At 61.2% G+C, this 230,686-nt stretch carries 207 protein-coding genes and 3 pseudogenes (1 of these 210 running past the window's edge); 98 read left to right on the plus strand and 112 right to left on the minus strand.

Annotated features, from left to right (window positions below; genetic code table 11):
* Positions 1–66 precede the first annotated feature (66 nt).
* A complete protein-coding gene (locus EJD88_RS24470) occupies positions 67–639 on the minus strand; it encodes a mechanosensitive ion channel family protein (protein ID WP_099585966.1) in 573 nt (190 codons plus the stop codon).
* Complete coding sequence (locus tag EJD88_RS24475) at positions 639–2,549, minus strand: ATP-binding cassette domain-containing protein (RefSeq protein ID WP_099585967.1); 1,911 nt, start codon at positions 2,547–2,549, stop codon at positions 639–641. Before EJD88_RS24475 ends, EJD88_RS24470 begins: the two co-directional genes overlap by 1 nt.
* A gap of 50 nt (positions 2,550–2,599) precedes the next feature.
* Between EJD88_RS24475 and EJD88_RS24480 the strand changes: the two genes are divergently transcribed.
* Complete coding sequence (locus EJD88_RS24480; protein ID WP_158879214.1) at positions 2,600–3,067, plus strand: TIGR02444 family protein; 468 nt, start codon at positions 2,600–2,602, stop codon at positions 3,065–3,067.
* On the opposite strand, the gene EJD88_RS24485 is transcribed toward EJD88_RS24480, so the two are convergent.
* Positions 3,064–4,116, minus strand: a complete 1,053-nt coding sequence (locus tag EJD88_RS24485) for an AlgP family protein (RefSeq protein ID WP_158879215.1) — start codon at positions 4,114–4,116, stop codon at positions 3,064–3,066. The two genes, EJD88_RS24480 and EJD88_RS24485, sit on opposite strands and share 4 nt — an antisense overlap.
* A 192-nt stretch (positions 4,117–4,308) precedes the next feature.
* Here EJD88_RS24485 and EJD88_RS24490 point away from each other — a divergent pair, with 192 nt between their 5' ends.
* Positions 4,309–4,986, plus strand: coding sequence for an FKBP-type peptidyl-prolyl cis-trans isomerase (locus EJD88_RS24490; RefSeq protein WP_158879216.1), 678 nt, complete (start codon positions 4,309–4,311; stop codon positions 4,984–4,986).
* A 53-nt stretch (positions 4,987–5,039) separates the two neighbouring features.
* Here the strand turns inward: EJD88_RS24490 and rsd are convergent, their stop codons facing one another.
* From rsd to EJD88_RS27645, 8 genes and pseudogenes are all read right to left on the minus strand, one after another.
* Positions 5,040–5,498 carry a sigma D regulator gene (rsd, locus tag EJD88_RS24495; RefSeq protein ID WP_158879217.1) on the minus strand — a complete coding sequence of 153 codons (459 nt, stop codon included), beginning with the start codon at positions 5,496–5,498 and terminating at the stop codon, positions 5,040–5,042.
* Positions 5,499–5,711: 213 nt separating this feature from the next.
* Positions 5,712–6,233 (minus strand): disulfide bond formation protein B, encoded by a 522-nt coding sequence (locus EJD88_RS24500; RefSeq protein WP_158879218.1) that lies wholly within the window; start codon positions 6,231–6,233, stop codon positions 5,712–5,714.
* Positions 6,234–6,468: 235 nt separating this feature from the next.
* Positions 6,469–7,710 carry a heme biosynthesis protein HemY gene (locus tag EJD88_RS24505; RefSeq protein WP_099585973.1) on the minus strand — a complete coding sequence of 414 codons (1,242 nt, stop codon included), beginning with the start codon at positions 7,708–7,710 and terminating at the stop codon, positions 6,469–6,471.
* Between the two features lie 5 nt (positions 7,711–7,715).
* Positions 7,716–8,843 (minus strand): uroporphyrinogen-III C-methyltransferase, encoded by a 1,128-nt coding sequence (locus tag EJD88_RS27340; protein ID WP_160385029.1) that lies wholly within the window; start codon positions 8,841–8,843, stop codon positions 7,716–7,718.
* A gap of 18 nt (positions 8,844–8,861) precedes the next feature.
* Positions 8,862–9,623: a uroporphyrinogen-III synthase gene (locus EJD88_RS27345; RefSeq protein WP_160385028.1), complete on the minus strand. Its 762-nt coding sequence runs from the start codon at positions 9,621–9,623 to the stop codon at positions 8,862–8,864.
* Positions 9,620–10,561 carry a hydroxymethylbilane synthase gene (hemC, locus tag EJD88_RS24515; protein ID WP_158879219.1) on the minus strand — a complete coding sequence of 314 codons (942 nt, stop codon included), beginning with the start codon at positions 10,559–10,561 and terminating at the stop codon, positions 9,620–9,622. Before hemC ends, EJD88_RS27345 begins: the two co-directional genes overlap by 4 nt.
* 138 nt (positions 10,562–10,699) lie before the next feature.
* A complete protein-coding gene (locus EJD88_RS24520) occupies positions 10,700–11,446 on the minus strand; it encodes a LytTR family DNA-binding domain-containing protein (RefSeq protein WP_158879220.1) in 747 nt (248 codons plus the stop codon).
* A pseudogene (locus EJD88_RS27645) lies at positions 11,443–11,559 on the minus strand (sensor histidine kinase); the annotation flags it as partial. The pseudogene EJD88_RS27645 and the gene EJD88_RS24520, both read right to left, overlap by 4 nt.
* A gap of 390 nt (positions 11,560–11,949) precedes the next feature.
* Between EJD88_RS27645 and argH the strand changes: the two are divergent.
* Positions 11,950–13,344 (plus strand): argininosuccinate lyase, encoded by a 1,395-nt coding sequence (gene argH / locus EJD88_RS24525; protein ID WP_112192741.1) that lies wholly within the window; start codon positions 11,950–11,952, stop codon positions 13,342–13,344.
* Between the two features lie 92 nt (positions 13,345–13,436).
* Here the strand turns inward: argH and EJD88_RS24530 are convergent, their stop codons facing one another.
* The gene (locus EJD88_RS24530) at positions 13,437–14,096 is read right to left on the minus strand and encodes a glutathione S-transferase family protein (RefSeq protein ID WP_158879221.1); all 660 of its coding nucleotides are present in this window, start codon (positions 14,094–14,096) and stop codon (positions 13,437–13,439) included.
* A gap of 125 nt (positions 14,097–14,221) precedes the next feature.
* On the opposite strand from EJD88_RS24530, the gene EJD88_RS24535 reads away from it, so the two are divergent.
* From EJD88_RS24535 to EJD88_RS24545, 3 genes are all read left to right on the plus strand, one after another.
* Complete coding sequence (locus EJD88_RS24535) at positions 14,222–14,506, plus strand: hypothetical protein (RefSeq protein ID WP_158879222.1); 285 nt, start codon at positions 14,222–14,224, stop codon at positions 14,504–14,506.
* A 95-nt stretch (positions 14,507–14,601) separates the two neighbouring features.
* Positions 14,602–14,856 carry a TIGR02647 family protein gene (locus EJD88_RS24540; RefSeq protein WP_099585979.1) on the plus strand — a complete coding sequence of 85 codons (255 nt, stop codon included), beginning with the start codon at positions 14,602–14,604 and terminating at the stop codon, positions 14,854–14,856.
* A 168-nt stretch (positions 14,857–15,024) separates the two neighbouring features.
* Positions 15,025–17,865: a class I adenylate cyclase gene (locus EJD88_RS24545; RefSeq protein ID WP_099585980.1), complete on the plus strand. Its 2,841-nt coding sequence runs from the start codon at positions 15,025–15,027 to the stop codon at positions 17,863–17,865.
* On the opposite strand, the gene rnk is transcribed toward EJD88_RS24545, so the two are convergent.
* From rnk to cyaY, 3 genes are all read right to left on the minus strand, one after another.
* The gene (rnk, locus tag EJD88_RS24550; RefSeq protein ID WP_099585981.1) at positions 17,862–18,275 is read right to left on the minus strand and encodes a nucleoside diphosphate kinase regulator; all 414 of its coding nucleotides are present in this window, start codon (positions 18,273–18,275) and stop codon (positions 17,862–17,864) included. The two genes, EJD88_RS24545 and rnk, sit on opposite strands and share 4 nt — an antisense overlap.
* Positions 18,276–18,406: 131 nt before the next feature.
* Positions 18,407–18,625: a DUF1289 domain-containing protein gene (locus EJD88_RS24555; RefSeq protein ID WP_158879223.1), complete on the minus strand. Its 219-nt coding sequence runs from the start codon at positions 18,623–18,625 to the stop codon at positions 18,407–18,409.
* Positions 18,626–18,627: 2 nt separating this feature from the next.
* A complete protein-coding gene (gene cyaY, locus EJD88_RS24560) occupies positions 18,628–18,960 on the minus strand; it encodes an iron donor protein CyaY (protein ID WP_158879224.1) in 333 nt (110 codons plus the stop codon).
* A gap of 238 nt (positions 18,961–19,198) precedes the next feature.
* On the opposite strand from cyaY, the gene EJD88_RS24565 reads away from it, so the two are divergent.
* From EJD88_RS24565 to EJD88_RS24590, 6 genes are read left to right on the plus strand one after another with little or no spacing between them, the layout of a single operon-like run.
* Positions 19,199–19,369 carry a lipoprotein gene (locus EJD88_RS24565; protein WP_010207449.1) on the plus strand — a complete coding sequence of 57 codons (171 nt, stop codon included), beginning with the start codon at positions 19,199–19,201 and terminating at the stop codon, positions 19,367–19,369.
* A gap of 9 nt (positions 19,370–19,378) precedes the next feature.
* Positions 19,379–20,626: a diaminopimelate decarboxylase gene (gene lysA / locus EJD88_RS24570; protein WP_158879225.1), complete on the plus strand. Its 1,248-nt coding sequence runs from the start codon at positions 19,379–19,381 to the stop codon at positions 20,624–20,626.
* A 3-nt stretch (positions 20,627–20,629) separates the two neighbouring features.
* Complete coding sequence (dapF, locus tag EJD88_RS24575) at positions 20,630–21,460, plus strand: diaminopimelate epimerase (RefSeq protein ID WP_158879226.1); 831 nt, start codon at positions 20,630–20,632, stop codon at positions 21,458–21,460.
* Between the two features lie 13 nt (positions 21,461–21,473).
* Positions 21,474–22,190 (plus strand): DUF484 family protein, encoded by a 717-nt coding sequence (locus EJD88_RS24580; protein WP_099585985.1) that lies wholly within the window; start codon positions 21,474–21,476, stop codon positions 22,188–22,190.
* A gap of 2 nt (positions 22,191–22,192) precedes the next feature.
* Positions 22,193–23,092 carry a tyrosine recombinase XerC gene (gene xerC, locus EJD88_RS24585; RefSeq protein WP_099585986.1) on the plus strand — a complete coding sequence of 300 codons (900 nt, stop codon included), beginning with the start codon at positions 22,193–22,195 and terminating at the stop codon, positions 23,090–23,092.
* Complete coding sequence (locus EJD88_RS24590; RefSeq protein WP_122305523.1) at positions 23,089–23,784, plus strand: HAD family hydrolase; 696 nt, start codon at positions 23,089–23,091, stop codon at positions 23,782–23,784. Before xerC ends, EJD88_RS24590 begins: the two co-directional genes overlap by 4 nt.
* 122 nt (positions 23,785–23,906) lie before the next feature.
* Here the strand turns inward: EJD88_RS24590 and sutA are convergent, their stop codons facing one another.
* The 4 genes from sutA to glnK form a co-directional block, all read right to left on the minus strand.
* Positions 23,907–24,233 carry a transcriptional regulator SutA gene (sutA, locus tag EJD88_RS24595; protein ID WP_032884367.1) on the minus strand — a complete coding sequence of 109 codons (327 nt, stop codon included), beginning with the start codon at positions 24,231–24,233 and terminating at the stop codon, positions 23,907–23,909.
* A 102-nt stretch (positions 24,234–24,335) separates the two neighbouring features.
* A complete protein-coding gene (locus EJD88_RS24600; RefSeq protein ID WP_112192746.1) occupies positions 24,336–24,761 on the minus strand; it encodes a secondary thiamine-phosphate synthase enzyme YjbQ in 426 nt (141 codons plus the stop codon).
* A gap of 211 nt (positions 24,762–24,972) precedes the next feature.
* Positions 24,973–26,310 (minus strand): ammonium transporter, encoded by a 1,338-nt coding sequence (locus EJD88_RS24605; RefSeq protein ID WP_112192747.1) that lies wholly within the window; start codon positions 26,308–26,310, stop codon positions 24,973–24,975.
* A 34-nt stretch (positions 26,311–26,344) separates the two neighbouring features.
* Positions 26,345–26,683 (minus strand): P-II family nitrogen regulator, encoded by a 339-nt coding sequence (glnK, locus tag EJD88_RS24610; protein ID WP_002555808.1) that lies wholly within the window; start codon positions 26,681–26,683, stop codon positions 26,345–26,347.
* Positions 26,684–27,105: 422 nt separating this feature from the next.
* On the opposite strand from glnK, the gene EJD88_RS24615 reads away from it, so the two are divergent.
* Positions 27,106–27,366: an accessory factor UbiK family protein gene (locus EJD88_RS24615; RefSeq protein WP_158879227.1), complete on the plus strand. Its 261-nt coding sequence runs from the start codon at positions 27,106–27,108 to the stop codon at positions 27,364–27,366.
* 141 nt (positions 27,367–27,507) lie between these two features.
* Positions 27,508–29,004 carry a YifB family Mg chelatase-like AAA ATPase gene (locus EJD88_RS24620; protein WP_158879228.1) on the plus strand — a complete coding sequence of 499 codons (1,497 nt, stop codon included), beginning with the start codon at positions 27,508–27,510 and terminating at the stop codon, positions 29,002–29,004.
* A gap of 36 nt (positions 29,005–29,040) precedes the next feature.
* Here the strand turns inward: EJD88_RS24620 and EJD88_RS24625 are convergent, their stop codons facing one another.
* Positions 29,041–31,017, minus strand: a complete 1,977-nt coding sequence (locus EJD88_RS24625) for a methyl-accepting chemotaxis protein (RefSeq protein ID WP_158879229.1) — start codon at positions 31,015–31,017, stop codon at positions 29,041–29,043.
* A gap of 177 nt (positions 31,018–31,194) precedes the next feature.
* Entirely contained in the window at positions 31,195–32,115 is a 921-nt protein-coding gene (locus EJD88_RS24630) for a LysR substrate-binding domain-containing protein (RefSeq protein ID WP_158879230.1), read from the minus strand.
* A 151-nt stretch (positions 32,116–32,266) separates the two neighbouring features.
* On the opposite strand from EJD88_RS24630, the gene EJD88_RS24635 reads away from it, so the two are divergent.
* On the plus strand, positions 32,267–33,670 hold the full coding sequence (locus EJD88_RS24635; protein ID WP_158879231.1) for a NorM family multidrug efflux MATE transporter: 1,404 nt from the start codon (positions 32,267–32,269) through the stop codon (positions 33,668–33,670).
* A gap of 35 nt (positions 33,671–33,705) precedes the next feature.
* Here EJD88_RS24635 and EJD88_RS24640 read toward each other — a convergent pair whose 3' ends face one another.
* Positions 33,706–35,373 (minus strand): bifunctional diguanylate cyclase/phosphodiesterase, encoded by a 1,668-nt coding sequence (locus EJD88_RS24640; RefSeq protein ID WP_099585999.1) that lies wholly within the window; start codon positions 35,371–35,373, stop codon positions 33,706–33,708.
* A gap of 267 nt (positions 35,374–35,640) precedes the next feature.
* On the opposite strand from EJD88_RS24640, the gene rep reads away from it, so the two are divergent.
* Together rep and EJD88_RS24650 are read left to right on the plus strand one after the other, a co-directional pair.
* On the plus strand, positions 35,641–37,650 hold the full coding sequence (gene rep / locus EJD88_RS24645) for a DNA helicase Rep (protein WP_099586000.1): 2,010 nt from the start codon (positions 35,641–35,643) through the stop codon (positions 37,648–37,650).
* 58 nt (positions 37,651–37,708) lie between these two features.
* The gene (locus tag EJD88_RS24650) at positions 37,709–38,281 is read left to right on the plus strand and encodes a xanthine phosphoribosyltransferase (protein ID WP_071485175.1); all 573 of its coding nucleotides are present in this window, start codon (positions 37,709–37,711) and stop codon (positions 38,279–38,281) included.
* 59 nt (positions 38,282–38,340) lie between these two features.
* Here the strand turns inward: EJD88_RS24650 and EJD88_RS24655 are convergent, their stop codons facing one another.
* The 6 genes from EJD88_RS24655 to dadA form a co-directional block, all read right to left on the minus strand.
* Positions 38,341–40,263 carry an acetyl-CoA hydrolase/transferase C-terminal domain-containing protein gene (locus EJD88_RS24655; protein WP_158879232.1) on the minus strand — a complete coding sequence of 641 codons (1,923 nt, stop codon included), beginning with the start codon at positions 40,261–40,263 and terminating at the stop codon, positions 38,341–38,343.
* A gap of 135 nt (positions 40,264–40,398) precedes the next feature.
* Positions 40,399–40,809 (minus strand): cytochrome c5 family protein, encoded by a 411-nt coding sequence (locus tag EJD88_RS24660; protein WP_158879322.1) that lies wholly within the window; start codon positions 40,807–40,809, stop codon positions 40,399–40,401.
* A gap of 181 nt (positions 40,810–40,990) precedes the next feature.
* Positions 40,991–41,539, minus strand: a complete 549-nt coding sequence (locus tag EJD88_RS24665) for a cupin domain-containing protein (protein WP_005792468.1) — start codon at positions 41,537–41,539, stop codon at positions 40,991–40,993.
* Positions 41,540–41,655: 116 nt separating this feature from the next.
* Complete coding sequence (gene alr, locus EJD88_RS24670; protein ID WP_099586003.1) at positions 41,656–42,729, minus strand: alanine racemase; 1,074 nt, start codon at positions 42,727–42,729, stop codon at positions 41,656–41,658.
* 79 nt (positions 42,730–42,808) lie between these two features.
* The gene (locus EJD88_RS24675; RefSeq protein WP_099586004.1) at positions 42,809–43,162 is read right to left on the minus strand and encodes a RidA family protein; all 354 of its coding nucleotides are present in this window, start codon (positions 43,160–43,162) and stop codon (positions 42,809–42,811) included.
* Entirely contained in the window at positions 43,134–44,435 is a 1,302-nt protein-coding gene (dadA, locus tag EJD88_RS24680; protein WP_158879233.1) for a D-amino acid dehydrogenase, read from the minus strand. Before dadA ends, EJD88_RS24675 begins: the two co-directional genes overlap by 29 nt.
* A 155-nt stretch (positions 44,436–44,590) precedes the next feature.
* On the opposite strand from dadA, the gene EJD88_RS24685 reads away from it, so the two are divergent.
* Positions 44,591–45,079, plus strand: a complete 489-nt coding sequence (locus EJD88_RS24685) for an Lrp/AsnC ligand binding domain-containing protein (protein WP_003176896.1) — start codon at positions 44,591–44,593, stop codon at positions 45,077–45,079.
* Between the two features lie 26 nt (positions 45,080–45,105).
* Here the strand turns inward: EJD88_RS24685 and EJD88_RS24690 are convergent, their stop codons facing one another.
* Positions 45,106–45,459 (minus strand): YkgJ family cysteine cluster protein, encoded by a 354-nt coding sequence (locus tag EJD88_RS24690; RefSeq protein WP_099586006.1) that lies wholly within the window; start codon positions 45,457–45,459, stop codon positions 45,106–45,108.
* Positions 45,460–45,574: 115 nt separating this feature from the next.
* Here EJD88_RS24690 and EJD88_RS24695 point away from each other — a divergent pair, with 115 nt between their 5' ends.
* Positions 45,575–46,867: an FAD-binding oxidoreductase gene (locus tag EJD88_RS24695; RefSeq protein WP_158879234.1), complete on the plus strand. Its 1,293-nt coding sequence runs from the start codon at positions 45,575–45,577 to the stop codon at positions 46,865–46,867.
* Here EJD88_RS24695 and EJD88_RS24700 read toward each other — a convergent pair whose 3' ends face one another.
* Positions 46,868–47,092 (minus strand): DUF1127 domain-containing protein, encoded by a 225-nt coding sequence (locus EJD88_RS24700; RefSeq protein ID WP_099586008.1) that lies wholly within the window; start codon positions 47,090–47,092, stop codon positions 46,868–46,870.
* Positions 47,093–47,258: 166 nt separating this feature from the next.
* Between EJD88_RS24700 and EJD88_RS24705 the strand changes: the two genes are divergently transcribed.
* Both EJD88_RS24705 and EJD88_RS24710 read left to right on the plus strand, forming a co-directional pair.
* Entirely contained in the window at positions 47,259–48,683 is a 1,425-nt protein-coding gene (locus tag EJD88_RS24705) for a PLP-dependent aminotransferase family protein (RefSeq protein ID WP_158879235.1), read from the plus strand.
* Positions 48,684–48,745: 62 nt separating this feature from the next.
* Positions 48,746–50,311, plus strand: coding sequence for a phospholipase D family protein (locus EJD88_RS24710; RefSeq protein WP_158879236.1), 1,566 nt, complete (start codon positions 48,746–48,748; stop codon positions 50,309–50,311).
* 60 nt (positions 50,312–50,371) lie between these two features.
* Here the strand turns inward: EJD88_RS24710 and EJD88_RS24715 are convergent, their stop codons facing one another.
* Both EJD88_RS24715 and EJD88_RS24720 read right to left on the minus strand, forming a co-directional pair.
* A complete protein-coding gene (locus EJD88_RS24715) occupies positions 50,372–51,514 on the minus strand; it encodes an MFS transporter (RefSeq protein WP_112192754.1) in 1,143 nt (380 codons plus the stop codon).
* A gap of 149 nt (positions 51,515–51,663) precedes the next feature.
* Complete coding sequence (locus EJD88_RS24720) at positions 51,664–53,157, minus strand: aldehyde dehydrogenase (RefSeq protein WP_099586012.1); 1,494 nt, start codon at positions 53,155–53,157, stop codon at positions 51,664–51,666.
* Between the two features lie 230 nt (positions 53,158–53,387).
* On the opposite strand from EJD88_RS24720, the gene EJD88_RS24725 reads away from it, so the two are divergent.
* On the plus strand, positions 53,388–53,750 hold the full coding sequence (locus EJD88_RS24725) for a cupin domain-containing protein (protein WP_112192756.1): 363 nt from the start codon (positions 53,388–53,390) through the stop codon (positions 53,748–53,750).
* Between the two features lie 72 nt (positions 53,751–53,822).
* Here EJD88_RS24725 and rpmG read toward each other — a convergent pair whose 3' ends face one another.
* Positions 53,823–53,978 carry a 50S ribosomal protein L33 gene (rpmG, locus tag EJD88_RS24730; protein ID WP_003176906.1) on the minus strand — a complete coding sequence of 52 codons (156 nt, stop codon included), beginning with the start codon at positions 53,976–53,978 and terminating at the stop codon, positions 53,823–53,825.
* A gap of 11 nt (positions 53,979–53,989) precedes the next feature.
* Complete coding sequence (gene rpmB / locus EJD88_RS24735; protein ID WP_003176907.1) at positions 53,990–54,223, minus strand: 50S ribosomal protein L28; 234 nt, start codon at positions 54,221–54,223, stop codon at positions 53,990–53,992.
* 458 nt (positions 54,224–54,681) lie between these two features.
* Here rpmB and EJD88_RS24740 point away from each other — a divergent pair, with 458 nt between their 5' ends.
* A complete protein-coding gene (locus EJD88_RS24740) occupies positions 54,682–56,274 on the plus strand; it encodes an ABC transporter substrate-binding protein (protein ID WP_158879237.1) in 1,593 nt (530 codons plus the stop codon).
* 29 nt (positions 56,275–56,303) lie between these two features.
* Here EJD88_RS24740 and radC read toward each other — a convergent pair whose 3' ends face one another.
* A complete protein-coding gene (gene radC, locus EJD88_RS24745) occupies positions 56,304–56,978 on the minus strand; it encodes a DNA repair protein RadC (RefSeq protein ID WP_099586015.1) in 675 nt (224 codons plus the stop codon).
* A gap of 143 nt (positions 56,979–57,121) precedes the next feature.
* Here radC and coaBC point away from each other — a divergent pair, with 143 nt between their 5' ends.
* The 5 genes and pseudogenes from coaBC to argB all read left to right on the plus strand — a co-directional run bounded on the left by coaBC (position 57,122) and on the right by argB (position 61,378).
* Positions 57,122–58,330, plus strand: coding sequence for a bifunctional phosphopantothenoylcysteine decarboxylase/phosphopantothenate--cysteine ligase CoaBC (gene coaBC / locus EJD88_RS24750; protein WP_099586016.1), 1,209 nt, complete (start codon positions 57,122–57,124; stop codon positions 58,328–58,330).
* Between the two features lie 5 nt (positions 58,331–58,335).
* Positions 58,336–58,791 (plus strand): dUTP diphosphatase, encoded by a 456-nt coding sequence (gene dut, locus EJD88_RS24755; protein ID WP_032884403.1) that lies wholly within the window; start codon positions 58,336–58,338, stop codon positions 58,789–58,791.
* Positions 58,792–58,858: 67 nt separating this feature from the next.
* Complete coding sequence (locus EJD88_RS24760) at positions 58,859–59,059, plus strand: hypothetical protein (RefSeq protein ID WP_112192760.1); 201 nt, start codon at positions 58,859–58,861, stop codon at positions 59,057–59,059.
* Positions 59,032–60,453: pseudogene (locus EJD88_RS24765) on the plus strand (phosphomannomutase/phosphoglucomutase); the annotation flags it as partial. The gene EJD88_RS24760 and the pseudogene EJD88_RS24765, both read left to right, overlap by 28 nt.
* 19 nt (positions 60,454–60,472) lie before the next feature.
* The gene (argB, locus tag EJD88_RS24770; protein WP_015886532.1) at positions 60,473–61,378 is read left to right on the plus strand and encodes an acetylglutamate kinase; all 906 of its coding nucleotides are present in this window, start codon (positions 60,473–60,475) and stop codon (positions 61,376–61,378) included.
* A 57-nt stretch (positions 61,379–61,435) separates the two neighbouring features.
* Here the strand turns inward: argB and pyrE are convergent, their stop codons facing one another.
* Positions 61,436–62,080, minus strand: coding sequence for an orotate phosphoribosyltransferase (gene pyrE, locus EJD88_RS24775; RefSeq protein WP_099586019.1), 645 nt, complete (start codon positions 62,078–62,080; stop codon positions 61,436–61,438).
* Positions 62,081–62,162: 82 nt separating this feature from the next.
* Here pyrE and EJD88_RS24780 point away from each other — a divergent pair, with 82 nt between their 5' ends.
* Complete coding sequence (locus tag EJD88_RS24780; RefSeq protein ID WP_003195493.1) at positions 62,163–62,942, plus strand: exodeoxyribonuclease III; 780 nt, start codon at positions 62,163–62,165, stop codon at positions 62,940–62,942.
* Between the two features lie 58 nt (positions 62,943–63,000).
* Here the strand turns inward: EJD88_RS24780 and EJD88_RS24785 are convergent, their stop codons facing one another.
* Together EJD88_RS24785 and rph are read right to left on the minus strand one after the other, a co-directional pair.
* Complete coding sequence (locus tag EJD88_RS24785; RefSeq protein ID WP_032884406.1) at positions 63,001–63,369, minus strand: DUF4870 domain-containing protein; 369 nt, start codon at positions 63,367–63,369, stop codon at positions 63,001–63,003.
* 22 nt (positions 63,370–63,391) lie between these two features.
* The gene (gene rph / locus EJD88_RS24790; RefSeq protein WP_016975928.1) at positions 63,392–64,114 is read right to left on the minus strand and encodes a ribonuclease PH; all 723 of its coding nucleotides are present in this window, start codon (positions 64,112–64,114) and stop codon (positions 63,392–63,394) included.
* 198 nt (positions 64,115–64,312) lie between these two features.
* On the opposite strand from rph, the gene EJD88_RS24795 reads away from it, so the two are divergent.
* The 7 genes and pseudogenes from EJD88_RS24795 (at position 64,313) to EJD88_RS24825 (ending at position 70,216) form a co-directional block, all read left to right on the plus strand.
* Positions 64,313–65,176: a YicC/YloC family endoribonuclease gene (locus EJD88_RS24795; RefSeq protein ID WP_158879238.1), complete on the plus strand. Its 864-nt coding sequence runs from the start codon at positions 64,313–64,315 to the stop codon at positions 65,174–65,176.
* A 10-nt stretch (positions 65,177–65,186) separates the two neighbouring features.
* Positions 65,187–65,807: a guanylate kinase gene (gene gmk, locus EJD88_RS24800; protein WP_158879239.1), complete on the plus strand. Its 621-nt coding sequence runs from the start codon at positions 65,187–65,189 to the stop codon at positions 65,805–65,807.
* A 167-nt stretch (positions 65,808–65,974) separates the two neighbouring features.
* The gene (gene rpoZ, locus EJD88_RS24805; protein WP_017735757.1) at positions 65,975–66,238 is read left to right on the plus strand and encodes a DNA-directed RNA polymerase subunit omega; all 264 of its coding nucleotides are present in this window, start codon (positions 65,975–65,977) and stop codon (positions 66,236–66,238) included.
* Between the two features lie 60 nt (positions 66,239–66,298).
* Complete coding sequence (gene spoT / locus EJD88_RS24810; RefSeq protein WP_032884411.1) at positions 66,299–68,404, plus strand: bifunctional GTP diphosphokinase/guanosine-3',5'-bis pyrophosphate 3'-pyrophosphohydrolase; 2,106 nt, start codon at positions 66,299–66,301, stop codon at positions 68,402–68,404.
* A gap of 25 nt (positions 68,405–68,429) precedes the next feature.
* Positions 68,430–68,810, plus strand: coding sequence for a RidA family protein (locus EJD88_RS24815; protein WP_003176922.1), 381 nt, complete (start codon positions 68,430–68,432; stop codon positions 68,808–68,810).
* Between the two features lie 56 nt (positions 68,811–68,866).
* Positions 68,867–69,610, plus strand: coding sequence for a hypothetical protein (locus tag EJD88_RS24820; protein WP_158879240.1), 744 nt, complete (start codon positions 68,867–68,869; stop codon positions 69,608–69,610).
* A gap of 94 nt (positions 69,611–69,704) precedes the next feature.
* Positions 69,705–70,216, plus strand: a pseudogene (locus tag EJD88_RS24825) (transposase).
* Between the two features lie 175 nt (positions 70,217–70,391).
* Here the strand turns inward: EJD88_RS24825 and EJD88_RS24830 are convergent.
* Positions 70,392–71,249 (minus strand): SDR family oxidoreductase, encoded by an 858-nt coding sequence (locus EJD88_RS24830; protein WP_158879241.1) that lies wholly within the window; start codon positions 71,247–71,249, stop codon positions 70,392–70,394.
* 188 nt (positions 71,250–71,437) lie between these two features.
* Between EJD88_RS24830 and exbB the strand changes: the two genes are divergently transcribed.
* From exbB to EJD88_RS24860, 6 genes are all read left to right on the plus strand, one after another.
* Positions 71,438–72,406 carry a tonB-system energizer ExbB gene (gene exbB / locus EJD88_RS24835; RefSeq protein ID WP_112192764.1) on the plus strand — a complete coding sequence of 323 codons (969 nt, stop codon included), beginning with the start codon at positions 71,438–71,440 and terminating at the stop codon, positions 72,404–72,406.
* A gap of 6 nt (positions 72,407–72,412) precedes the next feature.
* Positions 72,413–72,838 (plus strand): TonB system transport protein ExbD, encoded by a 426-nt coding sequence (exbD, locus tag EJD88_RS24840; protein WP_032884416.1) that lies wholly within the window; start codon positions 72,413–72,415, stop codon positions 72,836–72,838.
* Positions 72,835–73,584, plus strand: a complete 750-nt coding sequence (locus EJD88_RS24845) for an energy transducer TonB (RefSeq protein ID WP_099586024.1) — start codon at positions 72,835–72,837, stop codon at positions 73,582–73,584. Before exbD ends, EJD88_RS24845 begins: the two co-directional genes overlap by 4 nt.
* Before the next feature lie 142 nt (positions 73,585–73,726).
* The gene (locus EJD88_RS24850; RefSeq protein WP_003213305.1) at positions 73,727–74,647 is read left to right on the plus strand and encodes a hydrogen peroxide-inducible genes activator; all 921 of its coding nucleotides are present in this window, start codon (positions 73,727–73,729) and stop codon (positions 74,645–74,647) included.
* 8 nt (positions 74,648–74,655) lie between these two features.
* Positions 74,656–76,731 carry an ATP-dependent DNA helicase RecG gene (gene recG, locus EJD88_RS24855; RefSeq protein WP_158879242.1) on the plus strand — a complete coding sequence of 692 codons (2,076 nt, stop codon included), beginning with the start codon at positions 74,656–74,658 and terminating at the stop codon, positions 76,729–76,731.
* A gap of 77 nt (positions 76,732–76,808) precedes the next feature.
* Positions 76,809–78,209, plus strand: a complete 1,401-nt coding sequence (locus EJD88_RS24860) for an aminoacyl-tRNA deacylase and HDOD domain-containing protein (protein WP_158879243.1) — start codon at positions 76,809–76,811, stop codon at positions 78,207–78,209.
* Between the two features lie 115 nt (positions 78,210–78,324).
* On the opposite strand, the gene EJD88_RS24865 is transcribed toward EJD88_RS24860, so the two are convergent.
* From EJD88_RS24865 to tagH, 13 genes are all read right to left on the minus strand, one after another.
* Entirely contained in the window at positions 78,325–78,702 is a 378-nt protein-coding gene (locus tag EJD88_RS24865) for a helicase (RefSeq protein WP_072435248.1), read from the minus strand.
* 124 nt (positions 78,703–78,826) lie between these two features.
* The gene (tagQ, locus tag EJD88_RS24870; RefSeq protein ID WP_099586026.1) at positions 78,827–79,756 is read right to left on the minus strand and encodes a type VI secretion system-associated lipoprotein TagQ; all 930 of its coding nucleotides are present in this window, start codon (positions 79,754–79,756) and stop codon (positions 78,827–78,829) included.
* An 83-nt stretch (positions 79,757–79,839) separates the two neighbouring features.
* A complete protein-coding gene (locus tag EJD88_RS24875; RefSeq protein WP_099586027.1) occupies positions 79,840–81,552 on the minus strand; it encodes an SUMF1/EgtB/PvdO family nonheme iron enzyme in 1,713 nt (570 codons plus the stop codon).
* Positions 81,545–82,729, minus strand: coding sequence for an ABC transporter permease (locus tag EJD88_RS24880; RefSeq protein WP_158879244.1), 1,185 nt, complete (start codon positions 82,727–82,729; stop codon positions 81,545–81,547). Before EJD88_RS24880 ends, EJD88_RS24875 begins: the two co-directional genes overlap by 8 nt.
* Positions 82,729–83,433 carry an ABC transporter ATP-binding protein gene (locus EJD88_RS24885; RefSeq protein ID WP_158879245.1) on the minus strand — a complete coding sequence of 235 codons (705 nt, stop codon included), beginning with the start codon at positions 83,431–83,433 and terminating at the stop codon, positions 82,729–82,731. The genes EJD88_RS24880 and EJD88_RS24885 overlap by 1 nt, the downstream gene beginning before the upstream one ends.
* Positions 83,433–86,411, minus strand: a complete 2,979-nt coding sequence (locus EJD88_RS24890) for a serine/threonine-protein kinase (protein WP_158879246.1) — start codon at positions 86,409–86,411, stop codon at positions 83,433–83,435. Before EJD88_RS24890 ends, EJD88_RS24885 begins: the two co-directional genes overlap by 1 nt.
* A complete protein-coding gene (locus EJD88_RS24895) occupies positions 86,408–87,127 on the minus strand; it encodes a PP2C family serine/threonine-protein phosphatase (protein WP_158879247.1) in 720 nt (239 codons plus the stop codon). The genes EJD88_RS24890 and EJD88_RS24895 overlap by 4 nt, the downstream gene beginning before the upstream one ends.
* A complete protein-coding gene (gene tagF, locus EJD88_RS24900; protein WP_158879248.1) occupies positions 87,128–87,781 on the minus strand; it encodes a type VI secretion system-associated protein TagF in 654 nt (217 codons plus the stop codon).
* Complete coding sequence (tssM, locus tag EJD88_RS24905) at positions 87,778–91,278, minus strand: type VI secretion system membrane subunit TssM (protein ID WP_158879249.1); 3,501 nt, start codon at positions 91,276–91,278, stop codon at positions 87,778–87,780. The genes tagF and tssM overlap by 4 nt, the downstream gene beginning before the upstream one ends.
* Positions 91,275–92,564 (minus strand): DotU family type VI secretion system protein, encoded by a 1,290-nt coding sequence (locus tag EJD88_RS24910; protein ID WP_099586034.1) that lies wholly within the window; start codon positions 92,562–92,564, stop codon positions 91,275–91,277. Before EJD88_RS24910 ends, tssM begins: the two co-directional genes overlap by 4 nt.
* A gap of 6 nt (positions 92,565–92,570) precedes the next feature.
* Complete coding sequence (gene tssK / locus EJD88_RS24915; protein WP_099586035.1) at positions 92,571–93,905, minus strand: type VI secretion system baseplate subunit TssK; 1,335 nt, start codon at positions 93,903–93,905, stop codon at positions 92,571–92,573.
* Between the two features lie 18 nt (positions 93,906–93,923).
* Positions 93,924–94,433 (minus strand): type VI secretion system lipoprotein TssJ, encoded by a 510-nt coding sequence (tssJ, locus tag EJD88_RS24920; RefSeq protein ID WP_099586036.1) that lies wholly within the window; start codon positions 94,431–94,433, stop codon positions 93,924–93,926.
* A 56-nt stretch (positions 94,434–94,489) separates the two neighbouring features.
* The gene (tagH, locus tag EJD88_RS24925; protein WP_158879250.1) at positions 94,490–95,860 is read right to left on the minus strand and encodes a type VI secretion system-associated FHA domain protein TagH; all 1,371 of its coding nucleotides are present in this window, start codon (positions 95,858–95,860) and stop codon (positions 94,490–94,492) included.
* Positions 95,861–96,254: 394 nt separating this feature from the next.
* On the opposite strand from tagH, the gene tssA reads away from it, so the two are divergent.
* The 14 genes from tssA (at position 96,255) to EJD88_RS24995 (ending at position 118,676) form a co-directional block, all read left to right on the plus strand.
* Positions 96,255–97,274: a type VI secretion system protein TssA gene (gene tssA, locus EJD88_RS24930; protein WP_112192774.1), complete on the plus strand. Its 1,020-nt coding sequence runs from the start codon at positions 96,255–96,257 to the stop codon at positions 97,272–97,274.
* Positions 97,275–97,328: 54 nt separating this feature from the next.
* Positions 97,329–97,835 carry a type VI secretion system contractile sheath small subunit gene (gene tssB, locus EJD88_RS24935; protein ID WP_017135823.1) on the plus strand — a complete coding sequence of 169 codons (507 nt, stop codon included), beginning with the start codon at positions 97,329–97,331 and terminating at the stop codon, positions 97,833–97,835.
* Positions 97,836–97,837: 2 nt separating this feature from the next.
* Entirely contained in the window at positions 97,838–99,334 is a 1,497-nt protein-coding gene (gene tssC, locus EJD88_RS24940) for a type VI secretion system contractile sheath large subunit (protein ID WP_099586039.1), read from the plus strand.
* A gap of 171 nt (positions 99,335–99,505) precedes the next feature.
* Entirely contained in the window at positions 99,506–99,994 is a 489-nt protein-coding gene (locus EJD88_RS24945) for a type VI secretion system tube protein Hcp (RefSeq protein ID WP_017735732.1), read from the plus strand.
* Positions 99,995–100,072: 78 nt separating this feature from the next.
* Positions 100,073–100,588, plus strand: a complete 516-nt coding sequence (gene tssE, locus EJD88_RS24950; protein ID WP_005792513.1) for a type VI secretion system baseplate subunit TssE — start codon at positions 100,073–100,075, stop codon at positions 100,586–100,588.
* Positions 100,585–102,444 (plus strand): type VI secretion system baseplate subunit TssF, encoded by a 1,860-nt coding sequence (tssF, locus tag EJD88_RS24955; protein WP_099586040.1) that lies wholly within the window; start codon positions 100,585–100,587, stop codon positions 102,442–102,444. The genes tssE and tssF overlap by 4 nt, the downstream gene beginning before the upstream one ends.
* Positions 102,408–103,451, plus strand: a complete 1,044-nt coding sequence (gene tssG / locus EJD88_RS24960) for a type VI secretion system baseplate subunit TssG (protein WP_099586041.1) — start codon at positions 102,408–102,410, stop codon at positions 103,449–103,451. The genes tssF and tssG overlap by 37 nt, the downstream gene beginning before the upstream one ends.
* A complete protein-coding gene (gene tssH, locus EJD88_RS24965) occupies positions 103,444–106,098 on the plus strand; it encodes a type VI secretion system ATPase TssH (protein WP_158879251.1) in 2,655 nt (884 codons plus the stop codon). The genes tssG and tssH overlap by 8 nt, the downstream gene beginning before the upstream one ends.
* Positions 106,099–106,184: 86 nt before the next feature.
* On the plus strand, positions 106,185–108,125 hold the full coding sequence (locus tag EJD88_RS24970; RefSeq protein ID WP_112192776.1) for a type VI secretion system Vgr family protein: 1,941 nt from the start codon (positions 106,185–106,187) through the stop codon (positions 108,123–108,125).
* A gap of 15 nt (positions 108,126–108,140) precedes the next feature.
* Complete coding sequence (locus tag EJD88_RS24975) at positions 108,141–108,575, plus strand: DcrB-related protein (RefSeq protein ID WP_099586044.1); 435 nt, start codon at positions 108,141–108,143, stop codon at positions 108,573–108,575.
* Between the two features lie 12 nt (positions 108,576–108,587).
* A complete protein-coding gene (locus tag EJD88_RS24980; protein WP_112192777.1) occupies positions 108,588–112,949 on the plus strand; it encodes an RHS repeat-associated core domain-containing protein in 4,362 nt (1,453 codons plus the stop codon).
* Positions 112,943–113,401 carry a hypothetical protein gene (locus EJD88_RS24985; protein ID WP_099586046.1) on the plus strand — a complete coding sequence of 153 codons (459 nt, stop codon included), beginning with the start codon at positions 112,943–112,945 and terminating at the stop codon, positions 113,399–113,401. The genes EJD88_RS24980 and EJD88_RS24985 overlap by 7 nt, the downstream gene beginning before the upstream one ends.
* Before the next feature lie 201 nt (positions 113,402–113,602).
* Positions 113,603–118,057 carry an RHS repeat-associated core domain-containing protein gene (locus tag EJD88_RS24990; protein ID WP_256674406.1) on the plus strand — a complete coding sequence of 1,485 codons (4,455 nt, stop codon included), beginning with the start codon at positions 113,603–113,605 and terminating at the stop codon, positions 118,055–118,057.
* Between the two features lie 19 nt (positions 118,058–118,076).
* A complete protein-coding gene (locus tag EJD88_RS24995) occupies positions 118,077–118,676 on the plus strand; it encodes a hypothetical protein (protein ID WP_099586047.1) in 600 nt (199 codons plus the stop codon).
* 100 nt (positions 118,677–118,776) lie between these two features.
* Here EJD88_RS24995 and EJD88_RS25000 read toward each other — a convergent pair whose 3' ends face one another.
* From EJD88_RS25000 to EJD88_RS25010, 3 genes are all read right to left on the minus strand, one after another.
* Positions 118,777–119,052: an HU family DNA-binding protein gene (locus EJD88_RS25000; RefSeq protein ID WP_003176958.1), complete on the minus strand. Its 276-nt coding sequence runs from the start codon at positions 119,050–119,052 to the stop codon at positions 118,777–118,779.
* A gap of 191 nt (positions 119,053–119,243) precedes the next feature.
* Positions 119,244–120,392, minus strand: coding sequence for an NAD(P)/FAD-dependent oxidoreductase (locus tag EJD88_RS25005; RefSeq protein WP_099586048.1), 1,149 nt, complete (start codon positions 120,390–120,392; stop codon positions 119,244–119,246).
* A 37-nt stretch (positions 120,393–120,429) separates the two neighbouring features.
* Positions 120,430–120,597, minus strand: coding sequence for a rubredoxin (locus EJD88_RS25010; RefSeq protein WP_003213373.1), 168 nt, complete (start codon positions 120,595–120,597; stop codon positions 120,430–120,432).
* Between the two features lie 196 nt (positions 120,598–120,793).
* On the opposite strand from EJD88_RS25010, the gene EJD88_RS25015 reads away from it, so the two are divergent.
* Positions 120,794–121,357 (plus strand): chorismate lyase, encoded by a 564-nt coding sequence (locus EJD88_RS25015; RefSeq protein WP_112192779.1) that lies wholly within the window; start codon positions 120,794–120,796, stop codon positions 121,355–121,357.
* Positions 121,357–122,247 (plus strand): 4-hydroxybenzoate octaprenyltransferase, encoded by an 891-nt coding sequence (ubiA, locus tag EJD88_RS25020; protein WP_158879252.1) that lies wholly within the window; start codon positions 121,357–121,359, stop codon positions 122,245–122,247. The genes EJD88_RS25015 and ubiA overlap by 1 nt, the downstream gene beginning before the upstream one ends.
* A 113-nt stretch (positions 122,248–122,360) precedes the next feature.
* Here the strand turns inward: ubiA and EJD88_RS25025 are convergent, their stop codons facing one another.
* The gene (locus tag EJD88_RS25025) at positions 122,361–122,738 is read right to left on the minus strand and encodes a hypothetical protein (protein WP_158879253.1); all 378 of its coding nucleotides are present in this window, start codon (positions 122,736–122,738) and stop codon (positions 122,361–122,363) included.
* A gap of 155 nt (positions 122,739–122,893) precedes the next feature.
* On the opposite strand from EJD88_RS25025, the gene phoB reads away from it, so the two are divergent.
* The 3 genes from phoB (at position 122,894) to EJD88_RS25040 (ending at position 126,501) form a co-directional block, all read left to right on the plus strand.
* The gene (phoB, locus tag EJD88_RS25030) at positions 122,894–123,583 is read left to right on the plus strand and encodes a phosphate regulon transcriptional regulator PhoB (RefSeq protein WP_003231714.1); all 690 of its coding nucleotides are present in this window, start codon (positions 122,894–122,896) and stop codon (positions 123,581–123,583) included.
* Between the two features lie 82 nt (positions 123,584–123,665).
* Entirely contained in the window at positions 123,666–124,952 is a 1,287-nt protein-coding gene (phoR, locus tag EJD88_RS25035) for a phosphate regulon sensor histidine kinase PhoR (protein WP_178117271.1), read from the plus strand.
* Positions 124,953–125,160: 208 nt separating this feature from the next.
* Entirely contained in the window at positions 125,161–126,501 is a 1,341-nt protein-coding gene (locus EJD88_RS25040) for a hemolysin family protein (RefSeq protein ID WP_099586053.1), read from the plus strand.
* Between the two features lie 3 nt (positions 126,502–126,504).
* Here the strand turns inward: EJD88_RS25040 and EJD88_RS25045 are convergent, their stop codons facing one another.
* The 9 genes from EJD88_RS25045 to EJD88_RS25085 form a co-directional block, all read right to left on the minus strand.
* Entirely contained in the window at positions 126,505–127,176 is a 672-nt protein-coding gene (locus EJD88_RS25045; protein ID WP_099586054.1) for a peptidoglycan DD-metalloendopeptidase family protein, read from the minus strand.
* A gap of 55 nt (positions 127,177–127,231) precedes the next feature.
* Positions 127,232–127,531 (minus strand): helix-turn-helix domain-containing protein, encoded by a 300-nt coding sequence (locus tag EJD88_RS25050; RefSeq protein WP_099586055.1) that lies wholly within the window; start codon positions 127,529–127,531, stop codon positions 127,232–127,234.
* Between the two features lie 193 nt (positions 127,532–127,724).
* Positions 127,725–128,633 (minus strand): response regulator, encoded by a 909-nt coding sequence (locus tag EJD88_RS25055; protein WP_099586057.1) that lies wholly within the window; start codon positions 128,631–128,633, stop codon positions 127,725–127,727.
* Between the two features lie 168 nt (positions 128,634–128,801).
* Positions 128,802–129,563: a phosphate signaling complex protein PhoU gene (gene phoU / locus EJD88_RS25060; protein WP_053127580.1), complete on the minus strand. Its 762-nt coding sequence runs from the start codon at positions 129,561–129,563 to the stop codon at positions 128,802–128,804.
* Between the two features lie 70 nt (positions 129,564–129,633).
* Positions 129,634–130,467 carry a phosphate ABC transporter ATP-binding protein PstB gene (gene pstB / locus EJD88_RS25065; protein ID WP_027608247.1) on the minus strand — a complete coding sequence of 278 codons (834 nt, stop codon included), beginning with the start codon at positions 130,465–130,467 and terminating at the stop codon, positions 129,634–129,636.
* A gap of 118 nt (positions 130,468–130,585) precedes the next feature.
* On the minus strand, positions 130,586–132,256 hold the full coding sequence (gene pstA / locus EJD88_RS25070; protein ID WP_099586058.1) for a phosphate ABC transporter permease PstA: 1,671 nt from the start codon (positions 132,254–132,256) through the stop codon (positions 130,586–130,588).
* Positions 132,257–132,271: 15 nt separating this feature from the next.
* Complete coding sequence (locus EJD88_RS25075; RefSeq protein WP_178075390.1) at positions 132,272–134,305, minus strand: ABC transporter permease subunit; 2,034 nt, start codon at positions 134,303–134,305, stop codon at positions 132,272–132,274.
* 384 nt (positions 134,306–134,689) lie between these two features.
* Positions 134,690–135,676, minus strand: coding sequence for a phosphate ABC transporter substrate-binding protein PstS (locus tag EJD88_RS25080; protein ID WP_099586060.1), 987 nt, complete (start codon positions 135,674–135,676; stop codon positions 134,690–134,692).
* Positions 135,677–135,921: 245 nt separating this feature from the next.
* Positions 135,922–137,211, minus strand: a complete 1,290-nt coding sequence (locus EJD88_RS25085; protein ID WP_112192785.1) for an MFS transporter — start codon at positions 137,209–137,211, stop codon at positions 135,922–135,924.
* 241 nt (positions 137,212–137,452) lie between these two features.
* On the opposite strand from EJD88_RS25085, the gene EJD88_RS25090 reads away from it, so the two are divergent.
* Together EJD88_RS25090 and EJD88_RS25095 are read left to right on the plus strand one after the other, a co-directional pair.
* Positions 137,453–137,857 (plus strand): acyl-CoA thioesterase, encoded by a 405-nt coding sequence (locus EJD88_RS25090; RefSeq protein ID WP_003176975.1) that lies wholly within the window; start codon positions 137,453–137,455, stop codon positions 137,855–137,857.
* Between the two features lie 57 nt (positions 137,858–137,914).
* Positions 137,915–138,814 carry a D-hexose-6-phosphate mutarotase gene (locus tag EJD88_RS25095; protein ID WP_158879254.1) on the plus strand — a complete coding sequence of 300 codons (900 nt, stop codon included), beginning with the start codon at positions 137,915–137,917 and terminating at the stop codon, positions 138,812–138,814.
* 55 nt (positions 138,815–138,869) lie between these two features.
* On the opposite strand, the gene EJD88_RS25100 is transcribed toward EJD88_RS25095, so the two are convergent.
* The 5 genes from EJD88_RS25100 to EJD88_RS25120 all read right to left on the minus strand — a co-directional run bounded on the left by EJD88_RS25100 (position 138,870) and on the right by EJD88_RS25120 (position 142,604).
* Positions 138,870–139,406, minus strand: coding sequence for a DUF3299 domain-containing protein (locus EJD88_RS25100; RefSeq protein WP_158879255.1), 537 nt, complete (start codon positions 139,404–139,406; stop codon positions 138,870–138,872).
* 77 nt (positions 139,407–139,483) lie between these two features.
* Complete coding sequence (locus tag EJD88_RS25105) at positions 139,484–139,729, minus strand: GlsB/YeaQ/YmgE family stress response membrane protein (RefSeq protein ID WP_099586064.1); 246 nt, start codon at positions 139,727–139,729, stop codon at positions 139,484–139,486.
* A gap of 104 nt (positions 139,730–139,833) precedes the next feature.
* Entirely contained in the window at positions 139,834–140,919 is a 1,086-nt protein-coding gene (locus EJD88_RS25110; protein ID WP_112192787.1) for a 5-(carboxyamino)imidazole ribonucleotide synthase, read from the minus strand.
* A gap of 11 nt (positions 140,920–140,930) precedes the next feature.
* Entirely contained in the window at positions 140,931–141,422 is a 492-nt protein-coding gene (gene purE, locus EJD88_RS25115) for a 5-(carboxyamino)imidazole ribonucleotide mutase (RefSeq protein ID WP_003176980.1), read from the minus strand.
* 273 nt (positions 141,423–141,695) lie between these two features.
* Positions 141,696–142,604 (minus strand): LysR substrate-binding domain-containing protein, encoded by a 909-nt coding sequence (locus EJD88_RS25120; RefSeq protein WP_053127569.1) that lies wholly within the window; start codon positions 142,602–142,604, stop codon positions 141,696–141,698.
* A gap of 182 nt (positions 142,605–142,786) precedes the next feature.
* Between EJD88_RS25120 and aspA the strand changes: the two genes are divergently transcribed.
* The 3 genes from aspA to EJD88_RS25135 all read left to right on the plus strand — a co-directional run bounded on the left by aspA (position 142,787) and on the right by EJD88_RS25135 (position 147,111).
* On the plus strand, positions 142,787–144,211 hold the full coding sequence (gene aspA, locus EJD88_RS25125) for an aspartate ammonia-lyase (protein ID WP_032884466.1): 1,425 nt from the start codon (positions 142,787–142,789) through the stop codon (positions 144,209–144,211).
* A gap of 390 nt (positions 144,212–144,601) precedes the next feature.
* Positions 144,602–146,047, plus strand: a complete 1,446-nt coding sequence (locus EJD88_RS25130; protein WP_158879256.1) for a sodium:alanine symporter family protein — start codon at positions 144,602–144,604, stop codon at positions 146,045–146,047.
* Between the two features lie 77 nt (positions 146,048–146,124).
* A complete protein-coding gene (locus tag EJD88_RS25135) occupies positions 146,125–147,111 on the plus strand; it encodes an asparaginase (RefSeq protein ID WP_158879257.1) in 987 nt (328 codons plus the stop codon).
* 40 nt (positions 147,112–147,151) lie between these two features.
* Here EJD88_RS25135 and EJD88_RS25140 read toward each other — a convergent pair whose 3' ends face one another.
* Positions 147,152–148,699: a PLP-dependent aminotransferase family protein gene (locus EJD88_RS25140; RefSeq protein ID WP_158879258.1), complete on the minus strand. Its 1,548-nt coding sequence runs from the start codon at positions 148,697–148,699 to the stop codon at positions 147,152–147,154.
* A 90-nt stretch (positions 148,700–148,789) separates the two neighbouring features.
* Here EJD88_RS25140 and EJD88_RS25145 point away from each other — a divergent pair, with 90 nt between their 5' ends.
* The 3 genes from EJD88_RS25145 to EJD88_RS25155 are packed head-to-tail and all read left to right on the plus strand — an operon-like array spanning position 148,790 to position 150,556.
* Positions 148,790–149,428, plus strand: coding sequence for an FMN-binding negative transcriptional regulator (locus EJD88_RS25145; protein WP_158879259.1), 639 nt, complete (start codon positions 148,790–148,792; stop codon positions 149,426–149,428).
* A complete protein-coding gene (locus tag EJD88_RS25150) occupies positions 149,425–149,871 on the plus strand; it encodes a GNAT family N-acetyltransferase (RefSeq protein ID WP_099586070.1) in 447 nt (148 codons plus the stop codon). The genes EJD88_RS25145 and EJD88_RS25150 overlap by 4 nt, the downstream gene beginning before the upstream one ends.
* A 10-nt stretch (positions 149,872–149,881) precedes the next feature.
* Positions 149,882–150,556 carry a GNAT family N-acetyltransferase gene (locus EJD88_RS25155; protein WP_158879260.1) on the plus strand — a complete coding sequence of 225 codons (675 nt, stop codon included), beginning with the start codon at positions 149,882–149,884 and terminating at the stop codon, positions 150,554–150,556.
* Positions 150,557–150,559: 3 nt separating this feature from the next.
* Here EJD88_RS25155 and EJD88_RS25160 read toward each other — a convergent pair whose 3' ends face one another.
* Positions 150,560–151,456 carry a homocysteine S-methyltransferase family protein gene (locus EJD88_RS25160; RefSeq protein WP_158879261.1) on the minus strand — a complete coding sequence of 299 codons (897 nt, stop codon included), beginning with the start codon at positions 151,454–151,456 and terminating at the stop codon, positions 150,560–150,562.
* 112 nt (positions 151,457–151,568) lie between these two features.
* On the opposite strand from EJD88_RS25160, the gene EJD88_RS25165 reads away from it, so the two are divergent.
* The 3 genes from EJD88_RS25165 (at position 151,569) to EJD88_RS25175 (ending at position 154,613) form a co-directional block, all read left to right on the plus strand.
* Positions 151,569–152,390 (plus strand): ABC transporter substrate-binding protein, encoded by an 822-nt coding sequence (locus EJD88_RS25165; protein ID WP_112192792.1) that lies wholly within the window; start codon positions 151,569–151,571, stop codon positions 152,388–152,390.
* The gene (locus tag EJD88_RS25170; protein WP_099586074.1) at positions 152,387–153,157 is read left to right on the plus strand and encodes an amino acid ABC transporter permease; all 771 of its coding nucleotides are present in this window, start codon (positions 152,387–152,389) and stop codon (positions 153,155–153,157) included. Before EJD88_RS25165 ends, EJD88_RS25170 begins: the two co-directional genes overlap by 4 nt.
* A 145-nt stretch (positions 153,158–153,302) precedes the next feature.
* Entirely contained in the window at positions 153,303–154,613 is a 1,311-nt protein-coding gene (locus EJD88_RS25175) for an autotransporter domain-containing protein (protein WP_158879262.1), read from the plus strand.
* 83 nt (positions 154,614–154,696) lie between these two features.
* On the opposite strand, the gene oadA is transcribed toward EJD88_RS25175, so the two are convergent.
* Positions 154,697–156,505: a sodium-extruding oxaloacetate decarboxylase subunit alpha gene (oadA, locus tag EJD88_RS25180; protein WP_099586076.1), complete on the minus strand. Its 1,809-nt coding sequence runs from the start codon at positions 156,503–156,505 to the stop codon at positions 154,697–154,699.
* An 11-nt stretch (positions 156,506–156,516) separates the two neighbouring features.
* Positions 156,517–157,932, minus strand: coding sequence for an acetyl-CoA carboxylase biotin carboxylase subunit (locus EJD88_RS25185; RefSeq protein ID WP_003213442.1), 1,416 nt, complete (start codon positions 157,930–157,932; stop codon positions 156,517–156,519).
* A 195-nt stretch (positions 157,933–158,127) separates the two neighbouring features.
* On the opposite strand from EJD88_RS25185, the gene EJD88_RS25190 reads away from it, so the two are divergent.
* Complete coding sequence (locus tag EJD88_RS25190; RefSeq protein ID WP_099586077.1) at positions 158,128–159,102, plus strand: LysR family transcriptional regulator; 975 nt, start codon at positions 158,128–158,130, stop codon at positions 159,100–159,102.
* Here EJD88_RS25190 and EJD88_RS25195 read toward each other — a convergent pair.
* The 3 genes from EJD88_RS25195 to EJD88_RS25205 all read right to left on the minus strand — a co-directional run bounded on the left by EJD88_RS25195 (position 159,032) and on the right by EJD88_RS25205 (position 163,278).
* Positions 159,032–159,229: a PA3496 family putative envelope integrity protein gene (locus tag EJD88_RS25195; protein WP_099586078.1), complete on the minus strand. Its 198-nt coding sequence runs from the start codon at positions 159,227–159,229 to the stop codon at positions 159,032–159,034. The genes EJD88_RS25190 and EJD88_RS25195 overlap by 71 nt on opposite strands.
* Positions 159,230–159,376: 147 nt before the next feature.
* Positions 159,377–160,243 carry a transcriptional regulator HexR gene (gene hexR / locus EJD88_RS25200; protein WP_003177007.1) on the minus strand — a complete coding sequence of 289 codons (867 nt, stop codon included), beginning with the start codon at positions 160,241–160,243 and terminating at the stop codon, positions 159,377–159,379.
* A gap of 161 nt (positions 160,244–160,404) precedes the next feature.
* On the minus strand, positions 160,405–163,278 hold the full coding sequence (locus EJD88_RS25205; protein WP_112192797.1) for a bifunctional diguanylate cyclase/phosphodiesterase: 2,874 nt from the start codon (positions 163,276–163,278) through the stop codon (positions 160,405–160,407).
* A 278-nt stretch (positions 163,279–163,556) separates the two neighbouring features.
* Here EJD88_RS25205 and uvrD point away from each other — a divergent pair, with 278 nt between their 5' ends.
* The 3 genes from uvrD to EJD88_RS25220 all read left to right on the plus strand — a co-directional run bounded on the left by uvrD (position 163,557) and on the right by EJD88_RS25220 (position 167,348).
* Entirely contained in the window at positions 163,557–165,740 is a 2,184-nt protein-coding gene (gene uvrD / locus EJD88_RS25210) for a DNA helicase II (protein WP_099586080.1), read from the plus strand.
* Between the two features lie 189 nt (positions 165,741–165,929).
* Entirely contained in the window at positions 165,930–166,799 is an 870-nt protein-coding gene (locus tag EJD88_RS25215) for a Tim44 domain-containing protein (RefSeq protein WP_099586081.1), read from the plus strand.
* Between the two features lie 141 nt (positions 166,800–166,940).
* Entirely contained in the window at positions 166,941–167,348 is a 408-nt protein-coding gene (locus EJD88_RS25220) for an SMI1/KNR4 family protein (RefSeq protein WP_099586082.1), read from the plus strand.
* 57 nt (positions 167,349–167,405) lie between these two features.
* On the opposite strand, the gene EJD88_RS25225 is transcribed toward EJD88_RS25220, so the two are convergent.
* Positions 167,406–169,169 carry a cation:proton antiporter gene (locus EJD88_RS25225; RefSeq protein ID WP_099586083.1) on the minus strand — a complete coding sequence of 588 codons (1,764 nt, stop codon included), beginning with the start codon at positions 169,167–169,169 and terminating at the stop codon, positions 167,406–167,408.
* A gap of 291 nt (positions 169,170–169,460) precedes the next feature.
* On the opposite strand from EJD88_RS25225, the gene EJD88_RS25230 reads away from it, so the two are divergent.
* Positions 169,461–169,937 (plus strand): acyl-CoA thioesterase, encoded by a 477-nt coding sequence (locus EJD88_RS25230; protein ID WP_028618540.1) that lies wholly within the window; start codon positions 169,461–169,463, stop codon positions 169,935–169,937.
* A gap of 79 nt (positions 169,938–170,016) precedes the next feature.
* Here EJD88_RS25230 and pdxY read toward each other — a convergent pair whose 3' ends face one another.
* Positions 170,017–170,889 (minus strand): pyridoxal kinase PdxY, encoded by an 873-nt coding sequence (gene pdxY / locus EJD88_RS25235; protein WP_099586084.1) that lies wholly within the window; start codon positions 170,887–170,889, stop codon positions 170,017–170,019.
* Positions 170,890–171,006: 117 nt separating this feature from the next.
* Here pdxY and EJD88_RS25240 point away from each other — a divergent pair, with 117 nt between their 5' ends.
* Complete coding sequence (locus EJD88_RS25240) at positions 171,007–171,402, plus strand: DUF3301 domain-containing protein (RefSeq protein ID WP_099586085.1); 396 nt, start codon at positions 171,007–171,009, stop codon at positions 171,400–171,402.
* Here EJD88_RS25240 and EJD88_RS25245 read toward each other — a convergent pair.
* The 3 genes from EJD88_RS25245 to zigA are packed head-to-tail and all read right to left on the minus strand — an operon-like array spanning position 171,396 to position 174,252.
* Entirely contained in the window at positions 171,396–172,358 is a 963-nt protein-coding gene (locus tag EJD88_RS25245; protein ID WP_112192800.1) for a GTP-binding protein, read from the minus strand. The two genes, EJD88_RS25240 and EJD88_RS25245, sit on opposite strands and share 7 nt — an antisense overlap.
* Positions 172,359–172,402: 44 nt before the next feature.
* Positions 172,403–173,047 carry a DUF1826 domain-containing protein gene (locus EJD88_RS25250; RefSeq protein ID WP_158879263.1) on the minus strand — a complete coding sequence of 215 codons (645 nt, stop codon included), beginning with the start codon at positions 173,045–173,047 and terminating at the stop codon, positions 172,403–172,405.
* Entirely contained in the window at positions 173,047–174,252 is a 1,206-nt protein-coding gene (gene zigA, locus EJD88_RS25255; protein ID WP_099586087.1) for a zinc metallochaperone GTPase ZigA, read from the minus strand. The genes EJD88_RS25250 and zigA overlap by 1 nt, the downstream gene beginning before the upstream one ends.
* A gap of 277 nt (positions 174,253–174,529) precedes the next feature.
* Here zigA and EJD88_RS25260 point away from each other — a divergent pair, with 277 nt between their 5' ends.
* Entirely contained in the window at positions 174,530–174,898 is a 369-nt protein-coding gene (locus EJD88_RS25260) for a glutamine synthetase (protein ID WP_158879264.1), read from the plus strand.
* Here the strand turns inward: EJD88_RS25260 and EJD88_RS25265 are convergent.
* Positions 174,895–176,106 (minus strand): N-acetylmuramoyl-L-alanine amidase, encoded by a 1,212-nt coding sequence (locus EJD88_RS25265; protein WP_158879265.1) that lies wholly within the window; start codon positions 176,104–176,106, stop codon positions 174,895–174,897. The genes EJD88_RS25260 and EJD88_RS25265 overlap by 4 nt on opposite strands.
* Positions 176,107–176,234: 128 nt before the next feature.
* On the opposite strand from EJD88_RS25265, the gene folE2 reads away from it, so the two are divergent.
* Genes folE2 through EJD88_RS25300 form a run of 7 tightly spaced genes read left to right on the plus strand, consistent with a single transcriptional unit; the run spans position 176,235 to position 181,854 of the window.
* Positions 176,235–177,125 carry a GTP cyclohydrolase FolE2 gene (gene folE2, locus EJD88_RS25270; protein WP_158879266.1) on the plus strand — a complete coding sequence of 297 codons (891 nt, stop codon included), beginning with the start codon at positions 176,235–176,237 and terminating at the stop codon, positions 177,123–177,125.
* On the plus strand, positions 177,122–177,790 hold the full coding sequence (locus tag EJD88_RS25275) for a metal ABC transporter ATP-binding protein (RefSeq protein ID WP_099586091.1): 669 nt from the start codon (positions 177,122–177,124) through the stop codon (positions 177,788–177,790). The genes folE2 and EJD88_RS25275 overlap by 4 nt, the downstream gene beginning before the upstream one ends.
* Positions 177,790–178,656 (plus strand): metal ABC transporter permease, encoded by an 867-nt coding sequence (locus EJD88_RS25280; RefSeq protein WP_099586092.1) that lies wholly within the window; start codon positions 177,790–177,792, stop codon positions 178,654–178,656. The genes EJD88_RS25275 and EJD88_RS25280 overlap by 1 nt, the downstream gene beginning before the upstream one ends.
* A gap of 11 nt (positions 178,657–178,667) precedes the next feature.
* The gene (locus EJD88_RS25285; protein ID WP_158879267.1) at positions 178,668–179,546 is read left to right on the plus strand and encodes a metal ABC transporter substrate-binding protein; all 879 of its coding nucleotides are present in this window, start codon (positions 178,668–178,670) and stop codon (positions 179,544–179,546) included.
* Positions 179,543–179,956: a phosphoribosyl-AMP cyclohydrolase gene (gene hisI / locus EJD88_RS25290; RefSeq protein ID WP_099586094.1), complete on the plus strand. Its 414-nt coding sequence runs from the start codon at positions 179,543–179,545 to the stop codon at positions 179,954–179,956. Before EJD88_RS25285 ends, hisI begins: the two co-directional genes overlap by 4 nt.
* On the plus strand, positions 179,953–180,513 hold the full coding sequence (locus EJD88_RS25295; protein ID WP_048721911.1) for a DapH/DapD/GlmU-related protein: 561 nt from the start codon (positions 179,953–179,955) through the stop codon (positions 180,511–180,513). Before hisI ends, EJD88_RS25295 begins: the two co-directional genes overlap by 4 nt.
* Positions 180,514–180,516: 3 nt before the next feature.
* Entirely contained in the window at positions 180,517–181,854 is a 1,338-nt protein-coding gene (locus EJD88_RS25300) for a dihydroorotase (RefSeq protein WP_158879268.1), read from the plus strand.
* Here the strand turns inward: EJD88_RS25300 and EJD88_RS25305 are convergent.
* Positions 181,851–182,372 carry a DUF3617 domain-containing protein gene (locus EJD88_RS25305; RefSeq protein ID WP_112192808.1) on the minus strand — a complete coding sequence of 174 codons (522 nt, stop codon included), beginning with the start codon at positions 182,370–182,372 and terminating at the stop codon, positions 181,851–181,853. The genes EJD88_RS25300 and EJD88_RS25305 overlap by 4 nt on opposite strands.
* A gap of 130 nt (positions 182,373–182,502) precedes the next feature.
* Here EJD88_RS25305 and cls point away from each other — a divergent pair, with 130 nt between their 5' ends.
* Positions 182,503–183,942: a cardiolipin synthase gene (gene cls, locus EJD88_RS25310; RefSeq protein ID WP_112192809.1), complete on the plus strand. Its 1,440-nt coding sequence runs from the start codon at positions 182,503–182,505 to the stop codon at positions 183,940–183,942.
* Between the two features lie 47 nt (positions 183,943–183,989).
* On the opposite strand, the gene cfaB is transcribed toward cls, so the two are convergent.
* The 8 genes from cfaB to hflK (EJD88_RS25350) all read right to left on the minus strand — a co-directional run bounded on the left by cfaB (position 183,990) and on the right by hflK (EJD88_RS25350) (position 193,136).
* Entirely contained in the window at positions 183,990–185,174 is a 1,185-nt protein-coding gene (cfaB, locus tag EJD88_RS25315) for a C17 cyclopropane fatty acid synthase CfaB (protein ID WP_099586098.1), read from the minus strand.
* 86 nt (positions 185,175–185,260) lie between these two features.
* Positions 185,261–186,049, minus strand: a complete 789-nt coding sequence (locus EJD88_RS25320; protein ID WP_158879269.1) for a DNA-binding domain-containing protein — start codon at positions 186,047–186,049, stop codon at positions 185,261–185,263.
* Positions 186,040–186,885 (minus strand): DUF692 domain-containing protein, encoded by an 846-nt coding sequence (locus tag EJD88_RS25325; protein ID WP_158879270.1) that lies wholly within the window; start codon positions 186,883–186,885, stop codon positions 186,040–186,042. Before EJD88_RS25325 ends, EJD88_RS25320 begins: the two co-directional genes overlap by 10 nt.
* Before the next feature lie 64 nt (positions 186,886–186,949).
* Entirely contained in the window at positions 186,950–187,201 is a 252-nt protein-coding gene (locus EJD88_RS25330) for a hypothetical protein (RefSeq protein ID WP_099586101.1), read from the minus strand.
* 117 nt (positions 187,202–187,318) lie between these two features.
* Complete coding sequence (locus EJD88_RS25335) at positions 187,319–189,205, minus strand: cation-translocating P-type ATPase (protein ID WP_099586102.1); 1,887 nt, start codon at positions 189,203–189,205, stop codon at positions 187,319–187,321.
* Positions 189,202–190,236: a protease modulator HflK gene (gene hflK / locus EJD88_RS25340; RefSeq protein WP_158879271.1), complete on the minus strand. Its 1,035-nt coding sequence runs from the start codon at positions 190,234–190,236 to the stop codon at positions 189,202–189,204. The genes EJD88_RS25335 and hflK (EJD88_RS25340) overlap by 4 nt, the downstream gene beginning before the upstream one ends.
* Positions 190,233–191,222, minus strand: a complete 990-nt coding sequence (gene hflC, locus EJD88_RS25345; protein WP_371926585.1) for a protease modulator HflC — start codon at positions 191,220–191,222, stop codon at positions 190,233–190,235. Before hflC ends, hflK (EJD88_RS25340) begins: the two co-directional genes overlap by 4 nt.
* A 9-nt stretch (positions 191,223–191,231) precedes the next feature.
* Positions 191,232–193,136 carry a protease modulator HflK gene (gene hflK / locus EJD88_RS25350; protein WP_158879272.1) on the minus strand — a complete coding sequence of 635 codons (1,905 nt, stop codon included), beginning with the start codon at positions 193,134–193,136 and terminating at the stop codon, positions 191,232–191,234.
* Between the two features lie 317 nt (positions 193,137–193,453).
* Between hflK (EJD88_RS25350) and EJD88_RS25355 the strand changes: the two genes are divergently transcribed.
* The 8 genes from EJD88_RS25355 to pbpC all read left to right on the plus strand — a co-directional run bounded on the left by EJD88_RS25355 (position 193,454) and on the right by pbpC (position 207,420).
* Complete coding sequence (locus EJD88_RS25355; protein WP_099586106.1) at positions 193,454–194,071, plus strand: CDP-alcohol phosphatidyltransferase family protein; 618 nt, start codon at positions 193,454–193,456, stop codon at positions 194,069–194,071.
* Between the two features lie 10 nt (positions 194,072–194,081).
* On the plus strand, positions 194,082–195,836 hold the full coding sequence (locus EJD88_RS25360) for a bifunctional alpha/beta hydrolase/class I SAM-dependent methyltransferase (RefSeq protein ID WP_158879273.1): 1,755 nt from the start codon (positions 194,082–194,084) through the stop codon (positions 195,834–195,836).
* Positions 195,837–195,838: 2 nt separating this feature from the next.
* Positions 195,839–197,137 (plus strand): phosphatase PAP2/dual specificity phosphatase family protein, encoded by a 1,299-nt coding sequence (locus tag EJD88_RS25365; protein WP_158879274.1) that lies wholly within the window; start codon positions 195,839–195,841, stop codon positions 197,135–197,137.
* Positions 197,127–197,570, plus strand: coding sequence for a hypothetical protein (locus EJD88_RS25370; protein ID WP_122306941.1), 444 nt, complete (start codon positions 197,127–197,129; stop codon positions 197,568–197,570). The genes EJD88_RS25365 and EJD88_RS25370 overlap by 11 nt, the downstream gene beginning before the upstream one ends.
* A 9-nt stretch (positions 197,571–197,579) precedes the next feature.
* Positions 197,580–198,200 (plus strand): 1-acyl-sn-glycerol-3-phosphate acyltransferase, encoded by a 621-nt coding sequence (locus EJD88_RS25375; protein ID WP_099586110.1) that lies wholly within the window; start codon positions 197,580–197,582, stop codon positions 198,198–198,200.
* A 1-nt stretch (position 198,201) separates the two neighbouring features.
* Entirely contained in the window at positions 198,202–199,134 is a 933-nt protein-coding gene (locus EJD88_RS25380) for a phosphatidate cytidylyltransferase (RefSeq protein ID WP_032885177.1), read from the plus strand.
* 203 nt (positions 199,135–199,337) lie between these two features.
* Complete coding sequence (locus EJD88_RS25385) at positions 199,338–205,142, plus strand: alpha-2-macroglobulin (RefSeq protein ID WP_158879275.1); 5,805 nt, start codon at positions 199,338–199,340, stop codon at positions 205,140–205,142.
* Positions 205,123–207,420, plus strand: coding sequence for a penicillin-binding protein 1C (gene pbpC / locus EJD88_RS25390; RefSeq protein ID WP_158879276.1), 2,298 nt, complete (start codon positions 205,123–205,125; stop codon positions 207,418–207,420). The genes EJD88_RS25385 and pbpC overlap by 20 nt, the downstream gene beginning before the upstream one ends.
* A gap of 7 nt (positions 207,421–207,427) precedes the next feature.
* On the opposite strand, the gene EJD88_RS25395 is transcribed toward pbpC, so the two are convergent.
* The 18 genes from EJD88_RS25395 to mnmG form a co-directional block, all read right to left on the minus strand.
* Positions 207,428–207,652, minus strand: a complete 225-nt coding sequence (locus EJD88_RS25395) for a hypothetical protein (protein ID WP_177411502.1) — start codon at positions 207,650–207,652, stop codon at positions 207,428–207,430.
* 210 nt (positions 207,653–207,862) lie between these two features.
* The gene (locus tag EJD88_RS25400; RefSeq protein WP_158879277.1) at positions 207,863–208,231 is read right to left on the minus strand and encodes a hypothetical protein; all 369 of its coding nucleotides are present in this window, start codon (positions 208,229–208,231) and stop codon (positions 207,863–207,865) included.
* A gap of 57 nt (positions 208,232–208,288) precedes the next feature.
* Positions 208,289–210,121: a glutamine--fructose-6-phosphate transaminase (isomerizing) gene (glmS, locus tag EJD88_RS25405; RefSeq protein ID WP_099586129.1), complete on the minus strand. Its 1,833-nt coding sequence runs from the start codon at positions 210,119–210,121 to the stop codon at positions 208,289–208,291.
* A 10-nt stretch (positions 210,122–210,131) separates the two neighbouring features.
* Positions 210,132–210,902 (minus strand): DeoR/GlpR family DNA-binding transcription regulator, encoded by a 771-nt coding sequence (locus EJD88_RS25410; RefSeq protein WP_178121998.1) that lies wholly within the window; start codon positions 210,900–210,902, stop codon positions 210,132–210,134.
* 161 nt (positions 210,903–211,063) lie between these two features.
* The gene (gene glmU, locus EJD88_RS25415; protein ID WP_158879278.1) at positions 211,064–212,431 is read right to left on the minus strand and encodes a bifunctional UDP-N-acetylglucosamine diphosphorylase/glucosamine-1-phosphate N-acetyltransferase GlmU; all 1,368 of its coding nucleotides are present in this window, start codon (positions 212,429–212,431) and stop codon (positions 211,064–211,066) included.
* A gap of 123 nt (positions 212,432–212,554) precedes the next feature.
* Positions 212,555–212,971, minus strand: coding sequence for a F0F1 ATP synthase subunit epsilon (locus EJD88_RS25420; RefSeq protein WP_032885166.1), 417 nt, complete (start codon positions 212,969–212,971; stop codon positions 212,555–212,557).
* Positions 212,972–213,015: 44 nt separating this feature from the next.
* Entirely contained in the window at positions 213,016–214,392 is a 1,377-nt protein-coding gene (gene atpD, locus EJD88_RS25425) for a F0F1 ATP synthase subunit beta (RefSeq protein ID WP_003177062.1), read from the minus strand.
* A gap of 27 nt (positions 214,393–214,419) precedes the next feature.
* Positions 214,420–215,280, minus strand: a complete 861-nt coding sequence (atpG, locus tag EJD88_RS25430; RefSeq protein ID WP_010565870.1) for a F0F1 ATP synthase subunit gamma — start codon at positions 215,278–215,280, stop codon at positions 214,420–214,422.
* Between the two features lie 50 nt (positions 215,281–215,330).
* Positions 215,331–216,875 (minus strand): F0F1 ATP synthase subunit alpha, encoded by a 1,545-nt coding sequence (gene atpA, locus EJD88_RS25435; protein WP_003177064.1) that lies wholly within the window; start codon positions 216,873–216,875, stop codon positions 215,331–215,333.
* Positions 216,876–216,896: 21 nt separating this feature from the next.
* Entirely contained in the window at positions 216,897–217,433 is a 537-nt protein-coding gene (locus EJD88_RS25440; protein WP_017528669.1) for a F0F1 ATP synthase subunit delta, read from the minus strand.
* A gap of 12 nt (positions 217,434–217,445) precedes the next feature.
* A complete protein-coding gene (locus EJD88_RS25445) occupies positions 217,446–217,916 on the minus strand; it encodes a F0F1 ATP synthase subunit B (protein WP_008439543.1) in 471 nt (156 codons plus the stop codon).
* A 56-nt stretch (positions 217,917–217,972) separates the two neighbouring features.
* Positions 217,973–218,230, minus strand: coding sequence for a F0F1 ATP synthase subunit C (gene atpE / locus EJD88_RS25450; RefSeq protein ID WP_002555987.1), 258 nt, complete (start codon positions 218,228–218,230; stop codon positions 217,973–217,975).
* Positions 218,231–218,363: 133 nt separating this feature from the next.
* Positions 218,364–219,233 carry a F0F1 ATP synthase subunit A gene (gene atpB, locus EJD88_RS25455; protein WP_017736231.1) on the minus strand — a complete coding sequence of 290 codons (870 nt, stop codon included), beginning with the start codon at positions 219,231–219,233 and terminating at the stop codon, positions 218,364–218,366.
* Between the two features lie 16 nt (positions 219,234–219,249).
* Complete coding sequence (locus EJD88_RS25460) at positions 219,250–219,657, minus strand: F0F1 ATP synthase subunit I (protein ID WP_010565865.1); 408 nt, start codon at positions 219,655–219,657, stop codon at positions 219,250–219,252.
* A gap of 148 nt (positions 219,658–219,805) precedes the next feature.
* The gene (locus tag EJD88_RS25465) at positions 219,806–220,678 is read right to left on the minus strand and encodes a ParB/RepB/Spo0J family partition protein (protein WP_017135124.1); all 873 of its coding nucleotides are present in this window, start codon (positions 220,676–220,678) and stop codon (positions 219,806–219,808) included.
* A gap of 9 nt (positions 220,679–220,687) precedes the next feature.
* Positions 220,688–221,485: a ParA family protein gene (locus EJD88_RS25470; protein WP_032885161.1), complete on the minus strand. Its 798-nt coding sequence runs from the start codon at positions 221,483–221,485 to the stop codon at positions 220,688–220,690.
* 18 nt (positions 221,486–221,503) lie between these two features.
* Complete coding sequence (rsmG, locus tag EJD88_RS25475) at positions 221,504–222,148, minus strand: 16S rRNA (guanine(527)-N(7))-methyltransferase RsmG (RefSeq protein ID WP_150674558.1); 645 nt, start codon at positions 222,146–222,148, stop codon at positions 221,504–221,506.
* Positions 222,145–224,037 (minus strand): tRNA uridine-5-carboxymethylaminomethyl(34) synthesis enzyme MnmG, encoded by a 1,893-nt coding sequence (gene mnmG / locus EJD88_RS25480; RefSeq protein WP_099586248.1) that lies wholly within the window; start codon positions 224,035–224,037, stop codon positions 222,145–222,147. The genes rsmG and mnmG overlap by 4 nt, the downstream gene beginning before the upstream one ends.
* Positions 224,038–224,603: 566 nt before the next feature.
* On the opposite strand from mnmG, the gene EJD88_RS25485 reads away from it, so the two are divergent.
* From EJD88_RS25485 to EJD88_RS25495, 3 genes are all read left to right on the plus strand, one after another.
* Positions 224,604–225,110, plus strand: coding sequence for a sigma-70 family RNA polymerase sigma factor (locus EJD88_RS25485; protein ID WP_099586134.1), 507 nt, complete (start codon positions 224,604–224,606; stop codon positions 225,108–225,110).
* Positions 225,110–226,054: a FecR domain-containing protein gene (locus tag EJD88_RS25490; protein WP_158879279.1), complete on the plus strand. Its 945-nt coding sequence runs from the start codon at positions 225,110–225,112 to the stop codon at positions 226,052–226,054. Before EJD88_RS25485 ends, EJD88_RS25490 begins: the two co-directional genes overlap by 1 nt.
* Positions 226,055–226,145: 91 nt before the next feature.
* A complete protein-coding gene (locus EJD88_RS25495) occupies positions 226,146–228,587 on the plus strand; it encodes a TonB-dependent siderophore receptor (RefSeq protein WP_158879280.1) in 2,442 nt (813 codons plus the stop codon).
* 19 nt (positions 228,588–228,606) lie between these two features.
* On the opposite strand, the gene mnmE is transcribed toward EJD88_RS25495, so the two are convergent.
* Both mnmE and yidC read right to left on the minus strand, forming a co-directional pair.
* Positions 228,607–229,977: a tRNA uridine-5-carboxymethylaminomethyl(34) synthesis GTPase MnmE gene (gene mnmE / locus EJD88_RS25500; RefSeq protein ID WP_099586137.1), complete on the minus strand. Its 1,371-nt coding sequence runs from the start codon at positions 229,975–229,977 to the stop codon at positions 228,607–228,609.
* 79 nt (positions 229,978–230,056) lie between these two features.
* Positions 230,057–230,686, minus strand: partial view of a membrane protein insertase YidC gene (gene yidC / locus EJD88_RS25505; RefSeq protein WP_099586138.1) — the end only. It continues 1,053 nt past the right edge of the window; the window shows 630 of its 1,683 coding nt (coding positions 1,054–1,683); the start codon falls outside the window, past its right edge; it ends in the stop codon at positions 230,057–230,059.

A 230,686-nucleotide genomic window follows, 5' to 3' on the forward strand; every position in this document is an offset into this window, starting at 1 on the left:
GCGATTGTGTCTTAAGCTAACTCCGCAGGCCGAAGGCTGGCTATAGATTTTTACAAGATGTGAGTACTAGCGGTCGCCCGGAAACACATGGGTGCCTGGCCAGCGCCGCACGGAACGTTGGAAGAACAGGCTGTTGGGCACTTGCACCATCGCGCTGTCAGTCCCGGCCTCTGCGACCTCGACCAACGTGGTGTAGAGCAGGTTGATTGCTACCACACGGCCTTTCACACCCGGCTTGTCGACGGTATCCACCAGCTCGACGATGTCGCCAATGCGGAACGGCCCGACCGTGAAGATCAGGATCGCGCACAGCAGGTTCGACAGCACCGACCACATCGCGAAGAACGCCACGGCGGCAACCGCAACAAACCCCGACAACGCGGTCCACAGCACCGTGGCCGACACGCCCAGGCGACCCAGCACGAAGATCAGCGCACTGCCCATGATCAGCCAGCGCAGGCCGCCGCGCAGTGGCATCAACAGTTGCGGCGGGAACGGGTAGCGCTCACCCAGGCGAGTCAGGCCTTTGGCAACGAAACGCTGGGCGAGGTAAGCGCCCAGCAGGATCAGCAGGATTTGCACACCGATCCACACAGGCTCGACCCATTGCGTCGGGATCGGCAATTGCAACGCTTCCATCAGGACAGCGCCTCCAGCTCCGCTTGCAGGGTTTCGAGCAGTTCGAGGGCTTCCATCCAGGTTTCCTCCAATTGCCCTTCACGCACCTTGAGCTTGGCCTGTTCGGCCAGCAGGTCGCGCAGCTCATCCTTGCGCGCAGCCTCGTACACCGCACTGTCGCCCAGGCTGGCTTCGATCTTGGCCAGGCGCTCGTGCAGCTTGCCCAGCTCGGCTTCCAGCTTGTCGGCTTCGCGCTTGTGCGGTGCCAACTGTTGGCGCAAGGCTGCAGCAGCCTGACGTTGAGCCTTCTTGTCGGTTTTGTCCGGGTTGATCGGCGTGTTGCTGACCGGTGCGTTGCGCAGACGGTAATCCGTCAGCCAGCGTGCGTAGTCATCCAGGTCGCCGTCGAACTCTTCGACTTTGCCATCGGCCACCAGCAGGAAGTTGTCGGTGGTGCTCTTGAGCAAGTGGCGATCGTGAGACACCACCAGTACCGCACCACTGAATTCCTGCAGGGCCATGGTCAGCGCCAGGCGCATTTCCAGGTCAAGGTGGTTGGTGGGCTCATCGAGCAGCAGCAGGTTCGGACGGTCCCAGGCGATCAGCGCCAGCGCCAGGCGCGCCTTTTCACCACCGGAGAAGTTCAGCACCGGCTCATCGATGCGCGCGCCACGGAAGTCGAAACCACCGAGGAAGTCCCGCAGGGTCTGCTCGCGCTCGGTCGGTGCCAGGCGTTGCAGGTGCAGCAGCGGGCTGGCTTTGGAGTCCAGGGAGTCCAACTGATGCTGGGCGAAGTAGCCCACTACCAGGTTCTCACCACGGGTCAGGCGGCCGGCCAGGGGTTGCAGCTCACCTGAAAGGTTCTTGATCAGCGTCGACTTGCCCGCACCGTTAGGGCCGAGCAAACCGATGCGCGCACCTGGCGTGAGCTGCAGCTTGACCTTCTCCAGGATGGTTTTGTCGCCATAACCCAGGCGGGCATCCGAGAGGTCCAACAGGGGGCTGGAGATCTTCACCGATTCGCGGAATACAAAGTCGAACGGCGAATCGACGTGGGCTGCCGACAGTTCTTCCATGCGCTCCAGGGCTTTGATCCGGCTCTGGGCCTGACGGGCCTTGGTGGCCTGGGCCTTGAACCGGGCGATGTAGCTTTCCATGTGCGCACGTTGCGCTTGCTGCTTCTCGAACGCCTGCTGTTGCTGGGCCAGGCGCTCGGCACGGGCACGCTCGAACGCAGTGTAGCCGCCCCGGTAGAGGGTGATTTTCTTCTGTTCGACGTGGGCGATGTTGTCGACCACGGCGTCGAGGAAGTCCCGGTCGTGGGAAATCAGCAGCAAGGTGCCCTGGTAGCTCTTGAGGAAGTCTTCCAGCCACAGGATCGCATCAAGGTCCAAGTGGTTGGTCGGCTCGTCGAGCAGCAAAAGGTCCGAGGGGCACATCAGCGCCTGGGCCAGATTGAGGCGCATGCGCCAGCCGCCGGAGAAGTCGGCGACCGGGCGGTCCATTTGCTCGTTGGTAAAGCCAAGGCCGGCAAGCATCTTGCGGGCGCGGGCATCGGCGGTGTAGCCGTCGGCGCTGTCGAGTTCCGAGTGCAGGCGGGCCTGGGCGGCGCCGTCCTGGGCTTTCTCGGCCTCGGCCAGGTCGTGTTGCACCTGGCGCAGACGCAGGTCGCCATCGAGCACGTAGTCGATCGCGATGCGGTCCAGGGTGTCGATCTCCTGGCGCATATGGGCGATGCGCCAGTCGGCCGGCAGCAGGCAATCCCCGGAATCCGGGGTCAGCTCACCCAGCAACAGGGCAAACAACGTGGATTTGCCGGCGCCGTTGGCACCGATCAGGCCGGCTTTGTGACCGGCGTGCAGGGTCAGCTCGGCGTCTTCGAGAAGACGTTGCGGGCCACGCTGTAATGTTAGGCTTTGAAGTCGGATCATAATGGCGGCGGAGTCTACCAGCTTCGTTGGCCAATGGCTTGGGTGTGAATATGTGTGCTGACCTGTGGAGCTTTGCCCTCTCGACTTACGCCCGTCCGGGTGTGGAGTCGGCGTGTCTGCGTTTGCAGGAACAAGGAGCGGATGTGTGCCTGCTGCTGTGTGGGGCGTGGCTGGAACATCGCGGGGCGGCGCTGACCTGCGAGCGCGTGCAGGCATTGAAACAGATCGCCGGACCCTGGCAGGCACACGTCATCGAACCGTTGCGAAAGGTGCGCGTGCAATGGCGGGTGTTGGCGCAGCGGGATGAACAGCTGTCGGCGTTACGGGAGCGGGTCAAGGCCCTGGAGTTGGAAGCGGAACGCGAGCTGCTGTCACGCCTGGAAGCGCTGGCAAAGACATGGTCGAGCGCAGAAGTGATGGAGCATCAGAAATGGTTGGAAGGACTGGTGGCTGAGGCTGCCACCAACCTTGACCACGACGCGCTGCAACACTTGCGCGTCGTGGCCACCGGCACTTAGGAAGCGCTGGTTGGAGTGGTGCTTGGTGCTGCCGGTGCAGGGGTGCTGCTGGCCGGGGCGCTTGGAGCGGTGGAGGCAGCCGAAGTAGCCGCAGGTGCTGCTGGCTTGGCGGGTGCTGGCTTGGCGGCTGGTTTGGCAGCGACGGTTTTGGCAACTGGCTTGACGGCGGGTTTTGCAGCAGCAGTTTTAGCAGCTGGCTTGGCGGCTGGTTTTGCAGCAGCGGTTTTAGCAGCTGGCTTGGCGGCTGGTTTTGCAGCAGCAGTTTTAGCAGCTGGCTTGGCGGCTGGTTTCGCAGCAGCAGTTTTAGCAGCTGGCTTAGCGGCTGGTTTCGCAGCAGCAGTTTTAGCAGCTGGCTTGGCGGCTGGTTTTGCAGCAGCAGTCTTGGCAACTGGCTTGGCGGCTGGTTTTGCAACAGCAGTTTTAGCAGCCGGTTTGGCGGCCGGTTTTGCAGCGGCAGTCTTGGCAACTGGCTTGGCGGCTGGTTTTGCAGCAGCGGTTTTAGCAGCTGGTTTGGCGGCTGGTTTTGCAGCGGCAGTCTTGGCAACTGGCTTGGCGGCTGGTTTTGCAGCGGCAGTCTTGGCAACTGGCTTGGCGGCTGGCTTTGCAGCAGCGGTTTTAGCAGTTGGCTTGGCGATCGCTTTAGCAGGTGCGCGCGCGCCCAGTGCCTTCGCTACAGCTTCTTTCACACGACCGACGCCCTGGGCCAGTTTCAGGCTTTCCTGAGCATCTTTCTTGAGTTGGGAAATGTAGGCGCGGGTTTCAGCCTGGCGATCCTTGAGGGCGTCCAGCAGGTCCTCAAGTTCTTTGACAGCGTCTTTGGCTTTGGCTTGTGCCTTGGCCTTGCCGGCAGTAGCGGCGCCCTGCAGTTTGGTGCGGGATTTGTGCAGTTTTTCTTGCGCCTTACCGCGTTGTTTTTCCAATTTGGCGAGCAGTTTTTCTGCATCGGCCAACGCTTGGGAGCACGCGTTTTCCAGATGTTCGAGCAGGCTGCTCGACAGTTGTTGGAGTAAGTGCAACGGGGTATTAACAGGCTTCTGTTTGGCCGACATGGTTTACCTCCTGGCTGACGTGGGTGCGGCTCATACTAGCCCTCTGCTCTTACCGCCGCTAGGGCATGTTGACAGTATCGTTTGCCATGCGTTGCACGGTACGAAAATTCTTATTGATATAACGAAAATACGCGGCACTTTTTACCCATTCACACTGGCATAATCCGTCGCACTTCAGGCGGGAGAATGCCCATGTCGCGTTACCTTTTTCTTGTGCTGGGCTTGGCAATTTCCGTGGCCAATGCGAGCGAGCAATCACCTGCCAAAACGGCAGACCAAGACCAGCACGACCTTGCCTACAGCCTTGGCGCCAGCCTCGGTGAACGCCTGCGTCAGGAAGTACCGGACCTGCAGATCCAGGCCTTGATCGACGGCCTCAAGCAAGCCTATCAAGGCAAGCCGCTGGCGCTGGATAATGCACGCATCGAACAGATTCTTGCCCTGCATGAAGCGCAGGCCGAAGCCGACGCTCACGCCCCCAAAAGCGAAAAAGCCCTTGCCGCTGAACAGCAGTTTCTGGCCAAGGAAAAAACCGCGAAAGGGGTGCGCGAATTGGCCGATGGAATCCTGCTCACCGAACTGGCACCTGGCAGCGGTAGCAAGCCCGGCGCGAATGATCAGGTTCAAGTGAAATACGTGGGCCGCTTGCCCGATGGCACGGTCTTCGATCAGAGCACACAGCCCCAGTGGTTTCGCCTGGACAGCGTGATCGACGGCTGGAGCAGCGCGTTGCAACAGATGCCCGTGGGAGCGAAATGGCGCCTGGTGATTCCATCCGCCCAAGCCTATGGCGCCGACGGTGCAGGTGAGTTGATCCCGCCTTACACACCATTGGTATTCGAGATCGAATTGCTCGGCACTCGCCACTGACCCAATAAAAAACGGTGCGCCATGCGCACCGTTTTTCCAACTGCCGTTGAGGATCAAGCCTGAGTGGCTGACTCTTCCTTGTGGGCGTTGTGCAGCACTTCGATCAGGCAGTCTTCCAGTTCGAAACGCTCGTGAAGCAGTGCGCCCAACTCTTTGAATTTTTCGGCAACACACTTACCGGCATCACATAGGTCGGTGAACGCCAGTAACTTCTCGGTGATGACATCGATGCGCGGGTAGATGGTCTCGGCCAGTTCCAGACCACGCTTATCTTCGAAGGCTTCTGCCTCTTTGGTCAGTTGTTCGTAGACGCCAAAATGACCGGCCGACACGTAGTCCACCAGCACTTCACAAAACTCCTGCAACGGCTTGCCATTCTCAGCCAGCGCTTCAGGCTTGGCGCCAAGCGCATCAAAGGAGCGAACCAGTTCGTGACGTGCCTTCAGCCAGCTGTCGATCAGCTTGTGCACCCCACCCCAGCGTTCCTGAGCATTCTGACAACTTTCCAGCATGATGATCTCTCTTCCCTATAGGGGCGCTGCCGCCTGATGCCCACGCAAAACTTCAAGGATCAAGCTGCAGCGGGACAAAGCCGCATCTGACAAACAAACGGTTTTGATAACGCGTGCGGGCCAGATTATGCCCGCACGACTATGGCTTCAAGGTACGCAGGAGAGAAAGTTCATACAAGTGTTTAATCCCGTCCTATAAACCACGACCTTCATTCAGCGCTCTACCTGACGCAATGGACGGCTCAAAAACAGCCGAGAAAACTGTATGGCCCCAAGCGTCAACATGCCCAGGAAGAACAGCAGGCTCCACTCGGGAACGCTCAAGTCAAACAGCGTCCAGCTGATTTCCACACAATCGGCAGTGCCTTCAACCACCAATTTCAATGCCTGCCACATGGACAGATCTTGGACCATATGGCTCATGCTGGGCCAGCAATGGGTCGCCTGATCCGGTGCGGCATTTTGCAGCAGCACCTGGCGCACTGCGGTGATGGCGCCCAACAACGCACACACCATGCTTGCCAGCCCATACAGGTAATAAGTGGAACGCCTGGGGTTGTGGACAACCGCGACCAGATTGACGAGCAGGAATGCGGCCAGAAATACCCGTTGTATCTGGCACAGGAAGCACGGACGCAACGATGCACCGAACTCAAGATAGAAGGACGCGCCCAACGTCAGTGCGCCTGCGAAGAACGCAATAAAAAACAAGGAGCGTGAAGGGGCCAAAGACATGCTTTATCCGCACCGCGAGAGATAGGTGGTTACGGTAGAGGAAAGGCCTGACCGCTTTCAATACGCGATAGAGCAGACAATTCTGTGAGGGCCTAGGGACATCCCGCAAAAGGATGGAAGACTTCGAGCATCCAGGCGTAGGAGTTTGCAATAAAGCGCTCCAGAGCCTACATCCGCAGGACATGAAGGGTTAGCTCTCAGACGAATCCGGGCCAACCCTCTCTCCTTTCCTACATCAAACGCGGGCGGCAACTGGCAGTGGAGACGCCAGCAAGCGGTTATCCAACAAGCCCAGACCTTCCTGAAACAGTTGATTGCTGCGCTCGGTATCACCCAGCTGGGCCAACAACCGCGCCAGCTCGGCACACGCCTCCGGATTGCGCTGCACGTGCAGGCTGCTTTCCAGATAGTCCCGCGCCTTGCCCCAAAGGCTGTTTTGCAGGCACAGACGCCCCAATGTCAGCAGCAGGCTGGCATCACCTGGGTGATCCTTGAGCCACCCCTCGGCAAACTTCAATTGCCGGGCCGGATCACTGCCACGCAGCAGGCCGTAGAGACGAATCAGGTGGCTGTCGTAATCACGCTTGATAGCACTGCGCAACGCCTCCTCCGCCTTGGCATCGGCGCCCAGCTGGCGCAGTTGCTCGGCGTAGGCCAGAACCAACTGCGGCTCCTGGCGCTGGGCCGAAGTGAGTTGTTGCCAGGCCCGTTCAAGGGACTGCAAACCCGCTTCGCCCTGTTCTTCGCGCTGGGCTGCCAGACTCAGGTTCTCACCCCAGGCACGGCGCTCCAGCTCGGCCAGTTCGCTGGCAGGCAGCACTTTGTCCTTGCGCAGTTCCGGCAACAGTCGGATGACCGACGACCAGTCGCCTCGTTGCTGGTGCAGGCGCTGCAATTGGCGCAGCACCTGGGCGTTATGGGGGTGACGCTCGTGCATGGCCTGCAAAGTGATCAGCGCACCATCAGTGTCACCACGGTCCAATTGCAATTGCGCATGGCTCAAAGCGACCGCCAGTTCTGCTTGGGGCTGACGCTCAAGCGCACGCTCCAGCAACCCGTCGGACTCTTCATAACGCCCCAGCTCATTCGCCGCCCGGGCAGCGCCGAGGTAGTAAAGCAGCGGTTGGCGCTCAGCTTCGGCGGCACGGTGCAGATGCCGCTCAGCGCTGGCCCAGCGGCCTTCGGCAAGGTCCATCTGACCCTGCTCGATAGCGATCTGCACACGGCGACTGCGGTTACGCCGAGACCACGGGTTGACCACGCCACCGGAGGTGGTCACCAGGCTCAGCAACACGCGGATCAGGTAGATGGCGAGGCCGATGGCAAACACGGCCACCACGGTCGCCCATAGGCTCGACTCGTAATGCAGCACATGAGGGTAGGTAATCAGCACGTAGCCGGTGTGTTTCGAAATGCCCACAGCGAGTGCCAGGGCGATCGCAATCGCCAGCACCAGGATCACATAGAAACGCTTCATCGGGTCTACTCCTGCTTCGCCGACGAGGCCGCCGGGTTGCCAGCCGCCGCCTTGGCTTCATCAGCAGACAGATGACGACGTTCGAGGTACGCCTGCACTGCGGCCAGGCTCGCCGCCAGATCCGGTGTCACCACCGACACGGCTTTGGGCTCAAGTTCGGCGATACGCGCCAGCATCGCTTTGCTTTGCGGGTTGTCCTGGTTGAAGTTGTCCTGCAACACGCTGCGCGCTTCGCCCAGCGATCGGCTGTACACCGCCGACTCGCCATTGAGCGCCGCCCATTGGGCTTGCTCCAACGCCAGGCTCAGGGCCAGGCGAACTTGGTTCAAGCCCTGGCCGGCAAGCAGCGGCCGGATGTTGTCGTCGGGGTTGAAGTCGATGCGGAAGTAGCGGGAAATCTGTTCCCACCACTGGCTCCAGCGGTTATCCGTATCCGTGCTTGGACGCCCCTGGGAAGCGGGCTCGGTGAGCTGATATTCGGGGGCAATGGCCGCCAGCTGAACAACCTGGTCACGCAAGGCTGCCAATTGCAGGTACAACCCGGTACGGTCCGGCTGCTCGGTACTGCGCAACGCGGCCAGGCTCTTGGCTAATTGTTCACGGGCGGCGTAGGAACCTGGATCGCTCTGCTCGCGAAGAATCTCATCGGCGCCCTGGACCAGCGCTTGGGCACTGTTGATATCTTGCAGGGCGGACAACCGCAGGCTCGCCAGACGGATCAAGTGCTCGGCCTCGGCGAGGCGCCAGTCCTTGCGGCTCGCCCCGAGCACGGTTTCCAGGCGCTGGTTCAGGCGCTGCTGATCACCTTGCAGCTGGGCGACCAGACGGCGGCGCTCTTCCAGTTCGTCCGCACCCGGCAACTGGGCAAGACGTGCAGCCAGTTGCTGCTGGCTTTGCTTGAGGGATTGGGATTGGTCGTCCAGGGTCTGCACCTGACCCAACTGCTGCTGGCTGCTGGCTTGCAGGGCGCGGACCTGCCAGATCCCCCAGCCGCCGGCGGCAACGCCAGCGGCGCCAAGTAGCAGCGCGACAACTGCCAGGCCATTGCCACGGCGCGGCGTGGTGACCGGTGACTCAACCGGCGCATCGAGTGCGGGCTGGGTTTCATCTTTAGGCAAGGCTGTTTCGCTCACGTATCCGTCCTTTGCGTATCAGAGAGTGGGAACGGCATGACTCCGTAACGCCACTAACAAAGCCGCGGCACTCGCGCCGCGACAATCCACAACTTTTTCTGCGCCAGCAGCCCGCGCCATCTCGGCGACGCGTGGGCTGGGCACGAACAACGGCAGCTGTGCCACCTGTGGCCAATGGGAGCCGGCCAAGGCTTGCAGGTGCAAAAAACCCTGCCCACTGCTGACCACCAGCCCGTTCAAGCGTTCCAACTGGATACGTTGCACCAGCACACCGGCGTCATAGTCTGGAAGAAAACGGCGGTACAACTCCAGATAGTCGACACTAGCACCTTGCTCGCGCAAACGCTCCGCCAGCAGCTCTCGACCGCCCTCGCCCCGCAGGATCAACACCCGCGAACCAGGGCGTGCAGCAGCCTCGCGCAACGCCGGCAGCTGAAGCAAGGCCTCGCTGTCGTCGCCGGTTTGGGGATAGTGAACGTTCAGGCCATGATCGGCCAGTACCTGCGCTGTTGCCGCGCCGACGCTGAACCAAGGCATTGGCGGCGCGGGACGAAAAGCCAATTGCTGCACGGCAAGTCGCGCAGCGGGCTTACTCACCACGATCACTGCGCAATAGCGGTCCAGGTCGCGCCATACAGCCAACTGTCCGGGCGTGACGGGTAAAGGCTCAGTGTCGAGCAAGGGCAAGCTGCTGCTGAAAATGCCGGCTTCAGACAACGACACCGCCAGGGCTGTCGACTCCTCGGCAGGCCGCGTCAGCAGCACTCGCCATCCGCTCACTGCGGGCCGGCCTCACCGTAGACTTTTTGCAGGATGGCGCCGGCGCCTTTATCCAGCAGTTCTTCGGCGACCTGGATGCCCAGGGCCGTGGCATCACGCTGCGGCCCGCGCACCTCTGCCGTCAGCAGGGTGCCGCCGTCGGGGTCGCCGACCAGGCCACGCAGCCACAGGCTTTCACCTTCAAGCACGGCGTAGCAGGCGATGGGCACCTGGCAGCCGCCATTGAGGTGTTTGTTCAGGGCACGCTCGGCCGTGACGCGCACTTCGGTATCGTGGTGATCGAGAGGCTTGAGCAGCGCGTGGATTTCACGGTCGGCGGTGCGGCATTCGATGCCCACGGCGCCCTGCCCGCCAGCAGGCAAGCTGTCTTCGACGCTGATGGCCGAGGTGATACGGTCTTCGAAGCCCAGGCGGATCAGACCGGCAGCGGCGAGGATGATCGCGTCATATTCGCCGGCATCCAGCTTGGCCAGACGGGTGTTGACGTTGCCGCGCAAAAAACGGATCTGCAGGTCCGGGCGACGGGTCAGCAACTGGGCCTGGCGACGCAAGCTGGAGGTGCCGACGATACTACCCAGCGGCAGCTCATCCAGGGACGCATAGGTGTTGGAAACGAAGGCATCACGCGGGTCTTCGCGCTCGCAGATACAAAAAAGGCCCAGGCCTTCGGGGAAGTCCATGGGCACGTCTTTCATCGAATGCACTGCGATGTCGGCTTCGTTTTCCAGCAGCGCCGTCTCCAGTTCCTTGACGAACAGGCCCTTGCCACCGATCTTCGACAGCGGCGAGTCGAGCAGCTTGTCGCCGCGACTGACCATGGGCACCAGGGACACCGTGAGGCCGGGATGGGCCTGCTCAAGGCGTGCTTTGACGTATTCGGCCTGCCATAGGGCCAGGGCACTTTTACGGGTGGCGATGCGGATTTCGCGAGAGGACATGGATCAATCCGTACTGGGTAGATACGGCAGATAATAACAGCTCAGGCAAATGCGCTTTGATTTGAATCAGCAAGTGCGGGGCCTCCCTGGCCACATCGCACCGGGATAAGGAATGCAGACCTCGCTGGAGCCCTCGGACTAAAGCTGCTGCATCATTTTGCGCACGCCGGCGACATGGCGTCGGCTGACAATCAACGCATCGCCGTTAAGCCCTTTGAGGAACAACTGGAAGTGCCCAAGGGGTGTGCGTTGCAGGCGCTCGATGCGCTCGCGGGCCACCAGTGCGTTGCGGTGGATACGCACGAAGCGGTCACCGAACTCATCCTCAAGGGCCTTGAGCGGCTCATCGAGCAACACTTCGCCGGCCTCATGTCGCAGGGTCACGTACTTGTGATCGGCAATGAAGTAAACCACCTGGCTCAGCGGAATCAGCTCAATGCCTTTGCGTGTACGTGCGCTGATGTGGCTGCGCGGCCCGTTACCACTTTGGGCGGCAGGCTGGGTCAAGGCGGCCAGTTGAGCGCGGTTGGGGCGCTCGGCTTTCTTCAGGGCCTTGAGCAAGGCGTCGCCAGTCACTGGCTTGATCACAAAGCTGACGCCACTGGCTTCCAGTGTCTGTTCGGCAAACTCTTCCTGCGCGGCGCACAACACCACGGCAGGCGGCGATTCCCGCTCGCTCAGCCGGGCGGCAACTTGCAGGCCATCAAGGCCCGGGATGCGGATATCGAGCAACACCAGGTCCGGCTTGAGGCTGTCGATCAGCGTCAACGCCTCCTCCCCGTTGGAGGCACTCGGCTCAAGGACTGTATAACCCTCAAGCTCACTGACCAAGCGGGTCAGTCGCTCGCGGGCTTGGGGTTCGTCATCAACGATCAGGACATTCATATAGCGCTGGATTCCTGCGTGAGTCTCGCACAAGGATAACGTAGACAGGTGCGGTGACTTGCGTCACAGCGATCCACGCTAAGACTAGCGCGAGCGGCAAAAAGTGCCCCGACAGCGGCACCCATATTTACCCGGACCTGTTCAATAGCGCCCAAAACCTGCTGCCATCGGGCATCGTCGTAGGGTTTGCTGATACACAATCCGAATACCCCCCTTTTAAATGGATAGTCAGGCTCTGACCGCAATACCCGACTTTGGTGCATTCACACACTATCAGTCCAACTGTAGACGCTCACTGGAACGATATTGCTCAATCGTCAAATATCGTTTCAATAAACACCTGCCTCCAGTCTCTTCCCGGACGCGGTCGGCGGCAAGGCACTTAGCCATCCTTTGCACAAATAAAAATGCCGACGACCCGCAGCACCGCCTCCACGGGCAACCCTGTTATTATCGCCGGCAGACTTCCACGCCTCTTTATTAAGCAGACCACGAGCGAATCCATGAGCACCGACAAGACCAACCAGTCCTGGGGCGGCCGCTTCAGTGAACCCGTCGACGCCTTCGTCGCCCGCTTCACCGCCTCCGTCACCTTCGACCAGCGCCTGTACCGCCACGACATCATGGGCTCCATCGCCCACGCGACGATGCTGGCCAAAGTCGGCGTACTGACCGACGCCGAACGCGACAGCATCATCGACGGCCTGACCACCATCCGCGGTGAGATCGAGGCCGGTACGTTCGACTGGCGCGTCGACCTGGAAGACGTGCACATGAATATCGAGGCCCGCCTCACCGACCGTATCGGTGTGACCGGCAAGAAGCTGCACACCGGTCGTAGCCGTAACGACCAGGTGGCCACGGATATCCGCCTGTGGCTGCGCGACGAAATCGATCTGATCCTGTCCGAAATCACTCGCCTGCAAAAAGGTCTGCTGGAGCAGGCCGAGCGCGAGTCGGACACCATCATGCCCGGCTTCACTCACCTGCAAACCGCCCAGCCTGTGACGTTCGGCCACCACCTGCTGGCCTGGTTCGAAATGCTCAGCCGCGACTACGAGCGCCTGGTGGATTGCCGCAAGCGCGCCAACCGCATGCCGTTGGGCAGCGCCGCGCTGGCCGGCACCACTTACCCGATCGACCGTGAGTACACCGCGCAATTGCTGGGCTTCGACGCCGTAGGGGGCAACTCCCTGGATGGCGTGTCGGACCGTGACTTCGCCATCGAATTCTGCGCCGCCGCCAGCATCGCCATGATGCACCTGTCACGTTTCTCCGAAGAGCTGGTGCTGTGGACCAGCGCGCAATTCCAGTTCATCGACCTGCCGGACCGTTTCTGCACCGGCAGTTCGATCATGCCGCAAAAGAAAAACCCCGACGTGCCAGAGCTGGTACGTGGCAAGAGCGGCCGTGTATTCGGCGCGCTGATGGGCTTGCTGACCCTGATGAAAGGCCAGCCGCTGGCCTATAACAAAGACAACCAGGAAGACAAGGAACCGCTGTTCGACGCCGCCGACACCCTGCGCGACTCGCTGCGTGCCTTTGCCGACATGATCCCGGCGATCAAGCCAAAACACGCGATCATGCGCGAAGCGGCCTTGCGTGGGTTCTCCACCGCGACTGACCTGGCGGACTACCTGGTGCGCCGTGGCCTGCCGTTCCGTGACTGCCACGAAATCGTCGGCCATGCCGTGAAATACGGCGTGGACACCGGCAAGGACCTGGCGGAAATGAGCCTGGAAGAACTGCGCACATTCAGCGACCAGATCGAGCAGGACGTGTTTGCCGTGCTGACCCTGGAAGGCTCGGTGAATGCCCGTAACCACGTCGGCGGCACAGCGCCGGCGCAGGTGAAGGCAGCTGTGTTGCGCGGCCAGGAATTGCTCGCCAGCCGCTAAAAGCATCGCAGGCAAGCCAGCTCCCACAGGAAATCGCATTCCAATGTGGGAGCCGGGCTTGCCCGCGATAGCGTCCTGCCAGACGCCAAAATCTATTTCTTGGCCGCGATCATCGCCATAAACGCCGGCATCGCCGCCTCTCTGTCCGCCGCCACTTTCTGAGCGTTGGGCATGGCGTGCAACCTTTCCAGCAACGCCTTGGCCGCCGGCATTTCAGCCAGCAGATCCAGGCCAAACAGCTTCTCGCCCACCGCGCAGGCGAGGTTCACGCTGTACATGAAATACAAATCGGCAATCGTAAAGCTCTCCCCCGCCACATACGGCGCGAACTTGCCGTGCCTGCCCAATGAACCAAAACCCAACAACAACTCCGCCTTGGACTTCTCCTTGATCGCCTCCGGCACCGGCATGCCGAAGAACGCTTCGGCAAAACACGCGCGGGCAGGCAGCTCGATGTACAGCTCGATTTCACGGCACAGCGCAAGCACCTGGGCGCGCTGGAATGGCTCGGCTGGCAACAGCGACGGACCTTCCTGGGTTTGCTCGATGTATTCGAGGATCACACTGGTTTCGTTGATAAACCCCTGCTTCACGCCCAGCGCCGGCACCTTGCCACGCGGGCTGATTTCCAAGGCTTGCGGGGTCTGGCCAGCGTAGAAAGGCACCTCTTCAAATAGCAGCCCTTTCTCCAGCAGCGCCAGTTTCACCATGTTGTAGTAGTTACTGACCGAAAATCCGTAAAGCTTGAGCATCGCAAAGCCTCCAGGCCGTGTGCGGGGTTGGCTGCAGGAGTTATAGAGCCTGGGGCGCGGCCTGACCAGCAGCATCACCTGCCTGAATGGGGGTAGACTGGCGCCCTTTCCTTGAGGAGCCTGCCATGAGCGAGCCGACCGATATCGACAACGACGAAGAAGAATTCACCGAAAGCACGCTGATTCAAGCCATCGAAAATCAGATCGAAAGCGACAACCCGCCTGCCGCCAAAGCTACCTTCAACAAGTTGACGTTGGTGGGTTATGAGCGTGAAGACATCCTGAATCTGATGGCACACGTGCTTGCTTTCGAGATTGACGCAATGCTGGAAGAAGACCGCGCCTTCAATACCGAGTGGTATGAAACCGCGCTGCGGGCGTTGCCTGAGTTGCCGCCGGAAAAGGAATAACCCCGGCACACCGCAACACGCTGGACAGTTCGGCAAAGTGCGTTCACCTTATGGTCTGCTAGCCTCTAATAAATTTTAGAAAGTCTGGAGTCCTTATGTCGTATACCCCTGAGTTGGTTGCCGAACTGGAAATCCTTGTACTCTTTCCCTTGGACAGCACCAAGGAAGGTCTGAAAGTCCACCAGACCGCCGCTGCCACTGCTATCGCCGCTGCCAAGCGACTCCATGCAAAAGGACTGATCGACCAGCCGGACGGAGGCTACCTCACCAGCCTTGGCCGGGACGCTGCGGAGCAGGCCCAAACCCTGCTTACCATTTTGACCACTGCCAACACCAAAGAAGCCGCCTGATACCGACTACCGCCCATGGAGTCCGCCCATTGCGGATTCCGAGGGCTTTGCTGTGAACGTGAGAAAATTCTGGCATCAAACGCTGCTTTCCCTCTAAAACTCCTACGCCACTGACTGTAAACTCCTACACGGCCGCCCACGTCGGGCTCTGCGAGCCACGAGTTCGACATGACCCGCACCCATGAAATCCGCCCGGACCTGGACGAAGGCATCGACCGCAAGGTGCTGGCCCAACTGCGCGCGCGCTTCATGGCCCTCAACGAAGGCCGCATGGCCCGTGCCGTTGAGGGACTGACGCCGCGCCAACAAAGCGTGTTGACCCTGCTGCCGCTGTTTTTCCACGTCAATCATCCGCTGTTGCCCGGCTATGTATCGGGCAGCACGCCGGCCGGGCTGTCGAACTTCGAACCTGACGCCCAGGCCCTGGCCGAAGCCCAACGCCTGACCCGCTCGTTCTCTTACAAGCCGCGGCCGGTCAATCAGCCCAAGCCGATCCATGGCCTGTTCCTGATGGGCAGCCTTGGCACCCTGGCCCAGGCGGATCAGAGCGACATGGACGTGTGGGTCTGCCACGCTCCCGACCTGAGCGAAAACGAGCAGGCCGAACTTCGCAAGAAATGCCAGATGCTGGAAGCCTGGGCCCTGACCATGGGCGCCGAGGCGCACTTCTTTCTGATCGAGCCGACGCGCTTTGTGCTCGGTGAACGCGACACCCAGCTGAGCTCCGACGACTGCGGCACCACCCAGCATTACCTGCTGCTGGACGAGTTTTACCGCACCGCCATCTGGCTGGCCGGGCGCACGCCGATCTGGTGGCTGGTGCCGGTATACGAAGAAACCCGTTACGCCGAATTCACCCATACGCTGCTTTCCAAGCGGTTTATTCGCGCCGATGAAACCCTCGACCTGGGCCACCTCGCGCATATTCCCCCCGGTGAATTCATTGGCGCGGGGCTGTGGCAACTGTTCAAAGGCATCGAGTCGCCTTACAAATCGGTGCTCAAGCTGCTGCTGACTGAGGTCTACGCGAGCGAGCACCCGAACGTGCACTGCCTGAGCCTGCGCTTCAAGCGCGCGGTGTTCGCCAACCAGATGGACCTGGATGAGCTGGACCCGTACATCGTGGTGTACCGCCGCATCGAGGAATACCTCCAGGCCCGCAACGAGCCGGAACGCCTGGAGCTGGTGCGCCGTGCGCTGTACCTGAAGGTCAATCGCAAACTCACCGCCGGCCAACGCAGCACCAGTTGGCAGCGACTGTTGCTGGAGCGCCTCGCCCACGAGTGGGGCTGGGACCAGCGTCAACTGGCCCTGCTGGACAGCCGCAGCCAATGGAAAGTGCGCCAGGTGGCGTCAGAGCGTCGTGCGCTGGTCAGCGAGCTGAACTACAGCTATCGCTTCCTGACCCAGTTTGCCCGTACCGAACAGACCGTCAGCCTGATCAACAAGCGCGATCTCAATGTGCTGGGCCGGCGCCTGTACGCCGCCTTCGAGCGCAAGGCCGGCAAGGTCGAGTTCATCAACCCCGGCATCGCCCCGGACCTGGCCGAAGACACCCTGACCCTGGTGCAGTCGCCCAACCGCAAGGAACCGGGCCAGCACCATTGGGGTCTGTACAACGGCAACCTCACCGCGCTGGAATGGGAGCACTTCGCGCCGATCAAGCGCAGCCGCGACCTGCTGGAGATGCTCACCTGGTGCCATCGCAATGGCGTGATCGACAGCAGCACGCGCCTGGCGCTGCACCCCGGCACCAGCGACATGACCGAATTCGAGCTGTTCAACCTGCTGGGCAGCCTGCAGCAGACCGTCGCCTTGCCCCTGACCAGCGTCGATGAAATCAGCCTGCTGCGCTCGGCGGTGCCCGAGGAGGTGTTGCTGCTGATCAACGTCGGCGTCGACCCGCTCAAGCATCACCGCGACCTGAATATCCTGATGACCACCGAGCGCACCGATTCCCTGAGCTATGCCGGGGTGCGCGATAACCTGGTGCTGACCCTGGACCAGGTCACGCTCAACAGCTGGAACGAGGTAATGGTCAGCCGTTACGACGGCCCGCACGCCTTGCTCGACTGCCTGCGCGACTACCTCAATCAACTGCCGCCGGACCACCTGCCACGGCTGCGGGTGCGCTGCTTCTGTCACAACCGTGCGCAATTCATTGCCCAGCGCGTGGAAGAAATCTTCGACACCGCGCAGAACCTGCTGCTGGGTCAGTCCAATCACCGGTACTTGCTGCAAGTCCAGCAGCACTACCACGTGATGGAGTTGACGCCGGGCCAGGCCACCCACGTGTCACTGGCAACCCAGGACGCGCTGATCGCCTACCTCAGTGAAGAGCTGGCCAGCTACAGCCCATTGCATCTGGATTCCATGGCGCTGGAAGACCACGACTTGGCGCTGCTGTTGCCCATGGGCATGGCCGATTGCGTGCAGGTGTTCTACCGGGTCAATGAAGGTTTCGCCGAGCTGTATGTGCTGGATGAGTTCAACGCACTGTGGCAACAGCGCCTGCCGTTTCATGATGAGCAGAGCCTGTTGGCGCCGTTGCAGCGCTTCCTGCAATCAATCATCTATCGTCGCGAGGCGTTGTCGCCGCTGGACACGCAACAGCCGCTGGGCGCGGCGCAGACCTTGTATTACCAATTATTGCCGTCAGGCAACGGCCGCGCACGCGGCATCGAGCCCCGCCCGACGCCGCACAACCCGACGAACAAACCGTTTTACGACGTGCAGGCGATTATCGGCAAGGCAGCACCCGGCCAAGTGGGCATCACGCTGTACTGTAATCAACGGGAGTTTTGCGAATTGGAGTTCGGCGACCAGCTATTTGCCGTGGTCGCCCAGGAGATCGTCGGGCAGCGCCGGGAAACCGAACGCTACCGCTGCTACATCACCGACCTTGATCTATCGGGCCTGCTCGGCGATGTGCAGAGCCCGAGCAACCTTTACCTGCGTTACAAGGCCGAGCTGGAGCTGTCGCTAAATGCGGCGCTGAGCCAGATTTAAAGCGGGAACGCTCCGCCATCCTTGGGTTGGCCTTCAACGCTGAGCAATTCAAGCTTCAGCGTCTTGCCGCCCGGTGCAGGCCAGTCGATGTGCTGGCCCACTTGCAGGCCGAGCAATGCGCTGCCCACTGGCGCCAGGACCGAGATTTTGCCTTCATCGGCATTGGCGTCTTTCGGGTAGACCAGGGTCAGGTGGTAGTCCTTGCCGCTGCCTTGCTCACGGCAATGCACGCTGGAGTTCATGGTCACGACACCCGCAGGCACTTCATCGTGACCGACCACGTCTTCGGCGCGGTCGAGTTCGGCTTGCAACGCTTCGACGCCGGGAGTTGCGTCGCCCAAGCGGTCGATCAATTGCTCCAGACGCTGCACGTCAAGACGGGTGAGGATGATGGACGGTGCGGTGGTCATGATTCAGGCAGACTCCTTTTTTCTGCACAAAAAAGCAAAACCCCGCCAAAAAAAGGCGGGGTTCTCACGGGCCTCGGTGAGTTGAGGCGTACCCGGACACTACCACAGCGTCACAAATAAACAAGACAGCCTCAGGCGTTCGCCCTGCGCTGCTCGGCCTCGGCACAGATCACCCGGCGCCGCGCATCGTCGGCGGAGCGCCATTCGCGGATGTCTTCGACGTGGCGAAAGCAGCCGAGGCAGACTTTTTGCTCGTCCAGGCGACACAAACTGATACAAGGTGACGGCACCGCAGGGCTCACATTGCTGAACAGCGGCTTGGGCGGGCGGACAGGTACAGGCTGGGTCACAGTCAAATCTCGTCGAAATCCAGCTCTTCGCCGGTATATCCCTGGACCAGGCGCGTGAGCATCTCGCCCAGCAGCTCTTCACTCTTGTCGCATTGCCATTTGCCGCTTTCTTCGTCGTAGTCGAAGTGAACGCCACCGGAACGCGCCGCCAACCACAACTGACGCAGCGGCTCCTGACGGCTGAAGATCAACTGTTGGCCGCTCTGGAACTTGACGGTCAGCACGCCGGCCGAGTTTTCCAGGTCCACGTCCAGGCCGCTGTCGTCGAAAATATCTTCCAGCGCCTGCTGGGTCGAATCCACCAGGTCGTGAAAACGGGCTTCGGTCAAACTCATTGTGGCAACCTCAAAAGTGTCTGGTTTTGCTCAAGCGCCGCACGATACGGGCGAGCTTCGCCGATTGCAAAGGATACCGATTTCGCTACCGATGACGGTACGAAATATCCTCTGCCAGCGTAGCCTGCTTCACCTTCGTGTCGGCAAACCCCCGCCGGACGGGTATTTCAGCGCATAGGCAAGCTGGCGGGTGGTCGGTATACTCGGGCGCAATTAATGCATATTCAAGGATTTCGCCATGAAGCGCCTGATCTCTTCCCTTGCTGCGCTCGTCGCGGTCGCTTGCCTCGTTAGTGCCTGTGGTCAAAAAGGCCCGCTGTACCTGCCCGATGACAGCAAAGACCCGAATGAACAGGCGCAATCGTCGCAAAAGCCATCCAAAGCGCATAAGCACGACACCTACGAATAAGGGAACTCCATGGACGCTTTTAACTACCGGGACGGCGAGCTGTTCGCGGAAGGCGTGGCGCTGTCCGCGATTGCCCAGCGCTTTGGCACCCCGACGTACGTGTACTCCCGCGCTCACATCGAAGCGCAATACCGCTCCTTCACCGACGCACTGGACGGCGTACCGCACCTGGTGTGCTACGCAGTCAAGGCCAACTCCAACCTGGGTGTACTGAATGTCCTGGCGCGTCTGGGCGCTGGTTTTGACATCGTGTCCCGTGGCGAGCTGGAGCGAGTACTGGCGGCTGGCGGTCAGGCTGACAAGATTGTGTTCTCCGGCGTCGGCAAGAGCCGCGAAGACATGCGCCGCGCCCTCGAAGTCGGTGTGCATTGCTTCAATATCGAATCCACCGACGAGCTGGAGCGCCTGCAAGTCGTAGCCGCCGAGATGGGCGTTCGTGCGCCGATCTCCCTGCGCGTCAACCCGGACGTCGATGCCGGCACCCACCCGTACATTTCCACCGGTCTCAAAGAGAACAAGTTCGGCATCGCCATTGCCGACGCCGAAGATGTGTACATCCGCGCCGCCCAACTGCCAAACCTGGAAGTGCTGGGTGTCGACTGCCATATCGGCTCGCAACTGACCAGCCTCCCGCCGTTCCTTGATGCCCTCGACCGCTTGCTGGCGTTGATCGACCGCCTCGGCGAGTGCGGCATCTACCTGCACCATATCGACCTCGGTGGTGGCGTCGGCGTGCGCTATCGCGATGAAGAGCCACCGCTGATCGCCGACTATATCCAGGCCGTGCGTAAGCGCATTGAAGGCCGCGACCTGACACTGATGTTCGAGCCCGGTCGCTATATCGTCGCCAACGCCGGCGTGCTGCTGACCCAGGTCGAGTACCTCAAGCACACCGAACACAAGGATTTCGCCATCGTCGACGCGGCGATGAACGACCTGATCCGCCCGGCGCTGTATCAGGCCTGGATGAATGTCACCGCAGTGACGCCTCGCGACAGCGAAGCCCGCGCCTATGACATCGTCGGCCCGATCTGCGAAACCGGTGACTTCCTGGCCAAGGATCGTCAGTTGGCCCTGGAAGAAGGCGATCTGCTGGCCGTGCATTCGGCCGGTGCCTACGGGTTTGTCATGAGTTCCAACTACAACACCCGCGGCCGTGCCGCCGAGGTGCTGGTGGACGGTGATCAAGCGTTTGAAGTGCGTCGCCGCGAGACGGTAGCCGAGTTGTATGCTGGCGAAAGCCTGCTGCCGGAGTAAGCCATGCTGCTGCGTTTTACCAAGATGCACGGGCTGGGCAATGATTTCATGGTCCTGGACCTGGTCAGCCAGCACGCGCACATCCTGCCCAAGCACGCTAAACAGTGGGGCGACCGGCATACCGGGATTGGTTTCGACCAATTGCTGCTTGTCGAAGCGCCGAGCAACCCGGAGGTGGATTTCCGCTATCGGATCTTCAACTCCGACGGCTCCGAAGTGGAGCAGTGTGGCAACGGTGCGCGCTGCTTCGCGCGTTTCGTGCTGGACAAGCGCCTGACTGCCAAGCGCCAGATCCGCGTCGAGACCAAGAGCGGCGTGATCGAACTGGATATCCGCAGCGACGGCCAGATCAGCGTCAACATGGGCGCGCCACGCCTGGTGCCGGCGGATATTCCGTTCCAGGCCACCGAGCAGGCCGTCAGCTACGCGCTGGATGTGGACGGCCAGTCGGTGGACATCGCCGCCGTGTCCATGGGCAACCCCCATGCCGTACTGCGGGTCAACGACATCAACAATGCCCCCGTGCATGAACTGGGGCCGAAGATCGAACACCACCCGCGCTTTCCGGCGCGGGTCAACGTGGGTTTCCTGCAGGTGATCGACCGTTCCCGCGCGCAATTGCGTGTATGGGAACGCGGCGCCGGCGAAACCCAGGCATGCGGCACCGGTGCTTGCGCCGCTGCCGTCGCCGCGATCAGCCAGGGGTGGATGGATTCGCCGCTGCTGATCGACCTGCCCGGTGGACGCCTGTCCATCGAATGGGCAGGCCCTGGCCACCCGGTGCTGATGACCGGGCCGGCCTCGCGTGTATACGAAGGACAGGTCCGTCTATGAGTGAGCCCAGCTAATGACCGATAAGCCTCAAGTACCCGCACCCGCAACCCCGAGCGAAAGTCTGGAGGCCGCTGCTGTCGCGGCGTACCTTGAGGCGAACCCGGATTTCTTCGTCGAGCACGAAGAACTGCTGCCGGCGTTGCGCATCCCCCACCAGCGTGGCGACACCGTGTCGCTGGTGGAACGACAGATGAAGATCCTGCGCGAGCGCAACATCGAGATGCGTCACAAGCTCTCGCACCTGATGGACGTCGCCCGCGACAACGACCGCCTGTTCGACAAGACCCGTCGCCTGATTCTTGCCCTGATGGACGCCACCAGCCTGGAAGAAACCGTGATCGCGGTAGAAGACAGCCTGCGCCAGGACTTCCAGGTGCCATTTGTCAGCCTGATCCTGTTCAGCGACAACCCGATGCCCGTGGGCCGTTGGGTCAGCGGCAGCGACGCGCAGACCGCGATTGGCGGCCTGTTGTCCGAGGGCAAGAGCATCAGCGGCACCCTGCGCGAGCACGAGCTGGACTTCCTGTTTGGCGCCGAACAGCGCAAGGAGATCGGTTCCACTGCAGTCGTCGCCCTCAGCCATCAAGGTTTGCATGGCGTGCTGGCCATCGCGAGCCGTGATCCTGCGCACTACAAAAGCTCGGTGGGCACGCTGTTCCTGACCTATATCGCCGAAGTGCTGGGCCGCGTTCTACCGCGCTTCACCACCGCCCTGCGCGCGGTGCGCTAGCCATGGAACGGCAACTGGACGCTTACTGCGCTCACCTGCGCAACGAGCGTCAGGTGTCGCCCCACACGCTGGAAGCCTACCGACGGGACTTGAACAAGGTCCTGGCCTACTGCGAAAAACAGCAGGTCACCAGTTGGAAGGCCCTGGATATCCAGAACCTGCGCAGCCTGATCGCACGCCTGCACCACGCCGGCCAGTCCTCGCGCAGCCTGGCGCGCCTGCTGTCGGCTGTACGCGGGCTCTATCACTACCTCAACCGCGAAGGCCTGTGCGATCACGACCCGGCCAACGGCCTGTCTGCGCCCAAGGGCGAACGGCGCCTGCCCAAGACCCTGGACACCGACCGCGCCCTGCAATTGCTCGACGGCGCCGTGGAAGACGACTTCCTCGCCCACCGCGACCAGGCGATCCTGGAGCTTTTCTATTCCTCGGGCCTGCGCCTGTCGGAACTGACCGGCCTGAACCTGGACCAGTTGGACCTGGCGGACGGACTGGTGCAAGTCCTCGGCAAGGGCAGCAAAACCCGCGTGCTGCCGGTGGGCAGAAAGGCCCGCGAAGCCCTGCAACTTTGGCTGCCGCTGCGGGCGCTGGCCAACCCGGCGGACGACGCCGTGTTTATCAGCCAGCAAGGCCGGCGCCTGGGGCCACGGGCGATTCAGGTGCGGGTCAAGGCCGCCGGCGAGCGCGAACTGGGGCAGAACCTGCACCCGCATATGCTGCGGCACTCCTTTGCCAGCCATATGCTGGAGTCATCCCAGGACCTGCGCGCCGTGCAGGAGCTGCTCGGCCACTCCGATATCAAGACCACGCAGATCTACACCCATCTGGACTTCCAACACCTGGCAACGGTGTACGACAGCGCCCATCCACGGGCCAAACGCATCAAGGGCGGCGACTCATGAGTATCAAGCTGATCACCTTCGACCTGGACGACACGCTCTGGGACAACGTACCCGTCATCATCAGCGCCGAAGCGTCGATGCGCGAATGGCTGGCCGTGCATGCCTCCAAGGTCGGTGATCTGCCGCTGGAGCATTTCGCCAGCCTGCGCCAACAGGTATTGCAACGTCATCCGGAGCTAAAGCACCGCATCAGCGTGTTGCGCCACCGGGTGCTGATGCACGCCTTCGAGGAGGCCGGATATCCACAGCCGCAAGCCACGGAGATGGCGGATGTGTGCTTCGAAGCGTTCATTCACGCCCGCCACCAGATCAGCGTGTTTCCGGAAGCCGAGCCGATGCTCAAGGCCCTGCGCCAGCACTTCCTGCTCGGCGTGATCACCAACGGCAATGCCGATGTGCAGCGCGTTGGCCTGGCGGATTATTTCCATTTCGCCCTGCGCGCTGAAGATATCGGGATTGCCAAACCGGATGCGCGATTGTTTCAAGAGGCGTTGCAGCGTGGTGGCGTGGACGCCAGTGCGGCGGTGCATGTTGGCGACCATCCGGGCGATGACATCGCCGGGGCGCAGCAGGCTGGGTTGCGGGCGGTGTGGTTCAACCCGACAGGCAAGGTGTGGGAAGGCGATAAGCACCCGGATGCGCAGATTCGCAGCCTGACCGAATTGCCAGCACTGCTACGCAGCTGGCAATAACACTGGAGATCCAAATGTGGGAGGGGGCAAAACCCCTCCCACATTTGGATGATCACAAAGCTCACAGGCATGAAAAAGCCCGCAGCGACGGCGGGCTTTTTCTTACAAGCAGGTGACTGACCTCAGATAGGTCGGCTGCCGTACTTGTTATCCGGCTTCTTGGGTGGGTCTGCCACCACGTTAGCCTCGACTTCCTGCACTCTGCCGCCTTTAGCGAGGAATTCTTCCATCGCACGGGCCAGGGCATCGCGCTCTTTGTTCTTGGCCTCAACGCTCGGCAATTCATCTACCGAAACAGCTGCCTTGGCTTTGCCTTTGGCCGCCGGGGCAGGTGCATCATCGCCACCGTCGTCGTCCGCAACGTCTTCCGCTGCAGCTTCAAGACCTTCTTCGGTGTCGTCTTCGTCACCTACTTCGAGTTCGTCGTTTTCCAGATCATCGTCGCTCATGTTCTACCTCATGACTTGCGAAAAGCAGATTAGTTATAGCCCAGCTTCGCCCTCTGTCGAGGTCGCCGGAGAAAAATCAACATCCACTGGATAACCAGTGGCTTATGCCCCATCACCGTGCAAGGTGGCGAGGACTTTACGAGCACCGCCATGATCACGGTGCTCGCCCAGATAAACACCTTGCCAGGTCCCCATCGCCAAGCGGCCGGCATTGACCGGCAAACTCAGCTGGCAGCCCAGGAGACTGGCCTTGAAGTGCGCCGGCAGGTCATCCGGACCTTCGTCGTTGTGTTCGAACCCGGCACGGCCTTGCGGCACCAGCGCGTTGAAAAAACGTTCGAAGTCACGGCGAACCGCCGGGTCGGCATTCTCGTTGACGGTCAACGAGGCCGAGGTGTGCTGCAACCACAGGTGCAACAGGCCCACACGACACGCCTTCAATTCAGGCAAGCCGGCGAGCAACTCATCGGTCACCAGGTGAAAGCCCCGGGGCTTGGCCCGCAGGGTAATCAGGGTCTGTTGCCACATACAGTTCTCCGCCCATCGGCGCGCATTCTAGCGCGCTCAGGGAAAAAACAAAGTGTCGAATACGCCTACATGCCTGTAAGACATTCGCACGGTGAAAAGTGCCGTGCGCGCCCGATCACAAAGTCAGCGCAAAAAACCGCACAGCCTCTTACGACTGACAAACGCCAGGCAAAAAAATGCCCGGCAAGCCGGGCATCTTTTTAACGCGTACTTACAAGTTGTAGCCGCGTTCGTTGTGTTGCGCCAGGTCGAGGCCGACAGCCTCTTCCTCTTCGGTAACACGCAGGCCCATGACCATGTCGAGTACCTTGAGGATGACGTAGGTGACGATAGCCGTGTAGATCACGGTGAAGCCGACACCTTTGCACTGGATCCAGACTTGAGCCGCGATGTCAGTCACGGTGCCGAAGCCGCCCAATGCAGGGGCTGCGAACACACCGGTGAGGATCGCACCGACGATACCGCCGATACCGTGCACGCCGAATGCGTCCAGAGAGTCATCGTAGCCGAGCTTGCGCTTGAGGCTGGTCGCGCAGAAGAAGCAGACCACGCCCGCCACCAGGCCGATCACCAGGGCGCCCATTGGGCCAACGGTGCCAGCGGCCGGTGTAACGGCCACCAAGCCAGCCACCACGCCCGAGGCAATGCCCAGTGCGCTTGGCTTACCGTGAGTGATCCACTCGGCGAACATCCAGCCCAGCGCCGCAGCAGCGGTAGCGATCTGAGTCACCAGCATCGCCATGCCGGCGGTGCCGTTGGCGGCAGCAGCAGAACCGGCGTTGAAGCCGAACCAGCCGATCCACAGCATTGCCGCGCCCACCAGGGTGTAACCCAGGTTGTGCGGTGCCATTGGGGTGGTCGGGAAGCCTTTACGCTTGCCGAGCACGATGCACGCCACCAGACCAGCCACACCAGCGTTGATGTGCACCACGGTGCCGCCGGCGAAGTCCAGCACGCCCCAGTCCCACATCAGGCCGCCGTTGCCGCTCCAGACCATGTGCGCGATGGGCGCATAGACCAGGGTGAACCAGATGCCCATGAAGATCAGCATCGCGGAGAACTTCATGCGCTCAGCAAAGGCACCCACGATCAGCGCCGGGGTGATGATGGCGAAGGTCATCTGGAAGGTGATGAACACCGCTTCCGGGAACAACGCCGCAGGCCCGGTGATGCTGGCCGGGGTCACGCCCGCCAGGAACGCCTTGCCCATGCCGCCGAAGAAGGAATTGAAATTGACTACACCCTGTTCCATACCGGTGGTATCGAACGCAATGCTGTAGCCGTAGACGACCCACAGGATGCTGATCAGGCCAGTGATAGCGAAGCACTGCATCATCACCGACAGAATATTTTTGGAGCGGACCATGCCGCCGTAGAACAGCGCCAGGCCGGGGATGGTCATGAACAGCACCAGTGCGGTGGCGGTCAGCATCCAGGCGGTGTCGCCGGAGTTGAGGACTGGAGCAGCCACTTCGTCTGCCGCCATGGCCAGGCTTGGCATTACGATGGACAACAGGGCTCCGAGCCCTGCGAATTTACGCAGAGTCATATTGTTTTCTCCTGGGGCGTTGGGGTTTGGCGGCTTAGATTGCGTCGGTATCGGTTTCGCCGGTACGGATGCGAATAGCCTGTTCCAGATTGACCACGAAGATCTTGCCGTCACCAATCTTGCCGGTGTTGGCGGCCTTGGTTATCGCCTCGATAACCCGGTCAAGATCCTTGTCGTCAATGGCGACATCAATCTTCACCTTCGGCAGGAAATCGACTACGTATTCCGCGCCGCGATACAGCTCGGTGTGACCCTTCTGCCGACCGAAGCCCTTGACCTCAGTAACGGTAATGCCCTGCACGCCGATCTCGGACAACGACTCGCGTACATCGTCCAACTTGAACGGCTTGATGATGGCAGTGACTAGCTTCATGAAAACTCTCTCCCGAATTGGTGGACTTGCCCCAGGAAAACAAACCCGTCTCAAGTCTAAGCGCAGTGCCTGGCTTTGTAACGCATCGTCGCAAGGGCAGTTGCCATTGGGACGCCAGCGAACCACTGGTGACGAAACCTGTACCCCTGATCCGTCGGCGCACTGCATTCGTCACAGCGACTGCATCAGTGCATGGGTCATGATCGTCTAAGCAGAAACCTTGCCATCTCCGTAAAAATCACTGAAATCAGTCCCTTGCCCGCTTAACCCCACCCACGGGGCTACTTGGCGGCTGCAATGCGCACGAAAACAGTGCGACGCCGCCCGGCCCGATGCGCGAAAAGCGTGCGCCGCAGGCCGTGAAAAAGACTATAGACGCTGCGTGATACACTGCCCGCCAACAGTTTTCCGGAATATTTCCCATGCTCGCGCCCAAAGACCTCCTCGACGCCCTGAGCGGCCACGCCTCTCGCCTGTTCAGCGGCGAAACCCCGCTGCCCCGCAATGAAATCGAAAGTCAGTTCAAGGCTTTGCTGCAAAGTGGTTTCAGCAAGCTTGATCTGGTCAGCCGGGAAGAATTTGACAGCCAGATGGTGGTGCTCGCCCGCACCCGTGCGCGACTGGAGAGTCTGGAGGCCAAAGTCACAGAGCTGGAAGCGCGGTTGACACCTGCGGCTGAATAAATGCGATCAGTGTGGGATGGGGCCAGTCCTCTCCCACCTTTGCTCTGGATACGTTCTGTAAAACCTCCCCGCCTCGCCCTTCTCCACCTCGTCTACCCTTGAAAAACCGCAGGAAGCGGCCTCCCATTTCAAGGAACGAGCATGTCCCTCGCCATCGTCCACAGCCGCGCCCAGGTCGGCGTAGAAGCCCCCGCCGTCACCGTCGAGGTGCACATGGCCAATGGTTTGCCGTCCTTGACCCTGGTGGGTTTACCCGAAACCGCCGTCAAGGAAAGCAAGGACCGCGTTCGCAGCGCCATTCTCAACTGCGCCCTGCAATCCCCCTCGCGCCGTATCACCCTCAACCTCGCGCCCGCCGACCTGCCCAAGGACGGCGGGCGTTTTGATTTGGCGATTGCATTGGGGATCCTCGCCGCCAGTGTGCAAGTGCCGGCGTTGATGCTCGATGACGTTGAATGCCTGGGTGAGTTGGCGTTGTCCGGTGAAGTGCGCGCAGTCAAAGGTGTGTTGCCAGCGGCTTTAGCGGCGCGCAAGGCCGGGCGCACGGTGATAGTGCCGCGGGCGAACGCGGAGGAAGCATGCCTGGCGTCGGGTTTGAAAGTGATTGCAGTGGATCACCTCCTGCAGGTGGTAGCGCACCTCAATGGGCATGTGCCGATTGAGCCCTACAAGTCCGATGGCTTGCAGTACCTGAACAAGCCGTACCCTGATTTGAGCGAAGTGCAGGGTCAGCTGGCCGCCAAGCGGGCATTGCTGATTGCCGCAGCGGGCGCACATAACCTGCTGTTCAGTGGGCCACCGGGTACCGGCAAGACCTTGCTCGCCAGCCGCCTGCCCGGTTTGCTGCCACCGCTGAGCGAACAGGAGGCCCTCGAAGTGGCGGCCATTCAGTCGGTGGTCAGTCTCGCCCCACTGAGCCACTGGCCGCACCGGCCGTTCCGCCAGCCGCACCACTCGGCGTCAGGGCCGGCATTGGTGGGCGGTGGGTCGAAACCGCAGCCAGGGGAAATCACCCTGGCGCACCATGGCGTGCTCTTCCTGGACGAATTGCCGGAGTTTGATCGCAAGGTGCTGGAAGTTCTGCGCGAGCCATTGGAGTCGGGCCATATCGTGATTTCCCGCGCCCGCGACCGCGTGAGTTTCCCGGCGCGCTTTCAGCTGGTAGCGGCGATGAACCCCTGCCCATGCGGCTACATGGGTGAGCCCACTGGGCGTTGTCGCTGCACGCCGGAACAGATCCAGCGGTATCGCAACAAGCTGTCTGGCCCCTTGCTGGATCGGATCGACCTGCACCTTACCGTGGCGCGTGAAACCACTGCGCTCAATCCCACCCAGCAGGCTGGAGAGACCACGGCAACGGCCTCAGCCCTGGTGGCCGATGCGCGGGAGCGTCAGCAACAGCGCCAGGGCTGCGCCAACGCCTTTCTTGATCTGCCGAGGCTGCGTGAGCACTGTCAGTTGGCGAAAGCCGATGAAAGCTGGCTGGAGAGCGCCTGCGAGCGGCTGACTTTGTCGCTGCGGGCGGCTCATCGGTTGCTCAAAGTAGCGCGCACCCTGGCGGATCTGGATCAAGTGGACAATATCAGCCGGGACCATCTGAAGGAGGCGCTGCAATACCGCCCGGCTGCGATCAATTGAGCCTGGCGCCTCCCACATTTTTGTACCGCAATGGCTTCAGCGAAAGCGATCCACTTCATGCCGCAAGCCAGCCGCCAACGTCTCCAGTTCCTTGGCTGTAATCGCCAGGTTCGACACCACTTCCCGCTGCTCGCTGTTGGCCAGCGCGATGCTCTGCAAGTTGCTGCTGAGCAACGTCGCGGTGCTGCTTTGCTCTTGCGTTGCCGTGGTAATCGCCGCGAACTGCTGACCGGCCGAACGGCTCTGCTCGTCGATACGCGCCAGGGCCGAGGCCACGTCGGCGTTGCGCGACAGGCCTTCCTGCATCAGCGTGTTGCCGTGCTCCATTGTGCTGATGGCGTTACCGGTCTCCCGCTGGATGCTCTGGATCATCCCGGAAATTTCATCGGTGGCTTCGCGGGTACGCGAGGCCAGGTTACGTACTTCGTCAGCCACCACGGCAAACCCACGACCTTGCTCACCGGCGCGAGCCGCCTCGATGGCGGCGTTGAGCGCCAGCAGGTTGGTCTGCTCGGCGATGGAGGTGATCACACCGACGATGCCGCCGATTTCCTGGGAGCGCTGGCCGAGGGTATTGATCACCGTGGCCGTGCTGTTCAGCGCGGTCGCGATATGCTCCAGCGACGACGACGCCTCTTGCATCGAGGTGCGGCCGATACGGGTTTGCTGGGCATTCTCTTGGGCCAGACGCTCGGTGTTGCCCATGTTGTCGGCGATATTCAGCGACGTTGCACTGAACTCTTCCACCGCGCCAGCCATGCTGGTGATTTCGCCGGACTGCTGCTCCATGCCGTCATAAGCCCCGCCGGACAACCCGGACAGCGCCTGGGCACGGCTGTTGACCTCTTCGGCCGCCTTGCGGATGTGGGAAACCATGGTCGACAGCGCTTCACCCATCTGATTGAAGCTGCGGGCCAGTTGGCCGATTTCATCATGGCTGGACACGTTGAGACGCGCACTCAAGTCGCCCGCGCCCAAGGCTTCGGCCTGGCGCACCAGGTCGCTCAAGGGTTGCAGTTTGCTGCGCAGCAGCCACACCGTAGCGCCTACCGCCAGCAGCATCGCCAGCACGCTGCCGATCACCAGGCGAATGCCTACTGCCCAGGTCACCGCGCGGATTTCAGCCTTCGGCATGCTCGCGACCACGGCCCATGGGCCGCCATCGAAGGGCACCGAAACGCTGTAGAAGTCTTCGTTCTTGTCGCTCCAGAAGCGGCCTTTGCCTGGGGTCTTGGCCAAGTCCAACATCACAGGAACCGCTTGATCCAACGCCTGCACACCGGCTGGCGGCACCAGCCAGCGCTTCTGCTCGTCGAGCAACGCCAGGGAACCGGTATGGCCGATGCGGAAGCGCTTGAGGTTCTCGAACTGCGCGGCCTGGGCGTCGGTGTAGTCAAAACCGATGAACAGCACGGCGATCACTTTGCCGCTGGTGTCGCGCACGGGGCTGTACTGAGTCATGTAGGAGCGGTCGAACAACACCGCGCGGCCGATATACGCCTGGCCACCGAGCACACGCTGGTAAGCCGGGCCCTGGCGGTCAAGCACAGTGCCAATGGCGCGGCTGCCGTCCTGCTTGGTCAGGGAGGTGCTGACGCGGACAAAGTCGTCGCCGCTGCGCACGAACACGGTGGCCACGCCGCCGGACATCTGCTTGAACTCATCCACTTCACTGAAGTTGTTGTTGAGCACTTCGCTGCCCAGCAACAAGCTCGGCGTCTGGACCCCGGCCACCGCGACCATCTGGTCTGCCTGCACCCGCAACCCGGCGCTGAAGCGCTTCTCAAACAGTCCGGTCAGACGCTGGGTGCTCTCGCGCAACGTGCTGTGGAACGTATTGAGTTGGTCGGCGAGCAATCGCGCTTCGCTGGCCAGGTGCTCCTCGCGGGTATCGAGGTTGGCGGAATCAAGGGAACGCAAGGCGAAAACGGTACTGCCGCCGATGGCGACAGCCAGAATCACGGCTAATGCGAGGCCTAACTGCGAGGCGATCCGGGCGCGGGGTTGAGACATGACAGCTCCTGGCCGAGGCCAGGATCATCCTGATCTCATAGCGCTGCTCGGCAAATTATCTGGTGGGAAACGTTGGAGCACGATGGTTCCAACACACCTACTTCGGCTGCGCCTGGCAATACTTGAGCGAATCGCAGGGGTATCACGCAAACGGTTGCGTGATAAGGCGCGAACCCTTCAATTGAGGCGTTCGACGGAAGGTAAAACCATGGAATGCACCTCGCTCTGGAGGAAATCCGCCAGGCGCCGCAAGCGTTCACCACCCGGACGGGTTTTCGGCCACACCAGATAGTAACTTTCCCCACTCGCAACCGCCGTCGGCCACGGCAAACTCAAGCGTCCCTGCGCGACATCTTCGGCCACCATCAGCAGATCGCCCATGGACACGCCATAACCACGAGCGGCAGCAATCATGCCCAGTTCAAGCGTATCGAACACCTGCCCGCCCTTGAGCGATACCTGGTTCGACAGCCCCATGCGCTCCAGCCATTTGCGCCAGTCCCTGCGGTCGGGCGTGGGGTGCAGCAACTCGGTAGCGGCCAGGCGATTTACGTCCCAAGGGCCATCGTTCAACAGGTTCGGCGCGCCCACGGGTATTAACAACTCAGGGAACAAGTAGCTGGCTTCCCAGTCCGCCGGAAAGTGCCCATAGCTCAACAGCACCGCACAGTCGAAAGGCTCTTGATTGAAATCCACTTCATCCACATTCATCCAGGCGCTGGTCAGTTGCACTTCATTGCCCGGTTGTAACGCCCGAAAGCGGCTGAGCCGCGCCAACAACCAGCGCATGGTCAGGGTGGACGGCGCCTTCATGCGCAGGATGTCATCCTCGGCGTTCAGGGTATGGCAGGCCCGTTCCAGCGCCGCGAACCCCTCGCGCACACCGGGCAACAGCAGGCGCGCTGATTCGGTGAGCTGAAGGTTACGGCCACTTCGCTGGAACAGGCGGCAGGCGAAATGCTCTTCCAGCGTGCGGATATGTCGGCTCACCGCACTCTGGGTAATCGACAGTTCTTCGGCGGCACGGGTAAAGGAGTTATGCCGGGAGGCTGCTTCAAATGCCCGTAACGCATAAAGAGGAGGAAGACGACGCGACATAAGGAAAGCTCCGACAGCAGGACGCCTAAACCCTACCAGAATCAATCTGGCATGAGTTTTAATCATGCGAATGATCGCTTTTATCCCTTTGTGCAATGGGCTGAGAGGGCCGAGAATCAAACCCTCCCGACCCTCCGACTTTCTGAGTGTGATGATCATGCAGCATCCGGCACGTACCGAACTCTGGGCCATCCTGCGGCTGTCAGGGCCGTTGATTGCTTCACAGTTGGCGCACATGCTGATGGTGCTGACCGACACCCTGATGATGGCGCGCCTGAGCCCCGAAGCCTTGGCCGGTGGAGGCCTGGGCGCGGCTAGCTATTCGTTCGTGTCGATCTTCTGCATTGGGGTGATCGCCGCCGTGGGCACCTTGGTGGCGATCCGTCACGGCGCCGGCGACATCGAAGGTGCTACCCGCCTGACCCAGGCCGGGCTGTGGCTCGCCTGGCTGATGGCGCTGGCCGCGGCGCTGCTGCTGTGGAACCTCAAGCCGGTGCTGCTGATGTTCGGCCAGACCGACACCAACGTGCAGTCGGCGGGGCAATTTCTGACCATGCTGCCATTTGCCCTGCCCGGCTACCTGAGTTTCATGGCTTTGCGCGGCTTCACCAGCGCCATCGGCAAGGCCACCCCGGTGATGGTGATCAGCCTCGGCGGCACGGTGCTGAACTACCTGCTCAATCACGCGTTGATCGAAGGCATGTTCGGCCTGCCGAAACTCGGCTTGATGGGTATTGGCCTGGTCACCGCCATCGTCGCCAATGGCATGGCCCTGACATTGATGTGGTACATCCGCAGCAACCGTGCTTACGCCGCCTACCCGCTAAGCACCGGCCTGCTGCGCCTCAATACCCAATACCTGCGTGAATTGTGGCGCCTGGGCCTGCCGATTGGCGGCACCTACGCGGTCGAAGTCGGGCTGTTTGCCTTTGCCGCGCTGTGCATGGGCACCATGGGCAGTACGCAACTGGCGGCGCATCAGATCGCCCTGCAGATCGTCTCGGTGGCATTCATGGTCCCTGCGGGTATGTCCTACGCGGTGACCATGCGCATCGGCCAGCACTATGGAGCCGGGCAATTGTTGCAGGCGCGCATGGCCGGTCGCGTCGGCATCAGCTTTGGGGCGACGATAATGTTGGGATTTGCTGTGGTGTTGTGGCTGTTTTCCGACCCGCTGATCGGCCTGTTCCTCGACCATGACGACCCGGCGTTCCACGAGGTGATCGTGCTCGCCGTCAGCCTGCTGGCCGTCGCGGCTTGGTTCGAGTTGTTCGACGGCGTGCAGACCATCGCCATGGGCTGCATCCGGGGACTCAAGGACGCCAAGACCACCTTCCTGGTGGGGCTGGGCTGCTACTGGTTGATCGGCGCGCCTTCAGCGTGGTTGATGGCGTTCACGCTGGGCTGGGGGCCAACCGGTGTATGGTGGGGTTTGGCACTCGGCCTGGCCTGTGCGGCGGTAAGCCTGACCTGGGCGTTCGAGGCGAAGATGAAGCGGATGATTCGCCAGGAGCCTGAGGTTCAAGCCTCGTTTCAGGCTGCACAAACAGAGTAAAACCCTACCCTTCCACCGTTGATTGGGTTTGCAGGTCAGCAGCCCAACAGCGCCTGCTGGCCCTTGCCGAATGTGAGGTAATCCACCAACTCCGGTAACGGCAACGGCTTGCTGATCAGATAGCCCTGGGCTTGGTCACAGCCAAACAATCGCAAAAGCGCCAGCTGCTCCGGGGTTTCCACGCCCTCGGCCACCACTTCCAGGTTGAGGTTGTGGGCCAGGTTGATCATCGCGTGCACCAGCTTGCGGTTCTCTTCGCGCTCTTCCATGCCGCCGACAAAACTCTTGTCGATCTTCAACAAGGCAATCGGCAGGCTGTTGAGGTGCACGAACGAGGAGAAACCGGTGCCAAAGTCGTCCAGGGAAAACCGCACACCGAGCCGGCCGAGGGCGTCCATGGTCTGCTTGACCAGATCGCTACGGCGCATTACGGCGGTTTCGGTCAGTTCGAACTCCAGCCATTGCGCCTCTACGCCGCGCTCAGCGATCAATCGGCTGAGGGTTGAGAGCAACTGGCTGTCCTGGAACTGGCGGAACGACAGGTTGACCGCCATGTGCAACGGCGGCAGGCCGCGCTCACGCAGGTCTTGCATGTCGCGCAGGGCGCGGGAGATTACCCAGTAGCCCAACGGTACGATCAGGCCGCTCTGTTCGGCCAAAGGCACAAACTCGCTAGGCGGCAACAGGCCGCGCTCGCCGTGGCGCCAGCGCACCAGGGCTTCGAGGCCAACGATGTGGCCGTCATCCAGGTCCAGGCGCGGCTGGTAATGCAGCTCCAGTTCATCGCGGCGCAAGGCGCGGCGCAGTTCACTTTCCAGATCGGCGAGGCTGCGCGCGTTGCGGTTGATGCGTTCGTTGAAGATATGGAAGGTACAGCCTTGGGTGCTCTTGGCTTGCTGCATGGCGATATGGGCGTGCCACATCAATGGGTCGGCGCCAGCGCGGGCGCGGGCATGGGCCACGCCCAGGCTGCAACCGATCAGCAGGCTTTCGCCATCCACCCAGTACGGCTCGGCCATGGCTTCGGTGATGCGCTCGGCCATCCACTCTGCGCGTTGCGGTGCGCGGCGGGTGTCAATCAGCAAGGCGAACTCGTCGCTGCCCAGGCGTGCCAGTTGGTCGCCGATTTCAAGTTGGCTCTTGAGCCGCGAAACCACCTGCAGGATCAAGCGGTCGCCAGCCTGGTGGCCGAGGGCATCGTTGGCGTGGCGGAAGTTGTCGAGGTCCAGATGACCGAGGGCCAGACCGCGGCCTTCGTTCTCGGCCAGCCGCGCCGCAAGGAGGGTCTGGAAGCCCTGGCGGTTGGCGATACCGGTGAGCGGGTCTTGCTCGGCCAGGCGTTGCAGGGTGTTTTCCAGCACGCCGCGCTCACGCACATGACGCAGGCAGCGGCGCAGTATGTCGGCGTCCAATGCATCACGGATCAGCCAGTCACTGACGCCAAGCGGCGAAACCAGCGGCTCCTGCTCCAACAGCAATACGCACGGCAAGCTGCACTGGCCAGGGCCGGGTTGCAGGCTGGACGTGGTCAACAGCACGGCGCTGGCGTCATCGTCGAACAGACGACTCACCGAGTCCCAGTTTGGCGCGCTGATCAGCACAGCCCCATCGCCCATCGGCGCCAGGCACTCGCGCAACAACGCTGCCCACTCAGGCGTATCGGCCAGTAGCAGCAAACGCAAGGGTTCGACAGGCGTAGACAAGCTAGCTCCCTAGACTCTGCAAAATTTCGTTGGCGGCGGGCATTATGACGTGCGGCCTGATAATCACCAATGATAGGGGTTATCAAATGCGCAGGTGTAAGCATTTGTCGCTGTTTTAAGCGTAAAAAGCCTCGACATCCTGCGGCAAAGTAGCAAAACCGGCAAATTTAGATCGAGTGGTACGTCACACCGTCGATCCAGGGCAGCAGAATCTTGCCAGCCTGTTAAAATGCCCGCCCTTTTGAACAACGACTCCCGAAATTCTGTATGTCCCGACTCAATCCCCGGCAGCAAGAAGCCGTGAACTACGTCGGCGGCCCTCTATTGGTGCTCGCCGGTGCCGGTTCCGGCAAGACCAGCGTGATCACCCGCAAGATCGCGCACCTGATCCAGAGCTGTGGCATCCGCGCCCAGTACATCGTCGCCATGACCTTTACCAACAAGGCCGCGCGCGAGATGAAGGAGCGGGTCGGCACCCTGCTCAAGGGTGGCGAAGGCCGTGGCCTCACGGTGTGTACCTTCCACAACCTGGGGCTGAACATCATCCGCAAGGAGCATGCGCGGCTGGGCTACAAGCCGGGCTTCTCGATCTTTGACGAGACCGACGTCAAGGCCTTGATGACCGACATCATGCAGAAGGAATACGCGGGCGACGACGGCGTCGACGAGATCAAGAACATGATCGGCGCCTGGAAAAACGACCTCATCCTGCCGCCCGAAGCCCTGGAAAACGCGCGCAACCCCAAGGAACAGACCGCCGCCATCGTCTACACCCACTATCAGCGCACGCTCAAGGCGTTCAACGCGGTGGATTTCGACGACTTGATCCTGCAGCCGGTCAAGCTGTTCCAGGAACACGCCGACATCCTCGAAAAGTGGCAGAACAAGGTGCGCTACCTGCTGGTGGACGAATACCAGGACACCAACGCCAGCCAGTACTTGCTGGTGAAGTTGCTGATTGGCAAGCGCAACCAGTTCACCGTGGTGGGTGACGATGACCAGTCGATCTATGCCTGGCGCGGCGCCCGTCCGGAAAACCTGATGCTGCTCAAGGTCGATTACCCGTCCTTGAAAGTGGTCATGCTGGAGCAGAACTACCGCTCCACCAGCCGCATCCTGCGCTGCGCCAACGTGCTGATCTCGAACAACCCCCACGAGTTTGAAAAACAGCTGTGGAGTGAGATGGGCCACGGCGACGAAATCCGCGTGATCCGCTGTCGCAATGAAGACGCGGAAGCCGAGCGCGTGGCCGTCGAGTTGCTCACCTTGCACCTGCGTACCGATCGGCCCTACAGCGACTTTGCGATTTTGTATCGCGGCAACTACCAGGCCAAACTGATCGAGTTGAAGTTGCAGCACCACCAGATTCCGTATCGCCTGTCGGGGGGCAACAGCTTTTTCGGACGCCAGGAAGTAAAAGACCTGATGGCCTACTTCCGCCTAATCGTGAACCCGGACGACGACAACGCCTTCCTGCGCGTGATCAACGTGCCGCGCCGGGAAATCGGCTCGACGACTCTGGAAAAGCTCGGCAACTACGCCACCGAACGCAAGATTTCGATGTACGCCGCCACCGACGAGATCGGCCTGGGCGAGCACCTGGACACGCGTTTTACCGATCGCCTGGCGCGCTTCAAGCGCTTCATGGACAAGGTGCGCGAGCAATGCGCCGGCGAAGACCCGATCAGCGCCCTGCGCAGCATGGTCATGGACATCGACTATGAAAACTGGCTGCGCACCAACAGTTCCAGCGACAAGGCCGCGGATTACCGCATGGGCAACGTCTGGTTCCTGATCGAAGCGCTGAAGAACACCCTGGAAAAAGACGAAGACGGCGAGATGACCGTCGAAGACGCCATCGGCAAGCTGGTGCTGCGCGACATGCTCGAACGTCAGCAGGAAGAGGAAGACGGCGCCGAAGGTGTACAGATGATGACCTTGCATGCCTCCAAGGGCCTGGAATTTCCCTACGTGTTCATCATGGGCATGGAAGAGGAAATCCTCCCGCACCGCTCCAGCATCGAAGCCGACACCATCGAGGAAGAACGGCGCCTGGCCTACGTCGGCATTACCCGCGCGCGTCAGACCCTGGCCTTCACCTTTGCTGCCAAGCGCAAGCAATACGGCGAGATCATCGATTGCGCCCCCAGCCGGTTCCTGGATGAACTGCCGCCGGATGACCTGGCCTGGGAAGGCAATGACGACACCCCGACCGAGGTGAAGGCCGTGCGCGGCAACACCGCCCTGGCGGACATACGCGCGATGTTAAAGCGCTAGAATCGACTACTTTTCAATCTACTTTCGGCGCAGATCGCGCCATTAGAGGAAGCTTTCCGTGGAAGCACTGCACAAGAAAATTCGCGAAGAAGGCATCGTGCTTTCCGATCAGGTACTCAAGGTCGACGCCTTTTTGAACCACCAGATCGACCCGGCGCTGATGAAGCTGATCGGTGATGAATTCGCCGCGTTGTTCAAGGACTCGGGCATCACCAAGATCGTCACCATCGAAGCCTCGGGTATTGCACCGGCGATCATGACCGGGCTGAACCTCGGTGTGCCGGTGATCTTCGCCCGCAAGCACCAGTCCCTGACCCTGACTGAAAACCTGCTGTCGGCGACCGTTTACTCGTTCACCAAGCAAACCGAAAGCACCGTGGCCATCTCGCCGCGCCACCTCACCAGCAGCGACCGCGTGTTGGTGATCGACGACTTCCTGGCCAATGGCAAAGCGTCCCAGGCGCTGATTTCGATCATCAAGCAGGCCGGTGCAACCGTTGCCGGCCTGGGGATCGTGATCGAGAAATCGTTCCAGGGTGGCCGTGCGGAACTGGATGCGCAGGGTTATCGGGTTGAGTCGCTGGCGCGGGTGAAGTCGTTGGCCGGTGGCGTAGTTACGTTCATCGAATAACCTCGATTCAAAATGTGGGAGGGGGCTTGCCCCCTCCCATATTTGCCTTGTGTTGCTTGTTAGTGCGCGGTGGCTTGGAGGCCGGCCAGTAGCAGGCGCTGGTATAAATCTTCTTTCAGCCCCTCCGGTTTATCCAACCGCATCCGCTTCAAATGCTCGGGAAACGCTTGCGGTTCCGGCGCATCCAACGCCGCCTTACCCAACTCCAGAATTTCCGTCAGCTTGAATTTGCTCTTGAGCCAGTTCAATGCGCGCAACAGATCCCGCTCTTCATCCGTGAAATCGCTGCCCAGCGGGTACTCCGGAAACAAACGCCGATGCCGCGCCTGAATCCCCTTGAGCCGCTCCGGTGTGTTGTCGATAAATCGCGGATCGAGCTGGAAATCCCTGGGCAACTTGCCCGCCTTCTGTGCCTCTTCGATCAGGTCATCCTGGAACCTGGAGTCGGTGATATTGAGTAACGCCTCAATCACCTTGGCATCCGTCTGACCGCGCAGATCGGCGATTCCATACTCGGTGATGACGATATCCCGCAGGTGCCGAGGAATAGTGCAGTGCCCATAATCCCAAACGATATTGGAGCTGATCTCTCCGCCCGATTCGCGCCAGCTGCGCAAAATCAGGATCGACCGCGCACCCTCCAGCGCATGGCCTTGGGCCACAAAGTTGTACTGCCCGCCTACGCCGCTGAGCACGCGGCCGTCTTCCAACTGGTCCGCCACACCCGCGCCGAGCAACGTCACCATGATCGCGCTGTTGATAAACCGAGCATCCAGGCGCTGCAAACGCTTAAGTTCTTCCTGGCCGTACAGCTCGTTGATGTAGCTGATGCGGGTCATGTTGAATTCAAGGCGCTTGGCGTGGGTCATTTCCTGCAAGCGCTGGTAAAAACTGCGTGGCCCGAGGAAGAAACCACCGTGGATGGACACGCCGTCAGGCTGCGCCGCATCGTCCAGCAAGCCGGCATTGGCCTGCTCCTGGGTCGCGATATCCGGGTATACCTTGCGCCGCACAATTCCCGCATCCGCCAGTACCAACAGGCCGTTGACGAACATTTCGCTGCACCCGTAAAGGCCACGGGCGAAGGGGTCGACACCGCCTTCGTGGCTGATCAGCGGTGCCCATTGGTACACATCCAGGTCGGTCAGCAGCAGGCGGTATGCTTCATTATCGGCCTGGCGCGCCAGTAAGGCGGCGGTCAGCGCATCGCCCATGGAACCGATACCAATCTGCAAGGTGCCGCCATCGCGCACCAGCGTGCTGGCATGCAGGCCGATGAAATGGTCCTGGAACCCCACCGGCATGTTCGGTGTGGAGAACAGCGTGGTGCTGTCCTTTGCATCGATCAGGTAGTCGAACGCATCCATGCCCAACTCGGAATCGCCCGGCATGTAGGGCAAATCGGTGTGAACCTGGCCGACGATCAGGATGGTTTCCCCCGCGTCACGGCGCTTGGCGATCATCGGTAACAGGTCGAGGGTGATATCGGGGTTGCAGCTCAGGCTCAGGCGATCTGGGTGCTCGGCGCTGCTCGCGACCAACTGCGCCACCAGGTTCAGGCCTGCGGCATTGATATCGCGGGCGGCGTGGCTGTAGTTGCTGCTGACGTAATCCTGTTGGGCCGACGTACTGTGCAGCAGACTGCCGGGCTGCATGAAGAACTGCTGCACGTGGATGTTCTTCGGCAGGCTGTCTGAATGCAGGGCAGCGAGAAACTCCAACTCGGGGTAATCCCCAAACACCCGCTCGATAAAGGGTTCGAGAAAGCGCTTCTGCAAGCCATCGCCCATCGTTGGCCGGCCCAGGCTCAGCGCGGTGTAAATCGTCAGCGCCCGCTCCGGCAGCTTGGCGACACGCCGGTACAGCGCATTGACGAACAGATTGGGCTTGCCCAGGCCCAGCGGCATGCCCATGTGGATATGCGCCGGCAAACGCGCCAGTACGTCGTCAACTGCTTGCTCGATTGAACACAACTGCACCATCCGACCCTCCTGACATTCCATGATTAGGGGTTGGACCGAGCTTGCCGGGTCTTTGCTGCAATCACCAGCCCGAAACCTAAATCACAGGTACAAAAAAGCCGCTCGTAAGCGGCTTTTTTGGCGAAGATCGGCTAATTACAGGCCGGACATCTTCTTGATCGCCCCTTTAAGCTCTTCATCCGAGCAATCCGCACATGTGCCTTTAGGCGGCATGGCGTTGATGCCGGTGATGGCCTTGGCCAGGATGCCATCAAGGCCGCCCTGGTGGTCGGCGCGTTCTTTCCAGGCGGTGGTGTCGCCGATTTTCGGCGCGTTCAGCAGGCCGGTGCCGTGGCACGCGTTGCAGTGTTTGGCGATGATGTCATCCGGGGTTTTCGCACCACCACCGCCTGCGGCCACGGCGACTTCCATGCCTTTGCATTCCTGGCCCTGGACGCAGACCTGGCCCACGGGCTCCAGGCGCTTGGCAATGTCATCATTGGTCGCAGCTTGTGCGCTCACAGCCCATAGGGCCAGTACGGTTGCTGGTGCAGCCAGCATTTTCATAATTAGGTTCACGCGTTCACCCTCAATGGTGGCTATTCACGCCTGCGGCCACGGTTTCGCAGGCGGCGAAAGTATAACGGTTAGCCCGCCGGGCTGAAACAACCCTATTAAATAAAGGGAGATTCAGCCTTGCGGAATACAGCCAGGGTGTCTCTGCAACGCTGGCAGGACGCCTCTATTCTTAAAAGTTCGCGGGTGTGGCTGCGCTGATTAGTCGCGCCGGTACGTCGAACGGATTGCGAAAACGATGAGGCTTGGTACTTTCAAAGTAGTAGCTATCGCCGGCTTCGAGCACAAAAGTTTCAAGACCGACCACCAACTCCAGGCGACCTTCCAACAGAATCCCGGTTTCTTCGCCTTCGTGGGTGAGCATTTCTTCACCGGTGTCGGCGCCAGGCGGGTAGATCTCGTTGAGAAACGCGATGGCCCGACTCGGGTGCGCCCGACCTACCAGTTTCATGGTGACGGCGCCGTCGGAGATGTCGATCAGCTCATTGGCTTTATAGACGATCTGGGTCGGTATTTCCTGGAGGATCTCTTCGGAAAAGAACTCGACCATCGACATGGGAATGCCGCCCAGCACCTTGCGCAAGGAGCTGATCGAGGGGCTGACACTGTTTTTTTCGATCATCGAAATGGTGCTGTTGGTGACACCCGCACGCTTGGCGAGCTCGCGCTGGGAAAGACCCTTCAGTTTACGGATGGATTGCAGTCGTTCGCCGACGTCCAATGCAGGAGCCTCCTAGGATTCAGGCTTTGTTGTAATTGAGCGTTATCATGGCGACAGCGTTCAGTATTTACAACACTTGGGCCTAAATCCCAGGGCGCGGTGTTCGTGCCTGACGCTCAAGCCTCGCAATAGAGCCTTGGCACTCGACGCAGGTTGCAGAAGATCTGGTAGGGAATGGTCTCGGCGGCAACTGCGACGTCACTGGCAAGGATGTGCTTGCCCCACAACTCCACCGTGGAACCCAGACCGGCCTGGGGCACGTCCGTCAGGTCGACACATAGCATGTCCATGGACACACGCCCCAGCAATTGGCTGCGCTGCCCGGCCACCAGCACCGGCGTGCCGGTGGGCGCGTGGCGCGGGTAGCCGTCGGCATACCCCATGGCAACCACGCCGATGCGCATCGGTTTGGGCGTGATAAACCGGGCGCCGTAGCCCACAGGCTCGCCGGCCGGCAGTTCGCGTACGCAGATCACTTTCGATTCCAGGGTCATCACCGGCTGCAGACGTGCGGCAATGGCGTGGTCTTCGCCAAATGGCGTCGCGCCGTAAAGCATGATGCCGGGGCGCACCCAGTCGCTGGACATGCTCGGCCAGCCCAGCACCGACGGCGAGTTGCGCAGGCTGACCTCAGCCGCCAAGCCTTGGCGCGCCGCCTCAAACACCGCGACTTGCTCATTGCTGCTGACGCAATCGAGTTCATCGGCGCGAGCGAAGTGGCTCATCAAGACAATTTTCGCGACTTTGCCGCTGGCCAGCAGGCGCTGGTAGGCCTCGTGATAATCCTTGGGGTGCAGGCCGACGCGATGCATGCCCGAGTCCAGCTTGAGCCAGATCGTCAGGGGTTTGCCCAGCCTGGCCTGTTCGATCGCCTCCAGCTGCCACAGCGAATGCACCACGCACCACAGATCATGCTCGATGATCAGCGGCAGTTCGTCGGCTTCAAAAAAACCTTCCAGCAGCAGCACCGGCGCACGAATCCCGGCAGCGCGCAGCTCCAGGGCTTCCTCGATACACGCGACGGCAAACCCATCAGCCTCGGCTTCCAGCGCCTGGGCCACCCGCACGGCACCATGGCCATAGGCGTCGGCCTTGACCACGGCAAGGGCCTTGGCCCCCGTGACTTCACGGGCCAATTGGTAGTTGTGGCGCAGGGCTTGGAGGTCGATCAGGGCACGGGCTGGACGCATGGCGGCAGGCTTCTAGGCGGCAAAGTGAAGAAAAACCGGCACCGACCAACTGCTTCGGCACCGGGAGAGGGATCTTGGTTTAAGGCAGCGCGGCCACGACGGACAGCTCTACCAGGATTTCTGGCTCACACAGTTTGGCTTCAACCGTGGCGCGGGCCGGAGCGACGCCCTTTGGCAGCCACGTGTCCCACACCGCGTTCATGCCGGCGAAATCGGCGTCGATGTCTTTCAGGTAGATCGTCACGGACAAAAGCCTGGTCTTGTCGGTGCCGGCCAGGTCCAGCAAGCGCTCGATATTGGCCAGGGTTTCACGGGTCTGCTGTTCAATTGCGGCGTTCATGTCGTCACCGACTTGCCCGGCCAGGTACACGGTACCGCTGTGGACGACGATCTGGCTCATGCGCTCATTGGTGAGCTGGCGCTGGATTGACATGTTGTGCGGACTCCTGGTGGTTGCCGTAACGGGAAATATCGAGGCCCGCGGCACTGATTTGCGGGGTTTTCCTGGCCATCAGATCAGCCAGCAAGCGGCCGGAGCCGCAGGCCATCGTCCAACCGAGGGTGCCATGGCCAGTGTTCAGGAACAGATTCTTGAAGGGAGTGGCACCGACAATCGGTGTGCCGTCGGGGGTGGTCGGGCGCAGGCCGGTCCAGAACTCGGCAGCAGCCAGATCGCCGCCCTGAGGATAAAGGTCGTTGACGATCATCTCCAGGGTTTCGCGCCGACGCGGGTTAAGCGACAGGTCAAAACCGGCTATTTCAGCCATGCCACCGACACGGATGCGGTTGTCGAAACGGGTGATCGCGACCTTGTAGGTCTCGTCAAGGATGGTCGAAGTCGGCGCCATCGCCGGGTTGGTGATCGGCACGGTCAGCGAGTAACCCTTGAGCGGGTACACCGGCGCCTTGATCCCCAGCGGCTTGAGCAGCTTCGGCGAGTAGCTGCCGAGGGCGAGCACGTAGCGGTCGGCGGTTTCCAGCTTGCCGTCGATCCACACGCCGTTGATACGATCACCGGCATGGTCGAGGCGCTGGATATCCTGTTCGAAACGGAACTCCACGCCCAGTTGCTTGCACATGTCGGCCAGGCGGGTGGTGAACATCTGGCAGTCGCCGGTCTGGTCGTTCGGCAGGCGCAGGGCACCGGCGAGGATGTCGGTAACGTTGGCCAGGGCCGGTTCAACGCGGGCAATGCCGGCGCGGTCGAGCAGTTCGAACGGCACACCGGACTCTTTCAGCACGGCGATATCCTTGGCGGCGCCGTCGAGCTGTGCCTGGGTGCGGAACAGCTGGGTAGTCCCCAGGCTGCGGCCTTCGTAGGCAATGCCGGTCTCGGCGCGCAATTCGTCGAGGCAGTCGCGGCTGTACTCGGACAGGCGCACCATGCGCTCCTTGTTCACTGCATACCGGCTGGCGGTGCAGTTGCGCAGCATCTGCGCCATCCACAGGTATTGATCGATATCGGCCGTGGCCTTGATCGCCAGCGGCGCGTGGCGTTGCAGCAGCCACTTGATTGCCTTGAGCGGCACGCCCGGTGCGGCCCATGGCGAGGCATAGCCCGGCGACACCTGGCCAGCGTTGGCGAAGCTGGTTTCCATGGCAGCGGCTGGCTGGCGGTCGACCACGACCACCTCGAAACCGGCCCGAGCCAAATAGTAGGCACTGGTCACACCAATGACGCCGCTACCCAAGACCAGAACGCGCATTTTTATATCCTCATCGCGGCTTGGCCGCCGACGTGTGTTGTTCGAGCAATGATGAGCGCAGTATAAAAAGCAATCACCAGTGCATTTCACTATATAAATGCCTATATTTGGCGACAATTCTCGGCAGAAACCCTTTTCACAGAGGCGTATCCCCTATGCGTACCAACACCCAGACCAAGCGGGAGCTGGACAAGATCGACCGCAATATCCTGCGCATCCTGCAAACCGACGGGCGTATCTCGTTCACAGAGCTGGGTGAAAAGGTCGGGCTGTCGACCACGCCGTGCACCGAACGGGTCCGCCGGCTGGAGCGCGAAGGGATCATCATGGGCTACAACGCGCGGCTCAATCCTCAGCATTTGAAGGGCAGTCTGCTGGTATTTGTCGAGATCAGCCTCGATTACAAATCCGGCGACACCTTTGAGGAATTTCGCCGGGCCGTGCTGAAACTGCCCCATGTGCTGGAGTGTCATTTGGTGTCCGGCGACTTTGACTACCTGGTAAAAGCGCGGATTTCCGAGATGGCGTCGTACCGCAAATTGCTGGGCGACATTCTGCTCAAGCTGCCCCACGTGCGCGAATCCAAGAGCTATATCGTGATGGAAGAGGTGAAAGAGAGCCTGAACCTGCCGATCCCCGACTGACTGACACAGGTGATCGAGTAAAGCCGCTACACCAGCACCTGCCGGGTGCTCGCCATGTACTCGTGGATCTGCTTCTCCACCCTCGGGTGAATCAGCTCCACCGGCCCCCGCCCATTGGGACATGGCAAGGTTTTGGTCGTGCCAAACAAGCGGCAGATCAACGGCCGCTCGTCATACACCGTGCAACCGTTGGGCCCCAGGTGCACACAGTTCAGCTCGTCCATTGCCGCGTCCTGTTCGGCAGCAGTCTTACGCGGCAGTCGCGACATTTCCTCGGGCGATGTAGTCACTGGCCCACAGCAGTCGTGGCAACCGGGAACGCACTCGAACGAAGGAATCTGGCGGCGCAATGCGCTGACTTTCTGACTGTTGCAACTCATCGAAGCAGGTACCAAACGGCGAATAGGCGTGGATTCTGACGCAAAACGCACCGCACAGACAGCTTCGTCCGACCGCTGTATCCTGCGTCAAATTTTCCAAACAGGGATGCTCCCCATGACCGCCAGCGCCCGGCACACCGCTTCCTACTACGCCGCCAGCAGCCTGCCGCAGCCCGATTACCCGGTGTTGACCGGCGAAGTGACTGCCGACGTGTGCGTGATCGGCGGGGGGTTTTCCGGGCTTAACACCGCACTGGAACTGGCCGAGCGTGGTTTGCGCGTGGTGTTGCTGGAGGCGCGCAAGATCGCCTGGGGCGCCAGCGGGCGTAATGGCGGGCAACTGATTCGCGGCGTCGGCCACGGCCTGGACCAGTTCACCAATGTGATCGGCAGCGATGGCGTGCGCGAGATTAAGCTGATGGGCCTGGAAGCCGTCGAAATCGTGCGTGAGCGCGTCGAGCGCTACCAGATCCCCTGCGACCTGACCTGGGGCTACTGCGACCTCGCCAACAAGCCTCGCGACCTGCACGGGCTCGCCGAAGACGCCGAAGAACTGCGCAGCCTCGGCTATCGCCATGAAGTGCGCCTGCTGCAAGCTACCGAGATGAGCAGCGTCATCGGTTCCGACCGCTATGTGGGCGGCATGATCGACATGGGGTCAGGCCACCTGCACCCGCTGAACCTGGCGCTCGGCGAAGCGGCCGCCGCGCAGCAGTTGGGCGCGCAGTTGTTTGAGCAGTCCGAAGTGACACGCATCGACTACGGCCACGAGGTCAAGGTGCACACCGCCCACGGCCACGTGCGTGCCAGGACCCTGGTACTGGCCTGCAACGCCTACCTCAACGGCCTCAACCCGCACCTGAGCGGCAAAGTGCTGCCCGCCGGCAGCTACATCATCGCCACCGAACCCTTGAGCGAAGCGCAGGCCGCCAACCTGTTGCCGCAGAACATGGCGGTGTGCGATCAACGGGTGACGGTGGACTATTTCCGCTTGTCCGCCGACCGTCGCCTGTTGTTCGGCGGCGCCTGCCACTACTCCGGCCGTGATCCCCAGGACATCGGCGCCTACATGCGGCCGAAAATGCTGAAGGTGTTCCCGCAGTTGGCCGACGCAAAAATCGACTACCAGTGGGGCGGCATGATCGGCATCGGCGCCAACCGCTTGCCGCAGATCGGTCGGTTGGCGGATCAACCCAACGTGTATTACGCCCAGGCTTATGCGGGCCATGGCCTCAACGCCACACACCTGGCGGGCAAGCTGCTGGCCGAAGCCATCAGCGGCCAGCAGCAGGGGCGTTTCGATCTGTTCGCAAAGGTGCCGCACATCACCTTCCCCGGCGGCCAGCACCTGCGCTCGCCGCTGCTGGCGCTGGGGATGCTCTGGCACCGCCTCAAAGAGCTGGTGTGATCAACCGCGCCAGAAAGGCTTCAAGCCTTCCTGGCGCGCCTGCTCGGCAGTCAGCCCGATATCCTGCAATTGCTCGCAGGTCAGGGTCAGCAAAGCCTTGCGCGTGTGGCGACGGTGCCAGAACAGGCTCCAGCGGTTACCCGTGAGCGCAGACAGTGCCCGCTCCTGCCCTGCTTCCAGTTCCTGACTGTGTAGCGCCAGCCGCACATCGCTCATGCCGTTCATGTTGTTGCCCCTCAGTGGCGTGTTGCCTTGAGTGACAAGCATGGGCGAACGGCAAAAACCATTACAGATTCAACCTACCTTTATTAAATCCATACAGACACTGCCTATGGGCCAGTGAATCCTGTATTTTCTCTCTATCTGTACTGGTCCACTGGGAGCGACCGTCATGACCCTTTATGTCAATCTCGCCGAATTGCTGGGCACCCGCATCGAACAGGGCTTCTATCGCCCCGGTGATCGATTGCCGTCCGTGCGGGCCTTGAGCGTCGAACATGGGGTCAGCCTCAGCACCGTGCAACAGGCTTATCGCCTGCTGGAAGACAACGGCCTGGCGATGCCCAAGCCCAAGTCCGGCTACTTCGTTCCCGTTGGCCGCGAGCTGCCGGCCCTGCCGGAAATAGGCCGCCCCGCCCAACGCCCGGTAGAAATCTCCCAGTGGGACCAAGTGCTGGAACTGATTCGCGCTGTGCCGCGAAAAGACGTCATACAGATGGGCCGGGGCATGCCGGATGTATTGTCACCCACCCTCAAACCCCTGCTGCGAAGCCTTGCCCGCGTCAGCCGGCGCCAGGATCTGCCGGGGCTGTATTACGACAACATCCTCGGCTGTATGGAACTGCGTGAGCAAATCGCCCGGCTGTCGTTGGATTCCGGCTGCCAGTTGACCGCCGAAGACATCGTGATCACCACCGGCTGCCATGAGGCGCTGTCCGCCAGCATCCACGCCATCTGTGACCCCGGCGATATCGTCGCGGTGGACTCGCCGAGCTTCCACGGCGCCATGCAGACCCTCAAGGGACTGGGCATGAAAGCCCTGGAAATCCCCACTGACCCCATCACTGGCATCAGCCTCGAAGCCTTGGAGTTGGCCCTGGAGCAGTGGCCGATCAAAGTCATTCAGTTGACCCCCAACTGCAACAACCCGTTGGGCTACATCATGCCCGAGGCACGCAAACGCGCTTTGTTGAACCTCGCACAGCGTTTTGACGTGGCGATCATCGAAGACGATGTGTATGGCGAATTGGCCTACAGCTACCCGCGCCCGCGCACCATCAAATCCTTCGACGAAGATGGCCGCGTGCTGCTCTGCAGTTCCTTCTCGAAAACCCTGGCGCCGGGCCTGCGCATTGGCTGGGTGGCACCGGGGCGCTACTTGGAACGGGTGCTGCACATGAAATACATCAGCACCGGCTCCACCGCGACCCAACCGCAGATCGCAATTGCCGAATTTCTCAAGGGTGGGCATTTCGAGCCGCATTTGCGGCGCATGCGCACCCAATACCAGCGCAATCGCGACTTGATGCTCGATTGGGTCAGCCGCTATTTCCCGGCGGGCACGCGCGCCAGCCGCCCCCAGGGCAGCTTCATGCTGTGGATAGAACTGCCGGAGGGCTTCGATACTCTGAAACTCAACCGGGTGCTCATAGAACAAGGTGTCCAGGTCGCCGTGGGAAGCATCTTTTCTGCATCGGGCAAGTATCGGAACTGCCTGCGTATGAACTACGGTGCCAAGCCAACCCCGCAGATTGAAGAAGCGGTGCGCAAGGTCGGTGTCGCGGCGATAAAGATGTTGGCCGAGTCGGCGGACTGACCTTTCGCGAGAAATCGCCGTCATATGCCGACAACCGCCCTGAACTGGAAGCGCCTCCCTTGATGATTCGACGGCTTTTACCGTTTTGCCTGTTGGGAGCCCTGACCCTGGGTGGCTGCGCCACAGTGAGCACACCGCGTATCCCCAGCGACGCACTGCCGGCAGCACAGTCGTCGTTCGGCCGCTCGATCCAGGCCCAGGCCGCGCCTTACCAGGGCCGCTCCGGTTTCCGCCTGTTGCCCAACAGCAGCGAAGCCTTCATGGCCCGCGCCGAGCTGATCCGGAACGCCCAGACCAGCCTCGATCTGCAGTACTACATCGTCCACGACGGCATCAGCACGCGCATGCTGGTGGATGAACTGCTCAAGGCCGCCGACCGTGGCGTGCGTGTGCGCATCCTGCTGGACGACACCACCAGCGACGGCCTCGACCAGATCATCGCCACCCTCGCCGCCCACCCCAAGATCGAGATTCGCCTGTTCAATCCCCTGCACTTGGGACGCAGCACCGGTGTGACGCGGGCCATGGGCCGCCTGTTCGACCTGTCGCTGCAACACCGGCGCATGCACAACAAGCTGTGGCTGGCGGACAACAGTGTGGCCATCGTCGGCGGGCGAAACCTGGGGGATGAATATTTCGACGCCGAGCCAAACCTGAATTTCACCGATATCGACATGCTCAGCGTAGGGCCGGTGGCCGAGCAGCTCGGGCACAGTTTCGATCAGTACTGGAACAGCGCCCTGAGCAAACCGATTGACGATTTTGTCTCAAACAGCCCCTCTAAAGGCGACCTGGCTGCCGCGCGCGTGCGCCTGGAGGCGTCGTTGGCCGAGTCACGCCAGCAGAATCACGCGCTGTACAACCGCCTGCGCACCTACCAGACCCAACCGCGCATGGACATCTGGCGCCGCGAGCTGATCTGGGCCTGGAACCAGGCGTTGTGGGACGCACCGAGCAAGGTGCTGGCCAAGGCCGACCCGGACCCACGCCTGCTGCTGACCACCCAACTCGCACCGGAGCTGGAAGGCGTCAACCATGAGCTGATAATGATCTCGGCGTACTTCGTACCGGGGCAGCCTGGGCTGGTGTACCTGACGGGGCGCGCCGACGCGGGTGTATCGGTGAGCCTGTTGACCAACTCCCTTGAAGCCACCGATGTGCCGGCCGTGCACGGCGGCTATGCGCCTTATCGCAAGGCGCTGCTGGAGCACGGGGTCAAACTCTATGAACTGCGCCGCCAACCCGGCGACGGCGGTGGCAGCAGCCCGCACCTGTTTCGCCGGGGCTCCTTCCGAGGTTCGGATTCCAGCCTGCACAGCAAGGCCATGATCTTTGATCGGACGAAGTCGTTTATCGGCTCGTTCAATTTCGACCCCCGCTCTGTGTTGTGGAATACCGAAGTCGGCGTCTTGGTGGACAGCCCCGAACTGGCGGAACACGTGCGCAACCTGGCGTTGCAAGGCATGGCACCCGCCTTGAGTTACGAGGCGAAACTGCAGGACGGCAACGTGGTGTGGGTCACCGAAGATGACGGGCAACTGCACACGCTGACCCGCGAGCCTGGCAGTTGGTGGCGGCGGTTCAATGCGTGGTTCGCCACCAGCGTCGGCCTGGAACGCATGCTCTGACACAACGCAAATCCTCTGCGGGAGGCCGCAAGCCCCTCCCACAGAGGATCGCATTTTGATTCAGGCTGGCTGTGCGGCACCGAATGCGCCCTGGCGCAGCAATAGCACGACCAACCCCAACGCCCCCGCCGCCATCAACAGCGGCAGGGCATGCCCGTTGATCCACTGGCTGCCCGCCCCGGCCACCAGTGGCCCGATCAGGCAACCGATGCCCCACAGCTGGGCGATGTGGGCATTGGCGCGCACCAGCGCATCGTCGCGATAACGCTCGCCGATCAGGATCAGCGACAGGGTAAACAACCCACCGGCACTGGCGCCGAACAACACCCATATCGGCCAGATCAACAGCGTGTGCAACGTCAACGGAATCGCCAGGCTGGACACCAGCAACAACACAGCACAACTCAGGAACAACGTGCGCCGTGGCAGGTAGTCGGCCAGCGCACCGATGGGCAATTGCAGCAGCGCATCGCCGACCACCACCGTGCTGACCATCGCCAAGGCAATCTCGGCGGTAAAGCCTTGTTGCAGGCAATACACCGGCAGCAGCGTCAAGATCATCGCTTCGAACGCGGCGAACAGCGCCACCGCCCAGGCAATCGCCGGCAGGCTGCGGCAAAAGCGCCACAGCTCGACGAAAGTCACGCTGAACGAATCGGCGGTGGGTGCGCCGGAGCGTCCCAGCAATGCCAGCGGGGCAATCACCAACAAAGCCACGCCGACCCAGATGCCATAGTCATGGTCGGTGCCGATCACGCCCAGCAGCAGTGGCCCGGACAGCTGGCTCAAGGCGTAACTGCAGCCATACAGCGCCACCAATCGGCCACGCCACTGCTCCACCACTAACTGGTTGATCCAGCTTTCACCGAGGATAAACACGATGGTCAGGATCACCCCGATCATCAGGCGCAGCACCAGCCATATCGGGTAGCTGGGCAGGATCGCCAGTAAACCGATGGACACCGCACCGCACCACATACACAGACGCATCAGATTGGCAGTGCCGAGCCATGCGGCCAGCCGGCTGGAGACCTTGGCGCCAAGCAATACGCCGAACGCCGGCATGGCCGCCATCACGCCAATGGCGAAGCTGCCGTAGCCCCAACCTTCCAGACGCAGGGACACCAGCGGCATGCTGACACCCAGCGCCAAGCCGACGCTAAGTACCGAGGCCAGGACGGCGAAATAGGTCGCCCAACGCATTGCCACGCTCCTGTGGATAATTCTTGAGAACACACAAAACAGTGTGGGAGGGGGCTTGCCCCCGATGGCGCGGATCATTGAGCACGTTAAGTGCCTGACACACTGCTATCGGAGGCAAACCTCCTCCCACCTTCGACCTGCGGTGTTGCTTAGAGCTTGATCCAGGTCGATTTCAGTTCGGTGTATTTGTCGAACGCATGCAGCGACTTGTCGCGACCGTTACCCGATTGCTTGAAGCCACCAAACGGCGCAGTCATGTCGCCGCCGTCGTATTGATTGACCCACACGCTGCCGGCGCGTAGGGCCTTGGCGGTCAGGTGCGCTTTGGAGATGTCAGCGGTCCACACGGCGGCAGCCAGGCCATACACCGTGTCGTTGGCAATCTTGATCGCCTCTTCGGCGCTGTCGAAGGTGATCACCGAAAGTACCGGGCCGAAGATCTCTTCCTGGGCGATCTTCATGGCGTTGGTCACGCCGTCGAAAATCGTTGGCTCGACGTAGGTACCGCCGGTTTCTTCCAGGATGCGCTTGCCGCCGGCCACCAGTTTGGCGCCATCGGCGTGACCTGCTTCGATGTACGACAGCACGGTGTTCATCTGCTGGGTGTCCACCAACGCGCCGACGGTGGTTGCAGGGTCCAGCGGGTTGCCGGGCTTCCAGGCCTTGAGCGCCTCGATGACCAGCGGCAGGAATGTATCCTTGATGGAGCGCTCCACCAGCAGGCGCGAGCCGGCGGTACAGACTTCACCCTGGTTGAAGGCAATGGCGCTGGCTGCAGATTTTGCGGCGGCTTGCAGGTCCGGGGCGTCGGCGAACACGATGTTCGGGCTTTTGCCGCCGGCTTCCAGCCATACGCGCTTCATGTTCGACTCGCCGGAGCGGATCAACAGCTGCTTGGCGATCTTGGTCGAGCCGGTGAATACCAGCGTGTCGACGTCCATGTGCAGCGCCAGCGCATTGCCGACGGTGTGGCCGTAGCCCGGCAGCACGTTGAACACGCCTTTCGGAATACCGGCTTCAACCGCCAGGGCCGCGATACGGATGGCGGTCAGCGGGGATTTTTCGGACGGTTTGAGGATCACCGAGTTACCGGTGGACAACGCCGGGCCGAGTTTCCAGCAGGCCATCATCAGCGGGAAGTTCCACGGCACGATGGCGCCAACCACACCCACCGGCTCGCGGGTTACCAGGCCCAGTTGATCGTGCGGCGTGGCAGCGACTTCGTCGTAAATCTTGTCGATGGCCTCGCCGCTCCAGCTCAGGGCATTCGCCGCGCCGGGTACGTCGATGTTCAGGGAGTCGCTGATCGGCTTGCCCATGTCCAGGGTTTCCAGCAGCGCCAGCTCTTCGGCATTGGCCTTGAGCAGCGCCGCGAAACGGATCATGGTGGCTTTGCGTTTGGCCGGCGCCAGGCGCGACCAAGCGCCGGAATTGAAGGTGGCGCGGGCATTTTCGACGGCGCGCTGGGCGTCGGCGGCGTCACAGCTGGCAACAGTGGCCAGCAGACGGCCGTCGACCGGGCTGATGCATTCGAAGGTGTCACCGGAAACAGCGGCGGTGTATTCGCCATTGATGTAGGCGCGGCCTTCGATCTTCAGATCCTTGGCGCGTTGTTCCCAGTCGGCACGGGTCAGGGTGGTCATGCGAGTGTCCTCCTCTTGTTGAATACAAGGGCCAGGCGATGTCCCCCGGCAGCCTCAAAGAATGCTTGCCCGCCAGCCAACTGTTCGGCTCAAAGGCAGTTGCCACCCTAAACCAGCGGCTGGGGATGTTTCAATATATTTGACATAACGCCGGTAAACGCCCTTGCGATGTTCATTTTAATAAACATAGACTTTGGGCTCTCCAACCCCAGGCCAGACGGGACACGCACATGAGCATCCAGGACATCGTCGACTTCAGCCAAGCCAACACCGCCCCCGAACGCTATCGCCCTGCCGCAGAGAAAATCCTCAAGGGAGATCCCGAGCAGACGGTCTACAACCACTACAACAGCCCATGTGGCCAGATGAGTGCGGGGGTCTGGGAAGGTGAGGTCGGGCAGTGGAAGGTCAGCTACACCGAGCATGAGTACTGCGAGATCGTGCAGGGTGTGTCCGTGCTGCGCGACGCCGAGGGCAACGCCAAGACCTTGCGCGCCGGCGACCGCTTCGTGATTCCCGCCGGCTTCAGTGGCACCTGGGAAGTACTGGAACCCTGCCGCAAGATCTATGTGGTGTTTGAACAGAAGGCTTGATCAACCAAATTCCACGCAAAAAAAAGCCCGACTCGTGAGAGACGGGCTTTTTTTCACAAGGAAGAAAATCAATTACTTGATTTTGCCTTCTTTGTAGATCACGTGCTTGCGAACGCGCGGGTCGAACATTTTCTTTTCGAGCTTGTCCGGGGTAGTACGCTTGTTCTTGTCGGTAGTGTAGAAGTGACCAGTACCGGCGCTAGAGATCATTCGAATCAATTCACGCATGATAGAGCTCCTTAGATCTTGCCAGCGGCACGGATTTCGGCCAGCACGACAGTGATGCCACGCTTGTCGATGATACGCATGCCTTTAGCAGATACACGCAGGCGAACAAAACGTTTCTCTTCTTCAACCCAGAAGCGGTGATGCTGCAGGTTCGGCAGGAAACGACGACGGGTTTTGTTATTTGCGTGGGAAATGTTATTCCCAGTCACCGGACCCTTACCGGTAACTTGACAGACTCTCGACATGCCTCAGCCCTCTAAAACCACATGCCCAACCCGGCATGGGTTGGCCGCTTAATCTCTCAGTCATTTGGCGCCAGGCGCCGCGTTTCTTTAAGGGTCTTACCGGCTACACCTACAGTGAAGGAACCGGGCCCCTAGAAAAGAGCGCTGCTTTATACCAGAAAGACCCTGACGCAACAACAGCGAGTGTGTTTTTACCGGAGTAAATCTCGGCCGTTGACGCCAGAACCGTTGCCAGGAGGGGCCGCTACAACAGCCGACCGCTCGTCGCACAGAATGATTTTCAGCGCCCGCGTGCACCGTGAAGTGCGCGACAAAACTATCTGAGGCGCCATCAAAACAGCATTTGAGCCAAAAGCACAGGCAAAAATGGGCTAGTCATTTATCAATCAGAGCACTACGGTAGGACTTTTCCAGACTGCGCTCGCAGATGGGCCTTCGATCTGCAAAGGAAACCGAATATGCGCCTCGCTGCCCTACCGCTGTTGCTTGCCCCTCTTTTTATCGCTCCGCTGGCCTCTGCCGCCACCAACCTGAGCGTGTGCACCGAGGCCAGCCCCGAAGGGTTTGATGTGGTGCAGTACAACTCGCTGACCACCACCAACGCCTCCGCGGACGTATTGATGAACCGCTTGGTGGACTTCGATGCCGCCAGCGGCAAGCTGGTGCCAAGCCTGGCCGACAGCTGGGACGTGTCGCCGGACGGCCTGACCTACACCTTCAAGCTGCACCCGAATGTGAAGTTCCACCGTACCGAGTACTTCACCCCCAGCCGCAGCCTGACCGCCGAAGACGTGCGCTTCAGCTTCGAGCGCATGCTCGACCCGGCCAACCCGTGGCACAAGATCGCCCAGAGCGGTTTCCCTCACGCCCAGTCGCTGCAACTACCGACACTGGTCAAGAAGATCGATGCGCTCGACCCACTGACCGTGCGCTTCACCCTGGACCATGCCGACTCCACCTTTCTCGCCGCCCTGAGCATGGGCTTCGCCTCGATTTACCCGGCCGAGTACGCCGACAAACTGCTCAAGGCCGGTACGCCCGAGAAGCTCAACAGCCAACCGATTGGCACCGGGCCGTTCATTTTCAGTCGCTTCCAGAAAGACGCCGTGGTTCGCTACAAAGCCAACCCGGACTACTTTGGCGGCAAACCGGCTGTGGATAACTTGATCTTCGCGATCACACCGGACGCCAACGTGCGCTTGCAGAAGCTGCACCGCGATGAATGCCAGATCGCCCTGTCGCCCAAGCCGCTGGATGTGGGCGAGGCCGAGAAAGACCCGGCCCTCAAAGTGGAACAAACCGCCGCATTCATGACCGCATTCGTGGCGATCAACAGCCAGCACCCTCCCCTGGACAAGCCCGAAGTGCGTCAGGCGATCAACCTGGCCTTCGACAAGGCCAGCTACCTCAAAGCGGTATTTGAAGGCACCGCCGAAGCCGCCAACGGCCCTTATCCGCCCAATACATGGAGCTACGCCAAGGACTTGCCGGGTTATCCACAGGACCTCGACAAGGCCAGGGCCCTGCTCAATCGCGCCGGGCTCAAGGATGGCTTCAAGACCACCATTTGGACACGCCCCACCGGCAGCCTGCTGAACCCCAACCCGAACCTCGGCGCGCAACTGCTGCAAGCCGACCTGGCCAAAGTCGGCATCCAGGCCGAGATCCGCGTGATCGAATGGGGCGAGCTGATTCGCCGCGCCAAAGCCGGCGAGCATGACCTGCTGTTCATGGGCTGGGCCGGCGACAACGGTGATCCGGATAACTTCCTGACCCCGCAGTTTTCCTGCGCAGCGGTGAAATCCGGGACCAACTTCGCGCGTTACTGCGACCCTGCGCTGGACAAGCTGATCAGTGCCGGCAAGACCACCAGCGAGCAAGGGGTGCGCAGCAAGCTGTATCAACAGGCCCAGGCGCAGATCCAGCAGCAGGCGTTGTGGCTGCCGCTGGCGCATCCGACCGCGTTTGCCCTGGCCCGCAAGAATGTCGAGGGATACCAGGTGAGCCCATTCGGGCGCCAGGACTTCTCGAAGGTCAGCGTCAAGCCCTGAACCATGGCCCCCACCGCAAAGGGTGGGGGCTACATCCATCCGTACTCCGCCATCGACAATGGATCACCATCCCCCACGATGATGTGATCCAGCACCCGCACGTCCACCATCTCCAGCGCTTTCTGCAGGACTTTGGTCAATTTTCGATCAGCAGCACTCGGCTCCACGTTTCCCGAAGGATGGTTGTGACACAAGATCAACGCCGCCGCGTTGTAGGCCAGTGCGCGTTTGACCACTTGCCGGGGATACACCACCGCGGCGTCGATGGTGCCCTCAGATAATGCCTCGAAGCCCAATACCCGATGTTTTGAATCGAGAAACAGGCAGCCAAAGATCTCGTGGGGCTCATGGCGCAACAGCGCCTTGAGGTAACCCCGCACGACCTCCGGGCTTTCCAGCACTGACTCACTGCGCAAGTGTTCGGCCATATGCCGCCGGGACATTTCCAGTACCGCCTGCAGTTGGGCAAACTTCGCCGGCCCCAAGCCCAGTTGCTGGTTGAACAGCGCCTGGTTGGCCTCCAGCAGCGGGCGTAAGCCACCAAATTGGGCGAGCAGATGGCGCGCCAAGTCCACCGCACTCCGACCGGCTACACCTGTGCGCAGAAAGATTGCCAACAACTCGGCATCTGACAAACTTGCCGCGCCCCATGCCAAAAGCTTCTCCCGCGGACGCTCTGCCGCCGGCCAGTCACGAATACTCATCCCACCTCCCTGTGCATGTGCGCCGCTGCTGCCTGACAGACGCTGTGTTATCGTAGGCCCTCTTTTTTGCGTGCGATTTCACCTGGGGAGGGGAGATCGCAGGCGTCACTGAACTGGCTTCACTGAACTGGAAAGGCAAACCAATGCAGCGTCTGTATCGGAAACGCATCGTTCTCGGCGTCGGCGGCGGCATTGCCGCCTACAAGAGCGCAGAGTTGGTTCGCAGGCTCCTGGACCAAGGCGCCGAAGTGCGCGTGGTCATGACTCGTGGCGGCAGTGAGTTCATCACCCCCCTGACCATGCAGGCCTTGTCCGGCCACCCGGTTCACCTGGACCTGCTGGACCCGGCGGCGGAAGCCGCCATGGGCCACATCGAACTGGCCAAATGGGCCGACCTGGTGCTGATCGCCCCAGCCACCGCGGACCTGATCGCCCGCCTCGCCCAAGGCATTGCCGACGACCTGCTGACCACGCTGGTACTGGCCACCGACGCCACCGTGGCCATCGCCCCGGCCATGAACCAGGCCATGTGGCGCGATCCGGCCACCCAGGCCAACACTCAACTCCTGCAAAGTCGTGGCCTCAAGGTGTTCGGCCCGGCGTCCGGCAGCCAGGCCTGCGGCGACGTGGGCATGGGCCGCATGCTCGAAGCCACCGATCTGGCCCAGTGCGCCGCCGAGTGCTTCCAGCACCTGGCCCTGACCGGCAAGCACGTGCTGATCACCGCTGGCCCGACCCAGGAAAACATCGACCCGGTGCGCTACATCACCAACCATAGCTCAGGAAAAATGGGCTTTGCGCTGGCAGAAGCGGCGGTCGAGGCAGGCGCACGTGTCACCTTGATCACAGGACCGGTGCATTTGCCGACCCCTGATCGCGTCACGCGAATCGACGTAGTCAGCGCCCGGGACATGCTCGCGGCCTGCGAAGCGGCCATTCCCTGCGACCTGTTTATCGCCTCGGCAGCGGTTGCGGACTACCGCCCGGAAGTCGTCGCCCCGCAAAAGCTCAAGAAAGACCCTACAAGCGGCGACGGCCTGCTCCTGCAAATGGTGCGCAACCCGGACATCCTGGCCACCATCGCCACCCGTCCAGACCGCCCGTTCAGCGTCGGCTTCGCGGCCGAGACCGAGCACTTGCTGGACTACGCCGCACGCAAATTGAAAGACAAAAACCTCGACCTGATCGTTGCCAATGATGTCGCCAACCCGAGCATCGGCTTCAACAGCGAGGAAAACGCCTGCAGCGTGATTGACCGCGACCTGCACGCCACCCTTTTCGCCCAGACCAGCAAGGGCAAGATTGCCCGCCAGTTGATCTCTTTTATCGCCCAACGGCTGAACCAGGTTTAATTTCCATGCACGCTTTGCAAGCCAAGATCCTCGACCCACGCATCGGCACCGAATTCCCACTGCCGGCCTACGCCACCCCTGGCTCCGCCGGCCTGGACCTGCGCGCCATGCTCAAGCAGGACACCCTGCTTGAGCCGGGCCAGACCGTCCTGATTCCGACCGGCCTGTCGATCTACGTGGGCGACCCTGGCCTGGCGGCGCTGATCCTGCCGCGCTCCGGCCTGGGTCACAAACACGGCATCGTGCTGGGCAATCTGGTCGGCCTGATCGACTCGGACTACCAGGGCGAGTTGATGGTGTCGTGCTGGAACCGTGGCCAGACTGCCTTCAACATCGTGGTCGGCGAGCGCATCGCCCAGCTGGTTCTTGTGCCGGTGGTGCAGGCGCACTTCGAACTGGTGCAGGAGTTCGACGAAACCCAACGCGGCGCAGGCGGCTTCGGGCATTCCGGCAGTCTCTGACTAAGCTGAACCTGGCCGGGTGCTTCTGCCCGGCCAGACGCCACCGCATGGCTTTTCAGGATGAAGAATGCGCGGAATTTATCAGCGAGATTTCCATAGTGAAATCAATGCATTACGCAAAAAAGAGCCAGGCCGCCAAACGCCGATGGCATTTTTGCACCACGAACTCTCTGCCGAAAACACCGTCATACCCTTCAGTTTGAGCCTGCCGGTCAGCCACATTAAGGCCAGCCTTGCCCCCTTCAGATGGAGTTTCCCCCCGCGATGAGTACCGCAGCCCGAGTAGCCCCGACATTCCCCGACAGCATTTTTCGCGCCTATGACATCCGTGGCGTGGTGCCCAAGACCCTGACCGCCGAAACGGCCTACTGGATTGGCCGCGCCATTGGCGCCCAGAGCCTGGCCCAGGATGAGCCCAACGTTTCGGTCGGCCGCGACGGTCGCTTGTCCGGCCCGGAACTGGTGGAACAACTGATCCAGGGCCTGGCCGACGCCGGCTGCCACGTCAGCGACGTCGGCCTGGTACCAACGCCGGCGCTGTACTACGCCGCCAATGTCCTGGCCGGCAAGTCCGGGGTGATGCTCACCGGCAGCCATAACCCGTCGGACTACAACGGCTTCAAGATCGTCATTGCTGGCGACACCCTGGCCAACGAACAGATCCAAGCCCTGCATACCCGCCTGAAGACCAACGACCTGACCAGCGGCAAAGGCAGCATCACCAAGGTCGACATCCTGCAGCGCTACTCCGATGAAATCACCCGCGACGTCAAGCTCGCCCGCCGCCTCAAAGTGGTGGTTGACTGCGGCAACGGCGCGGCCGGCGTGATCGCGCCGCAACTGCTCGAAGCGCTGAACTGCGAAGTGATTCCGTTGTTTTGCGAGGTCGACGGCAACTTCCCGAACCATCACCCGGATCCGGGCAAACCTGAGAACCTGGTGGACCTGATCGCCAAGGTCAAGGAAACCGGCGCCGACGTCGGCCTGGCCTTCGACGGTGACGGCGACCGCGTCGGTGTGGTGACTGAAACCGGCGAGATCGTCTTCCCCGACCGCTTGCTGATGCTGTTCGCCCGTGACGTAGTGGCGCGCAACCCCAACGCCGAAATCATTTTCGACGTGAAGTGCACCCGTCGCCTGACGCCGCTGATCAAGGAATATGGCGGCCGTCCGCTAATGTGGAAGACCGGTCACTCGTTGATCAAAAAGAAAATGAAGGAAACCGGCGCCCTGTTGGCCGGCGAAATGAGCGGTCACGTGTTCTTCAAGGAGCGCTGGTTCGGCTTTGATGACGGCATTTACAGCGCCGCTCGTCTGCTGGAGATCCTCAGCAAGGAAAAATCCACCGCCGAAGAACTGTTCCAGACCTTCCCGAATGATATTTCTACGCCAGAGATCAATATCCATGTGACCGAGGAGAGCAAATTCAGCATCATTGACGCACTGCACGATGCGCAATGGGGCGAAGGCGCCAACCTGACCACCATTGATGGTGTGCGAGTCGATTACGCCAAAGGCTGGGGCCTGGTTCGCGCGTCCAACACCACACCGGTGCTGGTCCTGCGTTTCGAGGCGGATACCGAGGCTGAGTTGCAGCGCATCAAGGACGTGTTCCACGCCCAGTTGAAACGTGTTGCCCCTGATCTCCAACTACCGTTCTGATTTTTTTCCGGAGCCCTGAATGACCCTCGAACGCGAAGCCGCTGCCAACACCGCCAAGGTCCTGTCCGAAGCGTTGCCTTACATTCGACGCTACGTCGGCAAGACGCTGGTGATCAAGTACGGCGGCAATGCCATGGAAAGCGACGAGCTGAAAACCGGCTTTGCCCGCGACATCGTGTTGATGAAAGCCGTCGGCATCAACCCCGTGGTAGTACACGGTGGCGGCCCGCAGATCGGCGACCTGCTCAAGCGTTTGTCGATCGAGAGTCACTTCATCGATGGCATGCGCGTCACTGACGCGCAGACCATGGACGTGGTGGAGATGGTCCTCGGCGGCCAGGTGAACAAAGACATCGTCAACCTGATCAACCGCCACGGCGGCAGCGCCATCGGCCTGACCGGCAAGGACGCTGAGTTGATCCGCGCGAAAAAACTGACCGTCACCCGTCAGACGCCGGAAATGACCCAGCCGGAAATCATCGACATCGGCCAAGTGGGCGAAGTGATCGGCATCAACACCGACCTGCTGAACCTGCTGGTCAAAGGCGACTTCATCCCGGTGATCGCGCCAATCGGCGTGGGCGCCAATGGCGAGTCCTACAACATCAACGCCGACCTGGTAGCGGGCAAGGTTGCCGAAGCGCTGAAAGCTGAAAAGCTGATGCTGCTGACCAACATCGCCGGCTTGATGGACAAGGAAGGCAAGGTGCTGACCGGCTTGACCACCCAACAGGTGGACGAGTTGATCGCCGACGGCACCATCTACGGCGGCATGCTGCCGAAGATCCGTTGCGCGCTGGAAGCGGTGCAAGGCGGCGTCGGTAGCTCGCTGATCCTGGATGGCCGCGTGCCGAACGCGATCCTGCTGGAAATCTTCACCGACACCGGTGTGGGCACGCTGATCAGCAACCGCAAGCGTCCTTAAAAACGCAGAAAACAAATGTGGGAGGGGGCTTGCCCCCCTCCCACATTACTTGCTGTATCAGACGCCGAATTGCTCGCGGTACGCACGCACCGCCGGCAGATGCTGCTTGAGTTGCGGATCATCTTCCAGGAACTGCAACACCTGGTTCAACGACACGATGCTCACGACCGGAATGCCGAAATCGCGCTCCACTTCCTGGATCGCCGACAATTCACCGTTGCCACGCTCCTGGCGGTTCAGTGCGATCAACACGCCAGCGGCCTTGGCGCCGTCCTGGGAAGCGATGATCTGCATCACTTCACGGATTGCGGTGCCCGCGGTGATCACATCGTCGATGATCAGCACGTCGCCGGTCAGCGGCGCGCCCACCAGGCTGCCGCCTTCGCCGTGAGCCTTGGCTTCCTTGCGGTTGAAGCACCAAGGCAGGTCCCGCCCGTGATGCTCAGCCAAAGCCACTGCCGTTGTGGCCGCCAGGGGGATACCCTTGTAGGCCGGGCCAAACAGCACGTCGAAGGAAATACCGCTTTCAACGATGGCTGCCGCGTAGAAACGACCCAGCTGAGCCAGGGCCGAACCCGAGTTGAACAGGCCAGCATTGAAGAAGTACGGGCTGGTGCGCCCGGACTTGAGAGTGAACTCACCGAAGCGCAAAACGCCGCGATCGATGGCAAAACGAATGAAATCGCGTTGATACGCCTGCATGAAAAAAGCCTCAGATACCACGGATTTAGCTAATTAGGTAGACGGCGTGTATCATACACGCACGCGATTTTTGGGGCCATTTATGCGGATCATCAGTGTGAACGTTAATGGTATTCAGGCTGCAGTCGAGCGTGGTTTGCTCAGTTGGCTGCAAGCTCAGAATGCCGACGTCATCTGCCTGCAGGACACCCGCGCCTCCGCCTTTGAACTGGACGACCCAGCCTTCCAACTGGATGGCTACTTCCTTTATGCCTGCGATGCCGAAGTGCCCACCCAAGGTGGCGTGGCTTTGTACTCGCGGTTGCAACCCAAGGCGGTCATCAGCGGCCTCGGCTTCGAGACAGCCGACCGCTACGGGCGCTACCTGCAAGCCGATTTCGACAAGGTCAGCATCGCGACCTTGCTGCTTCCTTCGGGGCAGAACGGCGATGAAGACTTGAACCAGAAGTTCAAGCTAATGGACGATTTCGCCCGTTATCTGGATAAGCAGCGGCGTAAACGTCGCGAGTACATTTACTGTGGCTCGCTGTACGTGGCGCAACAGAAGCTGGATATCAAGAACTGGCGCGACAGCCAGCAATCCCCAGGCTTCCTGGCGCCGGAACGGGCCTGGATGGACGAGATTGTCGGCAACATGGGCTATGTGGATGCCCTGCGCGAAGTCAGCCGTGAAGGCGACCAGTACAGCTGGTGGCCGGATAACGAACAGGCCGAGATGCTTAATCTGGGCTGGCGTTTCGACTACCAGTTGCTGACCCCAGGTCTGCGCCGGTTTGTTCGCAGCGCACGCTTGCCACGCCAGCCGCGCTTCTCGCAACATGCGCCGCTGATCGTGGACTACGACTGGACACTGACCATCTAAGGTCTTTCTCCAGGCACAAAAAAACCGACATCGCTGTCGGTTTTTTTGTGGGCGATCATTATTTGACCAGACGCCAGGTCCAGGGGTATCGGTAAGCCGTGCCGTTATTGGCTTTAACGCCACCAATGATGGTCAGCACCAGCGCTGCAACCACCAGCACCAACATCAGCACAAAGCCGATCACCACAAAACCCAGCACCATGCAGACCAGCCAGGCGATGGCCACGGTAATCTGGAAATTCAGGGCTTCCTTGCCCTGATCATCGATAAGCGGGTCCATATCCTTCTTGATCTGCCACACGATCAGCGGCCCCAACAGGCTGCCAAAGGGGAATACCAACCCCAGAAACGCCGCGAAGTGACACAACATCGCCCACTGGCGAACTTCCTTGGTCGGTGCCGGGACCGGCAATTGACTGTCACTCATGGCACTTCTCCTTGAAGGCGGCTTAGTCAGCCAGTGCGGCGTTCTGCAGTTCGAAGATTTCGGTCATGCCTTTCTGGGCCAGGGCCAGCATTGCATTCAGTTCGGCCGGCTGGAATGGCGCGCCTTCGGCGGTGCCCTGCACTTCGATGAAACCACCGGTGCTGGTCATCACGACGTTCAGGTCAGTCTCGGCAGCCGAGTCTTCCAGGTAGTCCAGGTCCAGCACAGGCTCGCCCTGGTACATGCCAACCGATACGGCAGCGATCATCTGCTTGAGCGGGTCGCCGCCTTTCAGGCCGCCACGTTTCTTGATCACTTTCAGTGCATCGACCAGGGCCACCATCGCGCCGGTGATGGACGCGGTACGGGTGCCGCCATCGGCCTGGATCACGTCGCAGTCGACGTACAGGGTCACGTCGCCCAGCTTGGACATGTCCAGGGCTGCACGCAGGGAACGACCGATCAGGCGCTGGATTTCCAGGGTGCGGCCGCCCTGCTTGCCACGGCTGGCTTCACGCTGGTTACGCTCGCCAGTGGCACGCGGCAGCATGCCGTACTCGGCGGTCAACCAACCCTGGCCCTGGCCCTTGAGGAAGCGCGGCACGCCATTTTCGACGCTGACGGTGCAAATCACCTTGGTATCGCCAAACTCGACCAGTACAGATCCCTCGGCGTGTTTGGTGTAGTTGCGGGTGATGCGGATCGAGCGGAGCTGATCGGCAGCGCGACCACTTGGACGTTTCATAGGGGATACCTGTACTGAGGACGAAAAACTGCCGGGCATTATAGAGCCGCGAACCGATTCGGGGCACTGCTAAAAAATCCGGTTACGAATGGACAGCCTATCGCCCATTGTTTGGGCGCGCTCGCCCCACTGCGCTACAATCCTGCGCCTTCTTAACCATCAGCCCGTGTTTTCGGGGCTGCATCGCGAGGTACCTCCATGGTGCACAGCATGACCGCCTTCGCCCGCGTCGAAAAAGCCGGCGCCCAAGGCACCTTGAGCTGGGAGCTGCGCTCGGTCAACAGCCGCTACCTGGAGCCGCACCTGCGCCTGCCGGAATCATTCCGCGACCTCGAAGGCGCCGTCCGTGAAGCCCTGCGCCAGGGCATCTCCCGCGGCAAGCTGGAATGCACCCTGCGCTTTACCGAAGAGACCACCGGCAAACCACTGCAAGTGGATCGCGAGCGCGCTGCGCAACTGGTCGCCGCTGCCGAGACCATCGCCGGGCTGATCAAGCAACCCGCCGCATTGAACCCCCTGGAAGTGCTGGCCTGGCCAGGCGTGCTGGTGGCCGATGCCACCGACCCGCAAGCCCTCAACGCCGAAGCCCTCGCCCTGTTCACCCAGGGCTTGAAGGAACTCAAGGCCGGCCGCGAACGCGAAGGCAGCGAACTGGCCCGCCTCATCAACGAGCGCCTGACCTCGATAGAAGCCGACGTGGTCACCTTGCGCGAGCTGGTGCCGCAGATGCTCGCCACCCAGCGCCAGAAGGTCCTCGACCGCTTCACCGACATGAAGGCCGACCTCGACCCGACGCGTTTGGAGCAGGAAATGGTCCTGCTGGCCCAGAAGAGCGACGTCGCCGAAGAGCTGGATCGCCTGAGCACCCACATCCTCGAAGTGCGCCGCGTACTCAAATCCGGCGGCGCCGCCGGTCGGCGCCTGGACTTCCTGATGCAGGAACTCAACCGCGAAGCCAATACACTCGGCTCCAAAGCTTTCGACCCGCGCAGCACTACGGCTGCGGTCAACCTCAAAGTGTTGATCGAGCAGATGCGCGAACAAGTACAGAATATTGAGTAAGGCAACCTTCATGACCCACAGCACCGGCACCCTTTACATCATTTCCGCCCCTTCGGGCGCGGGCAAGAGCAGCCTGGTCAAGGCCCTGACCGACGCTGACGAACAGATCCGCATCTCGGTCTCCCACACCACCCGCGCCATGCGCCCGGGCGAGGTGAACGGCGTGCACTATCACTTCGTCGAGCGCACCGAGTTCGTCAAGATGATCGAACACGGCGACTTCCTGGAGCGCGCCGAGGTATTCGGCAACCTCTACGGCACCTCGCAAAGCCACCTGCAGCAGACCCTGGACGAAGGCCACGACCTGATCCTGGAAATCGACTGGCAGGGCGCCGAGCAAGTACGCAAGCTGATGCCCCAGGCGCGCTCGGTCTTCATCCTGCCGCCTTCGCTTGAAGCCTTGCACCAGCGCCTGACCAACCGCGGGCAGGACAGCGACGAGATCATCGAAGGGCGCATGCGTGAAGCCGTCAGCGAAATGAGCCACTACGTCGACTACGATTACCTGATCATCAACGACGATTTTTCCCACGCACTGGATGATCTGAAGGCGATTTTCCGCACTAATCAGCTCCAGCAAAAGCGTCAACAGCAGCGTTTCGGTAAGTTACTGGCCGAATTACTCGGCTGATTAGCGCTTCCCAAAACCGCTGCAAGGGCTTTACATTGGCACTTGCAGCGGTTTTGCGAGGGCTTGCGAAAAATCAGCGCTTCCCTAAACGCTGGTGATTTTTTAAACTGTTTAGTCCGCTCGCCCAACCGGGCAGCGCGCATCTTGCATCCGCTCCGAGGAATATCATGGCCCGCGTAACCGTTGAAGACTGCCTAGACCACGTGGCAAACCGCTTTGAGCTGGTCATGCTCTCTACCAAGCGTGCCCGTCAACTGGCCACTGGCGGCAAAGAGCCTCTGGTCCAGTGGGAAAACGACAAGCCTACCGTTGTAGCCCTGCGTGAAATCGCTGAAGGCCTGATGAGCTACGAGTTCATCGCCAACGCTGAAATCGTTGAAGACGAACCGCTGTTTGCAGCGTTCGAGGACGAGTCCAACGAGGCCGTCTAAGCCTATGCCTGGTCGACGTAGCACGGCGCGGGGTCAAAGCCTTCGGCAGGAGTTCACATCTTGCCGAGCATAGACGCCCTCGCCGATCGCTTATCGACCTACCTCGGCCCCGACCAGGTCAACCTGGTCCGCCGAGCGTATTTCTACGCCGAACAAGCCCACGACGGCCAACGCCGCCGTAGCGGTGAGGCGTATGTCACCCATCCTCTTGCGGTGGCAAATATCCTCGCTGACATGCACATGGACCATCAGAGCCTGATGGCCGCGATGCTGCATGACGTGATCGAAGACACCGGCATCGCCAAGGAAGCGCTCAGCGCGCAATTTGGCGAAACCGTGGCCGAACTGGTCGATGGGGTCAGCAAACTGACCCAGATGAACTTCGAGACCAAGGCCGAAGCCCAGGCGGAAAACTTCCAGAAGATGGCCATGGCCATGGCCCGGGATATCCGGGTGATCCTGGTCAAGCTGGCCGACCGGCTGCACAACATGCGCACGCTGGAAGTGCTGTCCGGCGAAAAACGCCGGCGCATCGCCAAGGAAACCCTGGAAATCTACGCGCCCATCGCCAACCGGCTGGGCATGCACGCCATTCGTATCGAGTTCGAAGACCTCGGCTTCAAGGCCATGCACCCGATGCGTTCGGCGCGCATCTACCAGGCGGTCAAGCGCGCCCGTGGCAATCGCAAGGAAATCGTCAACAAGATCGAAGAGTCGCTAAGCCACTGCCTGGCGATCGACGAGATTGAGGGCGAGGTCAGCGGCCGGCAGAAGCACATCTACGGCATCTACAAGAAGATGCGCGGCAAGCGTCGGGCCTTCAACGAAATCATGGATGTGTACGCATTCCGGATCATCGTCGACAAGGTCGATACCTGCTACCGCGTGTTGGGCGCTGTACATAATTTGTACAAACCCCTGCCGGGCCGCTTCAAGGACTACATCGCGATTCCCAAGGCCAACGGCTATCAGTCACTGCATACCACGCTGTTCGGTATGCACGGCGTGCCGATCGAGATCCAGATCCGCACCCGCGAAATGGAAGAGATGGCCAACAACGGCATCGCCGCCCACTGGCTGTACAAATCCAGCGGCGACGAGCAGCCAAAAGGCACCCATGCCCGCGCTCGCCAGTGGGTCAAAGGCGTGCTGGAAATGCAGCAACGTGCCGGCAACTCCCTGGAATTTATCGAAAGCGTGAAGATCGACCTGTTCCCGGACGAGGTCTATGTGTTCACGCCCAAAGGCCGGATCATGGAGCTGCCCAAAGGCTCCACGGCGGTCGACTTTGCCTACGCCGTGCACACCGATGTGGGCAACAGCTGCATCGCCTGTCGGATCAATCGTCGTCTCGCACCGCTCTCCGAGCCGCTGCAAAGCGGCTCCACCGTGGAGATCGTCAGCGCACCGGGCGCACGCCCGAACCCGGCATGGCTCAACTTCGTGGTTACCGGCAAGGCGCGCACGCACATTCGTCACGCCCTCAAACTGCAGCGTCGCTCCGAGTCCATCAGCCTCGGCGAACGCCTGCTGAACAAGGTACTCAACGGCTTCGACAGCGCCCTGGACAAAATCCCGCAGGAGCGCGTGCAAGCGATGCTCCACGAGTATCGCCAGGAAACCGTCGAGGACCTGCTGGAAGATATAGGCCTGGGCAACCGCATGGCCTATGTGGTCGCTCGCCGCCTGCTGGGCGAAGGCGAGCAGTTGCCAAGCCCCGAAGGCCCGCTGGCGATTCGCGGCACCGAGGGCCTGGTGCTCAGCTATGCCAAGTGCTGCACGCCAATCCCCGGCGACCCGATTGTCGGCCACCTGTCCGCAGGCAAGGGCATGGTCGTGCACCTGGACAACTGCCGCAACATCACCGAAATCCGTCACAACCCGGAAAAATGCATCCAGCTCTCATGGGCCAAGGATGTCACCGGCGAATTCAACGTCGAGCTGCGCGTGGAGCTGGAACACCAGCGCGGCCTGATCGCCCTGCTGGCCAGCAGCGTCAACGCGGCCGACGGCAATATCGAAAAAATCAGCATGGACGAACGCGATGGTCGCATCAGCGTGGTCCAACTGGTGGTCAGCGTTCACGACCGCGTGCACCTGGCCCGCGTGATCAAGAAGCTGCGCGCCTTGACCGGTGTGATCCGCATCACCCGCATGCGTGCATAACCCACCCTCTTACAAGGAGTCATTCATGACCAAGACTGTTATCACCAGCGACAAGGCCCCGGCGGCCATCGGCACTTATTCCCAGGCGATCAAGGCGGGCAACACTGTCTACATGTCCGGCCAGATCCCGCTGGACCCGAAGACCATGGAACTGGTGGAGGGCTTCGAAGCACAGACCGTGCAGGTCTTCGAAAACCTCAAGTCTGTAGCCGAAGCGGCGGGCGGTTCGTTCAAGGACATCGTCAAGCTGAACATCTTCCTCACCGACCTGAGCCACTTCGCCAAGGTCAACGAGATCATGGGCAAATACTTCGAACAGCCTTACCCAGCCCGCGCCGCCATCGGCGTTGCTGCCCTGCCAAAGGGCGCACAGGTTGAGATGGACGCGATTCTGGTCATCGAGTAAAACACCCGGCGCAGCCTTCACAGGCCGCGCCGACTTCGTTTTAAAAGGATTTCATGATGCGCAAAGCGCTTGTAGCCACTCCGTTGCTCGCCCTGATGCTCGGCGGCTGCGCCAGCAACCCGGCCGACCTGGATGTGAGCGGCACCTGGATCAACCAGGTCGCCATCGATGCGGCAGCCAAGGGCGGCCCTTTGCGTGAAGCACTGCAGAGTTTTGGCCCGAACCTCGAATGGGAGGTCAATTCCAAGGCTGCGCAGGCGCGCTACTACAACGGTTTTGAAGTTGCCGAAGGCAAGCTGCTCGGCGAACAATCCGGCGCCTGGAGCGTGGATTTCTACGGCAGCTCCGCCACTGAACTCAAGCGCAAAGGCAAGCAGCTGCTGCAAGTGGCCAACGACAACGAGCCCGAACAGCTATTTGCCCGCGCCAAAGACCCCGCCCCTGAAGGTGCGCCACTGGGCGCGAACTTCGAACGCGCACTGTATGCGGCCTATATGGGCGGCGACTGGAAAATCACTGACGGCTTCGGCAACGGCGCCACGGTGCAGTTTCAGGCTGACGGCAAAGTCGCAGGCTTACCGGGTGTCGACCGGTACTCGCTGTGCCTGGCAGGTGATTGCGCTTCAATGAGCGGCGGCTACGACAGTATGTGGCTGCAACTCAACGGCGTGGGCAATCCATGGATTTTTGTCCGCAAAGGCAAACAGCTGGAAATTTTCCAGGCAGTCAACACCGCACAGGCCGACGAAGTACCTTCGTTTACACCTGGGCCACGACAGTGGCTGCTGGAAAAACCGTAAAAAAGGAGCCCTCGCAGACTGTGTGAAAACCTAGCAATCTGCGCAGAGCTCAAAGAAAATGCTCCGTATCGAAAGATACGGAGCATTTTTCGTTATGGCGTACATCCAGGGCGAATCTCGCAGCCAGACCAGCCTGTTCCCGGTCTCGCTGGAAGAACTGATCCCCGAGGATCACCTCGTTCGAGTCATAGACTTCTACGTGGCCAAGCTGGATCTGGTGCAGTTGGGGTTCGATAAGGCGTTGCCCAAAGGCACCGGTCGCCCCTCTTATGATCCTGCCGATCAGCTAAAACTCTATCTCTACGGCTATTTCCAGCGAAAGGTGATCGGATCTATCAGGCCGCCGTCGACGACTGCGCCAACTGCGCGCTGAAAGCGCAATGCACTGGAGCCCAGCGTCGTTATGTCTCACGACATGCCCATGAAGAGGCTTTCGAGCGGATGGAGCAAAGGATGCAGGCGCATCCTGAGATGATGGCCAACCGAAGATCCATCGTTGAGCACCCCTTCGGCAACCTCAAACAGTGGCTATTGGGTAATGGTCGTTTCTTGCTGCGGCAACTTGAGGGGACGAAAGCTGAAATGGCCTTGGCGGTGAATGCCTAAAACCTGAAACGAGCGATTAACGTGCTCGGGGCCCGCCAACTGATGGCGCTAATGGGCTAGAAGGCCTTTTTTCGCCTGTCGCCGGCATAAAAACAAACGCCCCGAACGAGTCGGGGCGTTTGTTGGGCCGGCCTTCAGTGCGTTTTCACACAGTCTGCTCGGGCTCCTTTTTCAGTTAGCGCTTTCCTTCAAGGATTGCAGCATAGCCTTCACGAAAGCTTGGATAGGTCGGTTTCCATCCCAATGCCTTGACCCGGGCATTGCTGCACTGCTTGCTGCCCGCACGCCGCACACTGGCGTCTTCGGACCATTCGGTCACACCCAGGTGCTCGCGCAACCAGCCCACCACTTCGGCCAGTGGCGCAGGCGCGTCGTCGACACCGATATAGACCTTGTCCAACGACCCACCCTGTTCCACATGACGCAACAAAAACGCCAGCAAGCCCGCCGCATCATCCGCGTGAATGCGGTTGCCATATAAAGGTGGGTCGATTGCTACGCGATAGCCTTGGCGAACCTGGGTCAGCAGCCACTCGCGGCCGGGGCCATAAATGCCGGTCAGGCGCACAATGCTGGCTGGGATGCCGCTATTGAGCGCGACCTGCTCAGCCTCCAGCATCACCTGCCCGGAATACCCCTTCGCTTGAGTCTGCGACGTTTCGTCGACCCGCTCGCCATTCTGCTGTCCGTAAACACTGCTGCTGGATACAAACAGCAGGTGCTTCGGCACTTGGCCGTAATCATCCAGCCACTCCAACACATGTTTCAGTCCTTGTACGTAAGCGGCGCGATAACCGGCTTCGTCGTGATCCGTGGCGGCAGCGCAATACACCAGGTAATCCACCCCGCCGATGGGCCAGGTGTCAGGACAATCTTTGTTGAACAGGTCGCCGGCAATGCCGATCACGCCGTCGGGCAGACGCGAAATATCGCGGCGCAGGCCATGAACCTCCCATTCCCAGGCCAGCAATTGGCTAGCCAGGCGACTACCCACATCGCCGCATCCGGCAATCACAACAGAAGGTGCAGACATCACAAAACTCCATTCTCAAAGGTCTAGATTAGCCTTCTCGGCTGACCAGCGGCCAGAAAAAGTCCAAATAAAGTTACTGTATTACTTCTGTTAACAAGAATTACTTGCAATAATGACCACCCATTTGTCCTCGGCCGTTTAGGGTCTGGTAGGACGATCACTCATTTTTCCTCTCAGGTCCGGCCAGCATGACACGTAATACAACCCCCGCTTCGCCAACCCCGTCCCGCGCCTGGCGCGCGATTGCAGCGCTGGTGTTCAGCGTATTGCTGGCACCGACCGCCGCATTCGCTGATGCCACCGCCCCGGCCACCCCGGCTGCCGCCGAGCACAACGCTACAGCCCCGGCCGCTCCCGCTGCTGCGCCAGCCGCCACCGACCCGGCCCTGGCTGCAGCCCCTGCTGCCGCCGACGAAACCGGCGTAGTACTGGAAGAAGACAACACGCTGGGCATGGCCCACGACCTTTCCCCATGGGGCATGTACCAGAACGCAGACGTCGTGGTGAAAGCCGTGATGATCGGCCTGGCCATCGCCTCGATCATCACCTGGACCATCTGGATCGCCAAAGGCTTCGAGCTGCTGGGTGCCAAGCGTCGTCTGCGTACTGAAATCGTCCACCTGAAAAAAGCCGCCACCCTCAAGGAAGCGAGCGAAAGCGCGACCAAGAAGGGCACCCTGGCCAACACCCTGGTGCACGACGCGCTGGAAGAAATGCGCCTGTCGGCCAATACCCGCGAAAAAGAAGGCATCAAGGAGCGCGTTGCATTCCGCCTTGAGCGCCTGGTTGCAGCCTGTGGCCGTAACATGAGCAGCGGCACCGGCGTCCTCGCCACCATCGGCTCTACCGCACCGTTCGTCGGCCTGTTCGGCACCGTGTGGGGCATCATGAACAGCTTTATCGGCATCGCCAAAACCCAGACCACCAACCTCGCCGTCGTTGCTCCAGGCATCGCCGAAGCCCTGCTGGCAACCGCCCTGGGCCTGGTTGCGGCAATTCCTGCGGTGGTGATCTACAACGTCTTCGCCCGTTCGATTGCCGGCTACAAAGCCCAGGTATCGGACGCGTCGGCAGAAGTCCTGCTGCTGGTCAGCCGCGACCTCGATCACCTGCCTACCGAGCGCAGCTCGCAACCGCACATGGTGAAAGTGGGGTAATCGGCCATGGGCCTGCATTTGAATCAAGGCGACGATGAACTCGTCGAGAACCACGAAATCAACGTCACGCCGTTTATCGACGTCATGCTGGTACTGCTGATCATCTTCATGGTCGCCGCACCCTTGGCCACCGTGGACATCAAGGTCGATCTGCCCGCGTCCAGCGCAAAGCCTGCGCCGCGGCCTGAGAAGCCGGTGTTCCTCAGCGTCAAGGCAGACCAACGCCTGTTCCTGGGCGAAGAAGAAGTCAAAGCTGAAACCCTGGGCCAGGTGCTCGACGCCAAGACCCAAGGCAAGAAAGACACGACGATCTTCTTCCAGGCCGACAAGGGCGTGGACTACGGCGACCTGATGAGCGTGATGGATGCCCTGCGGGCAGCCGGCTACCTCAAGGTAGGCCTGGTCGGACTTGAGACGGCAGCCAAGAAATGATCACGACGCGCCACAAACTGACGCGTTATGGCACCAGCCTCGCCGTCGTGCTGGGCGTGCATGCCGTCGCGATTGCTATCGCGCTTCATTGGTCGGCGCCGCACACCGTGCAGTTGCCACCGGCCGCCATGGTCATTGACCTGGCGCCGATGCCTGCGCCGCCGCCGCCGGCCCCGCCGAAAGTGGTCACGCCACCGCAACCGCCTGCACCGGTGGAAGAGTTGCCGTTGCCGAAACTGGCCGAGGCACCCAAGCCAACGATCCAGGTGCCCAAGCCGGTCAAGCCCAAGCCCAAACCTCAGCCGCCCAAGCCGGTAGAGAAAAAGATCGAGCCGCCCAAGGAGAAACCTTCCGAGGACCCGCCGAGCGATGCTCCACCGACCCAAGCGCCAGCCGAAAAATCGGCCCAGCCGGTTCCAGGCCCGTCGCCGCAGCAGATTGCAGCCAAGGCATCCTGGGAAGGCACGCTGCTGGCGCATCTGCAGAAGTACAAGAAGTACCCGCCAGGAGCCCAGGCGCGTGGCAAGGAAGGCCTGAACCGCCTGCGCTTCGTGGTCGATGCCGAAGGCAACGTGCTGTCCTACGAGTTGGTGGGCCGCTCCGGCAACGCCGACCTGGACCGTGCAACCCTGGACATGATCCGTCGTGCCCAGCCACTGCCCAAGCCACCGGCCGATATGGTGAAAAGCGGCAGTGTCGAGATCGTTGCACCGTTTGTGTACAACATCGAGAAACGTCGCCGCTGAAAATAACTGTGGCAAGGGGCAAACCTTGCCACAGTCAGCAAAATCCTCTGCATTCCCCGCTCAATCCCCAACAAACTTCTGATAACGTGCGTCTATCGATTGCAGCCGGTATGCTTGGCCCGCAACCTCATGGACGCCCGCTATGACTCTTACAGAATTACGCTACATCGTTACCCTCGCCCAAGAGCAGCACTTCGGCCACGCGGCCGAGCGTTGCCACGTCAGCCAGCCGACGCTGTCGGTGGGCGTGAAAAAGCTTGAAGACGAACTCGGTGTGCTGATTTTCGAGCGCAGCAAAAGCGCCGTGCGCCTTACGCCCGTGGGCGAAGGCATCGTTGCCCAGGCCCAGAAGGTCCTGGAACAAGCGCAAAGCATTCGCGAGCTGGCCCAAGCCGGCAAAAACCAGCTGACCGCACCGCTGAAAGTCGGCGCCATCTACACCGTCGGCCCTTACCTGTTCCCGCACTTGATCCCGCAACTGCACCGCGTCGCGCCGCAGATGCCGCTGTATATCGAAGAGAACTTCACCCACGTGCTGCGCGACAAACTGCGCAACGGCGAGCTGGACGCGATCATCATCGCGCTGCCGTTCAACGAGGCCGACGTGCTGACGCTGCCCCTCTACGACGAGCCGTTCTACGTGCTCATGCCCGCCTCCCACCCGTGGACGCAGAAAGACACCATCGACGCCGGCCTGCTCAACGACAAGAGCCTGTTGCTGCTCGGCGAAGGCCACTGCTTCCGCGACCAGGTGCTGGAAGCCTGCCCGACGCTGACCAAAGGCAACGACGGCGCCAAGCACACCACCGTGGAATCCAGCTCCCTGGAAACCATTCGCCACATGGTTGCGTCCGGCCTGGGCATTTCGATCCTGCCGTTGTCGGCGGTGGACAGCCATCACTACGCCCCTGGCGTGATCGCAGTGCGCCCGCTCACACCGCCGGTGCCGTTCCGCACGGTGGCAATCGCCTGGCGTGCGAGCTTCCCACGGCCTAAAGCGATTGAGATCCTCGCCGACTCGATCCGCCTGTGTTCGGTGGCCAAGCCGCCTGCTGCGAGCTAAGCAACGGTATGACAGAGCTGTCGCAGGTGTCGGTGACGGCACTCAAGGGTGTCGGTGAAGCCATGGCCGAGAAACTGGCCAAGGTCGGCCTGGAAAACCTCCAGGACGTATTGTTTCACCTGCCCCTGCGTTATCAGGACCGTACCCGCGTGGTGCCCATCGGCCACTTGCGCCCAGGGCAAGACGCGGTAGTCGAAGGCACCGTCAGCGGCGCCGACGTGGTCATGGGCAAGCGCCGCAGCCTGGTCGTGCGCCTGCAGGACGGCACCGGCGGCCTGAGCCTGCGCTTCTACCATTTCAGCAACGCGCAGAAGGAAGGCCTCAAGCGCGGCACGCGCGTGCGCTGCTATGGCGAAGCCCGGCCCGGCGCCTCAGGTCTGGAAATCTACCACCCGGAATACCGCGCGATTACCGGCGACGAACCGCCGCCGGTGGACACCACCCTCACGCCCATCTACCCGCTCACCGAAGGCCTGACCCAGCAACGCCTGCGCCAGCTGTGCACGCAGACCCTGACGATGCTTGGCCCGCAAAGCCTGCCCGACTGGCTGCCACTGGAGCTGGCTCGCGACTATCAACTGGCACCACTGGACGATGCGATTCGCTACCTGCATCACCCGCCGGCCGATGCCGATGTCGACGAATTGGCCCTGGGTCACCACTGGGCCCAACACCGCCTGGCCTTCGAAGAATTGCTCACTCATCAGCTGTCCCAGCAACGCCTGCGCGAAAGCATGCGTTCCCTGCGCGCCCCGGCGATGCCCAAGGCCACGCGCCTGCCTGCGCAGTACCTGGCCAACCTCGGGTTTGCGCCGACCGGCGCCCAGCAACGTGTCGGCAATGAAATCGCCTACGACCTCAGCCAGAAAGAACCCATGCTCCGGTTGATTCAGGGCGATGTGGGCGCAGGCAAAACCGTGGTCGCCGCCCTCGCCGCCTTGCAGGCGCTGGAAGCCGGTTACCAGGTCGCATTGATGGCACCCACCGAGATCCTCGCCGAGCAGCACTTCATCACCTTCAAGCGCTGGCTCGAACCCCTGGGCCTGGAAGTCGCGTGGCTGGCCGGCAAACTCAAGGGCAAGAACCGCGCAGCGTCACTGGAGCAGATCGCCAGCGGCGCACCGATGGTGGTGGGCACCCACGCGCTGTTCCAGGACGAAGTGAAGTTCAAGAACCTGGCCTTGGTGATCATCGACGAACAACACCGCTTCGGCGTGCAGCAGCGCCTGGCCCTGCGCCAGAAAGGCGTGGGCGGCCGGATGAACCCGCACCAGTTGATCATGACCGCCACGCCCATCCCACGCACCCTGGCCATGAGTGCCTACGCCGACCTCGACACCTCGATCCTCGACGAACTGCCGCCCGGCCGCACCCCGGTCAACACCGTGCTGGTCACCGACACCCGGCGTGTCGAAGTGATCGAGCGGGTACGCGGCGCCTGTGCCGAAGGGCGCCAGGCTTACTGGGTGTGCACGCTGATCGAAGAGTCCGAAGAACTCACCTGCCAGGCTGCCGAGACCACCTACGAAGACCTCACCAGCGCCTTGGGTGAACTCAAGGTGGGCCTGATCCACGGGCGCATGAAGCCCGCCGAAAAAGCCGCCGTGATGGCTGAATTCAAGGCCGGCAACCTGCAACTGCTGGTGGCCACCACGGTGATCGAAGTCGGCGTAGACGTGCCCAACGCCAGCCTGATGATTATTGAAAACCCCGAGCGCCTGGGCCTGGCGCAACTGCACCAACTGCGCGGCCGCGTCGGTCGGGGCAGCGCCGCCAGCCACTGCGTGCTGCTGTATCACCCGCCGCTGTCACAGATCGGCCGCCAGCGCCTGGGCATCATGCGCGAGACCAACGACGGGTTTGTCATTGCCGAAAAAGACCTCGAACTGCGCGGCCCAGGCGAAATGCTCGGCACCCGCCAGACCGGCCTGCTGCAATTCAAAGTCGCCGACCTGATGCGCGACGCCGACCTGCTCCCCGCCGTGCGCGATGCGGCGCAAGCCCTCATGGAACGCTGGCCAGATCACGTCAGCCCGCTGCTTGATCGCTGGCTACGCCATGGGCAGCAATACGGCCAAGTGTGACGCCTGACTCACTTAAGCGACCTACAGGTGTATCAAGCTGGTTATACTTCGGTGACTGTACGAAATTGGATCAGGCCATGTCAGAAGTTGCCCTCGCCACAGCCCCACTGACCGCCCCGCCGGTCATTCGGGCTCTGCTCGCAAAACTCGCCATCCCCTACACGGAAGTCGCAGAACACCCTGGCCTGAATCCTGCGCGCAAGGTGCAGGCCGTGCTGCTGGAAGACGCGGTGGGCGCACTGATGGTGCTGTTCCCCCAGAACCAGTTGCTCGACCTCAACCGCCTCACCGAACTCACCGGTCGCCGCCTCATCTCTGTGTCGCCGGATCGCGTCAAACGCATGCTGGTCAAGCATGAGCTGAGCCTGCTGCCGGGCCTGCCAGCACTCACCAGTTCGCCGTGTTTGTACGAAGGCAGCCTGCTCAAAGAGCCAAGCCTGCTGGTGCACTCCGGCGAAGCCGGCCTGCTGCTGGAAATCGCCAGTGACGCTTTCAAGACCATGCTCACCAAGGCCAGCGCCGCGCAGTTCGGCGAGCCGCTGAGCAAAATCCGCCCGAACCTCGACCGCCCCAATGATGACCGCGAGGAAATCACCCAGGCGATGCAGGCGTTCACCGCCCGCCGTATCCAGCAGCGCCTGGAAGCGACCATCGAGATTCCGCCGCTGGCCGATACCGCGCAAAAGATCATCAAGCTGCGCGTCGATCCGAATGCAACCATCGACGACATCACCGGCGTGGTCGAAACCGACCCAGCCCTGGCCGCCCAAGTGGTGAGCTGGGCGGCGTCGCCGTATTACGCGTCGCCAGGCAAGATCCGCTCGGTGGAAGACGCCATCGTACGGGTGCTGGGCTTTGACCTGGTGATCAACCTGGCACTGGGCCTGGCCCTGGGCAAGACCTTGAGCCTGCCCAAGGACAACCCGCACCAGGCCACGCCGTACTGGCACCAGTCAATCTACACCGCCGCCGTGATCGAAGGCCTGACCCGCGCCATGCCCCGCGCCCAGCGCCCCGAAGCCGGCCTGACCTACTTGGCCGGCCTGCTGCACAACTTCGGTTACCTGCTGCTGGCTCACGTGTTCCCGCCGCACTTCTCGCTGATCTGCCGTCACCTGGAGGTCAACCCGCACCTGTGCCATAGCTACGTGGAACAACACCTGCTGGGCATCAGCCGTGAGCAGATCGGCGCTTGGCTGATGCGCTACTGGGACATGCCGGACGAACTTTCCACCGCCCTGCGCTTCCAGCACGACCCGACCTACGACGGGCAGTACGCCGAGTATCCGAACCTGGTGTGTCTGGCGGTGCGTTTATTGCGCAGCCGGGGGATTGGCTCCGGGCCGGACGAGGCCATTCCGGATGCGCTGCTGGAGCGCCTGGGCCTGAGCCGCGACAAGGCTGAGGAAGTGGTCGGCAAGGTGCTGGATGCCGAGGTGCTGTTGCGTGAGTTGGCCTCGCAGTTCAGCCAGGGCTGAATCTGGCGCCTGTCGGATAGCTATCGGGGGCAAGCCCCCTCCCACATTTGGAATGCATTCCCCTGTGGGAGGGGGCTTGCCCCCGATGAATCCAACTCGATTTTACTGAAAAACCTCAACTCTTCTTTTTCTTCGGCTTCAGATACTTGGTCAACCCCTGGAACCAGATCACCAGCGCCGGGTTGCCCTTGATCTGGATCGACTTGTCCTGAATCCCCGTCATGAACGCCAGTTGCTTGTTCTTCGCCTGCATCGTGGCGAAGCCGTAGGCCGCATCTTTAAACGCAATCGCGAACGCCGGCGCAGGATGAACCCCTGAGCGGCTGGTGATGCGCTGGTCTTTGACGATGAAGTGACGGGCAACCTTGCCGTCGAGGGTCTGCAACTGGAACGCCAGGTCTTTATCACCCAACTGTTGCTGGAAGGCAGGATTGGTGCGACTGGCTTTGCCCATCATCAGGCCCAGCACCCACAGCAGAAGACGAAATTTCATGCACACGGCCTCGGTGTAATTATTAAGTGGCCGCAGCAGTTTAACGATTTGCAAAAAGAACGCCACCGATCTAGCGCATTAGCGGAAGATCGGCTGGCGTTTGACGCTTATAGCAGCATGTTAGTTAAACGTTAGGGCAAGGTACCGGCGCCCAGTCGGCCAGGTTTGGATCGCGGCAGGTGCCTTCGATCTGAGTCTTACCGGCGCTGGCGACCTTCTTGCTTTCATCTTGCTTGGTTTGGGCGGTCTGGAAGGTTTTCTCGGTGGAAACCGCTTCAGTCGGTACGGTTGGCAGCGGTGGCTTCTTCGGCGGCTTGGTACCGGTGCCTTTCTTCTTGTTGGCCGGCGTCACGGCAGGTGCTGCATCGGCCTTGGCCACGGTGACCACGTCGGCACGCTGCACGCCCACTTGTTGCAGGTCTTTCTCGTAGGCCTGGGTGTAGTTGTTCAGGTCTTCGGCAGCTTTGCCGTTGACCGCAACGATCAGGTCATTGGACTCCTTCAGGCCCGAGACGATTTCCGCCAGGCGTTTGCGGCCTTCGGTGTCGTTGACGGTCTTGGCCTTGCGATCAGACACCAATTTGGTGAATGCGCTCTGGTAGCACTGCTGGGACGCCTTGGCGTACGCGGTGCTGCGATCGATGTCGGAGGCGCTTTTGTTGACGTCAGCCGCGTACGAGGCAATGCGCTGGTTGTCATCGGCGATCTGCTTCTGACGCTCGGTGTAATAACCCGCCGCGCCGCCCGCCAGGGCGCCGCCGGCTGCGCCAATGGCGGCATTACGGCCACGTTTTTCCTTGTCACCGGTCAGGGCGCCGAGCAGGGCACCGCCGGCTGCGCCGATGGCCGCACCGGTGACGACCGACTTGGTCATGTTCGAATCGGTGGCACGCAAGTGCTGCACCGGCTCGTAGCAGTTGGGGTAGTACTCGACCTTGGTGCTGGACGCGACCTTGGAGGCCGGCGATGTGGCGCAACCTGTCAGCACGGTGCTGAAGCCAGCGGCAATCAGCAGTAAGTGACGCTTGGAAACCGCCTTACGGGAAAAAAGCATAAGTTGTGTTCTCTTCTAAGTTTGACTTGCCCAGCCGGCAACTGCCGCCTGAGTCCCTTCCAAGCTCGCCGCACAACCAACGGTCAAGACCGCTGACCGCTCGCTGCGAGCAGTTCCTTCAAGATCGTCGCCGGGTCGGCCCGCTGTTGCTTGCGGTAGTTGCCGACATGGCGGACGAACAGTGTTGCGCGCGTCACCAGGCTCTTGCCGAGCACGGGCTTGCGATCCAACTCTTCCTTGATCCGTTGAAACTGCGCCTGGATCACCGCATCGGTGTAGCGCGTGCCGGTGGCCAGGTTGTCGATGTAAATCGCCACCGCGCCGTCGAGGGCGCTGCGGCCGTTGGCAATGGCCATATCAAACAGCTTCGCACTGGCCTCGTCCTTGTTGTCCAGAGACTGTTGGCGACTCTTCTGCAGGTTGGCCAGGCGGATGTTGTAGTTGCTGATGGTCTCGGCCACCAAGGCGGCCGACTGGATCAGGTTGCCCGCCGCTTCTTCGCGTTGCTGGGCGATCAGCGAGACATTGCGCTTGAGCTCTTCGTTGACCAGCCCCAGTTCGGCTTGCAGCTTGGGGTCAACGCTGGCGGCGATGATGCTGTCCAGGCGTTTGGTCGGGTCCTGGGCGTCGTCGATGGCATCGGTCAGCGCGGCAAGGCGCCCTTCTTTTTGCCACTGCACAAACAGCTCCTTGTAACGCGAACGTGGCGCCGACAGCGCGCCAATCGCTACGCGAAAACCGGTGGTTTCGTTGCTTTGCTCAGTGCCATCGGCGGCGAACAGCGGGTATTCGCGGCGCATGCCGGTGAACAGCGTACCCTCGCCTTCCAGGTAGTTGCCGCCCTTGACCACAAAGCCGCCATAGGTGCCCTGACGTCGCCCGGCATGGACCAATTGAAAAGACTCCTGGACCATCTCCGCCGCATTGCCGATCACGTCGAACATGCCAATCGGATTGGGCAATTTGGTGCCGATGGGCATCAGGCGCGCCGCCTGGCCAGTACCGCCGGCGACTTGGTTGAACACAGCGTAGTCGCCCAGCGGGCCATCACTTTCGCTGCCTTCGACGCGACGCGGGAACAGGCGCCCTTCCAGATCCTGACGGCTCACCGCCTGGCCACCGCGTGCGGCAAACTCCCACTCCACTTCGGTGGGCAGGCGCACAAAACCCAGGCCGCCGTCTTCTGCCGACGAACCGCGACCACTGACCGGCAGCAACTCGCGGTGGTATTTCATCAGCCACGCGCTGTACACCGCCGAGAAGCGCTCAGCCTCAAAACGCGACAGTTTCACCTTGGGCAAACGCCCGGCCATGCCGGTCGGCGCATCGCAGGCGGGGGCCGGTTCACCGCTGGCCAGGGACTGCGCCTGGGCCATGACCTGGGCGTATTGGCGCGCGGTCACTTCGTACTTGCCGATGAAGTACAGCATCGGCTTGAGTGGCGTCTTGGCGTCGGTCTTGGGCATCAACGGCGCGATGACTTTGTTCCAGTCTTTCGGCAAATCCTTGAGGGTGAACTGGCCGTTGATAAAATCGCGGCGGTAGCCGGAAATAAACGACTGCTGGTAACCGGCCTCGCCCTCGGCGAAGGGGTAGCCGAGGCTGATCTCGCGGTCGTCCAGGGTGCCCTGGGCCAGCACGTAGGCGTAGCGGAACACCATATTGCCCTCGCACGGCAGCGGCAGGCTCACGTCATCCGGCAACGGTTTGGGGTTGTCCAGTTTATCGCTTGCTTCATCGGCCCAGGCCATCGAGGCCAGGCTCAGCGCCAGGGCGGCGCCCAGTAACTTATACATCTCTGATTCCTTCAGAAGCCTGGATACGCGCCACTCGCCAACCCCCACACGCCGCCGCCACGGCGCTGACGCCGAGGACTGCAACCAGGGCCAGGCCGTAATGACGCGCCAGCAGGTGACTGGCGTGTTCGCCCGGCACCTGCACAAATAACGTGTTTAACGCCGCCTCGGCCAGGCCATACAGCCCGGCACTGAGCACGGCGGCAAACCCTGCGCTGTAGAGCGCCTGCACCACCACGAACAACAGCAACGCGCCGGTGGAAAACCCCAACAGACGCAACACCGACAATTCCCGACGCTTGCGCGCCACGGCGGCCAAGGCACCGGCGAAGATCGCCGCAAATGCCCCCGCCAACGCCAACCCAGCGATGACCCAGAATACGATCGACAGGTTGCGGCTCAACGACTGCACCTGGGCGATGGTGTTTGCCTGGGTCGACACCAACAGGTTCTGCCCAGCGAAATACACCCGTAACGGCTCCACATCGCCGAGGCTGCGCGCATACAAGCGAAACGCCGGATAGACCCGCTGCTCAGTCACAGCCACCTCATCACCTGCCCATCCCAGCGCCGGTACAGCACGGCCGTCGCGGTAATCTTCCGCCGCTTCCAGCAAGCCCGGCGCGGCGAACAGACCATCACGGGCGAACGCTTCCAGCGGCAGCACCCCCACCACTTGCACCCGTGTGCGTTGCTCCTCGACACGCCCTGCGACCTGGCGGGCAAAGCGGGTTTCCAATAAATCCCCAGGCCGCGCCGCCAGTTTCTCGGCAGCGGTGTGGCTCAGCACGATCTGACCCAGGCCCTGCGGCAGCGCCACAGCACCCAACAACGGATCACCCGGCGCCGTCGGCAGCATTTCCAAGGTCAGCGCGCCCACCTGCGCCGTCGCCGCAATCTGCCGCGTGCGCGGCACGGCGAACGCCACATCGCTGCGCTGGCCAAGCTGCTCGATAAATACGCTGCTGAATCGACCACCGCCCAGCGGAATAATTTCACGGGTGGCCGGGTCGGTCTGCAAACGTTCGGTCAAACTGCTAACCAGTCCAAATTTCAGGCCGAATAACACCAGCAACGGCGCGATCACCGCCACCAATGCCAACACCGAACAGGCCGACAGCCAGGCGTCGTTGCGGTAGTCCTGCCAGGCCAGCGAAGCGATCAAGGGAATGCGCATCAGCACGCCTCCCCAAGGGTGGCAGTGACGCCACCGTCGGCATCGCGGCGGCAACTGATACGCCGTATCAGCAAGCCACTGGCGCGGGCCAGGGGCTCGTCATGGGTGGCGATCACACAGGCGGCGCGGTGTTCGCGGGCCTGGGTCAGCAGCGCGTGCATCACACGCTCGGCGTTCAGTGGGTCGAGGGAGGCAGTCGGCTCATCCGCCAGCACCAGTTGCGGTGCATGGGCCAGGGCGCGGGCGCAGCTCACACGCTGGCGCTGGCCCACCGACAGCGCCGAGGGCTTCTTCGCCAACTGGTCGCTGATTTCCAGCTGTTCGGCCAGGCGCGCCACACTGCCATCGTCCTCCAGGCCCAACAGTTGCCGGGACAAGGCGATATTGCCGCGCACATCAAGAAACCCCAGCAGCCCGCCGGTTTGCAGCACATAACCCAGGTGTTGGCTGCGCAACTGCGCCAGGCGCGATTGCTGATCGGCACGCCACAGGCCGCCGATGTCGACAGCATTGAAGTCGAACTGCCCGACCTGATCCGGCGCCAGGACCAGCGCCAGCAAGTCCAGCAAGGTGCTCTTGCCGCAACCGCTGGGCCCGACAATCGCCAACTGCTCCCCGGCACGCAGGTGCAGCGCCGGGATCACCAGGCTGTAGCGCTGGCTCCCGACGCCCCGGCTCTTGTGCACCGCGCTCAGGTTCAGCATCACGGCAACGTCGACAACGGCACGCGGTACAACGCATCGCCCGGCTCGGCATCGCCGAAACGGACCCAGTTGGCGACGTCGTTATGGAAGGTTTCGTAGAGGCGGATTTTCGAATCCAGCTCGTCGATAAAGTCTTCCTGCTCAGCCACGCTCAGCGACAACCACAAATCCTGGGTCATGTTCAGCGACTTGCTGCGGTACGGCAGGCCTTCCAGGTATTCGCCGAGGATGCCGCCGTCTGCCAGGTTGCCGCCCTTGCGCAGGGCTTGCGGGTCGCGGCTCATGTAGGCCGAGGCGCTGGCGATTTCCTGGAAGAAATCCTTGGGTGAGGTCTGGGTCTTGCGCGCCGCGTCGACGATCAGTTTCAACGACTGCTGCAAGTCGTTGAGCTGCAACTTGGTCAGCATCACGCACACCTGGAACGCCGGCAGCGCCGGGTTGGTCAGGTCGCGGTCGGCGGTCCAGGCACTCACCAGTTGCGGTGCCTGGCTCGCGGTTTTGCGGCCGAGGAAGTCCATGTGCATGGCGTAACCCACAGCGGCAGATTTGTCCGCCAGGGTCGGCGCCGAACTGAGCATCGGCACAGGCTGCGGCGTGTTGCTACGCACCTGGTGCACCAGGTTGGCGAACACGCTGCCGATCTCGTCGACACGCTCACCCAGCTTGCGTACATCGCCACCGGGCACCGGTGTGTACAGGTCGCCGATCTGCGGGTTGGCGTCGGCGGTGAGGATGCGGTACTGGCTCTCGGCGCCGGCGTGGGTTTTCTTACCGGCGTCGGTGCGCAGGTGCAGGGCGTAGATCTTGATCTGTTTGCCCAGCGCCGCCTGGCGCACTTCGGCTTCGTTCATCTGGGTGGCGGCAAACGGATCGTTCTTGCGCAGCGCACCCGCATCGGTGACCAGCAGGATGATGCGCCCGCCATAGCCGGACCAGTCCATGCCGTCCACCGCCTGCATCACCCCGGCAAACGCGTCTTCGTTGAACGAATGGCTCGACACGCTGGAGGCTTTGACCTGCCGCGCCATGTCCAGGAAGCGTTGCGGGTCGCGGCCCTGGTCGAGGCTGATCAGGGTTTTGGCCACGTATTCCAGGCCAGGGGTTTTCTTGATGCTGCTGCGAAAACCCACCATGCCAAAGCTGACGCTGTCCAACTCGCCGCGCTCGCCGATGCGGGTTTGCAGCTCATGGACTACGTCGCGAATCTGGTCGATATACGGCTGCATCGACACCGTGGTGTCCACCACCAGCACCACGGCGGTGCGGAAGGCATCGGCATTGGCGTTGATCACCGGCGTCGCGGGCTTGGCCGCTGGGCTGCTGCCGGGGTCGATCGAAGCGACATTGAGCAACTGCACCGGCTGGCCGTTTTCGTCGAAGCTCTCCTTGGAGTCGAAGATCGGCAACAGGTAGAACTGGTTCTGCGGCACCGCGCTGGCGGTGGGTTCCAGGGCGAGGATTTGCGCGTTGTCTTCGCTGTTTTTCTGCGCCTTGGCCAACGCCCCCTTGGCGGCGGCCGGGTCGGCGAGCAGCTTTTCCACTTCGCCGGATTGGCGCAGGAACATCACCGGCGCACGGCCCGAGCGCTCGGTGAACTTGAGCACCAGGCTCTGCTTCCAGTCGCTGACCTGGGCGGCCGGCAGCCAACCGTCGCTGCGCCCGTCGGTGGCGGTGCCGACGCGCACCCACGGCTGGCCGTCGACGTCCTTGCGTTGGTACACGTAGAGCACCGAAAACGCCGGCAGGGCTTTACCTGGCGCGCTGCCGGCCTCATCCGCAAGCTTCGCGCCCGGCTTGCTGAGGACGCGCTGGAACAGGGTTTTCTTGCCCGCCATCAGCAACGGACGCTGACCGCCATCCGCCTCAACCGCTGCCGCCGCCGGTGTTGCTGCGGGCGTTGCTGCCGGCGTTGCCGCAGGCACTGCAGCGGCCGGCGGCTTGGCGGGCTCATCATCGCCACTCAGCCACCAATAGGAAGCACCGCCAATCGCCAGGGCAACCGCCACAGCCACCGCCGCCAGCGCCAACACCGGCCCGCGACGCTGCTCGCTGTGCTGCGTCGGCGGCACCACCGGTTGACGCACCGGCTCGGGTTGGGCCGTGGGGATTTCGATGGACTCCGGCGTGATGCCGCCCAGGTCGAAGCTCAGCGGAATCGGGCGCACCAGGGTGGCCTCGGGCGATTCCATCGGTAATTGATCCAGCGCCAATAACAACGCCGCCGCATCCGGGAACCGCTCGGCCGGATCCTTGGCCAACAACTTGCGCAACACGCCCTGATAACGACCGTGGTGCACCGGCAATTCCGGCAACGGTTCGGTCAGGTGCGCCAGCGCGGTGGACAGCGCGTCGGTGCCGCTGTACGGCAGCTTGCCGACGAGAATTTCGTAGAGCACGACGCCCAGCGCATACAGATCGGCGCGGCCATCGATCTCCTGGCCCCGCGCCTGTTCGGGGCTCATGTAGCTCGGCGTGCCCACGGCAAAACCGGCCTGGGTGAACTGGGTGCGGTCGTCCAGGGACTTGGCGATGCCAAAGTCCGACAACACCGCCGTGCCGTCAGCGCGGAAGAGGATGTTCGCGGGCTTGACGTCGCGGTGCACCAAGCCTTGCCCGTGGGCATAGCCCAGTGCCGAGGCGATCTGGCGGATCAGCGTCACGCCCTGCTCCGGCGTCATACCGGCAGCGATGCGCTCCTTGAGCGTGCCGTTGGGCAAAAACTCCATGGCCATGTAATACAGCTCACCGACATTGCCGATGTCATGGATGGTCACGGTATGCGGGTGCGACAGCCGCGCCAGGGTCTTGCCCTCACGCAGGAAGCGCTCGCAGAAGCTCGGGTCGGCGGCCAGTGCCGCCGCCATCACCTTCAGCGCCACCTTGCGCTCCAGCGAGCGCTGGATCGCCAGGTACACGCTGGCCATGGCGCCTTCGCCGATCTCGCCTTCGATGTCGTAGCCAGGAATCACGATATTCATGCCGATACCTTCACAACGATGGCGGTGATGTTGTCCGGCGCGCCGCGATTGAGCCCCAGGTGCACCAGGCTGCGCACAATTTCATCCGGCGCATCGTGGCTGAGCACTTCGCGGATTTCGTGGTCTTCAACGGTCTTGTTCAGGCCATCGCTGCACAACAGGTAGCTGTCACCGGGGGCGATCAACAGGTCGAGCACCGCCACCTCCAACTGCGCTTCCACACCCACGGCGCGGGTGACGATATTGGCGCGCGGATGTGTGCGGGCGTCGGCTTCGCTGAGCAGGCCGCTGTCTTGCAGGTCTTGCACGTAGCTGTGGTCGCGGGAGATGCCTTCAAGCACGCCGTCACGCAGGCGATACAGGCGACTGTCGCCGGCCCACAGGCAGACGCCGCGCAAGCCACGGGCGGCCAGTACTACCACGGTGCTGCCCATCATGGTCACGCCACGGTTGGCGGTTTCTTCGCGTACGGTGGCGTTGATGCGGATCAGGTCATTGCGCAGGGCGGCCGAGTATTCGTCGAGGGAGCGGCCCAACGGCACACTGCGCAGGCTGTCGACGATCAGGCTGCTGACATAGTCGCCCGCCGCATGCCCGCCCATGCCATCGGCGACCACCCACAGGCGGTTTTCCGGCAGGTCCAGGCACGCATCTTCGTTGACCTGTCGCACCATGCCCACATGGCTTTTGCTCGCGGATTTGTACGTCGCGCCCATCTACACCACACCTTCTTGTCCGAGCAGAAACTGCGCAAAATCGCTGGCGGCGGGCAAGCCCTGACACCGTAATAAACCAGGGGAAATACGTTCCGAGCCTCGGCCCCACCACAGGCTCGCGCCCTCGCAGGCCTGTTCGGCAAGCGCGGTCATGCGCCCATGGGGCACGGTGGCGGACACCCGTTGCAGGCCCGCGAAACGGCTGTCGACCGCACGCGGCTCAGTCGCTGGCAAGCCCAGGCTGTCGAGGCCGTCGTTGAAGCTTTCGAAAGTCGCGCCGCTGTCCAGGGTGCTGAGCAACAGCTCTTCGGCCTGCTCGAACCACGTGTCCGGCCCGCCCACCAGCGAGGCGGGATTGGTGTCGTGATCAAGCAAGGCCACCACCGCCAACGGGAAGTAGCGCCCGACCCGATCAATGCTCGGCATCACCACGCCCGCCACTGCGTCCGGCCCGCACACGCCCGGCGCCAGCACAAAGCGCCACAGCGGGCTGACCAGGTACACGTTGAGCCAATCATCGCCCAGGCTGTTCTGGCTGGCGAGCAAACCCGCCGCCAGCCAGCTGTCCCACGGGCCAACAAAACTCTGGGGCAAGGCGCGGCTGACAAAGTCCCCGCGACTGGCTAACTTGCCGTAGAAACCCAGGGTCGTCATAGCCGCTCCGGCAGGCTGAAGCCACTGAGCACGCGGCTCTTGAACGGGTTGAAAGCACTGTTGGCACGCAACTCGTAGGCGATGCTCGCGCCGTCGACCCGCAGGCGCAGGTTGAAGCGGTCCGGCGAGTTGCCGGCAGTAAGGTCCGATTGCTCCAGCAGGCGGAACCACGCCCACGGACCGTCGAGGGTCACGCCCGAGCGGCCACTGGCCGATGGCGGCATGATGGAAATCCGCACCACGCCAATGCTGCCGGGGTTCGGCCATTGCATCGCTACCGGGCGGCTTGGGCCGTGGTCGTAGCTCAGTTGCTGGCCGTCTAGATCGAGCAGGAACTGGGTAATCGTCGGGTCCATCGACACCGGCTTGAGTTCGAAACGCACGATGGGCTGGGTGCCCCCCGACCGGAAGAACGCATCACGAATCGTCGCGGCGCGCTGGAAGGTTTGCAGCACCCCCGGCGCGATCCCCAGCTTCTGCGCAGCGCCCGGCTGCCAGCGCCAGGTCTGCGCAGACGTGTCCACGTAGGGTTGCAGGTATTTGCGGAAGTAGTTGTCCATCACCCCGCCCACGCCGAAGAACTGCCCGAAGTCATCCAGCGTGGCGTCCCGCGCACTGCCCGGCGACATCGGGTAACGCCCTGCCAGGGACTGGCGATACACGTTGACCACTTCGCTGACCCAGGCCGCGTTCAGCTGGTTACGCACCCCACCCATCATGCTGTTGGTGGTGGAATTGACCACCGACTTGACCATGCCCTGCACCAGCGGCGGCTGGCGTTCGGCATTCAGGCTGACCCGCGTGGCCGCAGCCGCCGCCTGATTCTTGGCTTCGCCGAGCAGCGCATCGCCGCTGGCGCCGACCATGGCGCTGACCTGCACATACAGCGCGTTCATGTCCGACAGCAGGCCATCGATCGCCGCCGGCTCGCCTTCAGTCTTGCTGACGATGCTGTTGAGTTCGGCAAAGTGCGCGGTCACCGGATCATCCGCCGCCTGCGGCGCATTGCCGGTCGGTTGTTCCTGGCCGAGCAGACTGCCCAGGCGCTCCTTGAGCTTGTCGACACCGCCTTCAACCGGTACGCCTTTGGCGGCCAGCTGACGCTCTTCGGCTTGCAGGTCCGTTTCCCTGGCCACCGCCACCAGCAGCTTTTTCAGCGGTGACGTCGGCCCGGAAATCACCCGCAGCACATCGGCCGCCTGGGCCACGCTGGTGATTGGCACAAAGTCGATATCGGCGAGCAAGGCATCCCACTGGCGCTGGTAGTCCTGGAAATACAGGCGACGCACATCGGCGGCCAGGCTCACCACGTTCTGTTGATCGGCCTGCTCGTGGCCCAGCACCCACTGCTCTTCAGCGAGGGTGCCGGTCTGGTTCAGGCTGCTCAGCAGGAAGGCCTGGCGATAGCCCTTGGCGGTAAAAAACCCACTCAACGGCTCGCCCAACGGCTTGCCGCTTTTGCGGCTGAACACCAGCGCGGCATCACGGCCAGCAGCTTCGTTGATGCGAAAGTCCGGGATGCCTTCGGGCAGTTTCTGGCGTTTGACTCGATCGTAGACACGCTGGGCCACCGGCAGCTGTTGCAGTTGGCGGCGCAGGTCATCGATCAGGCGCGGATCAAGGCGTGCGTTCGGCGGGTGACGATCGAACAGCGCCTGCAAGTGCCCGGTCAACGCCTGACGCTGGTCGGCCGGCAGGTCGCGGGGCAGGTTGCGATCCCAGTCGAGGGCGATCCAGGCCTTGATGAAGTCCGGATCGTAATGCTCGCTGTCGGCCAGCATCAGATAGGCCTTGAGGCCTTCGTAGAGGAAATCCGAGTTGCCGCCGCCGTGCAGTTGCTCTTCGATGCGCGTCACCAGACGCGGCGCGAACACCGCGATCAGCAGCTTGCGGTACACGCTGGCGGATTCGGCTTCGAGCATGTCGCCCTGATACAAGCCCAGGCCTTCGGACCAGCTCGGCGAATCCCCAGCAAGGTTCTTCACTGCGTTGAGCAACGGCAGCACCGCAAGGACTTCACGCTGCGCCGGGCTGAGGTTCTGCACAGTCTGGCCCAGCGGCGCGACCTTTTGGTCGACCTGGGCGATATACGCCTGGTTGGCGCGATAACTCACCCACCACAGGCCGCTGACCACCACCACCAACGCCACCGTAGCCGCGAGTACACCGCGTGCGATCCACTTGCGCCGGCGTTCGACCTTCGGGTTCACACCCACCAGGCCACGCTCGGCAAACGCCACGGCAGTAAACAACTTTTCGATGAAGTAGCTGCGCCCGGTGCCGCTCTGGCGTGCCAGATGCTGGCGGTCCAGGTTCATGCTCTGGGCCATGGCGCCGATCAGGCGGTCAATCGGGCTGCCTTCCTGGGTGCCGCTGGTGAAATACACACCGCGCAACAGCACGCGCTCTTCAAAGGCATTGGGTTTGAACACGCCTTCGAGGAAGCTTTGCAGGCAATCCTTCAACGCGCCGAACTGCTGCGGGAAGCCGTAGATCAGGTCGCGCCGCGCCGGGTCGCGTTCCTGTTGCAGGCGCTCCACCAGACGCTCGTTGAGGCGTTGCTCTAATCCTGCGAATTCGCTTTGCAGATGGGCCAACGGGCTGTCGCTATTCTTGCCGTCGTCCAAAGCAAAGGTCATACCCCACACCTGGGCGCGGTCTTCCTTGCTCAGGTTATCGAAGTACTCCATGAAACCCGGCACCAGATCGAGCTTGGTCAGCATCAGGTAGATCGGGAAACGTACGCCCAATTGGGTGTACAGCTCCTGGATACGCACGCGAATCGCAGCCGCATGGGCGGCGCGCTCGGCGTCGGTGCCGAGCAGCAGATCCGAAAGGCTGATGGCGATAAACGCGCCGTCGATAGGCCGGCGTGAACGCTGCTTTTTCAGCAGGTCGAGAAAGCCGAGCCACGCGGCTTTATCCACCGTGGAGTTGCTGTCCTGGGTGGTGTAGCGGCCAGCGGTGTCGAGCAAGACGGCCTGATCGGTGAACCACCAATCGCAATTGCGCGTACCGCCGACGCCACGCACCGCACCGGCGCCCAATTGCGCGGCCAACGGAAAGTGCAGGCCGGAATTGACCAGCGCGGTGGTCTTGCCCGAACCCGGCGGGCCGATGATCACGTACCACGGCAACTCGTAGAGATTGCGCCGCTCGTCACCGCCGAGCTTGGCTTTTTTCAACAGCGCGAGGGCTTCGTCCATGCGCTGGCGCAGGGTCGACAACTCTTCGGCGGTGGCCACGCTGTTGGGGTCGGCCGGGGTTTCGGCGGCCAGGCTGCGCATCACTTCGGCGGCCTGACGGCGGGCCTGGATGATGCGGAACACGCGGTAGGCGATCCACACCCCGAACATCAGGATGATCAGCGCCCAGCGGCGCCCTTGCGGCACCAGCACGTCGAGCAACGGCCCGACAAACCAGATGATCAGGCTCAGGGCGATCAGGCCCAATACCGGGATCACCCAGCGAATCATGAAACTGAAAAACGCCTTCACTCGACGCCCTCCGCCAATACGGTGATTTCAACCCGACGATTGCGGGCGCGGCCTTCGGCTGTGCTGTTGGTGGCCAACGGCTCGGTGTCGCTTCTGCCCTCGGCACTGAAGCGATCCGCCTGGCCGGTCTTGGCCGCGAGGATCTCCAGCACCGACTTGGCCCGCGCTTCGGACAGCGCCCAGTTGGACGGGAAGCGCAGCGTGGCAATCGGGCGATTGTCGCTGTGGCCGGTGACGCGCACCTGCCCCTTGACCTTGCGGATGGCATCGGCGATGCGCAGCATCAGCGGCTGGTAGTCGTCGACAATGCTGGAGCTGGCCGATGCGAACAGTTCATCGCCACGAATGGTGACCACCGAACGGTCGACTTTATCTTCCACGGCCACGCGACCGGCCTTGATGTCTTCGGCCAGGAACCCGGCCAGACGCGGCCGTTCGATGACCTTGGGCTGCGCCACTGGACGGTCGATGGCCTGCACCGGGATCTCGCCCAGGGCGTGGATATTCTTGAACACCGGCTCCGCCTGCGACGCCAGCAGCATGCGCAAGGTGAACAGCAACGCCAGCAGCAGCGCCACGCCAATGGCCACGGCGATCCACGGCGGCATGAATTGCGCCAGGCGGTCCCGCGCCACGGTCACGCCGCGCCAGTGCGGCGACAGCTCACGCTCATGCTCGCCACGGGCACTACGAATCGCTGCCGCGGTGCGCTCGCGCAAGGCTTCCAACTGGCTGCGACCGTCGTTCATCACGCGGTAGCGGCCTTCAAAACCCAGGCACATGCACAGGTACAACAGTTCCAGCAGGTACAGGCGTTCCCGTGGGCTTTGCAGGCAGTGGTCGAGTAACTGGAAGACTTTCTCGCCGCCCCAGGCTTCGTTGTGCACGGTGATCAGCAGGCTTTGCTTGCCCCAATCGCTGGTGCTGCCCCACGGCGTGCTCAACACGGCTTCATCGAGGGCGGTGCACAGCGCGTAACGGGCCAGCAGCACTTCGTTGCGCGCCACACCGGCGGCTTCGGCGCGCTCTTCGAACTGGCGCAGGTAGGCCAGCAACTGCGCGCGCAGGCTGGCTGGTGCCGGGTGGGCGATGGTATTGCGCAGGCGCGTCAGCAAGGCCAGCAGCGGGCCAGCGGCGCTTTCCAGTGGGTTCAGCCCCTGGCTTTTGCCGGTGAGCATCGGTGCAGCCGGCATCGACAGCGGGGCCGGTTCTGCCCGTGCAGGTTCCGGCGCACGGCCACCTGGGCGCGGCATGAACTGGGTGCGGTCGTCATCATTGGGATGCATCGCGGATTATCCTCGGATCGCCCAGAAGGCCAGGTTCAAGCCCGGGAACTGCCCGGCAATGTGGAAGGCAAAACCGCCGGAGTTGCTCAGTTGCTGCCAATGCTCACTGCCGCGGTCCAGCTCGTAATAGGTGCTGCCCGCGTGATACGGCAGTTGGCGCGGCGCCACCGGCAAGGGCACCAGGCCGATGCCCGGCAGTTGCAGGTTGACCATGTCGCGGATGTGCTCCACCGCGCCGACCTTGCTCTGCTGGCCGAAGCGGCCGCGCAGGGTTTCGCCGGGCACATCGGCACGCACCACCAGGATGAAACTGGCGTTGTCGAGCAGGGTTTTGTCGGCAAGCATCGCCACGTGAATGCCGTAGGCTTTCTCGACAATCGGAATCGGCGTGGCCTTGCTGTCGATCAGCATCGACAGCGCTTCACGCAAGGCAGCCATCACCGGGGCGTAGCTCAGGGCCAGGTCATCGTGCTGGTACTGCGGGTATTCCTGGGGACGACGGCCCGCAGTGGAAAAGGTCGAGAACTCACCGGCCAGGCTCACCAGTTCGCTGAAGAAGCGCTCCGGGTGCAGCGGACTCAACTGGCTAAAATGCTGGATCAGCGGCTGGGCGCGGTTGACCAGTTGCAGCAGCATGAAATCAGCAATCTCCGATGCACCACCGGCGCCCGACGCGACCACGCGGCCGGCCAGGGCCTCACCGCGCTGGTGCAACAGGCCCAGCAGTTCGCTGCGAAACGCGGTCAGCGGTTTGCTCGCGGCCACGTCCAATACCGGTGGAATGTAGGTGTCATCGAGCACCAGGGCGCGGTCGGCGCGCTTTTCCTTGATGCGCACCAGGCCGATGGCGGCGTAGTCGCTGATGCCGTCCTGGGCGGTCAATAGGCGCAACGCACGGGAACCCACGGCCACTGGCGCGCGGTTCTCGAACGGGGCGTTGTCGTCGCGCACTTCGCGCACCTGGCTTACGTAGCGCGCAGCCTCCAGGGCTTCGCCTTCATCAACCGTGTCCCGCGCACCGGCGCGCTTGAGCGGCAAGGCCAGGTACACCAGGCCGTCGCGCAGGTTGTCGTCGATGTTCAGCGGGCTTGGTGCCAGGTCATCCTGGGGGATATTGAACGGCGTGCCGTCAGGCAACAGGCCCCGTGCCGAGACGATGGCCAGCTTGCCCTGGGCCAGCAGGCCCTGGTCGATCAGCAACTCGGAAAACCCCCAGGCACCGGCGGCCAATGGGCGGCTGCGGGCGTCGATCAGGTTTTCCAGGTAACGGTCATGCTGCTGGAAGTGCTGCGTTCCGATGAACATGCCTTCCGACCAGACCACGCGATTGTTCCAGGACATGGGGGCTCCGATTGCTTGTTATTGGGCAGGGCTGGATGGGGAAACCACGACGTCGGCGCGCACGGCACGCACATCGAGGCTGATCTGGTATTCGGTGTATTGGCGCGCTGGCACGTTGATTACCGCGCGCCATTGCGCACGGTCCAACTCGCGGTAACCCACCAGCAAGCCGATCTGGCGCGTGGACGGGTCGAGGTCGCGCTGGATGCTCAGTTGCTGGCCGGGCTGGACCATCACTTCGTCCTGGTCCAGCAGGTCCAGGCCGAGGGTCGATTGGGCACGGTCCGCCAAGGCGAAGTAGTCGGAACGGCCGAAGGTGGCGGCGTTTTTCAGTTCGAAAATGCGCACGCGCACTGGAGCGGCCTGGCCGTTGGCGCCGGGGTTAAGCCCGGAAATTGCGTGGAAGTGCAATTCGACGGCAGCGGTATCCGCCTGCTCCTCGACCGCTGCTTCGGGTTTGACCGCGTCGTTGGCACACGCCGTCAGCAGCAGCGCGGTGGCGACTGCGAGTAAAAACCTGGGAATCATCCTGCGTCCTCAATGACGTACTTAGCTATCCGTTGATCCGTTGTTGCGGCGTGGCGTTAGCGACGCTGTCGCGCGCTGTGTTCTTCGTAGGCTCGGCTGAATTCGCGGCCGAACAGGTCCTGGAAGTCTTCCTGGGCCTCGCGGGAAATATTGCCGTAAAGCTCGGTGAACTGCTGCCAGTACTGGGCCTGGCGCGAGCCATTGAAAAGGCTCGACAGCCCGCCGGGCTTGCCCATGCGTTCCTCCAGCTGGGTTGGTTCGAAGCGCATGAGCAAGTGCTTGATCGCGGCTTCCACCCCGGCCATCACGGCCAGCTGGTGGGCCCGCAAGTCGTCGAAACTGTCCCGCACGGCAAGGTCCGGCGCCATAAACGCTTGGTTGCCATGGCGAAGCAAAAGCAGTAACGCTTCCTCGGCATTCGGGGCAAATTTCAACGGATTGTTTTCAGCAGGCTGGATCATCGTCTGCTGCATGCGGAACTCGCCCTTGAGGCTGGCGCGGGCGCGCAACACGTCGATCAGGCCTTCGACCATCAGCCGGTAGCTGCGACCGATGCTTTCCATCTGGGCTTCGGCCTGGGCGTTGTCCAGACGCAACTGGTCAAGGCCGGCGCCACGCAGGAAGGCTTGCAAGAGGTCGGGTTGCTGGCTGTCGGCCACGGGGAGCACGGGCTCGACCACAGGTGGCGGCGCGATGACCGGCGCAGTGGGCGGTGGAGTCGGTGCCAGAGGCGGCGGCGTGCTGGGCGGCGGCGTGCTGGCCACCGGCGCTGGCGCGGGCGCGGGCGCGTCACCGAACAAGTCCCAGTCTTCAGGAATCACCGAGCCCGACGCCACGGGCGCTGCAACGACAGGCGCAGCCACTGGCGTCGGCGGGCGGAAGTCATGTTGCTCGGAGGGCACGTGGTCCGGCACGGTCGGCGGCGGTACGGCGGTGGGGCTGAGGAAGTCGAACAGGTCCGGCAGGGTGTCCATCGCCGAGGCGCCCTGGAACTGCGGCGCGATCACGGGCGTGGCTACCGGCGCACTGACCACGGCGCCCATCAGCGCTTCAAAGCTGTTCGGCGACTCACCGGCAAACGGCTGGCTATCGACGGCCTGCACGTTGAAATCGATACGCGCCTGAATCTCGTAGTCGCCGATGCGGATCAGCTCGCCATTTTGCAGCAGCTCGCTATTGCCCCGGCGCATGCGCACACCGGCGTTAACCAACTCCACACCGTTGGTGCTGTTATCGGTTAAATAATAACGGCCGTCCTTGTATTGAATAACGCAGTGTTGCGAAGACACCAGCCGCTCAGGATCAGGCAGTACCCAGTCATTATCCGAACTGCGGCCGATCGCCATCGAGCCCTGATTCATGGACTTTTCGGCGCACTGCCCTGGGGTGATCTTGTGATAACTAGTGATAGTCAAACACAGCGACATCTTGCCTCCTTGCTGATACTTCGCGCGCGGGCGATTCCCGGGACAGCGTTTCCCGAGAGAGCCCCATCAGGTCGTGCATCCGACCGTCTACAACCTGCTGATGCCAGCATGATCGCTGATCTTAACTGGGCTCTATGACAAAAATCCTGTCCCGGTGCGCCGTTCGACCCACCGGTCGCGCAGGTTGTTAAGCACCGCACATCTGTCACAGAGGGCGAATAGCTTACCTTGACAAGGCATAAGTACTACACCAAAAATGCACAACTTCTTGAACACCAATGATGGCACATTAATAGCATCGTGCTTATATGACCAAGAAACCATGCAAAGTTCCTTGCGCAACTAATGCATGAATTGCCCGACATCTAACGGGCTGATAGGGAGATCAATTTCAGTGGATGTGCCGTTGCTGCTCACCGCCGTTTCCGCGACTTCGCCCTGTGGCGAAGACATGGAGTATGACGCGCAATTTCTCCAACTGGAGCGTGATGCCAAGGGCCAGCCTGAGCGCAGCATGGGTGACTCCATCCTGCCCGCTGAACCGCCGGAATGGCGCAGCATCCAGCAGCAGAGCCTCGACTTGCTGCAGCGCAGCAAAGACCTGCGCATCACCCATTTCCTCCTGCAAAGCTCCCTCGCCCTCCAGGGTGTGGCCGGGCTGGCCGACGTCCTGACGCTGATCAACGCCCTGCTGCGCGAATACTGGACCGATCTGCACCCGCGCCTGGATGCCGACGACGATAACGACCCGACTGTGCGCATCAACGCCCTGTCCGGCCTGACCAGCGACGCGACCATTCGCCTGCTGCGCGAAAGCATCCTCACGCGCTCGCGCACCTTCGGCCCCGTGAGCCTGCGCGCTGCACTGAACGCCAGCGGCCTGATGAATTTCCCCGATGAACAACTCGGCGCCCAGCAACTGCACGCCGCGTTCCTCGACAGCGACCCCGAACACCTGCAAGCCACCCGCGACGCCTTGAGTGCCGCCCGTGCGGCCTGCGAAGCCATCGAGCAGCAGGTCAGCGACCAGGTCGGTTCCGCCCAGGGCGTGGACCTGACCCTCTTGAAGCAACCGCTCAAGCAAGCGCTGCAAGTGCTCAACCAAGCGGTTCCAGACACCCAAGGCAGCAGCGAACCCGAGGCCGTCAGTGACGACAATGCCCCCTCGGTCGAGTACGCCGCTGCCCCTGCCGCACCCCGCCCGGCCGGCGACATCGCCAGCCGCGATGAGGTGCTGCGCAGCCTCGACAAGATCCTTGCGTACTACACCCGTCACGAGCCTTCGAGCCCGCTGCCGGTGCTGTTGAACCGGGCGAAGAACCTGGTGCATGCCGACTTTGCGGCAATCGTGCGCAATCTGATTCCCGATGGCATGTCCCAATTTGAAAACCTGCGTGGCCCGGACGGCGAGTAAGCCGGCCGACTGCGCAGTAACAACACCGTCGCTCAAGCGACCAGGAGCAGCAACGTGGCGAAGCAAAGTTCTCAGAAATTCATCGCGCGCAACCGCGCGCCTCGGGTGCAGATCGAGTACGACGTCGAGCTCTACGGCGCCGAGAAAAAGGTCCAGCTGCCCTTCGTAATGGGTGTGATGGCCGACCTCGCCGGCAAACCTGCCGAGCCTCTGGCGCCAGTGGCTGATCGCAAGTTCCTTGAAGTGGACGTCGACAACTTCGACTCGCGCCTCAAGGCCATGCAGCCGCGCGTAGCGTTCCACGTACCGAACGAGCTGACCGGCGAAGGCAACCTGAGCCTGGATATCACGTTCGAAAGCATGGACGACTTCAGCCCGGCCGCCGTGGCCCGCAAGGTCGATTCGCTCAAACAGCTGCTCGAAGCCCGCACCCAGTTGGCCAACCTGCTGACCTACATGGACGGCAAGACCGGCGCTGAAGAAATCATCATGAAGGCAATCAAGGACCCGGCACTGCTTCAAGCACTTGCCAGCGCGCCCAAGCCTGCAGGGGACCAATAATCATGACTGACAATACCGCCCGCGAAGGCGCGCTCAACCTCGGCGCCACCGAAGAAACCAGCGAGTTCGCCTCGCTGTTGATGCAAGAATTCAAGCCCAAGACCGAGCGTGCCCGCGAAGCCGTGGAAACCGCCGTGCGCACCTTGGCTGAACAGGCACTGGCCCAGACTGACCTGGTGTCCAACGACGCGATCAAATCGATCGAATCGATCATCGCTGCCATCGACGCCAAGCTCACCGCCCAGGTCAACCAGATCATCCATCACCAGGATTTCCAGCAGCTGGAAAGTGCCTGGCGTGGCCTGCACTACCTGGTCAACAACACCGAGAGCGATGAGCAGCTGAAGATCCGCGTGCTCAACATCTCCAAGCCGGACCTGCACAAGACCCTGAAGAAATTCAAGGGCACCGCGTGGGACCAGAGCCCGATCTTCAAGAAGATGTACGAAGAAGAATACGGCCAGTTCGGCGGCGAACCGTACGGTTGCCTGGTAGGCGACTACTACTTCGACCAGTCGCCTCCGGATGTCGAGCTGCTGGGCGAGCTGTCGAAAGTCTGCGCCGCCATGCACTCCCCGTTCATCGCTGCGGCCTCGCCGACCGTGATGGGCATGGGCTCGTGGCAGGAACTGTCGAACCCGCGCGACCTGACCAAGATCTTCACCACCCCGGAATACGCCGGCTGGCGCTCGCTGCGTGAGTCGGAAGACTCGCGCTACATCGGCCTGACCATGCCGCGCTTCCTGGCGCGCCTGCCGTATGGCGCCAAGACCGACCCGGTGGAAGCTTTCGCCTTCGAAGAAAACACCGACGGTGCCGACAGCTCCAAGTACACCTGGGCCAACGCCGCATACGCGATGGCGGTGAACATCAACCGTTCGTTCAAGCACTACGGCTGGTGCTCGCGCATCCGTGGCGTGGAGTCCGGTGGTGAAGTGGAAAACCTGCCGGCCCACACGTTCCCTACCGATGACGGTGGCGTGGACATGAAGTGCCCGACCGAAATCGCCATCAGCGACCGCCGTGAAGCGGAACTGGCGAAGAACGGTTTCATGCCACTGCTGCACAAGAAAAACACCGACTTCGCCGCGTTCATCGGCGCCCAGTCGTTGCAGAAACCGGCCGAATACGACGACCCGGACGCCACCGCCAACGCCAACCTGGCTGCGCGCCTGCCGTACCTGTTCGCCACCTGCCGTTTCGCGCACTACTTGAAGTGCATCGTGCGCGACAAGATCGGTTCCTTCAAAGAGAAGGACGAGATGCAGCGCTGGTTGCAGGACTGGATCCTCAACTACGTCGACGGCGACCCGGCGCACTCCACCGAAACCACCAAGGCCCAGCACCCATTGGCTGCCGCCGAAGTGATCGTGGAAGACGTCGAAGGCAACCCGGGTTACTACAACTCCAAGTTCTACCTGCGCCCGCACTATCAGCTTGAAGGGCTGACCGTGTCGCTGCGCCTGGTATCGAAGCTGCCTTCGGCCAAGAGCGCCTAACCCACGGATGAGCTGGCTCTTCTGCGGGAGGGGGCTTGCTCCCGATAGCATCACTGGGGTGTGACTGACACACCGAGGTGCCTGCATCGGGGGCAAGCGCCCTCCCACACAAAAGCACTGCCCATTTGGAGTAACTCAAATTCAGTGGCAAGCGCCACACAGGGAGAAAACATGGCTGTTGATATTTTCATCAAGATCGGCGACATCAAGGGCGAGTCCATGGACAAGGCCCACAAGGACGAAATCGACGTACTGAACTGGAGCTGGGGCATGGCCCAGTCCGGCAACATGCACGTGGGCGGCGGTGGCGGCGCGGGCAAGGTGAATATCCAGGACCTGTCGCTGACCAAGTACGTCGACAAAGCGTCGCCGAACCTGATGATGCACTGCGCCAGCGGCAAGCACATCGACAAGGTCAAGCTGACCGTGCGCAAGGCCGGTGGTGAAAGCCAGGTCGAGTACATGGTGATCAACCTGGAAGAAGTGCTGGTCACTTCCCTGAGCACCGGTGGTTCGGGTTCCGATGACCGCCTGACCGAGAACGTCACGCTGAACTTCGCCCAAGTGATGGTCGACTACCAGCCGCAGAAAGCCGACGGCACCAAAGACGGCGGCGCGATCAAGTTTGGCTGGAACATCCGTTCCAACACCAAGCGCTGATAGCCCTTGTGGCCATGGCTTCGCGCCATGGCCCAAGACATTTTGTTTCTCTCGCAACCCGTCCGTGGAGCTGCTTTGGTGGTAACTGAAATCGCTTCCCGCGACCGTCTGCAGCCGTCCTTGCTGGACCGGCTGACCGACGACGATCCAACCAACCCGAAGGAAAGCGCCGACAAACGCGTGCTGTCCCTGACCCAATTGAAAGCCTCGGTCTTGCGCGACCTGGCGTGGCTGCTCAACACCACGTCGTTGCTCGATGCCGATGCCACGCTGCACACCCCGGCCGGCACTTCGGTGGTCAATTACGGCCTGCCGGCGCTCGCCGGCAACAGCGTTTCCAGTGTCGATATCAAGGCCCTGGAAGCCCTGATCTACCAGGCCATCGCCACCTTTGAGCCACGCATTCTGCGTCACACCCTGCGGGTCAAAGCCCGCGTCGGCCATGGCGAAATGAACCACAACGCCCTGAGTTTCGAGATCGAAGGCGACCTGTGGGCGCAGCCGGTGCCGTTGCGCCTGTTGCTGCAAACCGACCTCGACCTGGAATCCGGCCACGTGCGCGTGGTCAATGCCGACCAGCGGAGACGCCCATGAACCCGCGCCTGCTGGAGCTGTACAACCAGGAACTGCACCACGTGCGCGAAAGCGCCGCCGAGTTCGCCAAGGAATACCCGAAGATCGCCAGTCGGCTGACGTTGTCCGGTATGGACTGCGCCGACCCGTACGTCGAACGCCTGCTCGAAGGCTTTGCCTACCTCACGGCCCGCGTACAGCTCAAGCTCGACGCCGAGTACCCGACCTTCACCCACAACCTGCTGGAAATCGCCTACCCGCATTACCTGGCGCCAACCCCGTCGATGACCGTGGTGCAATTGCAGACCGATCCCGACGAAGGCTCCCTGGCCAGTGGTTTCCCCCTGCCCCGCGACACCGTGTTGCGCGCCGCCCTGGGCCGCGAAACCCAGACCTGCTGCGAGTACCGCACCGCCCACCCGGTGACGTTGTGGCCGTTGCAGGTCAGCAACGCCGAATACTTCGGCAACCCCGCCGCCGTGCTCGGCCGCCTGGCCGCCAGCGAACCCAAGGCCAAGGCCGGTTTGCGCCTGACCCTGCGCACCGGCGCCGAATTGCCGTTCAACAGTCTCGACCTGGACAACCTGCCGCTCTACCTCAGCGGCGCCGACGAGCAACCGTTCCGCCTCTACGAGCAACTGCTGGGCAACGCCTGTGCGGTGTTCGCGCGCAAGCCCGGTGGCGATTGGGTTGAGCGCTTGCCCCAGGACGCACTGCGCTCCCGGGGTTTTGACGATGCCGACGCGGCCATGCCAGTGGTAGCGCGGGCGTTCCAGGGCTATCGGTTGTTGCAGGAGTACTTCGCCCTGCCCCATCGCTTCCTGTTCGTCGAATTCGCCGAGCTGAGCCGTGCGGTCAAACGCTGCGATGGCCAGGAACTGGAGCTGATCGTGCTGTTCGACCGCCACGAACCGAGCCTGGAAGGCAGCGTCGGCGCGGCGCAGTTCCTGCCGTTCTGCACGCCGGCGATCAACCTGTTCCCCAAGCGCGTGGACCGTATCCACTTGTCCGACCGCGTCAACGAACACCATGTGATCGCCGACCGCACGCGGCCGATGGATTTCGAGATTCACTCGCTCAGCGGCATCACCGGCCACGGCACCGGGCCGGAGCAGCCGTTTTTGCCGTTCTACGCGGTGCGTGACCCGTCCCGTTACGGCCGTGACCAGGCCTACTACACGGTGCGTCGCGAGCCCCGCGTGCTGTCCAGCGACCAACGTCGCAACGGCCCGCGCTCCACCTACGTGGGCAGCGAAACCTTCGTCAGCCTGGTGGACAGCCGCCAGGCACCCTACGGCCACGACTTGCGCCAGTTGGGCGTGACGGCGCTGTGCACCAACCGCGATTTGCCGCTGTTCATGAGCGTGGGCAATGGCAAGACCGACTTCACCCTGGCCGACAGCGCCCCGGTGCTGGCCGTGCGCTGCGTGGCGGGCCCGAGTCGCCCGCGTGCCAGCCATGCCCATGACGCCAAGGCCTGGCGCCTGATCAGCCAGTTGTCACTCAACTACCTGTCTTTGAGCGAGCAAGGCCAGGGCGCCGGCGCCTTGCGCGAACTGCTGCGCCTGTACGGCGACAGCAACGATGCGGCGCTGCAATTGCAGATCGAAGGCCTGCGCGACGTCAGCAGCAAAGCCGTGACCCGCCGCCTGCCGATGCCCGGCCCGATTGTGTTTGGCCGTGGCCTTGAGATCACATTGGAATTCGATGAAAACGCGTTTCGCGGCACCGGCGTGTTCCTGCTCGGTGCGGTGCTGGAACGCTTCCTGGCACGCTACGTGTCGATCAACAGCTTTACCGAGACGGTGATCCGTACCACCGAACGCGGCGAGATCATGCGATGGAAAGCCAAGCCCGGGCGGCGTCCGACCCTGTGAGTACCCTGGATGCGATGCATCAGGAGCCCTGGGAATACGATTTCTTCCAGGCATTGCGGCGTATCGAGTGCGAATCGCCCGAGCTGCCGCGCCTGGGCCATTCCCTGCGCCTGGCCGATGACCCGCTGCGTCTTGGGCAACAGGCCGATTGCACCTTCGCCCCGGCCACGCTGGCCTCGGTCGATCCCGGTGGCGACGGCAAGCCGGCGCGGCTGGAGCAGTTCTTTTTCGGCCTCGGCGGCCCCAACGGCCCGCTGCCGCTGCACATCACCGAGTATGTGCGTGAGCGCCAGCGCAACAACGCCGACAGCACCAGCAAGCAGTTCCTGGACGTGTTCCATCACCGTCTGCTCAGTCTGTTTTACCGCGCCTGGGCCGAGGCCCGGCCGACGGTCAGCCATGACCGCCCGGACGATGACTACTGGTCTGCACGCCTCGCCGCCCTGAGTGGCCGGGGCATGCCAAGCCTGCTCAACCAAGGGCTGATTCCCGACACCGCGAAGCTGCATTACAGCGGCCATTTATCCGCACAGACCCGTTATCCGGACGGCTTGAAGGCGATCCTCAGCGAGTATTTCGGCCTGCCCGTGGCGATTGAAGAATACGTCGGCCAATGGCTGGAACTGCCCGAGCGCAGCCGCGTGAGTGTCAGCGCCAACCGGTTGGGCGTGGACTTCTGCCTGGGCAGCCATGTGTGGGACCGCCAGCATAAATTTCGTATTCGTCTCGGCCCGCTCACGCTGGATGACTACATGGGCATGCTGCCCGGCCAACAGCCGTTCAACGAGCTGGTGGCGTGGGTCGCCGAGTACCTGGGCCATGAATTGGACTGGGATCTGAACCTGGTTTTGCAACAACCCGAAGTACCGGCGCTGCAACTCAACGGTCAGTTCCGCCTGGGCTTCAACACCTGGCTCGGCCGCCCTGCGGTTGACGCCAACGACCTAATCCTGGCCCGGCATTACGCCGATCACGCCACCACCTCAAGGAATCCAGAGCATGGGTGAAATCAGTCGCGCCGCGTTGTTCGGCAAACTCAACAGCGTGGCCTACAAGGCCATCGAAGCCGCCACGGTGTTCTGCAAATTGCGCGGTAACCCGTATGTGGAACTGGCCCACTGGTTTCACCAGTTGCTGCAACTGCAGGACTCGGACCTGCACCGCATCATCCGCCAGTTCAACGTGGAGCCGGCGCGCCTGGCCCGTGACCTGACCGAAGCCCTGGACCGCCTGCCGCGCGGCTCGACGTCGATCACCGACCTGTCCTCCCATGTGGAAGAAGCCGTGGAACGCGGCTGGGTCTACGGCAGCCTGATGTTCGGCGAAAGCCAGGTGCGCACCGGTTACCTGGTGCTGGGCATCCTCAAGACGCCAAGCCTGCGTCATGGGTTGCTGGGCTTGTCGTCGGAGTTCGACAAGATCAAGGCCGAGGCCCTGAGCGAGCGCTTTGACGAGTACGTCGGCGACTCGCCGGAAAATGCCCTTAGCGCCAGCGACGGCTTCAACGCCGGGGTGCCAGGCGAAGCCAGCGGCGCGATGGCGCCGAGCGCGATGGGCAAGCAGGAAGCGCTCAAGCGTTTCACCGTGGACCTGACCGAACAGGCGCGCAGCGGCAAGCTAGACCCGATTGTTGGCCGCGATGAAGAAATTCGCCAGTTGGTCGACATCCTCATGCGCCGACGCCAGAACAACCCAATCCTTACCGGTGAAGCCGGGGTAGGCAAGACCGCCGTAGTCGAAGGTTTTGCCCTGCGCATCGTCGCCGGTGATGTGCCGCCGGCACTGAAAGACGTGGAACTGCGCAGCCTCGACGTGGGCCTGCTGCAAGCCGGCGCCAGCATGAAAGGCGAGTTCGAACAGCGCCTGCGCCAAGTCATCGAAGACGTTCAGGCGTCACCCAAGCCGATCATCCTGTTCATCGACGAAGCCCACACGCTGGTGGGTGCCGGTGGCGCCGCCGGGACGGGCGATGCGGCCAACCTGCTCAAGCCCGCCCTCGCCCGTGGCACCTTGCGTACCGTGGCCGCCACCACCTGGGCCGAGTACAAGAAACACATCGAGAAAGACCCGGCCCTGACCCGCCGCTTCCAAGTGGTGCAAGTTGCCGAGCCGTCGGAAGATAAAGCCCTGCTGATGATGCGCGGCGTGGCCTCGACCATGGAAAAACACCATCAGGTGCAGATCCTCGACGAAGCGCTGGAAGCGTCGGTGAAGCTGTCTCACCGCTACATCCCGGCGCGCCAGTTGCCGGATAAATCCGTGAGCCTGCTGGACACCGCCTGCGCCCGCGTCGCCATCAGCCTGCACGCCGTACCGGCCGAAGTGGACGACAGCCGCCGCCGCATCGAAGCCCTGGAAACCGAGCTGCAAATCATCGCCCGCGAGCATGCCATCGGCATCGACATTGGTGCACGCCAGAGCAACAGCGAAGCCTTGCTGACGAGCGAACGTGAACGCTTGGCGACACTGGAAAGCCGTTGGGCCGAAGAGAAAACCCTGGTGGACGAGTTGCTCGCCACCCGCGCAACCCTGCGTGAAAAAGCCGGGGTGGTGGACAGCGGCAACGATGAATTGCGTGCGCAATTAATCGACTTGCAACAGCGCCTCACCGCGCTGCAAGGCGAAACCCCGCTGATCCTGCCGACCGTGGATTACCAGGCCGTGGCCTCGGTGGTGGCTGACTGGACCGGTATTCCGGTGGGCCGCATGGCGCGCAACGAACTGGAAACCGTGCTCAACCTCGACCAGCACCTGAAGAAACGCATCATCGGCCAGGACCATGCCTTGCAGATGATCGCCAAGCGCATCCAGACCTCCCGCGCCGGCCTCGACAACCCGAGCAAGCCGATTGGCGTGTTCATGCTCGCCGGCACCTCGGGCGTGGGCAAGACCGAAACCGCCCTGGCCCTGGCCGAAGCCATGTACGGCGGTGAGCAGAACGTGATCACCATCAACATGAGCGAATTCCAGGAAGCCCACACGGTGTCGACCCTCAAGGGCGCGCCACCGGGTTATATCGGCTACGGCGAAGGCGGCGTGCTGACCGAAGCGGTGCGGCGCAAACCCTACAGCGTGGTGCTGCTGGACGAGGTGGAAAAAGCCCACCCGGACGTGCATGAGATCTTCTTCCAGGTGTTCGACAAGGGCGTGATGGAGGACGGCGAAGGCCGGCTGATCGACTTCAAGAACACCCTGATCCTGCTGACCACCAACGCCGGCACGGAGCTGATTTCCCAGGTCTGCAAAGATCCGGCGAACATCCCCGAGCCCGAGGAAATCGCCAAGGCCCTGCGCCAGCCACTGCTGGAGATTTTCCCGCCGGCGCTGCTGGGCCGCCTGGTGACGATTCCGTACTACCCGCTGAGTGACACGATGCTCAAGGCGATTACCCGCCTGCAATTGGGGCGCATCAAGAAGCGTGTGGAGAGCACCCACAAAGTCGCCTTCGACTACGACGACGCGGTGGTCGACCTGATCGTCTCGCGCTGCACCGAAACCGAAAGCGGCGGGCGCATGATCGACACCATCCTCACCAACAGCCTGTTGCCGGACATGAGCCGTGAATTCCTCACGCGCATGCTGGAAGGCAAGGCGTTGGCGGGGGTGCGGATCAGCAGCCGGGATAACGAGCTGCACTACCAGTTCAACGATTGACCTGACGGAACGCGGAAAAAAATGTGGGAGGGGGCTTGCCCCCTCCCACATTTGGATTGGGTTCCTTCAGCTATTAGGGTACTTCGATGCTTTTTAACCAAGCCTCACGCCTGGCAAAAATCACCAGCCCCCTCGGGCCGGATGTGCTGTTGCTCAATGAAATGGGCGGCGGTGAAGAACTGGGGCGGCTGTTCAACTATGAGCTGCAACTGACGTCCCTGGACGCCAACATCGATCTCAACCAGTTGCTGGGCAAGTCGATGAGCGTCGGTGTGCAACTGGCGGACGGTGGCGAGCGGCACTTCAACGGCATTGTTGCGCGCTGCAGCCAGAACATCGACCGGGGCCAGTTCGCCAGTTACCAAGTGACGCTGCGCCCGTGGTTCTGGCTGCTGAGCCGCACCTCGGACTGCCGGATTTTCCAGAACCTGAGCATCCCGCAGATCATCAAGCAGGTGTTCCGCGACCTGGGTTTTTCCGACTTCGAAGACGCCCTGAGCCGGCCGTACCGCGAGTGGGAATACTGCGTGCAGTACCGCGAGACCAGCTTCGATTTCGTCAGCCGCCTGATGGAACAGGAAGGCATCTACTACTTCTTCCGCCATGAACAGGACCGCCACGTGCTGGTGCTGGCCGACGCCTATGGCGCCCACACCACCGTGCCGGGCTATGCGTCGATCCCGTATTACCCCAAGGATGAGCAGCAGCGCGAACGCGACCACATGCACAATTGGCACCTGGCGCAGGAAGTGCAGCCAGGCTCCCTGGAGCTCAACGACTACGACTTCCAGCGCCCCAGCGCCAGCATCGACGTGCGCTCGGCCATGCCGCGCCCGCACACTGCCGGCGATTACCCGCTGTACGACTACCCCGGCACCTATGTGCAAAGCGCCGACGGCGAACACTACGCGCGCACCCGCATCGAAGCCCTGCAAACCCTGCATGAGCAGATCGAGTTCAACGGCAATGCCCGCGGCCTCGGTTCGGGCCACCTGTTCAGCCTCACCGGCTTCAGTCGCCAGGACCAGAACCGCGAATACCTGATCGTCGGCTGTCGCTATCTCATCGTCCAGGAAAGCCTGGAAAGCGGCGGCGGCTCAGGCTCGGCGCAGTTTGAAAGCAGCCTGACCTGCATCGACGCCCAACAAAGCTTCCGCCCCCTGGCGAGCACCTATCGCCCCATCGTCAAAGGCCCGCAGACCGCATTGGTGGTGGGCCCCAAAGGCGAGGAAATCTGGACCGACCAGTACGGCCGCGTGAAGGTGCACTTCTACTGGGACCGCCATGACCAATCCAACGAAAACAGCTCGTGCTGGATTCGCGTGTCGCAATCCTGGGCCGGCAAGAACTGGGGCTCGATGCAGATCCCACGGATCGGCCAGGAAGTGATTGTCAGCTTCCTCGAAGGCGACCCCGACCGGCCGATCATCACAGGGCGGGTGTACAACGCCGAGCAGACGGTGCCTTACGATCTGCCGGAAAACGCTACCCAAAGCGGCATGAAAAGCCGCTCCAGCAAGGGCGGCACACCGGCCAACTTCAATGAAATCCGCATGGAGGACAAGAAGGGGTTGGAGCAGTTGTATATCCATGCCGAGCGTAATCAGGACATTGTGGTGGAGGTGGATGAGAGCCACTCGGTGGGGCATGACCGTAATAAAAGCATTGGGCACAACGAGACGGTGACCATTGGCAACAACCGCCTGCGCGTCGTCAAGCAGGAAGACATCCTCTCGGTGGGCCAGCGCAAGACCGACAGCATCAGCCAGAGCTACGTGATCGAAGTGGGTGAAAACCTGCGTCTGGTCTGCGGCGAAAGCATCCTGGAGCTCAACGCCAGCGGGCAGATCAACCTGACCGGCGTGCAGATCAGCTTCTACGCCAGCGGCGATGCCGAGTTCAACACCGGCGGCGTGCTGCACCTGAACAATGGTGGCGGCGCTGGCGCCACGCCCGACGGCCAGGGCGTCAAAGCCAGTATCGACGCCAATATCAAAGCCGCGTTTCCCGCGCCTAAAAGTTCCTGACGAGACCTGTTTGCCATGACGTACCGAATCAACGAATTCCAGCTTCAACTGCCGGCCGGCGAGCTTCAGGACGCGACGATCAACATCCTCAAGTTCCCCGAACTGGGCACGTCCCTAATCATCAGCCGCAGCTTGCTGGCCGACGGCGAAACCCTGCACAGCAACTTCAACGACCAGCTCCAGCGCCTGGAAAAACAGGTGCAGGACTTGCGTTACCAACCGGGCGTCGACGTGCGCCTGGGTGCCGCGCAGGAAGTCGAAGGCATCGAACTGCGCAGCCAATTCAACAAGGGCAATGACAAGGTGTTCCAGTATCAGCTGGCGTTGGTGATACCGGGCACGCGCAAAATGCTCGCGTTGAGTTACGTGAAGGCGGACAAGCTTGGAGATACCGAGGCGGCGCATTGGGCGCTGATAAAAAACTCGCTGTCGTTTGACGCTATTTCTTGATGAGCCAATTGCATGTCTGACGCGTTATGGGCTGCCCGGCTAGGCGATGCGCTGACCCACACTTCCATGATGGCCGATATCCTCGGCGGTGTATTGGAGGTGGCGGCCAACGTGGCGATTACGGCACTCGCAACCGCTGCGGTGGCGGCGGCAATAGGTGTGACGGTCGCAACCGCCGGTATTGGCGGCTGCATCCTCGGCGCGGTGGTGGGCATCGTCGTCGGCATGGCAATGAGCAAGACGGGGGCCGATAAGGGCCTCAGTAAGATGTGCGAGGATTTCAGCAACGCACTGTTTCCGCCCGTGGTGGAAGCGACGATTGCGGTGGGTTCAACCAATACTTTCGTCAACAGCATTCCGGCGGCCCGAGCGGCAGGTTCAATTCCTTCTCATGTTGCGCCTGCGGGCACTGAACTCGAACAAGCGCCACCTGAGCCCGACTCTATGCCGCAAGCAGAACCAGGCTTTCTGGATATGGCCGAGGGCTTCTTCTCCCAACTCTGGCGACCAACCGTCGCAACGCCAGCTCCAGGCGTTGTGCCTGCGCTTACCGACATGGTGCTGTGCGCCCGTCACCCGCCGATGCCGCCCCAGCTTCTCGCCGAAGGTTCGGACAAGGTCACCATCAACGGCCAACCCGCCGTGCGCAGCGGCGACCGCAGCATGTGCGACGCGACGGTGGTGTCGTCGGGTTTGATCTCGCCGAACGTCACGATTGGTGGCGGAACGGTGGTGGTGCAAGAGATTCGTAGCGGCAAGACGCCAGGCGTTGGGCTGGCGATTGAAGCGCTGATGATGCTCAAAGGAGCGAAAGGCAAGGCGCTAAGCGACTTGCCCTGCATGTTGCTCAGCGGCGTCTCATCCTATGCGGTCAGCCAGGCCATGGGCGCTGCCGCCAATGCGACGATGGGTTCACCCAACCCGGTGCATGCGGCGACAGGGGCGAAAGTGTTGGGAGGCGATACCGAACTGGACTTCGTATTGCCAGGTATCTTGCCGATCGATTGGCAGCGCTTCTACAACAGTCGGGATGAGCGCCGCGACGGCATGTTTGGCGCGGGCTGGAGCGTTTCGTATGAGGTAAGCGTAGAAATCCTGGCGCATCCGGATGGCGGCGAAGAACTTATCTACACCGACGAACAGGGTCGGCGTATCAACCTGGGTTCGGTGGCGCTGGGCAGCGCGATGTTCAGTCCAGGCGAGGGTTTGAGTGTTCGGCGTCATCGTAACGGTCAATTGTTGATCGAGCGAGATGACGGTCTCTATCGCTTGTTTGATCCAACCCCGACAGCCCGATCAGTGCTACGCCTGAGCCAGTTGGGCGACCGAAATGACAACCGTATTTTCCTCGAGTATGACCCACAAGGGCGCCTGGTCGGCCTGCGAGATACCTTCACGCTGGTGCAGATTGAGCTGGTCCGCGAGCTTGATCGGGTAATCCGGGTCGAGCGTATTCACTCCGATCAACGCCGGGAAACGCTCGCCAGTTATAGCTATGACCTGAACGGCAGTTTAGCCACCGTTACTGATGCGACCGGTCATGTCCAACGGCGCTTCGCCTACGACGCTGGCCTGCGGATGACCGAGCATCAACTGCCCACTGGGTTGCGGTGTTTTTACGATTGGGGCTTGGTTGAAGGGCGCGAATGGCGTGTCGTTCGGCACTGGACCGATGAGGGCGATGAGTACCGATTCGATTACGACTTGAGCGCAGGGGTGACACGTATCACCGACAATTTGCAGCGCGTAAGCATGCGTCTGTGGAATCTGCAGCACCAGATCATTTCGTCCACGGACAACCTTGGCCAAACGTGGCGGTTCGAGTGGAATGACGAACGTCAGATGCTGAGTGCGACCGATCCTCAAGGCGGGCGGTACTCGTTCAACTATGACGAAACCGGAAACCTGATCAGTGAGCAAGACCCCCTGGGGCGTATTGACTCAACCCTGTGGCTGGCGCATTGGGCTTTGCCGCTGATACAGACGGATCCCGCTGGAAACAGCTGGCACTACCGATATGACGCACGCGGAAACTGTATTTGTGCAACCGACCCACTGGGGCATAGCACCCACTACCGTTACGACGTACACGGCCAGGTCGTGGAGATCGTCGACGCGATGGGCAAGAGCAAAAAGCTGCGTTGGAGCTCTCTGGGACAGCTGATCGAGCATATTGACTGCTCCGGCTACCCGACGCGCTTGAGCTATGACAGTCGGGGCTATCTGGCAGTCATCGCCGATGCCTCGGGTGAGCGAACTCAATTCGGCCATGACCCGCGTGGTCGGTTGCTCATGACTCAGTTTCCGGACGGACGAACAGAGCACCTTCAACGTGACGCCAGCGGGCAACTGGTAAATTACATTGATACTGCGGGACATACCACGCTCTATCAACATAATCGCCGAGGCCAAGTACGCCTGCGCATCGATGCACATGGCCGGCAGGTTCAGTTTGGGTATGACGCCTACGGACGATTGCAAACGCTGGCCAACGAGAATGGCGAGAGCTACCGGTTCGCCTGGGACGATGGGGACCGATTGGCAGAGCAGTACAACCTCGATGGCAGTAGCAAACGATATGAATATGACTCGCTGAACAACATAGTGACAGTCAGCCTCGTACCCGCACCTTACGGGAACAGGCTCGACCTTATGCCATCAACCCCCACGGCCCCCCTCGTTTATCAGCTTTCACGGGATGCAGTGGGACGGCTCACCCAAAAAGAGACCGTGGATGGCATCACTGACTATACCTACGCACCTACAGACCAATTGGTGGCGGCTACATTCACCGACAGGCACGGGCGACGCCAGGAGTTGACGTTTGCCTATAATGGCCTTGGGCAACTGCTGAAAGAAGCTAGCCACTCAGGCACGCTTGAACATCACTATGACGAACTGGGTAATCTGATCCAGACCCAATTGCCCGATGGTCGCTGGCTCAGTCGTTTGCGCTACGGCAGTGGCCACCTGCATCAGATCAATCTGGACGGCCAGGTGATAACTGATTTCGAACGTGACCGTCTGCACCGTGAAGTGTTACGCACCCAAGGCCAGATCAGTACGTGCAGCGAATACGACCGCAACGGTCGCTTGCGCTCGCGCTCACGGCAACAGACAGGCCCACTCTACAGGCGACCCGGCGCGATACAGAAACATTTCGAATACGACCCGGCAGATAACCTTGTCGGCAAGTTGGATCAACATCTCTCCGGCCAACACCGTCAGTTGTTCCATTACGATTCCACCGGACGCATTATTGCCAGTCAGGACAGTACGGATGGCCAGCAGGAGACTTTCGCGTACGACGCTGCGGCAAACTTGCTGGATGGACCAGATGCCGGCGCCGGGTTCGTCGTTCATAACCAAGTGATCACCTATCAGGATAAACGTTACCGCTACGACGGCTGGGGTCGGATGATCGAAAAGCGCAGCGGTCGCCATGGCGTACAACGCTTTCGCTACGACGCGGAAAATCGATTGATAGAAGTGCTTAACGAACGCGGCCATACCGTCACGATGACCTACGACCCACTCGGCCGGCGCATAGAGAAAGCCGAGCGGGACCATAAAGGACACTTATTGGGCAACACGTGCTTCATATGGGACGCGGCGCAACTGCTGCAAGAGCACCGTCATCAGCAAACCAGTCTCTATATCTATGGTGATAGTGGCTATGAAGCGCTGGCGCGGGTGGATGGAACAGGCCCGCTGCAAAAGGTCCGGTACTACCACAGCGACCTTAATGGCATGCCGGAGCTGTTGACTGAGGCGGATGGCTCCAGCGTTTGGCAGGCCCATTACCGAGTGTGGGGAAATACCTTGAAAGAGGTACGTGAACCTTACTACATAGAAGAGCAAAACCTGAGATTCCAGGGGCAGTATCTGGACCGGGAGACCGGACTGCACTACAACACCTTTCGTTTTTACGACCCGGATATCGGAAGGTTCGCCACCCCTGACCCGATTGGCCTGAGCGGGGGGTTGAATCTATATACCTATGCGCCGAACCCCTTTGGCTGGATCGACCCATGGGGCTGGTCCTGCTGGAGCACTTCGCGGAAAAAATTCTGGAAGGAGGAGGCGACCAATAACGCATCGCGCTACTCAAAAAATAACCTGGCGCGTATGAAAGACGGCTTGGCTCCGCAAATGAAAGTGGAAGTCGTCAACCGCAAGACGGGCGCGGTTGAGGAGAGAGTGGTTTCGATGGAGCTGCACCACCGTGATATACCTCAGCGTACAGGCGGTACGGGCGTCCATGATTCAAAAAACCTCGATGCACTGACCCCGTGGGACCATGAGGCCGCGGATCCTTATAGACATACCGGATATGATCTTTCCAAAATAATCACGGGTATCGACAAATGGTAAATATTGACGACGTTAAGGCGTTCATAGAGAGCGATCACTATCAGGCCATGTTGCTGGCGGTTCAGGAGCAGTTGAATCTCGACATTAACGAGAGTCAGCCCTCGGACATACTTTTCCAACACGACGCCAATAAAATCAATATCGCCAAAGTAGATATCGACGCGCTTGAACAGCTTTTAGAGCACCGTAAAGTCGGGCTTGTACCGTTCGTAAGAGCAAAGCTATCGACACTTATGTCGACCGCTCACGAGCAAGAGGGAAATCAGGACGAGGATAAAATAGTCAAAACCCTCCCTTTCTATAAAAATTTCCTGATCATCTATTTGCTTGAGCTGTTCTTCCTTGAGAACGCACCTGAACAACTGGATGCTTATCTGAAAGGCATACGCATACCCAACAGTAAGAAATACAAAGAGCAACTAGTGAAAATCCATGCAGCACTGGACCATTGAAACCCATATTAAGGTGGGCGTCCCAACTCAGTCGGCGTGCCATTTTCACTACCACGCTGCTGCCTGGCAAGCGAGGGCTTGAAAGACAAGCTGTGGTGAATGGCGCGTCAGAACTGCTTTGATGAGCATGTCGTAACCAGACCAAGAGACCAACTGGCATTGGAAAATCTCAAGTGAATGCCGTGACGCTGGACAAAACGCGTGCCTGACGCACTCTGGGCTGCCCGCATGGGCGATGCGCTGACCCACACTTCCATGATGGCCGATATCCTCGGCGGTGTGCTGGAGGTGGCGGCTAATATCGCGATCACCGCCGTGGCGACCGCTGCCGTGGTCGCGGCCACCGGCATTACCGTCGCCACCGGCGGGCTCGGCTGCTTCCTGTTGGGCGCAGTTGTGGGCACGATTGTCGGCCTGGCCATGAGCAAGACGGGCGCGGACAAAGGCCTGACGAATTTATGCGACAGCTTCAGCAACGCGCTGTTTCCGCCCACGGTGCAGGCCAACATTCTCACCGGTTCCACCGACACACTGACCAACAGCATCCCCGCAGCCCGTGCCGCCGGGGCGATCAGTTCCCACGTCGCGCCAGCCGGTACCGAGCTGGAAGAGCCCGCGCCTGAACCCGAAGCCAGCTATCTGGACATGGCCGAGAGTTTCTTCTCGCAGATGTGGCGTCCGACCGTTGCGACACCGGCTCCCGGCGCCGTGCCCAAGCCGCTGGACGTGGTCGTGTGCATGAAGCACCCGCCGATGCCACCGCAGTTTCTGGCCGAGGGTTCGGACAAGGTCACGATCAACGGCCAGCCGGCGGTGCGCAGCGGTGATCGCAGCACCTGCGATGCAACGGTGGTGTCGTCGGGGCTGATCTCCTCCAACGTGACCATTGGCGGCGGCTCGGTGGTGGTGCGTGAGGTTCGCAGCGGCAAGACACCGGGCGTCGGGCTGGCGGTGACGGCGTTGCTGATGCTCAAGGGCGGCAAGGGCAAGTTCTTCAGCAAGCTGCCGTGCATGTTGATCGGCGGCGCGACTTCGATGGCTGTCAGCAGTGCGATGGGCGCAATGGCCAACGCGGCGATGGGCTCATCGAATCCGGTGCATGCGGCGACGGGCGCGAAGGTACTGGGCGATGTCGAGGAACTGGATTTTGTGCTGCCCGGCATCCTGCCGATTGACTGGCAACGCTTCTACAACAGCCGCGACGAACGCTCGGGCAGCCTGTTTGGTGCTGGCTGGAGCGTGCCCTATGAAGTGTGCGTAGAGATCCGTGCGCATCCCGAAGGCGGCGAGACGTTGGTGTACACCGACGAGCAGGGACGCCCGATTGACATGGGTTCGATCCCGTTGGGCGGCGCAGTATTCAGCGCCGGTGAAGGGCTCGCCGTGCGGCGACACCTCAATGGGCAGTTGCTTATCGAAAGTGATGATGGTCTGTACCGCTTGTTCGAACCCACTGCCAGCCCGTCGCAGTTGCGCCTGAGCCAGCTCGGCGACCGCAATGACAACCGAATCCATATCGACTACGACGAAACCGGACGCCTGGTGCGGCTGCGCGACACGTTCGACCTTGTGCAGGTGGAGCTGATCCGCGATCAAGGCCTATTGGCGCGAATCGAGCGTGTGTACCCCGACCAGCGTCGTGAAGTGCTCGTCAGCTATGCCTACGACGCAGCCGCAAGCCTAGCCGAAGTACGCGACGCGACCGGCCAGATACAGCGTCGCTTTGTTTACGACAACGGTCGCCGGATGGTGGAGCACCAACTGCCCACCGGATTGCGCTGCTTTTATGAGTGGGCGTTGGTTGAAGACATGGAATGGCGTGTGGTTCGACATTGGACCGACGACGGCGACGCCTATCAGTTCGACTACGACTTGCAAGCCGGTCTCACGCGCATCAGCGACGGCTTACAGCGCGTCAGTTCCCGGTATTGGAACGCACAGCACCAAATCATTGAGTACAACGACAATCTCGGTCAGACCTGGCTTTTTGAGTGGAACGACGAGCGCCAACTGCTCAGTGCCACTAACCCGCAGGGTGGCCGCTATGCGTACAGCTACGATGACCCCGGCAACCTGATCGGCGAGAGCGATCCATTAGGGCGCAATTATTCAATAGTGTGGTTGGAGCATTGGGCGTTGCCGGTTTCGGTGACTGATAGCGAGGGCAACACCTGGCACTCACGCTACGACTCGCGGGGCAACTGTATTGTCGAGACCGACCCGCTGGGTCATATCACACGGTATCGCTACGACAGCAGCGGACAACCGGTAGAGATCATCGATGCAACGGGGAAAAGTAAACGGCTGCGTTGGAACCCGTTCGGTCAACTCATTGAGCATATTGACTGCTCCGGCTACCCGACGCGGTTCAGCTACGACGAAAGAGGTTATTTGCAGGTCATCACTGATGCACTGGGTGAGCGTACGACATTCGTACACGACGTCCAGGGTCGAGTGCTGAGCACTCAACTTCCGGATGGGCGTATTGAGTATTTCCAACGCGACACCATCGGCCAACTAACGGCTCATACCGACTTCGCCGGGCACTCTACACACTACCTGCGAAATCGAAAGGGGCAAGTCCGCCAGCGCGTCGACGCGCACAATCGCGAGGTCAACTTTGCCTATGACAGCTATGGCCGGCTGCGCACGTTGACAAACGAGAACGGCGAACGATATCGCTTCGAATGGGACGCCAATGATCGTGTGACCGAACAGCAGGATTTGGATGGGAGTATCCGCCGCTATCACTACGACGTACTGAACAATATTTCGCGCATGGAAGCGGTTGCAGCACCGTACGGTAGCGGGATGGCAGTAGTCACGGCCGTGCTCGAACCGACTGTCGTGCATGACTTTGAGCGCGACGCGGCAGGGCGACTGGTGGGCAAGGTCACCGATGATGGCCGTACTGAGTACACCTACGACTTACTGGACCAACTCAAGGCTGTCACCTTTACCCATAAGACAGGCCAGCAACAAACCGTCTGCTTCAGCTATGACGCCCTGGGTCGAGCTGTAGAGGAGAAAACCGCAGCAGGTGCGTTACAGCATCACTACGACGAGCTGGGAAACCTCAACCAGACGCGCTTACCCGATGGGCGCTGGCTCAATCGCCTCTATTACGGCAGCGGGCACCTCCATCAGATAAACCTAGACGGACGTGTCATCAGCGATTTCGAGCGCGACCGTCTACACCGTGAAGTACTGCGTACTCAGGGGTATCTGAGTACACGCCAGCATTATGATCGCTGTGGCCGTCTGCGCTCCCGCGAACGCGGCCACATCACCCGGGCATCTGTACTGCCTGGCGCAGTACAAAAACAGTTCGAGTACGACACCGCCGATAACTTGGTGGGCAAGCTTGAGCAACAGACCGATGGCCAGCACCGTCAATTGCTGCATTACGATGCAACCGACCGAGTCATCGCCAGCCAGGACAATTTTGCAGCACGACACGAAACCTATTCCTACGACGCCGCTGCCAACCTGCTCGATGGCCCACAACCCGGGGCCGGGCTGGTGGTGCACAACAAGCTCCTGACTTTCCAGGACAAACGCTATCGCTACGACGGTTTCGGCCGGATGATCGAGAAGCGCAGTGCCAAGCGCGGCGTCCAGCGTTTCGCCTATGACGCCGAACATCGTCTGATCGAAGTACGAAATGAACAGGGCGGGCAGCAATCGGTCGTGCACATGACCTATGACCCGCTGGGCCGACGAACATCCAAGACAACCCACGACGCAAATGGCCAACTGCTGAGCGAGACTCGATTCACTTGGGACGGGTTACGGTTGGTGCAAGAGCACAAACATGCGCAGACAAGTCTTTATATCTATGGTGACGAAAGCCACGAACCCCTGGCTCGGGTTGATGGAACAGGCGCCCAGCAAAAAGTGCGCTATTACCATAATGACCTGAACGGGCTGCCCGAGCTGCTTTCGGAAAATGATGGCCAGACAGTTTGGCAAGCCAGCTATCAGGTATGGGGAAACACCGTTCGGGAAACGCGTGAACCCTACTACATCGAAGAACAGAACCTGAGATTCCAGGGGCAGTACCTGGACCGGGAAACCGGCCTACATCACAATATTTTTCGCTACTACGATCCGGACATCGGCCGCTTCACTACGCCTGACCCCATTGGCCTTGCCGGGGGACTGAATCTTTACCTGTATTCAACGAATCCACTGACGTGGATCGACCCCTACGGCCTGAACCCGAAGGATTTGGTACGGTACAAGCCCAAGAATTCCGTTACACCCAAGGCCGGCGGCCGTGGGACAGCCATTAATCGGGCCTGGGGAGAAGAGCGGGAACTCGTGAGCCGCGGTGGTGGTTCAAGAGACTGGGCGCCCCATGAGCGAGACTTGATCGAAAATACCAAGAGCAATGCCCGCTTGAACTCTTTGATGTCCAAAGCGGGTTACACCGGCCACCATATCAACAGTGTCGAAGGTAACGGTGCACTGGGCAAGGCCTGGAAAGGTGACCCACGGAACATTGTATTCTTGCAAAACGCGAACCATCCAAGTGGCATTGACGAACACTTGAACAGCCCCCAAGGGCACAGGAAGAATTACGGTAATGCAGGCAAAGGCCGATTGATCGACCGAGCCAGGACACCGGCTACAAAACCCGGCTGCGGTAAATAGGTTTCCATTGGAGAAGAATATGAGCGCCCTTGATAACGCATTTAAAGAACTGCGCCGCGTCCACAAGAAATTTGACATCGAAGGTCGCTTCGAAAACAACGGCCAGGCAAACGCCAAATGGCCGCAAACCCTGCCTCGGTCCGCTGAGATGGACTCCTTCTACGAACTTTGCGAGCCGGTCGATGTGGAAGTCGAAACGGGCTTGACCCCCATCTGCTTTTTCAACTTGGACGCATTGGAAGACGGTCAAGTCGGCTTCAAGTGGGCAGGCGAATCCAACAAGACTGAGTTGAATGGGAACTGGCCTGCGCAACACTTGGTTTTCATGGATGACATAGGCGGTGGCAAGCCCGTTATCGCGGTGACCGATATGCCAGGCACACCCGTACTGGCGAGCTACGATGCCGTAGCACCGTTCAAGATTGCCGACTCTCTCGCTGATTTCCTGCTGGCATTCGCCAAGACTGTCGAGATCGTCCATGGAAAATTCGACATCTTTGATATCTACAACGACGATGATGAGCTTTCTAGCACGTTCGTGAAGTTACTCAAAAAGGAAGTCAGCCCCTTGTTGGGCGAGGATAACTACGAACGCTTTTTTGACTATTTCTACGGTTGAGCCCAAGCCCATAATCAGCCCCAACAAAAATGGGCACCCAACCCAGTCGGCGTGCCCATTCTTCTTACCGCCCCGCCTCCCTTCGAGACGGTACTGCGCGTTAAGCGTTAACAGTATCTTTCAGCGATTTACCCGGTTTGAACGCAACGGTGTTGCTCGCCTTGATTTTCACTGGCTCGCCAGTTTGCGGGTTTTTGCCGGTGCGGGCGCCGCGGTGGCGTTGCAGGAAGGTGCCGAAGCCAACCAGGGTGACGCTGTCCTTGCGGTGCAGGGCGCCGGTGATTTCTTCGAGAACGGCGTTGAGGACGCGGTTGGCCTGTTCTTTGGTGAGATCCGCTTTTTCAGCGATTGCGGCTGCGAGTTCTGGTTTACGCATGTGTGAAGCCTCTTTGACGGTTTTTTGTTGTTATGTCCGTGCCGCTCTCTGACGGAACGGCGCCCAAAGCGCCGCAGGCTCTACTCTGCGGCAGACGGAAGTGAGGATGGCATGCCCTCGCACGCTCCGCCAGCCTCGCGGCGACCTTTCTGGGGTGAAAAACGTGCTTATTCCGACAGAACGACCAGCATTTACGCCAGTAGCGGCGGAAGTTCTTTGTTGAGGGCCAGTTTTTCCATCACGGCTGTGCCCGTCAGTGCGTAACCCAGCAGACGACCGCTGGCGTCGCGGCACAGGGCCTTGATGTCGGCGCCCTGACCCTCGACGCTCCATACACCTTCGGTCCCCCGTGGTGGCGGCGAAACCACCAGCGGGCAGACCGGGGTTTTCACGGTGACGGGCATCGGGCCGTAACTGACGGCTGTCGCGTTGCCTGCCAGCGTCTGGGCCAGGGCGCGGGCGCAGGTCATCAGGGGCATGACGTACAGCAGGTTCAGGCCGTCGACCTCGGCGCAGTCGCCCAGGGCATAGATATTGGCGTGAGAGGTCTTGAGGTGGCGGTCCACCATGATCCCACGGTTGATTTGCAGGCCGGCAGCGGCCGCCAGGTCCACACGCGGACGCAGGCCGATGGCCGAGACCACCAGGTCACAGGGGATCACTTCACCGTCCGACAGATGCGCTTCAAGCCCATCCGCCGTGCGCTGCAGGCGGTTGAGCACCGGGCCCAGGTGGAACCGCGCACCCAGGCCTTCCAGGCCAGCCTGTACAGCGGCAGCGGCCGCCGGATGCAGCAGGGTTGGCATCACTTGTTCGCACGGGGCGACCAGGTCGATTTCATAGCCGCCGAGGATCAGGTCGTTGGCGAATTCACAGCCGATCAGGCCGGCGCCCAGCAGTAGCACGCGGCGTTTGCCGGCCGCAGCAGTGCGAAAGCGCGCGTAGTCTTCAAGGTCGTTGATCGGGAAAATCAGTTCTGCAGCGTCGCCTTCAACCGGCACGCGCACGGTTTCTGCACCCCACGCCAGGATCAGGTCGCGGTAAGCCACGGCTTCCTCGCCGATCCACAGGCGCTTGTGGCCCGGATCGATGCCGCTGACGCGGGTGTGGGTACGCACTTGGGCCTTGAGTTGCTCGGCCATGGTGCCCGGTTCGGCCATGCTCAGGCCATCGGCTTCCTTGTTTTTGCCAAAGCCGGTGGAGAGCATGGGCTTGGAGTAGGAGCGCCCGTCATCTGCGGTGATCAGCAACAAGGGGGTTTCGCTGTCGAGTTTGCGAAACTCCCTGGCTACGTTGTAACCGGCCAATCCTGTGCCGATGATCACGACAGGTGCGTTCATTCCTTTCTCCTTGTAGTACTTTTCTGAAAGCTGAAAATTAGCCGATTTCGATCATTTCGAAATCCATTTTGCCCACGCCGCAGTCCGGGCACAGCCAGTCTTCCGGGACGTCCTGCCACAGGGTACCCGGAGCGATTCCGTCATCCGGCCAGCCGTCTTTCTCGTCATAAATCAGGCCACAGACTACACATTGCCACTTCTTCATTACTTACTTCCTCAGGGTCCAGGCATCTTGGCCGACGGTCGATAGACTCGCATTGCCGCGCGGCTCAGGGCGTTTTGTACTGATCGGGGCCGGCAGATGCAAGCGCGATCGACGCAAGGTGCCGGTTGAGCCCGGCAAAAGTCCAGGGTGCCATGGTAAGCTCGCCGCCTCTTTTGCTGCCAATTACTGACTCTCCGTGCCGCATTCAACCGCCCTCCCCGATGCTTGCCAATGGCTGATCCAGAGCCGTTTGAGCCCTCTGCCCACGCCCTTGACCCTCAATTGGCTGTTCGATGAAGGCTCGCTGACGCGACGGCTGACATGGCTGTCCGACGAGGCTTTCAGCGTGACGCCGCTGTTCGAAGGCTGGCAGCCGTTGCGGGACGATGAGTGCGTGGCCCTTGACCTGGCCCCGGCCACTGTTGGCTGGGTGCGCGAGGTGTATCTGCGCGGGCACGGCCAACCGTGGGTGTTTGCCCGCAGCGTGGCGGCGCGCAGTGCCTTGCAGGGCGACGGGCTGCACATGGATGAGTTGGGCAGCCGCTCACTGGGCGAGTTGCTGTTCTGCGATCAAGCGTTCACGCGCCAGGCCATCGAGGTGTGCCATTACCCACGGCAATGGCTGCCGACTGCCGATCAGGCCGATGAGCTGTGGGCGCGCCGCTCACGTTTTGATCGTGGGTCGCTGAGCGTGCTGGTGGCGGAAATCTTCCTGCCGAGCTTCTGGCACGCACTGCATGACCATCCGGAGAACCGCTGATGTACCAACGTCTGCTCAAATCCCTGAACCGCCTGAACCCCAGGGCATGGGATTTCATCCAACTGACCCGCATGGACAAGCCCATCGGCATCTACCTGCTGCTGTGGCCGACGCTGTGGGCGCTGTGGATTGCCGGCAAGGGTTCGCCTTCATTTATCAATATCGTGATTTTCGTACTGGGCGTGGTGCTGACTCGGGCCGGTGGCTGCGTGATCAATGACTGGGCCGACCGCAAGGTTGACGGCCATGTGAAACGCACCGAGCAGCGCCCGTTGGTGAGCGGCAGGATCAGTTCCAAAGAGGCGCTGGTGTTTTTTGCGGTGTTGATGGGCATCAGTTTCCTGCTGGTGCTGCTGACCAACGCCACCACCATCCTGTTATCCCTTGGCGGATTGGCGCTGGCGGCGAGTTACCCGTTCATGAAGCGCTACACCTATTACCCGCAGGTGGTATTAGGCGCCGCGTTCTCCTGGGGTATGCCGATGGCGTTCACCGCCGAAACGGGCCACCTGCCAGCCACGGCGTGGTTGTTGTACATCGCCAACCTGGTGTGGACGGTGGGCTATGACACCTATTACGCGATGACCGACCGGGACGACGACTTGAAGATCGGCGTGAAGTCCACCGCGATCCTGTTCGGCGATGCCGACCGCGTGATCATCCTGACCCTGCAGAGCCTGGCGCTGGTGTGTCTGTTGTTGGCAGGGGCGCAGTTCGAGCTGGGCGGCTGGTTCCATCTGGGGTTGCTGGCCGCTGCGGGCTGCTTTGCCTGGGAGTTCTGGTACACCCGTGACCGGGACCGCATGAAGTGCTTCAAGGCGTTTTTGCACAACCACTGGGCCGGGTTGGCGATTTTTGTGGGGATTGTGGCGGACTACGGGTTTCGCTGAGTTTTTTGTGGTGGCTGTACCGGCGCCATCGGGGGCAAGCCCCCTCCCACAGGGGTACGCATTCCCACTGTGGGAGGGGGCTTGCCCCCGATGCTTTCAGCGGCGCCGCCGACTTATGGCTTGATGATGTGCCATGCACCGCCCTTGCCATCTCCGGTCTTGTCACCGGCCTTCATGTCGTCCTTGTAGGTGTACACCGGCTTGCCTTTGTAGGCCCACTGGCTGGTCTGGTCATCACGGGTAATAACCGTCCAATCGCCCGTCTTTGTGTCTGTGGATTCGGCTTTCAGCGGCGGCCAGTTGGTCGCGCACTGGTCCTTGCACACCGACTTGCCCTCGGCATCCTTATCGAAGGTGTAGAGCGTCATGCCCTTGTGATCCACCAACATGCCGCCTTGGGTCATCGCAGGCTCCCCCGCAAACGCCAGGCCTGGCAGCGTCAACGCGGCCGTTACCAGCAGGGCTTTCCAGGAAACAGTACGGTAAGTCATCGGAACCTTCCTTTTGTGGTTGTCAGGATTCGGACCCAAAGGGTAGTCCAGAGTGCCGTGATTTGCCCGAGCGACTAAATTACTGTCACACGACTGCAATAATTCCGTTATCTAATGCGGCGCAAGACAGTTAAATGACAAGAGGATTTTTGAGCATGGTTGGCAGGAGCATTCTGATTGTTGACGACGAAGCGCCCATCCGCGAGATGATCGCCGTTGCGTTGGAAATGGCCGGCTACGACTGCCTGGAGGCGGAGAACTCCCAGCAGGCCCATGCCATTATCGTCGACCGCAAGCCGGACCTGATCCTGCTGGACTGGATGCTGCCCGGCACCTCCGGCATTGAACTGGCCCGTCGCCTCAAGCGTGATGAGCTGACCGGGGACATCCCGATCATCATGCTCACCGCCAAGGGCGAAGAGGACAACAAGATCCAGGGCCTGGAAGTCGGCGCGGATGACTACATCACCAAACCCTTCTCCCCACGGGAGTTGGTAGCGCGTCTGAAGGCCGTATTACGCCGCGCGGGCCCGACCGACGGCGAAGCGCCGATTGAAGTCGGCGGCCTGATCCTCGACCCGATCAGCCACCGCGTCACCATCGACGGCACGCCGGCCGAGATGGGCCCTACCGAATACCGCCTGCTGCAATTTTTCATGACCCACCAGGAACGCGCCTACACCCGTGGCCAGTTGCTGGACCAGGTGTGGGGCGGCAACGTGTATGTGGAGGAGCGCACCGTCGACGTGCATATCCGCCGCTTGCGCAAAGCCTTGGGCGATGCCTACGAGAATCTGGTACAAACCGTGCGCGGCACCGGCTACCGGTTCTCCACCAAAGGCTGAGCCAACCCTTCTCCTTCCTTAACAGCTGACAAGGACGCATGTTTAAGTGAACCAGAACTGGCATGGCACCCTGATCCGCCACATGCTCCTGTTGATCACCGGCTGCTTGTTGGTCGGGCTGATCAGCGGCTACTACGGCTGGAGCCTGGCCATCGGCATCGGCCTATACCTGGGCTGGACCCTCAAGCAACTGCTGCGCCTGCATGAATGGCTGCGCCAGCATAAGCCCGACGAAGCACCACCCGACGGCTACGGCCTGTGGGGCGAGGTGTTCGACAGCATCTACCACCTGCAACGCCGCGACCAACGGGTGCGCGGGCGCCTGCAAGCGGTGATCGACCGGGTGCAGGAGTCCACCGCCGCACTCAAGGACGCGGTGATCATGCTCGACAGCGACGGCAACCTGGAATGGTGGAACCGCGCCGCCGAAACCCTGCTGGGCCTCAAGACGCCCCAGGACAGCGGCCAGCCGGTGACCAACCTGGTGCGCCACCCGCGCTTCAAGGAATACTTTGAGCAGGACAATTACGAAGAAGCCCTGGAAATCCCCTCGCCGACCAACGACCGGGTGCGCATCCAGCTGTACCTGACGCGCTACGGCAACAACGAGCACCTGATGCTGGTACGCGACGTGACGCGCATCCACCAGTTGGAGCAGATGCGCAAAGACTTCGTCGCCAACGTCTCCCACGAGTTGCGCACGCCGCTGACGGTGATCTGCGGCTACCTGGAGACGCTGCTCGACAACGTCGACGAGATCAACCCGCGCTGGAGCCGTGCCCTGCAGCAGATGCAGCAACAAGGTTCGCGCATGCAGACGCTGCTCAACGACCTGCTGTTGCTGGCCAAGCTTGAGGCCACCGATTACCCCTCGGACAATCATCCGGTGGGGGTGCAAAGCCTGTTGCAGACCATCAAGAATGACGCCCAGGCCCTTTCAGGCGAACGCGGGCAGCAGATCAGCCTGGAAGCCGACCCACAGGTGTTGCTCAAGGGCAGCGAGGGCGAATTGCGCAGCGCGTTCTCCAACCTGGTGTTCAACGCCGTGAAGTACACCCAGGACAAGGGCACCATCCGCATCCGCTGGTGGGCCGACGAGCAAGGCGCCCACCTGAGCGTGCAGGACTCCGGCATCGGCATCGACGCCAAGCACCTGCCGCGCCTGACCGAGCGCTTCTACCGCGTCGACTCCAGCCGCAACTCCAATACCGGCGGCACCGGGCTGGGCCTGGCGATCGTCAAGCATGTGCTGCTGCGCCACCGTGCGCGCCTGGAAATCAGCAGCGTGCTGGGGCATGGCAGCACCTTTACCTGCCATTTTCCGCCGGCGCAGGTGACGCGTTCGCGGCTCGTCGGGAATGACGAATAACTCGAATACAGCACGAAACCAACTGTGGGAGGGGGCTTGCCCCCTCCCACAGTGGATCTCCAGTGTTTTGGACAATACATTCCACGTCCCACCCGGCAGCAACCACTAGGCAAGCGCCCCGTCAGCCGCTACATTGGCCGACTTGCGCCTGCCTTTCAGGCCTGCCTGTCACCCCTTCTTGAACACACGGAACCTGCAAAACCCAATCATGGACCCTTCCCCTGGTATCACCCTCGCCACACTCTTCGCCGACTTCGGCATGATTCTTTTTGCTCTGATCCTGGTACTGCTCAACGGTTTTTTCGTTGCCGCAGAATTTGCCATGGTCAAACTGCGCTCCACCCGGGTCGAGGCCATCGCCCATACCAACGGCTGGCGCGGGCAGATTCTGCGCACCGTGCACAGCCAGCTCGACGCTTACCTGTCGGCCTGCCAGCTGGGTATCACCCTCGCCTCCCTGGGCCTGGGTTGGGTCGGTGAGCCGGCGTTTGCGCACATCCTCGAACCGCTGTTGGCCGCCGTGGGCGTCGAATCGCCGGAAGTGATCAAGGGAGTGTCGTTCTTTGCGGCGTTCTTCGTGATTTCCTACCTGCACATCGTGGTCGGTGAGTTGGCGCCCAAATCCTGGGCGATTCGCAAACCCGAGTTGCTGTCGCTGTGGACGGCAGTGCCGCTGTACCTGTTCTACTGGGCCATGTACCCGGCAATCTACCTGCTCAACGCCAGCGCCAACGCGATCCTGCGCATCGCCGGCCAAGGCGAGCCGGGCCCGCACCATGAGCATCATTACAGCCGCGAAGAACTCAAGTTGATCCTGCACTCCAGCCGTGGCCAGGACCCGAGCGACCAAGGTATGCGCGTACTGGCCTCAGCCGTGGAAATGGGCGAACTGGAAGTCGTCGACTGGGCCAACTCCCGCGAAGACCTGGTGACCCTTGAGTTCAACGCACCGCTCAAGGAAATCCTCGCGCTGTTTCGCCGCCACAAGTTCAGCCGCTACCCGGTGTACGACAGCGTCCGCCAGGAGTTCGTCGGTCTGTTGCACATCAAGGACCTGCTGCTGGAACTGGCCGAACTCGACCATATCCCCGAGTCATTCAACCTGGCCGAGCTGACGCGCCCACTGGAGCGCGTGTCGCGCCACATGCCGCTGTCGCAATTGCTGGAACAGTTCCGCAAGGGCGGCTCGCACTTCGCCGTGGTCGAAGAGGCCGACGGCAACATCATCGGCTACCTGACCATGGAAGACGTGCTCGAAGTGCTGGTTGGCGATATCCAGGACGAACACCGCAAGGCCGAGCGCGGCATCCTGGCCTACCAGCCGGGCAAGCTGCTGGTACGCGGCGATACCCCGCTGTTCAAGGTGGAACGCCTGCTGGGCGTCGACCTGGACCATATCGAAGCCGAAACCCTGGCCGGCCTGATCTACGAAACCCTGAAACGGGTGCCGGAAGAGGAAGAAGTGCTGGAGGTTGAAGGCCTGCGGATTATCATCAAGAAGATGAAAGGGCCGAAGATCGTACTGGCCAAGGTGTTGATGCTCGACTGAGCCTCAATTGCCCAACGCAAAGTTGGGCAAGGCGCCCACCGGCTGGTTGAACTCATACGGGATCGACACCAGCCCTGCCTCGGTGGCGCGCTGTACCACAAAGTGCAGGTGCGGCCCGCTGCTGTTGCCGGTATTGCCCGACAGCGCCAGCGGGCTCCCCACCGCCACACGCTGCCCCGCCCTCACACTGACCGACCCTTGCTTGAGATGCAGGTACACGCCTTGTGTGCCGTCATCATGCTGCACCCGCACAAAATTCCCCGACGCATCATTGCCGCGCCCGGCCTGCCCGTTCTCGGTCTTCACCACCACGCCACTGCGCGCGGCGATGATCGGCGTGCCTTCGGGCATGGCGATGTCCATGGCGTAGCGACTCTTGGCGTCGGTGTGGCTGAAGCTGCCGTTGGGGCCTTGGGTCAGGCGGAACGGGCCGCCGCGCCAGGGTAAGGGATAGCGGTAGGCTTGCGGTCGGTAGAGGGGTTTGGGCATATCGAGCACCGGTCGTCTTACACGCTCGACTCGGCGCTCATGCAGCTCAAACGCTTGAGCGCCCGGGGTGTGCCGGTCGCTGAAAAACACCACACCATTGGCGTCGGTGGATTTGTAGACGGTCATGGCCAAGGTCGAGGTAGTGACCGTGGCCAGCCCGCAGCACAGTAAAAGGCGAAGGAGCATGGTGTGAACCTTCCGAGATGACTGAGCGGCAGGTTAGCAAGTGTGGATGACAGCTCTATGCTGGCAGCCCATTAAAACAAATATCCACGTTCATCTGCGCGGCTGCCGACAAATTGACCAAAGCATCCAGCGAAAGTTTGTCGATCTTGCCGGTGAGTACGTCGTTGAGGCGGGGCTGACTGATACCCAGTCTTTGGGCGGCTTCTTTTTGAGAAAGCTCCCAGCCGCGGATGGTTTTGCACAGTTCCAACAACAGTTTTGAACGTAGCCGCATATTGGCGGCTTGCTGAGGGGTATCTTCCAACGCGTCCCAAACGGAGCTGAAACGTTCACCGTGAATGTTTTGAGTTGTCATGGCTTAACCTAACTCCTGCAATCTGGCGCGAGCCCCTAATCGACGATTCGGGCATAAGCGGTGGACGTTTGTTTCAAGGCATAGCAAAGGCTCGATAACGCTGAAGCGTTATCGAGAGACTATATCGAAACAGATATAAATCAAACCAGAAATGGGGAATCAGACAGCCGGTCGATTTCCGATATTCAGGCGCTTACGCACCCGGCACGAAATGCTTCTGCGCCGTGCCCCGTGCAATCAGGCGAGAGATGTAGTCGAGCTTCTGCGCATCCTGGTCGATAAACCGGAAGGTCAGTTGCAGCCAGTCGCTGTCGGGCTTGGGCTCGAAGGCGACGATGGCGTGCAGGTAACCGTTGAGGCGGGCCACTTCGGCGTTGTCACCTTGTTCCAGGTCGAGTACGGCACTTTCCAGTACCTGCGGCAGGACTTCCGTGCGACGCACCACCAGCAGCGCTTCCTTGATGCTCAACGCTTTGATGACGCATTGCTGGGTGCCGCTGGACAGACGCAGCTGGCCCTGGCCACGACCGGCGGCCGGTGCGGCGGAAGGGGCTTGCACCGCTGGGCTGCTGAGCAGGCCTTTGCTGGGCGCCGGCGCTGCAGCGGCAACGGGGGCCGAACGCAACGCTTCAGGCTTGCCGCCCGTCAGGGCGCTCAGGGAGTCGTTGCCGAAGGCCGAGTTCATTTTGGTCGGCGCGCTGGCGACCAGGGCGTCGAGGCGGCCGACCTTGTGCAAGGCCTGCTTGACCTTGTTCAGCAGCTGTTCGTTGGTGAACGGCTTGCTGACATACCCGGAAACGCCGGCCTGAATCGCCTGCACCACGTTCTCTTTGTCGCCACGGCTGGTCACCATCACGAATGGCATTGCCTTGAGGTGCGGTTGCTCGCGGCACCAGGTCAACAGCTCCAGGCCGGACATCTCCGGCATTTCCCAGTCGCACAGCACCAGGTCGAAGGTTTCGCGCATCAGGATGGCCTGGGCCTTTTTGCCGTTCACCGCATCTTCAAGCTTGATCCCGGGGAAGTAATTGCGCAGGCACTTCTTCACCAGATCGCGGATAAACGAGGCGTCATCCACCACCAATACACTGACTTTACTCATTGACCCTTCATCCTATAAAAACTTCGGCACGCAGAACGCCTGACTAATGGCATTTTGCCAAAACTCGGTAGTCACAGCTGGACTTTATTTCTTCCGCTGCGCAAAAAATTCAGATGCCAGAAACGAAAACGCCCGGCCAAAGGCCGGGCGTTAATTTCTCGGGCAACCTTACTTATCGTCAGGTTCGCCCGGAACATTAGGGATTTGGTCGGCAGAACCTTCAACTTCGGCCTTCATACGCTTGAGGCCCATGTGCCGTACGTCGGTACCGCGCACCAGGTAGATCACCAGTTCCGAGATATTGCGCGCATGATCGCCGATCCGCTCCAGAGAACGCAGCACCCAGATAATGCTCAAGACCCGCGAGATAGAGCGCGGGTCTTCCATCATGTAGGTCGCCAGCTCACGCAGGGCGGTCTTGTATTCGCGGTCGATGACCTTGTCGTATTGCGCCACCGAGAGCGCCAGGTCGGCATCGAAGCGCGCAAACGCATCTAGGGCATCGCGCACCATGTTGCGCACCTGGTCGCCGATGTGGCGCACTTCCACGTAGCCGCGTGGCGCTTCGCCTTCTTCGCACAGCTGGATGGCGCGGCGGGCGATCTTGGTGGCTTCGTCGCCGATGCGCTCCAGGTCGATCACCGACTTGGAGATGCTGATGATCAAACGCAGGTCCGAGGCCGCCGGCTGGCGACGGGCGAGAATGCGCAGGCATTCCTCGTCGATATTGCGTTCCATCTGATTGATCTGGTCGTCGATCTCACGCACCTGCTGGGCCAGGCCCGAGTCGGCCTCGATCAGCGCGGTCACGGCGTCGTTGACTTGCTTCTCCACCAAGCCGCCCATCGCCAGGAGGTGGCTGCGCACTTCCTCAAGCTCGGCGTTGAACTGCGCGGAGATGTGATGGGTAAGGCCTTCTTTGCTAATCATGTTGGCGTCCTTGGAGCGTCCGGTAAGGTGCGGAGAACCGCAGCGTCAATGCAATCAGAACCACAGCTTCCTAGCCGTAGCGACCGGTGATGTAGTCTTCGGTCTGCTTTTTCGCCGGATTGGTGAACAGGGTATCGGTATCGCCGAATTCCACCAGCTTGCCCATGTACATGAACGCGGTGTAGTCGGAAACTCGCGCCGCCTGTTGCATGTTGTGGGTCACGATGACGATGGTGAACTTGGACTTGAGCTCGTAGATCAGCTCTTCCACTTTCAGGGTCGAGATCGGGTCGAGTGCCGAGCAGGGTTCGTCGAGCAGCAGCACTTCCGGCTCCACGGCGATGGTACGGGCGATCACCAGACGTTGCTGCTGGCCGCCGGACAAGCCCAGTGCCGACTCGTGCAGGCGGTCCTTGACCTCGTCCCACAGCGCCGCGCCTTTCAAGGCCCACTCCACGGCTTCGTCGAGGATGCGCTTCTTGTTGATGCCCTGGATACGCAGGCCGTAGACCACGTTTTCGTAGATGGTCTTGGGGAACGGGTTGGGCTTCTGGAACACCATGCCCACGCGGCGACGCAACTCGGCCACGTCTTCGCCCTTGCGGTAGATGTTGGTGCCGTAGAGGTTGATCGCACCGTCCACACGGCAACCGTCGACCAGGTCGTTCATGCGGTTGAAGGTGCGCAACAGCGTGGACTTGCCGCAGCCCGACGGGCCGATGAAGGCAGTCACGCGCTGCTTGGGGATGTTCATGCTGACGTCGAACAGCGCCTGCTTGTCACCGTAGTACAGGCTCAGGCCTGGCACTTCGATGGCCACGGTTTCCTGGGCCAGGCTCAGGCTCTGCTTGTCGCGACCCAGGGCAGACATGTTGATGCCGTGGGAATGGGTGTCGTGTTGCATGGGATGCTCCCTGTGCTACCAATTCAGTTCGTTGAACCGCCGGAGCGGTTTACTCAAATTCTGTGTATGGCGCGGTCCAGTGTGGGAGGGGGCAAGCCCCCTCCCACATTGGATCGTGTCAGCTGTCCAACGCTTTGTATTTCTCGCGCAGGTGGTTACGTATCCACACCGCCGACAAGTTGAGCGTGGCGATCACCAGTACCAGCAGCAAGGCGGTGGCGTACACCAGTGGCCGTGCGGCTTCGACGTTGGGGCTCTGGAAGCCGACGTCATAAATGTGGAAACCCAAGTGCATGATCTTCTGGTCCAGGTGCAGGTACGGGTAGTTGCCGTCCAGCGGCAGCGACGGGGCCAGTTTCACCACGCCTACCAGCATCAGCGGTGCCACTTCGCCGGCGGCACGGGCCACGGCGAGGATCATGCCGGTCATCATGGCCGGGCTGGCCATCGGCAGCACGATCTTCCACAGCGTTTCCGCCTTGGTCGCGCCCAGCGCCAGGGAACCCTCACGCACGGTGCGGGGAATCCGCGCCAGGCCTTCTTCGGTGGCCACGATCACCACCGGCACCGCCAGCAGCGCCAGGGTCAGCGAGGCCCACAGCAGGCCAGGCGTACCGAAGGTCGGTGCCGGCAGGGCTTCGGCGAAGAACAGGCGGTCAACCGAGCCACCCAGTACATACACGAAGAAGCCCAGGCCGAACACGCCGTAGACGATGGCCGGTACACCGGCCAGGTTGTTCACAGCGATGCGGATGATGCGGGTCAGGGTGTTCTGCTTGGCGTATTCACGCAGGTACACCGCCGCCAGTACGCCGAACGGGGTCACGATCATCGCCATGATCAGGGTCATCATCACGGTGCCGAAGATGGCCGGGAAAATCCCGCCTTCGGTGTTGGCTTCCCGTGGGTCATCGCTCAAAAATTCCCAGACCTTGCTGAAGTAGAAACCGATCTTGGTCAGCGTGCCCATGGCGTTCGGCTGGTAGGCGTGCACCACTTTGCCGATGCCGATTTCGATTTCCTTGCCGTTGCCATCGCGAGCAGTCAGCGCATCGCGGTTGAACTGGGCGTGCAAGTCGGCCAGACGCGCTTCGATGTCCTGGTAACGGGCATTCAGCTCGGCGCGGTCAGCATCCATATCAGCCTGGGCGGTGGCATCGAGCTTGCCTTCCAGCTCCAGTTTACGACCGTGCAGGCGGATGCGTTCGAGGCCGGCGTTGATCGCGCCGATATCGGTTTTTTCCAGGCTCTTGAGCTGGGCGGCCAGCTTGTTGACGCGGTCGACGCGGGCTTGCAGTTCCGGCCACGCGGCCTCGCCTTCAGCGATGACCTTGCCATCCTGCTTGACGTTGACCAGGGTGCCGTAGAAGTTGCCCCACTCACGCCGCTCGATCGCCATCAGGTTTTTCGGCGTGGTCTGGTCCTTCAGCCATTCGCCGACGATCCAGGTGAAGTCGTTGCCATTCAAGTCCCGGTTGCCGACCTTGATCAGCTCGCGGGTCATGAATTCCGGGCCTTCATCGGGCACCGGCAGGCCAGCACTTTTCAGGCGCTCGCGGGGCACTTCTTCTTTCTGCACCACTTCGCCGATGACGATATGGTTTTCCTGGCCCGGCACGCTGTAGTTGGCCTGGATCAGGTCAGCCGGCCAGAAGTGGCCCAAACCACGCACCGCAATCACGGCCAGCAACCCAATGGTCATGATGACCGCGATGGACACCGCGCCACCGCTGATCCAGACGCCGGGGGCGCCGCTCTTGAACCATCCATTCAGGGAGTTCTGTTTCACAGACTTCTACCTTTCTTAAAGCGACGAGTATTTCTTGCGCAGACGCTGACGGATCAGCTCGGCGAGGGTGTTCATGATGAAGGTGAACAGCAGCAGCACCAGTGCCGAGAGGAACAGCACGCGGTAGTGACTGCCGCCCACTTCCGACTCCGGCATTTCCACCGCGACGTTGGCCGCGAGCGTTCGCAGGCCTTCGAACAGGTTCATCTCCATCACCGGCGTGTTGCCGGTGGCCATCAGCACGATCATGGTCTCGCCGACTGCACGGCCCATGCCGATCATCAGGGCGGAGAAGATGCCCGGGCTGGCGGTCAGAATCACCACCCGCGTCATGGTCTGCCACGGCGTGGCACCCAGGGCCAGCGAGCCCAGGGTCAGGCCGCGCGGCACGCTGAACACGGCGTCTTCGGCGATGGAGTAGATGTTCGGGATCACCGCGAACCCCATGGCCAGGCCGACCACCAGCGCGTTGCGCTGGTCGTAGGTGATTCCCAGGTCGTGGGAGATCCACATGCGCATGTCGCCGCCGAAGAACCAGGTTTCCAGGTACGGGCTCATGTACAGCGAGAGCCAGCCCACAAACAGGATCACCGGGATCAGGATCGCGCTTTCCCAGCCATCGGGAACGCGCAGGCGAATCGACTCCGGCAAGCGGCTGAACACAAAGCCCGCCACCAGGATGCCAATCGGCAGCAGCATCAGCAGGCTGAAAATCCCCGGTAGATGCCCTTCCACGTATGGTGCCAGGAACAGGCCGGCGAAGAAGCCGAGGATCACGGTCGGCATCGCCTCCATCAACTCGATCACCGGCTTGACCTTGCGGCGCAGGCTCGGGGCCATGAAATAGGCGGTGTAGATCGCAGCGGCGACGGCCAGCGGTGCGGCCAGCAGCATGGCGTAGAACGCGGCCTTCAAGGTACCGAAGGTCAGCGGGGCCAGGCTCATCTTGGGTTCGAAGTCGGTGTTGGCAGCGGTCGATTGCCAGACGTATTTAGGTTCGTCGTAGTTTTCGTACCAGACCTTGCTCCACAACGCGCTCCAGGACACTTCCGGGTGCGGGTTGTCGAGCAGCAACGGTTGCAGCTTGCCGCCGGCTTCCACGATTACGCGGTTGGCCCGTGGCGACAGGCCGAACACGCCCTGGCCGTCGACCACCGGGTCGACCAGCAACGTGCGATGGGCGGTGCTGTGGAACACACCGAACTGGCCGGAAGCGTCGAGGGCGGTGAAGCCCTTGCGGCGTTCTTCGGCGGTGATTTCAACGATGGGCGCCGTGCCCATCTGGAAGGTACGGATCTGCTTGAAGCGCTGCTCGCCATCCGGATCGCGGGCCATGAACCACTGGGCCAGGCCGCCTTTGGAGTTACCGATGATCAGCGAGATACCGCCGACCAGTTGGGTGCTGGCGGTGATTTCGGCGTTGCCATCTTCCAACAGTTTGTAGCGGCCGTTGAGGCTCTTGTCGCGCAGGCTGAACACATCGGCCAGGGCACGGCCGTTGATCACATACAACCACTGCTGGCGCGGGTCGATGAAGATCGCCTTCACCGGCTCGGTCATTTGCGGCAGCTCGACACGCTTCTGCTCGCTGGTGACTTCGCCAGTCATCATGTTCTCTTCGCGGCTCAGGGTCAGCACGCTCAGGTGCGAACCGGCCGAACCTGCCACCACCAGGGAGGTGTCAGTGGCGTTGAGGGCTACATGTTCCAACGGGCGACCGGCGTCATCCAGCACGATCGGCGTTTCACCGTAAGGGTATTCAATCGCTGGCGTGATGGTTTTCTTGCCGTCCGGGTAGGACACTTTGTAGGTGTGGCGGAACACCAACGATTGGCCATTGGACAAACCAAGGATCACCAGCGGGCTGCCTGGCTGGTCTTCACCGATGGACGCGACGCTGGTCCCCACGGGAAGCGCCAGGTCGACGCGTTTGAGCTCGGCGCCAGTCTCTACATTAAAGAACAGCGCCTGGCCCTTGTCGGAAACCCGCATGCCGACCTGGTTCTGCTCTTCGAGGGAGATCATCAGCGGCTTGCCGGCGTCCTGGATCCAGGCCGGGGTGAGCGCCTCTTCCTTGGTCAACGAGGCACCCTGGAACAACGGCGCGACGACGTAGGCGAGGAAGAAGAAGATCAGGGTGATAGCACCGAGGACGGCGAGGCCGCCCACCAGCACGTACCAACGGGTCAGGCGATCTTTGAGCGCGCGAATGCGGCGCTTGCGTTGCAGCTCAGGCGTATTGAAATCAATGCGTTTGGGAGGAGAAGTCGTCGTCATGGTGGAATTGGCCAGATCATTCATGCGCACACCCTAGCGATCCTGTATGACAGAAAGATGACAGTGCAGTGACGCAACAAATCCGCCGCGAAGCATAGCTGGCAGCGGACTAGAAAATTCGGATGCGGGGCCGGTATGCCGGCCCCGCGAAGGCAATCAGTTGCCTTCTTTCAGACCCAGGTCAGCCAGGGCCTTGGCGGCCACTTTGGCTGGCAGTGGGATGTAGCCGTCTTTCACTACAACTTCCTGGCCCTGTTTGGACAGAACCAGTTTCACGAACTCAGCTTCCAGCGGAGCCAGAGGCTTGTTCGGGGCTTTGTTGACATACACGTAGAGGAAACGCGACAGCGGGTACTTGCCGTTCAGGGCGTTTTCTTCGGTGTCTTCGATGTAGTCAGTGCTGCCTTTCTTGGCCAGAGGCACGGTTTTCACGCTGGCGGTCTTGTAACCGATGCCCGAGTAACCGATGCCGTTCAGCGAGGAGCTGATCGACTGCACGACCGAAGCCGAGCCTGGTTGTTCGTTCACGTTAGGCTTGTAATCGCCTTTGCACAGGGCTTCTTCCTTGAAGTAGCCGTAGGTGCCGGACACCGAGTTACGACCGAAGAGCTGCACTGGCTTGTTGGCCAGGTCGCCGGTCACGCCCAGCTCGCCCCAGGTTTTCACGTCGGCTTTGCCGCCGCACAGACGCGTCGAGGAGAAGATCGCGTCCACTTGCTCCATGGTCAGGTGCTGGATCGGGTTGTCCTTGTGCACGAACACGGCCAGGGCATCCACGGCCACCGGGATAGCGGTTGGCTTGTAGCCGTACTTCTGCTCGAAGGCAGCCAGTTCGGTGTCCTTCATCTTACGGCTCATCGGGCCCAGGTTGGAGGTGCCTTCAGTCAGTGCAGGTGGCGCAGTAGCGGAGCCGGCGGCTTGAATCTGGATGTTGACGTTCGGGTATTCCTTTTTGTAACCCTCGGCCCACAGGGTCATCAGGTTAGCCAGGGTATCGGAACCGACGCTGGACAAGTTGCCCGACACACCAGTGGTCTTAACGTACGCCGGGATTGCCGGATCAACACCAGCGGCCACCGCGTTGGCGGTCGCAACGCCAGCAGCGACAAAAGTCATTGCCGCCATCAAACGTTTCAGTTTCATGCCTTGCTCCTAGCAGATAGGGATAGTTGGATCGGGGCCAAGTATCGGTAGGCCGTGTGAACACTCTATGTCTGCAATGTGACAGTTAGATGAAAGGCCACTATTTAAGAATTTCCTGACAGGAAGGGAGAAGGCCAATGAATAAGGGACTTGCGAGGAGGTTGGAGCGCTTGAAGCGGGGGTTCGCAAACGCCTATAGAGCCTGTGGCGAGCGAGCTTGCTCGCCACAGGGGAACCGGGTGATTTTAACGCCCGCGTTTCCACAGATACACGCCTACTCCCATCCCCATCACACACAGGGCAGCCACGTAGTAAGACGGGCCCATCGGGCTTTCTTTCATCAGCAGCGAGACCGCCAGTGGCGTCAGACCGCCGAACACGGCATAGGCCACGTTGTAGGAAAACGACAAGCCGCTGAAACGCACCACGGGTGGGAAGGCTTTGACCATCACGTACGGCACCACGCCGATTGTGCCGACAAACAGGCCGGTCAAGGCGTACAGCGGGAACAGCCAGTCCGGGTGAGCCAACAGGCTGTGGTAGAGCGTCCAAGAGGTGGCCAGCAGCAGCGCGCAACCGCTAATGAGCACGCGGCCCGCACCGAAGCGGTCAGCCAAGGCGCCGGAGGCGATGCAGCCCAGGCTCAGGGTAACAATGGCCAGGCTGTTGGCTTGCAGCGCTACGGTCGGGCTGAAGTGGTAGATGGTTTGCAGCACGGTCGGGGTCATGAGGATAACCACCACCACGCCGGCCGACAGCAACCAGGTCAGCAGCATCGACAGCACGATGGCGCCACGGTGGTCGCGCAGTACCGCGCGCAATGGCAGCTCGGCGGCCAACGTCTTGCGTTGCTGCATTTCGGCGAAGATCGGCGTTTCGTGCAGCCAGCGACGCAGGTACACCGACAGCAGGCCGAACACGCCACCCAGCAGGAACGGAATACGCCAGGCGTAATCCGAGACCTGCTCAGGGGTATAAAGCGTGTTGATTGCGGTGGCCACCAGCGAACCCAGCAGGATACCGGCCGTAAGGCCGCTGGTCAGGGTACCGCAGGCGTAGCCGATATGGCGTGGCGGTACGTGTTCGGAGACGAACACCCACGCGCCCGGCACTTCGCCGCCAATCGCCGCGCCCTGGATGACGCGCATCAGCAGCAACAGGATCGGCGCCCACAGGCCGATCTGCGCGTAGGTCGGCAGCAGGCCCATGATCAGGGTCGGTACGGCCATCATGAAGATGCTCAGGGTGAACATTTTCTTGCGGCCCAGCAGGTCGCCGAAGTGCGCCATGATGATGCCGCCCAGTGGGCGGGCCAGGTAACCGGCGGCGAAGATGCCGAAGGTTTGCATCATGCGCAGCCATTCAGGCATGTCGGCAGGGAAGAACAGTTTTCCGACCACGGTGGCGAAAAACACGAAAATGATGAAATCGTAGAACTCCAGCGCCCCGCCCAAGGCAGACAGCGACAGGGTTTTGTAGTCGTTGCGGGTCAGCGGGCGCGAAGGCTGCGCACTGCTTGCGGGCACGGAGGACATGGCAAGGCTTCTCTTATTAGTCAGGACGGCAGATCCGGTGTGCTGGCTGAGCCAGGACGGGTTGGGCAAGATAGCAAATCGCTTGCAAAAGCACATCACAAGCACAGTTGCCGCAAAAAGCCGCGATACAGCGGCCAATTGCCGACCAAATCAGCCACAGAAGGTCGTCGCGGCGCAAGGGTGTCGATATACTCGGCCCACGCACGCGCAAGAACCCGCAGTCTTGAGAGGCATCTCCGGCATGATCGAACTCGAACAAGAAGACCCTATCCCGCAAGGCGACCTCGCCCTGCAAATCACCGCGCTTCCGCGCGAGACCAACGGCTTTGGCGATATCTTCGGCGGCTGGCTGGTCGCGCAGATGGACCTGGCCGGCACGGCAATGGCCAGCAAGGTCGCGGGCGGTCGCGTGGCCACCGTGGCGATTGATCGCATGGCGTTTCTGGTGCCGGTGGCAGTGGGCGCGCAGTTGTCCTTCTATACCCAGGCCCTGGAAATCGGCCGCAGCTCGATCCAGATGATGGTCGAAGTGTGGAGCGACGACCCGCTGTCCAGCGAATGGCGCAAGGTCACCGAGGCGGTGTTTGTGTTCGTCGCCATCGACGGCAGTGGCCGCACGCGTTCGGTGCCGTCGCGCGCACGTTAAACCTCGCCGGGTTTTGACGGTCCATTGCCCCATTGCCTGCCATGAAGAGTGCTGTGTATGCCTACGCCCCACGTTGAAACCCTGAAAATCGACGAGCTGGACTGCTGGCGTATCCGCCACAACGGCGCGCAATTGATGGTCGCCCAGCAGGGCGCGCATATCTTCAGTTACGGGCGTGAGGGCGAGCAGCCGCTGATCTGGCCTAACCCGGCGGCGGTGTTCAAGCAAGGCAAAGGCATCCGAACCGGTGTACCGGTGTGCTGGCCATGGTTTGGCGTGTTCGACCGTAACCCGCAAAGCGTAAAGGCGATGCGCCAGAGTGACCAACCTGCCGGCGCCCACGGTTTTGCGCGTACGGCACGCTGGGAATTGGCTGGGAGCAAACTGGAAGGCGAAGTGCTGCGCGTGGACCTAGCACTGCCCGTACCGGCAGGCGGCTTCCCCGGCTGGCCTCATCAGGTTGACCTGACACTGAGCCTGCGGCTGGACGACCAACTGCACATCCGCCTGACCAGCCATAACCGGGGCACCGACACCGTCACCCTGAGCCAGGCGCTGCACACCTACTTCGCCGTCAGCGATGTGCGCAACGTGCAGGTCGACGGCCTGGACGGCTCGGCGTACATCGACACCGCCGATGGCTGGAGCGAGAAGAAGCAATCCGGCCTGCTGCACTTCAGTGCCGAGACCGACCGCATCTATCTCGACACGCCTGCAAAGCTCAACATCGTCGACAAGGATTGGCAGCGCCGTATCCAGCTCATCAGCGAAGGCTCGAAATCCACCGTGATCTGGAACCCCTGGACCGAACGCGCCAAGGCCTTCGACGACATGGCCGACGATGGCTGGACAGGCATGCTGTGCATCGAGACGGCGAATGTGCTGGAGGATGTGGTGGCGCTGGCGCCGGGTGAACGTCACACGTTGGGCGTGAGCATCTGCGGTATAGCTCTGTAAACCCAATCAAATGTGGGAGGGGCTTGCCACCTCCCACATGGTTATGTGTCGGGTTCTAGAGGTCTGACTCCTTCACCACCCGCACCTTCCCCGCATCCAGCGCATACGCCGCATCCGCCAAGTCATTGTTGACCTTCTCCACCTTCAACGTGCCCGTCACCCACAGCGGCGTGTAGATATCATCCAGCGTCAACCCCTTGGGATAACGCACCAGCACCAATTGATTAGGCGGCGGTGGCGGCACGTGGATGCACGCGCCTGGGTACGGCACCAGGAAGAACAGCGTGCTACGGCCCTTGGCATCGGTTTCCAACGGCACCGGGTAGCCACCGATACGGATGTTCTTGCCGTTCATGGCCGCCACGGTCTTGGTCGAATACATCACCGCGGGCAAGCCTTTGCTCTGCTTCAAACCACCCTTGTCGGTAAAGGTGCCTTGAGCTTCCGGGGAGTTGTGGTCGATCTCGGGCATGGCTTCGAGGGCCTTTTGGTCCGACATCGGCATCAGGTCGAGCCAGTCGGTTTCCGGCAATTCACTGGCGTGCGCCAGGCCAGAGCCCAGCAGGAGGAGAGTCAACAGAAGACGGCGCATGGAGAGGCTCGGCAATTACAAGTGCCGAGCATTCTAGCCCTCTGCGCCTGCGCAGCGCAGAGGACTTTGTCGGCTGATTACTTCTTTTTGATCAGGCCGTAGATCACCAGCAGGATGATCGCCCCAACCAGCGCGCCCAGAAAGCCTGCGCCCTGACCCGCCTGGTAGATACCCAGTGCCTGACCACCGTAGGTCGCGGCCAGGGAGCCGGCAATACCCAGCAGGATGGTCATGATCCAGCCCATGCTGTCGTCGCCTGGCTTGAGGAAACGCGCGAGCAGGCCGACGATCAAGCCGATAAAGATGGTTCCGATGATACCCATGGCATTTCCCTCTGAATGAAGTGAGCTATGCCAAAGCCTAGTCAGGCTTTGGCATCCTGCAATCAGAGAGACGACGGCCACCAATGGTTCCCGTCGGGCTTGGCTTATTGCTCGGCGATCAGCGCTTCAACCTTGAGGATCTGCGCTTGCAGCGTCGCGCGGTCCTTGCAGCGCAGGTTGGCGTGGCCGACCTTGCGCCCGGCCTTGAAGGCTTTGCCGTAGTGATGCACGTGGCAATCGTCAATCGCCATCACACGCTCAACCGGCGGCACCACACCGATGAAGTTGAGCATGGCGCTCTCGCCGACCTTGGCCGTGGAACCCAGTGGCAAGCCCGCTACCGCCCGCAGGTGGTTTTCGAACTGGCTGCACTCGGCGCCTTCAGTAGTCCAGTGCCCGGAGTTGTGCACGCGCGGGGCGATTTCGTTGGCCTTGAGGCCGCCGTCGACTTCAAAGAATTCGAACGCCATCACGCCGACATAATCCAGTTGCTTGAGCACACGGCTGGAATAGTCTTCGGCCAGCGCCTGCAACGGGTGCTCGGTACTGGCCACGGACAGCTTGAGAATGCCGCTGTCGTGGGTGTTGTGCACCAATGGGTAAAAGCGGGTCTCGCCATCACGGGCCCGCACGGCAATCAGCGAGACTTCACCGGTGAACGGCACGAAGCCTTCCAGCAGGCAGGCGACGCTGCCCAGTTCGGCGAAGGTGCCGACCACATCGGCAGCGGTGCGCAGGACCTTCTGGCCCTTGCCGTCGTAGCCCAGGGTACGGGTTTTCAACACGGCTGGCAGGCCGATGCTGGCGACAGCGGCGTCCAGGTCCGCCTGGGACTGGATGTCGGCGAAGGCGGGAGTCGGAATGCCCAGGTCCTTGAACATGCTCTTTTCGAACCAGCGGTCGCGAGCAATGCGCAGGGCTTCGGCGCTCGGGTACACCGGCACGAACTGCGACAGGAAGGCCACGGTTTCGGCCGGGACGCTTTCGAACTCGAAGGTCACCAGGTCGACCTCATCGGCCAGTTGGCGCAGGTGGTCCGGGTCGCTGTAGTCAGCACGCAGGTGTTCACCCAGGGCCGCAGCGCAGGCGTCCGGCGCCGGGTCCAGGAAAGCGAAGTTCATCCCCAGCGGGGTACCCGCCAAAGCCAGCATGCGGCCCAGTTGGCCGCCACCGATTACACCGATTTTCATCGTCAACAACCTCAGGCGATACGTGGGTCTGGATTGTCCAGCACGCTGTCTGTCTGCTCAGCACGGAATTTTTTCAGCACCGCGTGGAACTGCGGATGCTTGGCGCCCAGGATGCTGGCGGACAGCAGGGCAGCGTTGATCGCACCAGCCTTGCCGATCGCCAGGGTAGCCACCGGGATACCGGCCGGCATCTGCACGATGGACAACAGCGAATCCACGCCCGAGAGCATTGCCGACTGCACCGGTACGCCCAGCACTGGCAGGTGAGTCTTGGCTGCACACATGCCCGGCAGGTGCGCTGCGCCGCCGGCACCGGCGATGATTACCTCGATGCCACGGGATTCTGCTTCATCGGCATACTGGAACAGCAAATCCGGGGTGCGGTGGGCAGAGACCACTTTCACTTCATACGGAATGCCGAGTTTTTCCAGCATATCGGCGGTGTGGCTAAGGGTGGACCAATCGGACTTGGAGCCCATGATCACGCCAACCAATGCACTCATCGTCGTGCCTCTTCTCTCTGGGCGCCCGCAGGCGCGTCAAAAAACAACAAGCCACGCGGGAAATCCGGCGTGGCTTGGTGTACGAATTAAGGCCGGTTGGACCGGCCGAAGGCCGCGCAGTATACCGTAATAATCCAGATAAACAGCCCCTGGGATGACCATCTGTCTTACCGCCCAAACCGGCGGTTTTATTGACTCAAGAGTCAGTCAAAAACACTGCAAAACCCTGTGGGAGGGGGCAAGCCACCCTCCCACATTCGATTCGTGTTTGGCTCAGGTACTTTGGGCAGCGCCACCTTCCAACTTGCGCCACAACAACCGCACATTCGCCTTGCGCACCAACGCACACCGATACAGACGAATCTCCAGCGGCACATGCCATTGCGGCCCGCCGCACACCACCAGTTCGCCACGGGCCAATTCCGCCCGCACACTCAGTTGCGGCACCCAGGCGATGCCCAGGCCTTCCAGGGCCATGCTTTTGAGGCTGTCGGCCATGGCGGTTTCGTACACGGTGGTAAAACGCAGTGCGCGCTGGCGCAGCAGTAAATGCACCGAACGCCCGAGGAAGGCACCCGCGCTGTAGGCCAGCAACGGCACGCTGCCCTCGCCTTCCAGGTCAAACAGCGGTTTGCCGTCGGCATCGGCGGCGCACACCGGGAGCATTTCGGTGTTGCCCAAATGCAGCGACGGGAAGATTTCCGCGTCCATCTGCATCGCCGCGTCCGGGTCGTAGAACGCCAGCATCAGGTCGCAGCCACCTTCGCGCAGGGCGTGCACGGCATCGCCGACGTTGGTGGCGACCAGCCGCGTGGCGATGTTCAAACCCTCGTTGCGCAACTGCGCGATCCAGCGCGGGAAGAAACCCAGCGCCAGGGAGTGGGCGGCGGCCACTTGCATGACTTCGCCCTGCCCGCCTTCCAAATGATGCAAATGGCGCAGCACTTCACCAAGCTGCTCGACCACGGTGCGCGCGGTGACCAGAAACAGTTGCCCCGCCGCCGTCAGCTCCACCGGGGTGCGTGAGCGATTGACCAGGGTCAGCCCGAGCGCGGCCTCAAGGCTGCGGATACGTCGACTGAACGCCGGCTGGGTGACAAAGCGCCGCTCCGCCGCCTGGGAAAAGCTGCGCGTCGCCGCCAAGGCGCTGAAGTCTTCCAGCCATTTGCTCTCAAGGTTCATCACTGCCTCCCACGGGTACGCACCATTTTGGCACACACGCCCGCCATCATAGCCGGGTCACATCTGCATTATGCCGTTTATGCATAGGCCAGTGCTGAACAGCATTGGCCCAAATTTTCCTACAAGCCTAGCATTCGCGGTGTTCCGGCCTGTTCCGGGTCCCTATCGAGATGATTTCCGTCATGTCCTCCGCTGCATCATTCCGCACAGAAAAAGACCTGCTTGGCGTACTCGAAGTACCCGCCCAAGCGTATTACGGCATCCAGACCCTGCGAGCGGTGAATAACTTCCGCCTCTCGGGCGTTCCGATTTCGCATTACCCGAAATTGGTGGTCGGCCTGGCAATGGTCAAGCAAGCAGCCGCTGATGCCAACCGCGAGTTGGGCCAGCTCAGCGAAGCCAAGCACGCTGCCATCAGCGAAGCCTGTGCCCGTCTGATCCGCGGCGATTTCCACGAAGAGTTCGTGGTGGACATGATTCAAGGCGGCGCCGGCACTTCAACCAACATGAATGCCAACGAAGTCATCGCCAACATCGCGCTGGAGGCCATGGGTCACCAGAAGGGCGAATACCAATACCTGCACCCCAACAACGACGTGAACATGGCGCAGTCGACCAACGACGCCTACCCGACCGCGATCCGCCTGGGTCTGCTGCTGGGCCATGACGCGCTGCTGGCCAGCCTCGACAGCCTGATCCAAGCCTTCGCCGCCAAAGGCGTCGAGTTCGGCCATGTGCTGAAAATGGGCCGCACCCAACTGCAAGACGCCGTGCCGATGACCCTCGGCCAGGAATTCCGCGCCTTCGCCACCACCCTCAGCGAAGACCTGGCCCGCCTGAAAACCCTGGCGCCAGAGTTGCTGACCGAAGTGAACCTGGGCGGCACCGCCATCGGCACCGGCATCAACGCCGACCCGCGTTACCAGGCCCTGGCCGTACAACGCCTGGCCACCATCAGCGGCCAGCCGCTGGTACCGGCTGCCGACTTGATCGAAGCCACCTCCGACATGGGCGCCTTCGTGCTGTTCTCCGGCATGCTCAAGCGTACCGCCGTGAAGCTGTCGAAGATCTGCAACGACCTGCGCCTGCTGTCCAGCGGCCCACGCACCGGGATCAACGAGATCAACCTGCCGGCGCGTCAGCCAGGCAGCTCGATCATGCCTGGCAAGGTCAACCCGGTGATCCCGGAAGCCGTGAACCAGGTTGCGTTCCAAGTGATCGGCAACGACCTGGCCCTGACCATGGCGGCCGAAGGCGGCCAGTTGCAACTGAACGTGATGGAGCCGTTGATCGCTTTCAAGATCTTCGACTCGATCCGCCTGCTGCAACGCGCCATGGACATGCTGCGCGAACACTGCATCGTCGGCATCACCGCCAACGAAGCGCGCTGCCGCGAACTGGTGGAGCATTCCATCGGCCTGGTCACCGCGCTGAACCCGTACATTGGCTATGAAAACGCCACCCGCATCGCGCGTATCGCTCTCGAAAGCGGCCGCGGCGTGCTGGAACTGGTGCGCGAAGAAGGCTTGCTCGACGACGCCATGCTCGACGACATCCTGCGCCCCGAAAACATGATCGCTCCACGCTTGGTCCCGTTGAAGGCCTAAGCGTTTGTTGCACTGCTCACCAGGTTGAGGGACTAGACACCTCTCACCTTTTGAGGGCCCGAAGGCTCGTTCTTCAGGCCCTTTTTTTTGCCTCAAGGTTGTGAAATGACGCCCATAAAAAATCCAATATCGCCCTGCAAACCCACCTTGCCTGCAACAGCTTGGCTGAAACCTTTAATCAGCCCGAGCAGACGGATCACGTTCGCCTAGGTATAGTGCCGCCCCTCTCGCGTCTGCGGCCGTCGGTAACGAGGCCCGGTACAGCGCGAAACCGCATGAATAACAACCCGCAAAAGGATTGGGGTCGAACGGTCGTGCACTGCCTGGTGCTTAGCGATTGCGTCGAACCGTCCTGCGTTTGCCATTAGAAAAATCAGCGAGGAACACTCCATGCTCGAAGTCATCAACGACTTCCTCTCAGGGAAAGTACTGATCGTGCTCATTGTCGGGCTCGGCGGTTATTTCACGATCCGCTCGCGTTTCGTACAACTGCGTCACTTTTTCCATATGTTCTCGGTGTTCAAAGACAGCCTGAAGAGCAGCTCCGGCCAACTCAGCTCGTTCCAGGCGCTGATGCTCAGCCTGGCCGGCCGCGTAGGCGCCGGCAACATCGCCGGTGTCGGCATTGCCGTTACCCTTGGCGGCCCAGGTGCCGTGTTCTGGATGTGGGTCACCGCGTTGGTGGGCATGTCGTCGAGCTTTATCGAGTGCTCCCTCGGCCAGCTGTACAAGCGCACTGACGCAGAGGGCACCTACCGTGGCGGCCCGGCCTATTACATCCAGCACGGCCTGCAAAAACGCTGGCTGGGTATGGTGATGGCGTTCCTGCTGCTGGTGACCTTCGGCTTCGCGTTCAACGGCCTGCAAGCCCACGCCGTGACCCACTCGCTCAACAACGCCTTCGGCCTCGACACCACCTACACCGGCCTGGCCCTGGCGGCATTGCTGGGCCTGGTGTTCATCGGCGGGATCAAGCGCATCGCCTCGATCGCCGACCTGCTGGTGCCGGTCAAGACCCTGATCTATATCGCCGTGACCCTGTACGTGATCGTGCTGCAATTCGACCACGTACCGGCCATGCTCGCGACCATCGTCAAGAGCGCGTTCGGCCTCGACCAGGCCTTCGGTGGCCTGGTGGGCAGCGCAATCATCATGGGTGTGAAGCGCGGCGTGTTCGCCAACGAAGCCGGTTTGGGCAGTGCGCCTAACGTGGCAGCGGTGGCCTCCGTAGAACACCCGATCGCCCAGGGCGTGGTCCAGGCGTTCAGCGTGTTCCTCGACACCTTCGTGATCTGCACCTGCACCGCGCTGCTGATCCTGCTTTCCGGCTTCTATACCCCAGGTTTTGAAGGCGACGGCATTGCCCTGACCCAGAACTCCCTGGCGGCAGTGGTCGGTGACTGGGGCCGCATGTTCATCTCGGTGGCCCTGGCGTTGTTCGTGTTCACCTCGATCATGTACAACTACTACCTCGGCGAGAGCAACCTGCGCTTCCTGGTGGGCAATAACCGCAAGGTGCTGATGGGCTACCGCGCATTGGTACTGGCGCTGATTTTCTGGGGCTCCATCGAGAACCTGAGCACGGTGTTCGCGTTTGCCGACATCACCATGACCCTGCTGGCCTTCGTTAACCTGTTCGCCCTGGCGTTCCTGTTCAAGATCGCCATGCGCATCCTGAACGACTACGACAACCAGCGCGCCGCAGGCATCAAGACCCCGGTGTTCGACTCCAGCCAGTTCCCTGACCTGGACCTGGACCGCACGGCTTGGCCGGCAAACCCGGTGAAATCCGAAGCGGCCCCGGCGGCGGAACTGAGCGCTCAAGCGCAACGTTAATCGCAGCTAGATGACACGCCGCCCGGCCTTGGGCATGCTCTGGGCCCGGCGGCGTTTTTCGTTCAGGAGATTCTTCGATGCAACCAGCTAACAACGTGATGGTGCTCTACACCGGCGGCACCATCGGCATGCAGGCCAGCGCCAATGGCCTGGCCCCGGCATCCGGCTTTGAAGCGCGCATGCGCGAGCAGCTCGCCAACCAGCCAGTGCCCAAGTGGCGCTTCCGGGAAATGGCGCCGCTGATCGACAGCGCCAACATGACGCCCGCTTATTGGCAGCGCCTGCACAGCGCCGTGATCGACGCCGTGAACGAGGGTTGCGACGCGGTGTTGATCCTGCACGGCACCGACACCCTGGCCTACAGCGCAGCCGCCATGAGCTTCCAACTGCTGGGCCTGCCGGCGCCGGTGGTGTTTACCGGCTCGATGTTGCCGGCGGGCGTGCCGGACAGCGATGCCTGGGAAAACGTCAGCGGAGCACTGGCGGCGTTGGATCAAGGCCTGGCGCCCGGCGTGCATTTGTATTTCCACGGCGCGCTGATGGCCCCGACCCGTTGCGCGAAGATCCGCAGCTTTGGTCGCCATCCGTTTGCAGCACTGCAGCGCAGCAGCGGCGCGAGCAAGGCCGATACAACCCCGGCAGCCCTGGACTACCGTCAGCCCAAGGCGCTGGCCAACATCGGTGTGCTGCCGCTGGTGCCGGGCATGAGCGCCGTGCAATTGGATGCCATGATCGACAGCGGTATCCAGGCGTTGGTCCTGGAGTGTTATGGCAGCGGCACCGGCCCCAGCGACAACCCGGCCTTCCTCGACAGCCTCAAACGGGCCCAGGAGCAGGGTGTGGTCGTGGTGGCAATCACGCAATGCCATGAAGGCGGTGTAGAACTGGATGTGTACGAAGCGGGCAGCCGCCTGCGTGGCGTAGGCGTGTTGTCGGGCGGCGGGATGACCCGTGAGGCGGCGTTCGGCAAGCTCAACGCGCTGATCGGCGCCGGCCTCGCCACCGCCGAGGTTCGCCGCCTGGTGGAGCTGGACCTGTGCGGTGAGCTGATCGCCTATACATAATCACCTCCGCCGCTGACCTGTCGGTCCCTTGCATGGACCCTCATGACCAGGCTTTACGCAAGCGCATAAGCGCCTGGGCAATTGCGGCTTCGGGCACCGCTGCGAACCCCAGGACGAGGCCGGCACGTTGGTCGGGCGCGGTGACAGAGTTCGGCAGCCAATAAGTGCTCAGGCCATTGATCTCGACATCGGCGGAACGCGCCAGGGCAAGCAGCTCACGTTCCCGGGCGAGGCTGTCCACGCGTACGGTCAAGTGCAGGCCGGCGGCGACGCCAGGCAACTCGCCAACCCCCGGCAGTGCGTGCGGCCATCCTGCGAGCAAGGTGTTACGCCGACTCAACGCGGCGCGGCGCATGCGGCGAATGTGCCGCTGGAAATGCCCCGTCGCCATGAACTCGGCCATCACCGCCTGGGTGCTGATCTCCGAGTGCCGCACATCCACTGCCCGGCGCTGAGCGAATGCCTGCACCAAGCCTGGCGGCAGTACCAGATACCCGAGGCGCAGCGCCGGGAACGCGACCTTGCCAAAAGTGCCGACGTACAACACCCGTCCACTGCGATCCAGCGCCGCCAAAGGTGCCAGCGGCGCGCCGCTGTAGCGGTACTCGCCATCGTAGTCGTCCTCGATGATCCGACAGCCACGTCGTTCGGCCCAGGCCAACAGTTCCAGGCGCCGCGTCAGGCTCATCACCACGCCCAACGGGTACTGGTGGGATGGGGTGACGTACGCCAAATGACAGTCATCCAGCGCCGACAGCGCCGTGCAGTCGATGCCTTCCTGGTCTACGGCTACGCCATGCAAGGTTGCCCCGGCAACGGCGAAGGCATGGCCGGCGGCGCGGTAGCCTGGGTTTTCAATGGCCACCCCCGTACCGGGCTCAACCAACAGCTGTGCACAAAGGCTGATTGCCTGCTGCGCGCCACTGGTGATCACTATTTGCTCAGCACTGCAATGCATACCCCGGGAACTGCGCAGATAAGCAGCGATCAAGCCACGCAAGCGGCCATCACCCGCCGGGTCGCCGTAACACAGTTGCTGAAAGTCCGGCTTGCGCCAGAATGCCGCGTTCAGCTTGGCCCACACGTCGAAAGGGAACAGATCAAAAGCCGGCACGCCCACGCGAAAAGCTCGTGGAGGACCCGTTGGCGGCAGCGGCAGATGGTTCTTTTCCATCCGCTCAATAGCCGGGCTGTGGATAACCTGCGCCGGGAAATTTTCTGCTGATTCAGCGCAAATTGTGGATAAGGCTGGGGATAAGCCTGTTGAAAACCCTGTGGACAGTTTTGTGGATAATTTTTTTGTCGGACTCGGCGCAGGCGTCAATTGCGCCACATACGTGCCATCACCCACCCGCCCTTCGATAAACCCTTCGGCGTACAGCTGATCGTAGGCCCGCACCACGCTGTTGCGGGAGATCGCCAGCGCGGCCGCCAGATCGCGGCTGGCCGGCAAACGTGTGCCGCTGGCCAATCGCCCGTCCAACACCCGTTGGCGCAACGCTTGATAAAGCTGACGGCTAAGGCCCTGGCGGCGATCCAGCTCAATACCGGCGGGGTTGAAGGACAGCGGATGTTCGATGGCTGGCACGCAATTGGACCTATGAAATGAGCAGTAGATGGCTCTTACAACGAACCATTAGCCTGCCTAGGATGCAGGCATTCGCCAAGGAAAATATTTATGTACACACCTCGCGCCTTCGCCATCGACGACTTGCCTGAAATCCAGCAACTGATCCAGCACACACGCCTGGCGCAGGTGGTGACCTTTGGCGAGCAAGGCCTGCAGGCCAGTCACCTGCCGCTGTTGCTCAACCCCGATGAAGGCCCCAACGGCACGCTCTATGGACACCTGGCCAAGGCCAATCCGCAATGGCGCGACTTGCAAAATGGCAGCGACGCGCTAGTGATTTTCGCAGGCGCCGACGCCTACATCAGCCCGGCGTTCTACCCGGCCAAGGCCGAGCACGGCAAAGTGGTGCCGACCTGGAACTACATCGCCGTCCACGCTTACGGCAAAGCTGAAGTGTTCACCGAGGCCGAGCGCCTGCTCGCGCTGGTCAGCGCCCTGACCGAGCGCCACGAAACCGGCCGCGCCCAACCCTGGGCCGTCAGCGACGCTCCGGCCGACTACATTGACGGCATGCTCAAGGCCATCGTCGGCTTCGCCCTGCCGATCGAACGTGTGATCGGCAAACGCAAACTCGGCCAGAACCGCAGCGCGGCAGATATGGCCGGCATGCGCGAAGGCCTGGCCGCCAGCCCCGACCTGCGCGACCAGGCCCTCGCGCGCTTTATTCCCCAAGGAGTTTCAGAATGAGCCAGATCGACATCCGCCCCGTCACCGCCGCCGACCACGCCGCGTGGCTGCCACTGTGGCAGGCCTATTTGACCTTCTACAACACCGAGCTGCCTGACGCAGTGAGCCAGAGCACCTGGCAACGCCTGATCAATCCCCAGGAACCGACCTACTCGGCCCTGGCCTGGCAGGACGGCAAGGCAGTGGGCATGGTTAACTTCATCTACCACCGCTCCAACTGGAGCATCGAGAACTCCTGCTACCTGCAGGACCTGTTTGTGGACCCGAGCCAGCGCGCTACCGGCGTGGGTCGCAAACTGATCGAATTCGTCTACACCACCGCCAAAGCGGACGGCTGCTGCAAGGTCCACTGGTTGACCCATGAGACCAACGCCACGGCGATTCAGCTGTACGAACGCATCGCCGAACGCCCTGGCTTTATCCAATTTCGCAAAGGCCTTTAAGGAGCGCAGCATGTCCATTTCCCCCGCCGACTGGAAAGGCGTCCCGGCACCCAGCACCCACCTGCTTGAAGGGCGCTTTATTCGCCTGGAAAAACTCGACCCGGCACGCCACGCCGATCAGCTGTGGCAATCCCTCGATGGCCCCGGCGCCGATCCGAAGCTTTGGGATTACCTGCCTTACGGGCCGTTTACCGAGCGTGCCGCATTCGATGCCTGGCTGAACAACCACGCCGCCAACAGCGACCCGTATTTCTTCAGCGTGGTTGACCGCGCCAGCGGCGAAGTACAGGGCATCCTCAGCCTGATGTCCATCGTCCCGGCCCAGGGCCGCATCGAGATCGGCCACGTCACTTTTGGCGCGCCGATGCAGCGCTCGCCGAAAAGCACCGAAGCCGTTTACCTGCTGGCCAAGTACGCATTCGAACAGGGCTACCGCCGCCTGGAATGGAAGTGCAACAACGGCAATGCCCGCTCCAAATACGCGGCCGAGCGGTTGGGGTTCAGTTTCGAGGGAGTGTTCCGCCAGCACATGGTGGTCAAGGGGCAGAACCGCGATACCGCGTGGTATTCGATTCTGGATGGGGAGTGGCCGAAGGTAGGCGCAGGGTTTGAGGCGTGGTTGTCGGAGTCCAACCAGAGCGCTTCGGGTCAGTTGAAAGGCCTGGCGGAGTGCCGCCAGGCTTAAGCCTTACTTCAGCTTTTGGGCCAGCACCGCAATATGCTCCGGCCCGATCCCGCAGCAACCGCCCAAGTGGCTGGCACCGCGTTTCTGCCAGTCCGCAGCCCAATGCAGGTAGCCCGGCGGGTCGAGGTCGTCGCGCAATGGGTCCAGGCCATCATTGGCCGTGGCTTCCTTGGGTTGTGGCGGGAAGGCATTGGCGTAGGCGCCGATCTGGATCGCCACGCCAAGGCGCGCGAAGGTCTGACGCGCCGCGTCGATGGCCGCGCCAATCACTTCCGGCTGGCTGCAATTGAACAACAGCACCTGCACACCCAACTGCGCCGCCGCTTCGGCGGCGTCTGCCACCGGCTCGCCGGAGCGCAGGCGCGGCACGTCGTCGGTGTCTTCGTCTTCCAAGGTAAACGACAGCCAGAACGGCTTGCCATCCTGCGGCAGGCCGGCCTTGATCGCCTTCGCCTCAATGATCGAACTCTGGGTTTCCGCCAGCCACAGATCAACGTGGGGCGCCAGGCCCTTTACCAGAGGCGTCAGCAGTTCGGTCACCCGCTCAGCCTCGAACAGATCGGGGCGATACGAGCCAAACAGCGGCGGCAGCGAACCGGCCACCCGCACGTTTTTGCCCGAGGCCGTCACCGCACGACGCGCCAACTCACCCGCCAACGCCGCCAGGGCTTGGCCTTCAGCCGCAAACCGCGCTTCACCGATATGAAACGGCACCACCGCGTAGCTGTTGCTGGTGATCACGTTGGCACCGCTGTCGATATAGGCTGCGTGCACCGCCTCCACCGCCTGCGGCGCTTCGCTCAAGGCCAACGCCGACCACTCCGGCTGGCGGAACGGCGCGCCACGGCGTTGCAGTTCACGGCCCATGCCACCATCGAGGATTACTGTTTCTGCGCCCATATGCTTTTTACTCATAAGCTTATGAAAATAACTCACTATGAGAGTCGTTCTTATAACTATTTAATACGTTCAATCCGGTTCGTACCAACTCTTTTTTCTAAAGGTGTCCTTCGTGAAACTTAAACCCCTGCTGGCCCTGGGCCTGATGATACTGGCTGCCTCGACCCAAGCCTTCGGCGGGGCCACGCTGGAGCGGATTGAGCAGAAAAAAGAGCTGGTGGGCGTGCTAATGGAAAGCTATCCGCCGTTCTCGTTCCTCAATGACCAGAACCAACTCGACGGCTTCGACGTCGATGTGGCCAAGGCCGTGGCACAAAAGTTGGGCGTAAAGCTGCGCCTGGAAACGCCGTCCTGGGACGTTATCGCCGCCGGCCGCTGGAGCGGGCGCTACGATATCTGCATCTGCTCGATGACCCCGAGCAAGGCCCGCGCCGAAGTGTTTGATTTCCCGGTGGAGTACTACGCTTCCCCGGCCGTGATCGTGGTCAATGCCAAGGATGACCGCATCCACGCCGCCAAGGATCTGAGCGGCAAGAAAGTCGGCCTCACCAGCGCCTCCAGCTATGAGAGCTACCTGAACAAGAACCTGGTGATCGAAGGCGCCGAAGACACGCAGTTGCAGTACCCATTCGAGAACGTGCAGATCGCCCCGTACGACACCGATAACGTCGCCTTCCAGGACCTCGGCCTGGGTGCCGGCGTGCGCCTGGATGCGATCCTCACCAACCTGGTCACCGCCCAACCGCGCCTGACCCAGGACAAGCGCTTCAAGCTGGCTGGCGAACCGCTGTACTCGGAGCCCAACTCTGTGGCCATCGAAAAAGGCGACGCCGCGTGGGACAGCAAAGTGCGTGAGGTGTTTGCCCAGCTCAAGCAGGACGGCACCTTGAGCAAGCTGTCGCAAAAATGGATCGGCGCTGATATCAGCCGATGAGTTTTCGCACCCGGCTTTACCTGACCTGGGCGGCGCTGTTCGCCCTGTTTGCCAGTTTCTTCCTGAGCTTTGACCTGAAGTTCTCGATCATTCTCGACAAGCTGCCGAACCTGGTCGGCCTGCATCTGGCGCCCAATGGCTTCCTGCAGGGCGCGGCGTTGACGCTGTTCCTGTGCCTGTGTTCGATTCTGGTGTCGTCGGCGCTGGGTTTCGTCACGGCGCTGGGGCGCCTGTCCCGCAGTGCGGTGGCGTTCGGCATCGCGACCTTCTACGCCTCATTTTTTCGCGGTACGCCGCTGCTGATCCAAATCCTGCTGATCTACCTGGGCCTGCCGCAACTGGGCTTGGTACCTGGGGCGATCACGGCCGGGATCATTGCGCTGTCGCTGAACTATGGCGCCTACCTGAGCGAAATCTTCCGCGCCGGCATCCTCGGCGTGCCCCACGGCCAGCGCGAAGCCGCCCTCGCGCTGGGCATGCGCGACAACGCGATCTTTTGGCACGTCACCCTGCCCCAAGCCATGCGTACCATCGTTCCGCCGGCCACCAACCAGTTCATTTCGATGCTCAAGGACTCGTCCCTGATCTCGGTGATGGGCGTGTGGGAGGTGATGTTCCTGGCGCAATCCTATGGCCGTTCGAGCTATCGCTACATCGAGATGCTCACCACCGCGGCGATCATCTATTGGGTGATGTCCCTAGGGCTGGAGCTGATCCAGGCGCGGATGGAGCGTCACTATGGCAAGGGTTACGTTCGGCGTCGGTAAACCGCCGCCATCCGCCCTATCACCCAGCGTTTCAAATCGCAGCAGACGAGAGACATCTCCCGCAAACCAGTGGCTGCGGGCCTGACATTTATCCTCCCTGTACCTCGCTAAATTCCCCGCCTCATATATCAAGAGGTGGGTTTACATGCGGTTCTTACAGAAACAATTCGCGCTGGCCATGACCCTGGTGCTGGGGGCCGTCGGCGCTCAAAACGCACAGGCACGCGGCGACATGGAGCCCGACAGCGAATGGCTCGACCAGCTCGTGGCAGGCAACGAAAAAGCTTATCCAGAGCCTGCCATTCCAGCGCCCGAAGACGTCTACTTCGCCGACCACGCCACCAGTCGAAACGGCCTGAGTGTCGCCCGCATGCTGGACTCCGCAGTCCATGACCTGCTGGCGTCGGACGAACTGGGTTATTGGACGAAATACGAACTGGAGGATTACCTCCAGTACTTGGGCAGCCTGGAGCCGGGCCGGCTAGGTGCCGTGCTGGAACAAGTGGCCGGTAGCCAAAACGCCAACCTGGGCACCGCCACCCAAAACAGCATGAAACAGCTAAACGCCAGCCTGCATTCGGCAATACGCCAGTTGGATAACGACACTGGCGAGACGGGCCGCGTTTGGGTCCAAGGCCTGGGCAACAGCGGCAGGCTCGATGGGCAACACGGCAGCGCCGGTTTGAAACAACGCAACCAAGGTCTGTTGCTGGGGGCCGACTGGTCAATCGACCCGGCGTGGCGGATCGGCGTGGTGGGTGGCAAGTCTGGCAGTGAACTGAGCGCCAAGCGTTTCAAGGGCGAATTGGACAGCTGGCACATGGGCGCCTATGCGGTGCGCCAGGATGGGCCGCTGGCGTTGCGCCTGGGTGCGCTTTACAGCATTCATGCCGGTCGAAACAAACGCGGTGTCGACTTTGACTTCATCGATTATAGCGAGCACCTCACGGGCAAGTACAAAGCCCAGAGCCAAAACGCGTTCACCGAAATGGGTTACCAGTTGGACACGGGCGGCTTGCGCGTCGAGCCCTTTGCCGGTTTGGGTTTCCAGCGTTATCAGCGCGACCGGTTCCAGGAGAAAGGTGGCTACAGTGCCCTGAACGTCGGAACACAAACCCAGCAAAACCTCAGCAGCACCTTCGGCCTGCGCCTGGCCCGCGACTTCAGGCTGGACAACCAGATGACCCTCAAACCGCACCTGAGCACCCAGTGGAAACACCTGTATGGCAACGTCGACAGCCGTGTGCGCCAGTCCTTCGCCGGGGAAAGACGCGAAGACTTCAGCAGCGACTTCACCATCGACGGTACCTCCCTGGACCGCAACAGCCTGGCGATGCGTACTGGCCTGGACATGGCGCTGTCAGCCGAACATAGCGTGGGCCTCACCTATTCCGCCGAGTTCGGCAGCAACAGCCGCAACCAGGGGCTGATGGGCCAATGGGCGATGACGTTCTAAGACGCACAATCGCCTGATCTTCAGGCGAAAAAAAGGGGGGCACATGCCCCCCCGAGGATTAAACGGTAGTGTCGAAGGCTGTATCAGCCTTCGATTTCAATCAGGATTTCGCCAGGGTTCACCCGGTCGCCCTTGGCCACATGAACGGCGGTTACCTTGCCGGCAATCGATGCCTGCACTTCGGTTTCCATCTTCATGGCTTCGGTGATCAACACAGCCTGACCGGCCTTGACCACGTCGCCTTCCTTGACCAGCACGTCGACGATATTGCCCGGCATCGCCGTGCTGACATGGCCCGGCTCGCTGGCCTGCTTGCGCTTGCTGCTGCCGCCGCCGACAAATTCGTTGAGCGGTTCGAACACCACTTCTTCCGGCATGCCGTCGATGGACAGGTAGAAGTGACGCTTGCCTTCGGCTTTCACGCCGACACCGGTAATGTCCACGCGGTAGCTTTCGCCGTGCACATCAATGACGAACTCGGTCGGCACACCTTCACCACCGGCACGGGCTACGCCGCCGGCTTCAGGGATCGGCAGCAGCACTTCGGGGGCCAAGGTGCCGGCATCGCGCTCTTCGAGGAACTTGCGCCCGATATCCGGGAACATCGCGTAGGTCAGCACGTCTTCTTCGGACTTGGCCAGTGCGCCGATTTCACCGCGCAGCTTGGTCATTTCCGGCTTGAGCAGGTCGGCCGGGCGCACGTCGATCACTTCTTCGCTGCCGATGGCCTGGCGACGCAGCTTCTCGTTAACGGTGCCCGGCGCTTTGCCGTAGCCGCCTTGCAGGTAGAGCTTCACTTCGTTGGTGATGGTCTTGTAGCGCTCACCGGCCAGCACGTTGAAGAACGCCTGGGTGCCGACGATCTGCGACGTTGGCGTCACCAGCGGCGGGAAGCCGAGGTCTTCACGCACACGCGGGATTTCGGCCAGCACTTCGCTCATACGGTTGAGGGCGCCCTGCTCTTTCAACTGGTTGGCCAGGTTGGAGATCATCCCGCCCGGTACCTGGTTGACTTGCACACGGGTGTCGACCGCGGTGAATTCACTTTCGAACTGGTGGTACTTTTTGCGCACGGCATAGAAGTACAGGCCGATCTCTTGCAGCAGCTCCAGGTCGAGGCCGGTGTCGAATTCGCTGCCTTTAAGGGCGGCGACCATCGACTCGGTACCGGGGTGGCTGGTGCCCCAGGCGAAGCTGGAGATGGCGGTGTCGATATGGTCGGCACCGTTTTCGATGGCCTTGAGTTGGCACATCGCAGCCAGGCCGGCGGTGTCGTGGGAGTGGATGAAGATCGGCAGGTTCTGCTCGGCCTTCAGCGCCTTGACCAGTTCGCCGGTGGCGTACGGCGTCAGCAGGCCGGCCATGTCCTTGATCGCGATCGAGTCGCACCCCATGGATTCCAACTGCTTGGCCTGGGCCACAAACGCATCGATGGTGTGCACCGGGCTGGTGGTGTAGGCAATGGTGCCCTGGGCATGTTTGCCGGCGGCTTTCACCGCTTCGATGGCCACGCGCAGGTTCCGCACGTCGTTCATCGCATCGAAGATGCGGAACACGTCGATGCCATTCACGGCGGCTTTGGCGACGAAGGCCTTGACCACATCGTCGCTGTAGTGGCGGTAGCCCAGCAGGTTCTGGCCACGCAGCAGCATTTGCAGGCGGGTGTTAGGCAACGCGGCGCGCAGTTGGCGCAGGCGCTCCCACGGGTCTTCTTTCAAAAAGCGTACGCAGGCGTCGAAGGTCGCGCCGCCCCAGACTTCCAGGGACCAGTAGCCGACTTTGTCGAGCTTGTCGCAGATCGGCAGCATGTCGTCAGTGCGCATGCGGGTCGCCAGCAACGATTGGTGGGCGTCGCGCAGGATGGTGTCGGTGACAAAGATTTTCTTGGACATTGTTGTATTCCTCACAGGCCTGCGTGGGCGGCGATGGCGGCGGCGATGGCCAGGGCCAGCTCTTCGGGTTTGCGCTTGATCGAGTAGTTGGTCAGCTCAGGGTGGCTTTCCACAAAGCTGGTATTGAACTGGCCGCTGCGGAATTCCGGATTGCGCAGGATTTCCTGGTAGTAGGCGGCGGTGGTCTTCACGCCTTGCAGGCGCATGTCGTCCAGGGCACGCAGGCCGCGGTCCATGGCTTCTTCCCAAGTCAACGCCCACACCACCAATTTGAGGCACATGGAATCGTAGAACGGCGGGATGGTGTAGCCGGTGTAGATCGCTGTGTCGGTGCGCACGCCGGGGCCGCCGGGCGCGTAATAACGGGTGATCTTGCCGAAGCTGGGGAGGAAGTTGTTCTTCGGGTCTTCGGCGTTGATACGGAACTGCAACGCAAAGCCACGGTGCTGGATGTCTTCCTGTTTCACCGACAGCGGCAGGCCCGAGGCAATGCGGATCTGCTCACGAACGATGTCGATCCCGGTAATTTCCTCGGTGATGGTGTGTTCCACCTGCACCCGGGTGTTCATCTCCATGAAGTACACCTCGCCCTCGGCGAGCAGGAACTCCACGGTACCGGCGTTCTCGTAGCCCACGGCCTTGGCGGCACGCACCGACAGGTCGCCGATGTAGGCGCGCTGTTCAGGGGTCAACTGTGGGCTTGGGGCAATTTCGATAAGCTTCTGGTTGCGGCGCTGGATCGAGCAATCACGCTCGAACAGGTGCACCACGTTGCCAAAGCTGTCACCGAGGATCTGCGCCTCGATGTGCTTGGGATTGACGATGCATTTTTCCAGGAACACTTCCGCCGAACCAAACGCCTTGGTGGCTTCGGAGATAACGCGGGGGAAGGCTTGTTCAAGTTCTTCGCGACTGTTGCAACGGCGAATCCCGCGACCGCCACCACCGGAAGTGGCCTTGAGCATCACCGGGTAACCAATGCGGTCGCCTTCGGTGAGGGCTTCGGCGATGTCGGCGACGTTGCCTTCGGTACCCGGAGTCACCGGTACACCGGCCTTGATCATGCTGCGGCGCGCTTCGGTCTTGTCGCCCATGCGGCGGATCACTTCAGCGGACGGGCCGATGAACTTGATCCCACGTTCGGCGCAGATGTCTGCCAGTTCGGCGTTTTCCGACAGGAAGCCGTAGCCGGGGTGCAGCGCATCACAACCGGTTTCCACGGCCAGGTTCACCAGCTTGCGCGGGTTCAGGTAACCGGCTAGAGGCTCGGCACCGATGCTGTGGGCTTCGTCGGCACGTTTAACGTGCAACGCGTGGCGGTCGGCGTCGGAATAGACCGCGACCGAGCGAATGCCCATCTCGGCGCAGGCACGCACGATGCGTACGGCAATTTCACCACGGTTGGCGATCAGGATCTTTTTTATCACTTGGAAATTCCCTTGAGCCGATTGCTGCGTTCTTCGACCCGCTGGAGCCGGGTCGGCGCGTGACTAAATGTTTCATGACAGTCGCGAGACACACACTAAGCCCCAACAGGGATTAACAAAAATCAATAATTATTGGGTTGTGTATAAGTAAAGACTTATAGTCAGCGCTTCACGGCCGGGATGGGTATTTGAATTATGCGTAAGTCATTGATGCGTATGACATTGCGTCAATTGCAGGTTTTCAATGAAGTGTGCGATTTGCGTTCATACAGCCGCGCCGCCGAGGAAATGTCCCTCACGCAACCAGCCGTGAGCCTGCAAATTCGGCAGCTGGAGGAGCTGATCGGCCAGCCGTTGTTCGATTATGTCGGCAAAAAACTCTACATGACCGAGGCCGCTGAAGCGCTGCAACGGGCCAGCCGCGACATTTTCGGGCGCCTGGAAAACCTCGATATGCAGCTGTCGGACATGCAAGGTTCACTGCAAGGCCAACTGAAGCTCGCGATTGAGTCCAGCGCCAAGTACTTCGTGCCGCATCTGTTTGCCGCGTTCAAGCGCCAGCATCCCGAAGTGCAACTGCACCTGACGGTGGTCAACCGCGCCCAGGTGATCCGGCGGCTTTCCGACAACCGCGACGACCTGGTGATCATGTCCATGGTGCCCCAGGACATGGGCCTGGAATTCCTGCCGTTTCTCAACAACCCGATTGTCGCGGTGGCACTGCCGGATCATCCCTTGAGCCTGCAAGGACCGTTGCGTCTGCAAGACCTGGAACCCTACACCCTGCTCATCCGTGAACCGGGCTCCGGCACGCGAATGGCCTGCGAGGAATACTTCAAGGAGAAACGTGTGCACTTCACCCAGACGGTGGAAGTGGCCTCGGCCGAGGCTCAGCGCGAATGCGTCTGCGCAGGCCTGGGTGTGGCCTTGCTGACGCGGCATGCGGTGAATATGGAACTGGCCACCGGCGGGCTCAAGGAGCTGCCGGTGGAGGAGCTGCCGCTGTACCGCAGCTGGTGCCTGGTGCAGGCCAAGGCCAAGCGCCTGTCACCGGTGGCCCATGCGTTCCTGGGCTTTATCCGCAGCGAGCGGGTGCAGATCAGCGCGCTGGCTGAACGCTTCGCTGGGCAGCCGCGGGTGCCTGCCAGTGGAGTTCCGGGTAATCACTGATGCTCTGGAGCAGTTGGCGCTCCTGGCAACGGTCTTCAATTGCACGACGGAACGCCATGCGGCGCTGGTCTTCCTGCTGACGACGGGTTTTTACGGCGCTGTTGCTGTCTTCGTAGGGACGGGCCATTTGGAATCTCCCAATGCGAGTACGGGAGTTCAGAATGGCGTTGGCGGATGACGTGGCGATGACAACCTGATGAAGATTCTGGATACACAGGAGATGCCAATGTGGGAGGGGGCAAACCCCCTCCCACATTGGATCTGTGTACAGTTTTTAGTCGTCGAGGGCTTTGACGGACTTGGGCGACAACCGCAGGCTGCGCAAGCTGCGCTTCACACTCTTGAGGTGGTTGACCAGGCTCGGCCCGCGCGCCATGGCCACGCCCATCGCCAGCACGTCGATCACTACCAGGTGGGCAATGCGCGAGGTCAGCGGGGTGTAGATTTCGGTGTCTTCATGCACGTCAATCGCCAGGTTGACCGTGGACAGTTCGGCCAATGGTGTCTGGCTCGGGCACAAGGTGATCAACGACGCGCCGCTTTCACGCACCAGGTTGGCGGTGATCAGCAGGTCTTTGGAACGGCCGGACTGGGAAATACAGATCGCTACGTCGGTCGGCTTCAAGGTCACCGCCGACATCGCCTGCATGTGCGGGTCGCTGTAGGCCGCCGCCGTCAGCAGCAAGCGAAAGAATTTGTGCTGGGCATCTGCCGCCACCGCGCCGGACGCACCAAAACCGTAGAACTCCACACGCTGGGCCTGGGACATGGCCGTCACAGCCTTTTGCAGCTCCACCGGGTCGAGTTTCTCACGCACTTCCATGAGGGTGTGCAAGGTGGTGTCGAAGATCTTGAGGCTGTAGTCGGCGACGGAGTCGTCTTCGTGAATCGCAAACTGCCCGAAGCTGGCACCGGCGGCCAGGCTCTGGGCCAGCTTGAGTTTCAAGTCCTGGAACCCGGAGCAACCGATGGCTCGGCAGAAGCGCACGATGGTCGGTTCGCTGATACCCACGCTGTGGGCCAGGTCGGCCATGGAACTGTGCATCACAGCCGCAGGGTCAAGCAGCACGTGATCGGCAACCTTGAGTTCCGATTTGCGTAACAGGTGGCGCGACTGGGCGATATGTTGCAACAGGTTCAAAGGACGGACTCTTGTTATTGGCAGGGCCAGGGGATGTAGCAAGCTTGTAGTTATACTACAAGAATTGTCGTTTTGCCCGTCCGACGCATCACTAAATTGCCCTGGCCCCCTGATATTCAAAGGCCAGGAGCTTTGTAGCCACTCGGGCGCCCTTGGCGTCGCTAAGGAAAATCTGCATTTTTCCGTAACAAATCTGCCAGCCCGTCAGCCTGCATGGGGCGGCTGATCAAATAGCCCTGCACTTCGTCACAACGCTCCGCCCGCAGGAAATCCAACTGCTGCTGATCTTCCACGCCTTCGGCCACGACCTTGAGTGCCAAGCCGTGGGCCATGGCGATGATGGCTCGGGTGATGGCTGCATCCTCGCGCCCTTGCCCAAGCCCACGAATAAAGGTCTGGTCGATCTTTACGTAGTCCACAGGGATGCGCTTGAGGTAGCTGAGGGACGAATAACCCGTGCCAAAGTCGTCGATGGCCAGCTTCACCCCCAGGTCCCGCAGCTGCTGGAAGGTGGCGATGATGTGTTCGACGCTGTCGAGCAGTTGGCTCTCGGTCAGTTCCAGCTCCAGGTATTGCGGGTCCAGGCCGGTTTCTTCCAGCACCTGACGCACCAGGCTGACCAGCTTGCCCTGGCGTAACTGGTGCACCGACAGGTTCACCGACACCCGAATCGGCGCCAACCCCTGGCGCTGCCATTCACAGGCTTGCCAACAAGCCTGGCGCAACACGAATTCGCCCAGCGGCACGATCAGGCCCGTTTCTTCGGCCAGGCCGATAAAGTCGCAGGGCGGCACCATCCCCCACTGCGGGTGCTCCCAACGAACCAACGCCTCGGCAGCGTTCAGCCTGCCCGTGACCAGGCACAGCTTCGGTTGGTAGAACACCGAAAGCTGGCGCTCATCAATGGCTTTACGCAGATGGTTTTCCAACTGCAGACGCTCTAGGGTGCTGGCTTGCAGGCTATCGGTGTAGAACTGGAAGTTGTTGCCGCCCAAGTGCTTGGCGTGTTGCATGGCCATGTTTGATTGGCTGACCAGCTCGGAAATTTCCCGCGCATTGTCGGGCAGCAGGCTGACGCCCATTGAGGCACTGACCACCAGCTCATGCCCCTCCACCGTCACGGGTACCCGCAGCTTGGCCAGCAGCCGCGTGGCTACCCGCGCCAGGCTCGACAGGCTGCCGTAGGCGTCGAACAACACGGCAAATTCATCGCCGGACAGGCGTGCAATGGTGTCGGCTTCGGGCAAGGCATTGATCAGCCGGCGCGCCATTTTTTGCAGCAACTGGTCCGCCACTTCATGGCCCAGGCTGTCATTGAGCAGCTTGAAGCGATCCAGATTGATATGCAGCAACGCCAGGCTGCGCCCGCCCTGGCGCACGCGCTGGTGGGCTTCGCGCAAGCGTTCGCGGAACAGCGAGCGGTTCGCCAACCCGGTCAACTCGTCGTAATGGGTGAGGTAGCGCATGCGCTCCTCGGACTCGCGCCGCGCCGACAGATCAGCGAAGAAGCCCACGATATGACTGACGTTTCCGCGAACATCGCGCACCACATTCAGTTGCAGCCACTGCGGATAAAGCTCGCCGTTCTTGCGTGTTTCCACCAGTTCGCCCTGCCAGGTGCCGTGGCTGAGCAAGGCTTGGCGGATCACCGGGAAGTGACGCCGGGCATCGCGGCTGCTGGGTAGCTCTACCACGTTGCGACCGAGCATGTCGTCGATGTCAAAGCCGGTGACGCGACTGAAAGCCTGGTTGACCGCGATCAGCGCGTAATTTGGATCGAGGATCACGATGCCTTCGCTGGCGGCTTCAAATACGGTCGAGGCCAGCCGTTGTTGTTCTTCAAGGGCCTTGCCGGCGCTGATGTCACGCCGCGTGCCGAGCATTCGAATCACGCGCCCACTGGGCGCACGCTCCACCGCGCGGCCACGGTCTTCGATCCACACCCAGTGCCCATCGCCATGGCGCACGCGGTATTCCACCTGGTAATCCTCGGTGCGCCCCTTGAGGTGTTCCACCAGCGCACGCTTGAGCAGCGGCAAGTCATCCGGGTGCAGGCGCGGCTTGAGGTGGCCGAGCATGGCCGTGACGTACTCCGGCTCCAGGCCGAACAACTCTTTAAGCTGGGTGTGGTGGACTTCGTCGGTTTGCAGGTTCCAGTCCCACAGGCCGAGTTCGCTGGCTTGCAGGGCCATGGCCAGGCGCGCTTCGCTCTTATTCAGCGCAAGGCTGGCGACGTCCAGTTCCTGGCTGCGTTGCGCCACGCGGTCCTGCAGGCCGATCTGAGCTTCACGAAGCTCCTGCTCGACCTGACGACGCTGCTCGACTTCACGCACCAAGTCCTGATTCAACTGCTCGCTGCGCTGCTGCGCCTGCTGGAGATGCGCGATCAAGGCCTGGTTCTGGAAACGCCGCAGGAGTTCACGCTGGATCAGGCGGTTGACCTGCCAGGCCACCAGGTTCAGCGACACCAACAGGATCAGGCCGAGTACACCCCAACCTTGTTGCTGCGGGCTGCCATCCCACAACAAGTAGACAATGGACGGCACCAGGCAGGGCACGGCGAAGGATAGAAACGCCGGCAGGCTCACGGCGTAGGCCACGCTGGCCGACAACGTCGCAGCGCCGATCAGGCCGAACACCCAGGCTTGCTGCATGAAGCTGTTCACCGGTGCCAGGGCGATGGCCGCAGTTGCCAGCGTCAGGCCACTGACCGCCGAGCCGAGCATGAACATGCGCCGCCAGATTGGCTGGGCCTGACGGCTGGGCATGGCTGAATCAAAGGCCGCCACCTGGATAACGCGCATGGCCACCAGGGCCAGTAGCCAGACCAACCAGATGCTGTCCAACAGGTATTGCTTGGGATTCCACAGCAGCCAAGCGCAGACCAGGCCGTTCACCAACATTAATAGGGTCGGCAGCAGCGAGCCCTGATACAGCAGGCGCGTGCGCTCAACCGCCATCTCAGTGGCGTAATGTTTGCGGATAACCTGCGCGGGCGCCATCGAGGGGCCAAGCAGGTCGGTGCTGAGGGTCATAGGCAATGTTCTTATAATGGTGAGCCCGAAACGTCGACGGAGCATACACAAGCAAGCGCCCGGGCCAAACTGCTCCATGTCATAAAACTGCGCGGTCACACGGCGCAAAGCTCGGCGCCAGACAGCTTCAGCGAGACCCTGCGCGGGCTGTGGCCATTGACCGACCGGTCATCACCCTGGGCAGAATGTTGAGCCGCCCCAGACTGCGCTGGATATTTTCCATCGACCACCCGGCATTGGGATTTGCCCGACTCCCCCCAGCACCCTAGAATGCGCCGATGCGCGATGATCTCTCTCTTTTGCTTAACTCCCTCAACGATGCCCAACGCCAGGCCGTAGCGGCCCCCGTTGGCCGTCAGTTGGTCCTGGCCGGTGCTGGCTCCGGTAAAACCCGAGTGCTGGTGCACCGTATCGCCTGGTTGATCCAGGTCGAAAACGCGTCCCCGCATTCCATCCTGTCGGTGACGTTCACCAACAAGGCCGCTGCCGAGATGCGTCACCGCATCGAACAGCTGATGGGCATCAGCCCGGCCGGCATGTGGGTGGGCACCTTCCACGGCCTGGCGCACCGCCTGCTGCGGGCCCATTGGCAGGAGGCAGGCCTCGCCCAGACCTTCCAGATCCTCGACAGCGATGACCAGCAACGCCTGGTCAAGCGCGTGATCCGCGAGCTGGGCCTCGACGAACAGCGTTGGCCCGTGCGCCAGGCGCAGTGGTTTATCAACGGGCAGAAAGACGAAGGCCTGCGCCCGCAGCATATCCAGGCCAGCGGCGACTTGTTCCTGGCGACCATGCGCAGCATCTATGAAGCCTACGAGGCTGCCTGCGCACGCGCTGGCGTGATCGACTTCTCCGAGCTGCTGCTGCGCGCCCTCGACCTGTGGCGCGACAACCCCGGTTTGCTGGCCCATTACCAGAAACGCTTCCGCCACATTCTGGTGGATGAGTTCCAGGACACCAACGCCGTGCAGTACGCCTGGTTGCGCCTGCTGGCCAAGGGCGGCGACAGCCTGATGGTGGTGGGTGACGACGACCAGTCGATCTATGGCTGGCGCGGCGCGAAAATCGAGAACATCTACCAGTATTCCGACGACTTCCCGGACGCGATCACCATCCGCCTTGAGCAGAACTACCGCTCTACCGCCGGTATCCTCAAGGCCGCCAACGCCTTGATCGCCAACAACACCGGGCGCATGGGTAAAGAACTGTGGACCGACGGCGGCGAAGGCGAAGCGATCAACCTGTACGCCGCCTTCAACGAGCATGATGAAGCGCGCTACGTGGTGGAAACCATCGAAAGCGCGTTGAAAACTGGCCTCTCACGCAGCGACATCGCCATCCTGTATCGCTCCAACGCCCAATCGCGGGTATTGGAAGAAGCCTTATTGCGCGAACGTATCCCGTACCGCATCTATGGCGGCCAGCGCTTCTTCGAGCGCGCCGAAATCAAGAACGCCATGGCCTACCTGCGCTTGCTGGAAGGTCGCGGCAACGATGCGGCGCTGGAGCGGGTGATCAATATCCCGGCCCGTGGCATCGGCGAAAAAACCGTCGAAGCGATCCGCGACCATGCGCGCCACGCCGATGTGTCGATGTGGGAAGCGATGCGCTTGCTGATCGCCAACAAAGGCCTGACCGGCCGTGCCGCCGGTGCGCTGGGCGTATTTGTCGAGCTGATCGAGAACCTGGCCGCCAAGTGCATGGAAATGCCGCTGCACTTGATGACTCAGACCGTGATCGAGCAGTCCGGGCTGATCGCCTATCACGAAGCGGAAAAAGGCGAAAAAGGCCAGGCACGGGTAGAAAACCTTGAGGAACTGGTCAGCGCCGCCCGTGCGTTCGAAAACACCGAGGAAGACGAAGAGCTGACCCCGCTCGCCGCTTTCCTCGGCCATGCCTCCTTGGAAGCCGGCGACACCCAGGCCGATGAGCATGAAGACAGCATCCAGCTGATGACCTTGCACAGCGCCAAGGGCCTGGAGTTCCCGTATGTATTCCTGGTGGGCATGGAAGAAGGCCTGTTCCCGCACAAGATGAGCCTGGAAGAGCCCGGCCGCCTTGAAGAAGAACGGCGCCTGGCCTACGTGGGCATCACCCGGGCGATGCAGAACCTGGTAATGACCTACGCCGAGACCCGACGCCTGTACGGCAGCGAGACCTACAACAAGGTGTCGCGCTTCGTACGTGAAGTGCCGAAGGGCCTGATCCAGGAAGTGCGCCTGTCCAACAGCGTCAGCCGCCCGTTCGGCGGTGGCCAGCAGCAGAACTCCAGCAGCATGTTTGCCGGTTCCGAAATTCCGGAAACCCAGTTCAGCCTTGGCCAGCAGGTCCGGCATTCCGTGTTCGGCGAAGGCGTCATCCTCAACTTCGAGGGTGCCGGCGCCCAGGCACGGGTGCAGGTGAACTTCGCCGAAGGCAGCAAGTGGCTGATGATGGGTTACGCGAAGCTCGAAGCCGTCTGAAACATTTGCCTACATGAAGCTTATTGGCCCGCCCTTGTTTTTAACGAGCGCGGGCCAATATCTTCCATTAGTCCTACAGACCTTTCGGAATCGGTCTTACGCAAAAGCCCGAAACATTATGCCGCTAGCCACTGTCACTACACCTGTGCAACATGGCGCGCGTGCAATCCACAAATGGGAATTCCCTTTATGAAACGTTTTCTTAGCATCGCCATGGCGTTGTGCATCGGCCTGACGATGAGCCTCGACGCCAACGCCAAACGCTTCGGTGGCGGCAAAAGCTCGGGCGCGGCGCCGACTCACCAGACCAGCCAAATGGCTCCATCCGCCGGTGCAGGCGGTGCTGCCGCTACTGCAGGCGCAGCCGGTGCTGCAGGCGCCGCGGCCAAAGCCGGCGGTGCGTCGCGCTGGTTGGGCCCTCTGGCCGGCATCGCGGCCGGTGGCCTGCTCGCCTCCATGTTCATGGGCGGCGGCTTCCAGGGCATGCAGATCTTCGACATCCTGATCATGGCCGTCATCGCCTTCCTGGTCTTCCGTTTTATCGCCGCCCGTCGTCGCAAGCAGCAGGAGCACATGGCTCCAGCCGGCGCGCCGATGCAGCGTGAAGTGTTCGAGCAGAAGCCAGCCATGGGTTCGATCTTCGGTGGTTCGGCAGCACCTGCTGCGGCCCGTCCGGTGATCAACGCACCGGCCTGGTTCAACGAAGAGCGTTTCGTCGAAGCGGCCCGTAGCCACTTCCAGTCCCTGCAGCAACACTGGGACGCCAACGAAATGGACAAGATCGCCGAGTTCGTGACCCCGCAACTGCTGGAGTTCCTCAAGCGCGAACGCGCCGAGATCGGCGACGCGTTCCAGTCGACCTACATCGACGACCTGCGCGTACAGCTGGACGGTGTGGATGATCGCGCCGACAAGACCATCGCCACCCTGACCTTCAGTGGTGTGTCGAAGACCTCGCGCTTCGACCAGGGCGAAGTGTTCAGCGAAAGCTGGAACATGGAACGCCCTCAAGGCGAAAACCAGCCTTGGCTGGTCGCCGGTATCCGCCAGAACGGCTGATACCCCCGCGCTTGCAAGCCGTAACAAAAAACCCCGGACATGTCTCATGTCCGGGGTTTTCTATTTCACGGTTGCACTTATAGCGAGCTACTGTATAAAACGCCCCTATAAACCGCGCCATCTAGCAAGAGGATCCCGGCCGTGGAAGAAATCATCGAACAATTGCGTGAAGCCAACGAACCGGTCCCGGTTCCTCTGGAACTGCCTGACGAAGATCAACTGGTGGAAATCGAAGAACAACTGTTCATCGACATCCCGTTTGTCTTCCGTGAATTCCTGCTGACCGTCAGCGATGTTGTATACGGCAGCCTGGAGCCGGTGACCGTCACCGACCCGCAATCCCACACCTACCTGCCGGACGTGGCCGCTAACGCCTGGGATGCGGGCGTTGACCGCAGCCTGATCCCGATCTGCCAGGACGGCGACGACTACTACTGCGTCGAAGAAGACGGCACCGTGGTGCTGTGGTCCGCCGAAGAAGAGCTCGTCACCGAAGAGACGTGGGAATCGGTCTGGCACTGGGCGCGGGACGTCTGGCTCGAAAGCTGAGACCTGACCCCCGTGGTGAGCGGGCTTGTCCCGCGCCGGGCCGCGGTGCGGCCCCCATCAGTGCTCCGGCGTATCCTTATGGTTATCCAGCGTCTCCAGCAAGGCCACCTGCATCCGCGTATGCACGCGGATGAACCAGCGCCAGAGCACCGCCGCCACCGCCGCCGTGACTACGGCAATCAGTAGCAGCAACTTGTTGGTCGGCAGAATACTGGCCGACAAGGCTGCCAGTAGCAGGAAGATCACCAGCAGCGACAGAATCGGGATCAGCTCGGCAATCACCCGCCGCACCCGCTGGGTATGCCGCCCAGCCATTTCCGGCTTGACGCTCATCTCCGCCAGCAACATCGACAGCGCCTTGAGCTTGCGGTAAGCCGCAATCAAAAACGGCAGCGACAACAGCAACGCCCCGCCCCAGATCAATGCCTTCTGCCAGCTCGGATCATTGATCCAACCTTCCAGATACCCACCAATGCGCGCCGCAAAAAAACTGCCGGCGAAGAAAATCGCGATTACCAGCGCCAGGTTCACGCCGACTTGCAGGATGATTCTGCGGATCATCGACGCCAGCATCGCGCCCTCGCCCTGAGGCTGAATGCTGCGCAGCCACTCGCCGTACATACCGAATACCCGGCTCATGCGCTTGGGCATCACCGCCGCGATCTTCAGCGACAGCGGATCAGCACCGCGTATCAGGTAAGGCGTCAGCAGCGTGGTGATCGCCGAAACGGCGACCGCCACCGGATACAGGAAGTCACTGGTCACCTGCAAGGTCATGCCCAGCGCGGCGATGATGAAGGAAAACTCGCCAATCTGTGACAGCCCCATGCCCACGCGCAGTGAGGTGCGGCCGTCATTACCGGCGATAAATGCGCCGAGGCCGCAGGACAACATCTTGCCGAGCACCACTGCCACGGTGATCACCGCGATGGGCCAGGCGTATTGCAACAGGATCTGCGGGTCGATCATCAGGCCAATCGCAACAAAGAAGATCGCGCTGAACATGTCGCGAACCGGCTCGATCAGGCGCTCAATCTTAATCAATTGCTTGGACTCGGCCATGATCGCGCCAATCAAAAACGCGCCCAATACCATGCTGTATTCCAGCTTGACCACCAGCAGGCAGAAACCGAAGCATAGGCCCAGCACGGTGATCAGCAGCATCTCGTTGCTTTCGAACTTGGCCACATAAGCCAGCAGACGCGGCACCAGCAAGATGCCGATCACCAAGGCAACGATCATGAACAGCGAGAGCTTGCCGACCGTGGAGAACACCTCGCCGGAGCTGACCGTACCGCTGACGGCGATGCTCGACAGCAAGGCAATGATGCCAATGCCAAGAATGTCCTCGACGATCAGCACGCCGAAAATCAGCTGCGCGAAACGCTGGTTCTTCATCTTCAAATCATTGAGGGCTTTGACGATGATGGTGGTCGAGGAAATCGCCAGGATCGCGCCGAGGAACAGCGAGTCCATGGTGTTCCAGTCAAACCAGCGGCCGATCTCGTAGCCGATCCAGATCATCAGAATGATTTCCAGGAAGGCCGCGATAAACGCCGTGGCACCCACCTTGAACAACTTGCGCAGGCTGAACTCCAGGCCCAGGCAGAACATCAGGAAGATCACCCCGAGCTCGGCGAGGGTCTTGATGGTGTCTTCGTCGTGGATCAGGCCGAACGGTGGGGTGTGGGGGCCGATGATGAAGCCGGCAACGATGTAACCCAGCACCACCGGCTGTTTGAGGCGATGAAACAGGACAGTGACTACCCCTGCCACCAGCATGATCACGGCCAAGTCCTGGATAAAGCTGATGGCGTGCATGGCGAGGGGCTCCTTGAGGGTACCGGCGCTTTTCCCACTTCCGCCCGCGCACATGAAACGTCGCAAAGTGCGGAAGGAAAAGTCTGCCTTTATCGTAAGAAATGCCCTGGGATGGGCTTTTGAAGGTTAACACCGCGACTTCCAGCAGAAAGCCGGTGCAATATATGGAAACAGATCGGTGCAGGCGTGACGGCAAGCCGACCACCGGCGTCCCGTAAAGGATGGCGCTGCAAAGATTCCAGCACCCGCAGAGGTGCGCCCCCAACCAATGCCTACAACCGTGAGTGTGCTATGGAACCCGGAAACGCCCAGCTGTCGATGACGGTATTGATGACCCCTGACATGGCCAACTTCTCAGGCAATGTCCACGGCGGCACCCTGCTCAAGTACCTCGACGAAGTGGCCTACGCCTGCGCAAGCCGTTATGCCGGTCGCTATGTGGTGACGCTGTCGGTGGATCAGGTGATTTTTCGCGAGCCGATCCATGTCGGCGAACTGGTGACGTTCCTTGCGTCGGTCAACTACACCGGCAATACGTCGATGGAAGTGGGCATCAAAGTGGTGACCGAGAACATCCGTGAACGCTCTGTGCGCCACACCAACAGCTGCTTCTTCACCATGGTAGCCGTCGACGACCAACGCAAACCGGCCGCCGTGCCGCCGCTGCAACCGCAGAACAGCGAAGACAAGCGCCGGTTTGTACAGGCCCAACAGCGTCGGCAGATTCGTCAGGAGCTGGAAAAGCGCTACCAGGAAATCAAAGGCTGAGACACGGCAAAGCCCGACCTGTAAACCCAATCAAAATGTGGGAGCTGGCTTGCCTGCTCCCACATTGGGTTTTGTGTGTTTATAGATCTATCGGCGTGGCTTCAAAACGTACGCGTGGGTGGGCGATACGATCCTGAGCCCGCACCAGCTCCAGTTCGTAACTGGCGCAGGCCTGGGTTTCCAGCAGCACTTCGTGCACAGCCGCCGCGGTGAACTCAAAGGCGGCCAACAGGCTGTCGCCCAACAACACTCGCGCCAGGAACAACCCCGACGTCAGGTCGCCCACGCCCACCGGTTGGCGCGGGAAGGCCAGCAGCGGCCGACGCAGGTGCCAACTGCCGTCGGCGGTCACCAACAACATCTCGAAACCGTCCGGCAACTTGCCCGGGTAATCCAAATGTTTGACCAGCACGGCCTTTGGCCCGCGTGCCAGCAACGCCTTGGCCATCGCCAGGCAATCGAACAGCGACTGCGGCTTGCGCCCGGCAAAGCTGTCCAGTTCCAGTTGGTTGGGGCACAGGAAGTCGGCCATGGCAACGGCTTCGTCGAGCAGGAAATCGCTGACGTCCTGGGGCACGATGCAGCCTTTTTCCGGATGGCCCATGACCGGGTCGCACAGGTACAGGGCCTTGGGATTGATGGCTTTGATCCGCGCCACGCCGGTGAGAATCGCCCGGCCCTGGTCCGCGCTGCCCAGGTAGCCGGACAGCACTGCATCGCAATTGCCCAGCTCACCGATGGCGGCAATGCCTTCCACCAACGCAGGAATTTGCTGCGGTGCCAACACTTCGCCCGCCCACTGTCCATACTGGGTGTGGTTGGAGAACTGCACCGTGTTCAGCGGCCAGACATTCACCCCGACCCGCTGCATGGGGAACACGGCGGCGCTGTTTCCGGCGTGGCCAAAGACCACATGAGACTGGATCGCAAGCAGATGAGGTGTGCGTTTCATGCAGGGGATTTCCGTAAAGCCATTGAAATTCTGGCCGCGCAGTATGCGACTAAACGCAGCCTGTACGACAGACCGGCGACACAGTTAAGCTGCTCTCACTTTGTTGGAGTTTTTCGCATGCTGACCCTGGGAAACATGTTTGTGTTGATGCTGCTGGCGACCGGCGCCGCCTGGGTGTGGCACAACCACGGCCTACGCGAGCGGGCGCTGGCGCGGGTCAAGCAGCATTGCGCCAAGCTCGATATCGAATTGCTCGACGGTGCCGTCGCGTTGAAGCGCATCGGTTTTGTGAAAGACGCCAATGGCCGGCGGCGTCTGGCGCGTATCTACAATTTCGAGTTCACCGTCACGGGCGAGACCCGTCACAGCGGGACTATCACCCAATTCGGCGCCCACAGCGCGCAGATCGAACTGGCGCCCTACCCGTTCGAGGCCAAGGAGGCGCTGCCCAGCGCTGAAGTCATTGAGCTGAGCCAATGGCGGCAGGACCACGCGGCCAAGAACCGTCAGTAACGGCAGGCTGCCAGCGCGGCCTGTAATGCGATCACGTCCTGTGGGGCGCTGAAGATCAGTTCGACACGAGAGTCGCGGCGCCATTCACTGGGCTGCCAGGTGAACGAGCTGTTATCCACAGCGTTAACGGAAATCCAGCGATCACGGCTGTGGATAACCAGTTTGGCGCGGCGCCATTCAAGACTTTTGAGCCACAGCGCCAGACGCTCAGGATCAAATAGCTGGCTTGGATGCCAGCGCCAACCAATGCTCCAGCCGCCCTCCTGGGCCTGGCTCAAACAAATGGGCTGCGCGGGATCGCTCCAGATCGCCGGCAGTTGGGCCAGCCCCTTGGGCACTGCGAAGTTATCCACAGCCGCGCCTGCAATTGCGTTCAAGCCAGGTAGCTGGGCCAGCGGCAACTGCGCCTGGCGTGTCCAGTAAATCGCACAATCCGGTAACTGCCGTTGGATTGCATGGCGCTGCGTGGCATCCAGCGCCTCATCCTTGTTCAATACCAACAGCCCGGCACTGGCCAGCGCCTCCTGCTGCGCCACCGGCAAAGGCTTGCCCGCCGCCAGTGCTTGGGCATCCAGCACCAGCACACAGGGCTGGACCGCCAGCACCGCTTGCCACGGCGCTTCGCGCAACTGCTTGAGCAACTGCGCAGGATGGCCCAGGCCCGAGGGTTCGATAAACAAACGATCCGGCTTGGCCTTACGCAGCAAGCGGCCCAGGCCTACCTGGAACGGTGCACCATTCACACAGCACAGGCAGCCACCGGCAACTTCGCCGAGGGCAATGCCGTCGTCGTCCTGGGTCAGCAGCGCAGCATCCAGGCCGATCTGCCCGAACTCGTTGATCAACACCGCCCAGCGCTCGTTGGCCGGGCGTTGGGCGAGCAGGTGCTTGATCAAGCTGGTCTTGCCGGCGCCCAAGGGGCCGGCGATCACGTGGGTGGGAATGTTCTGCAGCATCAGGGGCATCGTTCAGACCGTGTAGAGCGTTTGATCCTACGCGGTTACGCGAGCCAATCCAGCGTCAGAATCAATCGGCGCTCATCCGCTTTCAGGCCGGGTGAGCGATGGATCAGGCCGTGGCCTTCGTTGCCATGCCATTTGGTGCCCTTGAGCAGCGCCACTTCACCGCACTGAATCTGCTCGATGCGCTCGCTGGGTTCGGCGTCCGCTTGGCTGAGCTTGCGCCGGTCCATCACGCCTTCACGCAACCACTGGCTGCCGACACCCGCATAGGTGGTGATCAACCGTACCGGCACATGATCGACGTGAAAACGTGGGCACATGGCTTTATCCAGCAGCCGCAGGCGCACGCCGATGCGCTTGGCGCCGAGCAGGCAGGCGAAGGCACTGACCAGCCATGACACATCGGCGACAAAGCCTTCATAACCCTCCAGATCACGGCAACTGAACGCCAATCCCTGCAAGTTCGGCTCGGCGTCTTCGCTGTTGAGCTCAATCACCATCGAATCAGCCAACGGCTCGTTAAGTGCCACCAGCAAGGCGCCGAACTCGGCAATATGCAGCGGCAACTGACGCTGCCACAGCGCCAGGTTCACGCCGTCCTCAAGGATGTCGGACAGCGCCAGCGGGGTTTCACCACGGGTCTGGCGAATCACGGGGCGCAAGGGGATAACCGGTGCCAGCATCAGGCTGCCTCTTCATACCAGGGACCAAACGGATCAGCCAGCAGGCGCCAACCTTCGACGCCCAGGGCCATTTCTTCATCGTTGAGCAGGCACGCATCCAACTCGGCGCGCATGTGGGCGAAGTCGATGTTCTGCCCGATAAACACCAGTTCCTGACGGCAGTCGCCGGTGCTGAGTTGCCAGTTGCCCATGATTGCCGCGACGCTTTCTTCGTCCTGGGGCCATTGGCTTTTCGGCACGAAACGCCACCAGCGCCCGGCAAACCCGTGACGCATCAGGCCGCCGGCCTGGGACCAGCTGCCGGCGTCCTGATGTTTGCTGGCCAGCCAGAAAAAGCCTTTGGAGCGCAGCAATTTGCCGTTCACCCAAGGCCGGTCGATAAAGTCGAAGAAGCGTTGCGGATGGAACGGGCGGCGTGCGCGATAGGCGGTGGATGCGATGCCATATTCTTCGGTTTCCGGCACATGCTCACCGCGCAACTCTTGTAGCCAGCCTGGCGCTTGGGCGGCGCGTTCAAAGTCAAAGCGGCCGGTGTTGAGGATCTTGTGCAGCGGCACCTCGCCCATGACCATCGGGATGATTTGTGCCTGGGCGTTGAGGCGCTCAAGGATGGCAATCAACTCTTCGCGTTCGCTGCTACTGATCAGGTCGATCTTGCTGATCAAGATCACATCGGCGAATTCGATCTGCTCGATCAACAGGTCGGTGATCGAGCGCTCGTCCTCTTCGCCAAGGGTTTCGCCCCGTGAGGCCAGGCTTTCGGCGGCCTGGTAGTCGAGCAGGAAGTTCATGCCGTCGACTACCGTGACCATGGTGTCCAGGCGTGCGACATCGGCCAGGCTCTGGTCGTTTTCATCGCGAAAGGTGAAGGTTTCGGCCACGGGCAACGGTTCCGAGATACCGGTGGATTCAATCAACAGGTAATCGAACCGACCTTCCTTGGCGAGCTTTCCGACTTCTTCCAGCAAGTCTTCACGCAGGGTGCAGCAGATACAGCCGTTGCTCATCTCCACCAGTTTTTCTTCGGAGCGATTAAGCGTGACGTCGCGCTGCACCTCGCTGCCGTCGATGTTGATTTCACTCATATCGTTGACGATCACTGCCACACGCAGATTTTCGCGGTTACGCAGCACATAGTTGAGCAATGTGCTTTTACCGGCGCCGAGAAAGCCGGACAACACGGTAACGGGGAGACGATTGGGCATCAGGTATTCCTCATCAGGGTCGGCCGGTCAAATCGCCCGCTTATGGCGTTCGCGCAGCTCTTCACGTTCTTTGGCTTCGATACACAGGGCGGTTCGCGGAAGAAGCCCTGCTGGGCTTCATTCATGTAGTCGGCAGGTCTTGTTCGGTCATGGGGAGCGGGTCACGGGTCAGGCTGTGCTTTTATGTTATAGTATAACAATACAAATAAGCCAATCCCCCTTGCTCGCTGCGACGAAGGGCGCAATGCTTGAACACCTCCCAGCCCCGAGAAACCTTATGAAATACCTGGTGTGCGCCCTGTTATTGGCAGCGGCAGGGCCTGCTTGTGCACAAGCGCCGAGTCCGCTGGCCAACTGCACGCGCAGCGCCAACGTGCTGGCCTGTGTCGACCCGCTGGGCAACGCCTACAGTGTGGCGACGGTGGGCAGCACCACGTATTTGCGCGGCTTCGAAGTGGCCGGCAAACGTTATTGGGCACAGACCAACAGCCGGTATGGGCAACTGACGTTTTTCACTGGCCTGGCCTCGGATGGGGAGGCGTGGGTCGGCTACACACGCCGCGTGGGCTGGACCACGATCAATCGGTTCTCCAGCTCCGGAGGGGCCAGCGCCAAGTTCACCTGTAGCCGGATCACCGGCTGCTAGGCCCGAGGATTCTTCTGTTCCTGAACCCACGCCATGTAGCTGTTCATTGGCGGGTTCTTCTGGAAGTAGTTTTTCAGGCCATCGAACAAACCATCCGCCACCGCCTGTTGATGGCGGGCCGTCACCAGCCGCTGGGCGTCACGGGTGTTGGAGATAAAGCCCGTCTCCACCAGGATCGATGGCACATCCGGAGACTTGAGCACCGCGAACCCGGCCTGTTCCACGCGTTTCTGATGCAGGCTGGTGATGCTTTGCAGACTGCCCAACACCGAGCTGCCCAGTTGCAGGCTGGAGGCAATGGTGGCGTTCATCGACATGTCGAGAATCACCCCGGCCAGCATCGGGTCCTTGTCCTTGAGATTGAGCAACGTGGTGGCGCCCAGCAGGTCCGCGCCGTTTTCACGCTGGGCCATAAAACGCGCCGTGGCCGAAGTGGCGCCGCCCTCCGACAGCGCATACACCGAGGCCCCCGATGCCGTAAGCCGTGGCGCGGCATCGGCGTGCACCGAGATAAACATATCGGCCTTGTGCTGGCGGGCGATGTCCACGCGCTTGCGCAGCGGTACGAAGAAGTCGTCGTTGCGCACCAGTTTCACGTCAAAGCCCTTGTCGCGTTTCAGGCGCTTGGCGAGCAGTTGGGCGATGGACAACACCACGTCTTTTTCGCGCTGGCCCTTGGAGCCGATGGCGCCCGGGTCTTTGCCGCCGTGGCCGGGGTCGACCACCACCATGATGTCGCGCTTGGGATGCGCCTTGTCCACCGGCGCCGCCAAGGGCGCAGGTTCAGCGGCGATTTGACGAGGCGCCTGAGTGGCACTGGTGAGATCGAGTACCAAGCGATGCCCCTGACCTTCCTGCGGCGGCAATATAAAGCTGTTGAGCTGCATCGGTGCGGCCAGGTCGAGCACGATGCGCGTATCCGCCTTGCCGAAATGCCCCGAACGAATCGAGGTTATCCCACTGTTCTTCAACTCAAGTTGAGAAAAATCACCACTGAGCCCCGCACCACTGAGGTCGATGATCAGGCGCTCCGGCGCGGTCAGGGAGAAGGTCTTGTACTGCACCGGACCGCTGAGGTCGAACACCAGCCGCAGCTTGTCGTTTGAGCGCCATAAACGCGCATTACGAATCTGCGTGGCGTGCGCCGTTAACGGCAACACAAAAAAGGGGCTGGCCAGGAGCAGATTGAGAAGCTGACGTCTGTGCATGACAAATACCGCAAATAAAGGAGCGTCCGTACTCGACATGACTGAAAAAAGGCTAGGACAGAAAATTCATCGTCGACTCTATTGTTATACTATAACATGTCGAATTATTTCCAACGATGGACCTGCTCATGAACGCGCTGACTCTGCCGGATATCGCCGCGCAGGCTTCACGCCAAGCCTTGCCACTCGACTGGGTGGGCATGTGCGGCATCGCCCTGCCAATCCTCATCGACGGTCAGCGTCTGACCGCCACCGCCGATGCCGGTGTGAGCCTGGACGACGGCACCGCCCGTGGCATTCATATGTCACGCTTGTACCTGGCGCTGGAAATGCTCGACCAGCAGCCCCTTACGCCTGCACTTCTGCGCAATGTACTGCAGCGCTTTCTCGACAGTCATGAAGATTTATCTAAGAACGCCTACCTGCGTATCCATACGAATTTGCTGCTGAAACGCCCGGCGCTGGTGAGCCCTTTGGCCGGTTGGAAGAGCTATCCGGTCAGCATCGAAGCCCGCCTTGAAAATCAGATGTTCCACGTGGAACAAAAAATTGACGTGACTTACTCCTCGACTTGCCCCTGTTCCGCAGCCCTTGCCAGGCAGTTGATTCAGCAGCAGTTTCTCGAAGATTTCGCCGACAAGCCGTTGCAGCATGAAGCTGTGCTGACTTGGCTCGGCAGCGCCAATGGGATCATCGCCACGCCTCACAGCCAGCGCAGCAGCGCCCAGCTTCACGTACACCTGCAAGGCGATCATCTGGCGCTGACTGACCTGATCAACGACGCCGAAGCTGCCCTCGGCACCGCCGTACAAACCGCCGTGAAACGTGCGGACGAACAAGCCTTCGCCCTGGCCAACGGGCAGAACCTGATGTTCTGCGAAGACGCCGCCCGCCGCCTGAACCTCGCCTTGAAACGCTCGGATGCCGTCAAAGCCTTCCACCTGAAAGTGATCCACGCCGAAAGCCTGCACGCGCACGATGCCGTGGCTGAAAGCCGCTGGACGAGACAGCCTGAATGATCACATGCACCACGTTACGCTGGGGCGCCCCCGGCCAACCGCTCACACCCGCCGTGGATTTCACCTTGGAAAAAGGCAGCCTCACGGGCGTTATCGGTCCCAACGGCTGCGGTAAAAGCAGCTTGCTGAAAGTGATCGCCGGGCTGCAAAAGCCGCTGGCCGGCAAGGTGATCGTGGATGTTCCACGCCGTGGCGGCCTGGCGTTCCTGCCTCAGCAGCAACACCTCGACCGTCAGTTCCCCATCAGCCTGCAAGAGTTAGTCGCCGCAGGTTTCTGGGGCACCCAACTCACCTCGCAGCAACGCAGCCAGCGCCTGCACACGGTGCTGGAGGACTGGTGCCTCAGTGGCCTGGAACAGCGCCCATTGATGGCGTTGTCCGGCGGCCAATTGCAACGCGCGCTGCTGGCCCGTATGAGCCTGGCCGAGTCGCCGGTGTTGTTGCTGGATGAACCCCACGCGGCCCTCGATGAAGAGGGCCAGGCGCTGTGCTGGAAACATATCCACGCCTGGCATGCCGAAGGCCGCACGCTGGTCATCGTTTGCCACGACTTGACGTCCGTACGCCACCACACCGAGCACGTGCTGCATATCAAAAGCACCGGCTGTGTGTTCGGCAATAGCAAAGAGCTGATCCGCCCGCAGCCCCAGATGCAGGTGGCCTGATGCACTTCGCCGCCCACCTGTGGATGCCCTTCGTCGATTTCGTGTTTATGCGCCGCGCCCTGATCGGCGGGCTGGTGCTCGCATGCAGCACCGCGCCGCTGGGCGTTTTCCTGATCTTGCGCCGCATGAGCCTGATCGGTGACGCCGTGGCCCACGGCATCCTGCCCGGCGCTGCGCTGGGCTTCTGGTTCGCCGGGCTCAGCCTGCCGGCGCTGACCATCGGCGGCCTCGGTGCCGGCTTGAGCATGGCCGGCCTGTCCGCTTGGATCACCCGGCGCACCGGTCTGCGCGAAGACGCCAGCCTCGCCGCCATCTACCCGATTTCACTCGCCGCCGGCGTACTGATCCTCGGCATCGCCGGCAAGCGCCTGGACCTCTTGCACCTGTTGTTCGGCTCCGCCCTGGCCGTCGACGCCACCACCCTCACCGGCATGCTCTGGGTGTCCGGGTTCAGCCTGCTCGCCATGGGGCTGATCTACAAACCGCTGCTGCTCGACACCCTCGACCCGCTGTTCCTGCAAACCGTCAGCCGTCTCGGCCCGCTGGCCCATGGGCTGTTTTTGACCCTGGTGGTACTGAACCTGGTGATCGGCTTCCAGGCCATCGGCGCGTTGATGGTGGTGGGTTTGATGATGTTGCCGGCCATCGCTTCACGTTTCTGGAGCCGGCGCCTGCCGGTGTTGATTGCGGTATCGGCGGTGCTGGGATGCCTGTCGGTGTGGCTTGGCTTGTTGTTGTCGTTCTACTACTCACTGCCCAGCGGCCCGGCGATTGTGCTGGTGGCTGGCGCGGGGTACCTGCTGTCCGTGGTCTTCGGTCCGGTGCACGGTTTGCTGCGCCGCCCGCCCCTGCTTACATCCCAATGAGGTGTTTCCCGATGCGCGCTCTACTCGTGCTGTTCAGTCTGCTGCTGCCGCTGTCGATGGCCCAGGCCGCCGACAAACTCCAGGTGGTCACCAGCTTCAGTATTCTCGATGACATCACTCACCAGATCGGTGGCGATCACATCCAGATCAGCAACATGGTCGGCCCGGATGCCGACGCCCACACCTACGAGCCCACGCCGGACGACGCCAAGGCGCTGCTCAAGGCCAAGCTGATCATCAAGAATGGTCTCGGTTTCGAACCTTGGCTGGACCGCCTGGTCACCAGCACCGAAACCAAAGCCACAGTAGTCACCGCCAGTAAGGGCGTGATCTCCCACACCATGGAAGAAGACGGCGAAACCATCCCCGACCCGCACGCCTGGCACAACCTGGCCAACGCTGAAATCTACGTGAACAACATCACCAAGGCGCTGGCTGCCGCCGACCCAGCCAATACCGCCGATTACCAGCGCAACAGCCAAAGCTACCTGAAGGAAATCTATCGCCTGCTGGCCGAAGCCAAGACCAAGTTCGGTGCCCTGCCACCCGGCAACCGCCGCATTGTCACCTCTCATGACGCCTTCGGTTACCTGGGACAGGCCTATGGCATTCAGTTCTTGGCGCCGCAAGGCTTGTCCACCGAACGTGAGCCTTCCGCAGCCGAAGTCGCTGCGCTGATCACCCAGATCCGCAAAGACAAGGTCAAGGCCGTGTTCATGGAAAACATCAAGGACTCGCGTCTGCTCAAGCAGATCGCTGACGAAAGCGGCGCGCAGATCGGCGGCACGCTGTACTCCGACGCCCTCGCCGCCGAAGGCCCCGCCAGCACGTTTACCGGACTGTTCGAATACAACCTCAACACCTTGTGCGCTGCCCTGAGCAAGCCATGAACCTGAGCATGCTCGAACTGGAAGGGGCGGCCATCGGCAGCCGCTTTCCACTCAAACCGGTGCTCGACGCGCTGGCGTGGAACAGCGATGGCTTGATCGCCGCCATCGCCCAGCAACACGGCAGCGGCGCGGTGTTGATGCTGGCCTGGATGAACCGCCAGGCCCTCAACGAAACCCTCGCTACCGGGCAAGTCTGCTATTGGTCGCGCTCGCGCCAGCAACTGTGGCGCAAAGGCGAAAGCTCCGGTCACTGGCAACAGTTGGTAGAAGCGCGCCTGGATTGCGACGGCGACGCGGTGCTGCTGATCGTCAACCAACTTGGCCCTGCCTGCCATACCGGCCGGCCCACCTGTTTCTACAACGCCATCGATGGCGACCACGTCCACATCATCACGGAGCCCAGCGCATGATCCGCAAGAACCCCTCCGGCGATCTGCCAGTGATTGCCGAATCGGCCTACGTCGACAAAACAGCCATCATCTGCGGCAAGGTCATCATCGGCGAGAACGTCTTCGTCGGCCCATACGCGGTGATCCGCGCCGACGAAGTCGACGCCAGCGGCGCCATGGACCCGATCACCATCGGCGCCAATTCCAATATCCAGGACGGCGTGGTGATTCACTCCAAATCCGGCGCGGCAGTCACCATCGGCGAATTCACCTCCATTGCCCACCGCTCCATCGTCCACGGCCCGTGCTCGGTGGGCGATCGCGTGTTCATCGGTTTCAACAGCGTGCTGTTCAATTGCGCCGTGGGCGACGGTTGCGTGGTGCGCCACAACTCGGTGGTCGATGGCCGCGACTTGCCGGCCGCGTTCTACGTGCCCTCCACCACCCGCATCGGGCCCAACACCGACCTGTCGCAATTTCCGCCGGTGAGCGTCAGTGCCTCGGAGTTTTCCGAAGACGTGGCGCGCACCAACGTTGATTTGGTGCGCGGCTACAAAGCCCTGCAAAACGAGTTCTGAACCATGAGCCGCCTGCTGATCCGCAACGCCCGCCTGGTCAATGAAGGCCAGATTTTCGACGCCGATGTGCTGGTCGCCAATGGCCGTATCGAGAAGATCGCCAGCAGCATCACCGGCTGCAATGCGCCGCTGGCCATCGACGCCAAGGGCCAATGGCTGCTGCCGGGCATGATCGACGACCAGGTGCACTTTCGCGACCCCGGCGCGCCGGAAAAAGGCAGCTTTTACAGCGAGTCCCGTGCGGCGGTGGCTGGCGGCATCACCAGCGTGATGGACATGCCCAACACCAACCCGGCCACCCTTAACCTGGAAGCCCTGGCCGATAAAAAGCGTCGTGCGGCCCTGCACTCGGTGGCCAACTACGGCTTTCACTTCGGGGTGAGTAACGACAACCTCGACACCGTCGCGGCCCTCGACCCCTGTGAAGTGGCCGGGGTCAAAGTGTTCATGGGCGCTTCCACCGGCAATATGCTGGTGGACGATCCACGGATTCTGGAGCGCCTGTTTGCCGAAGTGCCGACCATCCTGCTGGCCCACTGCGAACACACGCCAAGTATCCAGGCCAACGAACTGCGCTTGCGCGAGCGTTTCGGCGACAACATCCCCGCCGTCGCCCACCCGCTGATCCGCGATGCCGAGGCCTGCTATCGCTCGTCGTCTTTCGCGGTGGAGTTGGCAAAGCGCCACGACACACGCTTGCATGTGCTGCACCTCACCAGCGCCCGGGAACTGGCACTGTTCGACGACAAGCCCCTGGCACAAAAACGCATCACCGCTGAAGTCTGCATCCATCACTTGCTGTTCGATGACCGCGACTATCACCGCCTCGGCCATCAGATCAAATGCAACCCGGCGATCAAGACCCGCGCCGACCGCGACGCGCTGCGCCAGGCGTTATTGAGTGATCGTCTGGATGTGATTGGCACTGACCATGCGCCGCATACCTGGGCGCAAAAACAGCTGGCGTATCGTGAAGCGCCGTCAGGGTTACCGCTGGTGCAACATGCGCTGCCGGCGTTACTGGAGTTGGTGGCGGACGGCCTGCTGCCGCTGACTACGCTGGTCGCCAAGACCAGCCACCGGGTCGCCGACCTGTTTGCTATCCCGGACCGCGGTTATCTACGCGAAGGGTATTGGGCCGACCTGGTGCTCATCAAACCCGAGCCCGAAGGCAAGCCGGTGAGCGAAGAACCGATCCTCGCCCGCTGCGGCTGGACGCCTTTTGCAGAACGCAGCTTTCGCCACAGCGTCAGCACCACCCTGGTCTCCGGCCACCTGGCCTGGCACAACGGCCAGGTGGTCGACAGCTGCCAGGGTTTGCCGCTGCATTTCTTGCGTTAGGCGCGGGGTTTGACCGTGCCGCAGTCGTTGCCCAACCACTGCGCGTGGGTGTCCAGGCTGCCCTTCTGCTGAATGCCGGTGGCATTGAAGGTGCCGTTGACGGTGGTGGTGAATTCTTTCTGGCTCTGGAAAGTGGCGACACCGGTGCCCTGGGCTTTCGGGCAACTGAAGCGGAATTTCCACTGGTTGCCGGTCTTGTCGGTCACCTCCTGTTTGCAGCCCGATTGCGGGTCGGTCAGGGGGATCGAGTCAGACGCGACCTGCGCCGGCGTCAGGCACACCTGCACGCCTTTGCCGGCCATGGTGATGCCCTGCTTTTCGAGCATGGCACGTTGTTCAGGGGTCATTTGTTGCTTGAGCTGACCGAGGATCAGGGACAAGTCCGGCAGGTCCTGGTTATCGACTTTCATATTGCTGGTGGTCAATTCCCACAAGCCCGGCGCCAGCATCTGCGCCTGCGCTGCCACCGGCAGCGACAAACCAACAACCAAGGACAAGCAGAGCAGACGAGCATTCATCGGGTAACTCCTGAGCAATTGTGGGCGTTAGACGCTGCAAAGGCGCCAGTGTTGCACGCCAAATAAAATAGCGACATTCACAGCCGAACATGGTCTGTTAGGCATTGGATTGCCTGGAGTACCGACGTCCATGGATTTCTTCGGCCCGCACCTGCTCGCCTACGTCATCGCCACACTGCACTTTCTCGGGACTCTCGCCGCGATCCACGCGGTGTTGACCGTCAGGACCGCCCAAGGCTCGATCGCCTGGGCCTTGTCGCTGATGTTCATGCCCTACCTCACGCTCATTCCCTACCTGATCTTCGGCCGCAGCACCTTCGACGCCTACATCCAGGCCCGTCGCCAGGCCAACCAGGAAATGCACACCGCCATCACCGAGCTGAACTGGCGCCCCTGGGTCGAAGAAGCCCTGGCCGCGCGTAACTCCAGTGCCTACGCTTCTTTGCGCGCCATGCCCAAACTGGGCCGTATGCCGTGCCTGGCCAACAATGAAGTACGCCTGCTGGTGAATGGCGACGCCACCTTCAGCGCGATCTTCGACGCGATCCGTACCGCCAGGACGGCCGTGCTGTTCCAATTTTTCATCATTCATGACGACCAACTTGGCCGGCAACTTCACGCGCTGCTGAAGGAAAAAGCCGCCCAAGGCGTGAGCATCTACGTGCTCTACGACCGCATCGGCAGCCACGCCCTGCCCCATCGCTACGTGCAATCGCTGCGCGACGCCGGGGTGCAGGTCAAGGCTTTCGCGACCCGCAGTGGCTGGCTCAACCGCTTCCAGGTCAACTTCCGCAACCATCGCAAAATAGTGGTGGTGGATGGCATCACCGGGTTTGTCGGCGGCCATAACGTGGGGGATGAATACCTGGGCAAAAAACCGCCGTTGGCGCCGTGGCGCGATACCCATGTGCAGGTGAAGGGCCCGGTGGTGGCGTGCCTGCAAGAGTCGTTTGCCGAAGACTGGTTCTGGGCGGCGCGGGAACTGCCGCCGCTGATTCTGCCGGACGCCTACCCCGAAGACGGTGTGCTCTGCCAATTGCTCGCCAGCGGCCCGGCCGATCCGTATGAAACCTGCTCGCTGTTTTTCGTCGAGGCCATTCACGCAGCGACCGAACGGGTGTGGATCACCAGCCCGTATTTCATCCCCGACGAAGCCGTGTTTGCCGCCCTGCGCCTGGCGGTGCTACGCGGTGTGGACGTACGCCTGCTGCTGCCGTCGCGGCCGGATCACCGCATTGTGTATGCCGCCTCCAGCCTCTACGCCATCGAAGCCGTGCGCGCCGGGGTGCGAGTGTTCCGCTACACGCCGGGGTTTCTGCATCAGAAGGTGGTTTTGGTGGACAGCGAAATCAGCGCCATCGGCAGTGCGAATATGGACAACCGCTCGTTCCGGCTGAATTTTGAAGTGATGTTGCTGACCGTCGATGAAGCCTTTGCCAAAGAGGTGGAACAGATGCTGCTGGATGACTTCGCGCAGGCCCATGAAGTCAGCCAGGAAGAAAGCCGCGAAACCCGGCGCCTGCAACAACTGGGGATGCGAGTGGCGCGCTTGATCTCACCCATCCTTTAACCAGATAACACAAAACAAAATGTGGGAAGGGGCAAGCCCCCTCCCACTCAGCGGTACAGATCCTCCCGCGTCCACGGCAGTTCATGGCTGCCATCGGCATGGGGCTTGACCGCCAGGATCTGGTGCAGGTTGATCCAACCCCGTGCAAACGCATAGGCGCAACCGGCCAAGTACAAGCGCCAGATACGCAACGCCTGCTCCGGCACCATCTTCGCCGCTGCCTCCAGGTTGTCTTCCAGCCGCTCGCTCCAATGGTCCAGGGTGCGGGCGTAATGCAGGCGCAGGCTTTCGACGTCGACCACTTCCAGCCCGACTTCGCTGATTTCGGCGGTCATCATCGCCAAGTGTGGCAGCTCACCGTTGGGGAACACGTAGCGCTCGATAAACTCACCTGCGCCACGGCCCACCGGGCGGCCGTCGGTGTGCTTGGCGGTGATGCCATGGTTCATCACCAAGCCGCCTTCACGCACGGCGCCGAACAGGGTCTGGCAGTACTGCGCCAGGTTGGCGTGGCCGACGTGTTCGAACATGCCCACGCTTACCACTTTGTCGAAACGGCCATCCTGGGGCAGGTCGCGGTAGTCCAGCAGTTGCAGGTCGATCTGGTCGTCTAGGCCTTCGGCGCTCACCCGCTCCCGAGCCAATGCCAACTGCTCCTTGCTCAAGGTGATACCAAACACCTTCACCCCGAATTCCCGCGCCGCAAAACGCGCCAGCCCGCCCCATCCGCACCCGACGTCGAGTAAATACTCGCCCGGCTGCAAGCGCAGCTTGCGGCACAGGTGGCGGAATTTGTCTTGTTGGGCCTGGTCGATGGATTCGCTGCCGGTTTCGAAATAACCGCAGGAGTACGCCATGTCCTGGTCCAGCCACAGCTGGTAGAACGCGTTGGACAGGTCGTAATGGTAGGAAATGGCCGCGGCGTCGGTGGCCTTGTCGTGGATCGAGCGCACCGGATGACTGCCACCGTCGTCCTCGACTAGAGCATGACTCAGCTCATCACACACCCGGATCACTTCGCTGATAGAGCCTTCCAACTCCAGTTTGCCCTCGACGAAGGCTTCGCCCAATGAGTCGAGCGTGGGATGGGTCAGTTGCGAGACGACCGTGGGGTCCTTCACCACGATGGTCACACTGGGCTCGGGGCCCAAGTTGAATTCATGGCCGTCCCAGAGTCGCAGACGCAGCGGTAGCTGAAGATTCTGTAAGGCCGGTGGAAGTTGCGCGAGCATGAGTAGTCCCCCCTTGTTTCAGACGTCTGAAATGAGGGTAGACCATCCCAATAAAAGTAGGAGGCTATCGATTTGATAGCCCGCTTCTATGGAGCTCGACGCTGGAGCAAACCGTCCTGGACCCACTGTTTCAGCCATGTAACAGCCTGCAGCGGCGCACCCTCTGCATAAGTGACTGCCAGTTGCTCGCACAGTTCTGCGAAGGTCCAACCGGTCGTCACCATGCCGGACAATGCAAAGGCCTCTGCGGGTTCCAGGCTGCGGTAATGGCACACATGCAAATGGCGCCATACCAGGCAAATCTGTGCGAGGTCCAAGCTGTGGCTGTCGGGGAAGTCCGCGCCATCCTTGCTGGCACGCCAGATGGCGACGCTGTTGAAGTGGCACAGTCGCTGTTGCACGGACGGCATCAGGGTGACTTGCAAACCCGGCCAATCCTCAGGCGGTAGCAGCGCCATGTCATTCAGGGTCAGCGGTTGGCCTTCCAGCGCATCGAACGCCAGGGTGAAGGCCCACTCCAACTGGGCCAGCTCCGCCAACGGTGCACTTTGCTCGGCCACCAGATGCTCGTGGATAAACGCCGGCAAGCGCTCGCCGAGCCAACGCAGGCTGTAATGGGCCGACGGATAACGGCGTACATACGCGTGGGTCAGCGCCGCAAACTCATCATCCCCCAGCCAATACAGGATGGCGCTGAAGTCATGCCGCAACACCTCCTGCAACCGTGCGATATAGGCGTTGTGGTAGATCGCCAGGCCCGTGTCCACATCCAGCGTTGGCCCGCCGAGTAAGGTCGCGGCGAAGCCACTGTTGGCATCCGGCGTTTGCGCTAATAAATGCTGTTCGAAGGCCAACTGCCAATCGGTCAGGCGCATAGCGCTCTCCTGGCCAAGGCCGTGGCGCCCAGTTCGCGGGCTTTGCTCAACTCGGTGAGCAGCTCCTCGAATGGCGGAAAATGGTCATCGCGCTCCAACAATGTCGAGACCGGCCCCAAATGCTCCAGCGTCTGTTGATACAGCGCCCACACCGGATCACATACCGGGTGGTCGTGGGTATCGACTACGTAGTCGCCATAGTCCATATGCCCCGCCAGATGCAGCTGGCGAATGCTGTCGGGCGGCAAGTTGCGGATAAAGGTCCAGGCATCGAAGCCATGGTTGCGCGAACTGACGTACACATTGTTCACGTCCAACAGCAACTGGCAGCCCGACAGATGGGTCAGGGCGTTGAGGAATTCCCACTCGGTGAACTCATCCGACTTGGCGCGCACATAACTGGAGACGTTTTCCAACACCAGCGGGCGCTGCAGTACGTCCTGCACTTGGCGAACGCGGCTGGCGACGTGATAAAGGCTTTCTTCGGTGTAAGGCAGGGGCAGCAGGTCATGCAACTGGTGCGCACTGCCGCGGCTCCAGCACAGGTGATCGGAAACCCACGCCGGCTGGATGCGCTCGGCGAGCTGTTTGATTTGTTTCAGGTAATCGATATCGAGGGCGTGCGGCCCGCCGATGGACAGGGACACGCCGTGCATGACCAAGGGATAGCGCTCGGCTATCGCGTCCAGGAAGTACAAGGCTTTACCGCCCTGCACCAGATAATTTTCGGAGATCACTTCGAACCAATCCACGGCCGGCGATTGTTCAAGGATCTGCTGGTAGTACTCACTGCGTAAACCCAGGCCGTAACCCAGACTTGGAAGGGAAGCGGACATGACTGACTCCTGGGAAAGTGTCCGCAGCGCAGGGGGCTAGCGCTGCGGTTGCACCCGTTGCCGGTTATTCGCCGACTTTGCCGCCAGCCGCGTCGCACGCTGCCTTGGTCATGGACTTGAAGCCGTGGCCCTTGCAGACCGCTTGGCCTTTGCAGGCGTTTTCAGCGGTCTTGCAGTCGTTCATGCCTTTGCAGGAGGTCACACCGTAGCAGTGCACTGGCGCGTCAGCCGCTTGTACCTGGGTGGCAACACCGGCAAACATGGTAGCGGCGGCCATCGCCAGAGCAGCACCAGCAGCAGCGGATTTAATGTTCATTGTTAAAGTCCTCATGATCGGTAGGGGTGTCGGTTTGAACGGATTGCTCAGTCTCGACACACCACTAGAGTGAGGCCCCCCGACGGCGTTACAGCAGTGTGCAAAGATTTCTGAAAATTATTCGTCGAGCTTCAACAGAGGCTCGTGGAAGCGCAGCAAACGCCCGGCGTTTCCCAACACCAGCAACGTGCTGAGGTTGTGCAGCACCGCCGCGATCATCGCGCCTGCGGCACCCAGCCAGCCAAACGCGGCGAACACCACAATCGCCAGCGTCCAGCCCAGACCGATGATCACATTGACCTGCAACGTGTGCCGGCATTGGCGACTCAAGCGCACACAGGTGCCCAGACGGCGCAGGTCGCTGCCGATCAGCACCACGTCCGCCGAGGCCAGCGCGATGTCTGCCCCGCCCGCCCCCATCGCTACGCCAACCACCCCAGCCTTGAGCGCCAGGGAATCGTTGATTCCATCGCCCACCACCATCGGCCGGAAGCCGCTGCCGATCTCCCCCAGCACGCGGTTGAGCTTGTCCTCGGGCAACGCCTGGGCTTCGACATCGCTGATGCCCACGTCCAGGGCCAGGCTGTCGGCCACGCTTTGGCGGTCGCCCGTCAGCAGCAATTGGCGGCCCAGGCCCAGCTCGCGCAGTTCTTGCAGGGCCTGGCGGGCTTCCGGCTTGACGCTGTCGGCCAACAGCAGCCAGGCGAGAAATTGCCCGTTCAGCGCCAGCCCGGCAATCGGGCCGTCATGGTTGGGCACGCCCGTGGTGGCAATGCCCAACTGCGCGAATAACTCCGGCCGCCCAAGGGCCGCTTCGCCCTGCTCTGTGTGTGCCACGACGCCCAGGCCCTGGCGTTCGCGAATATCCGTGAGCGCCAGCATTTGGGCCTGAGTCGCCAACCCCGCCAACGCGCGGCTGACCGGGTGGCTACTGGCCGAACCAAGGCTGGCCGCAAGGTTTAGCAGCGCCTGGCGATCGGTCGAGGATGTCTCGATGGACTGCAATCGCAGCGTGCCATAGGTCAGCGTGCCGGTCTTGTCGACCACCAGTGAGGTCAAGTCCGCCAGCTCTTCCAGGAACGCCGAGCTGCGAATCAAAATTCCATGACGCGCCGCCACCGCGATCCCGGCAATCGCCGTGGCCGGTGCCGACAGCACCAACGCACACGGACACGCCGCCACCAACACGGCGAGCATCGCCTGGGCATCGTTGGTCACAAACCAGGTAACCGCCGCCAGCAGCAGCACCAGCACCATATAGCTGCCCGCGTAGCGCTCCAGCAGCCGCGTGATCGGTGGCTTGGACCGCTCAGCGTTCTGCATCAACGCGATGACCTTGCCCAAGGTCGACTCGTTGCCGGTGCGCGTCACTTCAAGACGCAGCAGGCCGTCGAGATTGATCGCCCCGCCAAATACCTGCACACCCACGCTCGCCTCCAAGGGCACCGACTCGCCGGTGATCGGCGCCGTGTCCAGGCTCGCCTGGCCGGACAACACCACACCGTCGGCGGGCACGCGGTCACCGGCACGCACTTCGACGATATCGCCGGTGTTCAACGTACCGTTGTCCACCTCGACAATGCTGCCGTCAGCCTGCACCAACCGCGCATGGCTGCGGGTCAGTTTGCCCAGAGCATGGATCGCTTCCTGAGAGCCGATCACGCTGCGCTCTTCCAGCACATGGCCGAAGATCATAATGATCGGCAGCAACGCCGCCGTCAGCAGATCGCCAGTGGCCCAGGCGCCGAGCATGGCCAAGGCGATAAGTTGATCGGTGATCCCATGCAAACTGGGGAACCGCAGGCTGTACCACGCCGAACGCATCACCGGCACGGCCACCAGCAGCGAAGCCACGCCCAGCAGCAGCTGACTGACGCCGGTCTGGTCCGGTGCGAGCCAGCGCCACACCAGGCCCAGTACGAGCAAGCCCAGCGCCAGCATGGCCAGGGTCAATTGCCGGGCAGCGCTGCGCTGCTCGGCGGAGGTCAACATAGGTGCGCTCATTGCTCGGCTCCCTGGATGATCAAGCGGGAGTCGTCTTTAGGGTCGACCGTGGTCACGGAACCCGCCTGGCCGAGAATCCTCGGCAGGCGCTCGCGGTACAGTCGCAGCAGCAAACCCGGGTCTTTGACCTGGGCGAGGCTGGCGACCGTGGCGGTTTGCGCCTTGGCACTGGCCAGGCGCTCGCTGGCCTGGGCGTGGGCAACCTGCACCACACGATCCGCTTGCTGATTGGCGGTTTGGGTGAGTTTTTCCGCTTCGGTGCGCGCATTGGCCACCGCTTTATCGGCTTGCTGACTGGCCGTCAGCACCGCATTGAACGCATTCACCGCCGGGCCCGGCAGGCTCGATTGCACATCAACGCGAGTGACTTCGATGCCCAAACCCAGGCCGCTGGAGGTCAACTCCGACAGCCGCTTATTGATGCCTTGCACCAGGTCACCGCGCAAGCGCTCCCGCCGTTCGGCGGCGCTATTGTCGGTGCCGATCAGTTCCGGACGCGCCACCAGAATCGTGTCCAGATCCCGCGCCGCCGTCAGGGCCACGGCGCTGCGCGTGACCAGCCGATCCAAGGCCGGCAACACATGCTCGCCCTGCAACACAAAGGAATACGGTTCGGTGACCTTGTAGAACACCCGCACATCCAGCTGCACCACGCCGGCATCGCCGGTCAGCAGGTAACCGGAACCGGCCAGCGCATCGCTCAGCGGCGTGGCGAAACTGGCCACGCGGTCAGCCTGCACCGCCGCCTCCGAACGCAGCAGGTTTTCCACCCGCCGCTCGATCACGCGGTCGGCAGCCGGCAGCAACACCACTTGCTCAAAGGGCTGCGGCCAGGCCAACAGCAAGCCAGCATTCTGGATGCGGTCGAGGGCGCCGAAGTGCAGCACCACGGCGCGGTTCTGCGGGTCGATCTGGCGCACATTGGAAAATGCCCAGGCCAAGGCCGCCAACACGGTCACCGCGTACAGCGCCATGAAGGTCAGGCGCCCGGCCTGGATCCACGGGCTGTCCGGGCTGTCACGCTCGGTCATGGCTGGACGTCCTTCGGCCCGTCCACCAGTGCGCGAAACGGCGCGGCGTCGGTGCGCAGGATGATCTTGGTGCCCGGCGTCACCACGGTGCCCAAGGTATCCAGCGAGCGCAGCAAGTTGTACAGCTGAGGATTGCCGGCGTAGGCCCGCCCGTAAATCTGCGCGGCCTCGACTCGCGATTGGGCTTCGATATCGGCGGCTTTGACTGTGGCGTCAGCCTGCACGATCCGCGCGTCGCGCTCGGCGGCGGAGCGGATCTGCGCTGCTTCGCGCTTGCCCACGGCGGTGCGTTCGGTGGCGATGGTTTCGCGCTCGGCACGCATGCGGTCGACGGTGGCGGTGAGGGTCACCGAGGGCAGCGTCAGGCGCTCGATGCCGACCTGGGCCACGCGCACGCCGTAGGTGGTGAGCAATTGCTGATCAATCTGCTGGCGCAATTGCGCTTCGAAATCGGCGATGCGCACTTGGCTGGCATCCGTATTGATCAGGCTGGACAGATCAAAACTGGCTGCCGTGGTTTCCAGCGCCGAGCCGACGAAGGTGCGGATCTGCCGCGCCGCCTCATCCGGCTGATTTTGTACTGCACGCATAAAGCGCTGCACATTGTCGGCATCGCCTTGCACCTGCCACGCCACATAAGCCTGCACGATGATGCGCAGGCCGTCGCGGGTGCCTACGTCCTGCAAGCCGCTGGAGGTCGTGCGCAGGCGCAGGTCCACCGGGATCGCCGCCTCGAACGGCGCCGGCCAGCGCCAGCCCAGACCCGGCTCCAGCAGCACCCGCGACGGGTTGCCGAACCGCGTGATCACCGTGGCTTCGCCGGAACGCACTTGCACCAGGCTGGCCGCTGCGACCGCAAACAACACCAGCAACGCGGCCCAGGCCATGCGCCGCCAAGGGAAAGGGCCAGCAGCGTGCACGTCACCGTGGTGGTGGTGGCCATGATGATGGTGATGACCGTGATCGTGAGAATGAGCGCTCAACAGACAGACTCCTTATTGAACGGCGTTACGCGGCAGCGAGGGATCGGCCGGCAAGGTAAAAGAACGCAGATCGATCGTCGGTGCGCCATCGGCGCCCAGGCGATGATCCAGAATCAGCAGCCTGGCGTGGGCCAGACCTTGGCTGAGTTGGCCGAGGTACTGTTCCAGCACGAAGGCTTGGCCGGCGCTGGCGTAGGCCTTTTGTTCGGCGGTGAAACGCAGGTTGGCCGCCTGGGCGCCGGCATTCACTTCGTGGGCAGTGGCCGTGGCTTGATCGCGGGCGGTGCTGGCTTGCAGCAGGGCTTGGTTGGTCTGCTCGCTGGCCGCGCCACGTTCGCGGGAGATCAGGGCCTGGGCACCGATCTGCGCGGCTTGCACGCCGTGATAGGCATTGGCGGCGCCGGCCGGTGGGTGGATGGCTTCGACCACGGTGGCGAGGATTTCCACACCACTGTGGAGCTTGCGCAAATCCGCCTGCACGGCGCGGCCCACGTCTTCAGCCAGGCTGGTGCGTTGCTCGCCGAGCAATTCGTCGAGGGTGCGCGAAGCAAAATCGTGCACGAGGATGCGGCTGGCGGTGCTGCGGATCAGGCTCGGCACGTCCGCGCTGTTATAGGTGGCGGCCAGCGCGGCCTCGTCGGTCAGGCCGATGCGGTAGACGAAGCGCACATCCATATTGACGATCTGGAAGCCCTGTTTGTCGCCGCTGCTGCTGGCGATGACCTGGGATTTGTCGTTCACGTGGCTGGCGTCCCACAAGCGATTGGCAATCAACGGCGCCGGGCCTTCCGCTGCGGCCAACTCGGGCGAGGCGGCTTCGCTGACGCTGGTGGCCAGTTCGTGCACCACGCCGTTTTCCACCTTGATCACACGACCCAACGGCCACGGCAATCCGGCATGCAGGCCAGGGCCGAAGACCTGCACCGGTTTGCCGAAGCGCTCATAAATCCCACGGCCTTGCAGGGGCACTTCATGCACGCCGGTCAGCGCCCAGCCGACCGCCAGCACCACCAGCAGCACCGGCCAAAATGCGCGGCGCATATAGGTAAAGGCCCAGATTTGCCGCAGGTCGATGCCGAAGCGGTTGTGCAATTCGTGCTGCAACGCCAGCAAAGGTTGTGGCGGCCAGCGCAGCAACCCGGCGATAAAACTTTGCGCCATCAGCCGCGGTTCGAGGTGCGGTTGGCGCGGGCTGAACAGTGACAGCGCGCCTCTGAACAGAAACTCCACCGCCACCAGCGCCGGCAGCAGCCCCATCAATACCGCCAGGCGCAACGGCCAGACAGACTCGGCGCCAGCAAACAGCAGGCAAATCGCGCTGACCACCAGGCAACTGATCGCCACCCGGCTCACCTGCGCCAGCTGCGAAGCTTCCGGCCATTGCGCGGCGGTTTCCTGGGCCAGGCGTCGTTCGAACACCAGCAAGCCAAACGCCAGGGCCAAAGCCAGCGCGGCGCCGATGCTGGCGGATTGACCGACAGCTGCAGCCGGCAACGCCACGCTCCAGAACTCGACGATGCTGACCAGCGCCAGCAGCGACCAACCCGCGAGCCAAAGCACGGGCGTGCCGATCTGTCCGACCAAGCGCCCGGCCAGGCGTGCATAGCGACTTGTTTCTTCCTGCTTCAATTCAACCGTCGGCGCTTCAAGCGCCTGGGCGCGCCAATCGGCTACCCACCACGCCGACTGCAGGCAGGCCACCAGCACCAGCAACGCCGAGGCGCAGTTGATCAGCACCACCGGCCAGATCGACACCGGCGCAAACAGCGCGACAAACAACGCCAGCACCCAACCGCCTACGGCCAGGACCGTCAGGCCGATACCGGCCTGGCGCAACCGACGGGCATGGAACAGCCCCTGCTGAAAACGCGGCAGGCCTTCAACCGAAGCGCCGTCAGCTTCTAGATCCACTTGCATCCCGACACGCCCGCTTGCACATAATTCGTTACGATATAACACGGGGCGTGAAATTTTTGTTCGATGAACAGCGTTTTAAGCGGTACATCGATCCAATGTGGGAGGGGGCTTGCCCCCGATAGCGGTGGGTCAGCGCCACATAAGTGACTGACACACAGCGATCGGGGGCAAGCCCCCTCCCACATTTGTCCCTCAGTGCTCTCCAGATCGTGACTAAACCCCCATAAACACGCGCCATCACTGGTGAACGCCGTGATTAATCGGCACACTCCAAACCAGTTTTTCGCGGGCTCACGGACAAGGAAGCGTCACCCCCCATGATTTCGATCTATCAGCTCAAACCGCGTTTTCAAAACCTGCTGCGCCCCCTCGTGCAGCGCCTCTACGACAACGGCACCACCGCCAACCAGATCACCGTGCTGGCCGGGGTGATTTCCCTGCTGGTGGGCCTGCTGATCGCCAGCTTCGCCCACCACCTGTGGCTGTTTGCGCTGATCCCGCTGTGGATGATTGCGCGCATGGCCCTCAACGCCATCGACGGCATGCTCGCCCGTGAATTCGGCCAGCAATCGCGCCTGGGCGCCTACCTCAACGAACTGTGCGACGTGATCGCCGACAGTGCGCTGATCCTGCCCTTTGCACTGATCCCCGGCGTGAGCCTGGCGCCGGTGTTGCTGGTGGCCTTGCTCGCGGTGTTCAGCGAATACGCCGGTGTGCTCGGGCCGATGGTCGGTGCATCGCGGCGCTACGACGGGCCGATGGGCAAGAGTGATCGGGCCTTTGTACTCGGCGTGCTGGCCACCGGTGTAGCGCTGGGCTGGCTCGGCGCGGGTTGGGTCGACACGGTGATGTGGCTGGTCGCCGCCCTGCTCGCCTACACCCTGGTCAACCGCGTACGCCAAGGCCTGAAAGAAACCCCTTCCCCTTCTGCATAAGGATTTTGCGATGCGCGAACAGCAAGCACACACTTTCAGCACCCATGATGGCGTCGAGCTTTTTTACCGACATTGGCCGGCCACTTCCCCTGCGGAGGGCGAGCCACGCCAGGCGATCGTGCTGTTCCATCGCGGCCACGAGCACTCGGGGCGCATCGCCCATCTGGTCGATGAGCTGAACCTGCCCCAATTCGACTTCTTCGCCTGGGACGCCCGCGGCCACGGCCAATCCCCCGGCGAGCGTGGCGACAGCCCCAGCTTCGCCACCAGCGCCCGCGACGTGCAGACCTTCTGCGACCATATCGGCGCCACCTATGGCATCGAAGAGAAAAACTTCGCCGTCATCGCCCAAAGCGTCGGCGCGGTGATTGCGGCCACTTGGGTCCACGATTACGCGCCGAAAATCCGTGCGCTGGTGCTCGCCTCGCCAGCGTTCAAGGTCAAGCTGTACGTGCCGTTCGCCCGTCCGGGCCTGGCACTGATGCGCAAGTTTCGCGGCAACTTTTTCGTCAACAGCTACGTCAAGGCCAAGTTCCTCAGCCATGATCCGGAGCGGGTGGCGTCCTACGACAGCGATCCGCTGATCACCAAGGCCATCTCGGTGAATGTTCTGCTGGGCCTGTACGAAGCGGCCGACCGGGTTGTAGCCGATGCCCAGGCGATCCAGGTACCGACTCAACTGCTCATCTCCGGCTCCGACTTCGTGGTGCATCGAAAGCCCCAACAACAATTTTTCGACCGCCTTGGCAGCCTGAAAAAAGAGCTGCACATCCTGCCCGGTTTCTTCCACGACACCCTTGGCGAACGTGACCGCGCCGTGGCGGTGAGCAGCGCCCGGCGCTTTATCCTGCAAAACTTTGCACACCCGCTGGACCGCGCCTCCCTGCTCGACGCCGATAAACTCGGCGCCACCTGCGCCGAGTCCGAATCCCTCGCCGCGCCGCTGCCGCGCAATTCCCTGCGCGACCTGTACTGGCGCATGACCCGCGCCAGCATGGGCCTGGGCAAGAACCTGTCGGATGGGGTGAAACTGGGCTTCGACACCGGTTTCGACTCCGGCAGCACCCTGGACTACGTGTACCGCAATACGCCCACCGGCAAGGGCGGCCTGGGGCGGATGATCGACACCAACTACCTCAATTCCATCGGCTGGCGCGGCATCCGCCAGCGCAAGCTCAACGTCGAGGAACTGCTGCGCCTGGCCATGGCCAAGCTGCGTGGCGATGATCGCGAAGTGCGTATCGTCGATATCGCCGCCGGCCACGGGCGTTACATCCTGGAAGCCTTGCAGGGCGTGTCGCCGCTGCCGGAATCGATCCTGCTGCGCGACTACAGTGACATCAACGTGCGCGACGGTGGCGCGCTGATCCGCGAGAAAGGCCTGGGAGACATCGCACAATTCGTCAAAGGCGATGCGTTCGACCGCGCCGATCTGGCCGCTCTGGACCCCAAGCCGACCTTGGCCGTGGTGTCCGGGTTGTATGAATTGTTTGCCGATAACGCCATGGTCGGCGGTTCCCTGGCCGGCCTTGCCGAAGCCGTGGAGCCCGGTGGTTACCTGGTGTACACCGGCCAACCGTGGCACCCGCAACTGGAACTGATCGCCCGCGCATTGACCAGCCACCGCCAAGGCCAGGCCTGGGTGATGCGCCGCCGCAGCCAGGCAGAAATGGATCAATTGGTGGAGGCCGCAGGTTTCCGCAAGATCACCCAGCGTGTGGATGAGTGGGGCATCTTTACCGTGTCCCTGGCACAGAAGATCTGAACATGCGCGAACCCGGTTTGTTGAAACCCGCAGTGCTGTGGCTGCTACTGCTGGCACCGCTGTTTTTCAGCACCTACGGCTTTGCCACGTGGGTCACCAGCCAGCGCAGCGACGTGGGCACGCTGGTGTTCGGCTGGGAAACCCATATGCCGTTCTGGGCCTGGACCATCGTGCCCTACTGGTCCATCGACCTGCTGTATGGTTTCTCGCTGCTGCTGCCGAGCACCCGTCACGAACTCAAGCAGCATGCGCTGCGCCTGCTGAGTGCCCAAGTGATTGCGGTGAGCTGCTTCCTGATCTGGCCGCTGCGCTTCACCTTCGAACGGCCGGAGCTGGATGGCGTGTTTGGTTGGCTGTTTGCGGTGCTGGCGGGCTTCGACAAGCCGTTCAACCAGGCACCGTCGCTGCATATCGCGCTGCTGGTGATCTTGTGGGTCATGTTCCAACGTCATACCCAAGGTTTCTGGCGCTGGCTGGTGCATGGCTGGTTCGCGCTCATCGGGATTTCGGTGCTGACCACTTATCAACATCACTTTATCGACTTACCCACAGGCGCCCTCGCCGGTTGGCTATGCGTGTGGTTGTGGCCGCTGGAACATCCGAGCCCGCTGCTGAATGCACGACTTGCCCGAGATGCGAAGCGCTGGCGGCTGGGCGTGCGTTACGGCTTGGGCGCGCTGGCGTTGATCATCCTGGCCTTTAGCCTTGGCGGATGGTGGCTGTGGCTGCTGTGGCCAGCGGTTTCCCTGGGGTTGGTCACGGCGAATTACTGCGTGCTGGGGGCTGCGGGTTTCCAGAAGCGCGCCGATGGCCGGCTCACTCCCGCCGCTCGCTGGTTGTATGCGCCCTACCTGGCGGGCGCCTGGATCAACTCCCGGCTGTGGACACGCAAACATCCACAGCCTGACCAGATTGTGGATAACGTTTGGCTGGGGCGGATTCCTACCGCAAAGGAGCAGGGTTCGTTCAGCGCCATCGTCGATCTCTGCGCCGAACTGCCGATTAATCCACAGGACCGCGCCTATCAATGCATTCCCGTGCTGGACCTGATCGCACCGACACCCGCCGAATGCCTGCAAGCGGCTGAGGCCATCGAACGCCTGCGTGCAAGCGGCTCGTTGCTGGTGTGCTGCGCCCTGGGCTACTCACGCAGCGCCACTGCTGTCGCCGCGTGGTTGTTGCACAGTGGGCGAGCCACCACGGTGGACCAAGCGCTGACTATTATTCGTACAGCGCGGACCGATGTGGTCCTGCACCCCGCTCACCGTGAAGCGTTGGAGGGTTTGCCCCATGCCCGCTGATATGGAACTCCAGGTCGTCGCCAGCCTGCTGCGTCGCGGCCGCTCGCTGGATCAGTTATCCACAGGCCTGACCGTGGCCGGTGTGTTGTTCGGCCTGGCGCAGTTGCTGATGCCGAGTGTTACGCCGATCTGCCTGTTGCTCAGCCTGTGGATGATCATCCTCGGGCTGTTGCAAAAGTACTGGGCGCTGCGTGTGGCCTTCGACGCCGACCTGTTCGCGTTGCTGGCCCGTGATACTGAGCGCACCGCCGACCTCGACCAGGCGCTGCAAACCCTCGGCCTGCAATCGCCCAAGCGTGCCGGCCGCCCCTGGACCGAGCGCCGTCGCGGCGCCCTCAAACTGTTGCGCAAACAAGCCTGGCTGCTGGGCGCGCAAGCGCTGCTGACCCTGGGCGTGATCCTCGCCAGCCCTTGGCTGCCTTTCGCCGGATAAGGAATCCCCATGTTCGAACCCGTGGTCGCCACGCTGATTACCTCCATGGCCCGCACCGTCACCGGGGCCCGCAGCCTGTGGCTGGGGTGTGCGCCGGTGCCGGTGCAACGCATCTATTTCGCCAACCACAGCAGCCACGGCGACTTTGTGCTGCTGTGGGCCTCGTTGCCGCAAAACCTGCGCAAATTCACGCGCCCGGTGGCCGGCAGCGATTACTGGAATAAAAGCGCGCTGCGTCGCTACATCATCAACCGGGTGTTCAACGGCGTGCTGATCGATCGCGAACGCAAAGAGCCTGTGGATAACCCTTTGCAGCCGATGCTCGCCGCCCTGGAAGGCGGCGATTCGTTGATCATCTTCCCTGAAGGCACGCGCAATCCGGAGGACGGCTTGCTGCCGTTCAAAAGCGGCCTGTACCACCTGGCAAAAAGTTACCCACAGGCCGAATTGATCCCGGTGTGGATCGCCAACCTCAACCGGGTCATGCCCAAGGGGCGGGTCTTGCCGCTGCCGTTGTTATGCACAACCAGCTTTGGTGCGCCACTGCAACTGGAGGACGGTGAAGATAAGGCGCTGTTCCTGGCCCGTACCCGCGACGCCTTGCTCGCCCTCGCCCCGGAGCATGTCTGACATGGATAGCCAAACCCTGATGTTATTCGGCGGGATCGGCGCGATCCTGGTGCTCGCCTCGCTGATCGGCCTGATCCTCAAACTGCGCACCCGTGGCACGCCAAACGCGGTAATCGACAACCTCAACGCCCGCATCAACGCCTGGTGGGTGATGGTGGTGGTGATCGGCATCGCCTTCTGGCTCGGCACCGGCGCGGTGATCCTGTTGTTCTACGCGGTGTCGTTCTACGCCCTGCGCGAATTCCTCACCCTCACGCCGACCCGGCGCAGCGACTACCCGGCGCTGGTGGCGGCGTTTTACCTGGCGTTGCCACTGCAATACCTGCTGATTTATTCGGACTGGTACGGGCTGTTCTCGATCTTCATCCCGGTGTACGTGTTTTTGCTGCTGCCGATCCTCGCCTCGCTGGGCGGCGACACCACGCACTTCCTGGAACGTGCCTCGAAAGTGCAATGGGGCCTGATGATCGCGGTGTTCTGCGTGTCCTTCGTCCCGGCGTTGCTGACGCTGGACATCCCCGGCTACGAAGGCCGCAACCTGCTGCTGATCGCCTACCTGGTGATCGTGGTGCAACTGTCAGACGTGCTCCAGTACGTGTGTGGGAAATTGTTCGGCAAACACAAGATCGCGCCCAACCTGTCGCCGTCTAAAACCGTGGAAGGCTTTGTCGGCGGGATTTTGCTGTCATCGCTGATCGGTGCGGCGCTGTGGTGGACCACACCGTTCAACCCGTGGCAGTCGTTTTTGATTGCGCTGCTGATCAACCTGCTGGGGTTTGCCGGTGGGATTGTGATGTCGGCAATCAAGCGCGACCGGGGCGTGAAAGACTGGGGTCACATGATCGAAGGCCATGGCGGGATGCTGGATCGGTTGGATTCGGTGTGTTTTGCGGCGCCGATCTTCTTCCACCTGGTGCGCTACTGGTGGACGTGACCCCACCGTTCGCAGCACCAACGAGCTTAAAGGCTGACCGATAACCCTTGTGGTGAGCGGGCTTGCCCGCGCTGGGCTGCGCAGCAGCCCCTAACCAGACGCTGAGTTCCAACAGAAGGATCCCGGCGTGCGGCGCATATCGGCGTCATCTTTTGTATCAAAGACCCTGTAAGATACGCCGCACTTAGCCAGGGATGCTCACCATGTTCGATTCGCTCAAAGCCATCAGCCGTCGTGTTGTCGGCGTGTTTCTGACCGTGGTGGGGGCCGTTTTCGGCCAATGGCATCCGCCGCTGTGGCTGCGGGCTATCGGCCGCGGCATGGCGAAACTGGGCGCTAAAGCCCGCGCTTACCCGCGCCAGACGGGTGCCGGGGTGCTCGGGCTGGTATTGCTCGCAGCGGCTGGCTTCTACGGCTGGCACTGGTATTCCAACCTGCCGCAGCCACACACCGCGAGCTACTCGTTGCACAAACCCAACCTGACTGACTACACCCAGCCCACGCCGGTTGTGGATAACTTGCAGGTGCGTTTCGCCGAATCCGTGGCGCCGCTTGCCGCCATTGGCAAGCCTGTTACCGAGGGCATTACCCTCAAGCCTGAGGTCGCGGGCACTTGGCGCTGGGCAGACGACCGCAGCCTGTTGTTCGTGCCGGAAAAAGACTGGCCCATCGACGCCCATTACACCCTCGATCTGGCCAAGAAAAACCTGCTGGCAGACGGCGTATTGCTGGATCAGTACAGCACCCAGTTCTCCACGCAACCGTTCCGCGCCACCCTGGCCGCCAACGAGTTGTACCAGGATCCATCCAACCCGACGCTGAAACAGCTGGTGGCGACCTTCCGGTTTTCCCACCCGGTGGATGAAGACAACCTACGCAAGCGTGTAACCGTGACCCTCGGCAAAGGCCTGGCCTACCGCGACGCCCAGTTGCCCAATCGCCCGGAAATCACCTTCGACGAGAAGAAGCTCAACGCCTACGTACGCTCCGCCGCCCTGGCCACCCCGCTGGAAAGCACCCCGGTCAGCGCCAAGCTCGACGAAGGCATCAAGGCCCGCGACGGCGGCAATGCCAGCGCCGCGCCATTGGTGGCCGAAGTCACCGTACCCGGCCGCTATCGCCTGACCTTTTCCGGCGCCGAAGTCCGCTTTGTGGATAACGAACGCGCCGAGCCAGAGCCGGTGCTGATGTTCAGCAGTTCCAGCGCGGTAGCCGATGACACCATCGCCGGTAAGGTCCAGGCCTGGTTGTTGCCAGAAAAAGCCCAGGACGACACGCGCCCTTACACCACCAATGAGATCGACGACGCCCTGCTCGCCCGCAGCACCAAGGTCAACCTGACCCACGTGCCCAGCGTCGAACCGCTGAACACCCTGCATGCCTTCAAGTTCAAGGCTCCGGCCGGTCGTGCGCTGTATGTGCGCGTGCCCGCCAACCTGGAAGCCATTGGCGGTTATCTGGCAAAAAATCCTACGGCGTCGCTGGTGAGCATGCCGGCGTATCCGCGCACCTTGCAGTTCCTGTCTGACGGCGCCCTGCTCAGCCTTACCGGTGAAAAACGCTTGGGCTTCATGGCCCGTGGCGTGCCCGGCGCCCACGTGGAAATCGCCCGCCTGTTGCCCAACCAGTTGCAGCACCTGGTGGACCAGAGCAGCGGCAGCTTTGCGCGACCGAACTTCGGCAATGAGTACTTCGATCGCATGGTCGAGCGTCAGTCCCTGGACATTGCGCTGTCATCCAATGACCCGGCCAAAACCGTCTACGACAACGTGGACTTGAGCCACTACCTCACCGCCAACGGCGGCCGTCGCGGCATTTTTGTGCTCAAGCTCAGCCCACAGGATGAGCCGGCCGAGCGTACCTTCGACTACGACCGCAGCAGCACCAGTGACCTGCGGTTTATCGTGGTGACCGACCTCGGCATCATCGCCAAACGGTCCAGCGATGGCAGCCATGACGTGTATGTGCAGTCCATCGGCAATGGCTCTCCGGTGGCCGACGCGCAGGTCGACATCATCGGGCGCAACGGCTTGCCGGTTAGCAGCGGCCACACCGACGGCGAAGGCCATGTGCATTTCGCCAAGCTGGATGAACTGCGCCGTGAGAAAACGCCGCTGATGTATGTAGTCAGTCGCGGCAATGACCAGTCGTTCCTGCCGATTGCCCGTCAGTCTCAGCAGCTGGATTTGTCGCGCTTCGATGTAGGCGGTTTGGAAGAAGACGGTGCGATTGATCGCCTCAGCGCCTACCTGTTTACCGACCGCGGCCTGTACCGGCCTGGCGAAACTGCTCACTTGGGCATGATCGTGCGCAGCGGCAACTGGAAAGGTGCTCTGCAAGGCCTGCCGGTGGAGCTGCAAATCACCGATCCACGGGGTCTGGAAGTGATTCGCCAGCCGCTGAAGCTGTCCGCCAGCGGGTTTGAAACCTTTGACTTCCCCAGCAGCGAAGTCGCCCCCGCCGGGGACTACACCGCGACTTTGCAGTTGATTGGCCAGAAACAGACCCGCACCGACCTGGGCAGTGTCAGCTTCAAGGTCCGCGACTTCGAGCCGGACCGCATGAAAGTCAGCCTGAGCCTGCATGACACGCCGGTACCGGGCTGGATTGCGCCGGACCAGGTGGTGGCCAAAGTCACCGCCATGCACCTGTTCGGCGCCCCGGCCTCGGGCCGTCGCGTCACGGCGAAAATGTCCCTGAGCCCGACGCTCGCGGCCTTCGACCGTTACCCCGATTACCGCTTCCGCCTCAATGACTCCCTGGAAGACGCCAGCACCGAAGACCTGGCCGAAACCACCGTCGACGATAACGGCCAGGCGGTGCTCGACCTCAACCTGCAACGTTTCGCCAACAGCACGTATCGCCTGCAAGTAATGACCCAGGTGTTTGAGGCCGAAGGTGGCCGCAACGTCGCAGCGCAAAGTGCCTTGCTGGTGTCGTCCGCGCCCTACCTGGTGGGTGTGAAGAGTCAGGACTCGCTGTCGTACGTTGCCAAGGATGCGCCACGCCAGGTGCAGTGGATGGCCGTCGCGCCAGACCTTTCGCCGCTGGCGGTGGATGGCCTGACCAGCGAAGTGGTCGAGCACCGTTATGTGTCGGTGCTGGTGAAGCAATCCAACGGTACCTACAAGTACGAGTCGCGCATCAAGAACATCAGCCAACCGGCCTCACCGCTGGTGATGACCAAGGACGGCGCCAAGCAGACCCTGAACACCGGCACACCAGGGGATTTCACCCTGCAAGTGAAGGACGCCAACGGCAACCTGCTCAACCAGATCGACTACAGCGTGGCCGGGCGCGGCAACACCTCGCGCTCCCTGGAGCGTAACGCCGAGCTGCAGCTGCGCCTGGATAAACGCAGCTACGCCACCGGTGATGAGATCGCCATCAGCATTCGCGCGCCGTACACCGGCGCGGGCTTGATCACCATCGAGCGCGATAAGGTCTACACCCAGCAATGGTTCAAGGCTGACAGCACCAACAGCGTGCAACATATCCGCGTGCCTGCAGGGCTTGAGGGCAATGCCTACGTTAACGTGCAGTTCGTGCGGGACATCGGCTCGTCCGAGGTTTATATGAGCCCGCTGTCCTATGGCGTGGTGCCGTTCAGCATCAACCTGGATGCGCGGCGCATGGCGCTGAAGGTCGAAGGCCCGGCGAAGATCGAGCCGGGGCAGACCCTGGATATCAAGGTCAACGCCGACCGGCCGGGTCGCGCAGTGGTCTACGCGGTGGACGAAGGCATCCTGCAAGTAGCGCGCTATCAGACGCCGGATCCGCTGGGTTTCTTCTTCCAGAAACGTGCACTGGAGGTCGGCACCAGTCAGATTCTTGACCTGATCTTGCCGGAATTCAGCCGCCTGCTCAGTGGGGCAGCGCCCGGTGGCGATACGGAAGGCGCCCTGGCCAACCATCTCAACCCGTTCAAGCGTAAACATCAGCCGCCGGTGGCCTGGTGGTCCGGGCTGGTGGATTTGCCGGCCGGTGAGACCATGCTGCATTACCAGGTACCGGACAGCTTCAACGGCAAGTTGCACCTGTTTGCCGTTGCGGTGGATACCGACAGTGTGGGCGTCAGCGAGGCGACGACCGACGTGCGCGGGCCGATCGTGATCACGCCCAACGTACCGGCCTTTGTGGCGCCAGGGGATGTGTTCACTGTCAGCACCGGGGTGTTCAGCAACCTCGACGCCGCAGCGCAGGTGAAGTTTGAGGTGCAGACCAGCGCCGGCCTCGTGGTACAGGGCGACAAGGGCAGCACGCTGTCGCTGCAACCACGCAAGGAAGGCACTGCCGAGTTCAAGATCAAGGTCGGCGACACGCTCGGGTCGGCGGACCTGCGCTTTGTTGCGGTGCTGCCGGATGGCAAGCGGATCCAAGTGGCAGAAACCACCTCGATCCGGCCCTTGAGCGAACACCGCGTGGCCCTGAGCCTGGGGCGTTTCGACAGCGCCAGCAAAGAGCTCAAGCCCACACGTGAACTGTTCAGCCAACTGCGTGATGTGCAACTGGGCGTGGCCGCCTCGCCGCTGGTATGGGCCAACGGCCTCAAGCATTACCTGGATGACTACGGCTATGCGTGCACCGAGCAGTTGGTGTCCAAGGCCATGCCGGCCTTGATCTGGGGCGGCACCGCACCCGAGGCTGAGCAAGCCTTCAACAGCGCGGTACGCATGTTGCGCCAGCGTCAGAACCAGGCCGGTGGCTTTGGTTTGTGGGCGGCCAACCCGGACGTGGCGCCGTACGCCAGCCTGTACGCAACCGACTTCCTGATCGAAGCCAAGGAGCGCGGGCTGCCGGTACCGGAAGATCTGCTGGTACGGTCGAATGCGTATCTGACAGACCTGGCCAACGGCCCGAGCGAAGGCTTGTCGGAATTGCGCAACCGCGCCTACGCCAGTTACCTGCTGAGCCGTCAGGGGATTCTGGTGAGCGGCGCGCTGAGCGACATCCGCGAGCGCTACGAAAGTTACTTCAAGGACAGCTGGCAGAACGACCTGGGCGCCGCCTATCTGGCAGCCAGCTACAAGCTGCTCAAGCAGGATCGCCAGGCCGATACGCTGTTTCGCAAAATCCCGTGGCGTTCGCTGGTGGATAAGTGGGACAGCGACGGTCTGTACTACGACCCACTCGTGCACGACGCCGAACACTTGCACCTGCTGGCGCGCCACTTCCCTGAACTGATGGATGACGTGCCCACCGCGCTGCTGGACAAGCTTGGCAAACGCCTCAATGAGCAGCGCTACAACTCACTGTCGGCAGCCTTGTTGCTGCGCGCCCTGGACAACTATGGCCAGCGTGCGCAAAGCGACATGACCCTCAAGGCCACCGCCTGGCTGGGCGACAAGCAGCAACAATTGCTGGAGATGGCCGGCCAGCCACCGCGCGCCGCCGTACCGGGCGCCACGCAGAAGCTGGTCATGGAAAAATCCGACGGCCCTGCGGCGTTCTACATGCTCAGCGAAGCCGGTTTTGATAAGGGCACCAAGCTCAAAGCCATCAGCAATGGCCTGGAAATCATCCACGAATACCTCGACCTCAAAGGCGAGCCGGTGAGCAAGGTGGCAGTGGGCGACGAGTTCCTGGTGCGCCTGCGCCTGCGCGCCACCGACCGTGATCAAGTGCAGCAAGTGGCTGTGGTTGACCTACTGCCGGGTGGCGTCGAGCCTGTGTATAACTTGCCGCCGGAGCCGGAAGCCGCGAGCAGCGAGGAAAGCGAGGGCGAGGAATCCGAGTACGTAGAAGCCAGCGAAGAAGAAGCCGACACCTGGCAAGCCCCCATCGGCGAGACCGAGTTGAGCAACTGGCAGCCGGACTACGTGGATGTGCGGGATGATCGGGTGGTGTTGTACGGCACTGCGCTACGTGATGTAGGCACTTTCGTGTACCGCGTGCGCGCCACCAATGCAGGGACGTTCAACACGCCACCGGCCTACGCCGAAGGTATGTACGAAACCACCCTGCAAGGGCGTGGCAAAGTAGGCCAGCTTGAAATTACCAAGCCTTAAACGCCTGGCGCCGCTGCTGGCCGCAGCGGCGCTACTGGCGGGGTTGCGGCTGTGGCCCCATGCGCCGCTGGAACAGGCCGTCACGTCCTCCAGAGTGGTATTGGCCGACGACGGCTCGCTACTGCGCATGACCTTGGCCCAGGACGGCCAATATCGCCTGTGGCTACCGCTGGAGCGCATTTCGCCTTCATTGATTGAGGCCCTGCTGCTCAAGGAAGACCGCAATTTCTACTGGCACCCTGGGATCAATCCCCCGGCGTTGCTGCGGGCGGCCATGGCCACCTACAGCGGCGGCCAGCGCCAGGGCGGCTCGACCTTGAGCATGCAACTGGCGCGGCGCCTGTGGGACCTCAACACCCGCCAGGTGCCCGGCAAATTGCAGCAAATGGCGTTGGCGCTGTGGCTGGAGGCGCGCTACAGCAAGCACGACATCCTTGAGGCGTACCTGAACCTGGCGCCCATGGGCGGCAATATTGAAGGTGCCGAAGCGGCCAGCCGCATTTACTTCGGTAAAGCGGCGGCGCAGTTATCGTTGTCCGAAGCCTTGGCGTTGGCAGTGATCCCGCAACAGCCGGGCCGGCGGGCGCGCTTCGGGCCTTCGCTGCAAAACGCCCGGCTGCGCCTGATGGCTGACTGGCGCGAGACTTATCCACAAGACCTGCGCAATGACAGTCTGCTGGACTTGCCCCTGGAAGCGCGCAATCGCCAGCAGATTCCTTTCTTGGCGCCGCACTTGAGCGAACAATTGCTGGCATCCCAAGCCGGTAACGAATTGAACAGCACCCTCAATCTGCCTTTGCAGCAATTGCTGGAGCGTCTGATCAGCGGGTTTATCGCCGAACGGCGCAGCACCGGTGTGGAAAACGCCACGGCGATCCTGATCGATAGCCGCGACCAGAGCGTGAAGGCGTTGGTGGGCTCGGCGGACTACTTATCCACAAGCATCCATGGGCAGGTCAATGGCGTGCTGTCACGGCGCTCGCCGGGGTCAACGCTCAAGCCGTTTCTCTACGGGCTGGCGTTGGACCAAGGGGTGATCCACCCCATGAGCATCCTCAAGGACTTACCGAGTAACTTCGGCTACTTCCAACCGGAAAACTTCGACGGCAGTTTTGTCGGGCCACTGACGGCGCGGGATGCGTTGATCCGTAGTCGCAATATTCCGGCCGTGTGGCTGGCCAGCCAGGTCAAGTCGCCGTCTCTGTACGGTTTGCTGCAACGCGCCGGCATCAAAGGCCTGCGCGACGAAGGCCATTACGGCCTGGCCCTGGCACTGGGTGGTGGCGAGATGACCCCGGAGGAGCTGGCGCGGCTGTATGTGATGTTAGCGGGAGACGGGCATTTACGGCCGTTGCGCTACTTGCAGGAACAGCCGCAAACCACCGGCGCGCAACTGCTCACGCCCCAGGCGGCCTTTATGGTACGCGACATGCTGCGGCGCAACCCGCGTCCCGATGGTCTGCCAGGCCGCCATTGGCGCACCGCCTGGAAAACGGGCACGTCATGGGGTTTTCATGATGCGTGGAGCGCCGGTCTGGTCGGCCCGTATGTGCTGGTGGTGTGGGTGGGTAATTTCGATGGTCGGCCGAACCCGGCGTTTATTGGCGCCAAGACGGCCGCGCCGTTGTTCTTCCGCATTGCGGACGCGTTGCCCCTGGCCTTGCCCAACGTCGCGATCAAAGCCGACAAGCCGCCCGCCGGGCTGGTGCGCATCGATGTCTGCGCCGCCTCCGGCGAGCTGCCGAACCGCTGGTGCCCGCAAACCCGCAAGACCTGGTACATCCCCGGCGTCTCGCCGATTCGTGTGTCCAACCTCCACCGCCCGGTGCTGATCGACACCCGTACCGGCAAAGCCGCGTGCCCGCCACTCGATCCGCAATACACGCGAGAGGAAATCTTCGAATTCTGGCCCAGCGACGTGCAACGCCTTTACCGCGCTGCCGGCCTGCCCCGCCGCACGCCGCCCAGCGTGATGAAAAACTGCCAACCCAACCGCATCACCGACCAGAGCGAAGCGCCGCAGATTCGCTCACCGCTGACCCAGGTGAGCTACCAACTGCGCCTGTCCCAACCCCAGGAAAGCATCCCGCTGAACGCCAACGCCGCCAGCGATGCAGCGACCCTGTACTGGTTCGCCGACCAGACCCTGATCGGCCAGGGCCCACCGCAAGCCACGCTGAACTGGCGGCCGGGCAAGTCGGGGGAATATCGGTTGCGGGTCAGTGATGATCAGGGGCGCAGTGCGAGCCGGGGGTTGCGGGTGGAGTTTGTGCCGTGAGCCTGGTTCAGTAAAAGCGCCGGTGCAGATCCGGAAATATCATCTGGGCGAACCAGACGGGCAACCCAGGAAAAATTGAGCGTGATTTCGCCGACGGCGCTTCGACCACCCCCACATCAATCAATTTCTTGAGCTGGTCGCTCGCCACGCGGTCATGCAGACCGGAGAACACTTTGAAGTCCGCACGGGCGATCTCTCCCTGCGTAAGCAAGATATGGATTGCCTTGGCCATTTCTTGCTTGAATCGACGCAGGGAAACCGGGGGACGGCCAGACAGGCTCCAGCCAGTGGTTTCCAGACATGAATTTATGCGTCATTTCGCTCATCTTTTCCGATTTATTTTCGGATCTATTTTTCCTGTAAGTCCAATACTAGCGGGATTAATAGAGAGTTTTATACATCTCTTTCCTCAAGATTTTTCCGATTTATTTTCTGTTTTTTTCTAACCGGCTAATTCAAGGTAGTTCGACTCCCCGCCCCCGGTAGCACCCGACAACCAACCCCACACAAAGCTCAGTCTGGTAAGCCCGGACTTATCCACAGCCACCGTGCCTCGCGACCATCCGGACAGCAGCTCACCGTCCAGCGTCAGGCACTGAAACAGCAGCTCAATGGTGTCGGCACCGGTGACGCGACCGACTTGCGTCCCCATGCGGATTCGGCCGCCTTGGTAGGTGCTGGAAATGGCATCGCCGTCGACAAGGTAATGAAACACCGTGCCGGTACCGGAAAGGCCATGGGTGTTGCTGGCGACGGCAAACCGGCGATTGTGCAAAAGCTCGCCGGGTTGGGGAAAGGAAGAAGGGGTCAACGTAGCGTCCTTGCGTTGAAACCTGGAGGCCGCGGGGGCCTCCAGGTACGTGGGGTGTTACTCGACTGTCACCGATTTGGCCAGGTTGCGCGGCTGGTCAACGTCGGTGCCCTTGAGCACGGCCACGTAGTACGACAGCAACTGCAGCGGGATCGTGTAGAGGATCGGCGACAGGGTGTCGTTGATGTGCGGCATGTTGATGACGTGGGTGCCTTCAGCGTTGGTCATGCCAGCTTTCTCGTCGGCGAATACCACCAGTTGGCCGCCACGGGCGCGTACTTCCTGCAGGTTGGATTTGAGTTTTTCCAGCAGTTCGTTGTTCGGCGCTACGGTGACTACTGGCATGTCGTCATCCACAAGGGCCAGGGGGCCGTGTTTGAGCTCACCGGCCGGGTAGGCTTCGGCGTGGATGTACGAGATTTCCTTGAGCTTGAGGGCGCCTTCCATCGCCACCGGGTATTGCGCGCCACGGCCGAGGAACAGGGTGTGGTTCTTGTCGGCGAATAGCTCGGCGACTTTCTCTACCACGCTGTCCATGGCCAGGGCTTCGCCCAGGCGGGTCGGCAGGCGGCGCAGTTCTTCCACCAAGGTGGCTTCGACGCCTTCGGCCAGGGTGCCGCGCACTTGGCCCAGGGACAGGGTCAGCAGCAACAGGCCGACCAACTGGGTGGTGAAGGCTTTGGTGGAAGCCACGCCGATTTCGCGACCAGCCTGGGTCAGCAGGGTCAGGTCGGACTCACGCACCAGCGAGCTGATGCTGACGTTGCAGATCGCCAGGCTGGCGAGGAACCCCAGCTCCTTGGCGTTGCGCAGGGCGGCAAGGGTGTCAGCGGTTTCGCCGGACTGGGAGATGGTCACGAACAGGGTGTCGGGCTGCACCACCACCTTGCGGTAGCGGAATTCGCTGGCGACTTCGACCTGGCAAGGGATGCCGGCCAGTTCTTCCAACCAGTAACGGGCAACCATACCCGCGTGGTAGCTGGTGCCGCAGGCGACGATCTGCACATTGCGCACTTTGGCGAACAGCTCGGCGGCTTGTGGGCCGAATGCGTTGACCAGCACTTGGTGCTGGCTCAGTCGACCTTCCAATGTGCGTTGGACCACGGCCGGTTGCTCGTGGATTTCCTTGAGCATGAAGTGACGATATTCGCCTTTGTCGGCGGCTTCGGCACCGTCACGGTATTGCACGGCTTCGCGTTCGACGGAGTTGCCGTTCACGTCCCAGATCGCCACGCTTTCGCGGCGGATGTCGGCAATATCGCCCTCTTCCAGGTACATGAAGCGGTCAGTCACCTGGCGCAGGGCCAGTTGATCGGAAGCGAGGAAGTTTTCCCCCAGGCCCAGGCCGATCACCAGCGGGCTGCCACTGCGGGCGGCAACCACGCGGTCGGGTTGGCTGGCGCTGACCACGGCTAGGCCATAGGCGCCGTGCAGTTCCTTGACCGTGGCCTTGAGGGCGGTGGTCAGGTCGCTGTGGTCCTTGAGCTTGTGGTTGAGCAGGTGGGCGATGACTTCGGTGTCGGTGTCCGAGGTGAACACGTAGCCCAGGCTCTTGAGTTGCTCACGCAGCACTTCGTGGTTTTCGATGATGCCGTTGTGCACCACGGCCAGGTCGCCGGAGAAGTGCGGGTGGGCGTTGCGTTCGCACGGCGCACCGTGGGTGGCCCAACGGGTGTGGGCAATACCCAGGCGGCCGACCAGCGGCTCGCCGGCCAGGGCCTGTTCCAGCTCGCTGACCTTGCCTGGGCGACGCATGCGCTCAAGCTTGCCGGCGTTGCTGAAGACGGCCACACCGGCGCTGTCGTAGCCACGGTATTCCAGGCGCTTGAGGCCTTCGATCAAAATCGCGGTCACGTTACGTTCGGCGACTGCGCCTACAATTCCACACATGGTGCTTCTCCTAGATGATTGCCGCGCATATCAGCGTAATGCCGCGGGCTTGGATCTGGTCGCGGGCCTCAAGCGGCAGGCGATCATCGGTAATAAGGGTATGGACGCTGCTCCAGGGCAGTTCCAGGTTGGGAATCTTGCGGCCGATCTTGTCGGATTCGACCATCACCACCACTTCACGGGCGACCTCGGCCATCACGCGGCTCAGGCCCAGCAGTTCGTTGAAGGTGGTGGTACCGCGCTGCAGATCGATGCCGTCGGCCCCGATGAACAGTTGATCAAAGTCGTAGGAACGTAAAACCTGCTCGGCAACCTGGCCCTGGAACGAGTCCGAGTGGGGGTCCCAGGTGCCGCCGGTCATCAACAGCACTGGCTCATGTTCCAGTTCGCTCAAGGCGCTGGCCACGTGCAGGGAGTTGGTCATCACCACCAGGCCGGGCTGGTGGCCGAGTTCCGGAATCATGGCGGCGGTAGTACTGCCGCTGTCGATGATGATGCGGGCGTGTTCGCGCAGACGCATCACCGCCGCACGGGCAATGGCCCGCTTATGGGCCGAGACCGGTTGAGCGGCATCGCCGACCAGTTCCTGGGGCATGGTGATTGCGCCACCGTAGCGGCGCAGCAGCAGGCCGTTGCTTTCGAGGGCGGCCAGGTCCTTGCGGATGGTCACTTCCGAGGTTTCGAAACGTTTGGCCAGTTCGTCCACGCTGACTTCGCCCTGTTCATTGAGCAAGGCCAGGATGTTGTGGCGTCGTTGGGGTGTATTTCGTTTCGACATGATGATGATAAGTTTCGTTTCGAAAGATAACGAAGGCAATCAAAACCTATTGAGAAGGTAGCGTCAAGCGTCGGGATAAGATTTTTCGAACAACACATGACAAATGTGGGAGGGGGCAAGACCCCTCCCACATTGGAGCTAAGTTACCTGGGGATGTGGATAACTCAGGTCTTTTTGATTTTGACCGGGCGTTTCCAGCCGTCGATATTGCGTTGGCGGGCGCGTGCTACGGCCAATTGGGACTTATCCACATCCTGGTTGATGGTTGAGCCCGCGGCAGTGTTCGAACCATCGCCGATTGTCACAGGTGCAATCAGCGAATTATTCGAGCCGATGAATACGTCCTCACCAATCGTCGTCTGGTACTTGTTGGCGCCATCGTAGTTGCAGGTGATCGCGCCGGCGCCAATGTTGCTGCGAGCACCGATCACCGTATCACCCAGGTAAGCAAGGTGGCCGGCCTTTGCGTCGTCGCCCATTTTCGCGTTTTTCAGTTCGACGAAATTGCCGACATGCGCCCTGGCGCCCATCACGGTACCCGGACGCAACCGTGCAAACGGGCCGGCGTCGCTGCCCTCGCCCATCACGGCACCGTCGATATGACTGTTGGCCTTGACCACCACGCCTTTACGCAAGGTGCTGTCCTTGATCACACAGTTCGGGCCAATCACCACGTCGTCTTCGATGATTACGCGACCTTCCAGGATCACGTTGATGTCGATCAGCACATCTCGGCCCACAGTCACTTCACCGCGCACGTCAAAGCGAGCCGGATCACGCAGGGTTACGCCGAGCGCCATCAGGCGACGGCCTTCGCGCAATTGATAGTGACGCTCAAGCTCTGCAAGCTGCTTGCGGTCGTTGGCGCCCTGCACTTCCATCGGGTCGTGGGGCTGTTCGGTGGCGACCAGCAGGCCATCACTCACGGCCATCTCGATGACGTCGGTGAGGTAGTACTCGCCCTGGGCGTTGTTGTTGGACAGGCGGCTCATCCAGTCAGCAAGCTTGTTCGCAGGGACGGCGAGAATCCCGGTATTGCCTTCGGTGATGGCGCGTTGGGCTTCGCTGGCGTCCTTGTGTTCAACGATGGCGGCGACCTTGCCGTCAGCATTGCGCACGATGCGCCCGTAGCCGGTGGGGTCGTCCAGTTCAACGGTGAGCAGGCCCATCTGGCCAGGCACTACGTGCTTGAGCAGGCGTTGCAGGGTTTCCACTTCGATCAGCGGCACGTCGCCATAGAGGATCAGTACCGTATCGGCGGTGATGAACGGTACGGCTTGCGCGGTGGCGTGGCCGGTGCCCAGTTGCTTGTCCTGCAATACGAAATTCAGGTCGTCCGCGGCCAGGCGCTCACGCACGGCATCGGCACCGTGGCCGATCACCACGTGGATGCGTTGCGGGTCCAACTGCCGGGCGCTGTGGATAACATGGCCAAGCATGGAGTTGCCGGCCACCGGGTGCAGCACCTTGGGCAGGGCTGAACGCATGCGGGTGCCCTGGCCTGCGGCGAGAATGACGATTTCAAGAGACATGAATGGCTACCAATCCTGGGCGGTCCGGGTTCAGACCAGAGAAGTGTTTTGCTAAAAAAGAAAAAGGGTAGCCGAGGCTACCCTTTTTAATCAATCGCGCTTGAAGCATTGCGGCTAGGCCGCTTACTTCTTGCGGATCTGCTGGAGCGTGCGCAGCTGGGCTGCAGCCTCGGCCAGACGTACAGCAGCAGCGCTGTAGTCGAAGTCCGCACCCTTTTCGTTCAGGGCCTTCTCGGCAGCCTTGACGGCTTCCTGAGCGGAGGCTTCATCCAGGTCGCCAGCACGTTGCACAGTGTCGGCAAGTACCTTGACCATGTTCGGCTGAACCTCAAGGAAACCACCGGAGATGTAAAACACCTCACGTTCCCCGCCTTGCTTGGTCAGAGTGATCGGACCTGGCTTCAAGCTGGTGATCAACGGCGCGTGGCCCATGGCAATACCCAGGTCACCGAGTTCGCCGTGTGCAATCACCATTTCTACCAGACCGGAGAAGATTTCCCCTTCCGCGCTGACGATATCGCAATGGACTGTCATAGCCATCTGATTGCCTCAACCTGATGAGCGCCCGTTTCCGGGCGCCTGGATTACAGTTTCTTGGCTTTCTCGATCGCTTCTTCGATGCCGCCGACCATGTAGAACGCTTGTTCTGGCAGGTGGTCGTAGTCACCGTTGAGGATGCCTTTGAAGCCAGCAATGGTGTCTTTCAGGGAAACGTATTTACCCGAAGCACCGGTGAAGACTTCAGCCACGAAGAACGGCTGCGACAAGAAGCGCTGGATCTTACGAGCACGGTTTACCAACTGCTTGTCGGCTTCCGACAGCTCGTCCATACCCAGGATCGCAATGATGTCCTTCAGTTCTTTGTAACGCTGCAGCACGTACTGAACGCCGCGAGCGGTGTCGTAGTGCTCCTGGCCGATCACGTTCGGGTCCAGCTGGCGCGAAGTCGAGTCCAGTGGATCGACCGCTGGGTAGATACCCAGGGAAGCGATGTCACGGGACAGAACGACGGTGGCGTCCAAGTGGGCGAAGGTGGTCGCTGGCGACGGGTCGGTCAAGTCATCCGCAGGTACGTATACCGCTTGGATCGAAGTGATCGAACCTTCCTTGGTCGAAGTGATACGTTCTTGCAGAACACCCATCTCTTCAGCCAGGGTCGGCTGGTAACCTACTGCAGAAGGCATACGGCCCAGCAGTGCGGATACTTCAGTACCGGCCAAGGTGTAACGGTAGATGTTGTCGACGAACAGCAGAACGTCGTTACCTTCGTCACGGAACTTCTCGGCCATGGTCAGGCCAGTCAGTGCTACGCGCAGACGGTTACCCGGCGGCTCGTTCATCTGACCGTAAACCAGTGCCACTTTGTCCAGAACGTTGGAGTCCTTCATCTCGTGGTAGAAGTCGTTACCCTCACGGGTACGCTCACCCACACCGGCGAACACGGAATAACCGCTGTGCTCGATGGCGATGTTACGGATCAGTTCCATCATGTTTACGGTCTTGCCTACACCGGCACCACCGAACAGACCGACTTTACCGCCTTTGGCGAACGGGCAAACCAGGTCGATAACCTTGATGCCGGTTTCCAGCAGGTCGTTGCCACCAGCTTGTTCCGCGAACGAAGGTGCTGGACGGTGAATGCCCCAACGCTCTTCGGTGTCGATCGGACCCGCTTCGTCAATCGGGTTGCCCAGTACGTCCATGATCCGGCCCAGGGTCGCTTTACCGACCGGTACGGAAATGGCAGCGCCAGAGTCGATAACGTCCAGACCGCGCTTCAAGCCTTCGGTGGAACCCATCGCAATGGTACGAACTACACCGTCGCCCAGCTGCTGCTGAACTTCCAGAGTAGTTTCCGCGCCTTGTACTTTCAGCGCGTTGTAGATGCTCGGTACGCTGTCGCGTGGAAATTCCACGTCGATAACGGCGCCGATGATTTGAACGATACGTCCGCTACTCATAGCTGGATCCTCTGAATATTTGAACCGTTAAACCGCGGCAGCGCCGCCGACGATTTCCGAGATCTCTTGGGTGATCGCAGCCTGACGCGCCTTGTTGTAGATCAGCTGCAAATCGCTGATCAGATCACCGGCGTTATCGGTAGCGTTTTTCATCGCGATCATCCGCGCCGCTTGTTCAGCTGCGTTGTTCTCGACCACCGCCTGGTACACCTGCGACTCCACGTAGCGCACCATCAAGCCGTCAAGCAGCTCTTTGGCGTCTGGTTCGTAGAGGTAGTCCCAGTGGTGCTTGAGTTCCTGATCCGGAGTCGCCACCAGTGGAATCAATTGCTCCACGGTTGGCTGCTGGGTCATGGTGTTGATGAACTTGTTGGATACCACGGACAGGCGGTCAATCCGGCCTTCCAGGTACGCATCCAGCATCACCTTCACACTGCCGATCAAATCATTGATCGACGGCTCTTCACCCAGGTGGCTGATAGCTGCAACGACGTTACCGCCGAAGTTGCGGAAAAAGGCCGCACCCTTGCTACCAACGACACACAGATCGATCTCGACGCCGTTTTCGCGGTTTACCGCCATGTCCTTGACCAGGGCCTTGAACAGGTTGGTATTCAAACCACCGCACAAACCACGGTCACTGCTCACTACCACATAACCCACACGCTTAACTTCGCGGTCGATCATGAACGGGTGGCGGTATTCCGGGTTGGCGTTGGCCAGATGCCCAATTACCTGGCGGATACGCTCCGCATAAGGACGGCTAGCAGCCATGCGCATTTGTGCCTTGCGCATTTTGCTGACCGCCACTTTTTCCATGGCGCTGGTAATTTTTTGCGTGCTTTTGATGCTCGCAATCTTACTGCGAATCTCTTTTGCGCCTGCCATGTAACACCTATCAGGTTAGCAAGCGGGAGCCTTGCGGCTCCCGCTGCGGCTTACCAGGTTTGGGTGGCCTTGAACTTCTCGATACCGGCTTTCATGCCAGCGTCGATATCGTCATTGAAGTCACCCTTCACGTTGATCTTCGCCATCAATTCGGCGTGATCGCGGTTGAAGTAAGCAATCAGCGCTTGTTCAAAGCTGCCGACCTTGGCGATTTCAACGTCGGTCAGGAACCCACGCTCAGCGGCATACAGCGACAACGCCATGTCAGCGATCGACATTGGGGCGTATTGCTTCTGCTTCATCAGCTCGGTAACGCGCTGACCATGCTCAAGTTGCTTACGGGTCGCTTCGTCCAGGTCAGAAGCGAACTGGGCGAATGCCGCCAGTTCACGGTACTGAGCCAGAGCGGTACGGATACCACCGGAGAGCTTCTTGATGATCTTGGTCTGAGCGGCACCACCCACACGGGATACCGAAACACCGGCGTTCACTGCAGGACGGATGCCCGAGTTGAACATGGCCGATTCCAGGAAGATCTGACCGTCGGTGATGGAAATCACGTTGGTCGGAACGAACGCGGAAACGTCGCCAGCCTGGGTTTCGATGATCGGCAGTGCGGTCAGGGAACCGGTTTTGCCGGTCACTGCGCCGTTGGTGAACTTCTCTACGTACTCTTCCGAAACGCGGGATGCGCGCTCCAGCAGACGGGAGTGGAGATAGAACACGTCGCCTGGGTAAGCTTCACGGCCTGGTGGACGGCGCAGCAGCAGGGAGATTTGGCGATAAGCCACTGCCTGCTTGGACAGATCGTCATAAACGATCAGCGCGTCTTCACCGCGGTCGCGGAAGAATTCACCCATGGTGCAACCGGAGTACGGTGCCAGGAATTGCAGCGCAGGAGATTCCGAAGCACTGGCAGCCACGATGATCGTGTTGGCCAGGGCGCCGTTTTCTTCCAGCTTGCGAACCACGTTGGCGATGGTCGATTGTTTCTGACCAATAGCTACGTAGACGCAGAAAATGCCGCTGTTCTTCTGGTTGATGATCGCGTCGATTGCCAGAGCGGTTTTACCGATCTGACGGTCACCGATGATCAGCTCACGCTGGCCACGGCCGACAGGAATCATGGCATCGACAGCCTTGTAGCCAGTCTGTACAGGCTGGTCTACCGACTTACGCCAGATCACGCCCGGAGCAACTTTCTCGACCGCGTCGGTCTCGGTGTTGCCCAGTGGACCTTTGCCGTCAACAGGGTTACCCAGTGCGTCGACTACGCGACCCAGCAGTTCCTTACCAACCGGAACTTCCAGGATGCGGCCTGTGCACTTGGCGCTCATGCCTTCAGCCAGACTGGTGTACGCGCCCAATACAACGGCACCTACGGAGTCTTGCTCCAGGTTGAGGGCCATACCGTAGACGCCGCCCGGAAACTCGATCATCTCGCCGTACATTACGTCGGCCAGACCGTGAATCCGCACGATGCCGTCAGATACGCTGACGACAGTGCCTTCGTTACGGGCTTGGGAGGTCACATCGAGCTTGTCGATGCGGCCCTTGATAATTTCACTTATTTCGGAAGGATTGAGTTGCTGCATTGCTCTGCTGCCCCTTCAAACTCAAGATTTCAATGCTTCGGCAAGATTCGCGAGTTTGCCGCGAATCGAGCCATCGATAACCAGGTCGCCGGCGCGAATGACAACACCCCCAATGAGGGATGGGTCTTCCGCAACTTGCAGGCGCACTTCCCGGTCGAGTCGTGCACTGAGAACCTTGGCGAGTTTGTCTTGCTGTTCTTGGTTCAATGCAAAAGCACTGGTCACTTCAACGTCTACCGATTTCTCTTGCTCGGCCTTGTACAGGTCGAACAGAGCGGCAATCTCCGGCAGAAGCAGGAGACGGTCGTTTTCGGCAATGACGTTGATGAAGTTCTGTGCCTTCACATCAAACTTGTCGCCGCACACTTCAATAAAAGTGGCGGCCTTGTCTGCGCTCGTCAGTCGCGGGGCCTTGAGCACGCGCTGCATGGTGTCGTCTTGCGACACTGCTGCAGCCAGGCCGAGCATGGCTGACCAAGAGGCCAGCTGCTGGTGGGCCTGGGCGTGCTCGAAGGCTGCCTTAGCGTAAGGTCGGGCCAACGTGGTCAATTCTGCCATGATCGCCCTCGCTTAAATTTCAGCAGCCAGTTTGTTAACCAGCTCCGCGTGCGCGTTTTGATCGATTGTGGCACCCAGGATCTTCTCAGCACCGCCAACGGCCAGAGCACCCAGTTGGGCACGCAGCGCGTCTTTGACACCGTTCAGTTCCTGCTCGATCTCGGCCTGAGCCTGAACCTTCACACGGTCAGCGTCGATACGGGCTTTTTCAACAGCCTCTTCAACGATCTGGTTACCGCGTTTCTTGGCTTGCTCAATGATTTCGGCTGCTTGAGCTTTCGCTTCGCGCAGTTGTTGACCCGCTTTATCTTGGGCCAACTCCAGGTCGCGAGCTGCTCGTGCTGCAGCGTCCAGTCCATCCGCGATCTTCTTCTGACGTTCGTGCAGAGCTGCGATGACCGGAGGCCATACGAACTTCATGCAGAAAACGACAAAAATCAAGAACGCTAAGGACTGACCAATAATGGTTGCATTAATGTTCACGCCAATACCTCGCTCATTCGTTGCACAACACACCAATCACTCGAAAAGACGAGTGATTAACCGGCGAGTTGACCAACGAAAGGGTTCGCGAAGGTGAAGAACAGAGCGATACCAACACCGATCATGGTCACGGCGTCGAGCAGGCCGGCGACGATGAACATTTTAACTTGCAGCATTGGAACCATTTCTGGCTGACGCGCTGCGCCTTCCAGGAACTTGCCGCCCAGCAGGCCGAAACCAATGGCAGTACCCAGGGCGCCCAGGCCGATCAACAGTGCAACAGCGATAGCGGTTAGACCAACTACAGTTTCCATCTTTCCTCCCGACTTTTACGTCGTATGGTTTAGGTTTTTTAGATTTTAAAGCGGTAAAACAAATCGTTTCATAGCCCTGTTGGGCCACCTTCCCGTTTCACCGGGAAGGACATCAGACTAGTCGAGACTGGTCTTAATGGTTCTCTTCGTGCGCCATCGACAGGTAGACGATGGTCAGCATCATGAAGATGAAGGCCTGCAGGGTGATGATCAGGATGTGGAACACAGCCCACGCCCACTGCAGAACAATGCCCAGGCCGCTAAGCCAGAGCAGGCCGCTGCCGAACATCACAGCGATCAGAATGAACACCAGCTCGCCGGCATACATGTTGCCGAACAGTCGCAGAGCCAGGGAAATCGGCTTGGCGATCAGGGTCACGAATTCCAGCAGGAAGTTCACCGGGATCAGCAGGGCTTGAACGAAGATGTTCTTGCTGCCGAACGGGTGCAGGGTCAGTTCGCCGATGAAGCCGCCGATGCCCTTGATCTTGATGCTGTAGAAAATGATCAACGCAAATACCGACAGGGCCATGCCCAGGGTAGCGTTAGGGTCAGTGGTCGATACGGCACGGAATGGAATGTGCGGATCGCCGGAAATCGCCATGGCCAACTGAGGAATCCAGTCAACCGGGATCAGGTCGACAGCGTTCATCAGGAACACCCAGACGAATATGGTCAGCGCCAGCGGTGCAATCACCGGGCTACGGCCATGGAAGCTGTCTTTCACGCTGCCATCGACGAATTCGACCAATACTTCAACGAAGTTCTGCAAAGCACCTGGCTGACCCGAAGTCGCCTTCTTTGCCGCCATGCGGAAAATCAGGACGAAGATCAGACCCAGTGCGACCGACCAACCCAGAGTGTCCAGGTGGAAAGCCCAGAAGCCCATTTCTTTGGCTTCTGCTGCGGAGTGGGCAAAGCCCCAGCCGCCGTTGGGAAGCTGACCGAAGGTCAGGTTCTGCAAGTGGTGCTGGATATAGCCCGAAGCGGTTGTTTCTGCCATGGTTGCCTCAAACGCCCTAAGGTTTCGAAAGTCTTGTTTTCATTAGCAGGGGAGCGAACCAGCTGACCAGTTGGGTCAACACGAAGACGCCGAATACAGCCAGCGGCGCCAATGGCTTCACACCTGCAAAGGTCAGTGCAAACAGCACTGCCGTCAAAATCAGTTTCCCTGCCTCGCCAGCATAAAAAGACCGGACGATAGCCTGGGCTGCTCGGGCGCCGGAAAACCGAAAGGCCCTGTGAGCAAAATACATATTGGGCAGCAAGGCTATCAGGCCTCCGCAGAGTCCTGAATATCCGGCTACGACTCCATGCCAGTACCAAAGCGCCAATGCGGCGATCAGCAAGATGACAAATTGAGCCAATAAAACCGGAAAAACGGCCAAGCGATGGAACGGCAACGTGTTTGGCGTGCGGGTTTCCATCACTCTTGCTCCTCAATGGTCGGCTGCCGGAAATCAATAACTTGGCATAATTTGTGCCGACAAAATGCGCGCAGAGTATAGGGGCGGTTCTGCCCCTATTCAACTGCCGGGTAGTGATTTCCGATCACGCGCTACATAAGCAAATGTTTCAGCGGATGTGGGCAAGGACGCCCTGAAGCTCATCGAGGGAATTATATCCGATCACCAATTGGCCTTTGCCCTTCTTGCCGTGGCGAATCTGCACCGCAGAGCCCAGGCGTTCGGCCAGGCGTTGCTCAAGACGCGCGATATCCGGATCAGGTTTGGCGGTTTCGACCGGTGCAGGTTTGCCACTGAGCCACTGGCGAACCAGCGCTTCAGTCTGACGAACGGTGAGCCCTCGTGCGACAACGTGTCGCGCCCCTTCAACTTGTTGATTTTCCGGCAACCCGAGCAAAGCACGGGCATGACCCATTTCCAGATCGCCATGGGACAACATGGTCTTGATGACTTCCGGCAATGCGATCAGGCGCAGCAAGTTGGACACGGTGACGCGGGATTTGCCCACCGCGTCGGCCACTTGTTGCTGGGTCAACTGGAATTCCTGCTGCAGACGCTGCAATGCGATCGCCTCTTCGACCGGATTGAGATCTTCACGCTGGATGTTCTCGATCAACGCCATGGCGATGGCGGTTTCATCCGGCACATCACGCACCATCGCAGGGATGGTTTCTTTGCCGGCCTGCTGGCTGGCACGCCAGCGACGTTCACCGGCAATAATTTCAAAACGACCGCCGCCAATCGGACGCACCACGATCGGCTGCATCACGCCCTGGGCCTTGATCGAGTTGGCCAGTTCTTCCAGCGCCTGTGGATCCATGTCCCGGCGTGGCTGGTATTTGCCGCGCTGGATCAGGTCCAGGGGCAAGTGCTGCAGCTCGCGCTCGTCGGCCTGCACCGCTTGTTCTTCAAGCGATGTGACGGTCGGACCACTCAACAGTGCATCCAGTCCACGTCCGAGACCTCGTTTCTTGACGGCCATGGGGATTCCTTAAGTTGGCTGGGCTGCAGCGGTGCGAGAGTTGCGGCGTTGGCGGCGAACCATCTCGCCGGCCAGAGCCAGGTAGGCAATGGCGCCACGGGACGATTTGTCGTACGCCAACGCGGGCATCCCATAGCTTGGCGCTTCGGCCAAACGAATGTTGCGCGGGATCACGGTGTCGTAAAGCTGCTCGCCGAAGTGTTCCTTGAGCTGTGCCGACACATCGTTCATCAGGCTCAGGCGCGGGTCGAACATGGTGCGCAGCAAGCCTTCGATCTGCAGGTTCGGGTTGAGCAACTCGGCGATCCGCTTGATGTTATCCACAAGGTCGCTCAAACCTTCCAGCGCGTAGTACTCGCACTGCATGGGGATAATCACCCCATCGGCCGCCACCAACGCGTTGAGTGTCAGCATCGACAGCGACGGTGGGCAGTCGATCAAGATGTAATCGTAGTTCTCGCGGATCGGCGCCAAGGCGCTGCGCAGACGGCTTTCTTTCATCTGCATTTCCAGCAGCACCACTTCCGCCGCGGTCAAATCGCGGTTGGCCGGCAGCAGTTGATAACCGCCGTGTTCGGAATAGTGCATGGCCTGGGCCAGGTCGCACTCACCGATCAGCAAGTCGTAGACCGAGTTTTCCAGGCCGTGTTTATCCACACCGCTACCCATGGTGGCGTTGCCCTGTGGATCGAGATCGATCAACAGCACCCGGCGCTTGGTCGCGACCAGGGATGCTGCGAGGTTGATGCAGGTGGTGGTTTTGCCCACGCCACCTTTCTGGTTCGCTATCGCGAATACCTTAGCCATTCTTGCTTGTGTTCCCAATCATGCCGTGCGGCGCAGTATCAGCAGATGGCGTTGGCCTTGGCAACCGGGTACGGCCAAGGCGTGTTCGCTATCGAGGTGGAAGTCTGTCGGCAATGCTAACAGCTCATCGCTTGGATGGACGCCCTTCATTGCCAGCCAGCGGGTATCGCGGTCACCCAGGTGGCGTGTCCAGTTGCTGAAGTTCTCCATGCTGCTGAACGCCCGGGAAACAATTCCGTTGAAAGGCAGTTCAGGCGTGAATTCTTCGACACGGCTGTGGATAACATGGAGGTTATCCAGCTTGAGTTCGAGTTTGACCTGGGTCAGGAAGCGGGTTTTCTTGCCGTTGCTGTCCAGGCAAGTCACTTGGGACTCGGGAAACAGGATGGCCAGGGGAATACCCGGCATGCCGCCGCCACTGCCCACGTCCAACCAGCGACCGTTTTCGATAAACGGCATCACGCTCAGACTGTCGAGCAAATGCCGGGACACCATCTCGTCGGGATTTCGCACCGCGGTAAGGTTGTAAGCCTTGTTCCATTTGATCAACAGGGCCAGATAGCCCAGCAGCAACTCGTGCTGGACTGCGGTCAGATCAACGCCCAACTGGCGTGCACCTGTGGATAACTCTTCGGCATGTTGCGAGGTGACCAACGAACTCAAGCGCTTTGCTCCAACTGACGGCCCGCGCCGCGTTTTTTCAAATGAATCATCAACAGCGAAATGGCTGCCGGAGTGACGCCGGGGATACGTGAAGCCTGGCCCAGGGTTTCTGGTCGAGTTATCCCCAGCTTGCTTTGAATTTCTTTCGATAGACCGGAAATCCCGGTGTAGTCGATATCCACAGGCAACTTGGTGTCTTCACTGGCGCGCAGTCGAGCAATCTCGTCCTGCTGGCGATCAATGTAACCGGCATATTTGGTCTTGATTTCGACCTGCTCGGCGACCTGTGGATCTTCTGCGCCGCCCCCCGTCACTTCGACCAAGCCAGCGTAGTCGATTTCCGGACGGGAAAGCAGATTCAGCAAGTTGTACTCGTGGGTCAGCGGCGTGCCGAATTTTTCGGCAATTGCGTCGCCCTGCTCAGTGCCTGGGCGAACCCAGGTGCTTTTCAGGCGCTGCTCTTCCAGTGCAATGCTTTCGCGTTTTTTGCAGAAGGCTGCCCAGCGCGCGTCATCGACCAGACCCAGTTCGCGACCTTTTTCGGTCAAGCGCAAGTCGGCATTGTCTTCACGCAGGATCAGGCGATATTCGGCGCGGGACGTAAACATCCGATACGGTTCCTGGGTACCCAGGGTAATCAGGTCGTCGACCAACACGCCGATGTAGGCTTCATCGCGGCGCGGGCACCAGCTGTCTTTGCCCTGTGCACGCAGTGCCGCGTTGGTCCCGGCCAGCAAACCTTGGGCGCCGGCCTCTTCGTAACCGGTTGTGCCGTTGATTTGGCCGGCGAAGAACAGCCCGCCGATCACTTTGGTTTCCAGGCTGTACTTCAGATCCCGCGGATCGAAGTAGTCGTACTCGATGGCATAACCGGGGCGCACGATGTGCGCATTTTCCATGCCGCGAATCGATTGCACGATCTGGATTTGCACGTCGAACGGCAGGGAAGTGGAAATCCCGTTCGGGTACAGCTCATGAGTGGTCAAGCCTTCGGGCTCGATGAAGACCTGGTGACTGTCCTTGTCGGCAAAGCGGTGGATCTTGTCTTCGATCGACGGGCAATAACGCGGGCCAATCCCTTCGATCACGCCGGAATACATTGGCGAACGGTCGAGGTTCGCGGCAATGATCTCGTGAGTCCTGGCATTGGTGTGGGTAATCCAGCAGCTCACCTGTTTTGGATGCTGCTCTTTGGAGCCCATGAACGACATCACCGGGATCGGCGTATCGCCGGCTTGCTCGGTCATCATCGAGAAATCCACAGAACGCCCATCGATACGCGGCGGGGTCCCGGTTTTCAGGCGACCGACACGCAGTGGCAATTCACGCAGGCGTTTTGCCAGAGCAATCGACGGCGGATCACCGGCTCGGCCACCGGAATAATTTTGCATGCCGATGTGGATAAGTCCGCCAAGGAACGTACCGGTGGTCAACACCACGGATTCAGCGAAGAAACGCAGACCCATTTGGGTGACAACACCTTTCACCACGTCTTGTTCGACGATCAGGTCATCGGCTGCCTGTTGAAATATCCACAGGTTCGGTTGGTTTTCCAGGGTTTCACGTACCGCAGCCTTGTACAGGATGCGGTCGGCTTGTGCCCGAGTAGCACGCACGGCGGGGCCTTTGCGGCTGTTGAGCACGCGAAATTGAATACCACCTTTGTCGGTCGCCATGGCCATGACGCCGCCAAGGGCGTCGATTTCCTTGACCAGATGGCTTTTGCCGATCCCACCAATGGCGGGGTTGCAACTCATTGCACCGAGGGTTTCCACGTTATGCGTGAGCAACAGGGTTTTTACGCCCATGCGTGCTGACGCCAGTGCTGCCTCGGTACCGGCATGACCGCCGCCGATGACGATCACTTCAAAACGGGAAGGGAAATCCACCACGCACCTCGTGCCTGCTTATGTAGGTAATCAGGAATTGATTGTTGAAAGAGTTTTAGAGCTTTGGCGGCAAGTATAGGGACTTAGCCCTTCCTAAAGAACCCTTTGCACAAAATTTAACCAGCTGTGGATGAATCACTGACAATAGAAATTAAAAAGAAAGAAATTTATAAGATCTTTGTTTTTATGTTTATTTCTACTGAGCAACTTTTCTGTGGATAGATCTATGCAGCCCTTTATTTCCGTCGTGTACAGCGATTCAAAAGTCTGTGGTCATGTGCCAATGAGGCCCTTGGATAAGTGCTTTAAGCCTGTGGATTAAACAGGTGGTTATCCACAGATGGGTTTTTGCTCAGGTTTCAGGCCCTGTTATCAACTGGGCACAGGGGCGGTTATTCACAGGGCTTAATCCACAGAAATTGTTGAATTGGGCTGTATTTCACCCACGATGAGGCCATCCAAACTCATCAGTCCGTTGGAGCGGGCGGTAGAAAGAGGGCTATTGTGAGAAAACGATAGGGCAGTTAATAATAGCGATTATCATTAAGCCACCTTGTCTCGCTCCTATGTCTGCTCCTTCGCACACAGCTGTAGTCCAGCACATCTACGAGCAACACCATTCCTGGCTGCACGGGTGGCTCAAAGGCAAGTTGCATAACACCTGCGATGCGGCCGATGTGGCCCACGATACGTTCGTGCGCATCCTGGGCGGCCGTCATGCATCGCAGATCCTGGAACCGCGCGATTACTTGGCGACCGTTGCCAGGGGGTTGGTGATTGATCGGTATCGCCGGCACGCCATTGAACAAGCCTATAGGCAGACTTTGGCCGAACGCCCTGAAGTCATGGCCATCAGTGAAGAAGACAAGGCAATCATCATTGAAACGCTGGTGGCTGTGGACAAAGCGCTTTGCGGCCTCGGTGATCGGGCGCGGCGAATCTTCATGCTCTCGCAGATCGACGGGCTGACTTATCAACAGATCGCTGATCAACTGCAGGTTTCACTGACCACGGTGAAAAAACACATGATCCGTGCACTGACGGAATGCTCGCTGATCATGGCCACCTTGTAATGGCGGCCCCTGATCGCAAAATCTTCGAAGCGGCCGCCAGTTGGTATGTGCAGTTTCAAGCCCAACCACCCACTCCCGCCGAACACCATGCCTGGCAGCAATGGCTCAATGGTGATCCTTCCCACCAGGCCGCGTGGAACCAGATGGAGCAAGTGCAGCGCAGCCTTGGCGCACTGCCTGCGGATTTGACGCGCCGTGCGCTGTCCACCACGCAACAACGCCGCCAGGTACTGAAGTGGATGTTGCTGCTGGGTGGCACCGGGTATTTGGGGTGGAATGTTCAGCAACATACGTCCCTGGGCAACGTGTGGGCCGACTACCGCACCGGCGTAGGTGAACACCGGCGCATCGCGTTGGCCGACGGCACGCAGGTCGATCTCAATACCCACACCTCGATAGACGTGGCGTTCGATGCGCGCCAGCGATTGATCCGCCTGCGTGAGGGGGAAGTACTTATCCACACGGGTAAGTCTGGCGGGCAGACGCCGTTTTACCTCGAAACCCGCCAAGGCCGGGTTGAGGCATTAGGCACGCGGTTTACGGTACGCCAGCTGTCGGATTCCACACGCGTTGGGGTACTGGAAGATCGGGTCAGCGTGTCGCCCGCAGATCAACCTGACCACAGCCAAATCCTCAGTGCGGGTGAAAGCGTCGACTTCGACCGCCACAAGGTTGGGGATAACCATCCGTATCGCAGCACTCAAGCCGCCTGGGTCGACGGGCAATTGATTGTGCTGGATGCTCGGCTGGGTGATGTGATCGACGAGCTTGCCCGCTATCGGCCGGGCGTCTTGCAGTGCGACGCCGCCTCTGGACGCCTGCGCGTCTCCGGAACGTTCCGCCTGGATTCCACCGATGCCGTGCTTTCCAACCTGCAAGCGACCCTGCCTATCCAGGTGAAATACTTCACTCGGTATTGGGTATCGGTGAGTCGAACCGGCTGATCGCAAAAATAATCTACGGGGGGGTTATCTTTTTTTTACCTGGCGCGGCCCTACAGGTAATCACGATGCTACCTTCAGGGCTTACCCACCTATGCGCCTTCCCACCAAGCTTCGCCAGCGACTTTCTTACCACGGCATAACCTACGGCCTGCTGAGGGGCACTGTCGCCACCACGGTTGCTTTGCTCTCGACCGGCGGCGCCTTTGCAGCCGTTACGGTGCAGCACTACACCATTGCTGCCGGGCGGCTGGACAATGCCTTAAGCCAATTTGCCGCCAAGGCCAATGTGATTCTGTCGTTCTCGCCTCAGCAGACCGCGAGTTTGAGTACGCCAGGGTTGGAAGGTGACTATTCGGTGGAACAGGGTTTTGCGCTATTACTGCAAACCTCAGGCCTGCTAGCTGTCGTCCAGGCCCCTGGAAGCTATGTGCTGCAAGCCGTGCCATCCGGGCAACTCACGCTCTCACCGACCACCGTGAGTACTTATCAACAGGATGGTTTTAATCAAGAGATTGCCGGGGATGTAGGCTACAACGCGCTAAACAGCCGCATCGGCACCAAGACCAGTACGCCCTTGTCGGAAACACCGCGCTCGGTATCGGTGGTCACCGGCCAACGCATCAAGGACCAGAAATCCCAGACGCTGACCGAAGTATTGGGTTATGTGCCCGGTATTTTTGCGCCGCCCTTTGCCGCTGGCGATAGCCTGGCAGGGGATTTATTCTTCATTCGCGGTTTCAACGCCACCGATTACGGCTACGGCCTGCTGCGTGATGGCCTACGTGTACAAGGGAATCGGTACGACACCACTAGCGAACCCTACGGCTTAGAGCGTGTGGAAATCTTCCGTGGGCCCTCTTCACTGCTTTACGGCGAAAATGCACCAGGTGGGCTGGTGAACCTGGTGAGTAAACACCCTACTGCGACGCCACAGGGTGAGGTGCAGTTGGGTTATGGCTCCCACAACCGTCGCCAGGTGGGTGTGGATATCTCCGGCCCGCTCAATGAAAACGGGAATATCCTCGGCCGGGTGGTGATGCTTGGGCGTAAATCCGATACGCAAACTGACCATGTCCCGGATGATCGGCTCTACATTGCGCCCTCCCTGACCCTTAACTTCGATGACTTCAACACCCTGACTCTGCTGGCCAACTACCAGAAAGACCACACCAACCTTGAACTCGGCCTACCGGCGGCCGGCACCTTGCTCACCAATCCCAACGGCAAGCTGTCCAAACGCACCATGCTCGGTGACCCGGATTGGAATACCTTTGAGCGCGAAGCCTGGAACACCGGTTACGAATTCAGCCACAGCTTCAATGACGATTGGCAGTTCCGCCAGAACTCCCGCTACATGCAGTCACGTATCACCCGTCATGAAACCTGGCCGGGCGACTTGAACAACCAAGGCTTCGGCACGCAACTGAACATGAATGCCTACGACCGCTACAACAAGTCGATGGTTTACTCCCTGGATAACCAGCTGGAAGGCAAATTCCAGCTGGGCAGCCTGGAAAACACGCTGCTGTTCGGCGCGAGCTACGACCGTACTTCGTTTAACCAGGACTGGGATGCGGGGTTCGCCGGCACGATCAATGTGTATGACCCGGTGTATCTGCGTGACCCGACCACCCCGCAAGCGGTGCAAAACACCTTGCTCGCGCAACAGATGAAAGGCGTTTATGCACAGATCCAAAGCAAGTACGACCATTGGTTGTTCCTGCTCGGTGGGCGCCAAGATTGGGTCGACAGTGATTTCCGGGACAAGGTAAAAAGCGCCACGGACTCCAGCACCACCGAGCAGAAATTCACCTACCAGGGTGGTGTGATGTACCAGTTCGACAACGGCCTGACGCCGTATGTCAGCTACTCCACCGCATTTGTCCCGGTGCAGCAGATCTCGGTGACAGGCTCACCGCTCAAGCCCATCACCAGCCGGCAATACGAAGTGGGCTTGAAATACGAACCGATCGGTTGGGACACAGCGATGACGTTGTCGGTGTACGACTTGCGCAAACAAGACGATACCTATCTCGACAGCACCACCAATACCTATCGCCAAGTGGGAGAAAGCCGCGCCAAAGGTGCGGAACTCGAAATCAACAGCAACATCACACCGAACCTGAATCTGACGGCGGCCTATACCTATACCGACGCACGGATTACCAAGGACACGGCCGGTTCGTTGGTCGAAGGGCACCAGATGACAGGTGTTCCACGCAACCAGGCCTCGGTGTGGGGCAAATACCGATTCTTGGATGGCCAACTCAAAGGCCTTTCCCTGGGCGGTGGCGTGCGCTACTTCGATAGCGCCTATTCCTACACCAAGCCGACTCTCTACGGGAAGCTCGACCCCGGCAGTGTCACGTTGGTGGATGCCGCGATTGGTTACCAGATTGATACCCACTGGTCGATCGACCTGAATGCCAAGAACCTCTTCGACAAGGAATATGTATCTGGTTGCAACGACGCAGGGCGCTGCTACTGGGGTGACAGCCGTACCTTGCTCGGTACGGTGTCTTACAACTGGTGAGGCGCTGTGGATAACTTGGTTATTTGCCGATACAGAAACTGGAAAAGATCCGCCCCAGCAAATCATCGGAGCTGAACGCGCCAGTGATTTCCCCCAGCAGCTGCTGTGCCTGACGCAGATCTTCGGCCAGCAGCTCCCCTGCCCCCGCCAAGGTCAGCTGAGCACGTCCGTGCTCCAGGGCTGCGCTGGCATGGCGCAGTGCCTCCAAGTGCCTGCGACGGGCACTGAAGCTGCTTTCGGAGGTCTGCTCGTAGCCCATGCAGGCCTTGAGATGGTCACGCAGCAATTCCAGTCCATTACCTGCCGACTTGGCACTCAGGCTGATCGTGACGTGGCCATCCTCGCTGGTTTCCATGGCAATGGCTTCGCCCGTCAGGTCGGCCTTGTTGCGGATCAACGTGACCTTGGCCGGGTCCGGCCGTTGCTCCAGGAATTCTGGCCAGAGTGCAAAAGGGTCCACAGCCTCAGGCGCGGTGGCGTCTACCACGAGCAGCACGCGATCGGCCTCGGCGATCGCCTTGAGCGCTCGTTCCACGCCGATCTTTTCCACCTGGTCATCGGTGTCACGCAGCCCTGCGGTGTCGACCACATGCAGAGGCATGCCGTCGATGTGGATATGTTCCCGCAGGATATCCCGCGTGGTCCCCGCAATCTCGGTAACGATAGCCGCTTCACGGCCGGCCAGTGCATTGAGCAAACTGGATTTGCCGGCATTCGGGCGGCCTGCGATCACCACGGTCATACCGTCGCGGAGCAAGGCGCCCTGCCCGGCTTCGCGCAGTACTGTGGATAACTCTTCACGCACTTTATCCAGCATCGCCAGTACGTGGCCATCGGCCAGGAAGTCGATTTCTTCTTCCGGGAAATCAATCGCCGCCTCCACGTAGATGCGCAAGCTGATCAATTGCTCCGTCAGGTTATGCACACGCAAGGAAAACGCGCCTTGCAGCGAGCGCAGCGCATTGCGTGCCGCCTGTGCAGAACTGGCTTCGATCAAGTCGGCAATGGCTTCGGCCTGGGCCAGGTCAAGTTTGTCGTTGAGGAATGCCCGCTCGCTGAATTCACCTGGGCGGGCCAGCCGGCAGCCGAGTTGCAGGCAGCGCTGCAGCAGCATATCGAGGACTACAGGACCACCGTGGCCCTGCAATTCCAGAACATCTTCACCGGTGAACGAGTTAGGCCCAGGGAAATAAAGGGCCAGGCCCTCATCCAGCACGCTTTGGTCTGCATCCAGAAACGGGCCGTAATGGGCATAACGCGGTTTCAATTCCCGACCACTGATGGCCTGTGCAGCCACGCCGGCGAGCGGCCCTGAAATTCGAACGATGCCCACGCCGCCGCGACCTTGAGCGGTAGCGACAGCAGCGATGGTTTCACGAGGAGCGCTCATCAGCAGGTTCCAGAACAAAAGTGACGGAAAGCAAAACGCCCCACTAGGGGGCGTCTTGAGTGGTTATCCACAGAGTAAATTACGCCTCGGCTTTTTTGGTAGCCGCTTCGATTTTACGTGTGATGTACCACTGTTGAGAGATCGACAATACGTTGTTGACCACCCAGTACAGAACCAGACCAGCTGGGAACCACAGGAAGAAGAAGGTGAAGATGATTGGCATCATTTTCATCACTTTGGCCTGCATCGGATCCGGCGGTGTTGGGTTCAGACGCTGCTGGATGAACATGGTCGCGCCCATGATGATCGGCAGGATAAAGAACGGGTCTTTAATCGACAGGTCAGTTATCCACAGCATGAACGGTGCCTGGCGCATTTCTACGCTTTCCAGGAGTACCCAGTACAACGAAAGGAACACTGGCATCTGCACGAGGATAGGCAAGCATCCACCCAGCGGGTTGATCTTCTCTTTCTTGTACAGCTCCATCATGGCCTGCGACATTTTCTGCCGGTCATCACCATGTTGCTCTTTCAACGCAGCCAGCTTCGGGGCAACGGCACGCATACGCGCCATCGACTTGTAGCTGGCAGCCGACAGTGGGAAGAAGATCCCCTTGATCAGCATGGTCAGGAAGATGATCGAGAAGCCCCAGTTACCCACAATGCTGTGGATATGTTGCAGCAGCCAGAAGATCGGCTGGGCAATGAA

The organism is Pseudomonas sp. PB105, assembly GCF_009764655.1.
Taxonomy (GTDB): domain Bacteria; phylum Pseudomonadota; class Gammaproteobacteria; order Pseudomonadales; family Pseudomonadaceae; genus Aquipseudomonas; species Aquipseudomonas cyclaminis.

Bases quoted from the DNA above. Each gene is read 5' to 3' on its own strand.
- EJD88_RS25240 (WP_099586085.1), top strand. From the start codon at position 171,007: ATGCTGACCCTGGGAAACATGTTTGTGTTGATGCTGCTGGCGACCGGC.
- EJD88_RS25385 (WP_158879275.1), top strand. From the start codon at position 199,338: ATGTTCGATTCGCTCAAAGCCATCAGCCGTCGTGTTGTCGGCGTGTTT.
- EJD88_RS24530 (WP_158879221.1), bottom strand. From the start codon at position 14,096: ATGCTCAAGCTTTACGGATTTTCGGTCAGTAACTACTACAACATGGTG.
- rep (WP_099586000.1), top strand. From the start codon at position 35,641: ATGTCCCGACTCAATCCCCGGCAGCAAGAAGCCGTGAACTACGTCGGC.
- EJD88_RS25280 (WP_099586092.1), top strand. From the start codon at position 177,790: ATGCACTTCGCCGCCCACCTGTGGATGCCCTTCGTCGATTTCGTGTTT.
- EJD88_RS25155 (WP_158879260.1), top strand. From the start codon at position 149,882: ATGTCCATTTCCCCCGCCGACTGGAAAGGCGTCCCGGCACCCAGCACC.
- phoR (WP_178117271.1), top strand. From the start codon at position 123,666: ATGCTCCTGTTGATCACCGGCTGCTTGTTGGTCGGGCTGATCAGCGGC.
- EJD88_RS25490 (WP_158879279.1), top strand. From the start codon at position 225,110: ATGGCGGCCCCTGATCGCAAAATCTTCGAAGCGGCCGCCAGTTGGTAT.
- tssJ (WP_099586036.1), bottom strand. From the start codon at position 94,433: ATGATTCCCAGGTTTTTACTCGCAGTCGCCACCGCGCTGCTGCTGACG.
- coaBC (WP_099586016.1), top strand. From the start codon at position 57,122: ATGCAGCGTCTGTATCGGAAACGCATCGTTCTCGGCGTCGGCGGCGGC.
- glmU (WP_158879278.1), bottom strand. From the start codon at position 212,431: ATGTCTCTTGAAATCGTCATTCTCGCCGCAGGCCAGGGCACCCGCATG.
- EJD88_RS25120 (WP_053127569.1), bottom strand. From the start codon at position 142,604: ATGAACCTTGAGAGCAAATGGCTGGAAGACTTCAGCGCCTTGGCGGCG.
- EJD88_RS24845 (WP_099586024.1), top strand. From the start codon at position 72,835: ATGATCACGACGCGCCACAAACTGACGCGTTATGGCACCAGCCTCGCC.
- EJD88_RS24700 (WP_099586008.1), bottom strand. From the start codon at position 47,092: ATGAACGGCATGAGCGATGTGCGGCTGGCGCTACACAGTCAGGAACTG.
- EJD88_RS24970 (WP_112192776.1), top strand. From the start codon at position 106,185: ATGCTTTTTAACCAAGCCTCACGCCTGGCAAAAATCACCAGCCCCCTC.
- EJD88_RS24535 (WP_158879222.1), top strand. From the start codon at position 14,222: ATGAGCGAGCCGACCGATATCGACAACGACGAAGAAGAATTCACCGAA.
- EJD88_RS24615 (WP_158879227.1), top strand. From the start codon at position 27,106: ATGCTCGCGCCCAAAGACCTCCTCGACGCCCTGAGCGGCCACGCCTCT.
- atpB (WP_017736231.1), bottom strand. From the start codon at position 219,233: ATGGCAGAAACAACCGCTTCGGGCTATATCCAGCACCACTTGCAGAAC.
- gmk (WP_158879239.1), top strand. From the start codon at position 65,187: ATGACCCACAGCACCGGCACCCTTTACATCATTTCCGCCCCTTCGGGC.
- EJD88_RS25095 (WP_158879254.1), top strand. From the start codon at position 137,915: ATGCCTACGCCCCACGTTGAAACCCTGAAAATCGACGAGCTGGACTGC.
- EJD88_RS25110 (WP_112192787.1), bottom strand. From the start codon at position 140,919: ATGAAAATCGGTGTAATCGGTGGCGGCCAACTGGGCCGCATGCTGGCT.
- EJD88_RS25190 (WP_099586077.1), top strand. From the start codon at position 158,128: ATGCGTAAGTCATTGATGCGTATGACATTGCGTCAATTGCAGGTTTTC.
- EJD88_RS24490 (WP_158879216.1), top strand. From the start codon at position 4,309: ATGTCGCGTTACCTTTTTCTTGTGCTGGGCTTGGCAATTTCCGTGGCC.
- EJD88_RS25365 (WP_158879274.1), top strand. From the start codon at position 195,839: ATGCGCGAACCCGGTTTGTTGAAACCCGCAGTGCTGTGGCTGCTACTG.
- EJD88_RS24815 (WP_003176922.1), top strand. From the start codon at position 68,430: ATGACCAAGACTGTTATCACCAGCGACAAGGCCCCGGCGGCCATCGGC.
- EJD88_RS25045 (WP_099586054.1), bottom strand. From the start codon at position 127,176: ATGCTCCTTCGCCTTTTACTGTGCTGCGGGCTGGCCACGGTCACTACC.
- EJD88_RS25375 (WP_099586110.1), top strand. From the start codon at position 197,580: ATGTTCGAACCCGTGGTCGCCACGCTGATTACCTCCATGGCCCGCACC.
- EJD88_RS24725 (WP_112192756.1), top strand. From the start codon at position 53,388: ATGAGCATCCAGGACATCGTCGACTTCAGCCAAGCCAACACCGCCCCC.
- EJD88_RS24895 (WP_158879247.1), bottom strand. From the start codon at position 87,127: ATGGGCGCGACGTACAAATCCGCGAGCAAAAGCCATGTGGGCATGGTG.
- EJD88_RS25260 (WP_158879264.1), top strand. From the start codon at position 174,530: ATGAAATACCTGGTGTGCGCCCTGTTATTGGCAGCGGCAGGGCCTGCT.
- EJD88_RS25085 (WP_112192785.1), bottom strand. From the start codon at position 137,211: ATGTCCTCCGTGCCCGCAAGCAGTGCGCAGCCTTCGCGCCCGCTGACC.
- EJD88_RS24945 (WP_017735732.1), top strand. From the start codon at position 99,506: ATGGCTGTTGATATTTTCATCAAGATCGGCGACATCAAGGGCGAGTCC.
- EJD88_RS24590 (WP_122305523.1), top strand. From the start codon at position 23,089: ATGAGTATCAAGCTGATCACCTTCGACCTGGACGACACGCTCTGGGAC.
- dapF (WP_158879226.1), top strand. From the start codon at position 20,630: ATGCTGCTGCGTTTTACCAAGATGCACGGGCTGGGCAATGATTTCATG.
- EJD88_RS25395 (WP_177411502.1), bottom strand. From the start codon at position 207,652: ATGGCCAAGGCAATCCATATCTTGCTTACGCAGGGAGAGATCGCCCGT.
- EJD88_RS25145 (WP_158879259.1), top strand. From the start codon at position 148,790: ATGTACACACCTCGCGCCTTCGCCATCGACGACTTGCCTGAAATCCAG.
- EJD88_RS25285 (WP_158879267.1), top strand. From the start codon at position 178,668: ATGCGCGCTCTACTCGTGCTGTTCAGTCTGCTGCTGCCGCTGTCGATG.
- pyrE (WP_099586019.1), bottom strand. From the start codon at position 62,080: ATGCAGGCGTATCAACGCGATTTCATTCGTTTTGCCATCGATCGCGGC.
- EJD88_RS25380 (WP_032885177.1), top strand. From the start codon at position 198,202: ATGGATAGCCAAACCCTGATGTTATTCGGCGGGATCGGCGCGATCCTG.
- tagQ (WP_099586026.1), bottom strand. From the start codon at position 79,756: ATGCTTTTTTCCCGTAAGGCGGTTTCCAAGCGTCACTTACTGCTGATT.
- tagF (WP_158879248.1), bottom strand. From the start codon at position 87,781: ATGACGACCCTGGGTTTCTACGGCAAGTTAGCCAGTCGCGGGGACTTT.
- phoB (WP_003231714.1), top strand. From the start codon at position 122,894: ATGGTTGGCAGGAGCATTCTGATTGTTGACGACGAAGCGCCCATCCGC.
- EJD88_RS25300 (WP_158879268.1), top strand. From the start codon at position 180,517: ATGAGCCGCCTGCTGATCCGCAACGCCCGCCTGGTCAATGAAGGCCAG.
- oadA (WP_099586076.1), bottom strand. From the start codon at position 156,505: ATGTCCAAGAAAATCTTTGTCACCGACACCATCCTGCGCGACGCCCAC.
- EJD88_RS24605 (WP_112192747.1), bottom strand. From the start codon at position 26,310: ATGACTCTGCGTAAATTCGCAGGGCTCGGAGCCCTGTTGTCCATCGTA.
- EJD88_RS24500 (WP_158879218.1), bottom strand. From the start codon at position 6,233: ATGTCTTTGGCCCCTTCACGCTCCTTGTTTTTTATTGCGTTCTTCGCA.
- EJD88_RS24565 (WP_010207449.1), top strand. From the start codon at position 19,199: ATGAAGCGCCTGATCTCTTCCCTTGCTGCGCTCGTCGCGGTCGCTTGC.
- hisI (WP_099586094.1), top strand. From the start codon at position 179,543: ATGAACCTGAGCATGCTCGAACTGGAAGGGGCGGCCATCGGCAGCCGC.
- atpA (WP_003177064.1), bottom strand. From the start codon at position 216,875: ATGCAGCAACTCAATCCTTCCGAAATAAGTGAAATTATCAAGGGCCGC.
- EJD88_RS24580 (WP_099585985.1), top strand. From the start codon at position 21,474: ATGACCGATAAGCCTCAAGTACCCGCACCCGCAACCCCGAGCGAAAGT.
- EJD88_RS25470 (WP_032885161.1), bottom strand. From the start codon at position 221,485: ATGGCTAAGGTATTCGCGATAGCGAACCAGAAAGGTGGCGTGGGCAAA.
- cyaY (WP_158879224.1), bottom strand. From the start codon at position 18,960: ATGAGTTTGACCGAAGCCCGTTTTCACGACCTGGTGGATTCGACCCAG.
- EJD88_RS24850 (WP_003213305.1), top strand. From the start codon at position 73,727: ATGACTCTTACAGAATTACGCTACATCGTTACCCTCGCCCAAGAGCAG.
- folE2 (WP_158879266.1), top strand. From the start codon at position 176,235: ATGAACGCGCTGACTCTGCCGGATATCGCCGCGCAGGCTTCACGCCAA.
- exbB (WP_112192764.1), top strand. From the start codon at position 71,438: ATGACACGTAATACAACCCCCGCTTCGCCAACCCCGTCCCGCGCCTGG.
- EJD88_RS25330 (WP_099586101.1), bottom strand. From the start codon at position 187,201: ATGAACATTAAATCCGCTGCTGCTGGTGCTGCTCTGGCGATGGCCGCC.
- argH (WP_112192741.1), top strand. From the start codon at position 11,950: ATGAGCACCGACAAGACCAACCAGTCCTGGGGCGGCCGCTTCAGTGAA.
- EJD88_RS25360 (WP_158879273.1), top strand. From the start codon at position 194,082: ATGCGCGAACAGCAAGCACACACTTTCAGCACCCATGATGGCGTCGAG.
- hflK (WP_158879271.1), bottom strand. From the start codon at position 190,236: ATGACCGAGCGTGACAGCCCGGACAGCCCGTGGATCCAGGCCGGGCGC.
- cfaB (WP_099586098.1), bottom strand. From the start codon at position 185,174: ATGCTCGCGCAACTTCCACCGGCCTTACAGAATCTTCAGCTACCGCTG.
- rpmG (WP_003176906.1), bottom strand. From the start codon at position 53,978: ATGCGTGAATTGATTCGAATGATCTCTAGCGCCGGTACTGGTCACTTC.
- EJD88_RS24880 (WP_158879244.1), bottom strand. From the start codon at position 82,729: ATGCGCATTCCCTTGATCGCTTCGCTGGCCTGGCAGGACTACCGCAAC.
- EJD88_RS25320 (WP_158879269.1), bottom strand. From the start codon at position 186,049: ATGCGCCTGACCGATTGGCAGTTGGCCTTCGAACAGCATTTATTAGCG.
- EJD88_RS24865 (WP_072435248.1), bottom strand. From the start codon at position 78,702: ATGAAATTTCGTCTTCTGCTGTGGGTGCTGGGCCTGATGATGGGCAAA.
- EJD88_RS24695 (WP_158879234.1), top strand. From the start codon at position 45,575: ATGACCGCCAGCGCCCGGCACACCGCTTCCTACTACGCCGCCAGCAGC.
- EJD88_RS24785 (WP_032884406.1), bottom strand. From the start codon at position 63,369: ATGAGTGACAGTCAATTGCCGGTCCCGGCACCGACCAAGGAAGTTCGC.
- hemC (WP_158879219.1), bottom strand. From the start codon at position 10,561: ATGTCCTCTCGCGAAATCCGCATCGCCACCCGTAAAAGTGCCCTGGCC.
- hflK (WP_158879272.1), bottom strand. From the start codon at position 193,136: ATGCAAGTGGATCTAGAAGCTGACGGCGCTTCGGTTGAAGGCCTGCCG.
- EJD88_RS24690 (WP_099586006.1), bottom strand. From the start codon at position 45,459: ATGAGTTGCAACAGTCAGAAAGTCAGCGCATTGCGCCGCCAGATTCCT.
- aspA (WP_032884466.1), top strand. From the start codon at position 142,787: ATGTCCTCCGCTGCATCATTCCGCACAGAAAAAGACCTGCTTGGCGTA.
- EJD88_RS24995 (WP_099586047.1), top strand. From the start codon at position 118,077: ATGAGCGCCCTTGATAACGCATTTAAAGAACTGCGCCGCGTCCACAAG.
- dadA (WP_158879233.1), bottom strand. From the start codon at position 44,435: ATGCGCGTTCTGGTCTTGGGTAGCGGCGTCATTGGTGTGACCAGTGCC.
- EJD88_RS24520 (WP_158879220.1), bottom strand. From the start codon at position 11,446: ATGAATGTCCTGATCGTTGATGACGAACCCCAAGCCCGCGAGCGACTG.
- EJD88_RS25230 (WP_028618540.1), top strand. From the start codon at position 169,461: ATGGAACCCGGAAACGCCCAGCTGTCGATGACGGTATTGATGACCCCT.
- rpoZ (WP_017735757.1), top strand. From the start codon at position 65,975: ATGGCCCGCGTAACCGTTGAAGACTGCCTAGACCACGTGGCAAACCGC.
- EJD88_RS24975 (WP_099586044.1), top strand. From the start codon at position 108,141: ATGACGTACCGAATCAACGAATTCCAGCTTCAACTGCCGGCCGGCGAG.
- EJD88_RS24715 (WP_112192754.1), bottom strand. From the start codon at position 51,514: ATGCGTTGGGCGACCTATTTCGCCGTCCTGGCCTCGGTACTTAGCGTC.
- EJD88_RS25205 (WP_112192797.1), bottom strand. From the start codon at position 163,278: ATGACCCTCAGCACCGACCTGCTTGGCCCCTCGATGGCGCCCGCGCAG.
- EJD88_RS25245 (WP_112192800.1), bottom strand. From the start codon at position 172,358: ATGCTGCAGAACATTCCCACCCACGTGATCGCCGGCCCCTTGGGCGCC.
- dut (WP_032884403.1), top strand. From the start codon at position 58,336: ATGCACGCTTTGCAAGCCAAGATCCTCGACCCACGCATCGGCACCGAA.
- tssF (WP_099586040.1), top strand. From the start codon at position 100,585: ATGAACCCGCGCCTGCTGGAGCTGTACAACCAGGAACTGCACCACGTG.
- EJD88_RS25370 (WP_122306941.1), top strand. From the start codon at position 197,127: ATGCCCGCTGATATGGAACTCCAGGTCGTCGCCAGCCTGCTGCGTCGC.
- argB (WP_015886532.1), top strand. From the start codon at position 60,473: ATGACCCTCGAACGCGAAGCCGCTGCCAACACCGCCAAGGTCCTGTCC.
- xerC (WP_099585986.1), top strand. From the start codon at position 22,193: ATGGAACGGCAACTGGACGCTTACTGCGCTCACCTGCGCAACGAGCGT.
- EJD88_RS24830 (WP_158879241.1), bottom strand. From the start codon at position 71,249: ATGTCTGCACCTTCTGTTGTGATTGCCGGATGCGGCGATGTGGGTAGT.
- EJD88_RS24875 (WP_099586027.1), bottom strand. From the start codon at position 81,552: ATGTATAAGTTACTGGGCGCCGCCCTGGCGCTGAGCCTGGCCTCGATG.
- EJD88_RS25135 (WP_158879257.1), top strand. From the start codon at position 146,125: ATGCAACCAGCTAACAACGTGATGGTGCTCTACACCGGCGGCACCATC.
- rsd (WP_158879217.1), bottom strand. From the start codon at position 5,498: ATGCTGGAAAGTTGTCAGAATGCTCAGGAACGCTGGGGTGGGGTGCAC.
- cls (WP_112192809.1), top strand. From the start codon at position 182,503: ATGGATTTCTTCGGCCCGCACCTGCTCGCCTACGTCATCGCCACACTG.
- EJD88_RS25025 (WP_158879253.1), bottom strand. From the start codon at position 122,738: ATGACTTACCGTACTGTTTCCTGGAAAGCCCTGCTGGTAACGGCCGCG.
- EJD88_RS24620 (WP_158879228.1), top strand. From the start codon at position 27,508: ATGTCCCTCGCCATCGTCCACAGCCGCGCCCAGGTCGGCGTAGAAGCC.
- rnk (WP_099585981.1), bottom strand. From the start codon at position 18,275: ATGACCACCGCACCGTCCATCATCCTCACCCGTCTTGACGTGCAGCGT.
- radC (WP_099586015.1), bottom strand. From the start codon at position 56,978: ATGAGTATTCGTGACTGGCCGGCGGCAGAGCGTCCGCGGGAGAAGCTT.
- EJD88_RS25175 (WP_158879262.1), top strand. From the start codon at position 153,303: ATGCGGTTCTTACAGAAACAATTCGCGCTGGCCATGACCCTGGTGCTG.
- EJD88_RS25420 (WP_032885166.1), bottom strand. From the start codon at position 212,971: ATGGCTATGACAGTCCATTGCGATATCGTCAGCGCGGAAGGGGAAATC.
- recG (WP_158879242.1), top strand. From the start codon at position 74,656: ATGACAGAGCTGTCGCAGGTGTCGGTGACGGCACTCAAGGGTGTCGGT.
- EJD88_RS25105 (WP_099586064.1), bottom strand. From the start codon at position 139,729: ATGGGTATCATCGGAACCATCTTTATCGGCTTGATCGTCGGCCTGCTC.
- purE (WP_003176980.1), bottom strand. From the start codon at position 141,422: ATGAGTGCATTGGTTGGCGTGATCATGGGCTCCAAGTCCGATTGGTCC.
- EJD88_RS25040 (WP_099586053.1), top strand. From the start codon at position 125,161: ATGGACCCTTCCCCTGGTATCACCCTCGCCACACTCTTCGCCGACTTC.
- EJD88_RS25265 (WP_158879265.1), bottom strand. From the start codon at position 176,106: ATGCACAGACGTCAGCTTCTCAATCTGCTCCTGGCCAGCCCCTTTTTT.
- alr (WP_099586003.1), bottom strand. From the start codon at position 42,729: ATGCGTCCAGCCCGTGCCCTGATCGACCTCCAAGCCCTGCGCCACAAC.
- EJD88_RS24705 (WP_158879235.1), top strand. From the start codon at position 47,259: ATGACCCTTTATGTCAATCTCGCCGAATTGCTGGGCACCCGCATCGAA.
- pdxY (WP_099586084.1), bottom strand. From the start codon at position 170,889: ATGAAACGCACACCTCATCTGCTTGCGATCCAGTCTCATGTGGTCTTT.
- EJD88_RS24740 (WP_158879237.1), top strand. From the start codon at position 54,682: ATGCGCCTCGCTGCCCTACCGCTGTTGCTTGCCCCTCTTTTTATCGCT.
- EJD88_RS24980 (WP_112192777.1), top strand. From the start codon at position 108,588: ATGTCTGACGCGTTATGGGCTGCCCGGCTAGGCGATGCGCTGACCCAC.
- tssH (WP_158879251.1), top strand. From the start codon at position 103,444: ATGGGTGAAATCAGTCGCGCCGCGTTGTTCGGCAAACTCAACAGCGTG.
- EJD88_RS24985 (WP_099586046.1), top strand. From the start codon at position 112,943: ATGGTAAATATTGACGACGTTAAGGCGTTCATAGAGAGCGATCACTAT.
- EJD88_RS24780 (WP_003195493.1), top strand. From the start codon at position 62,163: ATGCGGATCATCAGTGTGAACGTTAATGGTATTCAGGCTGCAGTCGAG.
- zigA (WP_099586087.1), bottom strand. From the start codon at position 174,252: ATGCCCAATCGTCTCCCCGTTACCGTGTTGTCCGGCTTTCTCGGCGCC.
- EJD88_RS25440 (WP_017528669.1), bottom strand. From the start codon at position 217,433: ATGGCAGAATTGACCACGTTGGCCCGACCTTACGCTAAGGCAGCCTTC.
- uvrD (WP_099586080.1), top strand. From the start codon at position 163,557: ATGCGCGATGATCTCTCTCTTTTGCTTAACTCCCTCAACGATGCCCAA.
- EJD88_RS25130 (WP_158879256.1), top strand. From the start codon at position 144,602: ATGCTCGAAGTCATCAACGACTTCCTCTCAGGGAAAGTACTGATCGTG.
- mnmE (WP_099586137.1), bottom strand. From the start codon at position 229,977: ATGAGCGCTCCTCGTGAAACCATCGCTGCTGTCGCTACCGCTCAAGGT.
- EJD88_RS24795 (WP_158879238.1), top strand. From the start codon at position 64,313: ATGGTGCACAGCATGACCGCCTTCGCCCGCGTCGAAAAAGCCGGCGCC.
- EJD88_RS25000 (WP_003176958.1), bottom strand. From the start codon at position 119,052: ATGCGTAAACCAGAACTCGCAGCCGCAATCGCTGAAAAAGCGGATCTC.
- EJD88_RS24820 (WP_158879240.1), top strand. From the start codon at position 68,867: ATGCGCAAAGCGCTTGTAGCCACTCCGTTGCTCGCCCTGATGCTCGGC.
- EJD88_RS24890 (WP_158879246.1), bottom strand. From the start codon at position 86,411: ATGAATATCGTGATTCCTGGCTACGACATCGAAGGCGAGATCGGCGAA.
- EJD88_RS25215 (WP_099586081.1), top strand. From the start codon at position 165,930: ATGAAACGTTTTCTTAGCATCGCCATGGCGTTGTGCATCGGCCTGACG.
- EJD88_RS25335 (WP_099586102.1), bottom strand. From the start codon at position 189,205: ATGAGCGCACCTATGTTGACCTCCGCCGAGCAGCGCAGCGCTGCCCGG.
- rph (WP_016975928.1), bottom strand. From the start codon at position 64,114: ATGAAACGTCCAAGTGGTCGCGCTGCCGATCAGCTCCGCTCGATCCGC.
- EJD88_RS24860 (WP_158879243.1), top strand. From the start codon at position 76,809: ATGTCAGAAGTTGCCCTCGCCACAGCCCCACTGACCGCCCCGCCGGTC.
- EJD88_RS25050 (WP_099586055.1), bottom strand. From the start codon at position 127,531: ATGACAACTCAAAACATTCACGGTGAACGTTTCAGCTCCGTTTGGGAC.
- EJD88_RS25460 (WP_010565865.1), bottom strand. From the start codon at position 219,657: ATGGAAACCCGCACGCCAAACACGTTGCCGTTCCATCGCTTGGCCGTT.
- EJD88_RS25250 (WP_158879263.1), bottom strand. From the start codon at position 173,047: ATGCTGGCACCGGTTATCCCCTTGCGCCCCGTGATTCGCCAGACCCGT.
- atpG (WP_010565870.1), bottom strand. From the start codon at position 215,280: ATGGCAGGCGCAAAAGAGATTCGCAGTAAGATTGCGAGCATCAAAAGC.
- exbD (WP_032884416.1), top strand. From the start codon at position 72,413: ATGGGCCTGCATTTGAATCAAGGCGACGATGAACTCGTCGAGAACCAC.
- EJD88_RS24635 (WP_158879231.1), top strand. From the start codon at position 32,267: ATGATCATGCAGCATCCGGCACGTACCGAACTCTGGGCCATCCTGCGG.
- sutA (WP_032884367.1), bottom strand. From the start codon at position 24,233: ATGAGCGACGATGATCTGGAAAACGACGAACTCGAAGTAGGTGACGAA.
- rpmB (WP_003176907.1), bottom strand. From the start codon at position 54,223: ATGTCGAGAGTCTGTCAAGTTACCGGTAAGGGTCCGGTGACTGGGAAT.
- EJD88_RS24470 (WP_099585966.1), bottom strand. From the start codon at position 639: ATGGAAGCGTTGCAATTGCCGATCCCGACGCAATGGGTCGAGCCTGTG.
- EJD88_RS24760 (WP_112192760.1), top strand. From the start codon at position 58,859: ATGCGCGGAATTTATCAGCGAGATTTCCATAGTGAAATCAATGCATTA.
- EJD88_RS25055 (WP_099586057.1), bottom strand. From the start codon at position 128,633: ATGAGTAAAGTCAGTGTATTGGTGGTGGATGACGCCTCGTTTATCCGC.
- phoU (WP_053127580.1), bottom strand. From the start codon at position 129,563: ATGATTAGCAAAGAAGGCCTTACCCATCACATCTCCGCGCAGTTCAAC.
- EJD88_RS24660 (WP_158879322.1), bottom strand. From the start codon at position 40,809: ATGAAAATGCTGGCTGCACCAGCAACCGTACTGGCCCTATGGGCTGTG.
- ubiA (WP_158879252.1), top strand. From the start codon at position 121,357: ATGTACCAACGTCTGCTCAAATCCCTGAACCGCCTGAACCCCAGGGCA.
- EJD88_RS24675 (WP_099586004.1), bottom strand. From the start codon at position 43,162: ATGTCAATCCAGCGCCAGCTCACCAATGAGCGCATGAGCCAGATCGTC.
- EJD88_RS24505 (WP_099585973.1), bottom strand. From the start codon at position 7,710: ATGAAGCGTTTCTATGTGATCCTGGTGCTGGCGATTGCGATCGCCCTG.
- EJD88_RS25005 (WP_099586048.1), bottom strand. From the start codon at position 120,392: ATGAACGCACCTGTCGTGATCATCGGCACAGGATTGGCCGGTTACAAC.
- EJD88_RS24630 (WP_158879230.1), bottom strand. From the start codon at position 32,115: ATGTCGCGTCGTCTTCCTCCTCTTTATGCGTTACGGGCATTTGAAGCA.
- EJD88_RS24720 (WP_099586012.1), bottom strand. From the start codon at position 53,157: ATGACCACCCTGACCCGTGCCGACTGGGAACAACGCGCCAAGGATCTG.
- pstB (WP_027608247.1), bottom strand. From the start codon at position 130,467: ATGCAACACGACACCCATTCCCACGGCATCAACATGTCTGCCCTGGGT.
- EJD88_RS24685 (WP_003176896.1), top strand. From the start codon at position 44,591: ATGCGTACCAACACCCAGACCAAGCGGGAGCTGGACAAGATCGACCGC.
- glnK (WP_002555808.1), bottom strand. From the start codon at position 26,683: ATGAAGCTAGTCACTGCCATCATCAAGCCGTTCAAGTTGGACGATGTA.
- EJD88_RS24910 (WP_099586034.1), bottom strand. From the start codon at position 92,564: ATGCATCCCAATGATGACGACCGCACCCAGTTCATGCCGCGCCCAGGT.
- tssG (WP_099586041.1), top strand. From the start codon at position 102,408: ATGGAAAGCCAAGCCCGGGCGGCGTCCGACCCTGTGAGTACCCTGGAT.
- EJD88_RS25100 (WP_158879255.1), bottom strand. From the start codon at position 139,406: ATGCGCCGTCTTCTGTTGACTCTCCTCCTGCTGGGCTCTGGCCTGGCG.
- EJD88_RS25465 (WP_017135124.1), bottom strand. From the start codon at position 220,678: ATGGCCGTCAAGAAACGAGGTCTCGGACGTGGACTGGATGCACTGTTG.
- EJD88_RS24485 (WP_158879215.1), bottom strand. From the start codon at position 4,116: ATGTCGGCCAAACAGAAGCCTGTTAATACCCCGTTGCACTTACTCCAA.
- EJD88_RS25295 (WP_048721911.1), top strand. From the start codon at position 179,953: ATGATCCGCAAGAACCCCTCCGGCGATCTGCCAGTGATTGCCGAATCG.
- EJD88_RS25160 (WP_158879261.1), bottom strand. From the start codon at position 151,456: ATGGGCGCAGAAACAGTAATCCTCGATGGTGGCATGGGCCGTGAACTG.
- EJD88_RS25325 (WP_158879270.1), bottom strand. From the start codon at position 186,885: ATGTCCGCTTCCCTTCCAAGTCTGGGTTACGGCCTGGGTTTACGCAGT.
- EJD88_RS24540 (WP_099585979.1), top strand. From the start codon at position 14,602: ATGTCGTATACCCCTGAGTTGGTTGCCGAACTGGAAATCCTTGTACTC.
- EJD88_RS25080 (WP_099586060.1), bottom strand. From the start codon at position 135,676: ATGAAACTGAAACGTTTGATGGCGGCAATGACTTTTGTCGCTGCTGGC.
- tagH (WP_158879250.1), bottom strand. From the start codon at position 95,860: ATGTCGCTGTGTTTGACTATCACTAGTTATCACAAGATCACCCCAGGG.
- EJD88_RS24480 (WP_158879214.1), top strand. From the start codon at position 2,600: ATGTGTGCTGACCTGTGGAGCTTTGCCCTCTCGACTTACGCCCGTCCG.
- EJD88_RS24710 (WP_158879236.1), top strand. From the start codon at position 48,746: ATGATTCGACGGCTTTTACCGTTTTGCCTGTTGGGAGCCCTGACCCTG.
- EJD88_RS24600 (WP_112192746.1), bottom strand. From the start codon at position 24,761: ATGTGGCAACAGACCCTGATTACCCTGCGGGCCAAGCCCCGGGGCTTT.
- EJD88_RS24475 (WP_099585967.1), bottom strand. From the start codon at position 2,549: ATGATCCGACTTCAAAGCCTAACATTACAGCGTGGCCCGCAACGTCTT.
- EJD88_RS25225 (WP_099586083.1), bottom strand. From the start codon at position 169,169: ATGCACGCCATCAGCTTTATCCAGGACTTGGCCGTGATCATGCTGGTG.
- EJD88_RS25305 (WP_112192808.1), bottom strand. From the start codon at position 182,372: ATGAATGCTCGTCTGCTCTGCTTGTCCTTGGTTGTTGGTTTGTCGCTG.
- EJD88_RS24655 (WP_158879232.1), bottom strand. From the start codon at position 40,263: ATGGTGCAGTTGTGTTCAATCGAGCAAGCAGTTGACGACGTACTGGCG.
- atpD (WP_003177062.1), bottom strand. From the start codon at position 214,392: ATGAGTAGCGGACGTATCGTTCAAATCATCGGCGCCGTTATCGACGTG.
- tssC (WP_099586039.1), top strand. From the start codon at position 97,838: ATGACTGACAATACCGCCCGCGAAGGCGCGCTCAACCTCGGCGCCACC.
- EJD88_RS24625 (WP_158879229.1), bottom strand. From the start codon at position 31,017: ATGTCTCAACCCCGCGCCCGGATCGCCTCGCAGTTAGGCCTCGCATTA.
- EJD88_RS25170 (WP_099586074.1), top strand. From the start codon at position 152,387: ATGAGTTTTCGCACCCGGCTTTACCTGACCTGGGCGGCGCTGTTCGCC.
- EJD88_RS25195 (WP_099586078.1), bottom strand. From the start codon at position 159,229: ATGGCCCGTCCCTACGAAGACAGCAACAGCGCCGTAAAAACCCGTCGT.
- tssK (WP_099586035.1), bottom strand. From the start codon at position 93,905: ATGTCCTGGAACAATCGCGTGGTCTGGTCGGAAGGCATGTTCATCGGA.
- EJD88_RS25150 (WP_099586070.1), top strand. From the start codon at position 149,425: ATGAGCCAGATCGACATCCGCCCCGTCACCGCCGCCGACCACGCCGCG.
- EJD88_RS25010 (WP_003213373.1), bottom strand. From the start codon at position 120,597: ATGAAGAAGTGGCAATGTGTAGTCTGTGGCCTGATTTATGACGAGAAA.
- EJD88_RS25090 (WP_003176975.1), top strand. From the start codon at position 137,453: ATGATCGAACTCGAACAAGAAGACCCTATCCCGCAAGGCGACCTCGCC.
- atpE (WP_002555987.1), bottom strand. From the start codon at position 218,230: ATGGAAACTGTAGTTGGTCTAACCGCTATCGCTGTTGCACTGTTGATC.
- EJD88_RS25275 (WP_099586091.1), top strand. From the start codon at position 177,122: ATGATCACATGCACCACGTTACGCTGGGGCGCCCCCGGCCAACCGCTC.
- lysA (WP_158879225.1), top strand. From the start codon at position 19,379: ATGGACGCTTTTAACTACCGGGACGGCGAGCTGTTCGCGGAAGGCGTG.
- EJD88_RS25495 (WP_158879280.1), top strand. From the start codon at position 226,146: ATGCGCCTTCCCACCAAGCTTCGCCAGCGACTTTCTTACCACGGCATA.
- EJD88_RS24545 (WP_099585980.1), top strand. From the start codon at position 15,025: ATGACCCGCACCCATGAAATCCGCCCGGACCTGGACGAAGGCATCGAC.
- EJD88_RS25485 (WP_099586134.1), top strand. From the start codon at position 224,604: ATGTCTGCTCCTTCGCACACAGCTGTAGTCCAGCACATCTACGAGCAA.
- EJD88_RS24885 (WP_158879245.1), bottom strand. From the start codon at position 83,433: ATGCTGAACCTGAGCGCGGTGCACAAGAGCCGGGGCGTCGGGAGCCAG.
- EJD88_RS25355 (WP_099586106.1), top strand. From the start codon at position 193,454: ATGATTTCGATCTATCAGCTCAAACCGCGTTTTCAAAACCTGCTGCGC.
- glmS (WP_099586129.1), bottom strand. From the start codon at position 210,121: ATGTGTGGAATTGTAGGCGCAGTCGCCGAACGTAACGTGACCGCGATT.